Raw genomic sequence first — 230,686 nt, 5'->3', positions numbered from 1 at the left:
GGTCTCCAGGAGCCGCTGTGCCTGCAGCACCCGCTGGGTGATCAGCCACTGCAGCGGCGCGGAGCCGGTCAGCGAGCGGAAGCGGCGGTCGAAGGTCCGCCGTGACATGTATGCGCGGGCAGCCAGGGTCTCCACGTCGAACTGCTCGTGGAGGTGCTCCAGCGCCCAGGCGACGACCTCGGCCAGCGGGTCGGCGCCGATCTCCTCGGGTAAAGACCTGTCGAGGTAGCGCTCCTGACCGCCGCTGCGCCGCGGCGGGACGACCAGCCGGCGCGCCAGGGCGCCCGCGGCCTCCGTGCCGTGGTCCGTCCGCACGATGTGCAGACAGAGGTCGATCCCGGCGGCCGTGCCGGCGGAGGTCAGCACGTCGCCGTCGTCGACGAAGAGCTCCCGCGGGTCCACGTGGACCGACGGGTAGCGCTTGGCGAGCGTCGGCGCGTACATCCAGTGCGTCGTCGCCGGGCGCCCGTCGAGCAGGCCTGCCGCGGCGAGGACGAACGCCCCGGTGCACAGGCCGACGATGCGCGCGCCCTCCTCGTGTGCCCGGCGGAGCGCTTCGAGCGCTTCCGGGGGCGGTGGCGAGGTGATCGAGCGCCAGGCCGGCACGACGACGGTGCCGGCGCGGCTGATCGCTTCCAGGCCGTACGGCGCGGTGAGTTCGAGCCCGCCTGTGGTCCGCAGGGGGCCTTCCTCGCCGGCGCACACCAGCAGCCGGTAGCGCGGCACCCCCGCGTCCTGGCGGTCGATGCCGAAAACGGAGAGCGGGATGGAGCTCTCGAAGATGGGGCCACCGCTGAACAGCAGTACCGCGACGACTTCGCGACGGCGGCGCCCGGACAGCTTCCGTGCCGCCTCCGGTGCGGCGGAGTCCTGGCTCATGACGCTAAGCCCCCCTCGGTGTTGGCGTCTCCCTGGTCGTGTCGCTGTGCCACGTTTCCCCTCGGTTTTGCACGAGACCCCAGTCTTCGGTATCCATGATCGAATCTACTGCGTCCCGTGGCGCCGGCGTGACAAGTTCTCCTTCCGGCACATTGTCGACATGGGCACTTGGCGTGAAGCGTTCGATCGCGAAGCCCGGCCGAGGGCGGCGATGCCTGGACCTACGCGGGTTGCGCGGTGTTCGGCCAGGGACTCGCCGGGGACGGGAACTTGGCCGAAAACATACGGGATCGGCTGTGCGACCCTGTCAACTCCGCGAGTGGTCCCGAGGGGTGCGCGGCCGGTGGCGGCCCTCGCGCGCCTCGGCGAGCCGCCCGCGTTCGGAACGGCGCAGCAGCACCCGGCAGGCGGCCGTCACCGCGACGAGACCCGCCGCCGCACCGGCCGCCCCGCCCACGGAGGTGCCGTAGGCGAGCAGCACGACCGGCACGAGGACGCAGCAGAAGACCGCCCAGCGCACCAGGTCGCTCACCGGGTCCGCGGCCGCGTCGCCCGGCGCGCGGTGCCCGGCCGGCGTGACCGGTCCGGCGGCCGGCTCCGCCGCCCTGCGGCGCCCGCGCCCACCCGGGGGGCGGGCCGCGGGGGCGGCGCCGGGCGGTACGCGGACGGCGGTGACGGTCTCGGCGGAGGCGAGGGCGGCGGCCGAGGGGGAGACGGCGGAAGGGGAGACGGCGGAGGCGGTGCGGCGGGTGGTGTCTGCGGGCGACGGTGCGGGCACGGGCGGACTCCCTGCGACGGTGGCGTGACCTGTGGCAACGAGGAGCGGAACCTTCCGGTCACTGCGCGTGCCGTCCGTTTGGCCCCCGTAAGGACGCCTGTAGGGCACATCCGGCATTGCGCATCGGCGCGGGGCTCGTGCATGCTCCCTGGAACGCCGTACGGCAGGCTCCGACGCCTCTGGGCACGGGAGGAGTGTCGCCGTACCCTTGGGGGTATGGGCTTGGGAAGATGATTCCCGGACACAGCTCCGCCGCCAACCGTTGTTCCGATCCCGTCCTTTCCGTCCCTCCCACGAGGACCCTCTTCGCCGAGACACCGATGGCCGGTCACGAAATCCCCGAACCCGCGGACCGCAAGCGCGTCGCCGACTCCACGGTCGACCCCCTCGCGGTGGAACAGCCACGCCACGCCTGCGACCCGGCCTTCCGGCACGGTGTCGTCGTCGGCTTCGACGGCTCCATGTCCAGTGAGCGCGCCTTGGCCTACGCCATCGGCATGGCCCGTCGCTCCGGCTCCGGCCTGATCATCGTGCACGTCGCCAACCGGCTGCCCACCACCGTGTGGGCCGGCTGCGAGCCGCCGGTCTTCGTCGACGTGCCCGACCACCGCACCGAGGTGCTCGGCCTGGAGCTGGCCTGCGCGGAGCACCTCTCCGAGGTGCCCTGGATCCTCGTCGAGCGCGGCGGCGACATCTGCCACGAGCTGGAGGAGGTCGGCCGGGAGTACTCGGCCGACGCGATCGTGGTCGGTTCGACGCACGGCATCGTGGGCCGGATCTTCGGCTCGGTGGCCGGCCGGCTCGCGAAGCGCGCGCAGCGGCCCGTGGTCGTCATCCCGTAACGGCGGTCTCTGCTCAACTCCCTTGATCAGGCCATAATTTCGGCCTTCCTCAGGTGAATTGTGCGCTTGTGAAGGGTAGATAAAGGCCACCGGAACAAAGTGGCCCAAGCAGCACAACTGCCCACCTGAAGGGAGCCCGCCGTGTCCAACGAAGCCGCCGCGGGAAACACCACCTCCACCCTCGGACACCTCGCCCTCGGACTGACCCTGCTCGCCTTCGGCGTCGGCTCGACAGGCGTGATCGACCACGTCGGCAGCGCCGACGCCGCCGGGCTCGCGACCTGGGTCGGCGGCGTGGCCCTCTTCCTCGTCGGACTGCTCGCGCTGCGCGCCGGCAACCCGGCCGAGGGCACCGCCTATTCGGCGCTCGGCGCCTTCTGGTTCACCTGGGGCACGGGCGTCGGCGACAGCGGCTCGGCCGAGGCCGCGGGGCTGTTCCTGCTGCTGTGGGCGCTGCTGGCGCTCACCCTGACGATGGCCTCGGGCGGCAGCGGCCTCTTCGGCCAGGGCGTGTACGGGCTGCTCTTCGTCGCCCTCCTGCTGATGGGGATCGGGGCCCTGGCGGACAACTCCGGCCTCGGCAAGGCGGGCGGCTGGATCGCCGCGGTCGCCGGTCTCGCGGCCTGGTACGGCGCGACGGCGGCGGTCGCGGGCTGGCCGACCTCCGTGTCCCGCTCGCGCCGCGGCGCGGCCGCCGCGAGCTGAGCCACGGCACGCGGGCCCGGCGGGCCCGCACATGAAGGAGCGGCCCCCGTGCACCTGGGATGCACGGGGGCCGCTCCGGTGTCCGGCCGACCGCCGGGGGACAGGCCCGGCGGGCGGGACCTCGGGGGACAGGCCCGAGGAGCCGCCTATTCGACCGTGACGGACTTGGCCAGGTTGCGCGGCTTGTCGATGTCGCGGCCCATGGCGAGCGCCGTGTGATAGGCGAGGAGCTGGAGCGGGATGCCCATGAGGATCGGGTCCAGCTCGTCCTCGTTCTTCGGCACGACGATGGTGTGGTCGGCCTTCTCCTGCGGCTGGTGCGCGACGGCGAGGATGCGGCCGCTGCGGGCCTTGATCTCCTCCAGGGCGGCGCGGTTCTTCTCCAGCAGGTCGTCGTCGGGGACGATCGCGACCGTCGGCAGGGCCGGCTCGATGAGGGCGAGCGGGCCGTGCTTCAGCTCGGAGGCCGGGTAGGCCTCGGCGTGGATGTAGGAGATCTCCTTCAGCTTGAGGGAGGCCTCCAGGGCGACCGGGTAGCCCCGGACGCGGCCGATGAACATCATCGACTGGGCGCCGGCGTACTCCTTGGCCAGCTTCTTGATCTCGTCCTCGGTCTTGAGGATCTCCTCGATCTGGCCGGGCAGCTTGCGCAGGCCCTCGATGATCCGCTTGCCGTCGGTGACGGACAGGTCGCGGATGCGGCCGAGGTGCAGGGCGAGCAGCGCGAAGGCCACCACCGTGTTGGTGAAGCACTTGGTGGAGACGACGCAGACCTCGGGGCCGGCGTGCACGTAGACGCCGCCGTCGGCCTCGCGGGCGATGGCGGAGCCGACGACGTTGACCACGCCGAGGACGCGGGCGCCCTTGCGCTTCAGCTCCTGGACGGCGGCGAGCACGTCGTAGGTCTCGCCGGACTGGGAGACGGCGATGTAGAGCGTGTCCGGGTCGACGACCGGGTTGCGGTAGCGGAACTCGGAGGCCGGCTCGGCGTCGGCGGGGATGCGGGCCATGGACTCGATCAGCCCGGCGCCGATGAGTCCGGCGTGGTAGGAGGTGCCGCAGCCGAGGATCTTGATCCGGCGGATGCCGCGGGCCTCGCGGGCGTCGAGGTTCAGGCCGCCCAGGTGCACGGTGGAGAAGCGGTCGTCGATCCGGCCGCGCAGCACGCGGTCGACCGCGTCGGGCTGCTCGGAGATCTCCTTGTGCATGTAGGTGTCGTGGCCGCCCATGTCGTAGGAGGCGGCCTCCCACTCCACGGTCTCGGGCGTGGCGGTGGTGGTCGCGCCGGAGGTCGTGTAGGTGCGGAAGTCGTCGGCCTTGAGGGTGGCCATCTCGCCGTCGTCGAGGGTGACGACCTGGCGGGTGTGGGCGATCAGGGCGGCGACGTCGGAGGCGACGAACATCTCCTTCTCGCCGATGCCGAGGACGACCGGGGAGCCGTTGCGGGCCACCACGATGCGGTCGTTGAAGTCGGCGTGCATGACGGCGATGCCGTACGTGCCCTCGATGACCTTGAGCGCCTCGCGGACCTTCTCCTCCAGGGTGGCGGCCTGGGAGCGGGCGATCAGGTGGGTGATGACCTCGGTGTCGGTCTCGGACGCGAAGACGACGCCGTCGGCCTCCAGCTTGGCGCGCAGCTCGGCGGCGTTGTCCACGATGCCGTTGTGGACGACGGCGACCTTGTTCTCGGGGTCGAGGTGCGGGTGCGAGTTCACGTCGCTGGGCGCGCCGTGGGTGGCCCAGCGGGTGTGCGCGATGCCGGTGGTTCCGTTGAAGCGCTTGGGGACGCGGGCCTCCAGGTCGCGGACACGGCCCTTGGCCTTCACCATCTTCAGGCCGGCGGCCTTCGGGCTGGTGATCACGATGCCCGCCGAGTCGTAACCCCGGTACTCCAGGCGCTGCAGCCCTTCGAGCAGCAGGGGAGCGACGTCGCGCTTGCCGATGTAACCGACGATTCCGCACATATAGGTGTCAACCCTCCGAGTCAGTGAGTGTGCTCAGCCGTAGACGATGCGGCGCAGCTGCCGGAGCGAGAGCTCCGGCGGCGCCACGGCGCGGTGCGGCAGTTCGGCCGCGATGCGCTCGAAGATCTCCGTGTTCACCGAGCCGCCGGCCTGCAGTTCGCGGTGACGGCGGCGCACGAAGTCCTCGGTCGACTCGTCGAAGTACGCGAGGACGTCGAGGACCACCCGGGAGGCTTCCCCGCGCTGGAGCGCGGTGCTGCGCACCAGGTGGTCGATGAGGTCGTCGTACGACGGGCGGCGATCGAGCACCCGTGAATACTGAGGGCTGCGCGGGGCTCGATGCAAGAATTCTGCCCGATTTCGGGCAGGGGAGGCCTTGATCACACCCTCGGATGGGCCGATTGGTCTACACCTTGCCCTCCCGGTGAGGTGCGCGGCACGCAGGGTGACCGGACGGTTGCGTAGGGCTCGTCCGAAGGGGGCCCGGGTAGGCCAGGTGGCGCGCTCTGCGTGCACGGTCCGGAGCCGGTGCCGAGACTGGCGGCATGCACGTGCCGCGAGGGGACAGGTCCGCGCCGGACTCCGCGCCCGCACCGGGGTCCACGCCCGCACCGGAGCCCACGCCCGAGCCGGCGACGCGGTCCGCGCCGCCGAAGGCGTCCTTCATCGACAAGGCGGCCTACGTGGTGGCGCCGGGCACCGCCGTCATCGGCCTCCTCTACTACTTCGGCAGCGTCTACACCGACGCCTACTACGCGGCCTTCGGCGTGCCGCCGTCCGACCTCCAGCTCTCCGTCCAGGCCTACCTGGCCAAGAGTCCGAAGGCGGTCTTCGGGCCGGTGTGGTTCCTGCTGGTCTGCGGGCTGGTCGTCCTGCTCGTGCTCGGCCGGGTCGGCCATGTGCTGGCCCGGCCCGGCAACGAGGGCAGGCGTCGCACGGTGTGCTGGTGGTTCCTCGCCGTCGGCCTGCTCATGGCGATGCTGGGGTTTCCGGTCTTCTTTGGGCTGCGGATCCCCGCAGTCCTCCCCACGGGCTGGTGGGGCACCCGCTACGCCCCCATCCTCGTGGTGGCGCTGGGGGCCACCCTGGCGTTCTTCTCCGTGCACCAGCGTCTCCAGTGGAGCGTGGAGCATCCGGGCCGGCGCGAGGAGACCGCCCACCGGATGTGGGCCGCCGGCGGCACCCTGCTGATCGGGCTGCTGGCCATGAGCCTGTTCTTCGGCCTGTCCCGGTACGTCGCCGACGCGGGGAAGTCTGACGCCTGGAGGGCCATCAGGAGCGGCAACCGGACGAGCCTGCCGGTGGTCGTCTATTCGCGCATCCCGATCATGCACGAGGCGAAGGACATCGACTACCGCGACGTGGGGACCGCCAGGGGGCCGTACCGGCACCGGTACACCGGGTTCCTCCTGCTCGCGAAGTCCCCGACCCGCTTCTACCTGGTCTCCTACCACTCGCGGTACGCGGACCACATGACCGTCGTGCTGCCCGACGACGACACGGTGCGCGTGGCGCTCACCTCGGCGGACGCCGAATGAGGCGGGCCGGGTCCTGCGGATCAGGCCGGGGCCCCGGCCCGGCCTGATCCGGACGGCGGGCCCTGGCTAGGTCTCGTACGGGGACGGATCGGCCGGGGTGTCCGTCGGGGTGTCGGTCGGCGTCTCGGGCCCGGTCGGCTCCGTGGTGGGCGTGGGCCCGGACGTCTCGCTCTCCGTGGGCGCGTTGCTCACCGCCTCCCCGGAGAAGGGCACGGTGACCGTCTCGCCCTGCGAGGTCACGAAGCTCATGGTGCCGGAGTAGGTGCCCGCCTGGTACGGCGTGAACTGCAGGTTCATCGCGCACTCCGCGCCGGGGGCCAGGGTGCCGTCGCAGCTGCCGAGGTCCGCCGCCGCGTCCCCCATGTCGGGGTCGTCGGTGTCCGTCTGCGGAGCGTCGAAGTTCATGGGGGCGGGGGAGGCGTTGTGCACCTTCACCTTCCCGCCCGTCGTCTCTCCCACGGGGGCCGTCGGCACGCGGACCGGGGCGGCCTGGCCGCCTCCGCCCTTCCCGGGGAAGGTCTTGCCCAGGGTGTCGCCCTGAGCGGGGTCCGAGGTCGTCGTCGACGCGTCCGGGGTGATCCCTTGCGGGTCGCCCTCTTCGTCGCCGCCTCCGCAGGCGGACGCTGCGGCGAGTGCCATGACCAGGGCCGCTCCGGCGAGGCCGCGGGCGATTCGTGTCGTCACGCGGTCACGCTCCCACAGGCACGGAGAGTATCCGGAGAGATCCGTGCGGTGACACAGGGTGATCGCCTGAACGGCGGGGGGAGGGGCGGGCCCCGGCGGAGGACCGTGTCTCCGCCGGGGCCCGCCCCCGGTCCGTCAGGCGAACCGCGCGATCGGGTTCACCAGGTCGCCGACGAGCTGGAGCGCCGCCGACGGGTCCGCGAGGTCCACCATCTGCTTGTTGTCGCGCAGCTGGAGGCGGTTGAGCGCGGAGAGGGCGAAGGTCTCCGCGAACATGTCGTACTGCGCGAAGCGGTCCGCGAGCTCCGGCACGGATTCCTGGTAGCCCCGCACGCACTCCGCCACCACGCGCCAGAAGTCGTCCTCGTCGATGACGCCCTCGGCCGCCAGCGTGGCGCCCAGAAAGCGCAGGAAGCAGTCGAAGACGTCCGTGAAGACGGACAGCAGCTTCATGTCCTCGGGGACCTCGGCGCGGATCCGCTCCACGGCCGGCGGGAGCACCGCTGCCGGGTCCATGACGCAGATCTCCTCGGCGATGTCCTTGAAGATCGCCCGGGACACCGCGCCGTGCTCGTCGAGGACCAGGATCACGTTCTCGCCGTGCGGCATGAAGACCAGGTCGTACGCGTAGAAGCAGTGCAGCACCGGCAGCAGATAGGCGTCCAGGTAGCGGCGCAGCCACTCCGCCGGCGCGAGCCCCGACTCCTCGACCAGGGCGCCCGCGAAGGAGGCGCCCGCGTGGTCGAGGTGCAGCAGCGAGGCCATCGTCGCGAGCCGCTCGCCCTCGGCGAGGGACGGTACCGGGGACTCGCGCCACAGCGCGGCCAGCATCTTGCGGTAGGGCGAGTAGCGGTCGGTGGCGGCCTCGTACTCCAGGTGCCGGTAGCCGACCGCCGCCCGCTCCCGGATGATCGAGAACCGGGCCGCCTTGAGGACCGGGTCGGCCTCGATGAGACCGGCCAGCCAGTCGTTGATCGCCGGCGTGGCCTCCATGTAGGCGGCCGACAGGCCGCGCATGAAGCCCATGTTGAGGACGGACAGGGCCGTCTTCACGTAGTGCTTGGACGGGTCCGAGGTGTTGAAGAAGGTGCGGATCGACTGCTGCGCCAGGTAGGCGTCGGCGCCCTCGCCCAGGTACACCAGGCGCTGCTGGGCGACCTCGGCGGCGAAGGTGACGGACAGCTTGTTCCACCACTGCCAGGGGTGGACCGGGACGAGCAGGTAGTCGGCGAGGTCCAGGCCGCGGGCGGCGAGGACCGCCGCGAAGCCGTCGACGGCCGCGTCGCCGAGCTCGGCCCGGACGAAGGTCTCGTAGTCGATCCCGGCCCCGGCGGTGAAGGTCGTGCGGTCGCGGTGCGCGGCCAGCCACACCAGGTGCACGGGGGCGGCCGCCTCCGGGGCGTAGGCGCGGAACTCGTCGACGCCGAAGCCCAGCCGCCCGTTGTTGGCGACGAAGCAGGGGTGGCCCTCGGTCATCCCGGTCTCGATCGCCTGGAAGCCGGAGCGGGCCAGCTCCACGGCCGTCACGCGCGGCTTGGTCGCCTTGAAGGCCGTGCCGGACAGGGTGGAGGAGATCTCCTCCAGGTAGACCGGTAGGACCTCGTCGCTCAGGCCCAGCGCGCCGCGCAGCTCGGTGATGAACTGCAGGGCGTCCAGCGGGAGCTGCTCGCTGCCGCGATGCCGGCTGATCGACTCCGGGTAGACCTGCCAGTGGTCGAGGGCGAAGCGGTCCGCGGTGAAGCGGTACTCGGTGCGCCCGTCGTCGCTCAGCACCAGATAGCGGCCCTCGCCCAGTTCCTGCGGGTCGAGCAGCCGCTCGTGGGTGAACTCGGCGAGGCCCTTGCGGATCAGGGCGCGGTTGGCGTCGGCCCAGCGCTCGGGGGTGAGGTGGGCGACGGGGTCGGTGAAGGTGCTCATACGGCGGCTCCCGTGGCGGCCTCGAACTGCGCGCGGGTGCAGAAGCTCAGCAGCGCCTTCTTCTCCGGCTTCCGGATCTGCCGCTCGGGCACGAAGCCGACGGCCTCGTTGAGCGCGTGGACGGCGGTGTTGCGGACGTCGGGCTCGACGACCACGCGGGCGGTGGCCGGGTCGGCGAACAGCTCGCGCATCACCGCGGTGATCACGGTGCGGGTGAAGCCGTGCACGGGGGTGTCGGTGGGCGCGACGAGGAAGTGCATGCCGACGTCGCCCGGCTGCGCGTCGTACAGCCCGACCAGCTCGGCCCGGGCGGGGTCGTAGCGCTCCATCAGGAAGGCGGGCGTGCCGTCCACGAGGCCGATGAAGGCGTCGTGGTGCGGGTTCGCGGCGATCGCCATGTACTCGCGCTCGACGTCCTGGAGCCGGAAGCCCTGCATCATCCAGTAGGTCGCCTTGGCGTCGGTGACCCAGGGGTGGATCAGCTCGGCGTCCTGGAGCGGGTCGAGCGGACGTATGTGGACGGTGGTCATACGGCGAACTCCTGGAACGCGATGGTCTTCTCGACGGGGTAGTACTCGGAGCCCAGCATCTCGCCGATGATGTAGGCGTTGCGGTACGCCCCCATGCCCAGGTCGGGCGAGGTGATCGAGTGGGTGTGCACACCGGCGTTCTGCAGGAAGACCCCGCGGCCCGTGGTGTCGACGGAGTAGTTGCGGGCCACGTCGAAGCGGCCCCGGGAGTCCCAGCGGAGGCGGTCGCGGACCGGCTCGAGGAAGGCGGGGACGGCGTACCGGTAGCCGGTGGCGAGGATCAGGCCCTCGGTCTCCAGCCGGAAGTCCTTCTCCTGCTCCTCCTGGCGGAAGCCCAGCGTGTAGCTGCGGGTCGTCTCGTCGTACGCGGCCGAGGTCAGCGCCGCGTTGGTGAGCAGCCGGGTGGGGACCGGTCCGGCCAGGTTCTTCTGGTAGAGCAGGTCGAAGATCGCGTCGACGAGCTCGCCGTCGATGCCCTTGAAGAGGCCCTTCTGCTCGGTCTCCAGGCGGTAGCGGGTCCGCTCGGGGAGGGCGTGGAAGTAGTCCACGTACTCCGGCGAGGTCATCTCCAGGGTGAGCTTGGTGTACTCCAGCGGGAAGAAGCGCGGGGAGCGGGTCACCCAGTTGAGCCGGTAGCCGTGGACGTCGATCTCGCTCAGGAGGTCGTAGTAGATCTCGGCGGCGCTCTGGCCGCTGCCGACCAGGGTGATGGACCTCTTCTTCTGGAGCTCCGCCTTGTGCGGGAGGTAGCGCGAGTTGTGGATGAGGTCGCCGCCGAGGCCCTGGCAGGACTCGGGGACGTACGGCGGGGTGCCGGTGCCGAGCACGATCCGGCGGGCCCGGAAGGTCTGGCCGGCGTCGGTGGCCACCGCGTACAGCTCGGACTCCGCGTCGTACGAGACGCCCGTGACGGTCGTGCCGAAGCGGATCGAGGAGAGCTTCCCGGCGGCCCAGCGGCAGTAGTCGTTGTACTCGGTCCGCAGCGGGTAGAAGTTCTCGCGGATGTAGAACGAGTACAGCCGGCCCTTCTCCTTCAGGTAGTTGAGGAAGGAGTACGGCGAGGTCGGGTCCGCGAGGGTGACCAGGTCCGACATGAACGGCGTCTGGAGGTGGGCGCCCTCCAGGAACATGCCGGAGTGCCACTCGAAGTCCGGCTTGGACTCCAGGAACAGGCCGTTCAGCTCGCCGATCGGTTCGGTCAGGCAGGCGAGGCCGAGGTTGAACGGACCGAGCCCGATGCCGATGAAGTCGTGGGGCCCGGTCGTCTCAGGCGTGGACAAGGTTCTCTCCCAGGTACTGCTCGGCGTGGCCGGCGATCAGATCGAGGACGGCGGCGATGTCGGCCACGGTCGTCTCGGGATTGAGCAAGGTGAACTTCAGGTACTGCCTGCCGTCGACCTTCGTTCCGGCGACCGCGGCCTCGCCGGAGGCGAACAGGGCCTTGCGGGCGTAGAGGTTGGCGCGGTCGATCTCGGCGGGCGAGGTCACGGCCTCGGGGATGTAGCGGTAGACGAGGGTGGACAGCTGCGGTGCGACGACCACGTCGTAGCGCGGGTCGGCGGCGAGCAGTTCGAAGCCGGCCCGGGCCAGGTCGCAGACCTCGTCGAAGAGCTCGCCGATGCCGTCGGCGCCCATGACGCGCAGGGTCATCCACAGTTTGAGGGCGTCGAAGCGGCGGGTGGTCTGGAGGGACTTGTCGACCTGGTTGGGGATCTGCTCGGCGACCCTCGTGGGGGTCCCCCCTGTTCGAGCGGAGCCGAGAGCCTGGGGGAGCGGGTTGAGGTAGTCCGCGTGGTAGGTGGCGTGCCGCAGCGTGGACCCGTCGCGGACCAGGACGGCCGAGGAACTCACCGGCTGGAAGAAGGACTTGTGGTAGTCGACGGTGACCGAGTCGGCCTGCTCGATGCCGTCCAGGAGGTGGCGGCGGGTCGGGGAGGCGAGCAGCCCGCAGCCGTAGGCCGCGTCCACGTGCATCCAGGCGCCGTACTCGGCGGCCAGGGCCGCGATCTCGGGCAGCGGGTCGATGGAGCCGAAGTCGGTGGTGCCCGCGGTGGCGACGATCGCCATCGGGATCAGGCCCTCGGCGCGGCAGGTCTCCAGTTCGGCGGCGAGGACCACGGACTGCATCCGGCGGTCGCGGTCGACCGGGATCGAGATGACGGCGTCGCGGCCGAGGCCGAGCAGGGTGGCCGACTTCTGGACGCTGAAGTGACTGCAGTCGGAGGCGAAGATCCGCAGTTTCGTCAGGTCGGTGGTGCCGGTCTCCTCGCGGGCGAGCAGCAGCGCCTGGAGGTTGGACTGGGTGCCGCCGCTGGTGAACACGCCGTCGGCGAGCGGGCCGAGGCCGATCCGGCCGGCGGTCCAGTCGACGAGCCTGCGCTCGATCAGGGTGCCGCCGGCGCTCTGGTCCCAGGTGTCGAGGGAGGAGTTGACCGCGGAGAGCACGGCCTCGCCGAGGACGGCGGGGATGACGACCGGGCAGTTCAGGTGGGCGAGGTAGCGCGGGTGGTGGAAGTAGACCGCGTCGCGGAGGTAGACCTGCTCCAGCTCGTCGAGGGCCGCAGAGGCGTCCCCGAGCGGTCGGTCGAGGTCGACGGCGTCGACGACGGGGGCGAGGCCGGCGGGGGTGACGCCGGTGAACGGGCCGCGTGTCGTGGCGAGTTTCCTCGCGACCCGCTCGACTCCTTCGGTGACGGAGCGTCGATATGACTCCGCCGTCGTGGCGTTGAGCAGGTGGGAGCGCATGTGGGGGCCCTTCCGGGTGGGGTACGCGGTCGGTCGCGGTCGGTCGCAGTCCGTAAAAGTAAGGTTAGCCTAACCTAACTACGCACACAACAACGGCCCCTCAGCCCGGAAGGGTTGAGGGGCCGTCGGCCCTGTGGGGGGGTGGGGAGGCCCCTGGAGGAGCCGAGGGGGTGAGGAGTCGAAGGGCGAGGAGCCGAGGAGCGAGGAGCGAGGAGCCGAGGGGGCGGGAGAGGCCAGGGGGCCCGGGGGCCGGAGGGGGTCCGGTGGGTCCGGTGGGTCCGGTGGGTCCGGATGGTCCGGATGGTCCGAAGGCCTCGGGAGGAGCCGGGGGTCCGGACCCCCGGGGAGGGCTCGGCGGGGCCCCGGGGTGGACTGGGCGGGCCCCGGGGTGGACCGGCGCGCCCGGGGGAGGGGCTCGGTGGGCCTCGGGGCGGCTGCTACGCCTCTTCCTGCGTCTCGTCCGGGACCTCGCGCAGGGCGTCCTCGGACAGGCCCTTGCGCCAGTAGCCCACGAACGTGACCCGCCGCCTGTCGAGCCCGCGCTCGCGCACGAAGTGCCGGCGCAGCGCCTTCACGACTCCGGACTCGCCCGCGATCCAGACGTACGGGTCGGCGCCCGGCAGCTCGGCGGCCGCTATCGCCTCGACGGCGGAGGGCGCGCCCTCCTCGCGGACCAGCCAGGTGACGGTCGCGTCGGCCTCGGTCACCGGCTCCGTGCGGTCGCCGGAGAAGGGGACTTCGAGGTAGACGTGGGCGCGGGTCTCGGCCGGCAGCCACTCCAGGATCGCCGACACGGCCGGCAGGGCCGTCTCGTCGCCCCATATGAGGACCGAGTCGGCGTCCTCCGGGAGCCGGAAGCGCACGCCGGTGTTGTCGGCCACGGCCGGTCCGAGGACGACCACCCGGTCGCCGGGCTTCGCGTGCTGGGCCCAGCGGCAGGCGGGGCCGACGCCCGCCGCGCCGGCGGCCGGGGGCGCCGCGTGGACGGCGAAGTCGATGTCGATCTCGGCCACGGGCTCGGTGCGCTGCGCGCGGACGGTGTACGAGCGCATCACGGCCCGCTCGTCGTGCGGCAGGGCCCGGTAGGCGCCCAGGATCGCGTACATGTCCGGATCGTCCAGCGGTGGCAGCACCGGGGCGTCCTGGCCGGGGTGCGGCAGGAAGAGCGAGAGCGACTGGTCGCGCCCGCCGGAGGCGAAGTCCTTCAGGTCCGCACCGGTGAAGGTGACGCGGACGAGGGACGGGCCGAGCCGCCGCGTCCTGTCGACCTGGAGGGAGAAGAACCGGAAGGGGGCGGTCTCGGCGTTCGTCATGGGTCAGGACACCTTCCTGGCGTTCTCGAGGGCCTTGGCCAGGTCCTCCAGCAGCGGGGCGCACTTGGCGTACGAGTAGATCGGCTCGGTGACGCGCGGGATGACCTGGCCGGCCTTGACGGCGGGCAGCGCGGCCCAGGTGGGCTTGGCCTTCAGGGCCTCGGGCTGCAGGGCCGAGGTGCGGTTGTCCAGCATGATGATGTCGGCCTGGTACTTGTCGACGTTCTCCCAGCTCAGGCCCTCGAACCAGCCGCCCTGGTCGAGCTTGGCCGGCGTGATGACGTTGACGCCCAGCTCCTTGAAGTAGAGCGTGTCGGTCGGGCGGGCCGGGGTGGAGACGTAGAAGAGGTCCGGGGAGCCGGAGCCGATGAGGACCTTGATGTCCTTCTTGCCCTGCGCGGCCTTGCGCACCCGCTCCGCGGCGGCCTCGAAGCGGGCCTTGTCCGCCTTGATCCGGGCGGTCTGCACGTCGGCGCCGAGCGAGGCGGCGAGGTCGGCGTGGCGCTGGAGGACGGCCGGCATGGACTTGTCGGCGGCCCACAGGGCGACGCTCGGCGCGATCTTGAGGATCTTGTCCTTCTGCTCGGCCGGGACGTACCAGAGGTCGTTCTTCTCCCACATGTCGGTGACGAGGAGCTCGGGCCGGAGCTTGAGGTACTCCTCGATCTTGAACTCGCCCCAGACGTTGCCGATGATCTCGACCTTCCTGACGTCGAGGTCACCGGCCTGGACGTCCGGGGTCTCCGCGCCGGTCTTCGGGTCCTTGACCGTGGTCGGGCCGAAGACGCCCTTGACCTCGATGCCGAAGTCCTTCAGGGCGGCGGCGGTTCCGGTGAAGGCGACGATGTTCTTCGGGACGGACTTGGCCTGGACGGCGGTGCCGCGGTCGTCGGTGAACGTCCACGGGCCGCCCTTGTCGCCGGCCTTGGTCGAGTCGCCGCCGCCCTTGGTGCCGCTGCCGCAGGCGGCGAGCGCGGCGCCGAGCCCGAGGGCGCCGCCCGCGGCGAGCAGACCGCGACGGGTGAGGGAGGTGGCTCGGGCGGTGCTGGGCATGGCGAAGTCGCTTTCGGTACGTGCCGGGGTCGGCCTGGGCAAGTCGAAGGTAGGTTAGCCTAACCTCAGTCTGATCAACAGGGGCGGGGCGGTGCGGGAACGCGGGAGCCCGCCACCCCGGTCGGGGTGACGGGCTCCGGAGCCTGTGGCGGGAGGATCAGCCGGACAGGCCCAACTCCCGGGCGATCAGCATCCGCTGGACCTCGCTCGTGCCCTCGCCGATCTCCAGGATCTTGGAGTCGCGCCACATGCGGGCCACCGGATACTCGTTCATGAAGCCGTAGCCGCCGTGGATCTGGGTGGCCTCGCGGGCGTTGTCGACGGCGACCGTGGACGAGTACAGCTTCGCCAGCGCCGCCTCCTTCTTGAACGGCTCGCCGAGCACCAGCCGCGAGGCCGCGTCGCGCCAGCCGACCCGGGCCATGTGGGCGCGCATCTCCATGTCGGCGATCTTGAACTGGATGGCCTGGTTCTCACCGATCGGACGCCCGAAGGCGTGACGTTCCTTCGCGTACTTCACCGACTCGTCCACGCAGCCCTGCGCGAGGCCCGTGGCGAGCGCCGAGATGGCGATCCGGCCCTCGTCCAGGATCCGCAGGAACTGCGCGTAGCCGCGGCCCTCCTCGCCGAGCAGGTTCTCCACCGGGACGCGCACGTCGTCGAAGGAGAGCTCGCGGGTGTCGGAGGCGTTCCAGCCGACCTTCGAGTAGGGCGCGGCGACCGTGAAGCCCGGGGTGCCCGCGGGGACGATGATCGAGGAGATCAGCGGACGTCCGTCCGCCTTGCGGCCGGTGACGGCGGTGACCGTGACCAGGCCGGTGATGTCCGTACCGGAGTTGGTGATGAAGCACTTGGAGCCGTTGATGACCCAGTGGTCGCCGTCGCGGACGGCGGTGGTGCGGGTGCCGCCCGCGTCCGAGCCGGCGCCCGGCTCGGTCAGTCCGAAGGCGCCGAGCAGCTCGCCGGAGCACAGCCTCGGCAGCCACTCCTGCTTCTGCTCCTCGGTGCCGAAGCGGTAGACCGGCATCGCGCCGAGCGAGACGCCCGCCTCCAGGGTGATGGCGACCGAGGAGTCCACCCGGGCCAGCTCCTCCAGCGCGATGCCGAGCGCCAGGTAGTCGCCGCCCATGCCGCCGTACTCCTCGGGGAACGGCAGGCCGAACAGGCCCATGCGGCCCATCTCGCGGACGATCTCGTACGGGAACTCGTGCCGCTCGTAGTAGTCGCCGATCTTGGGCGCCACGACGTCGTGGGCGAACTCCTCCACCGTGCGGCGGAGTTCCTCGTGCTCTTCCGAGAGCCGGTGATCGAGGGACATGACTAGGACTCCTTGTGGGAGAGCGCGCGAACGGTACGGGACGGGCTCGGGCGGCCCAGTTGGTCGGCCATCCAGCCGCTCGTGGCGGTCAGGGCGGTCAGGTCGACCCCGGTTTCGATGCCGAGGCCCTGAAGCATCCACACCAGGTCCTCGGTGGCGAGGTTCCCGGTGGCGGACTTGGCGTACGGGCAGCCGCCGAGGCCGCCCGCGGAGGCGTCGACGGTGGTGACGCCGTGCCGGAGCGCGGCGAGCGTGTTGGACAGCGCCTGCCCGTAGGTGTCGTGGAAGTGCACGGCGAGCCGGGAGGTGGGCACCCCCGCCTCGCCGAGCGCCGTGAGCAGCGCCTGGACGTGCCCCGGGGTGGCGACGCCGATGGTGTCGCCGAGGCTCAGCTCGTCGCAGCCCATGTCGGCGAGCGCCTTCGTGACCCGGACGACCTGCTCGATCGGGACGGCGCCCTCCCAGGGGTCGCCGAAGCACATCGACAGATAGCCGCGGACGGTGAGGCCCGCCTCTATGGCCCGGGTGACGACCGGCCGGAACATCGCGAGCGCCTCGTCGACGGTCCGGTTGAGGTTGGCCCGGGCGAAGGACTCGGTGGCCGAGGCGAAGACGGCGACCTCACGGGCGCCGAGATCGAGCGCACGGTCGAGCCCGCGCTCGTTCGGCACGAGGACCGGAAGCCGCACCGGCAGACCGCTCACCTGGGGGAACAGCTGCTCGGCGTCGGCCAGTTGGGGCACCCACCTGGGGTGCACGAAGCTCGTCGCCTCGACCGTCGACAGGCCGGCGGCGGCGAGCCGCCGGATGAACTCGGCCTTCACGTCGGTCGGGACGGCCGTCTTCTCGTTCTGCAGGCCGTCGCGGGGCCCCACCTCGTGGATCCGGACCCGCGCGGGGAGCGTGGGGTCGGACACGGTCATCGGCAGGCCGTTCATGCCGCCTCCTCGTCGTCGCGCGGGGTCACCACGGCCAGGATCTGGTCCATGGCCACGGTCGTGCCGGGCGTGACGTCCAGCTCGGTGACGGTGCCGGCGTGCGGGGCGGAGATGACGTGCTCCATCTTCATCGCCTCGACGACCAGCAGACTCTGTCCCGCCTCGACCTCGTCCCCGACGGCCACCTTCACGACCGTCACGGTCCCGGGCATGGGCGCGGCCAGCGTGTCCGCCCCGCCGTGCCGGGCGCCGCTGAGGGCGGCGGCCACCGCGTCGTGGTCGAGGACGTGCCAGGAGTCGCCGTCCCGGCCCAGCCACAGCCCCTCCGGAGAGGACGCCACGGCGAAGCGGTGCGTGACGCCGTCGACGGCGACCACCAGCTCGGAGCCGCCGGCCTCGCCGGCCAGCGCCGCCGACACGACGCCGTCCTCGTCGCCCGGCACGGCCTCGCCGAGCAGCAGCTCGGCGGACGCCGCCCCGCCACGGACCCGGACGGTCACCGGCTCGTGTCCGGGCACCCGGAAGTCCAGTGCCGTCCAGGCGGGGGTGCCGCCCAGACGCCAGCCCGTACGGGTGTCGAAGGGGTCCGACCAGGCGCGGCCGGGCGCCGCCGCGGCCGCCGGGAAGTGGCGCAGCAGCGCCGCCGCCGCGTACACCTCCCGCGGGACCGCGCCGTCGACCAGGCTGTCCGCGTCCCGCTCCACCAGACCGGTGTCCAGGTCGCCGCTGACGACGTCCGGGTGGGCCAGCAGACGGCGCAGGAAGCCCGCGTTGGTGGGGACGCCGAGGGTGACCGTGCCGGCCAGGGCGGCGCGGAGCCGGCGCAGGGCCGTCGGGCGGTCCGGCGCGTGGACGATGACCTTCGACAGCATCGGGTCGTAGAGGGACGAGACCTCGGTGCCCCGGGCGAGGCCCGAGTCCGTGCGGACCCCGGCACCCTGCGGCTCGTTCAGCGCGAGGACCGTGCCGCCGGACGGCAGGAAGCCGCGCGCCGGGTCCTCCGCGCAGATCCGCGCCTCGATCGCCCAGCCGTCCAGCCGGACGTCCTCCTGGGCGAACGGCAGCGGCTCGCCCGCGGCGACCCGCAGCTGCCACTCCACCAGGTCGAGGCCGGTGATCAGCTCCGTCACCGGGTGCTCGACCTGGAGGCGGGTGTTCATCTCCATGAAGTAGTACGAGGACGGGTCGCCGCCCGGCACGATGAACTCGACCGTGCCCGCGCCGACATACCCGCAGGAGCGGGCCGCGTCGGCCGCCGCCGCGCCCATCGCCGCCCGGATCTCCGGGGTGAGCAGGACGCTCGGTGCCTCCTCGATGATCTTCTGGTGGCGGCGCTGCAGCGAGCACTCGCGCTCGCCCAGGTGCAGCACGTTGCCGTGCGCGTCCGCCAGGACCTGGATCTCGATGTGCCGCGGCCGGTCGATCCACCGCTCCACGAGCAGCGTGTCGTCGCCGAACGAGGACCGGGCCTCGCGCCGCGCCGCCGCGATCTCGTCCTCCAGGACGGCCAGGTCGCGCACCAGGCGCATGCCCTTGCCGCCGCCGCCCGCGCTCGGCTTGAGCAGCACCGGCGCGCCGAGCTCGCGGGCGGCGTCGACGATGTCGGGGTCGGCCGCGCCGGGGACCACGGGCACGCCCGCCGCCTGCACGGTCTGCTTCGCCCGGATCTTGTCACCCATCAGCGCGATCGCCTCGGGGGACGGCCCGATGAAGACCAGGCCCGCCTCCGCGCAGGCCCGCGCGAAGCCGGCGTTCTCGGCGAGGAAGCCGTAGCCCGGGTGGACGGCCTGCGCGCCGGTGCGCCGCGCGGCGTCGAGCAGGGCGGGGACGGAGAGATACGACTCGGAGGCGGCCGGCGGCCCGATCCGTACCGCCGTGTCCGCCTCGCGCACGTGCCGGGCGTCGGCGTCGGCGTCGCTGTACACGGCCACCGAGCGGACGCCCGCCTCCCGCAGGGTGCGGATGACCCGGACGGCGATCTCGCCCCGGTTGGCCACCAGGACGGTGTCGAACATGTGCTGCATCCTCTGGGTCCTCACATCCGGAAGACGCCGAACTGGGGGTCACCCAGGGGCGCGTTGGCACAGGCGGTCAGGGCGAGACCGAGCACCTGCCGGGTCTCCATCGGGTCGATGACCCCGTCGTCCCACAGCCGGGCCGTCGCGTAGTAGGCGCTGCCCTGCGTCTCGTACTGCGCGCGGATCGGGTCCTTGAAGGCCTCTTCCTCCTCGGTGCTCCACGCGTCGCCCAGCTGGTCGCGCTTGACCGTGGCGAGCACGGACGCGGCCTGCTCGCCGCCCATGACCGAGATCTTGGCGTTGGGCCACATCCACAGGAAGCGGGGGGAGTAGGCCCGGCCGCACATGGAGTAGTTGCCCGCGCCGTACGAGCCGCCGATGACGACCGTCAGCTTCGGCACGCGGGTGGTGGCCACGGCCGTCACCATCTTGGCGCCGTGCTTGGCGATGCCGCCGTGCTCGTACGCCTTGCCGACCATGAAGCCGGTGATGTTCTGCAGGAACAGCAGCGGGATGCCGCGCTGGTCGCACAGCTCGATGAAGTGGGCGCCCTTCTGGGCGGACTCGGCGAACAGGATGCCGTTGTTGGCGACGATGCCGACCGGGTGGCCGTGGATCCGGGCGAAGCCGGTGATCAGGGTCTGCCCGTACTCCGCCTTGAACTCCTGGAAGCGGGAGGCGTCGACGATTCGCGCGATCACCTCGCGCACGTCGTAGGGGGTGCGGGAGTCGACCGGCACCGCGCCGTACAGGCCCGCCGGGTCGACCTTCGGCTCCTCGGCCGGCTCGACCGACCAGGGCAGCGGGCCGCGCTCGGGAAGCGTCGCGACGATGTTCCGGACGATCCGCAGGGCGTGGGCGTCGTCCTCGGCCAGATGGTCGGTGACGCCGGAGATCCGCGAGTGGACCTCGCCGCCGCCGAGCTCCTCGGCCGTCACGACCTCACCGGTCGCGGCCTTCACCAGCGGCGGGCCGCCGAGGAAGATCGTGCCCTGATTGCGCACGATCACGGCCTCGTCGCTCATCGCCGGGACGTACGCGCCGCCCGCCGTGCAGGAGCCGAGGACCGCCGCGATCTGCGGGATGCCGGCGCCCGACATGCGGGCCTGGTTGTAGAAGATCCGGCCGAAGTGCTCCCGGTCCGGGAACACCTCGTCCTGCATCGGCAGGAAGGCGCCGCCGGAGTCGACCAGGTAGAGGCAGGGGAGACGGTTCTCCAGTGCCACCTCCTGGGCGCGGAGGTGCTTCTTCACCGTCATCGGGTAGTACGTGCCGCCCTTGACGGTGGCGTCGTTGGCGACGATCACGCACTCCCGGCCGGAGACCCGGCCGATGCCCGCGATCACGCCGGCCGCCGGGGCCTGGTCGCCGTACATCCCGTTGGCCGCGAGCGGGGCCAGCTCCAGGAAGGGCGAGCCGGGGTCGAGCAGTGTGTCCACACGGTCGCGCGGCAGCAGCTTGCCGCGCGCGGTGTGCCGGGCGCGGGCCCGCTCGCCGCCGCCGAGGGCGGCCGCGGCGAGCTTGGCGCGCAGCGTGGCGGCCAGCTCGTGATGGGCCGCCTCGTTGGCCTGCCAGGCCGCCGAGGCGGGATCCGCCGCGCTCGTCAGCACAGGTGCCTGGTGCATCCGTCGAGCTCCCTTGCTCGGTCGGTCCACTCGGGTTAATGAGCGTTAACGTATGGCCTCAGGTTAACGAGCGCTAACCGCATTGTCTAGAATCGAATCCATGACCACGACGCCGACCCCGACCGGCCGGACCGACGCCCCGACGCGACGCGAGCAGATCCTCAAAGAGGCCGCGCGTCTCTTCGCCGAGCGCGGCTTCCACGGCGTCGGCGTCGACGAGATAGGAGCCGCCGTCGGCATCAGCGGTCCCGGGCTCTACCGGCACTTCCCCGGCAAGGACGCGATGCTCGCCGAACTGCTCGTCGGCATCAGCGAGCGGCTGCTCGACGGCGGCCGGCTCCGGGTCGCCGAATCCGACGGGGACCCGCGCGCCGTGCTCGGCTCCCTCATCGACGGCCACATCGACTTCGCCCTCGACGACCGGCCGCTCATCACGCTCCACGACCGCGAGCTCGACCGCCTCAAGGACGAGGACCGCAAGCGCGTCCGGCAGCTCCAGCGGCAGTACGTCGAGCTGTGGGTCGCCGTCGTCCGCGACCTGTACCCGGCGGCCGGGGAGTACGAGGTGCGCGCCGCCGTCCACGCCGTCTTCGGACTCCTCAACTCCACCCCGCACCTCGGCGCCCCGCTGGGCCGCACCCGGATGGAGGCCCTGCTGCGCGGCCTCGCCCACGGGGCGTTCGGCTCGCTGGGCGACGGTCGGGGCTCCGCCTAGGAACCCGGGCCCGGCGCCCGGCAGAATGGGCGCCATGCCGATACTCAGCCGCGCCGCCCTCGTCGAGCACCTCGTCCGGACCCGTATCGCCGGGGACGTCGCCACACCGCGCGACAACAACCTCAGCCACTACCGGAAGCTCGCCAACGGCGACCGGCACTACTGGCTCGGCCTGGAACTCGGCGACCGGTGGACCGACGAGCAGGACGTGCTCGCCGTCATGGCCGAGCGGTGCGGAGTCGTCGACGACCCGGCGCACCGCACCGGACAGGACACCATCGACCCCGAGCTGACCGTCGACGCCCTCGACCGCATGGCAGCCCGCCTCGCCAAGGCCGCGGCCGCGAAGGAGCGCGTGCTCTTCGCGACCGGCCACCCCGGGGCCCTGATCGACGCGCACTCCCGGGTCGCCGGCGCGCTGCGGGCGCGCGGGTGCGACATCGTCCGCATCCCCGGCGGCCTCACCGCCGACGAGGGGTACGTCGTGCAGTTCGCCGACGTCGCCGTCTTCGAGCGGGGCGCCAGCCTCTGGCACACGCACTCCCCGGAGCCGATGAACGCGGTCCTCGACGGCCTGGAGGCGGTCGGCGAGCCGGCGCCGGACCTCGTGGTCGCCGACCACGGATGGGCGGGGCGCGCGGCGCAGCGGGGCGTGGACTCGGTGGGCTATGCGGACTGCAACGACCCGGCGCTGTTCCTCGCGGAGGCGGAGGGGACGATGCAGGTCACCGTGCCCCTCGACGACCACGTCCTGGACCCGCGCTCCTACGAGCCGCTCACCGCCTATCTCCTGGACACCGCGGGCCTGCTCTCCTGACGGGCCCGGCACCTACCCTCGCCCCTCGCCCCTCGCCCGTCTGCCGCCTGCCCGCCTGCCGCGTGCCGCAGGCGCCGGCCCCCCGCGGTGGATGCTCCGACCGCTCCGTGGGGCGTTCCCGCCCTGTGGGGCGTCGCGTAGAAACCCCTCGTCGAGCGGGGGCCGCCGGCTCCGCGGGGGAGGGGGTGTCCGGACTGCGAGCTCCACTTCGCTTCGCTCGTGGAGGTCGCCGCCACGTCCGGACACCCCCTCCCCCGCGGAGCCACCGGCCCCCTTCCCGCCGTCGTCGGGTGCGGGGCAGGGGCGGACCGGGTGGGGGGTCACGCGCGCCCTGGTGTCGGGTCGAGGTAGACGCGGCGGATCGACGGGAAGCGGGTGCGGAGGCGGGTCTCGGCCGCGTCGCAGGCCCGCTCGATCTCGGCCGCCGTCGACACGTCCCGGAAGTCGACCTTCGCCGCCACCATCACCTCGTCCGGGCCCTGGATCAGCGTCGTCAGGTCCAGGACGCCGACCACGTGGTCCACGGCCAGCAGCTCCGCGCGGACCTGGTCGCGCATCGGGCGGGGGAGCGGGCGGCCGATCAGGAGCTCCGCGTTGGCGCGGCCCAGCACCCAGGCCACGTAGGCGAGCAGCAGGCCGATCAGGACGGAGGCGACGCCGTCCCAGACGCTCGAACCGGTGATCTCGACGCCGAGCAGGCCGCCGGCGGCCAGCATGAGGCCGGCCAGGGCGGCCGAGTCCTCCATCACGACCGCCTTGACGGTGGTGTCGGGCGTGAGGCGCAGATAGCGGCTGAACGGGGTCTTCTTGCGCGCCGCCTCGCTCTTCACCTGTCGGACGGCCGTCCGGAGGCTGAAGCCCTCGAGGACGAACGCGATGCCGAGGACGACGTACGAGACGAGGGGGTCGCCCACCTCCTCGCCCGCGACGAGGGTGTGGACGCCGTCGTAGAGGGAGAAGACCGCGCCGCCCACGAAGGTGGCGACGGCGGCGAGCATCGCCCACACGTACCGCTCGTTCGCGTACCCGAGCGGATGGTCCTCGTCGGCCGGCTTCTCGCTCCGTTTCAGGGCGGTGAGCAGCATGAACTCGGTGACGGTGTCGGCGAGCGAATGGGCCGCCTCCGACAGCATCGCGCTGGAGCCGCTGATCACGCCCGCGACGGCCTTGGCGGCGGCGATGCCCAGGTTGGCCATCGCCGCCACGATCACTGTGAAGGTGCTCTCGCCCTGTTCCGCCATGAAGCGGACGCTATGTCCGGGCGTCAGCGCGGCACGCGAACGACACCCTCCTGGATGACCGAGATGGCCAGCCTGCCGTCCTGCGTGAAGATCCGGGCCTGGCCGAGGCCGCGTCCGCCGGACGCGGTGGGCGACTCCTGGTCGTAGAGGAGCCACTCGTCCGCCCGGAAGGGGCGGTGGAACCACATGGCGTGGTCCAGGGACGCCCCGACGACGTCGCCCACGGCCCAGCCGCCGCGCCCGTGCGCGAGGAGGATCGAGTCGAGCAGCGTCATGTCGGAGACGTACGTCGCCAGGACGACGTGCAGCAGCGGGTCGTCCGCAAGCTTGCCGTTGGTGCGGAACCAGACCTGCGAGCGCGGCTCGCGCGGGGTGCCGACCGTCCCCCACGGGGGCGTCTCGGCGTAGCGCAGGTCGACCGCGGCGCGGGCCTCGATCAGCCGGTCCGCGACCTCGCGGGGGAGGTGGCGCGGCAGCATCTCGGCGGGCGTCGGCAGCGACTCGGGGTCCGGCGCGGGCGGCATGTCCGCCTGGTGGTCGAGCCCCTCCTCGTACGCCTGGAAGGACGCCGAGAGGTGGAAGATCGGCTGGCCGTGCTGGACGGCCACCACCCGGCGGGTGGTGAAGGACCGCCCGTCGCGGATGCGGTCCACGTTGTAGACGATCGGCGCGCCCGGGTCCCCGGCCCGCAGGAAGTACGCGTGCAGGGAGTGGGCGAGCCGGTCCGCGGGCACGGTCCGCCCCGCCGCCACCAGCGCCTGTGCGGCCACCTGGCCGCCGAAGACGCGGGGGACGATCGAGGGGCGGGACTGCCCGCGGAAGATGTCCTGCTCGATCCGCTCGAGGTCGAGCAGATCGAGCAGGTCATCCAGTGCGTTGTGCTCTTCGGGCACTTACAGGCCCATCGACTTGGCGATGATCGACTTCATGATCTCGCTGGTGCCGCCGTAGATGCGGTTGACGCGGTTGTCGGCGTACAGGCGGGCGATCGGGTACTCGTTCATGTAGCCGTAGCCGCCGTGCAGCTGGAGGCAGCGGTCGATGACGCGGTGCGCGACCTCGGTGCAGAAGAGCTTGGCGGAGGCGGCCTCGGCCGGGGTGAGCTCGCCCGCGTCCAGGGCCTCCAGGGCGCGGTCGGCGACCGCCTCGGCGGCGTCCACCTCGGCCTGGCAGGCGGCCAGCTCGAACTTGGTGTTCTGGAAGTGCGCGACCGGCTTGCCGAAGACCGTGCGGTCCGTGACGTACTGCTGGGCGAACCGGACGGCGGCCTTGGCCTGCGCGTACGCGCCGAAGGCGATGCCCCACCGCTCGGAGGCCAGGTTGTGACCGAGGTAGTAGAAGCCCTTGCCCTCCTCGCCGAGCAGGTCCTCGACCGGGACCTTGACGTCGACGAAGGCGAGCTCGGCGGTGTCGGAGGTGCGCAGGCCGAGCTTGTCCAGCTTGCGGCCGATGGAGTAGCCCTCGGACTTGGTGTCGACGGCGAAGAGGGAGATGCCGAAGCGGCGGTCCTCGGCCGAGGGGGCGGAGGTGCGGGCGCAGACGATCACGCGGTCGGCGTGGACGCCGCCGGTGATGAAGGTCTTGGCGCCGTTGAGGACGTAGTGGGTGCCGTCCTCGGAGAGCTTGGCGGTGGTCTTCATGCCCGCGACGTCGGAGCCGGTGCCCGGCTCGGTCATCGCCAGGGCCCACATCTCCTCGCCGGAGACGAACTTCGGGAGGTAGCGCTTCTTCTGCTCGTCGGTGGCGAGCATCTTGATGTACGGCAGGGCGAGCAGGACGTGCACGCCGGAGCCGCCGAACTGCACGCCGGCGCGGGCGGTCTCCTCGTAGAGGACGCCCTCGAACTTGTGGGTGTCCAGGCCGGCGCCGCCGAACTCCTCCGGCACGTTGATGCCGAATATGCCCAGCTCGCCCAGCTTGTTGTAGAACTCGCGCGGCGCCTGACCGGCGGCGAACCACTCGTCGTAGACCGGGACGACCTCGGCCTCGATGAAGGCCCGGATGGTCTCCCGGAACGCCTCGTGGTCCTCGTTGAATACGGTACGGCGCACGAGCCGCCTCCTTCGGTGTCCTGTCCTGCCGGCCGCGCTTTGTCTAAGCGCTTGCTCAGTCTGCTGACAACGAAGTTACCGACCGGTCAAGGGCTCTGTCCAGACTCCTCGCCTGTGATCCAGGCCCGCCCCACGGAGTCGTACCCGTGCACGGGCCGGCCCTTCGCCCCGCTCGTCCGGAAGGGCGCGCCGTCCTCGTCCCCGATCCGGACCGTCCCCCGGCGCCCCTCCGCGCTCCACTCCAGCTCCAGGTACCAGCGGCAGTCGCACCCCGCCGTCGCCGCCGAGACCAGCAGCTCCTCCGGCTCGGCGGCGCTGACCGCGTACGGGAAGGAGACCGCCGGGAGCGTCCGGCCCTCCTGCCCGGAGGCGTCGTACCCGTCCAGCGCCCGCGCCACCGGACGCGGCCGGTCCAGGTCCACCTCGAAGCGGCGCGGCGTCACCGCCCCGCCGCACCCGTCGTCCGTCCGGTACGCCGCCCACGGCAGCGGCGCGGCCCGCTCCACCACCCGCACGTGCAGCGCCTGGAGCACCACCGCCGCCGCGCCCTTCCCCTGCACCGACACCCGCACCAGCGTCTCCCCGCCGTCCACGGCCCCCTGCGCGGCCGCCCAGCTCCGCGCGTCGGCCGGCTCCGGCGGGGGAGGGGGCGTCCGCTGCACGAGGTAGGTGTGTCCGCACCCGTTCTTCCAGAGGTGCGAGGCGACCGTCCACGTCAGCGGCGCCGGTGGTGCGGCGGCCCGCTCCCGGGCCTTCCCGGGCAGGAGTACGGCTCCGAGCGTGACCGTCACCGCCACCGCCAGCGCCCCGCCGACGACGCCCGCCCACCCCCACCGGCGCCTCCGCCCCCCGGACGGGAGGCCCGGCACGCGCGCGTGCACGGGTGCCGGCTCGGGGGCCGCTTCCGCCTCCGGCTCGGGGGTCGGCACGGGCTTCGGGGCCGGTCCGGGCTTCGCGGCCGGCTGCGGGCCGAGGTGGGGGGCGGGGGTGGGTTCGGGGTCGGGCTTCGGCTCCGGGCCGGGGTCGGGCTTCGGCTCGGGGACGGGTTCGGGCCTCGGCTCCGGGCCCGGCTCGGGCGGCGGCTCCGCACCGGGGCCCGGTGCCGGGCGCCGGGCGTCGTCCGCGCGGGCCCAGGCGGTCTCCAGGGCCCGCCGCTCCTCCCCGCCCGCCCCGCACAGCAGGGCGAAGCGGTCGACCACGGAGAACTCCTCCGGGACGGTCGCGCCGGAGCAGTAGCGGTGGAGGGTGGACGCGCTGACGTTCAGACGCCGGCCCAGCGCCTCGTAACTCCTCCCGTCCCGCGCCTTCAGCGCGCGCACGAGCCGCGCGAAGTCCTCGACGGCGGCGTCCTTCGGCATTCCATCCCCCTCGCCCCGGCGTCCCACCCCTCTACGTCCTTGCACGTCAACGGGGGTGGAATGGTTCCGGGACGGCCGGTGGGCGCGTCACCGTTGCGGGCGGCGGACACCGGCCCCGACGCTGGTCGAGCACTGACCGAACGACCCGACGGGGGATCCACCACCATGAACAGGCTCCGTAGCGCACTCGCCACCGCCGCCGCTGCCGCCCTGGGCCTCGCGGCCCTCGCCACGGCCCCGGCGCAGGCCGCCGCCCAGCCCGCCTTCCTCGCCGCCTCCCAGATGCCGCCGTCGTCGACGCCGTGGACCGCCACCCAGGTCTTCGACGGCGTCCCGGAGAACGGCGGCGTCCTCTGCGCCCCGTACAAGATCCCGGCGCAGAACACCCGCTACCGCGAGTTCGGCACCGAGCTCGACACCAACGGCGTCCAGGTCACGACCGTCGCCCGCACCGAGGCCGACGCCGTGAAGCTGGTGGACACCCTCCGCACCTCCCTCGCCGGCTGCGGCCCCCTCCTGGAGCGGCAGAACCCGGGCCTGAAGGCCGTCAGCGCCTTCCACGGCAGGCTCGCCGTCGAGGAGGGCGCCTGGGTCTACAGCCTGGACACCGCCGACCCGCAGATCGGCAGCACCGACATCCACCTCTTCTCGGTGGGCCGCGACGGCCGCACCGTCACCCTCGTCCGCTGGGGGCAGATGGGCGACCTCAAGGACGCCCCGCTGACCGCCTTCCGCACCACGACGAAGACCGCCGTCAACAAGCTCTACTGATCCGAGGGCCCTCCCCAGGGCCCACCACGGCACGACAGCGGCGCGTCCCGCACCCGGGCGCGCCGCTGTCGTGCCCACCCACCTCGCCGAGGGCCACGACGCCGGGCCGGAGGCGCCTGTGGCGGGGCGGCATCGTGCGGCCGCCGATCGTGGAACCGGCTCCGGACTACACCGTGCTGAGCGCGAACCACAGCTCCATCCGTACGTCCGGGTCGTCCAGGTCCCGGTCGAGGAGGGCCGCGCAACGGGTGATCCGCTGACGGACGGTGTTGCGGTGCACGTCCAGGGCCACCGCCGTCCGGTCCCAGCTGCCGTGCAGGGAGAGCCAGGCGCGCAGGGTCTCCCTGAGCGGTTCGCTCAGGGGCGTCAGGAGGGTCCGGGCGTGGGCGGCGGCCTCGTCCGGGTCCACGAGGGACGCGAGGCCGCCCGGGCGGTGGCGCACGAGCGCCGACCGGGTGGCCTCCGCCCGGCGCAGGGCCCGCGCCGCCTGCCCGTCGGCGGCGGCGAGGTCCCCGGCTCCGGCAGGTGCGGAGACGCCGAGGAACCAGCCGGGCCGCGCGGTGACGGTGACGGAGGCGGGCAGCAGGAGACGTACGGAGGCGGGCGCCGCCCCGGAAGCAGCCTCCGAGCCATGGGCCGTCCCGGAGCCACGGGCAGCCTCCGAGCCATGGGCCGTCCCGGAGCCACGGGCCGCTGCCGCCTCCCCCAGGGGCGCTCCCGTACCCGTCGGAGTCCTGCCCGCGGCGCCGGGTGCGTCCGTCCCCGTCGGAGGCGCGTCCGCAGCCTCGGGCGCTCCCGTGTCCACCAGTGCCGTTCCCAGCGACGCGGCCAGGTCCGCCGCCGCGAACGGGGTGCCGTCGCCGCCCAGTGCGTGGACCACCGTCCAGGGCCCGGGATCCAGCGCGGCCGCCGCCTCCGCCGGGGAGGCGCCCAGGAGCAGCCGGACCAGGGCCCCGTCCCGTGCCGCCGCGTCCGCGTTCCGGTGCGGGGCGGTCAGGAGGGACAGCAGGACCACCGCCACGCCCGCGATCGTGTGGTCGCCGGGGTCCCGCCGCTCCGTCGCCACCCCCAGGGCCGGCCCGTCGCCGCCGCCGAGCGCGTACGCCGCGAGGCGCAGACCCCCGCCCTCGCCGCTCGCCGACGCCGGGCCGCCGGGGCGCGCGCCCAGGACCCCCGCCAGTTCCCGCAGGGCCCGGGACGCCTCCGGCGGGACCTCCCGGCCGGCCGCCGCCGACTCCGTGCCGTCCGGGGCGAGGAGCACCGCCCGGCCGCCGAGCCGGGCGGCGAGCGCGCCGAGGACCGCCGGGACCGGGGCCGGGCGGGCCGCAGCCGTCGCCAGGGACTGCTGGGCCTCCGTCACCCGGCGCAGCTCCTGCAGCCGGGCCTCCGCCATCAGCCGCCACACGGCCCGCGCCACCGCGGTGAACGGGGTGCGCGGGGGCACTTCGAGGAGCGGGAGGCCGTGACGTGCGCACGCGTCGACGAGGCCGGCCGGGACCGTGTCGTACACCGGCGTCACCCCGAAGGCGAGCGCCGCCGCTCCCGCCTCCACCACCCGCTCCACGTACCGCGCCGGGTCGGTGAGCTGCACGCCCGCGGTCATCAGCAGTTCGCCGCCGAGCAGGTACGGGTACGGGTCGGCCATCTCCGAGGTGTGCACCCAGTGCAGCGGTACGTCCCCGGGTCCGGCGAGCAGCCGCAGGCCCAGGTCCCGGCGGGCGAGCAGCGCGGCGAGCGGGATCGGCGGGGCCGGCGGGGTGGAGACGGGGTGCGCAGGACTCGTCGTCATGGACCCTTCGTACACCACCGGCTCGTACAGTGGAGGAAACATCCACTTCTGCACGGCTTCACCGGCGCCTACCGTCGTGCCGGAGAAGCATCCCCTCGCCCCCCGGAGGAACCGTCCATGAGCAGCAGCGACCAGAACACCCCGCGCGGCCCGATCGACTCGTCCCGCATCCCGCGGTACGCCGGTCCCGCGACGTTCGCCCGGCTGCCGCGGCTCGACGAGGTCGGCACCGCCGACGTCGCCGTGGTCGGCATCCCCTTCGACAGCGGCGTCTCCTACCGCCCCGGCGCCCGCTTCGGCGGCAACGCCATCCGCGAGGCCTCCCGCCTGCTGCGCCCGTACAACCCGGCGCAGGACGCGTCCCCGTTCGCGCTCGCCCAGGTCGCCGACGCCGGTGACATCGCGGTCAACCCGTTCAACATCAACGAGGCCGTCGACACCATCGAGGCCGCCGCCGACGACATGCTCGCCACCGGCGCCCGCATGATGACCCTCGGCGGCGACCACACCGTCGCGCTGCCGCTGCTGCGCTCCGTCGCCAAGAAGCACGGCCCGGTCGCCCTGCTCCACTTCGACGCCCACCTCGACACCTGGGACACCTACTTCGGCGCCGAGTACACCCACGGCACCCCCTTCCGCCGCGCCGTCGAGGAGGGCATCCTCGACACCTCCGCGCTGTCGCACGTCGGTACCCGTGGCCCGCTGTACGGCAAGCAGGACCTGACGGACGACGAGAAGATGGGCTTCGGCATCGTCACCTCCGCGGACATCTACCGCCGCGGCGCGGACGAGGTCGCCGACCAGCTCCGCCAGCGCATCGGCGACCGTCCGCTGTACATCTCCATCGACATCGACTGCCTCGACCCGGCCCACGCCCCGGGCACCGGCACCCCCGAGGCGGGCGGCATGACCTCCCGCGAGCTCCTGGAGATCCTCCGCGGTCTCGCCTCCTGCAACCTCGTCGGCGCCGACGTCGTCGAGGTCGCGCCCGCCTACGACCACGCGGAGATCACGGCCGTCGCCGCCTCGCACACGGCCTACGAACTGACGACGATCATGTCCCGCCAGATCGCCGCGTCGCGCACGGCCGAGTGACTCGCGTCGCCGTCCCCGCCCGCCCCGTCCGCGCCCCGCGCGGCCGACGGGCGGGCGGGACCGGCGACACCCGCGCGGCCGGGGGGACCCTTCCGCCCGCCGTCCGGCCGGGGTTCCTCTCCGCCCGGCGCGCGCCCGGAGTTCCCCGGCGCGCGCCCGGAGTTCCCCGCCGCGCTGCGTGAGCGGGCCGGCCCGCCATACGGTCCGCCCGACGTGCGGTCGGCCCGCCGTACGGGCCGCCCGCCTTCCGGTCCGCCCGCCGTCCGTGGGCCGGCCCCGGCCCGGGGTGCTCCGGTCGGGGGAGACCCGGGGGAAGAGCGGCCGGGACCGAGGGGCCCCCGCCCGGCGGAACCGGACCTGGGGCAGGCTGGACCCGCCCGCCGTCACCGGGCCGCATCCGTCCGACCACGTCACGCCCCGAGGACCCCATGACCCACGATCACGACCTCGTGCTGCGGCCCACCGCCGCCCAGACGGAGGCGGCGCTCCACCCGCCCGCCGGGCGGACCGGCGGTGACCTCGTCGTCGAGACCCTCTCCGGGCTCGGCGCGACCACCGTCTTCGGCCTCCCCGGCCAGCACGCCCTCGGTCTGTTCGACGCCCTGCGCCGCTCCGACCTGCGTTACGTCGGGCTCCGCGCCGAGAACAACGCCGGATTCGCCGCCGACGCCTACGGCAGGATCACCGGCGAGGCCGCCCCGCTGCTGCTGTCCACCGGCCCCGGGGCGCTCATGTCGCTCGCCGCGCTCCAGGAGGCGGCCGCCGCCTCCGCGCCGGTCCTCGCGATCGCCAGTCAGGTCCCGTCGGCCGGGCTCGGCGGCGGCCGGCACGGCTATCTGCACGAGCTGCGCGACCAGCAGGCCTCCTTCCGCGACGTCGTGAAGTCCGTGCACACGGCCCGCACGCAGTCGCAGATCCCCTCCGCCGTCGCCGCCGCGTGGAAGTCGGCGCTCACGGCCCCGCACGGGCCGGTGTGGGTGGAGATCCCGCAGGACGTGCTGCTCGCCCCGGCGACGCTGCCCGTGGTCACGGCCGTGGACGCGACGCCCGACGAGCTCGCCCCCCGGCCCGAGCTGACGGCGGTGGCCGCGCACCTCCTGGCGAACGCCGAGCGTCCGGCGATCATCGCGGGCGGCGGCGTCGTCCGTTCCGACGGGGCGGGCAAGCTGCTCGCGCTCGCCGAGCGGATCAGCGCCCCCGTCGTCACCACCTTCGGCGGCAAGGGCGCCTTCCCGTGGGAGCACCCGCTGTCGCTGCAGTCCTGGCTGGAGGACCGGCACACCACCGACTTCCTGGAGGACGCGGACGTCCTCCTGGTGGTCGGCTCGGGCCTCGGCGAGCTGTCGTCGAACTACCACACGTTCGCCCCGCGCGGCCGGGTCGTCCAGATCGAGGCCGACGCCGGGAAGCTGGAGTCGAACCATCCGGCGCTCGGCATCCACGCGGACGCCCGCCTCGCGCTGCAGGCGCTGCTGGAGACGGTGGACGTACGCGAGGACGCCCGCGCCCCGGAGCGGGTCCGGGCCGTCCTGGCGAAGGTGCGGGACCGCCTCGCGGCCCAGGACCTGGGCCTGGAGCAGCGGGTCGTCGCCGCCGTGCGCGAGGCCCTGCCGGACCGGGCGCCCAGCTTCTGGGACATGACGATCCTGGCGTACTGGGCCTGGTCCGCCTTCGACGCCCGCCGCCCCAACACCATGCACTCCGCCCAGGGCGCCGGCGGTCTCGGCTACGCCTTCCCCGCCGCCCTCGGCGCGGCCGCGGCCGACCCGACCCGGCCGGTCCTCGCGGTGTCGGGCGACGGCGGGGCCATGTACTCGATCGCCGAGCTGGCGACGGCGAAGCAGTACGGCTCCGACGTCACGTGGCTGATCGTCGACGACGGCGGCTACGGCATCCTGCGCGAGTACATGACGGACGCCTTCGGCGAGGCCACGGCGACCGAGCTGACCCGCCCGGACTTCGTCGCGCTCGCCGGGTCCTTCGGCGTCCCGGCCACCCTCACCACCCCCGAGGCCCTGGCCACGGACCTCGCCGAGGCACTGAAGACCCCGGGCCCGTCGGTGGTCGTCCTCCCCGCCCTCCTCAAGATGTTCGAGCCCACCCACCTCTGACCCGGTCCGCCCGGGCCCGCTTCCGGGCCCGGGCCTCCGGAGCGCCCGGCGGGGCGTGACCCGCCGGTCCCGCCGGCGTGCGGTCCCGGCCTCGGGGCCCGCTCAGACCACCAGCGCGCCGAAGGCCTCCCGGTACACGCCGAGCTGCTGCTCGTACCCCTCGTCGAAGGAAGCGACCTCCCGCGGGCCGAGGTTGCCCCGGGACATCGGCTCGGGGGCTATGAGCAGGCCGATGTCCCCGTAGACCCGCGCGGCGGCCACGGCCCGCTCGCCGCCCCGCTCCCGCGCCCGGAGGATGTGCTCGGCCGCGTGCCGCAGCAGGCGCTCCACGCTGTTGCGCGGCGAACTCGTCGTCGCGCGGCGCGCGCTCTCCCGGTCCAGCGCGCTCGTGCCCGCCGCGAGGCCCTCCAGCACGCGGAAGGCGGCGTGCAGCCGTCCCCATTCGTACGGCCTGCCGTGGACGCCGTCCCCCATGTCCGTCTCCTCAGCTCTCCTCCGCCCCGCCGGCGCGGGCGGACGGTCCGGCCCTACCCGCCGCGGCCGGGCGCAATGCGCGCCACCGGACGTTCCGGGCGGTCCGCGTACACGGCCGGCCGGCGGCGGGGCCCGGCGAGGGCGCCCCCGGTGCGTGCGCGCGTGACCCGTCCGGCGCCCGGCTCCCGCGCGGTCCGGAGGCGTAGGACTCCGGGCCCCGCCGCGTCCGACCTCCGGCCGATCCTCGCCCGCCGATTGTTGCGGCGGGATGAAATCGCACGTCGACCGCGTTGGGCCTTCCGGTAGAGCAGGACGGATGGGAGGCGCCACGTGGCGGCGGTGGGGCAGGAACAGACGGGGGAGCGCGGCCGGGGCTGGGCCCGCAGACTCTGGGGGTACGCCTGGCGGTACAAGGCCAACGTGCTCCTGGCACTCGGGTCCTCGCTCGGCGGCATGGCCGTGCTGGCGCTCGCTCCGCTGATCACCAAGGTGATCATCGACGAGGTCATCGGGGACAGGACCGGCTCCCTCGCGCTGTGGACCGGGCTGCTCGTCGCGTCCGCCGTCGTCGTCTACGCGCTGACGTACGTCCGGCGGTACTACGGCGGCCGGCTCGCCCTCGACGTCCAGCACGACCTGCGGACCGAGATGTTCGGGACGATCACCCGGCTCGACGGGCGCCGCCAGGACGAGCTGTCCACCGGGCAGGTCGTCGGGCGCGCCACCAGCGACCTGCAGCTCATCCAGGGCCTGCTCTTCATGTTGCCGATGACCATCGGCAACTTCCTGTTGTTCTTCATCTCGCTCGGCGTGATGGCCGCCCTGTCCCTGCCGCTCACCCTCGTCGCGCTCGCCGTCGCCCCCGCGGTCTGGTGGATCGCCCGGCGCAGCCGCACCCGGCTGCACCCCGCCACCTGGTACGCCCAGCAGCAGGCCGCGGCCGTCGCCGGGGTCGTCGACGGGGCCGTGACCGGCGTCCGGGTCGTGAAGGGCTTCGGTCAGGAGGAGCAGGAGACCGGCAAGATCCGGGAGGCGGGCCGGAAGCTCTACGCGGGCCGGCTGCGCACCATCCGGCTCAACGCGAGGTACACCCCCGCCCTCCAGGCCGTGCCCGCCCTCGGCCAGGTCGCCGTCCTCGCACTCGGCGGCTGGCTCGCCTACCGGCAGCAGATCACCCTCGGCACCTTCGTCGCCTTCTCCGCCTACCTCGCCTCCCTCGTCGGCCCGGTCCGCATGCTCGCCGTGGTCCTCACCGTCGGCCAGCAGGCCCGCGCCGGCGTCGACCGGGTCCTGGAGCTCATCGACACCGAGCCGACCCTGCGGGACGGCACGAGGGAACTCCCGGCGGACGCGCCCGCGACGGTCGAGTTCGACGACGTCTCCTTCGCGTACGAGGACGGCAGCCCGGTCCTCCGGGGTTTCTCGCTGGAGATCCGGCCCGGAGAGACCGTCGCCGTCGTCGGCGCCTCCGGCTCCGGCAAGTCGACGGTCTCGCTGCTGCTGCCCCGCTTCTACGACGTGACCCACGGCGCCGTCCTCGTCGGCGGCCACGACGTCCGCGAGCTCACGCTGGACTCGCTGCGCGCCGCGATCGGTCTGGTGCCCGAGGACTCCTTCCTCTTCTCCGACACGGTCCGCGCCAACATCGCCTACGGCCTGCCCGACGCCACCCAGGAGCAGATCGAGAGCGCGGCCCGCGCCGCCCAGGCGGACCGTTTCATCGCCGAGCTCCCGGACGGCTACGACACCAAGGTCGGCGAACACGGCCTCACCCTCTCCGGCGGGCAGCGCCAGCGCGTCGCGCTGGCCCGTGCGATCCTCACCGACCCCCGGCTGCTGCTCCTCGACGACGCCACCTCGGCCGTCGACGCCAAGGTCGAGCACGAGATCCACGAGGCCCTGAAGTCCGTGATGGCCGGGCGCACCACGCTGCTCATCGCGCACCGCCGCTCCACCCTCGGCCTCGCCGACCGGATCGCCGTGCTCGACGAGGGCCGGCTCGCCGCCATCGGCACCCACGAGGAGCTGGAGCGCGGCTCCGCGCTCTACCGGCGCCTCCTCACCGACCCCGACGAGCTGGGCGCGGTCTCGCCCGGCCACCTCCCCCCGGCCGACGTGCCCGAGGACCGCACGCTGCGGGCCGAGCTGGACGCCGAGTTCGACGCCGAGCGGGGCATCACCCCGGCCCTGTGGGTGCGCGAGGAGCCCGAGGACGGCGAGTCCGCCGCGCCCGGCACCAGCCCGGAGCTGCTCGCCGCCGTGGAGGCCCTGCCGCCCGCCGCCGACATCCCGGACGTCGACGAGGTCCGGGCCGTGGCGCCCGAGGAGTCGTACGGGCTGCGCCGTCTCGTGCGCGGCTTCGGCCTGCCGCTGCTGATCAGCCTGGGGCTGGTCGCCCTGGACGCGGGCGCGGGCCTGCTGCTGCCGATCCTGATCCGGCACGGCATCGACGAGGGCGTCAACCGGCTCGCCATCGGCGCCGTCTGGGCGGCCTCCGCGCTCGCCCTGGTGACCGTGCTCGTCCAGTGGGTCGCGCAGACCGCCGAGACCCGCATGACCGGCCGCACCGGCGAACGGATCCTCTACGCGCTGCGTCTGAAGATCTTCGCCCAGCTCCAGCGGCTCGGCCTGGACTACTACGAGCGCGAGCTCACCGGCCGGATCATGACCCGGATGACCACGGACGTCGACGCCCTGTCGACCTTCCTTCAGACCGGTCTCGTCACGGCCTTCGTCTCGGTCGTGACCTTCTTCGGCATCATGGGCGCGCTGCTCGTGCTCGACTTCCAGCTCGCCCTGGTCGTCTTCGCGACCCTGCCCGTGCTCGCCGTCGCGACGTACTACTTCCGGCGCTCCAGCGTGAAGGCGTACGAGCTGGCCCGTGAGCGGATCAGCGTGGTCAACGCCGACCTGCAGGAGTCGGTCTCGGGCCTGCGGATCGTGCAGGCCTTCCGGCGCGAGCGGTCGGGCCTGGAACGTTTCACCGCCCGCAGCGTGGAGTACCGCGAGGCCCGCGTCCGCGGCCAGTGGCTGATCTCCGTCTACTTCCCGTTCGTCACGCTGCTGTCCTCGGTGGCCGCCGCGGCCGTCCTGATCGTGGGCGCCCACCGCATCGAGGGCGGCACGCTCACCACCGGCGCCCTGGTCGCCTACCTGCTCTACATCGACCTGTTCTTCGCGCCCGTGCAGCAGCTCTCCCAGGTCTTCGACGGCTACCAGCAGGCCGCGGTCTCGCTGAAGCGGATGCAGGAGCTCCTCCAGGAGCCCACCTCCACCGCCCCGGCGGCGGCCCCGCGCGAGGTCCCCGGACTGCGCGGCGAGATCGCCTTCGAGGACGTGTCCTTCGCCTACGGGGACGACGCCGGAGAGCCGGAGGGCGCCGCGCTGACCGGCATCGACCTGCGCATCCCGGCGGGCCAGACCGTCGCCTTCGTCGGGGAGACCGGCGCGGGCAAGTCGACCCTGGTGAAGCTGGTCGCCCGGTTCTACGACCCCACCGCCGGCCGCGTCACCGCCGACGGCACGGACCTGCGCGAGCTCGACCTCACCGCGTACCGGCACCGGCTCGGTGTCGTGCCGCAGGAGGCGTACCTGTTCGCCGGGACGGTGCGCGACGCCATCGCGTACGGGCGTCCCGGGGCGAGCGACGCCGAGGTGGAGGCCGCGGCCCGCGCGGTCGGCGCCCACGACATGATCGCCACCCTCGACGGCGGCTATCTCCACGAGGTCGCCGAGCGGGGCCGGAACCTCTCGGCGGGCCAACGGCAGCTGATCGCCCTGGCCCGCGCCGAACTGGTCGACCCCGACGTGCTGCTCCTCGACGAGGCCACGGCCGCCCTGGACCTGGCCACCGAGGCCCAGGTCAACGCGGCCACCGACCGCCTCGCCGGCCGCCGTACGACCCTGGTCGTCGCCCACCGCCTCACGACGGCCGCCCGCGCCGACCGGGTGATCGTGATGGACCACGGCCGGGTCGCCGAGGACGGCACCCACGACGAACTCCTCGCCCGCGACGGGCGCTACGCGGCGCTGTGGCGCACCTTCATCGGCGAGGCGGAGCCGGCGAGCGTCGAGGCGGTGTGAGCGGGGGGATCTGAGTACGACCGCCCATGCGGGCGAGGGCCGGCGGCGGGTTGGATCGGTGCCATGAACGACCTCCTGCCGCCCGCCCCGAGCGAGGCCCGCCGGTTCCGCGTCCGCTCCCTGTGGGCCGGCCTGCTGCTGATCCCGGCGACCCTCCTGGTCGTCGTCCTCGCGCTCGCCTCCGAGCGCGGCACGGCCTGCGTCATGCGGGGGACCTGCGCGGACATCCCCGGCGCCTGCTACCTCGGCACCCTGGCGGTGGCGCTCGGGGCGCTCGTCTGGACCCAGACCACCCCGGACGGCGCCCCGCCCACCCCGGCCCGCAAGGCCGGCCTCGCGGTACTGCTCGGCGCCGGCCTCACCTTCCTCACCCTCGTCGCGGCGCACTTCGCCGGCTGACGGTGCCCGGCTCCCCGGTCAGTGCCCCGAGTCGCCGGAGGCGCCGGGGACGCTCGTTCCGCTCGGTCCCTGGTGGTCGATGAGGACCACCGGCGGATCGCCGCTGAGCTGCTGCCAGATCGTCACGAGAGCCACCACCTGGGCGACGAAGAGAGCGATCTGCGCGGAGGCGCTGCGCATCTGGTAGAGCGAGAGGAGCAGGCCCGCACGGGTGGGCCAGTAGCGGCGCTCCTGACGGAAGGTGTCGATGTCGAGGAGCGTTCCGGTCAGGGTCAGGACGAGGGTCATGAGCGCTGCGTCGAGCGCTTCGTTGCCCCCCGACTGTCCGGCGAGCCTGTTCCCGAGCTGGTCGACGAGGAGGGGCAGCCCATAGACCAGTGACACCCCGAAGCCGCGGCCGAAGCCGCGCCGCCCGGGCAGGATCCGCCACAGGGCCCCGAGGGCGAAACCGGCTCCCGCGTAGATCAGCTCCGAACTCACCACCCACATCCCGATTTCGGCGAAGCCGAACCGCTCGCTGAACGTGTCGGTCCACTGGGTGCCGCGGACGTGGTCCATCCAGAACAGCAGGCAGGTGGCGGGCAGCCCGGCCAGCGCGGCGACGGCGGCGGCCCGGCAGGCGTTGTCCCACCAGCCCGCCCGCGGGCCCCAGGCGAGGGCCAGCTCCACGGGACCGACGGAGTGCGGCAAAGGCACGCGCTCGTGCGGGTGCCGCGGGTTCGGCGGTGTCCACCGGTGAAGTCGGTCCAGCTTCCGTTCGATGGCGGAGCGTTCCGCCTCGATCTGCCCTTGCTCCACGCGACGCAACTCGGCGTGCCACTCGCGGTGCTGACGAGCCATGTTCATCATCCTGGCGCGATGGCGCTCGGTGACGACCTGCTGGAGCGGGACGCCGGGGACGAGCTCCCGGGAGAGGACGGCGCCGCGTCGGCCGAGCGCGAGCAGGGCTGTCAGGGTGAGCCACACGACGGCGAGCGACAGGAGGGGCAGCGGGACTCCGCCGTACCAGCCTGCGATGGGAGCCACGGTCACCACGAAGAGCACCTTGAGCAGGGACAGTTCGAGCGGCTGCAGGAGCTCTCCCCGGTGGCCCGGGGCGGTGCGCCGGGCCCGGGCCACCACGACGAGCGCGAAGCCGGTAGTCCACCACCACGTGGAGCCGGGGATCCAGTCCAGGAAGTCGGCGGGGAACCAGCGCTGATCGTTGAAGACGGTGGCCGTGTGGAACGCGGGGTATGCCGTCCCCTCGCTCTGGTCGGCCAGCCAGGACACACGACGCCACCAGGTCTCCGTCGCCGCCATGCTGCTCGCGGGAAGCGCGCAGGAGAGCAGGGCCAGGGCGGCGAGCACGGCGGGGGAGAAGCGGCCGGACGGCCGCGGGCCCCCGGCCGACGGCAGGCCCGAGGCCCGCCACAGCATCAGGCAGGTGCTGACGAGCCCGATCAGCCAGATGAGGACCAAAGCCGCGCAGGCGAGCGCGAACCAGTACGCACCGCCCGCTGCCTCGAAGGTCGCCACCTCGGCTGGATCGACCGCCCAGTGCAGGACCATCGGATGCGGCAGTCCGAAGGAGGTGGGCCACGCCACCACGGCCGCGACGTAGCCCACGGAAAGGGCGACCGCAGCGGCGGCGATCCGGCCCGGCCGACCGACGAGGCACAGCAGCAGGCCCAGAGCGGTCGCCAGCGCCAGCTCCCCCGGTGAGCCGACGAAATGGTCGTCCAGCGACAGGGCCATGGTGATCAGCAGCCATACAGGCACCAGCCGACCCAGGTTCCTTCGGGTGGCCTCCTGCGCGGCGGTGGGCAGCGCCAGCGGCGGATGGTGTGCGAGGCCCTGGACGAGGGTCAGGGACAGCGCGGCCACCACAAGGTCCCAGGTGAGCCAGCTCAAGGCCCCTGCCACGTCCCACGGGAAGCTGGCCCAGAGGGCGGAGTTGGCCTTGGTGGCGGGTGGCTGGAGCAGGAGCCGCACTTCGGGCGGGGGCGCTGCGGTCTTCGATGGTGCGGTCCAGGTCAGCGCCGTGGCGGTGCCGACGGTCGGGGCCGGCTTGACGGACCGCGCGGGTTCGCCGCCGAGATCGACCCGCACCTCGGACCAGTGAGCGCCGGACAAGGCGTCGGGCGGTACGAGTGACAGGGTCCAGTAGCGCTTGCCCACGTCGAGGTGCCAGGGTCCGACGTCACGGTCGCCTTTGACGGACACCCAGGTCGTGGTCCGTTGCCGCACCGAGATCCACTTCTCGTCCGCGGAGACCTGTGGCTTGCGGTACTGCCATTCGGTGTCGCGGTACTGCATCGGCACGTCCGAGGGGCGCATCAGGCACCGCATGGCGGTGCGGTACTCCTCCGTGTCTTCGCTGAGCAGAAGGTACGGGGCCCACATCCAGATTCGGGGCACCCTGATGTCGAGCTCAGAACTGACCTGCGTCGAGTCCTGACCGTGGTGAGCGAAACGCACGGTCGCGCTCACGTGCGCGCCGTCCAGTGTGCGTTTGACACATATGTTGTCCGGCGGCTCGCCCGCGGCCTCCGCAGCGCCGGCGCCCCCCATCAACAGCAGCAGTACCGACATCGTGAAGACCGATAAGAACCCCGCCCGGGAATGCGTCACTCGGAACCCCCGCCCGTCCCCCTGACCAGGCCCGGCAGCGTACCGAAGATCGACCGGTTCCCCCAGGGGTGCGCGGAACGCAACCGACCGGCGCCCCGGCGCGTCGTATGCACATGCGACCGGAAGCGGGGGAGGCGTGCGCGTGTTCGATGTGAGAGTGGCGAGAGCGGGCCGACGGCCCTTCGCGGGTCTGCTCGCGCTGGTCCTCGCCGTCGGGGCGCTCGTCCTGGCCGGGCCCGCCGCCGGGAGCGCGGACGCCGCCTCCGTGTGCACCGGGCGGCCCACCCGCACCATCGGCTTCGCCACCGGGGAGCTGCGGCTCTACCGCACCCGCCACTACGCCTGCGCGGTAGCCGTGGCGAAGGGGCCCGGCGCGCCGCGGCCCATGTCCGTGTCGCTGCAGCCGCGAGGCGGCCGCGCCGCCGTCAGCACGGGGCGGTTCGGGCGGCAGGCCGGACCGGTCACCGTGCACGCCCTCAACCGCTGCGTCCGGGCCTCCGCGACCGTCGCGGGACGCGGCACGGGCACCGGCTGGATCCTCTGCTGATACATAGGTAAGTGCCAACCGGGTCTGGCGGCACGCACGTTCGCCCCGCTAGGTTCACGACACCGTTGTGAACCAAGGGGAGGGTGAATGCGCAAGTCGCTGATATGGGCGCTGTCGCTTTCGGTGCTCATAGGCACCGCCGGCTCGACCGGCGTGGCCACCGCCGCGGACTCGGAGACCGGCAGCACGTCCGTCGCCGACTCGCAGAGCACGGACATCAAGGACCGCATCCTGGCGATCCCCGGGATGAGCCTGATCGAGGAGAAGCCGTACGCCGGCTACCGCTTCTTCGTCCTGAACTACGAACAGCCGATCGACCACCGCCGCCCGTGGGCGGGCACGTTCCAGCAGCGGATCTCGGTCCTCCACAAGGACACGGACCGCCCCACCGTCTTCCGCACCAGCGGCTACGGGCTGAGCACCACGCCGAGCCGCAGCGAGCCGACCCGGATCGTGGACGGCAACCAGATCTCCATGGAGTACCGCTTCTTCACCCCGTCCCGGCCGCAGCCGGCCGACTGGTCGAAGCTGGACATCTGGCAGGCCGCGAGCGACCAGCACCGCATCTTCACGGCGCTCAAGTCGATCTACGGCAAGAAGTGGCTCTCCACCGGCGCCTCCAAGGGCGGCATGACGGCCACCTACTACGAGCGCTTCTACCCGAAGGACATGGACGGCGTCGTCGCCTACGTGGCGCCCAACGACGTGGTCAACAAGGAGGACTCGGCGTACGACCGGTTCTTCGAGACGGTCGGCACCAAGGACTGCCGCGACCGTCTGAACGCCATGCAGCGCGAGGCCCTGGTGCGCCGCGCGCCGCTGGAGAAGAAGTACCAGGCCTGGGCCGCGTCGGAGGGCGCCACCTTCAACACGGTCGGCTCGCTCGACAAGGCCTACGAGGCCGTCGTGCTCGACTTCGTGTGGGGCTTCTGGCAGTACTACGGCCAGGACGTCTGCGACCAGATCCCGGACGCGGCCACCGCGAGCGACGACGCCGTCTACGAGACGATCGACGCCTACTCCGGCTGGTCCGCCTACACCGACCAGGGGCTGGAGGGGTACACGCCGTACTACTACCAGGCGGCGACCGAGCTCGGCTCGCCCACCATCCGGCAGCCGCACCTGAAGGGGCTGAGCCGCTACGGCTACCAGCCGGCCAGCTCCTTCGTCCCGCGTGAGATCCCGATGAAGTTCAAGCCGTGGGTCATGCGGGACGTCGACACGTGGGTCCGGCACAACGCGAACCACATGCTGTTCGTCTACGGCGGCAACGACCCGTGGGGTTCCGAGAAGTTCCGCCTCGGCAAGGGGGCCCGCGACAGCTTCGTCTACGTCGCGCCGGGCGCCAACCACGGTGCCAACGTGGCCGGTCTCGTGGAGGCCGAGAAGGCCAACGCCACCGCCCGCATCCTCGCCTGGGCCGGGGTCGACGCCCCCGCCGTGCAGGCGGCCAAGCCGCTGGCGCGCTTCGACGCCCGCCTCGACAGGACGGTCGACGAGGACGCGACCCGGGAGCACGGCCTGCGCCCGTAGCCCCGTGCCGTACGGCGTGAGCCGGCACCCCGCACGAGGCGGGGTGCCGGCTCACGGCCGTCACGGGGTCCGGCCGGCGTTCAGGCCACCGGCCGCCCGCCGCCGGTCCGGCGGGGGACGGTCAGCGGTACGAGAGCCCGTGGCCGACCGGGTAGAGCACCCGCGTCGGGTCCGTGGCGCTCTGCACCGCGACGGGGAGCCTGCCCCGGGGCCGCGCATGGCCGGTCATCACCCGTACGGCTGCGCGGAGTTCGACGTCGGTCCAGGAGTACGTGGCGAGCGAGGCACGCTGTCCGGTGATCCGGGCGACGTCGTACGGATTGCGCAGGGCGATCGTCACCACGGGCACCCCGGTCGCCGTCAGCCGGGCCAGCAGCGCGAGCTGGCTGGTGGTCGCGGTGAGGTTGTACGTGCCGACGACCACGACGTCCTGCCCGGCCGCGGCCGCCACCGCCTGCTCGATCAGGGCCGGGGTCGGGACGCTGCCGGTGGACAGCGCCTTCGCCGCGAAGCCGAGTTCGGTGAAGGCGGCGGCGAGGACGCCGGTCGGCGGCCCGGTGGTGCCCGAGGGCGAGACCGGGTCGGCGCCGACCACCAGCACCTTGGGGTGGGTGCGGCGGCTCAACGGCAGGAAGCCGTCCTCGTTGACCACCAGGGTCGTGGTGCGCTCGGCGATCCGGTCGGCCTGGGCGAGGTGGGCGGGGGTGCCGACCACCCGGTCCACCCCGGCGCCGGTGACGTAGGGGTCGTCGAACAGTCCCAGCCTCGCCTTCAGCCGCAGGATGCGAAGGATCGATTCGTCGAGCCGCGCCTCGGTCAGCTCGCCGGCCTTGACGGCCTGCAGGACGGCGTTCCAGGCGACGTCCAGGCTCGGAGGGTTGAGCAGCTGGTCGGCGCCCGCCTTGAGGGCCAGGACGGGGACGCGGTCGTCGCCGTACTTGGTCCGCACACCCTCCATGCTGAGCGAGTCGGTGACCACCACCCCGTCGAAGCCGAGGCGTTCGCGCAGGATGCCGGTGAGGATCGGCCGGGACAGGGTCGCCGGGTCCTCGCTCGGATCGAGTGCGGGGACCACGATGTGCGCGGTCATGATCGATTCGATGCCGGCCCGGATCGCGGCCTGGAACGGCGGCGCGTCTATGGCCGCCCACTGCTCCGCGGTGTGCGTGATGACGGGCAGCCCGTTGTGGCTGTCGACGGCGGTGTCGCCGTGCCCGGGGAAGTGCTTGCAGGTCGCCGCGACACCGGCCCGCTGGTAGCCCTTGACCTGGGCCGCGACCATGCCGGCGACCGCCTCGGAGTCGGCGCCGAAGGAGCGGACGCCGATGACCGGGTTGGCCGGGTTCACGTTGACGTCGGCGACCGGCGCGTAGTCCTGCCGGATGCCGAGGGCGGCCAGCTCGGCGCCCGCGATCTGCCCGGCCTTGCGGGCGTCGGCGTGGGAGCCGCCCGCGCCGAGCGCCATCGCGCCCGGCAGCAGGGTGGCGGGCTTGCCGACCCGGGCCACGACGCCGTGCTCCTGGTCGGTCGAGATGAGCAGCGGCACGGGGGTGCCCTGGGCGAGCGCGGCCCGCTGGATGCCGTTGGAGAGGTCGGCGATCTGGTGCGGGTCGCGGGTGTTGTGGGCCCAGGTGAAGTAGATGACGCCGCCGACGTGGTAGCGCTCGACGAGCTCGGCGGCGGTGCGGACGCCGATCTCCTTGAGGTTGGCGTCGATGTCGGCCTGGTCGGGTGCGGTGGCGGAATGGCCGTAGACCCGCATGACGAAGAGCTGGCCGACCTTCTCCTCCAGCGACATGCGGGAGACGAGGTCCTGGAGCCCGCGGTCGGACCGGCGACCCTCCGCGGCGTGGGCGACGGGGACGGTCGCGCCCGTGACGGCGGCTGCTGCCGCCGCCGCGGTCACCGTGAGCAGGGTGCGTCGGGACGGGGTGGGCGAGGGGGCGCGGTGGTGCACTGGTGCTCCTTCCGGCCGTGCGGGGTGGGAGGAAGAGCTGAAGGAAACTTCCAAGGAGTCACGGATAGCCGGAAAGTAACTGCCAGGTCAAGGATCCGCGCAAGAAACGCGGCCCGGCGCCGGGGCGTCACCCGGTCGCCGCGGCCTTTGTCGGCTTTCGGCGTGCCCGGCCGACGCGCACCCCGAGCACCCGCCCGCACGCCCGCTCACACGCCCGCCCCGGCCGCGGGCCGGGCACGGCCGCTGGTGCTGGTGCGCCCGCACCTGTCCCGAGCGCCGTCGCGTCGCCGAGCGCTGTCGCGCCGTCGGCCGCAGGCGTGCCGTCGAGCGCAGGTGCCGCTCATCCGGTCCGGCCGCGGGCGCGCCCCAGCCGCTCGCCTGCCCGCGCCCTCCAGCCGTCATTCCGCCCCGGCCCGCGTCCCGCCCCCGGCCGTCGTCGCCCCCCGGCCGTAGTCCCGTCCGGCCGGGGGCGACCCGTCCCGTCCCGGACCTCCCCGCCCCCGCCACCGGGCCCCCGCGCCCCGCCGCCGTGGTGCCCCGCCCCGGGGCCGGTTCACTCCGTCGACGCGACCTCGGGCCAGAGGTCCTGGAGGGTGCGGACCGTCTCGGTGATCGCCGGCCGGCGGGCCGCCCCGGTCCGCCACAGGGCGCGCAGCCGCCGCGTCGGGATCGGGTCGAGCCGCAGCGGCACCGCCTCCGGCGGCAGCGTCCCGCGCCCGAGCCGCGGTACGAGGGCGATCCCGAGTCCGGCCGCGACCAGCGCCACCTGTGTGTGGTTCTCCTCGGCCTGATGGGCGATCAGCGGCTCGTACCCGGTCTCCCGGAGCGTCCGCATCAGCCAGTCGTGGCACACCGTCCCCGGCGGCTGGGTGATCCACCGCTCCTGGCTGAGGTCCTCGCGCCGCACCGTGTCCCGCGCCGCCAGGGGATGCTCCCGGGGTACGAGGATGTCGCAGCGGTCGTCGCCGATCACCGCCTGCTCCACGCCCGGCGGTACGGGCAGCGGGGCGATGTCCCAGTCGTGCGCCACGGCCAGGTCGAGCACCCCCCGCGCCACCAGGTCCACGGACAGGTGCGGATCCACCTCCGACAGGCGCGCGTCCAGGCCCGGGTGACGGAGCGCCAGGTCGGCGAGCACCCGGGGCATCAGGCCGCGCGCCGCGCTCGCGAAACAGCCGATCCGCAGCCGGCCCGCCGGCAGCCCGCGGCGCTCCTCGAGGCGCACCTCGGCCTCCTCGACCAGGGACAGCAGACGCTCGGCGGTGTCGGCGAGCTGACGGGCCTCGTCGGTGAGGCGCACGCCGCGGCCGCTGCGTTCGAGCAGGGTCGTACGGGTCTCCCGTTCCAGCTTCGCGATCTGCTGGGAGACGGCCGAGGGGGTGTAGCCGAGGGCGGTGGCGGCGGCGCCGACCGTGCCGTGCACGGCGACGGCGTGCAGTGCCCGCAGACGTCCGAGATCCAGCACACGAGCCTCCCTGGCGCGCCATGGATGTAGCGATGCTTCATCCAACCATGAAGGGATCCGTGCTGGTGCTACATGTTCCGGCCGGGTGATCCTCATGCGTATGCGCCCCGCCCACATCGCTCTCGCCGCTCTGGTCGCCGCCCTCTGGGGGGTCAACTTCGTCGTCATCGAGATCGGCCTCGACCACTTCCCCCCGCTGCTCTTCTCCGCGCTCCGCTTCCTCGTCGCCGCCCTGCCGGCCGTCTTCCTCGTCGGCCGCCCCAAGGTCGCCTGGAAGTGGATCGCGGGAGTCGGACTGGCGCTCGGCGTGGCCAAGTTCGGCCTGCTCTTCACCGGCATGAGCCTCGGCGCCCCGGCCGGTCTGTCCTCCCTGGTCCTCCAGGTCCAGGCCGTGTTCACCGCGCTCTTCGCCTTCCTCGCGCTCGGCGAGCGCCCCGACCGGATCAAGCTGCTCGGCATGGGCGTCGCCCTGGCCGGCATCGGCCTGGCCGCCCTCGACGAGGGGGCGTCCGGCTCCCTCACCGGCTTCGCCCTGGTGATCGCCGCCGCGGTCTGCTGGGGCGTCTCCAACGTCCTCACCCGCAAGGCCGCCCCGCCGGACCCGCTCAACTTCATGGTCTGGGTCAGCACCGTGCCCGTCCTGCCGCTGCTCGCCCTCTCCCTGCTGATCGAGGGCCCGCGGCGGGACCTCGACGCGCTGCGCGCGCTCGACTGGACCGGCGTCGGCGTCATCGCCTACGTCGCCTGGGTCACCACCGTCTTCGGCTTCGGCGTCTGGGGCTGGCTGCTGCGCCGCCACCCGGCCTCCTCGGTGGCCCCCTTCTCGCTCCTGGTCCCCGTCTTCGGCATGTCCTCCGCCGCGCTCTTCCTCGGCGAGCCGGTCAGCCCGCTGCGCTGGGGCGCCGCGGCCCTCCTGGTCACGGGAGTGGCCCTGACCTCCCTGCGGCGCGCGGCCGTCGAGAAGCCGGGGGCTAAGGTGCTGGTGCCGACGACCCACGGGGGAGCCACCACATCATGACCGGTCATCAGCCGCCGCCTCATCACCAGCCGTATCCGCCACAGCAGCCCCATCCGTATCCGCAGGCCCACCCCTACGGCGCTCCCGCGCCCCAGGGATGCGAGGTGTGCGGCGCGCAGCCCGCGGCGGCGGCGACCGTGCGTGCCCACCAGGGCATGGTCGTCATCATGCGCACGATCACCCGCCGCGGCGTCCTCTGCCGGACCTGCGGGCTCGCCGTCTACCGGAAGATGACCTCCGAGACCCTGGTGACCGGCTGGTGGGGCCTCCTCTCCTTCTTCGTCACGCCGTTCGTCGTGCTCGGCAACCTCGGGGCACGCTCCGCCTTCCGCCGGCTGCCCGAGCCGTACGGCGCCCGGCGGCCGCCCCTGGACCCGGGGCGGCGGGTGCTGCGGCGCGCGCCCGCGATGCTGGTCCTCACCCCGCTGGCCCTCGCCCTCGCGGCGATCCCGGTGCTCTTCGTGATCGGACTGCTCGCGGACGGCGACGGTGACGGCGAGACGGCCGGGCTCTCCGTCGGCGACTGCGTCCACAACACGGCGGAGTGGCCCGAGCAGACGCTGCTGAAGGTGGACTGCGGCTCGCCGCTCGCCGAGTACCGCGTCGCCGACGAGCCACACTGCGGACCGTCCGACTACCTGCTGCGCGCCGAATATCTGATCGACCCGCCGGGGCGGCCCGGCTACTGTGTCACGGCCCTATGACCGTACGGTGCTGAGAGGCCGCCGCTCATGACCTTCGAGAACGTCACCGTCGACAGCCCCGAACCGGCCCCCGGGACCGTCCTCCTCGTCGGTATCCCCGGCAGCGGCAAGAGCACCGTCGCGGCGGCCCTCGCGGCCCGCTTCGCCCGTTCCGCGCACATCGAGGTCGACAGGCTCCAGGAACTCGTCGTCGAGGGCTGCCGCTGGCCCACCCCCGACGGCGACCCGGAGGCCGACCGGCAGATCCTGCTCCGCGCCCGCAACGCCTGCCTCCTGGCGGACAGCTTCGTCACGGCCGGCTTCGTGCCGGTCGTCGACGACGTCGTGGTGCGCCGCTCCCACCTCGACTTCTACCGCTCCCAGGTGAAGGCGGGACCGCTCCACGTGGTCGTCCTGGCTCCGGGTCCCGAGAAGGCCTGGGAGCGCAACAACGCCCGCCACAAGCGCCTCACGACCAACTGGGCCTTCCTCGACGAGGCCATGCGCGCCGAACTGGCGGGCGAGGGCGTCTGGATCGACAACGCGGAACAGACCGTCGAGGAGACGGTGGCGGCGGTGCTGGCGGCCGTCGGGCTGGACAGCGCCGTACGACCCGCCTGAGCGGGGCCGTACGGATCTTCCGTACAGATCTTCCGTACGAATCGTCTGGGCGGATCGTCCGCACGAATCGTCTGGACGGATCGCTTGGCCGGATCGTCCGTACGGCGTGCGTACGAGCCGCCCGCCCGCCTGCCGCACGGATCCCGCACCTCCACCACCCGCCCCCTTCCACGCGGCATTCCTGCGAAACCCACCCGCGCACCCGCCGTACGAGCCCGCCCCGCCGGCCGCCACGGACGCCCGCCGACCGCTCCAGCCCCCCCGTCGACCCGCCTCAGGAGGAGACCGCCCCATGACCGAGCAGCCCGTGGTCGCCCAGCCCGTCGTCGCCCTGCCGGTCGGCCGGGTCGTCGGTGGTCGCGGCGACGTCCGTGACGACGCGTGGGGCGACGTGACGGCCGTCGTCCGGCTCGACGCCGCCCGGTTCGGCCCGGAGGCGCTGGCCGGCCTCGACGCGTTCTCCCACCTGGAGGTGGTCTACCACTTCGACCGGGTGCCGGAGGAGAGGATCGAGACCGGGGCCCGCCACCCGCGCGGCAACACCGACTGGCCGCTCGTCGGCATCTTCGCCCAGCGTGGCAAGAACCGCCCCAACCGCCTCGGTGTCTCCCGCTGCCGCCTCCTCCGCGTCGACGGCCTCGACGTCCACGTCCAGGGGCTCGACGCGGTCGACGGCACCCCCGTGCTCGACATCAAGCCGTACATGACGGAGTTCGGCCCGCAGGGCCCGGTCGACCAGCCGGAGTGGTCGACGGAGATCATGAGCCGCTACTACTGACCCCTTCGCCGCCCGTCACCCGCGCGGCCGCCCGGTCGATCCCCGGACGACGACCTCCGCCGGGACGGTCGCCAGGCCGCCCGGCGGCGTGTCCTCCGTGCCGAGGGCGAGGCGCCCGGCGCGGGCCCCCGCCTCCTGCAGCGGCAGCCGTACGGTGGTCAGCGCGGGAACGGCGTCGACCGAGAACGGCAGGTCGTCGAAGCCGGCCACGGAGACGTCGCCGGGGATGCTCAGACCCCGGTCGCGCAGGGCCGCGCAGACACCGAGCGCGACCGTGTCGTTCGCGGCGACGACGGCCGTCAGGTCCGGGTCGAGGCGCAGGAGTTCGACCGTGGCGTCGTAGCCGGACGCGCGGTCGTACGAGCCGTGGACCGTGGGCCCCTCGCCGGTCCCGGCCGCGCGCAGCGCCTCGCGGTGGCCCTCCAGGCGGTGCCGGGTCGTGGTGCGGTCGGCCGGCCCCGCCGCGTAACCGATCCGCCGGTGGCCGAGCGTCAGGAGGTGCTCGGTGAGCCGGCGCGCGCCGGCCCGGTTGTCGAAGGCGAGGGTCGAGGCGGCCAGGCCCGGGAGCGGGGGCCGCCCGCACAGCACGACGCGGGTGCCGGCGTCCGTGAGCCTCGTCAGCTTGGCCGTCATCGCCGCGAGGTGCGCGGCGTCCTCCAGCGCGCCGCCGGTGAGGATCACCGCGGCGGCCCGCTGGCGCTGGAGCAGGGTCAGATAGGTCAGCTCGCGTTCGGGGGAGCCTCCGGTGTTGCAGACGACGGCCAGCTTCTCGCCGCCCGCGCGGCCCGCCCCGGCCTCGCCGATGGCGCCCTGCGCGGCCCCGGCCATGATCCCGAAGAAGGGGTCGGCGATGTCGTTGACGAGCACGCCGACCAGGTCGGAGGTGGCGGCGGCGAGGGAGCTCGCGGGGCCGTTGGGGACGTAGTCCAGCTCGTCGACCGCGCGCATGACCCGCTCGCGGGTGGCGGCGGCGACCGGGTAGTTGCCGTTGAGGACGCGGGAGACGGTCGCGGGGGAGACCCGTGCGCGGTCGGCCACGTCCGCCAGGGTGACGGTCATCGCGTGCGTACCTCCAGGGCCTTGTCGGCGGTGATGTCGGCAGGCTAGCGTCCCCCACGGTAGAAAGCGCTTTCTGTCCTGCTGTCCGTCCCGTGGGGACGGCTGGGAACAGCGGCCGCGCACAACGGCCCGCCGGGGAGAGGAACACCTTCGTGACACGCAGAACCGTCCGCATCGCCATGAACGGCGTCACCGGACGCATGGGCTACCGCCAGCACCTCGTCCGCTCGATCCTCGCCCTGCGCGAGCAGGGCGGACTCGACCTCGGCGACGGCGAGATCCTGTGGCCCGAGCCCGTCCTCGTCGGCCGCCGCGAGCCCGCCCTGCGCGCCCTCGCCGAGCGCCACGGGCTGACCGAGTGGTCCACCGACCTCGACGCCGTCCTCGCCGACGGCACCGTCGACGTCTACTTCGACGCCCAGGTCACCTCCGCCCGCGTCGGCGCGATCACCCGGGCGATCGCCGCGGGCAAGCACGTCTACACCGAGAAGCCCACCGCCACCGACCTCGACGGAGCCCTGCAACTCGCCCGGCTCGCCCGTGCCGCGGGCATCCGCCACGGCGTCGTCCAGGACAAGCTCTTCCTGCCCGGCATGCGCAAGCTGAAGCGGCTCGTCGACGGCGGCTTCTTCGGCGAGATCCTGTCCGTGCGCGGCGAGTTCGGCTACTGGGTCTTCGAGGGCGACTGGCAGGCGGCCCAGCGCCCCAGCTGGAACTACCGCGCCGAGGACGGCGGCGGCATCGTCGTCGACATGTTCCCGCACTGGGAGTACGTGCTCCACGAGCTCTTCGGCCGGGTCACCACCGTCACCGCCCACGTCGCCACCCACGTCCCGCGCCGCTGGGACGAGCGGGGCAAGCCCTACGAGGCGACCGCCGACGACGCCGCGTACGGCATCTTCCAGCTGGAGGGCGGCGCCGTCGCCCAGATCAACTCCTCCTGGGCGGTGCGCGTGAACCGCGACGAACTGGTGGAGTTCCAGGTCGACGGCACCCACGGCTCCGCCGTCGCCGGGCTGCGCGACTGCCGCGTACAGCACCGCTCCGCCACCCCCAAGCCGGTCTGGAACCCCGACGTCCCGGCGACCGAGTCCTTCCGCGCACAGTGGCAGGAGGTCCCCGACAACACCGAGTTCGACAACGGCTTCAAAGCCCAGTGGGAGCTCTTCCTGCGCCACGTCGCCCTCGGCGAGCCCTACCGCTGGGACCTGCTCGCGGGCGCGCGCGGCGTCCAGCTCGCCGAACTGGGCCTGCGCTCCGCCGCCGAGGGCCGCCGCCTGGAGGTCCCGGAGGTGACCCTGTGATCCGGCTGCCCGGTCCGGGCGGGGAGCTGCGGGCGTACGCACCGCGTGCCGAACCCCTCGCGATCAAGGCCGGCGGCCCGCCGGCCTCCCGTACGGTCCTCTCCGCCGCGCACGTCGTCGCCGACCCGTACGCCGACACCACCCCCGACGCGCCCGCCGCCGTCGACTGGGACGCCACCCTCGCCTTCCGCCGCCATCTGTGGTCCCACGGACTCGGCGTCGCCGAGGCGATGGACACCGCTCAGCGCGGCATGGGCCTGGACTGGTCCGGCGCGGCCGAGCTGATCCGCCGCAGCGCGGCGGAGGCGCGTGCCGTGGGCGGCCGGATCGCCTGCGGCGTCGGCACCGACCAGCTCTCCGGCCCGGCCGGCCTGCCCGCCGTCCGGGCGGCCTACGAGGAACAGCTCGCGGTCGTCGAGGAGGCGGGCGCCCAGGCGGTCGTCATGGCCTCCCGCGCGCTCGCGGCCGCGGCCCGGGGCCCCGAGGACTACGCGGAGGTCTACGGCCACGTCCTCCGCCAGGCCGCGGAACCGGTCGTCCTGCACTGGCTCGGCCCGGTGTTCGACCCGGCCCTGGAGGGCTACTGGGGCTCGGCCGACCTCGACGCGGCGACCACGATGCTCCTGGAGGTGATCGCGGCCCACCCCGGCAAGGTCGACGGCGTCAAGGTCTCGCTCCTGGACGCCGGGCGCGAGGTCGACCTGCGCCGCCGGCTCCCCGACGGCGTCCGCTGCTACACGGGCGACGACTTCCACTACCCCGAGCTGATCGAGGGCGAGGCCCCGTCGGACGGCGGGCGGTTCAGCCACGCGCTGCTCGGCATCTTCGACCCGCTCGGCCCGCTGGCCGCCGAGGCCGTCCGGGCCCTCGACAGGGGAGACGGGGAGGCCTTCCGCGCGCTCCTCGACCCGACCGTCGAGCTCTCCCGCCACCTCTTCCGGGCCCCGACCCGCTTCTACAAGACCGGTTTGGTGTTCCTCGCCTGGCTGGCCGGCCACCAGGAGCACTTCGTGATGGTCGGCGGCCTCCAGTCCGCCCGCTCGCTCCCGCACCTCGCCCGCGCCTACGAACTCGCCGACGGCCTCGGACTCCTCCCCGACCCGGCGCTGGCCGAGTCCCGGATGCGGTCCCTGCTCGACGTGTACGGGGTGCCCCGGTGAACCGCGACCGCCTCAGCGTCAACCAGATGACCGTCAGGCAGCTCCCGCTCCCGGACCTCGTCGCCCACTGCGTCCGTCTGGGCATCCCCGGGGTCGGCCTGTGGCGCGGACCCGTCCAGGAGTACGGGGTCGACGCCGCGGCCGCGCTCGTGCGCGAGGCCGGACTGGCCGTCACCACCCTGTGCCGCGGCGGCTTCTTCACGACCGACGGGTGGGAGGAGGAGAACCGTGCCGCGATCGACGAGTGCGTGACCCTCGGCACCGACACCCTGGTGCTCGTCTCCGGCGGCCTGCCGCCCGCCGGCCGCGACCTGCCCGCGGCCCGGGCCCGCATCGCCGACGCGATCGGCACGCTCGCGCCGTACGCCGGGGAGCGGGGGGTCCGGCTCGCCATCGAGCCCCTCCACCCCATGTACGCCTCCGACCGCTGCGCGATCTCCACCCTCGACCAGGCCCTGGCCATCGCCGAGCGCTTCCCGGCCGAGCAGGTCGGCGTGGTCGTCGACACCTACCACGTCTGGTGGGACGAGCGCGCCCCGGCCGCCGTCGCCCGCGCGGGCGCGGCCGGCCGAGTCCACTCCTTCCAGCTCGCCGACTGGACCACGCCCCTGCCGGCCGGAGTCCTCGACGGGCGCGGGCAGTTGGGCACCGGGGTGATCGACCTGGCGGCCTGGGCCGCCCTCGTCGAGAAGGCGGGCTACCGCGGCCCGGTGGAGGTGGAGCTGTTCAACGACGCCCTGTGGCGGAGGGACGGGGCGGAGGTCCTGGAGGAGACCCTGGAGGCGTTCCTGGCGGTGTGAGCGTGCGGGGGCGCGGGGCGCGGGGGAGAGGTCCCGAGGCGCGCGGGGCTCGGGGCGGGCAGGAGCGGCACCGAGGCGCGCGAGGCGCGGGGCGTGGGGGAGAGGTCCCGAGGCGTGCCGGGGGCGTGCGGGGCGGGGAGGCGTGCGGGGGCGCAGGTGAGCGCCCGCCGCCCGCCGCCCGGAGCCCCGTGCCGGGCGCCCCGCCTCCGCGCTCCGCCGCCCCAGGACGTTTCCGCCGCCGGGAGCTCTACCGCCGCGCCCCGCTGCCCAGGATGGCCCCCAGGCCGCCGCCCCTCCTCGCCGTCGCGCGCCGGGTCAGCACGGCCAGGACGACCGGGACGAGGAGGTCGACCGCGCGCTGCACGGTCGGGGCCGGGAGCCCGGTCTTCTTCGCGACCGCGTCGGCCGCGGGGCGGGCCAGCTTGCCCAGGACGCCGGCCATCAGACCGCCGCCCACCAGGCCGCCGAGCGCGGCGACGCCCTGGAGCGGCGGCTCGGCCGCGGACACCTCGGCGACGGCGGCCCGGACCTCGTCGGCGCTGACCGGCTCGGCGGCGGCGGAGCGCAGCTCGCCGGAGAGCTCGGCCACCGAACTGCGCACGAGCTGCCGTGCCTCGGGGGCGTCCGTGCCGAACAGCCCGGAGATCTCCCGGAGCCGGTCGTCGCCGAGCTCCTGCAGGACGTCGTCCTCGAACGAGGACTCACGCGCGGTTTCACTCATACCGGGAACGCTAAGGTCCGCCCCTTTCGTCGGCATGCCGGGAGGGCGGAGCGGGGGAACCGCCCCCCTCGGGCCCTCCTTCCTCCCGGGCGGGAGGCCCTCCCGGGCCCCCCGGGCTCCGGCCCGGGAGGGGCCCGCCGCGGCCCTCGTCCCGGCCGGGCTGACCGGGCTGACCGGGCGGACCGGCCTCGGCCTCCGGGGCGTTCCCGATCGATCCGGGCGAGGCCCGCCACGACGTCCCGTGGAGCACCGGTGGCACCCGCCGGCCCGGACGCCGTCGCCGTGGGCGTCCACCGGCGGCCGCCCGGCTGTCCGAGGGGTTCGCTACCGTCTGACCATGTCCAATCCCGCAGTGGTCGAAGGGGTCCTGGAGCGGATCACCTACGCCAACGAGGAGAACGGGTACACCGTCGCCCGGGTCGACACCGGCCGCGGCTCCGGTGACCTGCTGACCGTCGTCGGGTCGCTGCTCGGCGCCCAGCCGGGGGAGTCCCTGCGGATGGAGGGCCGCTGGGGCTCACACCCGCAGTACGGGCGCCAGTTCACGGTGGAGAACTACACGACCGTCCTGCCCGCCACCATCCAGGGCATCCGCCGCTATCTCGGCTCGGGCCTGATCAAGGGCATCGGGCCCGTCTTCGCCGACCGCATCACCACGCACTTCGGCCTGGACACCCTCCAGATCCTGGAGGAGTCGCCCCAGCGCCTCATCGAGGTCCCGGGCCTGGGCCCCAAGCGCACCGGGAAGATCGCGGCGGCCTGGGAGGAACAGAAGGCCATCAAGGAGGTGATGGTCTTCCTGCAGGGCGTCGGCGTCTCCACCTCGATCGCCGTGCGCATCTACAAGAAGTACGGCGACGCCTCGATCTCCGTGGTGAAGAACCAGCCCTACCGGCTCGCCGCCGACGTCTGGGGGATCGGCTTCCTCACGGCCGACCGCCTCGCGCAGGCCGTCGGCATCCCGCACGACAGCCCCGACCGGGTCCGGGCCGGGCTGCAGTACGCGCTGTCGCAGTCCGCCGACCAGGGGCACTGCTTCCTCCCCGAGGAGCGCCTCATCTCCGATGCCGTGAAGCTCCTCCAGGTCGACACCGGGCTGGTCATCGAGTGTCTCGGCGACCTCGCCGAGGACCCCGAGGGGGTCGTACGGGAGAGGGTGCCCGGCCCGGAGGGCCTGCCCGTCACGGCGGTGTACCTGATCCCGTTCCACCGGGCCGAGCTGTCCCTCGCCGGACAGGTGCGGCGGCTGCTGTCCGCCGGGGAGGACCGGCTGCCGGCCTTCCGGGACGTCGCCTGGGACCGCGCCCTGGCCTGGCTCGCCGAGCGTACGGGGGCCTCGCTCGCGCCCGAGCAGGAGGCGGCCGTGCGCCTCGCCCTGACCCGTAAGGTCGCCGTGCTGACCGGCGGCCCGGGCTGCGGCAAGTCGTTCACGGTCCGCTCCATCGTGGAGCTGGCCCGGGCCAAGCGGGCCAAGGTGGTGCTCGCCGCGCCCACCGGGCGGGCCGCCAAGCGGCTGGCCGAGCTGACCGGGGCCGAGGCCTCGACCGTGCACCGGCTCCTGGAGCTCAAGCCCGGCGGCGACGCCGCCTACGACCGGGACCGGCCGCTCGACGCCGACCTCGTGGTCGTCGACGAGGCCTCGATGCTGGACCTGCTGCTCGCGAACAAGCTGGTCAAGGCCGTGGCGCCGGGTGCGCACCTGCTCCTGGTGGGAGACGTCGACCAGCTGCCGTCGGTCGGGGCCGGCGAGGTCCTGGGCGATCTGCTCGCGCCGGGCAGCCCGGTGCCCGCGGTCCGGCTCACCCGGATCTTCCGGCAGGCCCAGCAGTCCGGGGTGGTCACCAACGCGCACCGGATCAACGAGGGCCTTCCGCCCGTGACGGACGGCCTGCCGGACTTCTTCCTCTTCGCCGAGGAGGAGACCGAGGACGCCGCCCGGGTGGCCGTCGAGGTCGCGGCCCGTCGCATTCCCGCCAAGTTCGGCCTCGACCCGCGCCGGGACGTCCAGGTGCTCGCCCCCATGCACCGCGGCCCCGCCGGGGCCGGCTCGCTCAACGGGCTGCTCCAGCAGGCGATCACCCCGGCCCGCCCCGACCTGCCCGAGAAGCGCTTCGGCGGCCGGGTCTTCCGGGTGGGCGACAAGGTCACCCAGATCCGCAACAACTACGAGAAGGGCGCCAACGGCGTCTTCAACGGCACCGTCGGCGTCGTGACCTCCCTCGACCCGGTCGAGCAGCGGCTCGTCGTGCGGACCGACGAGGACGAGGAGGTGCCCTACGGATTCGACGAGCTGGACGAGCTGGCCCATGCCTACGCTGTGACCATCCACCGGTCCCAGGGCAGCGAGTACCCGGCCGTGGTGATCCCGGTCACCACCAGCGCCTGGATGATGCTTCAGCGGAACCTGCTCTACACGGCCGTCACCCGGGCCCGGAAGCTCGTCGTCCTGGTCGGCTCGCGCAGGGCGATAGCCCAGGCGGTGCGTACGGTTTCGGCCGGTCGCCGCTTTACCGCACTGGCCCATCGGCTCACAGAGGGCACTCTCGTGGGAAAGATCACGGAGGACTTCCGGAACCGGGGCGAAGGGGGCAGGATAAGCAGGTTGGCGGCACTGAGTGCCGCCGATTGGCCCAATGGTCGACCCCGAGTGCACTCTCCTGAGCCAAATGGGGGATGGTAGAGACAGTCAGGGCACCTCGAAGAAGAGGCACTACGTCGGTGAGGGATGACGTGAGCGACAACTCTGTAGTACTGCGGTACGCGGACGGTGAATACACCTACCCGGTGGTCGAGAGCACCGTCGGCGACAAGGGCTTCGACATCGGGAAGCTCCGAGCCCAGACCGGTCTGGTCACCCTGGACAGCGGATACGGCAACACCGCCGCCTACAAATCCGCCATCACCTACCTGGACGGCGAGAAGGGCATCCTGCGGTACCGCGGCTACCCGATCGAGCAGCTGGCCGAGCAGTCCACCTTCCTCGAGGTGGCGTACCTGCTGATCAACGGCGAGCTGCCGACGGCGGACGAGCTCACGACGTTCCAGAACGAGATCACCCAGCACACGCTGGTCCACGAGGACGTCAAGAACTTCTTCCGCGGCTTCCCGCGGGACGCCCACCCGATGGCGATGCTGTCCTCCGTGGTCTCCGCGCTGTCCACCTTCTACCAGGACAGCCACAACCCGTTCGACGAGAAGCAGCGCCACCTGTCGACGATCCGGCTGCTGGCCAAGCTGCCGACCATCGCCGCCTACGCGTACAAGAAGTCGGTCGGTCACCCGTTCGTCTACCCGCGTAACGACCTCGGGTACGTCGAGAACTTCCTGCGCATGACCTTCTCGGTCCCGGCCCAGGACTACGACCTCGACCCGGTCGTGGTCTCCGCGCTCGACAAGCTGCTGATCCTGCACGCGGACCACGAGCAGAACTGTTCGACCTCCACCGTCCGCCTGGTCGGCTCCTCGCAGGCGAACATGTTCGCCTCGATCTCCGCCGGCATCTCGGCCCTGTGGGGCCCGCTGCACGGTGGCGCCAACCAGTCCGTCCTGGAGATGCTCGAGGGCATCCAGGCCAACGGCGGCGACGTCGACTCCTTCATCCGCAAGGTGAAGAACAAGGAGGACGGCGTCCGCCTGATGGGCTTCGGCCACCGGGTGTACAAGTCCTTCGACCCGCGCGCCAAGATCATCAAGGCGGCGGCGCACGACGTCCTGTCGGCCCTCGGCAAGTCCGACGAGCTGCTCGACATCGCGCTCAAGCTGGAGGAGCACGCGCTCTCCGACGACTACTTCGTCTCGCGCAACCTCTACCCGAACGTGGACTTCTACACGGGCCTCATCTACCGCGCGATGGGCTTCCCGACCGAGATGTTCACCGTGCTCTTCGCCCTCGGCCGCCTCCCGGGCTGGATCGCCCAGTGGCACGAGATGATCAAGGAGCCGGGTTCCCGCATCGGCCGCCCGCGCCAGATCTACACCGGCGTCGTCGAGCGCGACTTCGTCCCGGTCGAGGCCCGCTGACCGCAGGCCGCCGGCACCGCGCCAGCGAAAGCGCCCCGCCGCCGATCCCCCCACGGGTCGGCGGACGGGGCGCTTCCCATATCCCCGGTGCGGATTCCCCCCACGGGATCCGGGCCGGGCGTCTGTTCGCGCGGTCTGCCGGGGTACGTACGGGAGGGCCGCTCAAAGCTCCCCGGTGCACGTGCCCCGGCCGCGCTTGCCTGGGACGTCCCCCAAGACATCCCATGAACGTCCCCCAAGACGTTCTTGGCATCGCCCACTTAGACTCGCGAACAGCCCAGATGGTTACCCCCAAATATCTGTGATCTAGATCTCTTTGTGAAGGTCCTGTGCGTCACGTGTAGGTGAATTCACATGATCACTCAGTGGAACCGTCGCAGTCGCAGGCTGTTGGTCACCACGAAAACGGACGAAAAGGCCATCGCGAGACCCGCGATCATCGGGTTGAGCAGACCCGCCGCGGCCAGGGGCAATGCGGCCACGTTGTAGCCGAAGGCCCAGCCCAGATTTCCCTTGATCGTGGCCAGGGTGCGCCGGGAGAGCCGGATGGCGTCCGCCGCGACCCGGAGGTCGCCGCGGACCAGGGTCAGGTCGCTCGCCTCGATCGCCGCGTCCGTCCCGGTGCCCATCGCCAGACCCAGATCGGCCGTCGCGAGGGCCGCCGCGTCGTTCACCCCGTCCCCGACCATCGCCACGGTGCGCCCCTCGGCCTGGAGCCGCCGGATCACGGCCACCTTGTCCTGCGGCAGCACCTCGGCGATCACCTCGTCGATGCCGACCTCGGCGGCCACCCGCTCGGCCACGGCCCGGCCGTCCCCGGTGAGCAGGACCGGCCGCAGCCCCAGACCGCGCAGCCGGGCGACCGCCTCGGCACTGGTCTCCTTGACCGCGTCGGCGACCGTGAGGGTGCCGCGGGCCCGCCCGTCCCAGGCGACGTGGACGACCCCGGGGCCCGTCTCGCCGGGCACCTCGATCTCCTCGGACGCCAGCAGGGCGGCGCGCCCGACGAGCACCAGGTGCCCGTCGACCGAGCCGCGCACGCCGAGGCCGGGGACGTTCTCGAAGGACTTCGGCACGGGCAGCTCGCCCACGCGGGCGGCGGCGCCGGCCGCGACCGCCCGGGCGACCGGGTGCTCGGAGGAGTGCTCCAGGGCGCCCGCGAGGCGCAGCAGCTCGGTCTCGTCGGCGCGCCCGGTGCCGTAGGCGCCGCCGTACACGTGCACCCCGGTCAGCTCCATGCGGCCGGTGGTGACGGTGCCGGTCTTGTCGAGGACGACGGTGTCGACGCGGCGCGTGGACTCCAGGACCTCGGGGCCCTTGATGAGGATGCCGAGCTGGGCGCCGCGGCCGGTGCCGACCATGAGGGCGGTCGGGGTGGCCAGGCCGAGGGCGCAGGGGCAGGCGATGATCAGGACGGCCACGGCGGCCGTGAAGGCGGCGGTGGTGTCGCCGGTGACGAGGAGCCAGGCGACCAGCGTGCCGAGGGCGAGGAGGAGCACCACGGGGACGAAGACGGCCGAGATCCGGTCGGCGAGCCGCTGGACCCGGGCCTTGCCGTTCTGGGCGTCCTCGACGAGCTGGGCCATCCGGGCGAGCTGGGTGTCGGCGCCCACCCGGGTGGCCTCGACGACGAGCCGGCCGGAGGTGTTGACGCAGCCTCCGGTGACGGGGTCGCCGGGGGTGGCCTCGACGGGGACGGACTCGCCGGTGAGCAGCGAGGTGTCGACGGCGGAGGCGCCCTCGGTGACGGTGCCGTCGGTGGCGATCTTCTCCCCGGGCCTGACGACGAAGCGGTCGCCGGCCCGGAGCGCGGCGACCGGGATCCGTACCTCGGTGCCGCCGCGCAGCACGGCCACGTCCTTGGCGCCCAGCCGCAGCAGGGCGTGCAGGGCGGCGCCGGCCTTGCGCTTGGCGCGGGCCTCCAGATAGCGGCCGAGGAGGATGAAGGTGACGACGCCGGCGGCGACCTCCAGGTAGATCGTGGAGGAGGCGTGGTCGCGGCTGACGGCGAGGCTGAAGTCGTGCCGCATGCCGGGGGCGCCGGCGTCGCCGAGGAAGAGCGCCCAGAGGGACCAGCCGAAGGCGGCCAGGGTGCCGACGGAGACGAGGGTGTCCATGGTGGCGTTGCCGTGCCGCAGGTTGGTCCAGGTGGCCCGGTGGAAGGGCAGCCCGCCCCAGACGACCACGGGGGCGGCGAGTGTCAGCGACAGCCACTGCCAGTTGTCGAACTGGAGGGACGGGGCCATGGCGAGGACGACGACGGGCAGCGAGAGCACGGCGGAGACGGTGAGCCGCTGCCGGAGCGAGGCGAGCTCGGGGTCCGCGTCGCGCTCCTCGTCCCCGTTGGTCTCCGGCTCGGGCTCGGGCGGCGGGGGCTCCTCGGCGGTGTAGCCGGTCTTGACGACGGTCGCGATCAGCGTGTCGACGGTGATCTCCGCGGGGTGTTCGACGCGCGCCTTCTCCGTGGCGTAGTTGACGGTCGCCGTCACCCCGTCCATGCGGTTGAGCTTCTTCTCGACGCGGGCCGCGCAGGAGGCGCAGGTCATCCCGCCGATCGTCAGCTCGGTGATCGTGGAGGTCATCAGCAGCGGTTTCCCAACGGGAGCAGGGTCGTACGTAGTCACCGTACGACCCTGCGGTGGCGCTGCGGCGGGCGGATTCCCGGGCGGGGGCACCCGGCTTCGGACGCCTCCGCCCGGAACGGTCCGGGCTCCGGCCCGGAAGGCCCCCTCAGGAGGCCGTCAGGCGCGGCCGACCAGCTCGTAACCCGCCTCGTCGACGGCGGCGCGGACGGCCTCCTCGTCGAGCGGGGCGGTCGAGACCACGGTGACCTGGCCGGTGGCGGCGACGGCCTCGACCGAGGAGACGCCGGCGATCTCGGAGATCTCGCTGGAGACCGCGCCCTCGCAGTGGCCGCAGGTCATGCCCTTGACCTGGTAGACGGTGGTGAGTTCGGTCTGCGTCTCGGCGGTCATGACGTGTCTCCTCTTCGCGGGCGTGGTGCGGTGCGGGCCCGTCGGTGCGGGGCCGTACGCCGTAGTAGCACAGATTATACCCCTAGGGGGTATGGATCCTCACACGCGCCGCGCCCGATGGCGCCCGTTCTCCTCGCACGGACGGTCCATGGTGCCGCCGCCGGTCGCCGGTCGCCGTTGGCCTGGGCGCGGGCGCGGGGCGGGGTCGCCGGGCGGGTCAGGGGCTCGGGATCGTGGTGGGTGCCTCGCCGAGGATGGGGTCGAGGTAGCGCTGCAGCACCGTCTTGGTCTCGGCGATCACCGCGTCCCGTTCCGCGCCCTCGGGTGCGGCGAGGATCAGGGCGAGCCCCGCCTTCACGATGGCGAAGACCATGTCGGCGATCCGGGATCGCTGTGCGGCGTCGCTGCCGGGCAGGTAGTGGCCGAGCAGATCGCCGACCCGGGTGAGCAGGGAGGCGTGCAGGGCGTCGTGCTCCTCGGCGATGCGGCCGGGGATCTCGGACCCGTGCATGAGGGCGAGGAAGACCGGGTTCTGGCAGTTGAAGTCGATCAGCGGGTCGAGGACCGCATCGAGCATCTGGGGCAGCGGCAGGGCGAGGTTCGCGGGTGTGAAGGCCTGGCCGTGGTACTCCCGCATCTGGGCGAGCAGCCGGTCGCCGAGTTCGACGGCGATGGCCTCCTTGTTCGGGAAGTACTGGTAGAGCGTGCCGGGGGAGACGCTCGCCTCGCGGGCGATCGCGTTGGTGCTGGTCGCCGTGTAGCCGTTGGCGCAGAAGACGCTCGCGGCGGCCTGGAGCAGCTGCGCGATACGGCGCTCACCGCGTGCCTGGCGGCGGCGCGGCTTCGGTTCCTCGGACATGACTGTCCCCAGCTCTCTGAACGAGATTGACAAACGCGAGAGGTCGCTCGCATTCTTGAGAAACGCGAGTGATCACTCGTGTTTGCCAGTCTATGGGCAATGGACCGACCCGTGCGGCCTGCCGGCAAGCGAGCGCACGGGCCACGGTGAAGGGGACACCGCGTCATGGCCGAAGTCAAGAAAGCGCTGCCCACGGGGGGTGGGCCCGGTGGCTGGACGCGATTCGTGACGGCCAGGCCGCGCGTCTCGCTGCTGGTCGCCCTGGTACTCACCGCGCTCGCGGTCCTCGCCGGCGGCGGCGTCGCCGACCGGATGGGCAGCGGCGGCTGGGAGGACCCGGACGCCGAGTCGACCTATGCGACCGAGGTCCTGGAGCGGGAGTTCCCGGCTTCCCAGCCCAATCTGCTGCTGCTCCTCGACGCGGGCGACGCCGGGGTCGACTCCCCGGCCGTCGCCGCCGAGGCCCGCCGGCTCGCCGAGCGGCTCGACGCCCGGCCGGGCGTCGACGGCGTCGGCTCCTACTGGACGACCGGCTCGCCCGCGCTGCGGTCGAAGAGCGGCCACCAGGCCCTGATCGCGGCCCGGATCGACGGTGAGGAGAAGGCCGCGGGCGAGGTCCTGCAGCGCCTCGCCCCCGAGTTCCGCGGTACCCACGGCCCCGTGGAGGTCTCCGTCGGCGGCCCCCTCGCGGTGCGCCACGAGATGCAGACCACCATCCAGGAGGACCTGCTCAGGGCCGAGCTGATCGCCCTGCCCATCACCCTCGTCCTGCTCGTCATGGTCTTCGGCAGCGCCGTCGCCGCCCTGCTCCCGCTCGGCATCGGCATCGTCGCCATCCTCGGCACCAACGCCGTGCTGCGCGGCATCACCGAGTTCACCGACGTCTCCGTCTTCGCGCAGAACCTCACCACCGCCCTCGGTCTCGGCCTCGCCATCGACTACGCGCTGTTCGTGGTCCGGCGGTTCCGCGAGGAGCTGGCCGGCGGCGCCGATCCGAGGACGGCCGTCGCCACCACCCTGCGCACCGCCGGACGGACCGTGCTCTTCTCCGCCCTCACCGTCGCCGTCTCACTCGCCGCGATGCTCGTCTTCCCGCAGTACTTCCTGCGCTCCTTCGCCTATGCGGGCATCGCCGTCGTCCTGCTCGCCGCCGCCGCGGCCCTGATCCTGCTGCCCGCGGCGCTCATGCTGCTCGGCGACCGGGTCAACGCCCTGGACCTGCGCCGGCTGCTGCGCCGCAGGGGCCGGGCGCGCGGCGAGCAGGCCGGTGCCGGCGCGGCCGACGGGGCCGGCTGGGGGCGGGCCGCCGCTCTGGTGATGCGCCGGGCGCCGCTGTTCGCCGTCGCCACCGCCACCGGGCTCGTCCTGCTCGGACTGCCCTTCCTGGGGGTGAAGTTCGGCACCGCCGACCACCGCCAGCTCCCGGTCACCGCCGAGTCGCGGGTGGTCCAGGACCGGCTGCGCGAGGGCTTCCCCGGCAGCCCCGGCGGGGCGCTCACCGTGCTCGCCGAGGGGCAGGCCACCCCCGCGCAGTACGCGGACTACCGGGACCGGATCGGGAGGCTCGACGGGATCACCCGGGTCGACGGGCCGGTGACCTCCGGCACCGGCGGGCGGACCCACGCCTACTTCACCGTCGTCCCCGAAGGCGAGGGCGTCGGCGCCGGAGCCCAGCGGGTGGTCGGCGAACTGCGCGCAGAGCAGGCGCCGTTCGACACCTCCGTCACCGGAGCCGCCGCCGTCCTGGTCGACTCCAAGGACGCCATCGGCGAGCGGCTGCCCTGGGCGGCCGGCATCATCGCCGTGGTCACCCTGCTCCTGGTCTTCCTGCTCACGGGCAGCGTGCTCATCCCGGTCCAGGCGGTCGTGCTCAACGCGCTCAGTCTCACCGCGATGTTCGGCGCCGTCGTCTGGGTCTTCCAGGAGGGGCACCTCTCCGGCCTCCTCGGCTTCACCCCCACCGGGGACATCGAGACCACCCTGCCCGTCCTGATGTTCTGCGTGGCCTTCGGACTCTCCATGGACTACGGGGTGTTCCTGCTGTCCCGGATCAAGGAGGAGTACGACGCCACCGGCGACCACGAGCACGCGGTCCGCTTCGGACTGCGCCGCACCGGCGGCCTGATCACCGCGGCCGCCGTCATCCTGGCCGTCGTCATGGTGGCCATCGGCACCTCCCGGGTCACCAACACCAAGATGCTGGGCCTCGGGGTCGCCCTCGCCGTCCTCATGGACGCCATGGTGGTCCGCAGCCTGCTCGTGCCGTCCGTGATGAAGCTGACCGGGCGCCTCACCTGGTGGGCCCCCGGGCCGCTGCGCCGCCTCCACGACCGCTTCGGCATCAGTGAGGGCGGCGACACGGACACCGGCCGCATATCCGGGCCGGCGGAGCGGGAACCGGTGCCGGTGCCGGAGAAGGTCGGCTAGCGGCGGGCCGCGCAGAGGGCCCCGTACCGCGGCCGTGCGGTGCGGGGCCCTGTGAGGGCGGCCGAGCGGGAGCCCTGGCGACGGGTGCTCCCGCTCGGTCTCCAGGAGGGGTCAGTCCCGGCGGCTCCGGTTCCCGGGACGGTTCGCGACCCAGGTGTGGATGGTGTCCGGGTACCAGTAGGGCTTGCCCGACTCGACGTGGTCGGGCGCGGGCAGCAGTCCGTGCTTCCGGTAGGAGCGGACCGTGTCCGGCTGCACCTTGATGTGCGCGGCGATGTCCTTGTACGACCAGAGCCTTCTGTCCGTCATGCGTGGCACCTCTCCTGCGTGCCCGGCAGCGGCGGCGGGGGTTGCCGTCGGGGGAGCTGCCGGGCGTCACTGGTGATCACTCGCGATCACTGAGCCTGTGCCCGGTGAACGGCGCCTCCCGACGGAAGGAGAGCGCTTGTCGAACGCCTGTGACGGAAAACCCGCGTAACGGAGATATGCGTGACGAAGGTGCGACGGACGTGACGTAAGTGACGCAATGTCATCAGACGCCACAGGAGCGGAGGAAGCGCCGGGTCCGCACCGCGATCGGGTAGGGCCGGTCCGGCTCGCACGGGTACATGTCCTGCTCGACGATGGCGAAGAGTTCGGCGTCCAGGGCCTGCGCGGCGGCCAGCACCGGTTCGAGGGCCGGCACCCCGGCCGGCGGCTCGCACATCACGCCCTGCGCCACCGCCGGACCGAACGGCACCTCGTCGGCGACCACCCGGGCGAGCACCGCCGGGTCGACCTGCTTCAGGTGGAGATAGCCGATCCGCTCCCCGTAGGTCTCGATCAGCTCGACGCTGTCGCCGCCGCAGTAGGCGTAGTGCCCGGTGTCCAGGCACAGGGCGACCAGGTCCGGATCGGTGGCGTCCAGGAAACGCGTGACGTTCTCCTCACCGTCCACATGGGTGTCGGCGTGCGGATGCACCACGATCCGCAGCCCGTAGCGCTCCCGGACCTCGTGGCCGAGGCGCTCGGTCAGACCGGTCAGCCACCGCCACTGCTCCGCCGTGAGGGTGCGGTCCTCCAGGACCTCGCCCGTCCGGTCGTCCCGCCAGAAGGAGGGGATGACCACCAGGTGCTCCGCGCCCATCGCCTGGGCGAGGGTCGCGTTCTCGGCCACGTGCGCCCAGGTCCGCTCCCACACCCCCGGGCCGCGGTGCAGCCCGGTGAACACGGTCGCGGCGGAGACCCTCAGGCCCCGGCGGGCCGTCTCCTCGGTCAGCACGGCCGGATCGGTCGGCAGATAGCCGTACGGGCCGAGCTCGATCCAGGTGTAACCGGCCCCCGCCACCTCGTCGAGGAACCGCTGCCACGGCACCTGCCGGGGATCGTCGGGAAACCAGACCCCCCAGGAGTCGGGGGCGGAACCGATGCGGATACGGGACGGCTGCGCCCGGTTCGTCGGGTTCGTCATGCCTGCCACCTTGGCGGCGCTCTCGGCGGGGCGTCAAGACGTGCGTCCGGACGCAGGTCCGTATGTCAGGACATGTCGTTGACAGTGCCCGGGGCCGTGGATAGACCTGGGTGGGGTGCGTGGGCCCGCGGGGCCGTGGCGAGAGGTGACGTGACATGACGGCGGAGCCGTACGAGCGGCCGTACGACCTGATCACCATGGGCCGCCTCGGGGTGGACCTCTATCCGCTGCAGAGCGGTGTGGAGCTCGCCCGGGTCGAGAGCTTCGGCAAGTTCCTCGGCGGCTCCCCGGCCAACGTCGCCGTCGCCGCCGCGCGCCTCGGCCGGCGCGTCGCCCTGATCAGCCGGACCGGCGCCGACCCCTTCGGCGCGTACCTCCACCGGGAGCTGCGGGCCTTCGGCGTGGACGACCGCTGGGTCACCGACGTGACGGACTATCCCACTCCCGTGACCTTCTGCGAGATCTTCCCGCCCGACCACTTCCCGATCCACTTCTACCGCCGCCCCAAGGCCCCCGACCTGGAGATCCACCCGCACGAACTCGACCTCCCCGCGCTCCGCGCCGCCCGCGCCCTCTGGGTGACCGGCACCGGCCTGAGCGCCGAGCCCAGCCGCGCCGCGACCCTCGGCGCGCTGCGCGAGCGGGCCGCCGCGGCCGGTCCCGGCGCGCTCACCGTGCTCGACCTCGACTGGCGCCCCGCCCTGTGGGACGTCACCGCCGGCGAGGCCCGCCCGCTCTACCGCGAGGCGCTGCGGTACGCCACGGTCGCCGTCGGCAACGTCGACGAGTGCGAGGTCGCGACCGGCGAGCGCGAGCCGCACGCCGCCGCCCGCGCCCTGCTCGCCGGGGGCGCGCGGCTCGCCGTCGTCAAACAGGGCCCCAAGGGCGTCCTCGCGCTGGCCGCCGACGGCGGCGAGGCCGAGGTGCCGCCGCTGCCGGTGGACGTGGTCAACGGCCTCGGAGCGGGCGACGCCTTCGGCGGCGCGCTCGCCCACGGGCTGCTCGCCGGCTGGGACCTGGAGCGGCTCCTGAGACACGCCAACGCGGCGGGCGCCATCGTCGCCGGCCGGCTCGCCTGCTCGCCCGCGATGCCCTCCCAGGAGGAGATCACCCGCGCGCTCGACACCGGCACGGGGTCGATCCCGGTGAGCCCGCCGGACAACGGGTAGGGACATGCCCATGGACTCCACGCTCGAACTGCACGTTCCCGCCGGCGCGGCCGCCCGCGGCCCGTACGCCGTCGACATCGATCCCGAGCGGGCCGGCTGGACCCACAGCGCGCTGCGCGTGCTCGACCTTCCGCCCGGCGGGACGCACACGTTCGAGACGGGGAACAGCGAATGGGTGGTGCTTCCGCTGTCCGGGGGCGGTACGGTGCGCGTCGACGGGGAAATCCTCGAACTCGTGGGCCGCGCGAGCGTGTTCGACGGGGTATCGGACTTCGTCTATGTGCCCCGGGACGCACACGCCCAGATCGCCTCCGGTGCGGGAGGCCGCTTCGCTTTGGCAGGAGCGAAGTGCGAGCGACGACTCCCCGCCCGCTACGGCCCCGCGCCGGAGGTTCCCGTCGAGACCCGCGGCAGCGGCAACCGCACCCGCGAGGTCCGCAACTTCGCCGCGGCGCCCCCCGCCGGAGCCGAGGACGGACACGGGTTCCCCTGCGACCGGCTGATCGCCGTCGAGGTCGTCACCCCCGGCGGCAACTGGTCCTCCTACCCGCCCCACAAACACGACGAGCACCGTCCCGGCACGGAGTCCGTCCTGGAGGAGATCTACTACTACGAGGTCGCCGGCCCGCACGGCTACGCCTACCAGCGGATCACCCCGTCCCGCCCCGGCGGCGCCGAACTGCTCGCCGAGGTCCGCACCGGCGACGCCGTCCTCGTCCCGGACGGCTGGCACGGCCCGTCCGTCGCCCAGCCCGGGCACCCGCTGTACTACCTGAACGTCATGGCGGGCCCCGGGCCCGAACGGGCCTGGCGGATCAGCTTCCACCCCGACCACACCGAGGGGTACGCGTGAGCCGCGCCACCGTCGCCCAGGCCCTGGTGCGCTTCCTCGCCGCGCAGTACAGCGAACGCGACGGCGTACGGCAGCGCCTGATCACGGCCACCTGGGGCATCTTCGGCCACGGCAACGTCGCCGGGATGGGCCAGGCGCTCGTCGAGCACTCCGCGCTCATGCCGTACCACCAGGGCCGCAACGAACAGGCCATGGTGCACGCGGCCGTCGGCCACGCCCGACAGTCCCGCCGGCTGCAGGCGCACGCCGTCACCACCTCCATCGGCCCCGGCGCCACCAACCTCGTCACCGGAGCCGCCCTCGCCACGATCAACCGGCTGCCGGTCCTGCTGCTGCCCGGCGACACCTTCGCCACCCGCCCCGCCGACCCCGTCCTCCAGCAGCTCCAGGTCCCCCACGCGGGCGACGTCTCCGTCAACGACAGCCTGCGGCCCGTCTCCCGCTACTTCGACCGGATCGTCCGCCCCGAGGCCCTGATCCCGGCCGCCCTCGAAGCGATGCGGGTCCTCGCCGACCCCGCGGAGACCGGCGCCGTCACCCTCGCCCTCCCGCAGGACGTGCAGGCCGAGGCCTTCGACTGGCCCGAGGAGTTCTTCGCCGAGCGGACCTGGCGGGTGCGGCGCCCCTCGCCCGACGAGGACGAGCTGGCCGCGGCCGCCGCCGCCGTGAACCGGGCCGCCCGGCCGCTGATCGTCGCCGGCGGAGGCGTCAAGTACAGCGGGGCCGAGGAGGTGCTCTCCGACTTCGCCGCGCGGACCGGGATCCCGGTCGCCTCCACCCAGGCCGGCAAGGGCGCCCTGCCCCACGACCACCCGCAGGACATGGGCGGCATCGGCCACACCGGCACCGCCGCCGCCGACCACCTGGCCCGCACCGCCGACCTGGTGATCGGGGTCGGCACCCGCTGGAGCGACTTCACCACCGCGTCCTCGACCCTCTTCGGCCACCCCGGCGTGCGGTTCGTCAACCTCAACGTCGCCGCCGTCGACAGCCACCGGATGGCGGCGCTCCCGCTGGTGGCGGACGCCCGCGCGGGCCTGGAGCAGCTCCACACGCTGCTGGACCACCACCACGTCAGCGCGCCCTACGCGCAGGAGTACACCGAGGAGAAGCACCGCTGGGAGGCCCGCGTCGGCGCCGCCTACGCCGCGCCCGCCCCCGGCGCCCGCCCCACTCAGGCCCAGGTGCTCGGCGCACTCGACACCCTGGTCACCGGGGAGGACATCCTGATCAACGCCGCCGGCTCGCTCCCCGGCGACCTCCACAAGCTGTGGCGGACCCGCTCCGCCGACCAGTACCACGTCGAATACGGCTACTCGTGCATGGGCTACGAGATCCCCGCCGCCATCGGCGTCGCGCTCGCCGCGCCCGGACGTCCCGTCTGGGCGCTCGTCGGCGACGGGACGTATCTGATGAATCCCACCGAGATCGTCACCGCCGTACAGGAGCGACTGCCCGTCAAGGTGGTGATCCTGCAGAACCACGGGTACGCGTCGATCGGCGGCCTGTCCGAGGCCGTGGGCGCCGAGCGCTTCGGCACCGCCTACCGCTTCCGGGCCGAGGACGGCAGTTTCACCGGCCCGCCGCTCCCCGTCGACCTGGCGGCCAACGCGGCCTCCCTCGGCATGCGGGTGCTGCGCGCCCACACCGTACGTGACCTGCGGGAAGCCCTCGCGGACGCCCGCGAGGCGACCGTTCCCACATGTGTCTACGTCGAGACCGAAACGGCAGACAGAGTGTCGGGCGCGCCCCCCGCCCAGGCGTGGTGGGATGTGCCCGTGGCCGAGACGTCGACCCGCCCGTCGGCGGTCGAGGCCCGCGAGGAGTACGACCGGCACGTCACCGCCCGACGCCGCCATCTCTGAAGGAGTACGTCATGACGAAGACCGTCAACCACTGGATCGGTGGCAAGACCGTCGAGGGCACGTCGGGCAACTGGGGCCCGGTCACCGACCCGGCCACCGGAGCCGTCACCACGCAGGTGGCGCTCGCCTCCGTCGAGGAGGTCGACGCGGCGGTCGCCTCCGCCAAGGCCGCCTTCGAGACCTGGGGCACCTCTTCGCTCGCCCAGCGCACCACGATCCTGTTCAAGTTCCGCGCGCTGCTCGACGCCAACCGCGACGCCATCGCCGAGCTGATCGTCGCCGAGCACGGCAAGGTGCACTCCGACGCGCTCGGCGAGGTCGCCCGCGGCCTGGAGATCGTCGACCTGGCCTGCGGCATCACCACGCAGCTGAAGGGCGAGCTCTCCACCCAGGTGTCCAACCGGGTGGACGTGGCCGCGATCCGCCAGCCGGTGGGCGTGGTGGCCGGCATCACCCCGTTCAACTTCCCGGCCATGGTCCCGATGTGGATGTTCCCCCTGGCCATCGCCTGCGGCAACACCTTCATCCTCAAGCCGAGCGAGAAGGACCCGTCGCCGTCGCTCAAGATCGCCGAGCTGCTCGCCGAGGCCGGCCTGCCGGACGGCGTCTTCACCGTGCTGCACGGCGACAAGGTGGCCGTGGACCGCCTCCTGGAGCACCCGGACGTCTCCGCGATCTCCTTCGTCGGCTCGACCCCGATCGCGCGTCACATCCACACCACCGCCTCCGCGAACGGCAAGCGCGTCCAGGCCCTCGGCGGCGCCAAGAACCACATGCTGGTGCTGCCCGACGCCGACCTCGACGCGGCTGCCGACGCTGCCGTCTCGGCCGCGTACGGCTCCGCCGGCGAGCGCTGCATGGCGATCTCCGCGGTCGTGGCCGTCGGCGCCATCGGCGACGAGCTGGTCCAGAAGATCCGCGAGCGCGCCGAGAAGATCAAGATCGGCCCCGGCAACGACCCGACCTCCGAGATGGGCCCGCTCATCACGGCCGTCCACCGCGACAAGGTCGCCTCCTACGTGCACGGTGCCGCGGCCGAGGGCTGCGAGGTCGTCCTCGACGGCACCGGCTACACGGTCGACGGCCACGAGAACGGCCACTGGATCGGCCTGTCCCTCCTGGACCACGTCCCCACCACGGCCAAGGCCTACCAGGACGAGATCTTCGGCCCGGTCCTGTGCGTGCTGCGCACCGAGACCTACGAGGAGGGCGTCGCCCTCATCAACGCCTCGCCGTTCGGCAACGGCACCGCGATCTTCACCCGCGACGGCGGCGCGGCCCGCCGCTTCCAGATGGAAATCCAGGCCGGCATGGTCGGCGTGAACGTCCCGATCCCGGTCCCCGTGGGCTACCACTCCTTCGGCGGCTGGAAGGACTCGCTCTTCGGCGACCACCACATCTACGGCAACGACGGCGTCCACTTCTACACCCGCGGCAAGGTCGTCACGACGCGCTGGCCGGACCCGTCCGACGCCCCGGCGGGCGTGGACCTGGGCTTCCCGCGCAACCACTGAGCCCAAAAAACACTGGCCCCCAGGGTGCGTCGCCGCGCACCCTGGGGGCCATGTCCGTCCCCGTTCCACCCCCCAGGCACCAGATCCGTGCCGTCCACACCGACACCACGGTGACCGTCTACCAGGCCTACCGGCCCGCCATCGGCCTCCCGGCGGCCCGCGACGGGCGCTTCCCCGCCCTGTGGAAGCGGGACCGGATGACCTGGATCAAACCCTCGTTCCTGTGGATGGCCTACCGCTGCGGCTGGGGCCTGAAGGAGGGCCAGGAGACCGTCCTCGCCGTCGACATCACCCGCGAGGGCTTCGAGTGGGCGCTGCGCCACGCCTGCCCGTCCCACTACGTCCGCGGCCTCCACCCCGACCGGGCCGCCTGGCAGCGCGAACTGAAGCGCTCCCCGGCGCGGGTCCAGTGGGACCCCGAGCGTGACCTCCACCTCCGCCCCCTGCGACACCGCTCCCTCCAGCTCGGCCTCGCCGGCGAGGCCTCCCGCCGCTACGCCGACGAGTGGACCGTCGGCATCAGGGACGTGACCCCGCTCTTCCACGAGGTCCACGGCCTCGTACGCGAGGGCCGCACCGAGGCGGCGGCGGACCTGCTGCCGAAGGAGCGCCCCTACCCGGTGGACGACGCGCTGCTCGGACGGCTGGTCGCCTAAGCCCTGTCGTCAGACTCCCGCCTGCCCCGCGACGCCATGCGACGACGGGAGCGTGACGACAGGACGCAGGGTGGTCGGTCCGGCCGTCGGGCCGGACCCCCCCCGGCGGCCGGACCCCTCGCGCCGTCCGGCGGTCCGCCGGGGCCCGTCGGCCCGCCACCGTCCGCCGGACCGGGCCCCCGGCGGGGCTACTCCCCGCCGAACGTCCACCCGCGCATCGCGAACACCCCTTCGTCCGCCGCCCCCGCCGCCCCGTACGTCCGCAGCGCGGCCTCGTTGTCCGTGTCCACCGGGACCCACATCCCGTAGCAGCCCCGCCGCCGCGCCTCGGCCGCCAGCGCCTCCGTCAGCGCCCGCCCCACGCCCCGCCGCCGGTGCCCCTCGTCCACCGACAGCTCGTACAGGCACATCTCCACGCCCTTGTCCGGGTGCCGCATCTCGATCCCCGACACGAAGCCGGCCGGGAAGCCGTCCGCCGTGTACGCGATCAGCAGCACGTGCCCCGAGGCCGCGAGGAACCCCGCCGCCCATTCCTCGCGCGGCGGCGCGTCGTAGAGATGGCCCGCCGCCATCAGTTCCGCCACCGTCGTCGCCCGCCGGATCTCCATCCGAACCTCCCCGCTCGCGCATACCGCGCCTGGTGTACGGGACCGTACTGCGTACGACCGGAGGAGGCCGCGGTTCTCCGCCCCTGGCAGCCGAGCCGCGGGCCTCCCGGCGCCTAGGCTCGACCACATGCAGCTGCGACTTCCCCGAAAGGGCCTTCCGCGACCCGGTCTGCCGCGGTGGGCCGCGGTCGTCGCCGTCCTCGCCGTCCTCGCCGGCGGCGGCGTCACCTGGACCGCCGTCGCCTCCGACGCGCCCGCACCCGTGACCCGCGCCGACCGGACGCTCGACCTCGACGGCGTCCGCCTCGACACCTCCTACTTCACCGCCGGCGCCGCCGGCCGGCGCCCCGCCGTCCTGATAGGCCACGGCTTCGGCGGCTCGAAGGACGACGTCCGCGCCCAGGCCGAACAGCTCGCCCGTGACGGCTACGCCGTCCTCACCTGGTCCGCCCGCGGCTTCGGCGCCTCCACCGGACACATCGGCCTCAACGACCCGCAGCGCGAGGTCAAGGACGTCCGCGGGCTCGTCGACTGGCTCGCCGGCCGCCCCGAGGTGCTCCTCGACCGGCCCGGCGACCCGCGCGTCGGCGTCACCGGTGCTTCCTACGGCGGCGCGATCTCCCTGCTCGCCGCCGGCTACGACCCGCGCGTCGACGCCGTCGCGCCGCAGATCACGTACTGGAACCTCGCCGACGCCCTCTTCCCCCACGGCGTCTTCAAGAAGCTCTGGGCCGGCATCTTCTTCTCGACCGGCGCCACCGCAGGCGCCGACGGCTGCGGACGCTTCAGCCCCGAGGTCTGCGCCCTCTACCAGCGGGTCGCCGTCTCCGGGAAGCCCGACGCCGCCGCCCGCGCCCTCCTGGAGGCCCGCAGCCCGTCCGCCGTCGGCGACCGCATCAAGGTGCCCGCGCTGATCGTCCAGGGCCAGGCGGACTCCCTGTTCACGCTCGCCCAGTCCGACGCCATGGCGCGGACCCTCACCGCCAACGGCGCGCCCGTCGCCGTCGACTGGACCGCCGGCGGCCACGACGGCGGCGACCGCGAGACCGCACGCGTCCAGGCCCGGATCACCCGCTGGTTCGACCGCTACCTCAAGCACGACACCTCCGCCGACACCGGGCCCGCCTTCCGCGTCAGCCGTACCGGAGGCGTCGACTCCACCGACGGCCGGGCCATCCTGCGCGGCGCCACCGCCGACCGCTACCCCGGCCTCGCCGCCGGTCCCGTCCGCCTCGCCCTCGCCGGCCCGCCGCGCTCCTTCGCCAACCCGGCGGGCGCCGCACCGCCGGCCCTGTCCGCGGTCCCCGGCCTCGGCGGCGGCCTCTCCCAGCTCTCCACCCTCGGCGTGGGCCTGTCACTCGACTTCCCCGGCCAGTTCGCGGCCTTCGACGCCCGGCCACAGTCGCAGCCGATCCGCGTCACGGGCGCCCCCACCGCCAGGGTCCGGGTGACCTCGACCGCCCCCGACGGCTCGGCGGTCCTCTTCGCCAAGGTGTACGACGTGGGGCCGGACGGACGGCAGCAGGTGCTGCCCGCCCAGCTCGTCACGCCGGTCCGGGTCGACGGCGCCGCCAAGGGCCGCACCGTGGACCTCACCCTCCCCGCCGTCGACCACGAGGTGGCCGCCGGACACCGGCTGCGCCTCGTCCTCGCCGCCACCGACCTCGGCTACGCCTCCCCCGCCGCCCCCGCCACGTACACGGTCGGCGTCCAGGGCCCGCTGACGGTGCCGACGGCCCCCGCGGTCGCGACCCAGGCGGCCCCCCTGCCCTGGTGGGTGTGGGGCCTGCCGGCGCTCGGCGTCCTCGCCGCCGCCGCACTCCTGCTCACGGCCCGGCGCCGGACGGCGGCCCCCGCCCCCGACCCCGCCCTCGCCGATGTCCCGCTCCAGATCACCGGCCTGACCAAGAAGTACGCGGGCGGCGACCGGTACAGCGTCCGCGACCTGTCCTTCCGTGTCGAGCAGGGCCAGGTCCTCGGCCTGCTGGGCCCCAACGGAGCAGGCAAGACCACCACCCTGCGCATGCTCATGGGCCTCATCACCCCCGACCAGGGCGAGATCCGGGTCTTCGGGCACGCGATCCGCCCCGGCGCCCCGGTGCTCTCCCGCGTCGGCGCGTTCGTCGAGGGCGCGGGCTTCCTGCCGCACCTGTCGGGCCGGGAGAACCTGCAGCTGTACTGGCAGGCCACCGGGCGCCCGGCCGAGGACGCCCACGTCGACGAGGCCCTGCGCATCGCGAACCTCGGCGGCGCCCTGGAACGCGCCGTCCGCACCTATTCGCAGGGCATGCGGCAGCGGCTCGCCATCGCCCAGGCCATGCTCGGCCTGCCGGACCTGCTCATCCTGGACGAGCCGACCAACGGCCTCGACCCACCGCAGATCCGCGAGATGCGGGAGGTGATGATCCGCTACGCCGCCGCCGGCCGCACCGTGATCGTCTCCAGCCACCTTCTCGCCGAGGTCGAACAGTCCTGCACCCACCTCGTGGTGATGGACCGCGGCGGCCTGGTCCAGGCCGGCCCGGTCGAGGAGATCACCGGCTCCGGCGACACCCTCCTGGTCACCCTGGACGGCGAGGTGCCGGACGAGGTGGTGGAGAAGCTGGGCGCGGTACGCGTCGACGCGGGCCTGCTGGTCCGCCTGAACGACAGGACCGCGAGCCTTCTCATCGGCGAACTCGTCCGCCTGGACGTACCGGTGACCGGGGTCGGCCCGCACCGACGCCTGGAGGACGCCTTCCTGACCCTGATCGGAGGAGAGACCGCATGACCGCCGCAGTCGCCGCCGGCTACGCCCCCGGCCGCACCCTGCCGCTGCGCGTCGAAGCCGCACGCCAGCTGAAGCGCCGCCGCACCCTGGTCATGGGCCTGATCCTGGCGGCCCTGCCCTTCGTCCTGATCGCCGCCTTCGCCATCGGCGGCGGCCCGGACGGCGCCCGCAACGACCGGATCACCCTGATGGACACGGCCACCGCCTCGGGGGCCAACTTCGCCGCGACCTGCCTCTTCGTCTCCGCGGGCTTCCTGCTGGTGATCCCGGTGGCCCTCTTCTGCGGGGACACCGTCGCCTCGGAGGCCGGCTGGTCCTCCCTGCGCTACCTGCTCGCCGCCCCGGTCCCGCGCGCCCGCCTCCTGTGGTCCAAGCTCGTGGTGGCCCTGGCCTTCAGCGCCGCGGCGATGCTGCTGCTCCCGGCGGTCGCCCTGGCGGCGGGCACGGTGGCGTACGGCTGGGGCCCGTTGAAACTCCCCACGGGCGGCGCGCTGCCCGCCTCCGACGCGCTGCTCCGGCTCGCCGTGGCGGTCGCCTTCGTCTTCGTCTCCCAACTCGTCACGGCGGGCCTCGCCTTCTGGCTCTCCACCCGCACCGACGCCCCCCTGGGCGCCGTCGGCGGCGCGGTCGGCCTCACCATCGTCGGCAACGTCCTCGACGCCGTCACCGCCCTCGGCGACTGGCGCGCCTTCCTGCCGGCCCACTGGCAGTTCGCCTGGGCCGACGCCCTCCAGCCCCAACTGGAGTGGGCGGGCATGCTGAAGGGCGCGTCGATCTCGGTGACCTACGCGGTGGTCCTCTTCGCCCTGGCGTTCCGCGGCTTCGCCCGGAAGGACGTCGTGTCGTAGGACGGAGCTCCCGTACCGTGCCGGGCCCCCGGCACGGCGGGTCGGTCACACCCACCCCCTCCGAGCCGCTTCCGCCCCCGCGCGGAAGCGGCTCGTCGTGCCCAGGGCCGTCAGCAGTTCGCCCACGCGGCGGCTGTAGGTGCGCGGGGACATGCCGAGGCGGGCGGCGGCCGTCTCGTCGGTGAGGCCGGCGAGGAGGGCGTCGAGGACGGGGCGGAGCTGCGGGGGGAGGTCGCGGGCGGCCGGGGGTGTGAGGCCGGCCAGCTCCTGGCTCGTGGTCCAGGCGATGTGGTGGGCGCGGACCAGGGCCTGGACCACGACGGGGTCGCGGATGAGGAGCAGGCCGTTGTAGAGCAGTTCCAGGTCCAGGGGGACGGCCGCGACCGTGCGGTCCACCAGGATCATCTTGAACGGGATCGCGTCCGCGACCCGGGCCCGCCCCGGGATCCACGTCGCGCCCACGACCTGGGGGAGGGCGTGGCGCGGCACGATGCGGCGGACCTCGGTGGCCCGCTCCGCCGCCGCTCGCATGCACGCTCCTGCCAGCTCCAGGAACGGCTCGGGAATCGCACGCGAGGCGGAGGCGGCCGGGTCGTCGAAGGTCAGCAGCTCGTGCCGGGCCGAGGCCGCCAGGCCCGCCAGGGCGGCGCTGACCCGGCGGGTGCCGCGGACCGGGCGCCCCGTGGGGCGGGGGAGTTCCGGGCCGGCCCGGCCCATCGCCGAGCGGGCGAGCATCACGGAGCCCGCAGTCTCTGACACCGCTGACCACCCCCGCCCGATCGGTGTGCCACTCCATGTACGCATGCGACTGCGTACGGTGACAACCCCTGTTGACAAAGCTGGCGAGTCCCAGCCACAGCGGCGTGTCCCCGGCGCCGTTGCCGCATTGAGATCCATCCGCAACACCTTCGTCTGCTCCTTCCGGCCCTCCCGGACGTCACATTCACAAGTGCCCGAGGAATAGGGGGAGATGGTCATGACGCGACGGATCGCACGAGCCGCAGTCGCCGGACTGCTCGGTGGAGCGCTGTTGTTGACCGGCTGCGCGGGCGGCTCCGGCGGGGGCGGGCGGACCGCCGCCGACCACGCGGCGAAGGACCGCGGCGCACCCGCGACCGGTGGCGCTCCTGACGCCGCGCGCCCCTCCGGCGCGCCTGAGGCGCCCGAACGGCTGTCCACGTTCGCCCTCGACGTCGACACCGCCTCCTACGGCTACGCCCGCCGCTCGCTCGCCGAGGGGCGGCTGCCCGACCCGGCGGAGGTGCGGCCCGAGGAGTTCGTCAACAGCTTCAGGCCCGATTACCCCCGCCCGAAGGACAACGGCTTCAGCGTCACCCTCGACGGCGCACGCTCGGACGCCGACGGCTGGTCGCTCGTCCGGGTCGGCCTCGCGACGCGGCCGAGCGACGGGGAACGCCCGCCCGCCCACCTCACGTTCGTCGTCGACGTCTCCGGCTCGATGGGCGAGCCCGGCCGGCTCGACCTCGTCAAGGAGTCGCTCGGGCTGCTCGCGGACCGGCTGCGCGACGACGACTCCCTCGCCCTCGTCAGCTTCAGCGACGAGGCCGAGATCCGCCTGCCGATGACCCGGGTCGGCGGCCACCGCGAGCGGATCCACGACGTCGTCGACGGTCTGGCGGTCAGCTCCTCCACCAATGTCGAGGCGGGCGTCCGCACCGGCTACGACGTCGCCGTCGAGGGCCGGCGCAAGGGCGCCACCAACCGGGTCGTGCTGCTGTCCGACGCGCTCGCCAACACGGGCGACACCGACGCCGCGGGCATCCTGGAGCGGATCGACAGGGAGCGCCGCACGTACGGCATCACGCTGTTCGGCGTGGGCGTCGGCAGCGAGTACGGCGACGCCTTCATGGAGAAGCTCGCCGACAGGGGCGACGGGCACACCACCTACGTCGGCACGCCCGAGCAGGCCCGCAAGGTCTTCGTGGACCAGCTGCCCGGCCACGTCGAGCTGCGCGCCCGCGACGCCAAGGCGCAGGTCGCCTTCGACCCGGCGACCGTGCAGGGCTTCCGGCTCGTCGGCTACGAGAACCGCAAGGTCGCCGACGAGGACTTCCGCGACGACCGGGTCGACGGCGGCGAGGTCGGCGCCGGGCACACGGCGACGGCGCTGTACGCGGTCCGGCTGAAGCCCGGGGCGCGCGGGAAGGTGGCGACCGCCACGGTGCGCTGGCTCGACCCGGCGACCAGGGCTCCGCACGAGCGCTCCGGCACGGTGGACACCGCCGCCCTGACCGCGCCGATCTGGGGCGGTGGCCACGACAGCCTTCAACTGACGGCCATCGCCGCCTACTTCGCCGACCGGCTGCGCGGAGGCACCGTTCCGGGCGCGCCGGCCCTGTCGAGCCTCGCCGCCCGGGCCGGTTCGCTGGCCGAGCGGGCCGGCTCGGCCTCGGTGCGCGAGCTGGCCGAGGCGATCCGGCAGGCCGACGGACTGGGCGGTTCCGGTGACCCGTACGCCGGTTGATCGGTCATGATGACGCCCATGGCCGCCCTGCTGCTCGCCCTCGCCGTCGTGTCCACCGGTCTCTACGCGGGATTCATGCTGATCTTCCGGACGGGGGTGATGCCGGCGCTCGCCCGGCTGACGGACGAGGAGTTCGTCCACGCCATGCGACGGGTCAACGAGTACGTGCCGAGGCCGGTGTTCCTCGTGGTCTTCCTCGGGGTCGTGGTCTTCCCGGCGGCAGCGCTGGCCGTACCGGTGGACGGGCGGACCGGCACGCAGACGTGGCTGGTGGTCGCCGGGCTCGTCTGCGCGGTGGCCAACCACCTGGTCACCGTCGCCGGCAACGTCCCGCTGAACACCGCCCTGGCCGCCTCGGAGCGGACCGGTGAGCCGGCCGCCGCGGTCCGGGCGGCCTTCGAGAGGCGCTGGAACGCCTTCCACGCCGGCCGCACCCTGCTGGTCGTGGCGTCCTTCGGGCTGCTGACCGCCTCCGCCGTGGGCACGGGCTGACTCGACCCAGGGGTCGGTTTTCCCGTCGCCCTGCGTGACCGGCGGCGGGAGCCGGCGGTGCGTCAGGTCGGTGCCGAGGCTCCAACCTGACGTTCTCTTCGCTGGAGCTTTTGGCGAATGTGCAGGTGAGAGGCCTGTCGGCGGGTCTGGCGCAATGTGCTGGTTCACCGCGAACGGGCCGTCGGGTATCTTCCACTCGCCGGAAAATAAGGTACCCCTGGGTTTGTTTTCTCGGGCCACCGGGATGCCGGTTCGGGCAAAGGAGAGGGACGGGACTCCCATGGCGAAGCAGGATCGGGCGATCCGCACCCGTAAGGCGATCCTGGAGGCGGCCGCCGCCGTCTTCGACGAGCGGGGCTACGAGGCCGCCAAGCTCTCCGACATCCTGGCGCTCGCCCAAGTCACCAAGGGCGCCCTCTACTTCCACTTCGACTCCAAGGAAGACCTCGCGCACGCGGTGATCGACGCCCAGGTGTCGGTCGTGCCCACGGCGCCGCCGCAGCTGTCGAAGGTGCAGGAGTTCGTGGACGTCGGCATGGTGTTCGCGCACCGGCTGACCCGGGACCGGGTGCTGAGCGGCAGTGTGCGGCTCACCCTCGACCAGGGCGGGCACGACCTCAACCGCAGCGGTCCGTACCGGGAATGGACCGAGATCCTGCTCGGTCTGCTCGGCGAGGCCAAGGAGCGCGGCGAACTGCTGCCGCACGCCGATCCGGCGGAGGTGGCCCCGCTGGTCGTCGGCGCCTACGCGGGACTGAATCTGATGGCGCACGCCGTGGACGGCGACCGCACCTCGGTGGAGCGCTGGGCCTCCTCGCTCTACCACCACTTACTGCCGAGCATCGTGGTCCCGTCCGTCCTGACCATGCTCGATCTGGAGCCCGGGCGCGGTGCCCGCGCCCTCGGCCTGACCGAAGGCGCCCCCTCCTAGCCGCCGCCGGGGCCGAGTCCCGGCCACGGTTCTTCACCTGAGGCACCCTTATGGCGGGCCGCCCGACGCGGCATCATGGGCCACGTGCGGGGAAGAAAGAAAACCGCCGTGGCGGTTTGTTGAAGTCCCTGGCTGGAAGCGACCCGCGCCGGTGCCTGAAAACGTCCCTCAAAGCATACCCGTGGGTCCAGTTACTGGATTCGTGGGTACGTTTCCCCGGGACTTCACACGTTGTTGATGAGAGCAAACTCGGGCATAGGGGACGAAAATCCAGTCCCTGGGGTCCAATGTTTCCGTACCGCCCGGTTTCTTATTGACATGCACCGCGGTCTCTTTTCTAATCATCGAGGGTCATCCCGTGCGCAGACACTGAGGGGGCAAGGTGGACGTCCGGATCCTGGGGGGACTTTCGGTACGCGAGAACGGGGTGTCGATCACCCCGACCGCTGCCGCGCCGCGACGACTGCTCGCCCTGCTCGCCGCCGGTGCCGACCAGATCGTCCCGGTCTCCGTCCTGATGGAGGAGGTGTGGCCGTCCGGCGCCCCGCGCGGTGCGCGCGCCGAACTCCACTCCCACATCCACGGGCTGAGGTCCCTGATCGCCGCGGCGCTGCCGTGCGGCCGCAAGGAGGCGACCGGCCGCACGGCCGAGACCGTGCTGGCCGCCCAGTCCGGCGGCTACCGGCTCGACACCGGCGGCGGCTCCCACGACGTGTGGCAGTTCGAGCGGGCGGCCGGCGCGGGCTACCGCGCCATGGAGGCGGGAGACCTGTCGCGCGCCGCGCTCCGCCTCGGCGAGGCCCTCGCGCTCTGGCGCGGCGAGCCGTACGCCGGGGTCGACGCGGGGCCCCGGCTGCGCGCCGAGATCGAACGCCTGGAGGCCTCCCGGCTGAGCGTGCTCGACCAGTGGGTGGAAGCCCAGTTGGGCCTCGGCCGGCACGGCGAGATGGTGCCGGAACTCGCCGTGCTCGCCGCCCGGCATCCCGTCAACGAGTCGCTGCACGCCCAGTTCATGGTCGCCCTGCTGCGCTCGGGCCGCACCGACGACGCCCTGGAGGCCTACCGGCGCCTGTGCGCGGGGCTCCAGAAGGACGGCGGCCGGGAGCCCTCGGCGCGCCTGCGCCGACTCCACCGTTCGCTGCTGACGGTCCGGGACGCGACCCGGCCCCGCGTGCCGGCGCAGGCCCCGGCCCCCTGGGTGCGGACCCCGGCGGGCGTCGGCGTGCCGGCCGTGGCCGGTGCGGCGGTCTGAACGGACGGCCGCCCCCGGCGCGCCGCCGGGCGCCAACGGCCCCCGGTGGACCGCCCGTCGGCGGTCCGGCGGTGCGGCCGAGACCCCGTGCGTGACGGCCGCTCAGGTGTCTGCGGCCCCTCCGGGGGCCGCAGATGGGGCAGAAGGGGAGCGAACGGGAAGGAAGTGGTCGATCTCACCGTTGACCGTCGTCCATGCCCGATCTAGGTTCGGCCAGCGGTACGGGTTTCCACTGCGGCGCCCGGTTCTGCTCAGCAGCGGGAGTTGAGTCATGTCCAACCACGGCGCGGACGCGGGCGGGGGCGCCGACGCGCTCGCCGTACTGGAGCTGCTCGCCCAGCAGGCACCGCAGGAGCGGTTCACCGCACTCCTCGACAAGGCCCGGGCGGACGATCTGCCCGAGGCGCGAAGGGCCGAGCTGGAAAGGGCCGTCCACCTCGCGACCGGGGTCGGCCACGCACTCGCCCGCCGCGAGCAGCGCGACGCCGGCCTCGACGCGCTCTCCGACACCGCGCGCGACCTGACCCTCCCGTACGACCTGGACGATCTGCTCCCGGTCGTCGTCCGGCGGGTGAAGCGGCTCCTCGACCTGGACGTCGCCTTCCTGACCCTGCGGGACGCGAACGGGCTGCGCGCGCTGCACGCCTCAGACGGCGACCTGGCCGCGCCCGACCCGGCGGCCGGCTGGCCCGGCGTCCTCGACGAGGACGGGCTCGGCGGCCTCGCCCACACCCTCGGCGCACCCGTCTGGACCGAGGACTACCTCGCGGACGAGCGCTTCACCCGGCTGCCCGCCGTCGACGAGCTCGTCCGGGGCGGGGGCCTGCGGGCGTTCCTCGTCGTGCCGCTGCGCGCGGGCGACACCTGCCTCGGCCTGCTCTACGGGGCCGACCGCGCATCCCGCCGCTTCACGTCCGGCGAGCTCGGCCTGGCCGCCTCGCTCGCCGACCTGGCCGCCGTCGCCACGGAGAAGGCCGGCCTGCTCGACCAGACCCGGGCCGAGGTCACCGAGCTCGAACGCGACAGCTCCCGCGCCCGCACCCGCCTCACCCGCATGCGCTACATCGGGGAGGCGCACAGCCGGATCATGAATCTGATCCTGGCGGGCGGCGACCTGGGGAACGTCGCCAAGGCCGCCGGGGACGCCCTCGACGCCTGCGTGCTGATCCGCGACCCGGGCGGCCGCACGCTCGCCTCCACCGGGGAGATCACGGGACTCGACGACGACGCGGTCGCCAAGGCCTCCCTCGACGCCCACGCCGGCCGCCGTCCCGTCCTCACCGGAGACACCGCCGACCCGGCCGCCCCCGAGGAGGACGCCGAGGCCGACCGGACCTGGGTCGCGCCGGTCATCGCGGGCTCCGAGGACCTGGGCGTCCTCGTCGTGCGCGCCGCCACCCCGCTCACCGGCGAGGACGAGCGACTGCTCGAACTCGCCGCCCAGTCCGTCGCCTTCCTACTCCTCATGCAGCGCTCCACGGCCGTCGCCGAGGGCCCCGTGCGCGACGAGCTCCTCGACGACCTGCTGGCCGAGCCGCAGCACGCCCCGCAGCAGATCGCCCAGCGCGCCCGCCGTCTCGGCATCGACCTGCGCAAGCCGCACGTGCTCGTCGTCGCCCGGCCCGAGGGCGGCGAGCAGGGCCGGGCCGTGGTCTGGGCGTCCTCGTACGCGTACCGGATGGCCGGACTGAAGACCGTCCAGGGCGGCTGCATCGTCCTGCTGCTGCCCGGTCTCGACGCATCGGCGGCCGCGAAGGCGGTCGCGGACGAGCTGGCGCCCCTGCTCGGACACCCGGTGTCGGTCGGCGCGGCCGGTCCCGGCTGGAGCCCGGACGGCGTGGGCCGGCTCTACCAGGAGGCGATGCGCTGCCTGGACGCCATGAGCGCGCTGGGCGGCACGGGCGCGGCGGCCTCCGTGGACGACCTGGGCTTCCTCGGGCTGCTGCTGTCCGACGACCACGACGTCGACGGCTTCATCGAGTCGGCCATCGGGCCCGTACTGGACTACGACGCCGAGCGGTTCACCGACCTCACCCGCACCCTGGAGGCGTACTTCGCGTCCGGCGCCAGCCCGACCAACGCGGCCGAGGCCCTGCACGTGCACCCGAACACGGTCTCGCGGCGGCTGGAGCGGATCGGCGAACTCCTGGGCGCGGAATGGCAGAAGCCCGGCCAGGTCCTGGAGGTGCAGCTGGCGCTCCGGCTCCAGCGCACCCGTGACGTCCTCGCCCGCCGGCGCGCCGACCTCGGCGACGGCCGTCCGTCCGCACCGCTCAAGGACGCCCCCTAGGGTCTGTCTTTCGGATCATGCCGGGCTCGCGGCGTCCGGCACGCGCATCTGCGGCGTTGTCGTCGGTCGCCAGGGCTCCGCCATGGCTCCCTCCTCCGCCTTGCAGCTGCACGCACCGGACGCCGCTCCCTGATCCGGCCTGATCCGAAAGACAGACCCTAGGCCGCCCCGGCAGACGCGTACCTACGGGGCCCGGAAGCCCCAACTTCCGGGCCCCGGCCGGGGATCAGCCCGCCGAGCGGCCGTGGACGGAGCCGTACGAGGTGTCCCGGTCGGTGGCCAGCACGGTCGCCGCGTGGGCGGCGGAGGCCAGCGTGATGTGCCGGTGCCAGCCGCGGAACGAGCGCCCCACGAAGTCCCGCAGCCCCGCGCCCTCGCCGACCTGGCGGAAGTCCCGCTCCACCCGGCGCGCCAGCTTCGTCAGCCGCAGCAGCGGGCCGACCGCGGACCCGGTCAGATCGGTGATCCACAGCCGGGCCGGGGAACGCCGCGGGTCGTCCCACTCGCCGAGCAGGAGCAGCGGCCGCTGCCGCTCGCCCGCCGGCACCGGCAGGGTGACCCGGACCGCGGTGGCGAGCGAGGTGCGCGACGTGCGCATCCCGGCCGCCGAGTCCACCCAGCTCACCGGGCGGCGCAGGCCCTTGAGGGACTCCAGGATCTGCAGGGCCGTGAGCGGTCCGGAGCCGAAGCCCGGCAGCGAGCGGTCCGCGACGGTCAGCCGGCAGGACGCGTCGATCTGGGCGACCACCGGGACACCCGCGAGCGCCAGCCGGTGCAGCGCCGCGCGTCCGGCGCCGCCGCGGATGTCCAGCAGCAGCGGCTTGCGGGCCACGTCCGGCCAGCGGGCGGCGTCGAGGGCCGCGTTGACCGCGCACTCCTCCAGCGTCTCCTCGGCCGCACCCTCGGGCACCTCCGCGCGGTCGCGCCGGGTGCGGTCCTTCACCCACGGGTCCGGCAGGAAGAGACGCCAGTTGACCGGGACGCTGATGTCCTCGGAGGCGAACCAGACGCCGAAGGCCTGCTGGCCGCGGAAGACCTGGCCCCGCTCCGGGTCGAAGCGCCGGTCGACGCCGACCGAGTGCTGGCCGGCCTTCGGTATCGGCATCGGCCGGACCACCCAGGCCTGCGGACCGCAGGTCTGCTGCAGATAGCGGGCCAGCTCGGCCCGCATCGGCCGCCAGTCCCACGTGGAACTGGAGATGAAGTGGTGCAGGCTCTGCTCGGCGGCGGGGCCGCCGATCTGCGCGGCGATGTTGCGGATGGACTTGCGGCCCTGCGCGCTCAGCAGACCGCGCAGATACTGCTCGGCCTTCAGGCGCTGGTCACGGCGCGGGAATCCGGAGAAGAGCGCGGCGCAGAGTTCGCCGTACACGTCCTCGCCGGCCGCGTCACGGGGCGCGGCGACGGTCCTGAACCTGGTTGCGACGGATGTACTCACGACACTCCTGCCCTACGGGTTGCGCAGCTCCCTCCCGCTGCACGCTCCACGTTCCCGGTTCCGCGCCGCGGCGACGAGGTGTACCCGGCACCCGTATCGGCCGCCCGGTGGTGGCCGGACCACAACCCCTCCCGCTCACCCCCGCCTCCCGCGATACCCCTGGGGGGATCTGACAGACTCGCCGGACCGGCTTTGACCCGCTCACGGCCGGGCCCGGAACATCGCTTCGAGGCAGCACGGGCCGGGCCCCGGTTAATGCCCCAGGCCGGGGGCCGTGCCTGTGCGCCTCGCTCACGCGGCCCGTGCCCGTCCGCACGGGCCCGTGCGCCTACCCTGGTGCCATGGGGTTCCGCGCTCAGCTGCCGGTCGTCGGGGTGATCGCCCTCGGGGGCGCGCTCGGCGCGGTCGCGCGCTACGGCGCGACCCTCGCCTGGCCGACTCCGGCCGGCGCCTTCCCGTGGACCGTCCTCACCGTGAACGCGGCGGGCTGCGCCGTCCTCGGGGCGCTCATGGTCCTCGCGACCGAGACCGTCACCCCGCCCCATCCGCTCCTGAGGCCCTTCCTCGGCACCGGCGTCTGCGGCGGGTTCACCACCTTCTCCACCTACGCGCTCGACACCCGGCGGCTGCTCGCCGGCGGCGAGGTCGCGCGCGGCATGCTCTACCTGTCGGCCACCGCGGTCATCGCGCTCGCCGCCGTCTGGGCGGGCGCCGTGGCGGCCCGGGCCGTCGTGCGGACCGTCCCGGAGAGGAGGGCCCGATGAGCCGGCTCCACGGGCGGGCGCTGCGCCTGACGGTGCTCGTCGGCGAGCAGCACACCTGGCACCACCGGCCCGTGTACACGGAGATCGTGCACCGCGCGCACGCCGCCGGTCTCGCGGGGGCCTCCGTCTTCCGCGGCGTCGAGGGCTTCGGCGCGTCCTCCCTCGTCCACACCAGCCGACTGCTCTCGCTCGGCGGGAACCTGCCGGTGGCGGTCGTGATCGTGGACACGGAGGAGCGGGTGCGGGCCTTCCTGCCGGAGCTGGAGGAGGTCACGGCGGACGGCGGTCTGGTGCTCCTCGACGCCTGCGAGGTCGTCCGCTACGGCTCAGGGGAGCCGCGCGGGTGAACTGGCTGCTCGTCGTGGCGGGCGCCGCCGTCGGCGCACCGCTGCGCTACCTCACCGACCGCGCGGTCCAGGCCCGCCACGACTCCGTCTTCCCCTGGGGCACGTTCGTCGTGAACGTCGCCGGTTCGCTGCTCCTGGGCCTGCTCACCGGCGTCGCCTCGGCCCGCGCCGGGCTGCTCCTCGGTACGGGCTTCTGCGGCGCGCTCACCACGTACTCGACCTTCTCCTACGAGACGCTGAAGCTGTACGAGTCGGGCGCGCGCGGCTACGCGGCCGCCAACGTCCTCGGGAGCACCGCCGCCGGACTGGGCGCGGTGTGGCTGGGCGTCACGCTCGCGGCCTGAGGCGCGCCCCGCGGGTCAGGCGGGGCCTGCGGCGTCCTCCGCCGGTGCCGGTCTGCGCCAGCCGCCGTCGACCTCCTTGACCGTCTTGTGCGGGAAGCGGCGTTCCGCGTACTCCTTCGCGGGGGAGCCGGGCAGGACGTACAGGGTCTCGGCCTTGTCCTGGAGGGGCCGCAGGACGGTGTCCATGAAGGTCCGGCGGTCGTCGAGGTACGGCCCCAGGACGTCCTCCCCGGCGGGGCAGACGGCCAGGCAGTAGGCCGCCTTGTAGTTCGGCTTGAAGGCGAGGCTCTGCCACATGGACGCGTTCTCGGCGTCGCTGACGCGCGAGCGGAAGTCGGCGGCGTCCTCGCTGTCGGCCACGGTCTGCACGTAGTCGGTGAACCCGGCCATGAACTCGCGGTAGTTGTGCGTCGCGCAGGCGAGGAAGTCGAAGTCGCCGTCCTTGGAGATCGCGCCGATGGGGCAGGCGGCCACGCAGAGCTTGCACTCCACGCAGGGGTTGTAGTCGAGCGGTTCGCCGTACGCGGAGACCTCGGCGTCCAAGAGGACGGTGGCGAGCAGCACGAAGCTGCCGAACCTCGGGTGGATGACGTTGCGGTGCAGTCCCATCACGCCCAGGCCGGCCGCCACCGCGACCGTCTTGTGGGCGACGACCCAGATCCGGCCGGGGAACCGGTCCATCTCCATGGGGAAGGTCGCGGAGGGGTTCACCGCGCGGTACCCGGCGTCCTGCAGTTCCCGTACGAGCGTGCGGGCCGCGTCGTTGACGAGTTCCCCGGCCCGGTGGAACTCGTGGTTGGCGACGCTGCGGGCCGCCGAGCGCACGTCGTCCCGGTTCATGCGGACGACGAGCGAGACGAGCGTCCGCGCCCCGGGCAGCGCCTCCTCGACGTGGGCGCGTTCCCCGGCCAGGTCGGGGTGGTCCAGGCGGACCGCCGCCGCGTCGTCGGCCCCGGCCCGCAGGCAGAGCTCCCGCAGCCGGTCGGCGTCGAGGACGGCAGGCGGTGCGGCGCGCGGCTCCGTCGCGCGGGCCGCCAGCACGGCCTGTACGGACGGATGGCCGGCCAGCCGGGCCGGAAGTCTGCGGGCTCCCATGGAACGCCACGCCCCCTCTGATGGGTCAGTTTGATTTCTGGACACACTAGAGGGGGAGTCAGTTGGAAAACAAGACTGACAAGGGTGGGTCAGCGGAGGGCCCGCGGACGGCGGGGCAGCGCCAGGGCCGGCAGCAGGGCCAGGGCGATCAGACCCGCCGTCACCGCGTACGCGACGCGGAAGCCCGCCGGGTCGGCGCCCGCCGCGCCGAGGACGACCGAGCCGAGAGCGGTGCCGGCCGACGCCCCCACCTGCGAGTTGATGCTCAGCGCCGTACCGGCCGCCGCCATGCGCTCCCTCGGCAGGTCACGGCTCGCGGTGGTCATCGTCGGCATCAGGACCATGCCCGCGCCGACGCCCATCACCATCGCCGCCCCCGTCACCCGCCACGGGGCCACGTCCGGGATGCCGGTCTGCAGCGCGCTCAGGCCCATCCCGACCGCCGCGAGGGCGACACCCGCGGGGACCAGCCGGCGGGGCGAGGCGGTGTCGATGCGACGGGCTGCCACCTGCATGGTGAGACCGACGGCCAGCCCGACGGGCGTGCCGAGCAGCCCGGCCGCGCTCGCGCTCCATCCCCGCACCGCCTGCCAGTACACCGGGCCCAGCAGCATCGAGCCGAAGTACCCGCAGGTGAACAGCGCCAGGGTGACGACCCCGGCGGTGAACGTGCGGTCGCGCAGCAGCCGCAGGTCCAGCAGCGGCTCACGCGCCGTCAGGGCCCGCCGGACGAAGCCCGCGACGAGCAGGAGGCCCCCGGCCGTGGGAAGCAGCACCCCCGGGCCCGACCAGTCGCCGCCCGCGCCGCCGCGCGCCAACCCGTACAGGAGCAGGGCGAGACCCGGGGAGAGCATCAGCAGGCCGGGGACGTCCAGGCGCGGGGCCGCGGCGTCGGCGCGCGGCGCGTCGGCCGGCAGCAGCCGGCCCGCGAGGGCCAGCGTCAGCGCGCCCAGTGGCAGGTTGACCAGGAAGATCCAGTGCCAGGACGCGGCGTCGACGAGCCATCCGCCGAGCGCCGGCCCGATCACCGGGCCCACCAGTACGGGCAGTCCGCCCACGGACATCGCCCGCCCCATCCGGGCCGGGTCGGCGGCGCGCATCGTCATCGTCATGCCGACCGGCATCAGCAGACCGCCGCCGAGGCCCTGCACCGCGCGGAAGGCGATCAGGCTGGGCGCGTCCCAGGCGAGGGCGGCGAGCAGCGAGCCGAGGGTGAACAGGGCGAGCGCGGTCAGATAGGTGCGCCTGGCGCCGAAACGCCCGATGGCCCAGGCGCTGGTGGGGATGACGGCGGCGAGCGCGAGGGTGTAGGCGGTGGCGGTCCACTGGATGGTCGACAGCGGCGCCTGGAAGGCCTCGGCGAGGCTGCGCAGGGCGACGTTGACGATCGTCATGTCCAGGACCGCCATGACGGTGCCCAGCACGACGACCGTGAGGACCCGGCCGAGGGGCGAGACGGGCGGGCGGCCGGATGCCGCGCGCGGCGTGCGGAGCGGCGTGACGGTCACGGCCGGCACCGCCCTCAGCCCTGGTAGGGGAGGTCGGCCCGGGCGGTGCGCAGCGCCCTTCCCCACCAGGTGAGCTGGCTCAGCATGCCCTTGGCGGCCGACGCGGCGATCGCCGCGTCGCGCGGCGTGCCGTCCTCGCCGAGCCCGGACCAGGGGCCGTGCAGGCTCACCGCGTCGCGCACGGTGGTGGCGTGCAGCTCGGCGAAGACCAGCCGCAGCTGCTCGACGGCGCGCAGGCCGCCGCCGAGGCCGCCGTACGAGACGAAGCCGACCGGCTTCGCCTGCCACTCCGGGCGGTGCCAGTCGATCAGGTTCTTCAGGGCGGCCGGGAAGCTGTGGTTGTACTCCGGTGTGACGACCACGAAGGCCTCGGCGGCGGCCAGTCGCGGTGACACCCCGGCGAGCGCCGCGGCCGCCCGCGGGCTCGGCTTGGCTCCCCAGCCCGGCATGGCGAGCGGCAGGTCGATCTCGGCGAGGTCGACGACGTCGAGCTCCAGGCCGCCGTGCCGCTCGGCGAGGCCCAGGAACCAGTCGGTGACGGGCCGGGCCTGGCGGCCCTCGCGGACGCTGCCGACGAGGACCGCGACGCGCAGCGGGGTGTGTGCGGCGGCCGTCGGCCCGGACGCGGTGGCCTGCTCGGGTGCGGCGGCCGCCTCGGGCGTGGCGGTGGTCTCGGACATGGCGGAATCCCCCTCCGGGAACGGCCGGGACGCCTGGTGCGCCCGGCCTTCGATGAAGGTACAACGCTCGTTGTAAAAAGTGCAACGCTCGTTTTACCCGGCGGTCCGCGCAGCGATAAGGTGCCGTCATGAGCAGCACCAACGACGCCTGGACGGCACGGGCCCGGCGCGAGGTCCCGCCCCGCAAGCTGGAGAAACAGATCGCGGTGGTCCGTGCGGCCTGCGGGACCTTCGGCCGCGAGGGCTACGCGCGCGCCTCCGTCGACGCCCTGGCCGCCGCGGCCGGCGTCTCCACCCGCACGCTCTACAACCACTTCCCGCGCGGCAAGGCCCAGCTCTTCGAGACGGTCGTCACCTGGACCTCCCACGAGGTCAAGGACGCCCAACTGGCCCGGCTGCACGCCCTCGTGGACCCCGCACGGCCGCCCCACCCCGACGCCCTCGAACGCGACCTGGTCGCCCTCGCACGGGCGTTCACCGACCTCGTCGCCGAGTACCCCGACCACTTCGCGCTGGTCCGGCACCTCTCCGCCGAGGCCGACCACGTCCCCGAGGAGGTCCGCACCGCCTGGCAGGAGGCGGGACCGGGACCGGTCGGCGCCGCACTCGCCGCCGCCTTCACCGGGCTCGCCGGCCACGGCCTGCTCGACCTGCACGGCGACCCCGACCTGGCGAGCGGCCACTTCATGGCGCTCACCACCGGTGCCGTCGTCCAGCGCTCCCACTACGGCGTCCTGCCGCTCCCGCAGGCCGAGACCGACCGCATCCTCCGGGGCGGAGTGGCCGCCTTCGTACGCGCCTACCGCGCCGCCGCGTAGCGCCCGTCCGTACGGCGCCCCGTCGTCCGCCGGCCGCGCGGCGGGCCGGCCGGGCCGGGGCCGCACGGAGCGGTCGTCCGGCGCCACGGCCCCCGGGCCGGGGCCGTGCGGAGGCTTCGTCCCCTGCTCCGGCCGGCCGGGCCGCAGCCGTGCGGAGTCGTCGGCCCGCGCTACGCCCCGGCCGGGCCGGTGGCCTGCGGGTAGATCCGGGCGTCCCTCCGGGGCCCCGCCTGCGGGGCGAGGGCGAGGGCGAAGCCGTGGTTCGCGGCGACGGACCGGATGTACGCGGCGGACAGGGAACCCTGCCGCTCCAGGGTCAGCGCGGGCAGCCCCGCCCGGCCGACCCCCGCGGTGCGGTGGAAGGAGAGCACGCTCGTCGACACCGGCGCGTGGTGCGGGTACCGGAGCCGCGCCGCGCCGTCGTCGGCGTGCGCCAGCACCCGTACCCGCGGCTCGTCCCGGAAGTCCGCCACCACCGCCTCGCCGCGCCAATGGGGCAGCTCCCGCGAGCGGTTCGCCGAGGTGACGAACAGGAACGCGTCGCCCGTACGGTCCAGGGCCTCACCGAGGAAGGCGTTCGACGGGCAGTCCCGGCCCGGCGCGATCACCTGCACGGTCCGCACCCCGTCCCGGACGGCCGTCAGATGGCCGGGCAGCCGCTCCGCGGCCGGGCCGCGAAAGCCGAACGGGCCCAGCTCGTACAGCTCGTCGAGCAGCGACCGCACCTGCCGCCGGGGCAGCTCGGGGGGCAGCCGGGTCCAGTCGAAGAGCGCCGGGATGCCGGACGGCACGGTGGTGACGGACCCGACCCGACCCGGCGGACGGCCCTTCATCCGGTTGACCCACGCCACGACCTCCGGATCCGCGCCCGCGGTCAGCGCGTAGAAGTTGGCGAAGCCGTGCACCACCGCGCCGCCCGCTCCCAGCTCGTCCGCCGCTCGCCGTACGCCCTCCGGGTCGCTCAGGACCAGGTCCCTGACCAGTACCGCCCGCTCGTCTCCCACGGTCGCGCCTCCACTGCCCGTTCGCCCACCGACCACACACGTGATCGTTTACGCGTGCAACGAGCCCGGCCCGATCCGGTCACCGTGGCCCGCACCGTCACCGGGCGCCGAACACGGCCTGACGGAAGGCGTCGCGCACCGCGGTCACCGGGCCGGTGTCGCGGGTGAAGTAGAGCTTGTTGGTGAGCAGCACCGCCCAGCGTCCGCGTGACGGGCTGACCCACATGCCGGTGCCGGTGAAGCCGTAGTGCACCCACACGTCGTCCCGGACGGCGGTGCCCGGCGCGAGGTGCCAGAAGAGTCCGCGCACCGGGGCGAGCTCGCCCGTACGGACCCGCAGAGAGTCCGCGACCCACCCGGGGCCGAAGGGCGGCCGGACCGGATCGAGCACCTGGCGCAGGAAGCGCCCCAGGTCCCCGGTGGTGGAGAACGTTCCGGCGATCCCGCAGGCCCCGCCCAGCAGCCGGGTGGAGTAGTCGTGGACGGTGCCCTGGAGATGGGCGCCGGTGTCGGCGTCGTACTCGGTCGGCGCGGTCCGCGCCGCCTGCCGCGGCGGCAGCGGACCGTACCGGGTGTCCGTCATGGCGAGCGGCGCCCAGACCCGCTCGGCGGCGAGCCGCGCCAGGGGCCGGCCGGTGAGGTGTTCGGCCAGGTAGCCGAGGACCAGCGCCGCCCGGTCGGTGTACTCGACGGCCTCCCCGGGCCGCCGCCGCAGCACCTCGCGCAGCACCCCGTCGCGGACGTCCTGCGGATCGGTGCCGTACAGCGCCCGCAGATTGGCCCGCAGGGGCAGACCGGCCGTGTGGGTGAGGAGCTGGAGGACCGTCACGTCCCCCAGCGGGTGGCCGGCGACCTCGGGCCAGAAGGAGCCGAGCCGCACGTCGAGCGCGAGCTTGCCGGACTCGACGAGCGTGCCGACGACCGGCCACACGGCGATCACCTTCGTGAGGCTGGCCAGGTCGAACAGCGTGTCGGCCCGCACCGGTTCGCCGCCCGCCGGTGCCGGCGCGAGCACCCCGGCGGCCCCGCCCGCCACGGGCCCGCGGGCGTCACCGAGGGCCCAGGCGGCCCCGGGGAAGACCCGGCCGCGGACCCCGTCCTGGAGGATCCGTTCGATGCGCGCAGCGCCGAGCGTCGTGTTCACCTCAGATGTCTACCCAGCCGGGGGCGTCTATCCGGCGGGCGGCGTCCGGTCTGCGGGCCGCTCGGGCCCCCGCCGGGGGAGGGGCTGGCTGTAGACGACGCTCGTCGTCGTGCTCCCGAGGCCGGCCAGCTCGTCGACGAGGGACTCCAGGTGCGCCATGGAGGTCGCGGCCACCTTCAGCGTGTAGCAGTCGTCGCCGGTGGTCCGCAGGCACTCCAGGATCTCGCGCCGCTCGTCGAGCAGCCGGTGCAGCGGCTGATGGCGGTTGCCGGGGTACTTCAGGCGGACGACGGCGAGCACCGGATAGCCGACCTTCGTGAGGTCGACCGTCGCCCGGTAGCCGGTGATGACGCCCAGCGCCTCCAGCTGGCGCACCCGTTCCGTGGTGGCCGACGGCCCGAGGCGGACCCGGCGCCCCAGCTCACTGAGGGAGATCCGGGCCTCCTGCTGCAACTGCTCGATGATGGCCCAGTCGACGTCGTCGAGATTCGCGCCCATCCGGCGACCTTACCGGTGAATTCCCGGGAAGCAGCCCGGAAGACCGGGAGAACGCTCTTCATCGGGCCGAGATCACGGGGATAGCCTCGCAGCATGCAACTTGGCGTCAACGTACCGAACTTCGGGCCGGGCACCGATCCCGGCGTCCTGCGCGCGTGGGCCCGGACCGTGGAGGACCTCGGCTACGACCTGCTCATGGTGTCGGACCACGTCGCCGTCACGCCGGACGTGGCCGAGCGGTACCCGGAGCCCTTCTACGAGCCGTTCACCACGCTGTCCTGGCTCGCCGGGCTCACCACCCGGGTGCGTCTCGGCACCACGGTCCTGGTCCTGCCGTACCGGCACCCGCTGCTCGTCGCCCGCATGGTCGCCAACCTCGACCGGCTCAGCGGCGGCCGGCTCGTCCTCGGCGTCGGGGTCGGCTGGGCCCGTGAGGAGTTCGCGGCCCTCGGCGTGCCGTACACGGCCCGGGGCCGGCTCACGGACGAGCACCTGGAAACGCTCCGGGACGCGCTGCGCACGACGGGCGGCGAGCGGGGGAGCGCGGCGGGGGCCGGAGTGGGATCCGGGGAGGGATCCGGAGCTGGGGCGGGAGCGGGGGCCGGAGTGGGGGCCGGAGTGGGCGCCGGAGCCGGGCCGGGAGTGGGGTCCGGGAGCGGTCCCGGCTCCGCCGTGCCGATCTGGGTCGGCGGCAACAGTGAGGCCGGGATTCGGCGCGCGCAGCAGTACGGGGACGCCTGGCATCCGCTGCGCGGCACCGTGTCCTGGATGCGGTCCGTCGTGGAGCGTCACCGACTCCCGGGCCTCGCGCCCCGCATCGCCCTGCGGCTCACCGACGCGCCGGTCGAGGACCCGGAGCGGCCGGCCGGGGTCGGCACCCTCGACCAGGTCCTCGACGACCTCGACCAACTGCGCGCCCTCGGCGCCCACACCGTCGTACTCGACCCCTACCACGGCGACCCCGAGGAGACCCGCCGGCCGCACACGGCCTGGCAGGCACTCGCCGCCGTCGCCGACCACCGGAGGACAGCACCGTGATCACCCCCGCCGACGAGGCACTCCTGCGCCGCGCCGTCGCCCTCGCCGCCCGCGCCGTCGACCTGGGCGACGCCCCGTACGGTTCCCTGCTCGCCGCTCCCGACGGCACCGTGCTCGCCGAGGCCCACAACACGGTCCGCCGCGACGACGACATCACCGCCCACCCGGAGCTGAAGCTCGCCCGCTGGGCGGCCCGCGAACTGGACCCGGAGACGGCCGCCGGCACGACGATGTACACCAGCTGCCAGCCCTGCGGCATGTGCGCCGGCGCCCTGGTGCGCTCTGGCCTCGGCCGGGTCGTCTTCGCCCTGTCCACCGCCCAACTGGTCTCCCTCAACCCGGAGTCGGGCGCCTGGCCGACCGTCGCCGAGGACGGCCCGGCCCTCCTCGCCGAGGCGCGCGTGCCGATCGAGCGGTACTACCGGGGTTAGCGCCCACGCGCCTCGGGCCCCCGCGGGGGTCGGGCCGCGGGGATCGGGTTCTGGCGCGCGCCGCGGGGCGGGGGGCGTGGCGGGGCTCAGGCCTCCACGATGCGGAGCATGCCGCCGATGCCCAGGACGCTGTCGAGGCCGCGGAGTTCCCCGACGGCCTTCCGCATCGCGCCCTCCGCGGTGCGGTGGGTGATGAAGACGACGCGCACCCGTGACGCGCCCTCCTCCTGGGTGATGGAGCGGATCGACACCCCGTGGCGCCCCAGGACGCCGGTCACCTCGGACAGGACGCCCGGCGCGTCGGCGACGTCCAGCCTGAGGTAGTGGGGGTGCGCGAGCAGCTCCGTGGGCCGGAGCGCCGCGGGGCTGCCGAGCGGCACCGCGCGATGGGTGCCGCGGCGCACGTGGTCCGCCGCGGTGACCAGGTCGCCGAGGAGCGCCGACGCGGACGGCAGGCGACCGGCCCCGTGCCCGTAGAACATCTGGTCGCCGGCCGCGCTGCCGTGCAGGAAGACCGCGTTGAAGGTGTTGCGTACGTGGGCGAGCGGGTGGTTCCGGTCCACGAGCGCCGGGAAGACCTGGACGCCGACCTCCCGCTCGCCGGTGCCCGTGGTCCCGAAGACGTCGGCCTTGGCCACGGACTTGATGACGTACCCGAAGCGTTCGGCGATCTCGAAGTCCTCGCGCTGCAGCCGCTCGATCCCCTCGCGCTCGACGTCGTCGGCGGCGATCGCCCGCTTGAAGGCGAGCGAGGCGAGGATGGCCAGCTTCGACGCGGCGTCCGCGCCGCTCACGTCGTTGGCCGGGTCGGGCTCGGCGTAACCCGCCTCCTGCGCCTGGCGCAGAACCTCGTCGTAACCGAGCCCCTCCTCGGACATGCGCGTCAGCATGTAGTTCGAGGTGCCGTTGACGATGCCGAGGACGCTGGTGACGTCCTCGCCTAGGAACGACTCCCGGAGCAGGCGGAGGATCGGCACGGAGGCGACGGCGGCCGTCTCGAAGAACAGGTCGACCCCGGCGGCGTCGGCCGCCGCGTAGAGCTCGGGGCCGTGCTCGGCGATCAGCTCCTTGTTGGCCGTGACGACGGGCTTGCCGGCGCGGAGGGCCGCGAGCACATGGCTGCGGGCGGGCTCGATGCCGCCCATCACCTCGACCACGACGTCGATGTCGTCGGCGTCCGTGACCGCCTGCACCTCCTCGGTGAGGACCGCGTCCGGCAGGCCCGGGCGTTTCCTTCCGGCGTCCCGTACGGCGATGCGCGTCAGGCGGAGATCGAGGCCGTTGATCTCCCGGATCTCCGGAGCCCGGCTCAGAAGAAAATCTGCGAAAGCCGCTCCGATATTACCGGCGCCCAGTATGCCCACGCTTATGCTGCGATACATGGCCGGAGCATACACGTCGGGCGTGTTCCGGTACGGACGATTTTCGCGTTGTCTCGCATGGTGAAACCATCGGCGAATTTCCGCAGTCCCGCGAGGGTGAAGCGGGCGGGCGCAGGGCCTTGGATGCCTTGTGGCGGCAGGCTCCGGCGAGGGTGACCGCAAAGCCGCGCGTACGGATCCGGGCCGCCCGCTCGTCGTGACCCGCTGAGGTGCCGTAGCTGGCCGAGGCTCCGATTCGACGAAAAGAAACCGCCGACGACGCAGCCCCCTTCGGTGAGGAATTAAGGAGGAATTCTGAAGTGGTGACGAGAGAATACATGGCGCCCCCCCCGAGAGGTGTCGGAGGAAAGGGAAAGAGTAATTACTCCCTCTCCCGACGCCCCGGCGGCGCGGAATGCGAACCGGCGGAGGTGCGGGCGCGCGGCGGCCGGTGGACGATCGAAGAGGTGGCGGCCTCGGCGGGAAGGCCGTCCGGCACTGCCCGACAGGTGAAGAGGTCCCGGACATGGAATCGCTCGACGGCATCTTCCGGCCCGACCTGGCGGCGCCGTGACCGCGGGCGCGCCGGGCGGCGGGCGTTACGGCGAGGACGCGTTCCGGCCCGAGGCGGCGGGCGAGGGCGAGCGCATCGACTTCGGGGCGCTCGCGTACGACGACATCACCATGGCGCGGCTGCGGGCCCTCGGTGCGGGGCAGGGCTGGCACTGCCTGGACGTGGGGGCCGGCACGGGCACGGTCTCCCGGCGCCTCCTGGAGGAGGCGGGGGTGGAGAGCGTGCTCGCCGTGGACCGCGACGTGCGCTTCCTCGCCGAGCGGCCGGTGCCGGGCCTGACGCCGCTGGAGGCCGACGTCACGGCCCCCGACTTCGCGCCCGGCCGGTTCCACCTCGTCCACGCGCGCTTCGTCCTGATGCACCTGCCGGAGCGGGAACGCGTCATCAGGGCGCTGGCCGAACTCGTCGAGCCGGGCGGCGTGCTGGTGCTCAGCGACGCCGTCGACCTGACGAGCGACCTGGCGGGCGACGGGACCGGTGACGAGGCGGGTGGCGGGGCAGTCGGCGCCACGCGTGACGGGGCGGGCGCCGGGACGCGCGGCGCCATGCCCGGCACGCCGTACGCCGAGGTGATGCGGGCGATGTGGCGGGGGCTGCGGGACACCATCGGGACCGACGTCTCCTGGGTGCCCTCGTACCCGCACCTGCTGCGCGCGGCGGGGCTGCACCCCGTCGCCGCCGAGATCCATGTGCCGCCGCTGGTGCCGGGCAGCCCCATCAGCCACTTCTGGACGGACACGTGGGAGCGCAGCAGGGCGGCGATGCTCGCCACCGGCCTGGTCGACGACGCGGCCGTCGACGCGGCGATCCTCTACCTGCACTCCGACGAGTGCGCCGCGCTCTCGGCCGGGATGCTCACCGCCTGGGGCCGTAAACCCGAGGAACGAGCCGCCTGAGCCGACCGCCTGGAGCACCCCTGAGCCGGCCGCTTCGGGGTCGCCTGACCGGAATCCACCGGACGTATCCGGTCACCGAGGGCATCGCGCCGCCCGCGACACGCCCGACCGAAAGCCGCCCTCGACCAGCAAAAAGACCCGACGCGCCGGAGAGCCCGGAGGCCCTGCGCATCCCTGACGCGGACGACCCCCACTGCGGCGGCGTCTACGACGCAACCGCCTGGGCCTAGTAGCTCTTCGTCACGTCGGGCGAACTCCGCGGGCGCCGGCCCCGCGGTCCAGGGCCGTCCGGCCTCCAGCCGGCCGATGTTGAGCCGGCGGCGGCATCGCGCACGGTGACGAACCGCACGCCGGTGCCGACCTCGGTGAACACGTCGCCGTCTTCGGCGGTGGGATAGGCGTCGGGGCTGAGATCGGCGCAGTACATGACCGCATCCCACCAGAGGGAGGGTCCGTCGGCTGATCGATTATTCGGGCAGCAGGCGTTCCAGCATGAACTGCGTCTTGGGGTCGGGATCGACGATCAGCGACTGAACGCGATAGCGGCCCGGTGACAGTTCGACGCGGAGCGCCTCCGCCGGCTGCTGTGCATGTCGCAGGGAACCGAGGATCCTGTCGGCCTCGTAGGCGGCGTCGGCCAGGACGTATCGTCCTCCGAGTTCGAGGGTGAGGACGTCCTTCCAGCCGTCGGCGGATCCGGCGGCGTGGACGGCGGACAGCAGTCCCGTGTCGTCATCGGCGTAGCACCAGCGCGCGAACGTGAGGGGCTTGGCGAGCCAGGTGATGGACAGGGGCTCGGCGCCGAGCGTCAGGATGTCGCGGCCGGCCATCCGCAGGGCCGAGACGTACTCCTCCATCACCTCGTCCGCCTCGGTCCCTTCCCATGTCGGGAGGAGTTCCTCCGGGATGAGCGCGTAGCGGGCGAAGTCGGTGCCGTCGAGCCAGGTAGCCATGCGGCGGATCATCACACCCGCGTCTGACAACCGTCGAGTGCGGCCGCGAGAGTGGATCAGAGGGGCTCGGCCGTGGCCGGGCCCTCTGCTGTGCCAGTTCGCCGGAGGCGGAGGGAGGAGAAGCCCAGGGCAGGGTACGGCCTTGCGGCCAGTCAACGTAGACGACTGCCCAGAACCCCGACCTCACGGAGGCGCCCTGCACGGGCAGCGCAACCACGAGCCCTCTCTCTGCACCCGATGCACTGTGGCACCCCCCCGCCCTCTGGCAGGCGACGAGGGTTACTCCACGTCGACGCCGTATCCCCGTACGAGGGTCTCCAGACCATGGTCGTAGCCCTGGCCGACGGCGCGGAAGCGCCACCTCGGGCCCCGGCGGTAGATCTCGGCGAGGAGCAGGGTGCGTTCGCTGGTGGCGGCGTCCAGAGTGGCCTGGGCCGTGGCCGGGGCGTCGATGCCCGGGGCGAGGGTCATCTGGACCGCTCCGATGTCCCCGAAGGTGGCGGCACCGTCGATGGCGGCGGCGATGGCGATCCTGTGGGCGGCGGGGGGCAGTGCCGCGAGGTCGACGGCGATGGTCTGCTCCGTCGGGCCGTCGCAGAGGAGACGGATGGCTCCGTCGGGGCTTTCCGGCGCGCTGTAGAAGACGAAGTCCCCGTCGCAGGAGACCTGCTCGTCCTCGTCGAGGACGAAGGCGACGACGTCGATCTCGCAGTTCGTCTGTTGCGCCCAGGAGGCACTCACGTGCCAGTGGCCGGCGGTGGAGAGTGTGGGGAGGTCGATGACTCCGCCGCGCGGCAGGACGTCGGTCATCGCACCGTCCTGGGCGGGGACGTCGGCAGGCTCGGAGGCGGGGGATCCGAGCCATCCGTGGGCGTGGACCGGAAGCCCCAACGCGGTGATGCGGGTCATGCGGCGGTCGAGTTCGCCCCCGGGGAAGAGGACGACGTCGGTGACGCTCGCCGAGAGGTTGATGGCTGCGGTCCCACCCAGCTCGACGACCCTGGCCCGGGCAGCGGACGCCTCCTCGTGGGTGCCGCCAAGGATCAGTACCCGCCGACGGCCGAACGGCTTGGCGGAATGCTTCGGCTCGGGCCGCCTGGGCGCCGGCACGTCAGCGACAGCTGCGGTCGCAGCGGGGGACGGCGTGGGCGCTGTGGCCGGGGCCGCCGCTTCCGGGGCCTTCTTCGGAGTCTGATTCTCGTGCGGTGTTCCGGAACGCACCTCTCCCAGCAGCTTGAGGAACGTGTGCTCGTCGATGACCGTGACGCCTTCGGCGATCGCGCGCCGCGCCTTCGCCGAGCCCGAGGCCGCGTCGTTGGTGACGAGAGCACTGGTGTGCCGACTGACCGACGACATGATGTTCAGCCCGGCGGCGACAGCCCGGGCCACCAGCTCGGCCCGGGAGGTCGCGGTCTCGCCCGTGATGGCGATCTTCATGCCCTGGACGAGCGGATCGCCGGGTGCCAGACGACCCGGGTTCCGGTAGGTGCACGGGGTCTTCGGCGGATTCGGCGCGAACTGGGGATCCTGCCGGGGAGGGCAGGGCACCAGTGGCAGCGGGACGTCCAGCCGTGCGGCTTCGGAGAGGGAGGAGCGGAAGATTCCCGCGAGGACGCGAGTGTCGTCCAGTGCGTCATGAGCGCTGGTCTGCGGCACGCCGTAGTGGGCGGCCAGGGACGCCAGGCTGAGGTCGGCGGCGGGCGGTTCCACCCGTCGGTTCAGGGCCAGGGTGCACAGGCGCTGGGTGACCGGGAGATAGAGCCGGGCGCGGGCGAACTCATGGGCCAGAAAGTCATAGTCGAACTGTGCGTTGTGGGCCACCATGACGCGGTCCTGCAGGAGCGCTCCGATCCGTCCGGCTACGTGCTCGAAGGTCGGGGCGCCGCTCAGCCGCTCCGCGGTCAGGCCGTGGATGTGCACGGGCCCGGGGTCGCAGCCCGGGTTCAGCAGGGTGGAGTACTCGCCGGTCTGAGTCCCGTCCGGCCCGAAGGTCAGCACCGCGATCGAGAGGATCCGGTCACGCCGGGCGATCAGACCGGATGTCTCGACGTCGACCAGAGCCCAGTCGTACGCGTAGTCGGGCAGCTGTGACACGTCGAGCGCGGCGGCGAGAGACATGCCGGTAAGGATGATCCGGGCATGATCGTGCCTTCAACCCGAATGCCGATTTATCCCTTTGGTGCTGCCGAGAGACGTCCCGAAACTTCGGGCCGATTTCGGGCCGAACGGCCGCCGGAGGCCGTCTCTGGCCGGTTTCAGCCGGACGGATCGAGCCATCGGGGGCTCTCTCGCCGACCGCCCTGTCCACGGCTGAAAACCGCCCCTGACCAGCAAAAAGACCCTCCCGAAGGAGGGTCTTGGCGGAGCGCCCCCGGCAGGACTCGAACCTGCGGCCAAGTGCTTAGAAGGCACCTGCTCTATCCGCTGAGCTACGGGGGCCTGGGATGGTCGGGTCAAGGATAGGGCTCCGATCCCCTTGGCCCGGTTGCTTCACCTGCGTGGCACGATGTGGAGGTTCGGTGAAGCGGTCCGATAATCGCAGGCAGGTGCGATTCGCGCAGCGCTTTTCGCGCCACTCGGGCCGGGTGTTGTGCACTCGTTATGCCTGAGGTCCCCGGCTACATCCGTTCGGTCGGCGCGCGCAGCCCCAATACGCTTCAAAAAGGCTCCAAAATTGGGCATTCTTCGCATGTGGTGACCTTGGACGAACGGCCTCAGCTGATCGACGCACTCTCCGCCCTGCGCGACCGTGTCGCCGCCGTGCGCCTTCCTCTCCCCCTCCCCGGCGCCCCCCGCGCCCGGCAGACCCGGGCCGAGCTGCTCGCGCAGCTCGACGACTACTTGGTGCCCCGACTGAAAGATCCCGACGCCCCGCTGCTCGCGGTCGTCGGCGGGTCCACCGGCGCGGGGAAGTCCACGCTGGTCAACTCGCTCGTCGGGCGGCGGGTCAGCGAGGCCGGAGTGCTCCGCCCCACCACCCGTACACCCGTGCTGGTCTGCCACCCCGAGGACCACCACTGGTTCGCCGGCATGCGGGTCCTGCCCCAACTGACCCGCGTCTGGCTGCCGCAGCAGGACGACGACCACCCGGCCGAGGAGCCGCCCGAGGACAACGCGCTGCGCGTCGAGACGGCCGCCACCCTGCCCCGCGGACTCGCCCTCCTCGACGCGCCCGACATCGACTCGCTCGTCGTCGAGAACCGTCTCCTCGCCGCCGAGCTGATGTGCGCCGCCGACATCTGGGTCATGGTCACCACCGCCTCCCGCTACGCCGACGCCGTCCCCTGGCACCTCCTGCGCACCGCGAAGGAGTACGACGCCACGCTCGTCACCGTCCTCGACCGTGTCCCCCACCAGGTCATCGGCGAGGTCTCCCGGCAGTACGAGGCGCTGCTCGACAAGGCCGGGTTCGGCGACCTGCCCCGGTTCACCATCCCCGAACTCCCCGAGTCCACCGGCGGCGGCAGCGGCCTCCTGCCCGACAACGCCGTCGCCCCGCTGCGCGGCTGGCTCGCCCACTGCGCCCAGGACCCGGCCGCCCGTCAGCAGGCCGTCGGCCGTACCGCCGCCGGCGTGATCAACTCCCTCGACACCCGCATGCCGGAACTCGCCGGGGCCGTCGCCGCCCAGTACGCCGCGGCGGTACGGCTCGGCGCCGCCGTCGAGTCGGCCTACGCCGAGCAGGGGAAGCGGGTCCGCGAACTCGTCCGGCGCGGCGCCGTGCTCGCCGGGGACGCCCGCACCCGCTGGCGCGGCTACCCCCGCGACAGCTCCGCCGACGAACTCCTCGACTCCCTCGCCGAATCCCTCGCGGCGCTCCTGCAGTGCGCCGTCGCCGCGGCCGACGAGCGGGTACGGGACGCCTGGCGCCGCGAACCCGCCGCGGGCGCGCTCGCCCCGGCGGGCGCCCCCGCCTTCCGTGACCCCCGCGGGGACGAGGGCCGGGACGCCGGCGAACGGATCGCCATGACCGTACGGCGCTGGCGCCGCGTCCTGGAGGAGATGGTCGAGGAGGAGGTGGGCGCGATGGACAGCCCGGCCACCCTGCGCGGTACGGGCAGGGGCTCGATGCGCTCCGGGAAGGGCCCGGGACGGGGCTCCGCGCGCGCCGCGGCCGCCGCAGGGCCCGACAACGAGACGCTCACGGCCCTGCTCGCCGCCGTCCTCCTGGGTGGCCGCCGCACCCGCGCCGCCGGCGACCGGCTGGCCGAACTCCTCGGCGCCCAGGGCGCCCTGCTCCTCCGCGACAAGGGCGGCGAGCTGCTGCGGAGCTACCTCGACCGCGCCCTGCACACCGAACGCGACCGGCGTCTCGCGCCCCTCGACGCCCTCGACGTGACCCCCGAGCCGCAGGCCGAGCTGATCGCCGCGCTCTCCGTCCTGCAGAAGGAGAAGTGACGCAGTGGAGGACCGAGTCGACGCAAGGGAGCCGGGGGGCTTCGGGGATGCCGGGGGCTCCAGGGGTTCCGGAGGTGCGGGGGGCATGGCGGCCGTGCGAGGTGTGAGTGGCGCGATGGGCGTGCGAGGCGCCGGGGGCTCGGGGCGCTCAGGTGGTTCGGGGGGTGCGGGGGACGCAGGTGGTGCCGGGGGCTCGGCGGGTTCCGCAGGCGCGATGGACGCCCCGGCGTCCAGGGGCCTCCTGGGGCCCACGAGTGCTGTCGGGTCCACGCGTCCCCCGGGGGCGACGAGTCCCTCGGGGTCCCCGCAGACGAGCTCCGCCGACGGGTCGGCCCAGCGCCCGGTGACCGGCGCCGCGGCCCCCGACCGTAACGGCTCCGAGACCCGCCCCGGCCCCGGCCCGGACCCCCGCCCCGGCCCCGACCCGGGCCCCGGCTCCGCTGACGCCCCCGCCGCCACCCCCGCCCCCACCCGCTGGGACGACGGCCTCATCGCCCGCCGGGCCGCCGATCGTGCCGCCCTGGCCGGCGAGCCGCATGCGGGCGTCCCGCAGCCGGAGGCGGACGACGACGAGGGCGGCCTGCCGCTCCTCGGCGGGGCCTACGGCGGCGCCCTGCGGACCCGCCTCGACGCGCTGCACGAGCTCGTCGGCCTGTCCCGCGCCCGGGTCGAGGCGGAGGCGCTGGCCGAGGCGGGGCGGGTGCTCGACGAGGCGGCCGCCCGGCAGCGGCTGTCGGCGCGGCACACCGTCGTCGCCATCGCCGGGGCCACCGGCAGCGGCAAGTCCACGCTCTTCAACGCCCTCGCCGGCGTGCCCGTGTCCGAGACCGGCCTGCGCCGTCCCACGACCGCCGCGCCGCTGGCGCTGAGCTGGTCGGAGGGCGCCGCGGGGCTGCTCGACCGGCTCGGGATCCCCGGCCGGCTGCGGCGCAGGCCGCTCGCGGGCGGTGCGGCGGATGCCGACCTCCAGGGCCTGGTCCTCATCGACCTGCCCGACCACGACTCGGCCGTCGTCGCCCACCGGGACCAGGTGGACCGGCTGCTCGGCCTCGTCGACGCCGTGATCTGGGTGGTGGACCCCGAGAAGTACGCGGACGCCGCCCTGCACGAGCGCTACCTGCGGCCCCTCGCCGGACACGCCGAGGTCACCTTCGTCGTCCTCAACCAGATCGACCGGCTCGGCAGCGAGGTCGCCGACCTCGTCCTCGACGACCTGCGGCGCCTTCTCGACGAGGACGGGGTGGCGCTCGGCGAGCACGGCGAGCCGGGCGCGACCGTCCTCTCCCTCTCCGCGCTGACGGGGGAGGGCGTGCCGGAACTCCGGGAGATGCTGGGCGGGTTCGTGCAGGAGCGCACCGCGCCCGAGCGGCGGCTCGCCGCCGACGTCGACGCGGCCGCGGCCCGGCTGAAGCCGGTGTACGTGGCGGACGGCCGGCCGGGGCTCGGCGAGCGGGCCAGGGAGGACTTCGCCGACCGTCTGGCGGTCGCGGTCGGCGCCCAGGCGGCGGGGGAGGCCGCCGAGCGGGTCTGGCGACGCGGCGCCATCCGCGCCTGCGGGACGCCGTGGCTGCGGCTCTACCGCTGGTACGAGCGGGTCCGCGCGCACGGCAGCACGGACCCGCGCCTGAACGTCCCGGTCGAGGAGGAGCTGACCGCACGCCAACGGGTCGAGCAGGCGGTACGGATCGTGTCCGACGAGGCCTCGCGCGGGCTGCCGGGGCCGTGGGCCCAGGCGGTGCGGGAGGCCGCCCTGCGCGGGGCGGACGGGCTGCCGGAGGCGCTGGACGAACTGACCGTGACGATGGGCGACCCGGCGGCCCGCCCGCCGCGTCCGGCGTGGTGGCCGGCGGCGGTGCTGGCCCAGATGGTGATGACCTTCCTGCAGATCTTCGGCGCGGTGTGGCTGGTCGGCCAGATCGTGGGCGTGGTGGAGCCGCTGCTGTGGCCACCGGTCCTGATCATGGTGGGTGGGATCGTCGGCGGGCCGCTGGTGGAGTGGGCGTGCGCGGCGGCGGTGCGGGGGCCGGCGAAACGGTACGGGCAGGAGGCCGAGCGGAAGCTCCGCGAGGCGGCGGCGGCCTGCGGCCGGGCGCGGGTGCTCGATCCGATCGCCGCGGAACTCATGCGCTACCGGGAGGTGCGCGAGCAGTACGTGACGGCCTCCGGCGCGACGCGGGTGCCGGGCCGGGGCGGCAACGGCGGCCGCTTCGGCGGGTCCCGGCTCGGACCGACGAGGGCGAGCGTGACGCGGGTCCGCTGAGGCGGGTCCGCTGAGACGGGTCTGTTGACGTGGGTCTCTTGATACGGGTCTGCTGACGCGGTGCTGCCTGCCTGACCGTCACTACCCGTTCGAGTGGCGGAGTTGTCCACAGTCGTCCCCTTGTCCACAGGCTCCAGCGGATTTCTGCGGTTCGGCCCACCATGGGCGGTGAACGCACGATCCGAAGGCCGGACGAGGGGTGGAGACATGAGCGAGACGACGGTGACGCTGGTCGGCAACGTGGCGACGAACGTGGAGTACCGGGAGACGCCGGCCGGAGGGGTGGCACGGTTCCGGTTCGCGGTGCCGGTCCGGCGCTGGGACCGGGAGCGGGCGGCGTGGACGGACGGGCCCACCAGCTTCTACACGGTGTCGGCCTGGCGCTCGCTGGGGGTGAACCTGGCGGCGTCGGTGTCCGTGGGGGAACCGCTGGTGGTGCACGGCAGGTTGAAGGTGCGCGAGGAGGAGCTCGACGGGCGCCGCAAGACCTTCGTCGACGTCGTCGCGACCGCGGCGGGCCACGACCTCACACGGGGCACGGCGGCGTTCCGGAGGGCGGTGCGGCAGAATCCGGAATTGCAACCTCCGGATGTGACCGCATCCGACCCGTGGCAGTCCCCACCACCGGACCCCGACGCCGTCAACAGCACTTTGGTAACCGTCTCCTGACCATGCGTTGCGGGGATTTGTCGACACCGTGACCAGCGGTTTCCCCGTCAACTTCCGCGGCTGATAACGATTTCGAGTCGGTATGGTTATCGGACCGCACTAGCGGACACAGGGGGGTTTCGCGCTCCCTAGGATTCCCTGTACTCATGAGGCGCTTGCTTCCAGTGGGTCAGTGAGTCTGCTGGCAGGTGCTCCCCCCACGCGTATCGATCGATGACCGCGGAGCAGCCTGCCCGGAGGGGAAATCCATGTTTTCTGTACGGAGGCGCGGCGCTGCCCGCCTTGCCGCAGCGGCCGCGATCACGGGTCTGGTCGCCGCCGGTGCGATAGCCGTCGCGGGACCTGCGATGGCCGACGAGGCCGACCAGGGCACGGGTGGCGCGACCGCCACGCTCGGTGACCTGAAGATCTACGCCAAGGTCAAGATCAAGGGCCTCGGCTGGGACGTCAACGCCGGTCTCTTCGAGATGAACGTGAAGTCCGGTGGGTCCATTCAGACCTACTGCATCGACTTCCACACCGACGCCCTCAAGGGCAAGGAGTACGACGAGGTCGGCTGGGACCAGTCGTCGCTCCACAACAACCCGAACGCCGGCAAGATCCGCTGGATCCTGCAGCACTCCTACCCGCAGGTGAACGACCTCGACGACCTGGCCAAGAAGGCCGGCGCCGACAAGCTCACCAAGGAGACCGCCGCCGCCGCCACCCAGGCCGCCATCTGGCACTTCTCGGACAAGATCGAGGGCACCCCCCACGACGCCGACGCGGCCAAGCTGACGAAGTACCTGGAGGAGAAGGCCGAGAACGTGGAGGAGCCCAAGGCTTCTCTCAGCCTCTCCCCGTCCTCCGTGGCGGGCAAGGCCGGCGAGCGTCTCGGTCCGATCACCGTGGACACCAACGCCGAGACGGCCGCGGTCTCTCTCACGCCCGGGGCCCCCGCCGGTGTGAAGATCGTGGACAAGGACGGCAAGGTCGTCAGCTCCGTCTCCAAGGGCGAGAGCAAGATCTACTTCGACGTCCCGGCCGGCACCGCCGACGGCAGCGCCGAGGTGAGCGTCCAGGGCGACACCACGGTTCCGATCGGTCGCGCCTTCGTCAGCAAGAAGGTCAAGAGCCAGACCCTGATCCTGGCCGGCACGAGCACCTCCACGGTGAGCGCCAAGGCCACCGCGAGCTGGGCCAAGCAGGGCGCCGTCCCGGCCGTCTCGGCCGTGAAGAACTGCGCCAAGGGCGGCGTGGACATCACCGCGTCCAACGAGGGTGACGAGGACTGGTCCTTCGAGCTGAAGGGCCAGAAGCACACCATCGCCGCCGGCAAGTCCGAGACCTTCACCGTCCCGGTCGCCGAGGACGAGGCCTACAAGTTCACCATCACCGGCCCGAACCGCTTCGAGAAGGTCGTCGAGGGCGTCCTGGACTGCAAGACGTCCACCCCGGGCCCGAAGCCGTCCGAGACCCCGGCTCCCTCGGAGTCCCCGGCCACGGCCGGCGGCAGCACCTCCGGTACCACCGGTGGTGGCGACCTCGCCGAGACCGGTAGCTCCAACGCCACCCCGATGATCGCCGGCATCGCTGCCGCGCTCGTCGTGATCGGCGGCGGCGCGGTCTTCTTCCTCCGTCGGAAGAAGCCGGCCGGCCAGTGAGCCGACTGCGCAGGCAGTAAGCGGTAAGGCATGACGAGAACGGCCCCGTCGCGCAGCGCGCGACGGGGCCGTTCTCGTCACGTCCGCGAGCCACCGACGGTGACCGGGCGGTCACCAGCGCTCCTGAGAAGCCCCAGATCAGGCGGCCGACGCGGTACTGGTTTCCGCCGACGGGGCTCGGTCAGGCAAGATGGGGTGTATCTGCCCACTCACTCTTTGCCGGACGGTTTCTCTTGGCTGAGTACATCTACACGATGCGCAAGACGCGCAAGGCGCACGGCGACAAGGTCATCCTCGATGACGTGACGCTGAGCTTCCTGCCCGGTGCGAAGATCGGTGTGGTCGGCCCGAACGGTGCCGGTAAGTCCACCGTCCTCAAGATCATGGCCGGCCTGGAGCAGCCCTCCAACGGTGACGCGTTCCTCTCGCCCGGCTACTCCGTCGGCATCCTCATGCAGGAGCCGAAGCTCGACGAGTCCAAGACGGTCCTGGAGAACGTCGAGGACGGCGTCGCCGTGATCAAGGGCAAGCTCGACCGGTTCAACGCGATCGCCGAGGAAATGGCGACGAACTACACCGACGAGCTCATGGAGGAGATGGGCAAGCTCCAGGACGACCTGGACCACGCCAACGCGTGGGACCTCGACGCCCAGCTGGAGCAGGCCATGGACGCCCTGGGCTGCCCGCCCGGCGACTGGCCGGTCAACAACCTCTCCGGTGGCGAGAAGCGCCGCGTCGCGCTCTGCAAGCTGCTGCTGGAGGCCCCCGACCTGCTGCTGCTCGACGAGCCCACCAACCACCTCGACGCCGAGTCGGTGAACTGGCTGGAGCAGCACCTGGCCCAGTACAAGGGCACCGTCGTGGCCATCACCCACGACCGGTACTTCCTCGACAACGTGGCCGAGTGGATCCTCGAGCTCGACCGCGGCCGCGCCCACCCGTACGAGGGCAACTACTCGACCTACCTCCAGAAGAAGGCCGAGCGCCTCAAGGTCGAGGGCAAGAAGGACGAGAAGCGCGCCAAGCGCCTCAAGGAAGAGCTCGAGTGGGTGCGGTCCAACGCCAAGGGGCGTCAGGCCAAGTCCAAGGCGCGTCTGGCGCGCTACGAGGAGATGGCCGCCGAGGCCGACAAGATGCGGAAGCTGGACTTCGAGGAGATCCAGATCCCGCCGGGCCCGCGTCTGGGCTCCGTCGTGGTCGAGGTCAACAACCTCTCCAAGGCCTTCGGCGACAAGGTCCTCATCGACGACCTGTCCTTCACGCTGCCGCGTAACGGCATCGTCGGCGTCATCGGCCCGAACGGCGCCGGCAAGACCACGCTCTTCAAGATGATCCAGGGCCTGGAGACGCCGGACTCCGGCGAGATCAAGGTCGGCGAGACCGTCAAGATCTCGTACGTGGACCAGTCCCGCGCCAACATCGACCCGAAGAAGACTCTCTGGGCGGTCGTCTCGGACGAGCTGGACTACATCAACGTCGGCCAGGTCGAGATGCCGTCCCGCGCCTACGTGTCCGCGTTCGGCTTCAAGGGCCCGGACCAGCAGAAGCCGGCCGGCGTGCTCTCCGGCGGTGAGCGCAACCGCCTGAACCTCGCGCTCACCCTCAAGCAGGGCGGCAACCTGCTGCTCCTCGACGAGCCGACCAACGACCTCGACGTCGAGACCCTGTCCTCGCTCGAGAACGCGCTCCTCGACTTCCCCGGCGCGGCGGTGGTCGTCTCCCACGACCGCTGGTTCCTCGACCGGGTCGCCACGCACATCCTGGCGTACGAGGGCGACTCCAAGTGGTTCTGGTTCGAGGGCAACTTCGAGTCGTACGAGAAGAACAAGGTCGAGCGGCTCGGCCCGGACGCCACCCGTCCGCACCGCGCCACCTACAAGAAGCTCACCCGAGGCTGATCGTTCTCATGGCACGACACATCTACGCCTGCCCCCTGCGCTGGTCGGACATGGATGCCTTCGGGCACGTCAACAACGTCGTCTTCCTCCGCTATCTGGAGGAGGCACGGATCGACTTCATGTTCCGGCTCGCGCCGGGGAACGGGAGCCCGTCGTTCTCCGGAGGGTCCGTCGTGGCCCGCCACGAGATCGACTACGTACGGCCGCTGGTCCACCGGCACGAGCCGGTGACCATCGAGTCCTGGGTCACGAAGATGGGCGCGGCGTCGCTGACGATCGCGTACGAGATCAAGGACCCGGACGTGACGTACGTGCGCGCCCGGACGGTGGTCGTGCCGTTCGACCTCGCAGAGCAGCGCCCGCGCCGGATCTCCGACGAGGAGCGGGCGTTCCTCAAGGAGTACATGGACGACGGGATGACGTCCGCCGCATGACCGCCATCGCGCCGCTGCACTTCGCCGACCCCAGGGAGGCGGCGGGACTCGCCGCCTTCCTGCGCCGGCTGCTGCACTACGACCGTGCCGCCGCCGTCCGCCTCCAGGCCGGCGGCGGCGCGCTCGCCGTGTTCGGGCGCCCGTCGTCCTTCGAGGTGCTCGCGATCCGCACCGCGCGGCTCGTGGACGCGGTGGACCTGGACGTGACCGTCTCCGCCGGTGAACTCCTCGAAGGCATCGAGGAGTCGGCGGGCAAGGCGGTCGTCCCCGACTCCGTCACCGGCCCGCCGTGGGCCGGGGTACTGCCGCCCCGCGGCGGCTGGGAGCCCGTCGCCGGGCTGCCGTCCGCCGACGGCATACGGGGCGCGGTCGCCGCGGCGGTCACCGAGTTCCGCTCCCGCGACGAGGCCCTGCCCGAGGAGCGGCGCACCCGGGCCGAGCGCGACCGCATGGGCCGCGAGATCTGGTCCCGCACCCTCGCCGGCACGGGCCTGCCGCTGCGCGCCGCGCACGCGGCCCAGTCCCTCGGATTCCTGCCGCGGCTCCCCGACGAGGAGCTGCCGGTGGTCCTCTTCGCCTCCGGCCCGTGGCTCCGGCTCCGCACCCCGTACGGCTCGGTCGCCCTGCGGACCGCCCCGATGGCCCTGAGCGTGACGCCGGGCGCCCCCCGGTGATCACCCCCGTGGTCGAGGGGCCGCTCACCGGCCCCGAGGTCGACGAGCTCTTCCACGCCTCCTGGCCCGGCCACCGGGGCACCGACTTCGCCCCGGTCCTCGCCCGGCGCCTGCTGCACGTCACCGCGCGCCGCGACGGGCGGCTCGTCGGCTATGTGAACGTGGTCGGCGACGGGGGCGTGCACGCCTTCCTGCTCGACACCACCGTCCATCCGGACGAGCGCCGGGCGGGCCTGGGCGTCGCTCTCGTCCGGGCCGCCGCCGAGGCCGCGCGGGAGCGCGGGGCGCACTGGCTGCACGTGGACTGCGAGCCCCACCTCACCCGCTTCCACGAGAGGTGCGGCTTCCGCCCCACCGCCGCCGGCCTGATGGACCTGCGGGCCTGAGCCCCCGGGCCCGCCCGCGGGCCCGAGCCCCTGTGCCCGCCCGCCGGCCCGAGGCCCAGCGCGCCCGCCGGTCCGAGGCCTGGCGCCCGCTTCGGCCATGAGGTCCGGCCCCCGCCGTCGGGCGAGGTCCCGACGTCCCCGGGGACGGACGGCCGGACCCGCCTCACCACGTCGGCCCCCGCCTCACCACATAGGCCCGTCCCGCCGCCCCTCCCCGGCGAGTGCCAGTCCCGACAGCGCCGCGCACAGGGTGAGCAGGACCGCCGGGACGACCAGGGAGCCGTGGGCCACGTTGTCCTCGGCCAGGATCGGGTCCATGCGGTGCGCGGGGTCGTAGGCGATGTCGACCTTCGTGCCCGCCGCGCCGATACGCTTCTCCGCGGTGAAGTCCGACGGATAGCCGCCGTCGCAGACCAGCGGATGGTGGTAGAGCCGCTTCTCGCCCGGTGCGCCCTCGCCGAAGGTCGGGTGGTACGTCATCCTGGCCTCGCCGGTGATCTCGCAGGCGGCGACCTCGGCGCGGATGCGGGAGTCCCGGGCCTCCACCCACACGGCGCCCAGGCCCGCCACGAGCAGGACCGCGGCGACGATGCTGCCGCCCTCGCGGAACAGCGCGTCGTGCGCGAAGAGGGCGAGGCCGGCGAGGGCGAGGCCCGCCAGGAGCGCGAGCACGGCCGGGACGCGGACGGGGCTGTGCATGCTCCAGCCCGCCCACAGGTGCAGCAGGACACCGGCGCCGGCGGGTACGAGCACGGCGCCTGCGTACGACACGGTCTTCGTCACGGGTCACCCCCCGGCCAGGGAGACGCCCCTGCCCGGAGGCCGGTTCCGCCGACCGGCCCGTTCCGTCCGCGGCCCCGCGCAGCCGGCAGACCGACCGGTCCCGTCAGCGGACGGGCGTCAGCCGTGACGTCAGTGCCCGCCGTCCGGCTCCGCGTCGTCCGGCCACACCCCGATGTGGTCCTGCTCCAGCTCCAGCGCCACCCGGTGCCGCATGCCCAGCGTCTCCGTGTACTCGGCGGGCAGCTGGAGCCGGCCCGCCCGGTCGAGCATCGCGTACTCCCGGGCCACCAGCGACTCCTGGCCCTCCGCGTCGATCTCGGTGCGGCGCAGTACCTCGGAGGAGGTGCGCCCGTCGCGGATCGCGACCGTACGGCGTACCTCCGAGGCCACGGCCTGGTCGTGGGTGACGATCACGATCGTCGTGCCCAGTTCCTCGTTGGCCCGGCGGAAGGCGGCGAAGACCTGCTCGCCGGTGGCGGAGTCCAGTTCGCCGGTGGGCTCGTCGGCGAGCAGCACCGACGGGTTGTTGGCGAGCGCGACGGCGATCGCCACCCGCTGCTGCTGGCCGCCGGAGAGCTGGTGAGGCCGCCGGTCGGCCATCTCGGCCATGCCGAGCATGGCCAGGAGTTCCTCCGCGCGCCGCGCCTTGTGCGGGGAGCGGCCCTTCAACTGCATGGGCAGGGCGACGTTCTGCGCGGCCGTCAGATAGGGCAGGAGATTGCGGGCGGTCTGCTGCCAGACGAAACCGACGACCTCGCGGCGATAGCGCAGCCGTGCCTTGCCGTCCATGGAGAGCAGGTCGCAGCCCGCGACCTTGGCGGCGCCGGCGGTCGGCACGTCGAGCCCGGCGAGGATGTTCATGAGCGTCGACTTACCCGACCCGGAGGCGCCGACCAGGGCCATCAGCTCGCCCTCCTTCACCAGGAGGTCGAGGCCCTGGAGGGCCTGCACCTCGATCCCGTCGGTCGTGAAGATCCGGACGAGCCGGTCGCAGGCGATCAGGGCGTCGTGCCCGTACGAGGGCCGGTCGCGCCGGGCCGTCGCCCGCCGCTCCAGCTCCTCCAGGGTCGTCGGGCCGGAGTTGCCCGGGCCCACCGAAGTCGTCGTCATCGTGCGTCTCCTGCCCTGAGTTCCTTGATCGAGCCCCTGCGGGATGCCCACCACGCCTGCGCCACGGCCGCCGCCCCCGCGAGCAGGACCACCCCGGCCGCCGGAAGCCCCAGCGACCAGCGGTCGGCCCGGAGCGCGGCCCCCAGCGCCACCGCCTCGTCCGGCGCGGCGCCCAGCGCGAGCCGCGCCAGGTCCACCCCGGGCGACAGGAGCAGGATCGTCGCCCAGCCCACCAGCGCGCCGCCGAGCGCCGCGAGCACCGCCTGCGGGAGTGCCTCCCACACGAGCAGCCGGCGTGCCTGCCCGCGGGTCAGGCCCATCGTGCGCAGCCGGGCGAGCAGCGTGGTGCGCTCGGGCGCGACCTGGAGCAGCGAGATCAGCACGGCGAGCACGGCGTAGCCGGCGCCCGCGGCGATGGCGGCGAGATAGAGCCGTTCGGCGCCGTCCTGCATCGGCGAGTCGACGAACCGGGCGCGCTTCTCGGCGATCAGCTCGACCTGGCCCTTCCTGTCCTGCGCGCGGACCGCGGCACGCAGCGCCCTGCCGTCGAGCGTCCCGTCACCCTTGCCGGTGACCAGCAGCGTGGTGGGCGCCCGGTTGGTGAGGTCGGCGCCGTTGACGAGGAGGAAGTCCTTGTCGGGCAAGGCGGGCGTGACGTCGCGGACGGCGACCACCTTCACGTGGAACCGGCCGGCGGCCGCCGTGATCTCGATGGGCCGGGTGCCGAGGCGCTCGGCGACGCGGGGCGAGGCGATCGCAGGGACGATCCGGGAGGTGTCGCCGACATGCGCGGGCCCTCCCGTGCCGGTGGACCTCAGCAGGCCGGCGGGGAACGGGCCGAAGCCGGTCCGTTCCGCGAGCCGGGCGTAGCTCGCGGGCTCGACGCCGATCAGCGGGGCGCCCATGCCGTTGTCGGTGACGCCCGTGTGCGAGGGCAGCTCCAGGCCGTACTCGATCTGCACGGGAGACACCTCCCGCACGCCCGGGAACCCGGCCACCGTGTCGGCGACGCCGGCGGGCAGCGGTGTCCATCCCACGTCGTCGGTCACCCGGGCGTCGGCGCCGGTCGCCAGGAAGGCGGCCCGGTCGCGCGCGTCGGCGACCCCGGCCAGCACCGAGCCGCCGAAGGCGGCCGTGGTCAGTGCGAGGAGCAGGGCGAGCAGGGGCAGTGCGCCGGCCGACGAGGAGCGTCCGGCGCGGGCGAGTGACAGGAAGCCGACCGCGCCCCGCAGCCGGCGTGCGGGCCGGGCCGCCCAGCGCAGCGGCAGCGGGTAGAGCCGTACGAGGACGAGAGCGGCGATCAGGCCGACGAGCACCGGCGCCGCGCTGACCAGGTGGTCGCCGGGGTCGCCGGTGCCGCGGCGGCGCAGTGCGACGACCGCGCCCACCGCGAGGACCAGGAAGGTGAGTTCGACGACCGTGCGGCGGCGGGAGGGCCGGGCCGAGACGAGGTCGTCGCGGCCGCCGTGCAGCTGTGGGCGGCGGTGCAGGAACACCGCGCGCAGCGGCAGCACGAGGGTGGCGAGCAGGGCGACGCCCACGGCCGCCGCACAGGCGGGGGCGAGGCGGGCGCCGGCGGAGTCGGTGACGGCGAGGGCGAGCAGCAGGCCGAGCGCGGCGGCGGGGACGGCGACGGCGGCGGTCTCGCCGAGCAGCCGCCCGCCGATGCCGGTCAGGGAGGCGCCGCGGGAGCGCAGGAGGGCGAGCTCGGCGTGCCGGCGGGCGGTGAACAGGCCTCCGGTCATGGCGAGCACGACGGCCGCGACCGCGCCGACGCCGAAGGCGGCGACGGCGACGACCGCGGCGATCGCGCCGCGCATGCCGAGGTGTTCGGTGACGACCTCGTCGAGCTGGGTGGCGACGTTGCCGTTGGTGCCGAGGACTCCGCGCAGCGCCACCAGGCCGGGCCCGCCGGACGCCGAGTCGAGGGCGGCGGTGAGCCGGTCGGTGTCCTGGGCGGTGAGGTGGCCGACGGTCGGCGCGTACCGCCAGTACTGTTCGGGCTCGCCGAGGGTGTCGACGAGTCCGGGCGCGCTCTCGGGGGCCACGATCAGGGTGGCGACCCAGTACCACTTGATGTCGACGGAGCCCCGGGCCGTGAACAGGGGGGTGTGCAGGAGCGGGTCGACCGCCCAGTATCCGCTGCCGCTGTCACGCGGCTCGACGATGCCGGTGATGGTGACGGGCTGGGGCTCGGCGTTGCTGCCCGGGAGGTGGACGACGGAACCGACCTTCAGACGGAGGGCCTTGGCGGTCTTCGCCGTGACGACCGCCTCCATGGCGCCGTCCTTGCCGGCCCGGGCGGCCCGGCCGGCCGTCAGGGTGGAGTGCGCGGCGAGGTCGGAGGGCGTGTCGAGGACGAACTCGGCCGGCTCGCCGTCGGGCGCCGGCAGCCACGGGTCGAGGCCGGGGGTCCGCTTCGTCGTGTGCACCCCGTAGACCGAGTTCGCCGGGTCGACCTGCAACGGGGCGGGCAGCAGCGGCGTCAGCCGGTCGCGGACGGCGCGCATCCTTCCCGGGGCGTACTGCCGCCCCTGCTGCTCGGGGGAGAGGTTGCTCTTCAGGGAGGAGGTCAGCGTCAGCGCGGTGCGGCGCGGCTCGGCCGAGTCGACGGCGTGCCACAGGCCCTCCGTCTCGTACGTGTCGACCGAGCGCGGGAGCGCGGCCGCGAGGAAGGCCGTGACCAGCACGAGCAGGCCGTAGGCGAGGGCCGTGCCGGGCGCGGTCCGCAGCCGGGTGCGGACCCAGGGGGCCACGGCGCGGGCGGGCTTGCGGGGCATGGCGTTCGCCTTTCCGCGGACGGGGCTGGACGGCTGCTGCGGTGCGCGGGCGGCCGGCGGCATCAGTTCTCCCCCTGGGTGCGCAGGGTGACGGCCGGGTCGGTGCGGCGCAGCGCGATGGCGCCGACGACGGCCAGGGGCAGTGCGGCCACCGCGACGAGCAGCAGGGCGACGTGCCCGACGGGGAGTTCGACGAGGACGGCCGGTACGGGCCGCTCCGCCTGCCCGGTGAGCACGATCAGCGGGACGACCGCCCGGGTGAGGACGGTGCCGAGCGCGACTCCGACGGCCAGGCCGATGCCGATGAGCAGGCCCTGCTCGGCGGCGACCAGCCGGGCCAGCTGTCGGCGCGGTGCGCCGAGCGCCCGTAGCACCCCGAACTCCCGCGACCTTTCGCGCAGGGAGCCGGCCGAGCCGACCGCGAAGCCGACCGCGGCGAGCGCCGCGGCGGCCGCCGCCACGGCCATGAGGGCGGAGTTGGGGCCCGCGCCGAGCGGGTCCCCGAGCAGTTCGGCGGCGGCCTCGTCGCGGACGAGGACCAGGGCGGGGTCGGCGTCGGGGCGGGCCCGCAGAGTCGCGGCGACCTCGGCCGCCCTGCCGGGCGCGGTGGTCAGCCACCACTCGGTGGGGGCCAGGGTGGCGGTGGGGGTGGTGGACAGGGCCCGGTTGGCCGTGGAGAGGTCGACGAGCACGGCGCCGCCGGTGTCCGGGGTGGCGGCGGGGGCGGTCGCGGAGACGGGGCGGGCGCCGGGCCCGGTGGTGGGCAGCTCGCGCACGACACCGGCGACCGTGACGTTCAGCGTGGAGCCGCTGAAGGTGATGTCGACCCGGTCGCCCTGCCGGGCCCTGGTGGCGGTGAGGAACGCGTCCGTGACGAGCGCCGGGACCGACTTCGGCGGCGCGGGCCGCGGCGCCGACAGCGTCAGGGTGTAGCCGTCGGTGCCCGGTCCGGCCTCGTCCGCGGCGACGAAGAAGCTGACGGCGAGCGGACCGGTGGCGGTGGGCGTGCCGCGCAGCGGGGCGCCGGTGATCTCGCCGTCGCTCTTCTCGGCCGTGTACGCGCCGGCCCAGGCGGGCAGGGCGGCGCGGGCGTCGAGCGGCCGCTCCGCACCGCGGGCCGGCACCGCGACGATCCGCTCGGCGGTGAGCAGGTGCTGTCCGGCCCGCTCGGCGTCGTTCTGCCCGCGGACTTCGAGGCCGGTCAGCCCCAAGCCGCCGGCGTCGCCGAGTTCGGGCAGGTGCACGGTGAGCGGGTGGAGGCGGCCGTCGGCCGGGAGGCTGCCGAGGAGCCGGCGGTACGGGACGCCGTAGGCGTCCTCCAGGACGGCGGTGACCCGGGCGGCGGGGGTGCCGGCCGGTGCGCTGTCGCGCAGCTGGACCCGCAGGGCGCGGGTGCCGGCGGGCAGGGCGATCCCGGGGCGCGGCCCCGCTTTCGGCAGGACGGCGCCGAGCCGTGCGGCGGGGGAGCCGTCGGCGAGGTCGGAGCGGAGGCGCAGGCCCTCGGCGGCGTGCCGGGTGTCGACGGCCAGGACGGTCGCGTTCTTTCCGTCGAGGTCGGTGGTGGCGCGGTGTACGGGCGCCGTCGCGCGGACCCCGGGCACGGCCGCGAGGCGTTCGGTCTGTGCCGCCTCGCCGGTGCCCGCGCCGAGCACCCGGACGGCGGTGCCGGTGCGGAAGTCGGCCTGGTCGCGCTGCGAGCGGTTCCAGGAGTCGCTCTGGCCGATCGCGAGCATGCCGAGGGCGACGGCGAGGACCAGCAGCAGGACGGGGCCCGCGCCGCGGAGCGGGCGGCGGCTGAACTGCCAGCCGGCGAGCGCCGCGGGGAGGCCCCGGCCGCCGGCCGCGCGCCGCTCGGCCAGCTTGGCGGCGGGCGGCAGCAGACGCAGGGTCAGGACGGTGCCGGCGAGCAGGGCGAGGGCGGGCGCGGCCACCAGGAGCGGGTCGATGCCGAGGTCACCGGCGCGGTCGCCGGCCAGCGCGCCGCCGCCTTCGCCGGTCTGCCGGTCGAGCTGCCAGTAGGCGACGCCGGCGATGAGCAGGAGTCCGATGTCGGCCCCGGCCCGTACGGGCGCGGGCAGTGCGGCGGCGCGGCCCCTGCGCAGCGGGACGGTGGTTCCGTCCCCGGCTGTGAGCGCGGGGGCGACGACCGCGGCGGCGCAGCACAGGGCGACCGCGGCGGCGACCAGCCACACCGGCGCCGGGGGAGTGGCGTCGAGCGAGCCGAGCGCGTCGAGCGCGGAACGGTCGGCGAAGAGCCGGGTCAGCGGGCCCGCGAGCAGCGGGGCGGCGACGGCGGCGGGCAGCGCGAGGAGCAGGGCCTCGATGGTGGCGAGCCCGGCGATGCGGCGGCGCGAGGCGCCGCGGGCACGCAGGAGTTCGGTCTCGCCGGAGCGTTCGGTGCTGAGCAGGCGGGCGACGAGCAGCAGGGCGTAGGCGGCGAGCAGGACGAGCTGCACGGCCACGATGGACAGGGTGGAGCGGGAGACGAGCAGGGCCCGGCCGGTCTGCTCCAGCACGGTCGGCAGCGAGGTGGTGGCGGTGACGGTGGTGCCGAACCGGGCGGTGTCCGTGACGAGCGCCTTCGGGCCCTGGGTGGCGGCGGCACGCAGGGCGTCCATCCGGTCCGTGGTGACGCGGGTGTAGTCGGCGCCGGCCAGCCAGGCGGTCTCGCCGGTGGTGACCCGGCCGCCGGTGAGGACGCCGGGGTCGGCGAGCAGCGGGCCGTACGTGGTGAAGACGACGGTCTTCACGCCGCGGCCGCCGGCCTTGTCGAGCTGCCAGTAGAGGTCGGAGGTGTCGGTGGGCCGGTAGAGACCGGTGATCCTCGTCCTGAGGTGCTTGCCGCCGAGCCGGTCGGTGAGGTCGAGGACGGTGCCGGGGGTCACCTTGAGCCGCTTCGCGGCCTCTTCGGGCAGGGCGGTCTCGATGGTGTCGCGCGGCCCGGCGGCCTTCGGCCAGGAGCCGCTGACCAGGGTGAGCCGCGAGCGGTCGAGCGCGGCGAAGTGGGTGAGGTCGGGGTCGCCGGCCCGGGCGGCGGGCGGCTGGAGGGCGCGGGGCAGCGCGTAGGGCCCGGAGCTCTCCAGCCTGTGCAGGCGGATGGGCAGTCCGTCGAAGGTGGCGGCGGCGCCCTCGCGGACGGCGGCGTCGGCGCTCGCCCGCTTGTCGGGCGGGATCTGTCCGGTCACGACGAGGGCGGCGGCGGGCGCCGACCGGCCGCGCAGGGTGCTCTGCAGGGCGGCGTCGCCGATGGAGCCGGAGAAGGCGGCGAGCGTGGCGAGGACGGAGGTCGTCAGGAGGACGGCGAGCAGGGCGGCCGTGAGGAGCAGGCGATGTGCCCTGACCCGGAGCAGTACGAAGCCCGTCACCCGTTTTCCCCCTGAAAACACCGTGATCGCTCACTGTCGAACGTTCAACGGATGCTTTCAGAGGGCATCGGTTCTGGAAACCGCTTTCACGGGCACCTTGACGTGATCGTGACCGTTATCCGGGGCCCTGTCACCGGAATGTGTTCGTCCGGGAGCGGGCGGTCAGTCCGCGGTGTTGATCATCGATGCGGCGGCGTAGGTCAGGTAGTCCCACAGCTGCCGCTCCAGCTCCGGCGCGAGCCCCAGCTCGTCCACCGCGTCCCGCATGTGCCGCAGCCAGGCGTCGTGCGCCGCCCGGTCCACCGTGAACGGGGCGTGCCGCATCCGCAGCCGGGGGTGGCCGCGGTGGTCGCTGTAGGTGCGAGGGCCGCCCCAGTACTGCATGAGGAAGAGCACGAGGCGCTCCTCGGCCGGGCCCAGGTCCTCCTCCGGGTACATCGGCCGCAGCAGCGGGTCCTGCGCGACTCCCGCGTAGAAGCGGCGGACCAGGCGCCGGAAGGTCTCCTCGCCACCCACCTGCTCGTAGAAGGTCTGCTCCTGAAGCGTGCCGCGCGAAATCTCGTTCACCGTTCCATCGTCTCAGATGCCCCGGCGGAGGACCGGAGGTCTAGGTCCTGTCGTCGAACTCCCGCCGCTGCCCGGAGGGCGGCCCCGCGGCACCCCTGGCCGGAAGACACCGCGCGGAGCGCCCCGGCCACCGCCGCCCCACGGCAGCGGTGGCCGGATGGGGGCCGGGCGCAGCACCCTGGATCCATGCGCGACATGTTCGCCGAGGAGGGCGCCCGGGCCCGGCGGGCGCTGGTGCGCGAGATCGAGGAGTACGGCGCCCTGCGCGACCCCGCCTGGCGTGCCGCCTTCGCCGAGGTCCCGCGGCACCTCTTCGTGCCCTACTACTACGTCCCCGGAGCCGGCGGCTACGAACGCCTCTGGTCCGGGGACCCCGACCCCGGGCGCCGCACCCGCTGGCTGCGCGGCGCCTACCGGGACGGCGCCCTGGCCACCCGGGTCAGGGACGGCGAGCTGGTGTCCTCCGCCAGCCAGCCCTCGCTCATGGCCCGCATGCTGGAGGCCCTCGACCCCCGTGCGGGGCATGACGTCCTGGAGATCGGCGCGGGCACCGGCTACCACGCGGCCCTGCTGTGCCACCGGCTCGGCGACGCGCACGTCACCACCCTCGACCTCGACGAGGAGATCACCGAGGCCGCCCGCGCCCATCTCGCCGCCGCCGGGTACCGGCCCGCCGTGCTCACCGGCGACGGCGCCCGCGGCTGCCCCGAGCGCGCCCCCTACGACCGGATCGTCGCGACCTGCGCGGTGCCCTCGATCCCGTACGCCTGGCTCGACCAGTGCCGGCCGGACGCCCGGATCCTCGCCCCGCTCTCCACCGGACTGATCCTGCTCGCCGTCCGCGGCCCGGGCCACGCCGAGGGACGCTTCCTCGCCACCTCCGCGTACTTCGTCGCCCTTCGCGGCGGCAGCGCGCGCATGCCGCGGACCTGGACGGCCGGGGTGCCGCGGCGGGTGTACGAGGACGACCGCTTCTCGTTCCTGGCCGGGCTGGCCGGCGAGGCCCTGGACACGCGCGAAGCGCTCTCGCTCTGGCAGCGCGAACGGCGGCCGGAGCGGGAGCGCTTCGGGGTGACGGTGAGCGGCGGCCGGCAGTGGGCCTGGCTGGACGACCCCGAGGGGCCGTACGCCTGGCCGCTGCCGGACCCGTAGGCCCGCCCGCCGGATCGTGCGGACGGGCCGTGACCCGGGGCTGTCAGCCCCGGCGGACGGTGATCGTCGTCCAGGCGCCCACGTGCACCCGGTCGCCGTCCTGGAGCTGCACCGGGACATAGGGCTGGATCGGGTCGGCGGAGCCGTTGATCGTGGTGCCGTTGGTGGAGTTCTGGTCCACCACCGCCCACGAGCCGTCCGGCTGCTGCACGAGCACCGCGTGCTGGTGCGAGACGCCGGGGTCCTCCGGCGGCACCGACAGGTCGATGTCGGGCGACTCGCCGGTGGAGTGCCGGCGCCGGCCGATGCTGATCTGGTTGCCCTGGAGCGGGATGTGCTGCTCGGGCGAGTACGCGGGCAGATTGAGCCCGGAGGCCTCGGGGCCGCTGCGCTGCATCATCGCCATGAAGTACTCGCGGTCCGGGCCGACCAGCGCGGTCCAGCCGCGCTGCGGCTGCGGGGGCTGCGGGGCCTGCGGCTGCTGGAACTGCGGCGGGGGGCCCTGCGGGGCGTGGCTCTGCGGGGCGTGACCCTGCGGACCCGGCCCCTGCGGTCCGGGGTGCCCGCCGGGGCCGTGCTGCGGCGGGGCCTGCGGACCCGGACCCTGCGGACCCGGACCGGCCTGGCCCGGGAACGGGCCGCCCTGCCCGGGCGGCGGCGGTGCCGCGGGGTGCGGGGCGGGGGCGTGCGGGGCCGAGGGGGGCGGCAGCATCCAGTCGTCGTCGGCGCGCGGCTGCGGCGGCGCGGGCGGCGGCGGAGCCTGCGGGAACGCCTGCGGAGCCTGGGACTGCGGAGCCTGGGCATGGGGGGCCTGCGGCGGCGCCTGGTGGTGCGTCGGTTCGGCGCCCAGCGGCTCGGCCGGCCGGTTCACCTGCGAGGGCCGCGAACCCTGGTACTCGTACGGGTCCGGGTGCTGCGGCTGCTGCGGCGGCGACTGGAAGCCGGGCGGCAGGTTGAGCCCCGGCGGCGGGCCCTGCGGAGCGGCCGGCGGCGGGCCGGGCTGCGGGTGCTGAGGGGCGATCGGGGTGTACGAGGTGGCCGTGTTCGTGAGGAAGTTCCAGCGGCACTCCTCGCAGAACGGCGCCATGTGCTCACGCGGGGTGCGGCACTGCGGGCACAGCTCGGCCTGGGCGGTCGCGTTCGGGTCGTAGCCCCCGGGGGCGGACGGCGGCGGCACGGGGGCGCCGGGACCACCGGGCCCGGCCGGGCCGGGGTAGCCGTACGCGGGCGGCGGCGGCGGGGGAGGCGGCGGTACGGCACCCGCCGGCGCACCCGCCCCGGCCGCCATGCGGTGGCCGCAGACCTCGCACCAGTCGTCGGAGACCGACTGGTGTCCGTTCGGGCAGGTCGGCATGTCGGTGCTTCCCCCCTCTCCTCGTCCGTCACGGACCTGGGTGTCCGTTACTTCTTGACGCGTACGGTCTTGGTGGAACGGGTCTCGAGAGTCATCTCGTCCGCTTCCGCGACCTTCGCCTTCAACCGCACAGTACCCGTCGCGGCGTCGACCACGTCCACCACCTTCGAAAGGAGTTTCGCGGTATCGGCGTTGCCGGAGACCGCCGCCAGTTGCACCGCGCGCCCCAGCTTGGCGGTCGCTCCGTCGTTATCACCCGATTTGCGGGCATCGAGGCCCTCCTGGATGACGTCGGCGAGCTCGGCCTGGCCCGTGTAGTGGGCGACCTGCGGATTGATGGACGTGGACATCACCATGTCGTCCGTCCACACCGCCCGTACCAGTCCTTGGGACAGCGTCGTCGGCGTGCCGCCGGCGGGGTCCGGCACGATCAGCGAGACCCGGGCCGCGAGCATCTCCTGTCCGATCGCCGCCTCCGGCACCCGGACCGACAGGTGGTAGTCGCGGGACTCGTCGCCCCAGGAGCCCGTCGGGTAGTCCCCGGCGCGTGGGCCCGCCTCGGTCCGCCGCCCGGTCAGGTCCTCGACGCTCGGGGCCACCTGCTTGAGGAAGCCGATCTCCACGCCGACCGGGGTCCACAGGCGCAGCGAGACGTCCGCGACCTCCTTGCCCATGGCGTGTTCCATCATCGTCGTGAAGTCGGCGGCGAGACCGGCCGGGTCGGCGACGATGTCGGCCGTGCCGAGGAGCGCCCGGGCGATGCCCCGGACCTCCTCCACCTCCCAGTCGGTGCCCACCCCGCGGGCGTCGCAGGTGAACCGGCCGGCGCAGGCGTCCAGGGCGGCCTGCAGCTCCTCCGGCTTCTCGTGCTCGTTGCGGCCGTCGGTCAGCAGGATGCCGTGCCGGATCGCCGCGTCGGTGGAGGACAGCAGCCGGTCGGCGAGCCGCAGCCAGGTGCCGATGGCGGTGCCGCCGCCCGCGCTGAGGGAGCGCAGGGCGTCCTTGGCCTCGGCACGGGTACGCCCGCCGGCGACGGCGAGCCGCCCGTCGCCCGGGTAGACCTCCTTCGCCACGTGCGTGCCGGCGACGACGGCGAAGGAGGTGCCGTCGCGCAGGGTGTCGATCGCGGCGGCGGTCGCCTCGCGGGCGCCGCGCATCTTGGTCGGCGGGTAGTCCATCGAGCCGGAGCAGTCGAGCATCAGGACGACCGCGGCGGAGCCGCCGGCGGCCGGCAGCGGGGTGGCGCGGGCGCCGCCGGTCCCGCCTCCGGTGGAGGTGACGGTCACGATCGCGTTGACGTCGCGACCGCCCTCCGGCAGGTACTCGTTCTGGTACACGTCCACCGAGAACTGCGGCCCGGTCGGCTTGGAGAAGTTGGCCATGGTGATTCGGCTCCTCGGCTCACGAGGGAAAGGGAAGATCGGGTCTCGGGGGGGGCTCGGGGGGTCTGGGGCCCGGTCCCGGCGGCCCGGGGCTCAGGGGATCGGGATCCCGGGGGCTCAAGGGCCCGGGATCCCGGGGGCCCAGAGGCCTTGGGGGCGCGGGGCCCTGGATCCCGGGGCCCCGGGCGGGGCGGGCGGGCGCGGGCTAGGCGGATCCTGCCCCGGGGGACGGGAGGGCGAACGGCAGCAGCGCGACCGTGATGTTGTCGTGCCCGCCGCCGTCCAGGGCGTGGCCCACCAGCACCTGCGCGGCGTGCAGCGGACGCTCGCCCGCGTCCGGCGGCAGGACCCGGGCCATGTCCGCGGCGCCCTCCGCGTAGTTCCACAGACCGTCGGTGCAGACCACGACCACCCCCGGCCGGTCCGGTTTGAACGCGGCGGTGTGCGGCTCCAGTTCGTACGAGTCGGCACCGAGCCAGCCGGTGATCGCGTGCGCCCGCTCGTCCGCGTACGCCTGTGCCTCGTTCATCAGGCCCGCCGCGACCATCTGCGCGGCCCACGAGTCGTCCTCGGTGAGCCGGGCCGGCGGCGCACTGCGGTCGTCCGGCACCCAGTAGGCCCGGCTGTCGCCGACCCAGCCGACGATCAGCAGCCCGCCGGCGACGATCGAGCCGACGATGGTGCAGGCCGGGGCGTTCTGGTGCTCCCGGTCCGCCGAGCTCGGCTCCGCCAGGGCGTCGACCGCCTCGGCGGCGGCCACGATGGCCTCGTGCATGCCCTGCTGCGGGTGCGTGCCGCGCGGCAGCGCCGCGACGAGCACGTCGCGGGCCGCGGCCGCCGCGGCGCTGGACGCCTCGTCGGGGCGGGTCGCCGAGGAGACGCCGTCGCAGACGACGGCGAGCGCGGCGGGGGACCCGTCCGGCAGGACGGCCTGCGCGACGGCGAAGGAGTCCTCGTTGCGGTGGTGCCGCAGACCCCGGTCGCTGACCGCGGCGACCGCGGGCAGTTCCTGCTCCATGTGGTCCCGCTCGCGCGGCTGCGCGTGACCGCAGTGCTCGCAGTACCCGTCCCCGTCCACCCGCCCGGCCCGGCAGGCCACGCAGACCTTCCCCCCGTCGCCCGCGGCCCCGGTCCCGGCCGCCGGCTCGGTCGCGGTCGGGGGTGCGGTCCCGGCCGGGGCTGCGGGCCCGGTCGGGGGTGCCGGCTCGGCCGGGGGTGCCGGCTCGGCCTGCAGGGCGGCGCGCGGGTCGGGTGCGGCGAGCGTGAAGTCGTCGTCGGTGGAGGCGGATCCGCTACCCGGTCCCACCCCGGCTCCGGCTCCGGCCCCTGCACCGGATCCGCTCGGTGCGGGTGCGGGTGCGGGTGCGGGTGCCGGCGCCTGGGGCGGTGCCGCAGGTGCCTCGGCTGCTCCGGGCGTGGTCGGGGCGGCGGGCGCGGCCGGGCCGGCCGGGCCGGCCGGGCCGCCCGGTGCCGGTGCCGGGGGGACCTCGTCCGTGCGGACCGGGATCGTCGGGAGGTCGCGGCCGCCCGAGTCGGTGCCCGGCAGGTCGCCCGGATGCTGGGTCGCCGTGGTGAGCGACTGGGGGTCGCGGGGCGGCGGCTCCGGCCAGTCCACGGGCAGGGCGATCGGGACCGTCGGCCGGTCCGGCTGGGGGCTCACGGCCGACAGGTCGTAGCCGCACGCCCCGCAGAAGCGGTCGCCGGACTCGAGCGGCTCCGAGCAGCCGGGGCAGGTCCCCAAGGGATGCGGGGGCTTGGGCTTCAGGGACATACTCACACCCACGTCCTGGGGCGGAAGCGGTTGGCCCGCTCCACCAGTTCGATCCTCTCATCGCCCTGCTGGGCGAGCCGGGCGAGCACCCGGTACGAGCGTTCGAGGCCGAAGCGCAGTCCGCGCTCGTCCAGTTCGCTGCCGAGCAGCACGGTGCCGGCCGGGCCCGCGCCGGGGCTGCCGGACAGCACCCAGTCGAGGGCCGTGCCGAGCACTTCGGTCGCCAGCCGCTCGCGGCGCACCGCGTCCAGGCCGAAGCCCTGCAGCGCCGAGACCTGCGCCGCGGCGGCGGTCAGATCGGCGCCCAGCGGCTCGTTCGTCGGCCGGCGGCGCAGCCGGGCCCGAACGGCGGCGACCCGGGCGGCCGTGTAGTGGATCGACGACTCCGGCACGGACTCCAGGGTGCGCACCGCGCCCGCCCGGTCACCGGCCGCGAGCTGGACCCGGGCCAGCCCGAAGGCGGCGCTCACGTAGCTGGGGTCGGTCGCCCACACCAGGCGGTAGTACTCCGCCGCGTTGTCCAGCTGGCCGAGCACCTCGGCACAGACGCCGAGCGCCAGCTTGGGCGCGGGCTCGCCGGGAAAGGCGTCGTAGATCGCGTCGAAGGAGAGCGCGGCGTTCTCCCGGTCGTCGCCGGCCAGCGAGGTCACGCCCCGGTACCAGACCACCCGCCAGTCGTCGCCGTGGCCCTGCTCCAGGGCGGCGAGCGCCTGCCCGGCTGCCGCGAGGTCGCCCATCTCCAGGCGCGCCCGCAGCTCGCGGAGCCGCAGTTCGAGCGAGGGGACCGGTGCCGCGTGCAGGGCGGTGAGCAGTTCGCCGGGGGCGGCGGCGAGCAGACCGGCGAGGAAACCGGCGTTGGGGTCGCCCGGGTCGACCCGGGGCACCGGCAGGGCCAGCGCGGTCGCCGCCACGTCGAGCGGGCGCAGGAAGCTGCCGCCGCGCCCGACGACGGCGGTCGGCAGGGTCTTCCGGCGGCCGCGCCGGGTTTCGCGCGCGCCGAGGACCGACACGTCCTCGGTGAGCTCGGCGAACAGCTCGGTGTCGGTCACCCGTGTCTCCGCGCCGAACAGGGTCGACAGGGCAGGCCTCGGCCGGCCCGACTGCAGGGCGACGACCTCGCGCAGTACGCCCGTCAGCTGTTCGGCCATCTCCTGGGCGGAGCCGAAGCGACGGGCCGGGTCGGGGTCCGTGGCCCGCACCAGGAAGCGGTAGAACGACTCGTAGGTCCGCAGGACGTCGATGCCGTCCGGCTCGGGCAGCGAGTCCACGAAGACGTTCGTGTAGCCGTGGAAGTCGAAGGTGAGGACGGCCAGCGTGCGCGCCACCGTGTAGAGGTCGCTGGCCACGGACGGGCCGACCTCGGCGACCTCGGGGGCCTGGTAGCCGACCGTGCCGTAGATCGCCGACTCCTCGTCGTCCATCCGCCGGACCGCGCCCATGTCGATGAGCTTCAGCTGGTCCTCGGTCTGGATCGCGTTGTCGACCTTGAAGTCGCAGTACAGCAGGTTGCGGCTGTGCAGATGCCCGAGCGCCTCCAGGGCCTCGATGCCGTACGCGCAGGCCTGCTCGACGGGCAGCGGGTCGCGCCGCCCGTCCGGGGTGCGCCGGTCGTTGGCGATCTCCTTGAGGGACTTGCCGCCCACGTATTCCATGACGATGTAGCCGTCCATGGAGCCGGTGCGCTGGTCCAGGTGCTCGACGAAGTTGTAGATGCGGACGATGTTGGAGTGCTCGATCTCCGCGAGGAAGCGGCGCTCGGAGATCGCCGCGGCCATGGCGTCCTGGTCTCCGGTGTCGAGCAGGCCCTTGAGGACGACCCAGCGGTCCGAGACCGCCTTGTCGACGGCCAGGTAGACCCAGCCGAGGCCGCCGTGGGCGAGGCAGCCCGCCACCTCGTACTGCCCGTGCACCACGTCACCGGCGCGCAGCTTCGGCACGAAGGAGTACGGGTGGCCGCACTTGGTGCAGAAGCCCTCGGTGCGGCCCGGCCGCTCGCCGCGCGAACGGCCCACCGGGGCACCGCAGTCGGAACGCGAGCAGAATCGCTTCCTCTCCGGTACCTCCGGGTTCTCCATCACCGCCGCGCGCGGGTCGGGGCGCGGCACCTCCGGCACCGTCACCAGCCCCGCGCCCAGCCGGCCCCGCCCCGACTGGCCGCCCGTCGAACCCGAGCTGCGCACCGACACCGAACGGGCGGTGCTCCGCCCCGACAGCGAGCGCGAGAGCCGCCCGGACACCGAACGCCGGGAGGCCGAGGACCGCGACGAGCGGGTCGAGCGCGCCGAACCGCGCGACGAGGCCGCCGAGCCCGAACGGGCCGAATCGGGGCCCGCCGTCAGCCCGGTCGGCGTCGACCGCAGCATGCCCCCGGGCGCGACGACCGGGGCGAGGCCGCAGGTGTCGCAGTACAGCTCGCCGCCCCCCATGTCCTCGTACGAGCCCTCGCAGGCCGGTCGCTGACAGCTGCTCACTCCGGTCTCCCCGCTCACCACTGGTTCCCCCCGCCGTCCCTCGGCCCCGACAGCACCTCGGCCGCCGCGTGCTGGTAGCGCAGCACCGCCTGCTCGGCGGCCCGCAGGTCACAGGGGGCGCTCCACAGCATCCGGCGGGCGGTGTCGTACCGCTCGATCAGCAGCGGATCCTCCGCCGCGCCGAGCCGGGCCACCTTGGCCTTGTACGCGTCGAGCCTGCCGCGCAGCTCGGCGCGGACCGCCAGCGGCGCGGTCACCGCCGTCAGCGACTCGCGGGCCCGCAGCAGTTCGTCCTCCGCCTCCCGCTCCAGGGAGTCCAGGAGCGGCGAGAGGCGGTGCCACCGGGCGTGCCTGCGGTGCTCGGCGGCCATGGCGAGCCGCTCCTGGAGCGCCGTCGGCGGTCCGCTGACGGCGGGCACCTCCGAGGCGGCGATCTTCGCGAGCACCTCGCCGCGGGCCGCCCTGGCCTCCGCGAGCGTACGGTCCGCCCGGGACAGCACGTCCCGCAGCCGCAGCAGCCGGTCCTCCGAGTCCTGCCGGACCTGGAGCACCGCCTCGATCTCCCGCCGGATGTCCTCCAGGGCGCGGGCCGCCGTGTCGTACCGCCCGGTGTCGGGGCGGCCGCCGCCGGGCGCCGAACTGCCCGGCGCGGGCACCCAGAAGGCCAGCGGGTCGGACACGACCTGCGCACGCAGCGCCGACAGCTCCGCCGTGATCTCCGCCAGTTCGTCGCCGGCCGGGTGCTCGCCCGGCCGCACGCCGACCGAGTGCGCCAGGGACCGGGTGCGGCCGAGCTCGGCGGCCAGCAGGTCTATCCGGGCGGGCAGCGCCGACCAGACGGCGTCGGCCGTCACCACCACGTCGAGGGAGGACGCGTACAGCTCGTTCATCCGCCGGACGAGTCCGTCCAGGGTGAAACGCTCGGACAGCCCCTCCTGCTCCCGGGCCGCGCCCGCGACGTGCACGCTCTCCCCGCGCAGCCGGTCGGTGAGCTCGGTCAGCTCCTCCCGCCCGGGCCAGCGGCGCCGGGACCGCAGCTCACGGGCGTCGTGCAGGGCGGCCGTGTAGGCGTCGAAGCAGGCCCACAGCAGGGTGATCGTCCGCTCGGTGGTCTGCCAGCGGTCCCGGGTCGTGCCGGTCAGCTCGGCGCCCTCGAGCAGCCTGCGGCCGGCGTGGTCCTGGAGCGCGAGCAGCGAGTCCTCGACCGCCTTGTGCTCCGCGCCGAGGCGCGCCAGCGCACGGTCCACCTCGTCCCGGTCCATCACCGGCCCGGGGGGTCCCGCGACGCCCATCGATCACCTCTCGCTTCTACTTGTACTTGGGTGCGGGCGGCCCGGATATGCCGGGCAGGTCCGCCTTCAGCCACTTCGCGTACGCAGCCTGCCAGGGGCCCTGCCGGTACTGCACGAGCACCTGGTTGACCCGACGGACCAGGTCGTCGTTGCCCAGCTTGGCGGCCACCCCGTAGTACTCGGTGGTGAAGGGCCTTCCCTTCAGCTCGACCGCCGGGTCCTGGGCCGCCTGGCCGGCGGCCAGCGCGTTGTCCGTGAGCACCGCGTCGACCTCGCCCATCTGGAGGCGGGCCAGGCAGTCCAGCTGGTTCGGCACGGTCAGCAGGTCGGGGTCGTCCTTGGTGCCGTCGCCCACGTCCTTGTAGACCGCGCCGAACGACTTCTCCTCCAGGGCCTCGTGGGCCGTGGATCCCTCGGCGGTGCAGATCCGCTTGCCGCTCAGGGAGTTGTCGTATCCGGTGATGGGGGAGGACTTGGGGGCGAGGATCTGCTGGCCGGCCTGGAAGTAGGCGGTGGAGAAGGCGACCTGCTGGATCCGCTTGCAGTTGATGGTCATCGTGCGCACCACGAGGTCGACCTTGTCGCTCTCCAGGGCGGCGATGCGCTGGTTGGTCGGGATGGTGCGGAAGATGATCGCGTTCTCGTCGCCGAGTATCCCCTTGGCGATGGCCTTGGCCAGGTCGATGTCGAAGCCCTGCAGTTCGCCGGGGGTCTCCCGGGCCGAGCCGTCGGCGAGCCGGGTGACCGTGGGCGGCGTCCTGAAGCCCCACTTGTAGCTGGACTGGTCGACGCCCACGACGAGCTTGCCGCGCTCCTTGATCCGGGCGACCGCGGGGCCGTCGGCGGCCGAGGGGGTGAGCGAGGCCTCGGGGTCGCGGCAGGTCTCCGCCTGCTCCGCGCTGACCTGGATCCCGCGGCCCACGCCCGGCCCCGGGCCGGCCGGGCCGGCCGGCGCGTCGGCACCGGCCCGCGGCAGCGCGAACAGGGCCAGCGAGGCGGTCAGTCCGCAGGCCACGGCCATGGCCCCGACCCCGCCCCAGCCCCGCAGCCGCGCGAGGCCGCGGGGGGCCGGCCGGGACGCGTACCCGGAGCGGCCGGGCAGGGCGCCCCGCCGGCCCGTGTGTCCGGCGCCGTCCGGTACCGCGCCCGTTCCGCTCGTCTGCTCGACGCCGTCCGGCATCCCGCCCCCTCTCACCGGTACTCCGACAGTCTGCGGTTGACGCCCGCCACGGCGCACACCGCGGCGAGCACGCCGAGCGCGGCCGCGCCGAACGGCAGGCCCGTCAGCGCGTCCCGGCCGCCCTCGGCGGCGCGGGTGAACTCGTCCTGCTCGTGCGCGAGAGCGCGGCCGAGGGCCGCGTCGACCTGGTCGAAGGACTGGCCGGTCGAGTCCGTGGTGCCGATGATGCGGTTCATCGCGCCGGTGAAGTCGCCGGCGTCGTCGAGGACCCGGGCCTGCTCGTGGCGCTTGCGCCACTCGCCGGTGCGGGCGGCGGCCTCGGTGAGCGGGCCGCTCCCGGCCTCGTCGTCGGCGAGCCGCCGCGCCGCGTCCAGCGCGGAGCCCAGCGCGGCGACGCTGCTCGTGTAGTCGGCCTCGTACTTGTCGCGCTTGCCGTCCTCGGTGAGCACCGCGCCGCGCGCGACCACGGCCAGGTTCTCGTTGGCCCGGGCCTTCAGGGAGTTGATCCGGGCCTCGTTGAGCACCTGGAGGGACTCCTGGCCGTGCGCCCGGGCGTCGTCGAGACCGGCCCGGGCCAGGGCGTGCCCGGCGAGCAGCCACAGCGCGACGGCCACGCAGGCGGCGCTCGCGGCGAGCAGGCCGCGGTTGAACACCCGGTTGGTCATCGCGTAGTTGCGGCGCTGGGCCCAGGCCAGGAAGGCCAGGGCGAGCGCCCCGAGGGACAGCGACAGGAACGGCCAGGCACGGGCTTCGTCGTCGTCCCGCCCGAGCCGCCCGGTCTCCAGCGCGTAGAGGCGCTCGGCGGCGGGCAGCAGCTCGCGGCTCATCGTCTGGTTCGCGTACCGCAGATAGGCGCCGCCGAGCGGCAGGCCCTGCCGGTTGGCGGCGCGGGCGCGCTCGACCAGGCCCGTGTAGCGCGGCAGGTGTTCGTTGAGCGTGGCGATCTCGCGGGCCGCGTCGCCGTCGGCGTCCGTGCTGGCGGCGGCCCTGACGAGCAGCCGGGAGGCGGTCGTGACGTCGTCCGTGTACCGCTCGCGGATCTGGGCGGACTCCTGCGGGCCGGCCAGGAATCCGCTGGCCGCGGTGGCGTCCGCGTCCGCGAGCGAGCGGTAGATGTCGGCGGCGTCGGCGCTCAGCGGCTGGCTGCGGCCCACCACGTCGTCCGCGTACGAGGCGCGGTCGGCCACCTCGAAGGACGTCACCGCCCCGAAGGCGAGGACCAGGAGGGCCAGGAGGGCGCCGAGGATGCGCAGCCGGCCCGGCTCGGTCGTGGCGGCCCGGCGCAGGATCTCGCGTCCCTGCGCCCAGGCACCGGGCGCGGCGGGCGGCGGCACGGCTCCGGCGCCGGCTCCGGACGGCAGGGGCCGGCCCGGCGGTCCCGGCTGTGCGGGCACACCGGGGCCCGGCCGCGCGGCCGCGGCGGTGGCGCCGGGCGCCGCCGGGGCGGCGGCCGCGTTCGGCGGGTATGTCACGTGACCTCCCCCTCGGTCTGAGACGTCGACCCGTCCTGCCGGTGGAGCGGTGGACGACTACCCGGCCAGCAGTATGGCCGCAGCGTCCGTCCCGCACACCGGGAATGACCTGATCTTGTTCCTATCGTGCCCCATGCGTCCGCTGCTTCCGCAGGCGAACCCCCCTTCGCATCCCTGTCACCTTGAATACGTCGGGCGGCCGGAATCGGTTCCACCCCGAACGTCCTCGAACGAGTGAACATGCGTGCGGGGCGCCCCCGGAGGGACGCCCCGCCACACCCGGCACGGCTCAGGACGCGTAGTGCTCCCGCAGCCGTGCCGCGGCCGCCCCGGACGCCCCCACGGCGTCCAGGGCGAGCAGGCCCGCGCCGAGCACCGGCGGGGCGGTCACCACACCGACCACCGCCTTCGGCGCCTTCACGGCGAGCAGTTCGGCGATCCGCCCGTCGAGCCGCGGATGCCGGGCGGCCAGCACGCTGCCGCCCAGCACCACCGGCGCCGCGTCGTCGAGCAGCCCGAGCCGCCCGAGGGCCACCGAGGCCAGCGCCACGACCTCGTCGGCCAGCCGGTCCTCCAGCGCCTGGGCCACGGCGTCGCCCTCCGCGCTCGTCCGGAAGAGCACCGGCGTCAGTTCGTGCTTGCGCTCCATCGGGATGCGCCCCAGGTGCAGCGCCTCGATCAGCGCGTACATCGTGGGCAGGCCGAAGTGCCCCGGCAGGCTGCGGGCCAGTTCCGTGGGTTCGCCCCGCCCGTCCTCGGCGCGCGCGGCGAACCACAGCGCCTCGTCGGCGAGACCTCCGCCGCCGCCCCAGTCGCCGGAGATCTTCCCGATCGCGGGGAAGCGGGCGGTGCGCCCGTCCGGCAGCATGCCGACGCAGTTGATGCCCGCCCCGCACACCACGGCCACACCCCGCGGCTGGTCGATCCCGGCGCGCAGGATGGCGAAGGTGTCGTTGTGCACCTGGATGGAGCGGCTCCAGCCGCGCGCCTCCAGGGCCGCGGTCAACGCGGCCTCCTCCACCGGCAGATCGGCGTTGGCGAGGCAGGCCGCGACATGCGCGAACACCGGCTCGGCCCCCGCGGCCAGGCACGCCCGCCCGACGATCTCCGCGATCGTGTCGAGGGCCGTCCCGACCCCCACCACCGGCGGCTGGAACCCGCCGCCGCGCGCCGCGCCGAGGACGCTGCCGTCCGGCGCCAGGACCGCGACGTCGGTCTTGCTGTTGCCGGCGTCTATCGCCAGCAGCGTTCCGTTCAGGCCCACGCCAGGTGCTCCCGGTTGTGCGCGATCAGCCGGTCGGTCAGCCCGTCGGCACGGTCGAACTGCCCCACCAGCGGGTGCGCCAGCAGGGCCTTGAACACCCGGTCGCGGCCGCCGCGCAGGGCGGCCTCCAGGGCCAGGTCCTCGTAGCCCGTGACGTGCGCGATCAGCCCCGCGTACAGCGGGTCGACCGGCGCCACCGGCAGCGGCGCGGTGCCGTGCGGCCCCACCGCCGCCTGCACCTCGATGACGGCGTCGTCCGGCAGGAAGGGCAGCGTTCCGTTGTTGTACGTGTTCACCACCTGGTGGGGCGAGCCGCCGCCGCCCAGCAGGGCGGCGGCCAGGTCCACGGCCGCCTCCGAGTAGTAGGCGCCGCCGCGCTTGGCGAGCAGTCCGGGCTTCTCGTCGAGCGCCGGGTCCCCGTACATCTCCAGGAGCTGCTTCTCCATCGCCGCGACCTCGGCCGCCCGGGAGGGCTTTGTGCGCAGCTCCTCCACGACGGCGTCGTGCGCGTAGAAGTAGCGCAGGTAGTACGAGGGGACGACGCCGAGCCGGTCCACCACGGAGCGCGGCAGGCGCAGGTCGCCGGCGACGGCGTCGCCGTGCTCGGCGAGCAGCCGGGGCAGCAGGTTCTCGCCGTCCGGGCCACCGAGCCTCACGCCGGTCTCCCAGGTGAGGTGGTTGAGCCCCACGTGGTCGAGGTGCACCTCGGCCGGGGAGACGCCGAGCAGCGCGGCGAACCTGCGCTGGAAGCCGATCGCCACGTTGCACAGGCCGACCGCCTTGTGCCCGGCCTGGAGCAGCGCCCGGGTCACGATGCCCACGGGGTTGGTGAAGTCGATGATCCAGGCGTCCGGGTTGGTGCGGCGGACCCGCTCGGCGATGTCCAGGACCACCGGGACCGTGCGCAGCGCCTTGGCGAGGCCGCCGGCGCCGGTGGTCTCCTGGCCGACGCAGCCGCACTCCAGCGGCCAGGTCTCGTCCCGCTCCCGGGCGGCCTGTCCGCCGACCCGCAGCTGGAGCAGGACCGCGTCGGCGCCCTCGACGCCGGCGTCGAGGTCCGAGGTGGTGACGATCGTCCCGTCGTGGCCCTGCTTGGCGAAGATCCGCCGGGCGAGGCCGCCGACGAGGTCGAGCCGGTCGGCGGCCGGGTCGACGAGGACGAGTTCGGTGATGGGCAGGGTCTCGCGCAGGCGCGCGAATCCGTCGATCAGTTCGGGGGTGTAGGTGGAGCCGCCCCCCACGACAGCGAGTTTCATAACGTCGGCTAGCCCTTCACTCCGGTCAGTGTGACGCCCTCGACGAATGCCTTCTGAGCGAAGAAGAAGACGAGGATCACGGGGGCCATGACCAGCACGGTCGCGGCCATGGTCAGATTCCAGTCGGTGTGGTGCGCGCCCTTGAAGGACTCCAGGCCGTAGCTCAGGGTCCACGCGCCGGGGTTCTCGGAGGCGTAGATCTGTGGCCCGAAGTAGTCGTTCCAGGCGGCGAAGAACTGGAAGAGCGCGATCGCCGCGATGCCCGGTCTGGCCATCGGCAGGACGACCCTCAGGAGGGTGCGCAGTTCGCCGCAGCCGTCGACCCTGGCCGCGTCGAGGTACTCGTTGGGGATGGTCAGCAGGAACTGGCGCAGCAGGAAGATGGAGAACGCGTCGCCGAAGGCCATCGGGATGATGAGCGGCCACAGCGTGCCGGACAGGTCCAGCTGCTTGGCCCAGAACAGGTACATCGGGATGACCACGACCTGCGGCGGCAGCATCATCATCGAGATGACCAGCATCAGCGCCAGCCGGCTGCCGCGGAAGCGGAACTTGGCGAGCGCGTACGCCACCGGGACCGAGGACACCACGGTGAGGACGGTGCCGAGGCCCGCGTACACCAGGGTGTTGCGCCACCAGGTGAGGAAGCCGGGAGTTTCGAGGACGCGGGTGTAGTTGTCCCACTCCCAGGTGTCGGGGGTGAGGTCGCGGGTGAGTGCCTGCTGGTCGCTCATCAGCGAGGTGAGCAGGACGAAGACGAAGGGCAGCACGAAGAACAGCGCGGCGGCGACGCCGAGCGAGTGCACCGCGATCCAGTGCAGGACCGTCTTCCGGCGGGCGGTGCGGGCGGCCGGGGTGGCGCCGGTCTTCCGTGTCCCGGGGGCCGCTTCGGGCGCGGTGGGCATGTCGAGGAGTCGGCTCATGGATTCAGTCACCTGCCTGGACGAGGCCGCCGCGGCGGCGCATCAGCAGCGCCGTGAAGGCCATGGCCAGGGCGAAGAGGACGAGGGCGGTGGCGCAGGCCGCTCCGTAGTCGAAGCGCTGGAAGCCGAGGTTGTAGACGAGCTGCGGCAGGGTCAGCGTGGACTTGTCCGGGTAGCCGGGCTCGAACTGCTGGCCGGAGCCGCCGATGACGCCGGAGGCGACCTTTCCGGCGACGAGCGGCTGGGTGTAGTACTGCATGGCCTGGATGACCCCGGTGACCACGGCGAACATCACGATCGGCGAGATGTTCGGCAGCGTGACGTAGCGGAACCGCTGGAAGGCGGACGCCCCGTCGAGCTCGGCGGCCTCGTACTGCTCCTTCGGCACGTCGAGCAGCGCGGCCATGAAGATGACCATGAGGTCGCCGACGCCCCACACCGCGAGCATGGTGAGCGCGGGCTTGGACCAGGCGGGGTCGTTGAACCAGGCGGGGGCCGGGATGCCCAGCCCTTCGAGGACCGAGTTCAGCGGCCCGGTGCCGGGGTTGAGCAGGAAGACGAAGGCGAGGGTCGCCGCGACCGGTGGTGCCAGGTAGGGCAGGTAGAACAGGGTGCGGAAGACCCCGGCCCCGGTCCTGATCCGTGTGATGAGCATGCCGACGCCGAGCCCGAAGACGACCCGGCAGGCCGTCATCACGACCACCAGCCAGAGGGTGTTGCGCAGGGCCGGCCAGAACAGCGGGTAGTCCCGGAAGACGTACGTCCAGTTGTCCAGGCCGTTGAAGGACGGCGCGGCGAAGCCGTCGTAGTCCATGAAGGAGAAGTAGACGGTCGAGATCAGCGGGTACGCGAAGAAGACGCCGAAGCCGATCAGCCAGGGCGACAGGAACGCCGCCGTGCGAAGCGCCGAGCGACGGCGCTTCGAGCGCAGGGTGTGCGTGCTCATCGGGCTACTTCGCCTTGGCGATGTCGGTGTCGATCTGCTGTGCGGTCTTCTCCAGGCCGCCCCGCAGGTCGGTCACCGAGCCCTTCTCGTACTGGAGGGCGAAGTCCTGGAGGGTGTTGAGGTAGGTCGCGCCGTTGACCGCGCCCGCCGGGGTGTTGGACCTGGGGTGCCGGGCGATGTCGAGGAAGGTGGTGAAGCGCGGGTCGAACTTCAGGTTCGGGGACTTCAGGGCCTCGAAGGTGGAGGGCACGTTGCGGATGCCGTTGGCGAAGGCGACGACGGCCTCGGTGTCCGTGGTCATGAACCTGACCAGCTCCCAGGCGGCGTTCTGCTTCCTGCTCTGCGGGGCGATGCCCATGATCGTGCCGGACAGGAAGCCCTTGCCGTACTCGCCGGCCCGGCTGTCCGGGACGGGCATCGGGGCGACGCCGATCTCGAACGGCACCTTGGCGTCGGTGGCCATGCCGAGCCGCCACTCGCCGTCGAGCTGCATGGCGACCTGGCCGGTGTGGAAGGGGTGCTTGGCGCCCCACTCGTCGCCGAAGGTGGTGCGGTACCGCTCCAGCCTGGCGTAGCCGCCGAGCTCGTCGACCAGCTTCTTCTGCGTGGTCATCATCTCGGCGACACCCGGGTCGCTCGCGACGGTCGACTTCCCGCTCGCGTCGAAGTAGGCCGGCCCCCAACCACCCAGGTAGTGCTCGGTGGTGGTCTCGTAGCCGTGGTAGTTCGGCATGAAGCCGAGCTGCTCGTAGCCGTCGCCCTTCGGCTTGGTGAGGCGCTTCGCGTAGGCGAGCAGCTCGGAGTACGTCCGCGGCGGCTTCGCCGGGTCGAGCCCGGCCTCCTTGAAGGCGGTCTTGTTGTAGTAGAGGCCGTAGGCGTCGGTGAGCAGCGGCATGGCGCACCGCTTGCCCTCGAACTGGGTGTAGTCGAGCAGCGTCTTCGGGATGGTCTTCTCGAGGTCGAGCTTCGACTTCTCGATGAAGGGCTTCAGGTCGGCGAAGGCGCCCGAGGAGCAGAACTTGCCGACGTTGGACGTGGTGAAGGACGAGACGACGTCGGGCCCCTTGGAACCACCGGTGCGCAGCGCCTGGTTGAGCTTGTCGTCGTTGATGTTGCCGACGACCTCCACCTTGATGTTGGGGTGCGCCTTCTCGAAGCGCTTGATGTTGTCGTTGATGGCCTGCACCTCGGAGGGGGCGGACCAGCCGTGCCAGAAGGTGATCGTGGTCTTCGCGGCGGGGTCGTCGGTCGCGCCGTTGTTCGCGGAGCCGGTACAGGCGGAGGCGAAGAGGACTGTCGAGGCGGTGGCGGCGAGGGCGGCGACGCGCCTGCGGGGGCGTGCGGGCATGACGAGTACTCCCTGGGACGGGTGGCGGCGGAGAGGGGTCGGGACGGTCTATCGGGAGGTGTCGAAGACCTCGTCGCGGGTGGCGGCGAGGGCGGATTCGAGCGCGCCGCGCAGGACGGGGTGCCGGTCGACGGCGGCGAGGACGAGCCGCGGCCGGGACGCGGCGAGGTCGGCGAGCTGGGCCTGGACCCGGGTGCGCAGCGGTTCGCCGCCGGGGGCGACGGCGGCGCCCGACAGGACGATCAGCTCGGGGTCGAGCACGGCGACGAGGGCGGCGAGGCCGGTGGCGAGGCGCTCGGCGTAGGCGTCGAGGAGCCCGGCGTAGCGCTCGTCGTCGGTGTGGCGCTCCACGGCTTCGCGGAGGAGCCGGGCCGCGACCTCGACGTAGGGCTGCTCGGGCGTGCGGATCCCGAGGGACTTGGCGATGCGGGGGACGGACTGCACCCCGGCGAGCTCCTGGAAGCCGCCGGAGTTGGCCTTGGCGACCTGCCGGACCAGCGGGGTGCCGGGCACGGGCAGGAAGCCGACCTCGCCGGCGCCGCCGGTGAAGCCGCGGTGCAGGCGTCCGCCGAGGACGAGCGCTGCGCCGAGTCCGGTCTCGTTCCACAGCAGCACGAAGTTCTCGTGACCGTGCGCGGCGCCGAGGCGCTGTTCGGCGATGGCGACGAGATTGACGTCGTTCTCGTACTCGAAGGGCATGGGGAGGGCGACGGCCAGCTCCGCGAGCAGGGTGGGCGAGTGCCAGCCGGGCAGGTGGGAGGCGTACCGCAGCCGGCCGGTGGCCGGGTCGAAGGCGCCGGGGGTGCCGATGACGAGACGGTGGACGTCCCCGAGGGTGATCCCGGCGTCCTTGGCGGCCCCGTCGAGGGCGTCGACGACCTGCCGGACCACGTCCTCGGCCCCGCGCCCGGGGGTGGGGACCTGGAACTCCCCGACGACCTCGCCGGTGACGTCGGCGACGGCGGCGTGGATGCGCTCGGGGCTGACGTCGAGTCCGGCGGCGTACGCGGCGCGCGGGTTGACCGCGTACAACTGTGCGTTCGGTCCCGGCCGCCCCTCGGTGGTGCCGGTGGCGACGACGAGGCCGGCGGACTCCAGGCGCGCGAGCAGCTGCGAGGCGGTCGGCTTGGAGAGGCCGGTCAGCTTGCCGATCCGGGTCCGCGACAGCGGCCCGTGCGCGAGCAGCAGGTCGAGCGCGGCCCGGTCGTTCATGGCGCGCAGCACGCGCGGGGTGCCGGGTGTTCCCGGAGTCGTACCGGCCATGGGGCTCACTCCACCTTGCGGGTGCACTGTTAGGAAAGTTTCCTATTGGGTTGGGAGGACCGTAAGGCCGCCGTCGACGGGGCGTCAATACCCCGGGTACGGCGCTCCCGCCGACGGCGGTCCCGGCACGGCCCCCAGGTCCCGGCACGGCCCCCAGGCCCCGGCGGCGGCGGTCCATGCCCTCTCGTGCGTACGCCCCGTCGGTCGGCAGAGACCTCGACGCACCGCGACGCGCTCCCCGACACCCTCCTCGCGACATTGTGGCCGACGCGCCGGCGCACGACGAAGGGGCGCCCCGCCGTCCCGGCGGAGCGCCCATTCGTCCGGCCCGTCCCCCGCAGGGGGCGGGCGGTGCTACTTCGTGATGTCCGGCTTCGGGAGCGGGGTCGCCGCCGCCGACTGCGGGGAGGAGGGGGAGGAGAAGGCGGACGGGGCCGACATGCCGGCCGTCGGGTCGGCGCCCGCGGCCTCCTCCGCCTGCAGCGGGATGCCGCCCACGATGCGGATGCCGGCGTGGTCCAGGGCGCGCTTGATGCGCCAGCGCAGTTCGCGCTCCACGCCCAGCCGCTTGCCGGGCATGGTCTTCGCCGACACGCGGACGGTCATCGAGTCGAGGAGCACCTCGGTCAGGCCCAGGACCTCCACCGGGCCCCACAGGCGCTCGTTCCAGGGCTCTTCCTTGGACATCGCCTCGGCGGCCTCGGTGATCACCTCGCGCACCCGGTCCAGGTCCTCCGTCGGGCGGACCGTCACGTCCACGGCGGCCGTCGCCCAGCCCTGGCTGAGGTTGCCGATGCGCTTGATCTCGCCGTTGCGGACGTACCAGATCTCGCCGTCGACACCGCGCAGCTTCGTCACCCGCAGGCCCACCTCGACGACCTCGCCCGAGGCGACGCCCGCGTCCACCGAGTCGCCCACGCCGTACTGGTCCTCCAGGATCATGAAGACACCGGAGAGGAAGTCCGTCACCAGGTTCCGCGCGCCGAAGCCGATCGCCACACCGGCGACACCGGCCGAGGCCAGCAGCGGCGCCAGGTCGATCTTGAAGGCGCCCAGGACCATCAGGCCGGCCGTGCCGAGGATCAGGAACGAGGCCACCGAGCGCAGCACCGAGCCGATCGCCTCCGAGCGCTGCCGGCGCCGCTCGGCGTTGACCAGGAGGCCGCCCAGGGCCGTGCCCTCCACCGCCTGTGCCGAGCGGTTCATGCGGTCGATGAGCTTGGTGAGCGCCTTGCGGACGAGCATCCGCATGGTGAAGGCCACGACGAGGATCAGCACGATCTTCAGGCCCGTGTTCAGCCAGGTGGACCAGTTCTGCTCCACCCAGCCCGCGGCGTTCGTCGCCTTCTCGGCCGCCTCGTCCAGCGTCACCGGAACTTGCGTCGGGTCGTCGGCGGCGCGCAGGGCGGCGGACCAGGACTCGGGCGGCACGGGGGGACCTCCAGGCAGGCGTTCGCAATCCATCCACACTAACGGGGGACCGTGGGTCCACCCGCCGTCATGGGCACACGTGTGCAGAGGGGAAGACGGCTCGCGGCCGGGGAAGACTCCCGTACGCGTCCCGATGTGGTCGAGAACACCCCAGGGCCGTTACCCGCACGTGGTGGCGCACGGGCCTGGCATGAGGAGAGACTGAGAGCAGTTCGTCCCGGCGCGAGCCACGCGCCGCCGGCGTCTTAGGAGGCATCCGTGCCGCATGTCCTGGTCCTCAACGCGTCGTACGAGCCGCTCGGCGTCGTACCGCTCCGCCGCGCGCTCGTCCTCGTACTGGAGAACAAGGCCCTCTGCCTCGAGGAGTCCGGCGCCTTCCTGCACAGCGAGAGCCGTGTCATCGCCGCGCCCAGTGTGGTGCGCCTGAAGCGGTTCGTGCGGGTCCCCTACCGGGGGCCCGTTCCCTTGACCCGCAGAGCGCTGTTCGCCCGCGACGGCGGACGCTGCATGTACTGCGGTGGCGTCGCAACCAGCGTCGACCACGTCATTCCGCGCAGCCGCGGGGGGACGCACGCCTGGGAGAACGTCGTGGCGGCCTGCCGCCGCTGCAACCACGTCAAGGCCGACCGGCACCTGCGCGAGCTGGGCTGGCGGCTGCGGCACCAACCGGCCCCGCCGACCGGACTGGCCTGGCGGATCATCGGAACCGGCCACCGCGACCCGCGGTGGCTGCCCTACCTCCAGCCGTACGGCGCGGACGACGCCCTGGCCCGGATCGAGTCCGTCGGCACCGCCCCCCAGCCTCAGGGGGCCGTGACGACGGGTTGAGCCGGGCCTTTCGCGTATCCGCCCGGTCGCGCGCCCGGGTCCTCCGGAGAGTCGGGTGCGGGAACGGGCGCCCGGGTCCTACGGGGAGTCGGGCGCCGGAGTCGTGCCCGGCTCCTGCTCCGTCGCGTCCCCCGGCTGCTCCGGCGCGGCCGGCCGCTCCTCCACCGCGTACGTCTCCACCGTCCACAGGGAGTAGCCGTACTCCGTGGCCCGTCCGTCCCCCTGCACCCGCAGGAAGCGGGTGCCGGCGGCGTCCATCCGGACCGACTCCACCCCGCCCCGGCCGTCGCGGACCGTCGCCGCCGTGCGCCAGGTGCGCCCGTCGGCGGAGACCTGGACGCGGTAGCGGGAGGCGTGGGCGTCCTGCCAGTGCAGCACCACCCGCCCTATCCGGGCGGACTCGGCCAGCTCCATCTGCCACCAGGCGCCGTCCTCCGGGGGCGAGGACCAGCGGGTCGCCGGGTCGCCGTCCAGGGCGTGCGCGGCCGGGAAGTCCGGCGTCTCGTCGCCCGAGGACGAGGCCGTCGCCGTACGGGCCAGGTCCGGCCCGCCGGTACGGGGGAACGCCCGCACCGTCAGGACCCGCTCCTCGCCCGCGAACGCCACCGGGACGGTGTACGAGCCGGCCGGCACGTCCGCCGCCACCGACACCTCCAGGGGGACCGTCGCCCGGGCGCCGCGCGGCACCACGGCCTCCTTCGGCAGCCGGACCGTGATCCCCTTCGGCGCGCGGGCGGTCAGCGCCCCGCGCACCTCCGAGGCCCGCCGCCCCTCCAGGACCACGTCCACCCGCTGTGCCGGGCCGCCGATCTCGGCGTCCGTCTCCGCGCGGGCCAGTTCGAGCCCTGCCCGCGGCTCGTCGGCGAACCACGGCACCAGGGACCGCACCCGGCCGGGCCCGCCGCTCCACACGATCCGCAGCGCGTCGGCCCGCAGCCCCCTCAGGTCCGCCTGGGTCCAGCCGGACGCGGCCAGCGGTCCGAGCCGGCGCCAGCCCTCGCCGGGCACGTACGCCTCCAGGACGCCGCCGGCGCTCCCCGGCTCGGTCATCACGGTGAGCGTCTCCACCGGCCGCGAGCGGTCCAGGCGGACCGTGTACGCGTCCGGCGCGGCGTCCTCCCGCACCCCGGCGGCGCGGTCCCGGCCGGCGCCCGTCCAGGCCGCCGACTCCTCGGCCGCCCGGGTCAGGAAGGCGTCGAGGACACCCTTGCCGACGGTCACCCCGCCCGGCTTCAGCCCGGCGCGCCGCCGTTCCAGGTCCAGCTGGGCCCGCCAGGCGCCGGCGCCGTCGCCGCGGCCCTGGGCGAGCAGCATGTCGACGGCCGTCTCGCCCGCCGCGCCGTAGCGCGCGAGCCGGTCGAGCCAGGGGCCGGTCTCGGTGCCGAGCGCCCCGCCCGCCGTGTCCCGCAGGCGCGCGGGCGCCTCGCGCATGACCGTGAACGCGGCCCGCAGCTCCCGCGCGGCCCTGTCCCGGGCCGCCGGGTCGCGCCCGGCCCGGCTCGCCCAGAAGGCGGCCGTGAGCGGTTTCAGGTAGGCCGACTCGCCGTCCGGGTCGAGGATCGAGGAGGCCCCGTTCCCGGCGAGCGCCCGCAGCGCCTCGCGGGCCCTCGGTTCCGGTCCGGCGAGCTCGTCGACGGCGGCCCGCCAGGACTCGTCGGGGCGGTAGCCCTTGGGGTTCCAGGCGTAGTCGGCGGTGGTGAACAGGGCCACCCGGGAGGCCGCGGCCTGTTCCATGCCGGTGGCGAGGAAGCCGGCCGAACCGGCGGCCACGGCCGGCGCGCGGCCGGTCGCCGGGCCGAGGAAGAGCCGGTCCTGGGCGTAGTCGTTGACCGGGTAGTTGTCCATGGTGACCAGCGGGTGGCGCAGCGCCGCGCGGGCTCCGGCCAGCTCGCCGCCGGTGATGGTGCGGGGCACCGCGCCGACGCCCGTCCAGGCCACCTCCACGCGCGCGTCGAGGGCGTCGGCGAGCGCGGTGCGGTAGTCGGTGACGCCGTCCTGGTAGTACTCCGTCGGCACCACCGAGAGCGCCGCCGCCCCCGGGTGCCGCTCGACGAGGTGCCGGGACAGGGCGTTCGCCACGCGCGCGTGGGCCCGCGCCGCGGCCTCGGGGCCGCGACCGAAGGTGTCGGCGTCGTCGGAGCAGGACCACTCGCTGTAGCTGACGTCCTGGAACTGCACCTGGAAGGCGCGCACCCCGAGCGCCCACATGGCGTCGGTCTTCCTCATGAGCGCCTTCAGGTCGGCGTCGGAGGAGAGGCACATGGCCTGGGCGGGGGCCACGGCCCAGGCGAGCGTCACGTGGTTGGCGGCGGCCCGGGCGGCGAGCTCGCGGAACGCGGCCCGCTCGGCGGCCGGGTAGGGCTCTCGCCACAGCGCGCGGCGGTACGGGTCGTCCCCGGGGGCGTACAGGTAGCGGTTCTGCTTGGTGCGGCCCATGAAGTCGAGCTGGGCGAGCCGGTCCGCCTGCGACCAGGGACGGCCGTAGAAGCCCTCGGTCAGTCCGCGTACGGCGGTGGCCGGCCAGTCGCGGACCACCACGCCCGGAAGCGATCCGTCCGGCCCGACGAGTTGACGGAGTGTCTGGACGGCGTGGAAGAGCCCGTCCGGGCCGGCTCCGTCGAGCACGACGGTGTCCCGGCCCTGGACCCGGCCGGTCGCGAGCCGGTAGCCGCCGTCCGGCAGGTCGCCCCGGGCGGGCACCCGCAGGGCGCGCAGCGCGGCCTCCGTTTCGAGGGTGTCGCCGACCCGGATCAGCGGGCCGCGCCCGGGCGCCGTCGTGTGCACGGTCCGCACCCCGGCCGCCCGGAGCAGTTCGCGCAGCGCCGTCACGGCGTACGGGTCGGCGTCGGAAGCGGTGAGCAGCGTCACCTCGGAGCCGAGGGGGACGGCCGGTCCCGCGCTGGTCAGGGACTGCGGCCGGGGCCACACGCCGGACGTCGTGCCCACCGAGGGGGCCGCCGGCTTCGCCGCCGCGTCGGGGGCGGTCACGGGGGAGGGGGCGCCGGGCGACGCGTAGGCGCCGCCGGGGGCTGCCGTGCCGAGGAGGCCGCCGATGACCGCGACCGCCACGGCCGTCGCCGTCCGCTTCCTGTGTCCGGGCTGCACAGGCGCTCCCTTCGGTCCCGTGGGTCACAAGTGGGTTACGACCCCACCACCCGGGCCGACGGAGTGTCAATGCGGCTGGTCGAACTGTCTGCTTTGCCCGGCGACCTTTCGGCGAGGTGGCACCGTTTCGCCAAATTCGGCCGGTAAAACGGGGAACGATGGGTAGGGCTCCACCAACTGTCCTGATGTCTTACCTGTCGAGACGAACCCGGAGATCCCGTGAACGCCACCGACCACGCCTGCAAACGGATACGCATTCCGAGGCAGGGCGTGCCGCTCACCAGTGAACCGCCCCTGGCCGATGCCACGCCCCTCATCAGCGAGCCGCCCCTCACCGAGGCGGTCCCCTTGACCAGCGAACCCACCGCCCGCACCACCGCGGGCGGTTCGGAGTCCCCAGGAGTGTGACGTGACCCTGGCCCGTCTCGCCGCCCTGCACGGCGTCGCCACCGAATACGCCCCCTCCGAGGGCGTCACGGTCACCGTGCCCGACGCCACCGTGGTGGCCGTCCTGCGCGCCCTGGACGTCGACGCGTCCACGCCGGAGGCCGTCGCCGCGGCGCTCGACGCGGCGGAGCGGACCGGCCGCGAGCGGCTGCTGCCGCCCACCGTCGTGCTGTGGCGAGAGGAGCCGGGGGAGCGGGAGGAGGCCGCCCGCGCCCCGGGACTCCGGCCGCCCCGCGGCCTGCCGCCGGGCACCCGGCTCACGGTCGGCACCGAGGACGGGCGGACCGTCACGGGCACCGACTGGAGCGGTCTGCCGCTCGGCGTGCACCGGCTCACCGCCCACGCCCCCGACGGGCGCCACGGCACCAGCACCCTGATCGTGGCGCCCGCGCGCGTGCCGGTCCCCGAGGGGCGCGCCTTCGGCCTGCTCGTCCAGCTCTACTCGCTGCTGTCCGCCCGCTCCTGGGGCATGGGCGACCTCGGCGACCTCCGGGAGCTGGCCGACTGGGCGGGCCGCACCCACGGCGTCGGCTTCGTGCAGGTCAACCCGCTGCACGCGGCCGTGCCCGCGGCGCCCGCCGACCCCTCCCCGTACCGCCCCTCCTCGCGCCGCTTCCCCGACCCCGTGCACCTGCGAATCGAGGACGTCCCCGAGTACGCGTACGTCGACCCGGCCCGGCGCGAGGACCTCGACCGGATCCTCGCCGAGGCGGCCGAACTGCGCGAACGGGTCCTCGGCAAGGGCGCCCTGATCGACCGGGACGCGGTGTGGGACGCCAAGCGGCGCGCCCTGGAACTCGTGCACACCGTGGAGCTCGGCCCCGGCCGCCGGGCCGCGTACCGGGACTTCCTGGCCGGACGCGGCCGGGCCCTGGAGGACCACGCCACCTACCAGGCCCTCGCGGAGCGCCACGGCCACCGGTGGCGCGAGTGGCCCGACGGCCTGCGCGACCCCGCCGGCGCCGAGGCGGCCGTGCGGGCGGACGCCGAACTCGCCGGCCGGGTGGACTTCCACTGCCGGCTCGCCTGGCTGACGGACCAGCAGCTCGCCGCCGCCGCGCACACCGCACGCGAGGCCGGGATGGCGGTCGGGATCGTCCACGACCTGGCCGTCGGGGTGCACCCGGACGGCTCCGACGCCTGGGCGCAGCAGCACGTGTTCGCCTCCGGCATGTCGGTGGGCGCCCCGCCGGACGCCTTCAACGCGCGGGGCCAGGACTGGGGCCTTCCGCCCTGGCGCCCCGACGCGCTCGCCGCCGAGGGCTACGCCCCGTACCGCGGTCTGCTGCGCGAACTCCTGCGGCACGCGGGCGCGCTGCGCATCGACCATGTGATGGGCCTGTTCCGGCTCTGGTGGGTGCCCGAGGGCGGCGAACCCACCCAGGGCACGTACGTCCGCTACGACTCCGAGGCGATGCTCGCCGTTCTCGTCCTGGAGGCCCACCGGGCCGGGGCGGCGGTCGTCGGCGAGGACCTGGGGACGGTCGAGCCGGGCGTCCGCGAGGCGCTCGCCCGGCGCGGGGTGCTCGGCACCTCGGTGCTCTGGTTCGAGCGGGACTGGGCCGGCACGGGCCGCCCCCTGAGCCCGGAGGACTGGCGGGCGGACTGCGTGGCCACCGCCACCACCCACGACCTGCCGTCCACGGCGGCCCGGCTCTCCGGCGCCCATGTGACGCTCCGCCACCGGCTCGGGCTGCTCTCCGGCGACCTGGAGCGGGAGCGCGTCCGGGACGGCGCCGAGACCGCCGAGTGGCTGGGCACGCTCCAGCGGCTCGGTCTGCTGCCGGAGGGGCCGGGCGACGAGGCCGCCGAGATCCGCGCGGTCCACCGCTTCCTGGCGGCCACCCCGGCGCGTCTGGTCGGGGTGTGGCTCCCGGACGCGGTGGGGGACCGCCGCCCGCAGAACCTGCCGGGGACCTGGGACGAGTACCCCAACTGGCGGCTGCCGGTGGCCGGCCCGGACGGCCAGCCGCTCTCCCTGGAGGAACTGGCCGCCGCGCCCCGTGCGCACGACCTGCTCCGGACCCTCGCGGAGCGGGTCGGAGCCCGTACGGCACCCCCGGGCGCGCGGTCCGTTTAGGGGTTCGCTACTTTTGCACCGTGGACAAGAAGAACGCCCTGCGCGCCGGCGCCGTCGCGGCCGGTACGACGCTGATGATGCTGCTCATGTCGTCCCCCGCGCTCGCGCTGACCCGCGACGACGGTGACGACCCGGCCCCCAAGCTGTCGGTCGTCGAGACCCTCGGTCTGTTCGTGGCCCTCCCGCTGGCTCTGTTCCTGGTGATCTGCGGCCTGGTCATGGTGCTCGACCGGTCCAAGGTTCGCGTCAAGAAGGGCTAGTCCCCCCTCTGCCGACGAGGGCGCCGCACGGTGATCGACCACCGTGCGGCGCCCTCGCGTGTCTCCGGCCGCCCCGCCCCCGGCGGGCCCGGGGCGCGCCGGGGGCCGCGCGGGCGGTTGTCACACCGAGGCGGTGTCACGCCCAGGCGGTGTCACACCGACGTGGCGAGCAGCCTGCGCAGCAGATCCGCCAGCTGCTCCGCCTCCTCCTGCGTGAGCGCGGCCTCCAGCGCCGCGCGCTGCTGCCCGAGCCCGGCGCCGACGGCCTGGTCCACGAGCTCCCGGCCCTCCTCGCTGAGGGTGACCCGCAGGCCGCGGCGGTCGTGGGGGTCGGGGCTGCGGGTGAGGAGTCCGGCCCGCTCCAGCTTGTCGAGCCGGCCCGTCATCCCGCCGGTCGTGATCATCAGCGTGGCGGTCAGCTCGCGCGGTGAGAGCGTGTACGGCTCACCCGAACGCCGCAGCGTGGCGAGCACGTCGAACTCGCCCAGTGACATCCCCCCGTACGGTGCGTACGCCTTGTCCACCTTGCTGCGCATGGCGTTGGCCAGCCGGTAGATGCGGCCGAACACGGCCATCGGCAGGGTGTCCAGGTCGGGGCGGACCCGGGCCCACTGGTCGGTGATGGCGTCGACCGCGTCGCGATTCTCCATGCCCCCAGTTTCCCTCTTCACTGACTCGGTTGCAAGAAAGCCACTTGCAAGTGAGTAGCTTAGTGCTAAGTTAATTACCGCCAAGCCAGTCCGGGTCCCACCCGGTCCGTCCAGTGCAGGGGGAACCGTCATGTCCCGTAAGGCCGCCACCGTCGCCCTCACCGCCCTCGCCCCGGTCTCCTGGGGCTCGACCTACTTCGTCACCACCGAGTTCCTGCCGCCCGACCGCCCGCTCTTCACCGGCCTGATGCGGGCCCTGCCGGCCGGCCTCCTGCTCCTCGCCATCACCCGCAAGCTGCCGCAGGGCGCCTGGTGGGGGAAGTCCGCGGTCCTCGGCGCCCTCAACATCGGGGCCTTCTTCCCGCTCCTCTTCCTCGCCGCCTACCGCCTTCCCGGCGGTGTCGCCGCGGTCGTCGGCTCGGTCGGCCCGCTCTTCGTCGTCGGTCTCGCCGCGCTGCTGCTGGGGGACAGGCCGACCCTGCGGAGCATGCTCACCGCCGTCGCCGCCGCCTTCGGCGTCAGCCTGGTCGTCCTCAAGGCGGGTGCCGGCTTCGACACCGTCGGCGTGGTCGCCGGACTGCTCTCCTCGCTGTCGATGTCCGCGGGCACCGTCCTCACCAAGCGCTGGGGCCGCCCCGAGGGTGTCGGGGCCCTCGCCCTCACCGGGTGGCAGCTCACCGCGGGCGGAGTGGTCCTGCTCCCCGTCGCCCTGCTGATCGAGGGCGCCCCGCCGGTGCTCACCGGCACCCACCTGGCCGGCTACGCCTACCTCGCCTTCGGCAACACCGCGATCTCCTACTTCCTCTGGTTCCGCGGCATCGAGCGCCTGAGCGCCTCCTCCGTCACCCTTCTCGGCCCGCTCTCGCCGATCACGGCCGCCGTCATCGGCTGGGCGGCGCTCGGTCAGGCCCTCGGCCCGGTCCAGCTGGCGGGCATGGTGATCGCCTTCGGTGCGACGCTCGTGGGTCAGCTGAACACGACGCCGAAGCCGGCGATGCGAGCCGAGGTCGAATCGTTCAGCCCTACTGAAAAGAACGGTCAGGAAGTTTCGATGGACCTGGAGAGTTCGACGGTGCGACGGTAGGCGGCATGACGCTGATCACCGCCCGCCACCCGACCGCCCCCGACGACGACGGCACCACCCCCGGACCGGACGGCGCCACCGTCCCCCACGACGGCACCACCGCCACCGAGAGGCCGGCGCCCGCGAGGAAGACCCGCGGCGCCGGCCTCGGCGTGCTCCTCGCCCTGCTCGCCACCCTCGTCTGGTCCGGCAGCTTCGTCGCCACCCGCGGCATGGCCGACTCCGTCCCGCCCGTGCAGGCCGTCTTCTGGCGCTGGGTCGTCGCCCTCGCCGCCGTCGCCCCGTTCGCCGCCCGTCCGTTCTGGCGGCAGCGGAGGATCATCCGCCGTCACCTCGGATTCGTCGCCCTCGCCTCGCTCTTCGGCGTCGCCCTCTACAACACGCTGGTCCACCAGGCCGGACTGACCACCTCCGCCTCCCACATGGGCATGATCATGGCCGCGTCCCCGGTGCTCATGGCGGTCTACGCCCGGCTGGGCGGCGAACGGCTCGGCGCCCGCCGCCTCCTGGGCATGCTGACCGCCGTCCTCGGCGTCCTGCTGCTCGTCGGGAAGGGCTCCCCGACCGTCGACCCCGCCGCCGGCGACCTGTGGATGTGCGCCGCGGCCCTGTCCTTCGCCACCTACAGCGCGATGCTCAGGCGCAAGCCCACCGGGATCGGCGGACTCGCCTTCCTCTTCGCCACGTTCGCGCTCGGCGCGCTGATGCTGGCCCCCGCCTACGCCGTCTCCCTCACCGTCCAGGGCGGCTTCCCGGTCACCTCCGGCACGGTGGGCCCGCTGCTCTACGTCGGCGTCATGTCGTCCGCCGTCGCCTTCTTCGCCTGGAACAGGGCCGTCAGCCTCATCGGCGCCGCCCGCGCCGGCGTCGTCTACCACCTCCAGCCGGTCTGCGTCGCCCTGCTCTCGTACGCGCTGCTCGGGGAGGAACTGGGGCTGCTGGGCGTGGCGTGCATGACGCTCATCCTGGGCGGGGTGGCGCTGTCATCGGCCGCCGGCGCCTCCGGCGCCAGGAGGTGACGCAGGCCGAGAGCTGCAGGAGGCAGCCGAGGATCAGAAGGACGGTGCCGGCCGACAGCTCGAGGTAGTCGTAGTTGAAGAGCACGTCGAGGACGGACCCCAGGGTGGCCAGCGTCGTGGCGGTCGTGCAGGCGAGCCACGCAAAGGCTGTCCGCCCGAGCGGAAACGCCGGCCTTGCCATCGCCACGACGGCGAAGGTCCCTGTGGAGATCAGACCCAGCACGATCAGGTTCGACGCCCATGAGACGGGCCACTCGTCCCCCCAGTACGAGGTCTTGCCGTTGTGTAGGAGCGGTGCACCGAGTGCGAAGAACAGGAGGATGACGGCCGCGGAGAGAATGCCCGCCTCCGGCCGTTGGGCCAGCCACAACCTCAGTTTCGCAACGCGGGTCGGTGCCTCTCGACGCTGCTCCGCCGCGGGGGGCTCTTCCCGAACCCGGGGTACGGGCCGCCGCACGGTTTCGCGTGGTGGCTCCTCGCGTACGGGTTCCGGCCCGGGGGGCGACGCCTGCCGGGCCGTCGGCTCCCACACCGGCCACTCCTGCTTCCGGCGGCGCACCGGAAGCGCCTCCAGGCCGACGTGCACCGGCACCTCGCCGGTCGCGGCCTTCACCAACACGTCGCCCTCGTAATGCCCCGGCGTCGACACCACGGCACTCAGTTGCACCCCGTCCGGCGCGGCCGTCGCGGTGAGCCAGGGTTCCACCGGTGTGGCCTCGATCGTCGCGTGGACGATCGGTGGGCCCTCGACGACGAGCAGTGTCCGGAGGCCGGGCGCCCCGGCGGTCACCGTGCCCAGGTCGAGGGACTCGCACGCCACGCGGGGGCGAGCCGCGGCCAGCGCCTGTTCGGCGCTCACCGAGACGCGGCGGCTGTCGTCACCGGCCAGCGTCAGCAAGGCCTCACGGGCCGACAGGGCAAGCCCCACGTCCTCCCCGCACAGCAGGTGCCCCAGGTCCTCCACCGCCCACAGGCGGTCCCCGCGGCGTCCCTCGTGCACGGCTTCGTCCAGCTCGGTGGGCAACGCGGCGGCGGTGGGGGCCCGTGGCCGGGTCCGGGCTATGGGCACGTCTCCGCCGTGGGCGCCGAACAGCCACAGCTGCGGGGTCTGGTGGGGGGTCAGCTCCGAGAGCCGGTCATGGACGTAGTCGGCGAGCTCGGCCATGCCGACCTCGCCGTCGCCGTCCCGGTCGGCGTCGCCCGAGCGCAGACCTTCCACGAGCGACCCGGTGAACAGCGACGGGCGGCGGCCGCTCGCCGGGCCCGCTTCCGTCACCGGGTGGCCTTCCTCGAAGGCGTACTCGACGGCGCTCGACGCCGTGAACACGGCGCGGCCCCGGCGACCGCCGGTCCGCTCCAGCTCCTGGAAGCTCGCCTGCACATGGGCGTCCGTGCCGGCTCGGGCGAACATCCCGCGTTCGAAGGCACCGGCGTAGCAGCAGTCGAGCAGGACGACCACCCGTTGGGCGCGGCTCTCCAGCATCAGGCTGCTCACGTACTCGGCCGGCACCGACGTCGAAGCGAGGCGACTGCGCCGGGTGTCGGTGGTCGCGAGGAACAGCTTGCCCGCCGAGTTCTTCACGCCGTGGCACGAAAAGTGAAGGAGCAGGGTGTGGCGGGGCGAGCGGTCCGCGAAGAAGTCCTCGACCTTCACGCGCAACTTCTGGGAGCTGGGGTCCGTGACCACCTCCACCTCGAATCCCCCGACGTCCGGGTCGCGGAGTACCTCGGCGAGCGCCTCGGCGTCGTCGCTCGGCGCTCTCAGCGCGCCGAGCCCGGGGTCGTCGTACGCACTAGTCACCACGATGAGTGCCTGCCGCTCCCGGTCAGCCATCGTCCTGCCGCCTCCGTTCGGCGGTCGTACAGGCGCCGAGCCACAGGGCAGCCATGCGGCGCTGCTCCTCGGGATCGCCGCCGCTGAGTTCGAGCCGCCGGTCACCGAATGTCAGCGACACGGTGGGCGGCGCGCCGGAATCGGCGGTGTGCCCGCGCCATTTGTCGACGACGGTCACGACCTGGTGCAGGAGGGCGGGCACGGCCGTGAGCGTCACGAGCAGAGCGTTCACCTGCTCCAGGGCGCCCGACCGGCTGCCCGGGGGCGCGGGACCGGCGGCGGACCGTGCGACGTCTTCCACGTCCAGTTGGAGGAGGTCTGCCCTCAGACTGTCCATATTCCGGAGCAGTGACTCGATGTCCCCGTCGGTCCGCTCCCCGTCCCGGACTTCGATGCGCAGCTGTTCGATCACGGCCACTCACCTCACCTCTCAGTCTGGCACCGCCCGGTAGGTTGCGCCCCATGACCGAGTGGGACATCAAGAAGCTCCAGATCCTCCGCACCCTGCGGGACCGCGGCACCGTCACCGCGACCGCGGAGGCGCTGCTCATGACCCCCTCGGCCGTCTCCCAGCAGCTCAGCAACCTGGCCAGGCAGCTCGGCGTGCAGCTCCTGGAAGCGCACGGGCGGCGGGTTCGGCTCACGGACGCCGCGCATCTCGTACTGCGGCACGCCGAGGGCGTGTTCGCCCAGCTGGAGCGCGCCGAGGCAGAACTCGACGCCCATCTGCGGGGCGAGGTTGGGCGGGTGCGGGTCGCCGCGTTCTCCACCGCCGTGCCCTCGCTCGTCGTCCCCGCCGTCCAGGCGCTGCGCCCCGCCCACCCCGGGCTCGACGTCCGGGTCCGGGAGGCCGAGGCCGCGGAGGCGTACGAGCTGCTCAGCGCCAGCGAGGTCGAGCTGGCGCTCTCGCTCGCCGCCCACGCGCCGACCGCGCGCGACCCCAGGTTCAGCCGGGTGCCACTGCTGGCCGACCCGCTCGACGTCGCGCTGCCCGCCGGGCATCCGCTCGCCGACGCCCCCGGTCTGCGGCTCGCCGACCTCTCCGCGGAACCGTGGATCTTCGGCGGCTCCGGGCCCTGGTCGGAGATCACCACCGCCGCCTGCGAGGCCGCCGGGTTCGTGCCCGAGCAGGCCCACAGCGCGGCCGGCTGGACCGCCATCCTTGCCATGGTCGAGGCCGGGATGGGGGTGGCCCTGATCCCCCGGATGGCGGCTGCGGAGCGCCGTGCGGGCACCGGCCCGGGGGTCGTCATGCGGGTGCTCTCGGCCGACCAGCCGCGCCGTCACGTCGTCGCCGCGGTCCGCCGCGGGGCGGAGGAGGGCCCTGCCGTGGCACGGGTCCTCGTGGCCCTCCGCCAGGCCGCCGCCCGACGGGGAAACCTTCAGTAGGTCTGAAAAGACCTGTCGAAAACATTCGATGGACCTGTGCGGTCGTGGAGCGGCACAGTCGGTCCATGAGCTTCTACGACGACGACAGCGACCCGCACGCCAACGACGCCGCCCCCTATGCCGGAGGCGACTCGTACGCCGACTACCGCGCCGGGGACTTCCCGTTCACCGAGCTCGTCGACCTCGCCGACCGGCGTCTCGGCGGCGGAGTCGTCGCCGCCGCCGACGAGTTCTTCGCCGAGCGCGAGAACCTCCTCGTCCGCGAGCGGGCCGTCTTCGACCCCGACCACTTCGGGCACAAGGGCAAGATCATGGACGGCTGGGAGACCCGTCGCAGGCGCGGCGCCGACGCCGCGCACCCCTTCCCCGCCCCCGAGGACCACGACTGGGCGATCGTCCGCCTCGGTGCCCCCGGCGTCATCCGCGGAATCGTCGTCGACACCGCCCACTTCCGCGGCAACTACCCGCAACGAGTGAGCGTCCAGGCCGCCGCCGTCGAGGGCACGCCCAGCCCCGAGGAGCTGCTGGACGCGAAGTGGGAGGAGCTCCTCCCGCCCACCCCCGTCCGGGGCCACGCCGCCAACGGCTTCACCGTCGACGCCGAGCGCCGCTACTCCCATGTCCGGCTCCGCCAGCACCCTGACGGCGGCGTGGCCCGGCTCCGCGTGCACGGCGAGGTCGTTCCCGACCCCGAGTGGCTCGACGTCCTCGGCACCGTCGACCTGATCGCCGTCGTCAACGGCGGTGCGTACGAGGACGCTTCCGACCGCTTCTACTCCTCGCCGACGCAGATCATCCTGCCCGGCACCTCGCGCAAGATGGACGACGGCTGGGAGAACCGCCGCCGCCGGGTGCGCGGCACCAACGACTGGGTCCGCTTCCGGCTCGCCGCCCAGGGCGCCGTCCGCGCGGTCGAGATCGACACCGCCTACCTCAAGGGCAACTCGGCCGGCTGGATCGCCCTGCAGGGCCGCAACGGCGAGTCGGGCGAATGGTTCGAGATCGTCCCACGGACCCGGCTCCAGCCCGACACCCTGCACCGCTTCCGCCTCCCGGCGCAGGCTGTCGTCACCCACGTCCGCCTCGACGCCTTCCCCGACGGCGGGATCGCCCGGATGCGCCTCCACGGCAGCCTGACCGACCAGGGGGCGTCCGAACTGCGCGCCCGGTACGCGCGGTTGACCGTCTGACGTTCCGCCTGCCGGGCGTTGTGACAGGTGCACGGAAAAGATCATTACGCTTCCGGCATGAGACTTCTCCAGAGAGCGATGGTCGCGTTCGCGCTGCTGGCCACCGCGGTCCTCACGACCGCGGGGCCGGCCGCCGCCGACACCGTCGACCCCGCCACGGCACCGCCGGTGCGCGTCATCTCGTACAACGTCTGCGGGGCCTCCGACACCTGCCGGAGCGGGCTGGACCTTCCCACCTGGACGACCAAGGTCAAGGAGCAGACCCTCGCCTGGGACGCCGACGCCCTGATGCTCCAGGAGCTGTGCTTCGGCCAGTGGACGTCACTGCGCACCGCCCTGGCCGACGCGGGCTACACCGCCGTCTGGGGCTTCAACACGAAGGCCCGCGGCTGCGGGAACTGGTCCACCGACACGGGCTTCGGCCTCGGCATCTTCGTCAAGGCCTCCGCGGTCGACCGCTACACGGCCGGTCTGACCACCGCCTACGAGCCCCGCTCGGTGCTGTGCGCCCGGGGACCGATCGACGGGCGGACCACGCTCGTCTGCAACACCCACCTCGACCAGAAGATCACCCCCGACAACGGCTCGGCCGAGGCCCTCGCCCACGTCGACACCTGGGCCGCCGGACTCCCCGTCATCCTCGGCGGCGACTTCAACGCCGCGCCCACGTACGCCGCGCTCGACCCGATCCGGGCCGGCCTGCCCGGTACCGGCCCCTTCGCCGAGGCGGACGAGAACGATGCCGACTTCTTCACCCAGGCCTGCAAGGACGCCGGTGCCACCGAGTGCCGTACGGGCGAGCCGACGACCTACGACGGCAAGAAGTTCGACCACGTCTTCCTGAGCGCCCGCGACTTCCACACCGTTCGCGCCTCCGTCCTCGAACCGGAGGACGACCCCGCCCCCCGGCTGTCCGACCACAAGCTGCTGCGCGCCGCCGCCCACCCCGAGCCGCGGCCCGGCACCACCGTCGGCGGCGACCTCACCGGTGACGGCCGGCCCGACCTCCTCGCCGTCAAGGACGACGGCAGCCTGCGCCTCTACTCCGGCACCGGCGCCGGGGCCCTCGCCGGCCCGCGCCAGACCGGCACCGGCGGCTGGACCGGCGCCGCCGTCAGCCACCGCGGTGACTGGACCGGCGACGGCCGCGAGGACGTCCTCGCCCGCATCGGCGACGAGCTGTGGGTCTACCCGAACAAGGGCAGCGGCGAACTCGGCACCCGGCTCGCCATGGGCGGCCGCCCCACCGGCTGGTCGAACGCCTCCGCCACCCCGCTGGCCGCCGGCGACGTGGACGGAGACGGCCTGCCCGACGTCCTGGCCCGCAGCACCACCGGTCTCTGGCTGCACCGCGGCGGCCCGGCCGTCGACGGCAGGCCGGCCTTCGCCGCCAGGGCCGCCCTGCAGATCGGCGACGCCGAGTGGGCCGGCTACGACGTGATCCTGCCAGGCGACGTGACCGGCGACGGCAAGGCCGACGTGTGGGGCCGTGATCGCGCCACCGGGCAGATCCGGCAGTACGCGAGCCAGGGCGCCCAGCACCTGGCGGCACCCCGCGACCTCACCGGCGGCCCCTGGACCGCCGCCGACCGCCGCCTCGCCTTCTCGGCCGGCGACGTGACCGGCGACGGCCACCCGGACCTGTGGACCACGCGCACCGCGGGCACCGCCGAGAACCTGGAGTTCCTCCCGGGCACGGCCAGTGGCATCGCCGGCGGCCTCGGCACGCCGGTCACGATCGGCACCGGCGGCTGGCAGTGGCTCACGGACCTCGGCTGACCCACGGTCCCGCATGACGAGGGCCCCGGACGGTGTGCACCGTCCGGGGCCCCTTCACTGCCGGAATCAGGCGGCCGCGGCGTCCGCCGCCCGCGCCCTGAGGGCGCGCTCGACGCCCGCGCGGCACTCCGTCACCAGACGGCGCAGCGCCGGAACGGGGTCGTGCTCCGCGATCCAGGCGTCCGTGGCGTCCAGCGTCTCCTGCGAGACCTGGAGCGTCGGGTAGAGACCGACCACGATCTGCTGGACCATCTCGTGGCTGCGGGTCTCCGAGACACCCTTGACGGCGGCGAAGTACTTCGCCGTGTACGGGGCGAGCAGCTCGCGCTGGTCGGTCTGCACGAAGCCGCCGATCACCGCCTCCTGCACCGCGTTCGCCAGCTTGTCGGACTCGACGACCGAGGCCCACGCCTCGGCCTTGGCGGCCTCGGTCGGCCGGGCCGCGCGGGCCGTGGCGGCGTGCCGCTCGCCCGCCGCCGTACGGTCGCGCTCCAGCTCCGCCGCGATCTCCGGCTCGTCGAAACGGCCGGTCGCCGCGAGCCGCTGCACGAACGCCCAGCGCAGCTCGGTGTCCACGGCCAGACCGTCGACGACCTCGCTGCCGTCGAGCAGCCCGGCCAGCAGGTCGAGCTCGGCCTCCTCACGGGCCGTCGCCGCGAAGGCCCGCGCCCACGCCAGCTGGTGGTCGCTGCCCGGGGCCGCGGCCCGCAGCTGCTCCTGCGCCGCGGCGCCCCAGCGGGCCAGGCCCTCGGCGCGCCACTCCGGCGCCGCGTACAGGTCCAGGGCGGCCTTGACCTGGCCCTGGAGCGACTGGACCACGCCGATGTCGGTCTCCTTGACGATGCCGGAGAGCACCAGGTCCAGGTAGGCGCGGGTGGGCATCTCGCCGTCCCGCGTCATGTCCCAGGCGGAGGCCCAGCACAGCGCCCGCGGCAGCGACTCGGCGAAGTCGCCCAGGTGCGCGGTGACGTTCTTCAGGGACACCTCGTCGAGACGGACCTTGGCGTACGACAGGTCGTCGTCGTTGAGCAGGACGACCGCCGGGCGCTGCTTGCCCGTCAGCTGCGGGACCGGCGTCAGCCCGGCCGCGTCGATGTCGAGCTCGACCCGCTCGGTGCGGACCAGCTTGCCGGCCGCGTCCAGGTCGTAGAAGCCGATCGCGATCCGGTGCGGGCGGAGCACGGCCTCGCCCTTGGCGCCGGCCGGCAGCGCCGGGGCCTCCTGGCGGACGCCGAAGGAGGTGATGACGCCGTTGCCGTCGGTCTCGATCGCCGGGCGCAGGATGTTGATGCCCGCGGTCTCCAGCCACGCCGTCGACCAGGCCTTGAGGTCGCGGCCGGAGGTCTCCTCCAGGGCGCCGAGCAGGTCGCTGAGGCGGGTGTTGCCGAACGCGTGGCGCTTGAAGTACGCCTGGACGCCCTTGAAGAACTCGTCCTGGCCGACGTACGCCACCAGCTGCTTGAGGACGGAGGCGCCCTTGGCGTAGGTGATGCCGTCGAAGTTGACGAGCACGTCCTCCAGGTCGTTGATCTCCGCCATGATCGGGTGCGTCGACGGCAGCTGGTCCTGGCGGTAGGCCCAGGTCTTCTCCGCGTTGGCGAAGGTGGTCCAGGCGTGCGGCCAGCGGGTGCCCTCGACGGAGGCCTGGCAGGCGACCGAGGTGAAGGTGGCGAACGACTCGTTCAGCCACAGGTCGTTCCACCACTCCATGGTGACGAGGTCGCCGAACCACATGTGGGCGAGCTCGTGCAGGATGGTCTCGGCCCGGCGCTCGTACGCCGCGTCCGTCACCTTCGACCGGAACACGTACTGGTCGCGGATGGTGACCGCGCCCGCGTTCTCCATCGCGCCCGCGTTGAACTCCGGCACGAAGAGCTGGTCGTACTTCGCGAACGGGTAGTCGTACGCGAACTTCTCCTGGAACCAGTCGAAGCCCTGACGCGTGACGTCGAAGATGTGGTCGGCGTCCAGGAACTCGGCCAGCGAGGGACGGCAGTAGATGCCGAGCGGGACGACCTGGCCGTCCTTCTCGTACGTCGAGTGCACCGAGTGGTACGGGCCGACGATCAGCGCGGTGATGTAGGTGGAGATCCGCGGGGTCGGCTCGAAGACCCACACGTCGTCCTTGGGCTCCGGCGTGGGGGAGTTGGAGATGACCGACCAGCCGCTCGGGGCCTTCACGGTGAACTGGAAGGTCGCCTTGAGGTCCGGCTGCTCGAAGGACGCGAAGACGCGGCGGGCGTCCGGCACCTCGAACTGGGTGTACAGGTAGGCCTGGCCGTCGACCGGGTCGACGAAGCGGTGCAGGCCCTCACCGGTGTTGGTGTACGCGCAGTCCGCGACCACCTTCAGTTCGTTGCGCCCCTCCTTGAGGTGCGCCAGCGCGATCCGGGAGTCCCGGAAGACGGCGGCCACGTCGAGGGCGTGCCCGTTGAGCACCACCTCGTGCACGGCGGGGGCGACGAGATCGATGAAGGTCTCGGCACCGGCCTCGGCGGAATCGAAGCGGACGGTGGTGACGGACCGGTAGGTGCCGCCCTCCTGCGCACCGGTGAGGTCGAGGTCGACCTCGTACGTGTCCACGGACAGCAGCTTCGCCCGCTGCTGCGCCTCTTCGCGGGTCAGGTTTGTGCCAGGCACCCGGTCAACTCCTCGGTTTCGTGACGTTTGGGCCATCCTTCCACGGGGTGTGCGGGCGGCGCACGGTTCATTTCCCAGGGCGAACACGGAAGGGGCGGCCACCCTCGCGGGTGGCCGCCCCTCGTACCTCCGAACGGGTGTCAGCCCCGCAGCTCCGCGGCGACGAGCTCCGCGATCTGCACGGCGTTCAGCGCCGCGCCCTTGCGCAGGTTGTCGTTGGAGAGGAACAGCGCCAGGCCGTGCTCGACGGTCTCGTCGACGCGGATGCGGCCCACGTAGGAGGCGTCCTTGCCGGCCGCCTGGAGCGGGGTGGGGATCTCGGAGAGCTCGACGCCCTCGGCGTCCTTGAGCAGCTCGTAGGCGCGCTCGACGCTGATCGGACGCTCGAAGCGGGCGTTGACCTGGAGCGAGTGGCCGGAGAAGACCGGGACGCGCACGCAGGTGCCGGAGACCTTGAGCTCCGGGATCTCCAGGATCTTGCGGGACTCGTTGCGGAGCTTCTGCTCCTCGTCGGTCTCGAAGGTGCCGTCGTCGACGATCGAGCCGGCCAGCGGCAGCACGTTGAAGGCGATCGGACGCTTGTAGACGCCGGGCTCCGGGTACGCGACGGCCTCGCCGTCGTGGGTGAGCTCGGTGGCGCGCTCGGCGACCGCCTTGACCTGGCCGTCCAGCTCGGCGACGCCGGCCAGGCCCGAGCCGGAGACGGCCTGGTAGGTGGTGGCGACCAGCGCGGTCAGGCCGGCCTCCTGGTGGAGCGGCTTGAGGACCGGCATGGCGGCCATCGTGGTGCAGTTCGGGTTGGCGATGATGCCCTTCGGGCGGTCCTTGATCGCGTGCGGGTTGACCTCGGACACCACCAGCGGGACCTCGGGGTCGCGGCGCCAGGCGGAGGAGTTGTCGATGACGACGGCGCCCTGGGAGGCGACCTTCTCGGCGAGCGCCTTGGAGGTCGTGCCGCCGGCCGAGAAGAGGACGATGTCGAGGCCCGTGTAGTCGGCGGTCGAGGCGTCCTCGACGGTGACGCCGTCCAGGACGGTGCCGGCGGACCGGGCGGAGGCGAAGAGGCGCAGCTCGTCCACCGGGAAGTTCCGCTCGGCCAGAATCCTGCGCATGACTGTGCCGACCTGACCGGTGGCTCCGACGATTCCGACCTTCACGGGATTCCTCCGAATATGTGTGCAGGGTGGTGCCGCGACCATCATGCGTGCGGTCCGGGGCGCCTTGTCCAATTCATTGTCCAAAGGACGGGACGGCCCCGGCAGGCGCTAAGACGCCAAAGGGGGCGGACACCGTTCCGGTGCCCGCCCCCACTACTCCGCATGTCGGAGTGTGACCCTCGTCATGGTCCGCGTTACGGCGTGACCTTCTCGATCACGACGCTGCCGGTGCCCGCGGCGGTGCCGCGCGCGTTCAGCAGCTGGACCTCGCCGAAGAAGCTCCGGCCCTCGGGCGCGGCGGCGTTCACCACGACCTCGGCGGCGACCTGCGCGGACGCGCCGTTCGCCAGCTGGACCTGCTTCGACTCGTCGACCTTCACCGAGCCCAGCGCGGACGAGTAGTACACGTCCTTGTAGTCGTAGCTGGTGCCGCCGGCCGCCTGCACCGAGTAGCCGTCGATCACGACGGTGTAGGTGCCCGCGGCGGGCTTGAGCAGGGTGACGGACTCCTCGGAGTCGCCGTCGGCCGACTGGCCGACCTGCGTGTCGCCGAGCAGGACCGTGAGGTCGAGGTCGGCGGCCAGGTCGGAGGTGTTGCCGATGGCGATGTCGAGGCGCTCCACGCCCTCACCGATGGTGACGGTCTTGATCTGCTGCTCGTGGTGCTGGATGGTCGACTTCTCGGTCTTCTGCGAGCCGAGCGAGCCGCCCTTCAGGTGCCCGTCGAGCGCGGCGAAGCCGTTGGTGACCTTCCACTGCACGGCGGCCGGGGTGCCGATCCGCGCCTCGGGGACCGTCTGGACGGCCGGGTCGAAGTCGGCGCCGAGCACGGACACGTTCAGCTTGAACGGGTTGTCCAGGTCCGGCGAGGTACGCCGGGACTCGACGATGATCTCCCAGACGCCCGGGATCGGGTTCGCGTAGGAGCGCAGGTCGGGACGGCAGGTGTTGGCCGGGTTGTAGTGCGGGTAGCACTGGTTGGTCGCGGTGTCCTCGAGGGCCACGCCGTACGGGTGCTGGGTGATGAACCGGGTCTGGCTCTTCTCCTTCAGCCCGCCGAGCGAGACCTCCAGGGTCTTGGCGCCCTTCGGCACGGTCACGAAGTACGATTTCGCGCTGTTGCGCTGCGTCGAACCGGTGGCCGAGAAGCCGTAGCCCGGAGCGGCCAGGGCGTTCGAGACGACCGAGGTGGCGAGGATCTGCTTGTCGACGCCCTCGGTGCGCTCGTCGTCGGCCTCCAGGATGACGCTGTGCACGCCCGCGGTGGCCGGACGGGCCTGGAGCCTGACGGTGACCGGCTTGTTCAGCGGCAGGTCGATCTCGTCGTCGCCGAGGATGCGGAAGGTGCCGTCGTTGTACTTCAGGTCCAGCTCGTGCTCGATCGGCCGGTTCGGGCCGCTCGTGCGCGTGATGGTGACGTCGTAGACCTTCTTCTGGCCGACCTTGAGGCCGCCCTCGCGGTCGTACACACCGGTGCCGGTGTGCGGGGCCGGGAAGATCACGGTGTCGACCGGCGCCTCGACCTTGTAGTCGTGGGCGGTGGCACCGTCCTTGATGGACTCCCAGGCCTCGACGATGTCCATGAGGCCGGCGCCCTGCTCGTGGGCCGCGACGCCCGGGATCCGCTGCGCGGTCGAGACGAGCGCGGTGCGCAGGGTGAGCGGGGAGAGCTTGAAGCCCTTCTGCTTCGCGGCCGAGATCAGCAGCGCGCTCGCGCCCGCCGCCTGCGGCGAGGACATCGAGGTGCCGTTGAGCATGCCGTAGCCGGCGGGCAGCGTGTAGCCGGCCTCGGGCACGCCCGCGCCGGGCTGCCAGGTCGGGATGGTGTTCACGGCGGAGCCGGGGGCCGTGATGGTCGGCGTGAAGCCGCCGTCCTCACGCGGGCCGCGCGAGGAGAAGGGGAACATGTTGTACGGCTTGGTGACGGCCGAGCCGTAGTTGGCGGCCCAGGTCTCGCGGGAGACGCCCGCGCCGACCGACAGGACCTTGTCGGCCAGGCCGGGGTCGCCGATCGTGTTGATGCCGGGGCCCTCGTTGCCGGCCGAGATGACCAGCTGCACGCCGTACTCGTCGATGAGGCGGGTGTAGAGGCGGGCGCGCACGTTGTCGCCGTCGTTCTGCAGCGGGAGGCCGCCGATCGACATGTTGACGATGTCGACGCCGCGGTGGGCGACGAGGTCGATCATGCCCTCGGTGAGGGCGGTGTTGGTGCAGCCGCCGGTCCACGTGCAGGCACGGGCGGAGACGATCTTCGCGCCGGGGGCGGCGCCGCTCATCCGGCCGCCGAAGAGGCCGTTGGCGGCGGTGATGCCGGCGACGTGGGTGCCGTGCGAGGACTCCACGAGACCGACGTTGACGAAGTCGGCCTTCTTGCCGACCCAGGTGCCGCCGAGCGGGTCCATCGGCACGTCCTTGCGGATCTGCACGACGAACGGGGTGCGCTCGACGACCTCGGTGGCCGGGTTGTCGGTGCCGAAGTAGCCGACCTGGTAGCCGTCCTTGTACGGCTTCATCGGCTCGTTGTCCGTGAAGTCGCCGTTCTGGTCGGAGTCCACGCGGACGGTGCCGGCGGCGGCGTCGTACAGCAGGCCGAAGACGTCGGTGGTGTCGCCGTCCCGGTTGATGTCGCCCTTCGGGTCGCCGCCCGCGGTGACGGACTCGCGGAAGACGTTGAACTTGAAGGAGCCCGCGGGGGACTTCCAGCTCTGCGCGTTGGCCGTGAAGACGGGGCCGGTGACGTCGGTGATCTGGGCGCGCCAGGTGCCGTCGCTCTCGGTGAGCGGGTCGGTGGCGGTGACCCAGTCGACGATCTTGCGCTCGCCGGTGGTGGTCTTCTGCAGGGCCGGGTGGCCGAGGTCGACACCGGAGTCGAGGATGCCGATGGTCACGCCGCGGCCGTCGGCCCTGGGGTGCTCCTTGACGAAGTCCACCGCACCGGTCTCGAAGGACGGGTTGTAGGGGTTCTTCGCCGGGGTGGCCTTGCCGGGCGCCGGGTAGGTGCGCGTGACGGTGGTGCCGTCGACGGCGCCGGTGGTGCCCGCGTCCGGGGTCGGGTCGTCGAGCTCGATCTCCGCCTGGAGGTCGATCGACTGGACCGAGGAGAGTTTGCCGGCCGCCTTGAGGGCGGCGTCGGCCTTGGCGGTCGGCAGGGTGGCGCGGACGTAGCCGAGCTTGTCGTCCCGCTTGCCGACGGAGGCGCCCGGAACGGCGTCGAGCTGGCCCGCGACCTGCTCGGTGGCGCCGGGCGCGGTGGCGACGAGGACGGTGACGTTCGGTGCGCCGGTCGCCTCGGCCTCGGACAGGCGCTGGGCGTCGGTGGCGCCGAGCTTGTCGGCGGCGTCGGCGGTCTTCACCGGGGAGGTGGCGGCCGGGTCGTCGGCCGCCAGAACCGGGGCGGCGCCGGCCGCGACGAGCGCGGTCACGAGTCCGGCGGCGGCGGCGATGCGGGCCGCGCGTCTGGTCCCGGTCGTCGAGCGCCCGGGTATGGAGCTCTGCTTTTCGGGGGTGGTCATCTACATCCCTGTTTGTGAAAGACGAGGGTCCGGATACCGGCACCGGATGACCGCTCAGCCTTTCGCACGGGGCAGGGGTTTGGGGAGAGTTCCCGGGTCGCGGAATGCGCGGGTGGCGCACATCCGCCACTGCGGGACATGCGCCACGGGGGACGAACCGCCCTCGAAGGGGGTGAAGCGACGGGGGACTAGTGGTCCTTTGTACGGGCATAGTGGCGTGAGGCCTTGGCCCGGTTGCCGCACGCCGCCATGGAGCACCAGCGGCGGGTGCCGTTCCGCGAGGTGTCGAAGAAGTGCAGGATGCACGCGTCGTGGGCGCACTTGCGGATGCGTTCCGGATGGGTGCGCAGCAGTTCGAGGTAGTCGCGCGCCGCGGTCCAGCCCGGACCCCAGGCCGGATCGCCGAACTCCGCCTCCTCGCCGGGTCCTTCGGGGGTGAGGGTGGCGCGGATCCGCCCGTGCCCGAGCACCGCGTCGACCTCGGCGGTGGCCGCGGGGTCGCCGGGCCGGTCGACGAGCGAGGCGAGGGCGTCCCGGGCGGCGAGGGTGTGCCGGAGGGTGGCCGCGTCGGCGCCGAACCGCCCGTCGAGCCGGTTGGCCGCGAGCCATACGGCCAGTCCCCCGGTGTCGGCGAGCAGGTCCTGCCGCACCCCGTCGGCCATCCACCGGGTGTTGAGCAGGTCCAGGGAGACGGGCTCGCCGGTGAGCGGCCGGGGGTCGGTGACGGTCATGGCGGGCGCCCTCCTCGGCGGCTGGACCTGGACTAACCCCTCAAGGGTACGTGACCGGTTGCGCCGAGGTAGTCTAACCCTTAAAGTGACATTGAAAGGTTAGCACCTGATGTCCGGGGGGACCGTCACCGAGAGGGGAACCACCATGTCGTTCACCGGAACGCTCGCCTTCGGCCACGTCGGCCTGAACGTCACCGACCTGGAGCGCTCGCTCGGCTTCTACGGGGACGTGCTCGGCTTCGAGGTCCTCGGCGAGGGCAAGGAGGAGGGCCGGCGCTACGCCTTCCTGGGGCAGGGCGGCACGCTCGTCCTCACCCTCTGGCAGCAGGCCGACGGCGGCTACGACGCCGGCCGCGCGGGCCTGCACCACCTCGCCTTCCAGACCGAATCCGTCGCCCACGTGCGCGCCGCGGAGACCGCGCTCAAGGAGCGCGGCGCCACCTTCGCGTACGAGGGCGTCGTCGCCCACGCCGAGGGGGCGGCCTCCGGCGGCATCTTCTTCCACGACCCCGACGGCACCCGCCTGGAGATCTCGGTCCCGAAGGGCGCGGAGGAGGCGGCAGCCCCCTCCGGCCAGGCCCCGACCTGCGGCTTCTTCTAGTCGCCCCCGTCGTGGGCCGTCGTTCCCGCCCCGGCCCCGGCCGGGCCCCAGGGCGGAACGGGGGCCCGCCGGCCCCCAGGTCTGAACGGGCAGCTTCCCGGACCCCGTTGGGGGCGCAAGGGCCGACCGGGCGGGCGCCGCCGCGCCCCGCCGGAACGGCGGCGCACCCGCACCCGGCCCCGGCGACCAGCCCCCCGCGCCGTGACCCGCAGCCGCGCGAATCCGCACCCTCCCACCCGCAATCACCCCCGGAGGCCCTCATGCGCGCCTACCACTCCGGCTCCCTCGCCGTCCAGGAAAGAGTCGGCGTCCGGCAGCTCGCCGAGCACGTGGGCCGGTCCATCGGCGACGGCATCCGCCCCGTCGCCGCCGCCTTCCTGGAGGCGCAGCCCATGCTGGTCCTCGGCGCGGCCGACCCGGCCGGCCGGGTGTGGGCGAGCCTGCTGACCGGGACGCCCGGGTTCGCCCGGGCCACCGGACCGCACGGCATCTCGGTCGAGGGCGGCGTCCCGGCCCGCGACCCCCTGTCCGCGGCCGTCACCGCCGCCGGGACCCCCGTCGGCACCATCGCCCTCGACCCCCGTACCCGCCGCCGCATGCGGCTCAACGGCATCGCACGCCCCAGCGCGCGCGGCCTGACCGTGGACGCCGAGCAGGTGTTCTCCAACTGCCCCAAGTACCTGCAGAAACGGGAGCTGTACGGCTTCGCCGACCCGGCCCCCGGATCCCCGGACGGGGCCGTGCGGCACGGCACCGCGCTCACCCCCGGCCAGGAGCGCTTCGTCCGTGCCGCCGACACCTTCTTCGTCGCCAGCGCCGCCGCCGACGGGGTGGACGCCAGCCATCGCGGAGGCAACCCCGGCTTCGTCACCCCGGTCTCGCCGACGGAGCTGAGCTGGCCCGACTACGCCGGCAACGCCATGTTCCTCACCCTCGGCAACCTGGCGACCGACGGCCGCGCGGGACTGCTCTTCCTCGACTGGCACACCGGCACCACCCTCCAGCTCTCCGGCACCGCCCGCACGGTCTACGACGCCGAGGGCGCCCGCACCGTCCGCTTCCGCGTCACCCACGTCGCCGAGACGCCCGGGGCGAGCCCCCTGCGCTGGTCGGAACCGGAGTACTCGCCGGCCAATCCCCCCGTAACGGAGCCCCGCCCATGACCACGGCCGCACCGGCGACCGCCACCGCCTCGACGCCCGCACCCCCGCCCCGTCCCACCGCGCCCGCCCGCCCCGGCCCCCGGGTACTGCTCACCTCCACCGCGGTCGGCGTCACGGCCCTCCTGCTCCTGGTCGCGGTCGGCGCGGCCCTCCACCAGCCGCTGCTCATCCCGCCCCTCGCCGCGAGCATGGCGCTGGTGGCGGGGGCCCCCGAGCTGCCGCTGGCCCAGCCCCGCTCGGTCGTCGGCGGCCAACTCCTGTCAGCCCTCACCGGCTTCGCCGTCCTGGCGCTCACGGGCCCCCACCTCTGGGCCGCGGCCCTGGCCGGCGGCCTGGCCCTCGGGGTGATGAGCGCCGCCCGCACCCCGCACTCCCCGGCCGCGGCCACCGCGGTGATCGTCACCCTCCAGAACCCGCCGTTCTGGACCTTCCTGGCCCTCCTCACGCTCGCCACCCTGCTCCTGGTGGCCACCGGCCCGGCCGGCGCCCGTCTCGCGGGGCGGCGATACCCCGCGTACTGGATCTGACGCGAGCTCCTTTACGAGGTGGGGCCTGCGGGTCTGTCACCGACTGTGCGCTTTCTCACCCGTGTGTGAGGGCAACTGTCCGATTCACGCCGGGCGGAGGGGTGTTCATGTCCGCGTATACCGGAAAACCGGCGGGGCGATCAGGCCCGTTAACCCCTTTGACAGCGAGATGTCTGGACCATTTCATTCCCTCTGAAGTATCGAGACAGTGGGGGAATGGGGGGCTTATGCGCTCAAGACGGCTATTGCGGACTGCTGTTCGCGCCGCAGCGTGTACGGCAGTCACCGGCCTTTTCGCGACAGGGGGCTTTGTGTCCGGCGTATCGCCGGCCGAGGCGGCCACACCTGACGCGGGCCGTGCGGACGCTCTGCGCACGGGAGCGGACGGACAGGCGGACACTCCGGAGAGCCTGGCCATCGAAGCGGCGAAGAAGGGTGGCAAGCCGGTCGACGTACCCTCGATGCGCAGCGAGTTCGGCGAGGTGACGGCGCGTCCGGACGGGACGCTGGAGTCGGTGACGCACACACGGCCCGTGCGCACCCGCAAGGACGGCAGGTGGGTCGACATCGACCCCACCCTGCGCATTACCGAGGGAGGGATGGTCGAACCGAAGGCCGTCCTGTCCGGTCTGGCCTTCTCGGGCGGCGGTGACCAGCCCCTGGTACGGATGGAGCAGGCGGGCAAGAACCTGGAGTTGAGCTGGCCGAAACCGCTCCCGGAGCCCCGGCTGAACGGCCCGACCGCGCTCTACCGGTCGGTACTGCCGGGCGTCGACCTCCAGCTGACCGCCACGCGCACGGGCTTCAACCAGCTGCTCGTCGTCAAGACGAAGGAAGCGGCACAGAACCCGGAGCTCGCCGAGCTCCGCCTCGGCCTCGACGCCAAGGGGCTGGCCATCCGGGAGGCCGCAGACGGCTCCCTCCGGGCCGTGGACGAGGCCGCCGGGGGAACGGTCTTCACCGCGCCCCGGCCCATGATGTACGACTCGTCCGCCGTGGCGAAGGAAGGCCCGGGCATCACCGCCGCGCCGATGGCGAAGAGCGCCCCCGGCTCGCCGACGATGTTCCTGGCGGCCGGCGCGGCGCACGCGGCCCCGGTCGGCATCGAGGTCACTCCCGACGGGGCGGGCACCAAGGCGGAGAACACGCTCGTTCTGACCCCGGCGCAGTCGCTCCTGGACGACCCCCGCACGGTCTATCCGGTGGTCATCGACCCCGCCTGGGACACGCCGCATGCCTCCGCGTGGGCCGGAATCTCCCGGTCCTACAGCGACCAGCCTTACTACAAGTTCACATACAACAGCACCTACGTCTCCGACTTCGGCACGGGCTACTGCGCGTCCCCGGGCTGCTCGACGGCCGATGTGAAGCGGGTCTTCTACCGCGTCCCGGTGACCAGCAAGTTCTCCGGCAAGCACATCCTGTCGGCGGAGTTCAACGTCTGGGAGTCCCACTCGTACAACTGCACCGCCAAGCCGGTCCAGCTCTACCTGACCAAGGGCATCGGGACGGGCACGACCTGGAGCAACTCCACGACCAGCGGCTTCTGGGCACAGTGGCTCCAGACCATGAACGCCGCGAAGGGCTGGGGTTCTGGCTGCGCGGCCGGCTATCTGGAGTTCGGCGGCACGTCCGGCCCGGTCAAGGACCTGGTCCAGCGCGCGGCCAGCGGTGCCTGGCCCAACATCACCTTCGGTCTCAAGGCGGAGAACGAGTCCGACCCGGGCGCCTGGAAGCGCTTCAGCGACGACGCGAGCCTGAGGGTCAGATACAACCTCCCGCCCAAGCAGCCGGTGATGTCGGACCTGACCATGTCCCCGGGATCCTCGTGCTCCTCGTCGACGGTGCGCATCAACAGGCTGCCCCAGGTCACCGCGAAGGTGTACGACCCGGACGGCGAGCAGGTGGGTGCACAGATCGCGGCCGCCTGGGACGCCGGGGACGGCCAGGGCTTCCGGCGCCGCTGGTGGTCGACCGGCACGGAGGGAACGGCTCCGACGACCCTCAAGAGCTCCGGCTCTCCGTTCTCGGTGACGCTTCCGGCAGCCGTCCCCAAGAACAAGACCGTCGGCTGGGAGGCGCGCGGCTGGGACGGTGCCGAGTGGGGTCTCTGGAGCTCGGCGGGGGACAAGCAGACCGACTGCTACTTCCACGTCGACACGACCGCCCCGGACGGCCCGGTGATCTCCTCGGTCGAGTTCCCGGGTGACAAGCTGCTGGTGAACCCGGGTGACGTGGACAACATCCCGCCGACCAACGGCGTCGGCAAGTACGGCACGTTCACCTTCGACAGCGTCCAGACCGATGTCGTGAAGTACGAGTACGGGATCGACACCGATCCGTCCGCGGCCTTCACCAAGGCGACGACGGCCGGAGCCCCGCAGTCCATGTCGACACTTGTGAACACTCCCGGCCCCCACCGGGTCACGGCCCGGGCGATCGACGGCTCCGGCAACGCGTCCCAGGTCGAGGTCTACTACTTCAACGCCCTGGGAGGCGACCCCCAGCGAGCGGGATGGGCCATGGACGAGCCTCCGGGTGCCGGCAGTGTTGCCGGCAGTGCCGACGGCGTCGAGGGGACCCTCGGACCGGAGGCCACCTCCATCACGGACGGCCACAGTGGTCGTGCCGTGTCGATGGAAGGCACCGACAAGGGGTACGTGAGTACGGGTCGCGCCGTACTGGACACCAACCGCAGCTTCTCTATGTCCGTCTGGGCGAAGCCGACGGCCGTTACGGCGGGGATGAACCGCGCGGCCATCGCGCAGCTGGGCCAGCACCAGTCGATCACTCTGGGGCTCCTGGGTGACAAGTGGGTGGTCAAGACTCCGACCGCCGACGGTATGGCGGGCTACAGCTGGTACACCGCGGCGTCCACCACATCCGCGGTCGCGGGCGAGTGGACCCATCTCGCCGCCGTGTATGACGCCACGGCGAAGACGCTGACCCTCTACGTCGACGGCAAGTCCGCAGCGACGGTCACGGGCGTGAGCATGTGGCAGGCGCGCGGCGAGCTGACTTTCGGGCGCATGAAGTGGCTGGACACCTCCACCGACGCGTGGATCGGCGCGCTGGACGACGGCGCGGTGTGGAGCCGGGCCCTTAACGCCGCGGAGGTGTCCGAAGTGGCGAACGGGCGTCCCCTGACCGCCGGCCTTCCGGCGAAGGCGGCCTGGACCTTCGACGAGGAGGGCAACAAGGTGTCCGGGCGCCCCGAGCTCTCGGACCTGAACCTGTACGGCGCGCAGTCGGGAGTACCGGGTATCTCCGGCAACGTCCTCAAGTTCGACGGCTCCACCTCCTACGCTCGTACGTCCCGGCCTCAGGTCGACGGAACGCGCAGCTTCTCGGTTTCCACCTGGGTACGCATGCCCACGCCCGCGGTCACGGACAAGGCCGCGAAGATGATCGTCACCCAGAACGGCGTCCAGCAGAACGAGTTCTCCCTCTACTATTCGGCCGCCGACAAGAAGTGGAAGTTCGGCCGCTACACGGAGGACGCCGCCACTGCCAACCTGGTAGTTGCGGTTCAGCCCGCCTGCACCGCGCCGCTGGGAACGACCCCCTGCTTCGGTGATCCCGCCGACAGGTGGACGCATCTGATCGGCGTATGGGACGCGAACGTCGGTAGGCTGCGCCTCTTCGTCAACGGCTACCAGGTGGCCGAAGCCCCGTACACCCAGGCCAAGCCCTGGGCGACGCCGGGCCCCCTCCAGATCGGTGCGGTGAACCGGGCCGGCGCCAACGGGGAGTTCCTCAAGGGCGAGGTCGACGACGTGCGGGTGTTCGACCGCGTCGTGACGGCGGCCGAGGCACGCGAGCTCGTGCAGCAGCAACCGCAGATCGGCTCCCGCTGGAGGTTCGACAGCGCCACCGGGACCCCGCTCACCTCGCCCGACGAAGCCGGTAAGAGCGCTGAGAACGCCGTGCTGACCGGAGCGACGATCAACCCTGGTGGCGGCTACCTCGGCGGTGCGGGCAAGGGCAGCCTGATGCTCGACGGCGTCGACGACTACGCGGCCACCGCCCAGGTGCCGGTTCACACGGGTCAGAGCTTCACCGTCGCCGGGTGGGCGCAGACCGCCGCGGACCCGACCCGGGACATGACCCTGCTCTCCATCGCCGGAAGCGCCCAGAGCGCCGTCGAGGTCGGCTGGGACGACACGACGCTCAACCCCGGGACCGCCCAGGAACAGCACGTCGGCCAGTGGCGCGTCAGCGTCACCGACAAGGACGGGACGGCGGCCACGCGCACCAGCGTGCTGCACACCTTCGACCCGGGCCTGCGGATCGGGGGGTGGAACCACATCGCCGTCGTGTACGACGGGTTCGCCGACCGGGTGTCCCTGTACGTGAACGGCGTCCTGGAGGACCAGACCTGCTCGGACGAGGAGGCCGGCACCACGTGCACCGAGCACGTCTCGTGGGCGACGGTCGCACAGCCCTTCGACGCCACCGGCCAGGTCCAGTTCGGCCGACTGCGTGCCAACAGCGCCTGGGGTTCGTACTTCTCCGGTGAGATCGACGACGTCTGGATGTACCAGGGCGCACTCAGCCCCGCCGCCGTGATCTCGCTCGCCGACCCGAACGTCGACCAGACGACGCCCTCCGGGGCCTGACCTGACGGAGCGCCGGAGGGCGGGCGCTGCCTGACGCCCGTTCCCCGGCGCTTTCTCCTGCCCCGGCAGGCGACCGACGCCCGCCGCGGCCCGGTGCCCGGCAAGCGCACCGGCACCACGTAACACATCACGATCCATGGGGGGTCATCTTGTTGATCAGAAGGACAGGACGGAGACGCGGCACCGCCCGCGTCTCCGTCGTGATGAGCGGGGTCCTGTTGGGGACCCTCCTCCAGGGTCTGCCCCTGGCGGTGTCACCGGCGAGCGCCGAAGACAACCGCCCCGCGGCGCCCTCGGCCGAACGTCCTGTGAAGGGCTCGTTCGACAAGGCCAAGCCGCGCAGGGTCCAGAAGGAGACGCCCGCCGCCAGGTCCACCGTGGTCTGGCCCGAGGCGAAGACCGTACGCGTCGCACTGCCCGCCGAGGGAACGGCGGCCAGGTCGTTCAGGGCGCTCGGATCCCCGGTGACACTCGCCGCGCCCACGGCGCGGGATGCCGCCAAGGCACTCGCCCAGCGCACCGGCGCCCAGGCCGACCTGCGCTTCCTCGACCGGTCCGCCGCCCGGCGCGCCGGCGTCGACGGCGTCCTGCTCACCCTCGGCAACGCCACCGCGGGTACCGCGGCGGCACCGTTGAAGAGCAAGGTCACGATCGACTACAGCGGCTTCGCCAAGGCCGCCGGCGGCTCCTACGGCTCCCGGCTGCGTCTGACCCGCATGCCCGCCTGCGTTCTGGTCACTCCGGAGAAGAAGGAGTGCCGCACCCAGACGCCTCTGACGGGTGTCAACGACACCGAGGCCCTCACGGTCACCGCGGACGCCGTACCGGTCCCGCCGGCGACGCCAACGCCGGGCGGCAGCCGCGCAAGCCGTGTCGGCGCCGGCGACGGCGCGACGGTCATGGCCCTGAGCTCGGGCTCGTCCAGCCTCGCGGGCGACTTCACCGCCAGCCCCCTGGCGTCGTCGTCGACCTGGAGCACGGCACTCAACTCGGGCTCGTTCGCCTGGTCGTACGGCATGGAGGTGCCGGCCGTGCCCGGCTCCCTGGAGCCGAACCTCTCCATGACGTACTCCTCGGGCGCTCTGGACGGCCGCACGGCCAACAGCAACAACCAGGCCTCCTGGATCGGCGACGGCTTCGACATCTCGCCGGGCTTCGTCGAGCGCTCCTACAAGCCCTGCGCCGACGAAGGCGTCAAGAAGGACACGTCCGACGTCGGGGACCTCTGCTGGGCCTACGACAACGCCACCATCAGCTTCGACGGGCACGCGGGAGAACTGATCCCCGTGGGCGCCGACGAATGGCGCATCAAGGGCGACGACGGCACCAAGGTCACAAGGGTCAAGGACGCCGCCCGCGGCAACGGCGACAACGACGGCGAGTACTTCAAGGCCGTCACCCCCGCCGGCACCACCTACTGGTTCGGCTACAACCGCCTCGACAACTGGGTCACCGGCAAGCCCGAGACGAAGTCGGTGTTCACCGTGCCCGTCTACGGCAACAACTCCGGTGAGCCCTGCTACAACGCCGACATCAAGAGCGCCTGGTGCCAGCAGGGATGGCGCTGGAACCTCGACATGGTGGTCGACGCCAAGGGCAACGACATCACCTACTGGTACAAGCAGGAGGCCAACTCCTACGGCCGGTTCCTGACCGCCACCGACGACACCCCGTACGTCCGGGGCGGCGTCCTGGAACGGATCGACTACGGGCAGCGGACGAGCGACATCTACTCGGCCACGGTGAAGCCGATGGCCCAGGTCTCGTTCACCACGGGTGAGCGCTGCCTGGAGGCCACCACAGCGCTGTGCGATCCCGCCACGATCGACACCAACCGGCAGTACTGGTACGACACGCCCTGGGACATGAACTGCAAGGCGGGGACCGACTGCAACGCGGGACGGTACTCCCCGACGTTCTTCACCCGCACGCGCCTCACCCAGATCACCACGCAGACGCTGCAGACCGACGGCACGTACAAGAACATCGACTCGTGGTCGTTCGGGCACAAGTGGGGCACGGCCGACATCGACTACCAGATGCTCCTGTCGTCGATCCAGCGGACGGGCCTCGCGGGCACCACGCCGGTTCCCCTGCCGAAGACGACTCTCACGTACACCCAGCTGACGAACCGCCTCGACCGGACCGGTGACGGACGCGCCCCGTTCATCAAGGAGCGCCTCGGCACGGTCGACGACGAGGGCGGCGGCCAGCTGGACGTCAACTACAGTGCGGCGGCGTGCTCCTGGAGCTCCCTCCCCACCCCCGAGACCAACACGACCCGCTGTTTCCCGCAGAAGTACCAGCCGGGCAACAAGGCGCCGGTCACCACGGAGTGGTTCAACAAGTACGTGGTCGACGCCGTCATCGCCACGGACCGGACGGGCAAGTCCCCCGACATGGTCACGCGCTACACGTATCTCGGCGATCCCGCCTGGCACTTCGACGACGACGACGGCCTCACGAAGGAGAAGCTGAAGACCTGGTCACAGTGGCGGGGATACGGTCACACGCGCGTCCAGACGGGTTCCGTCCTGGAGATGTCCACCCAGCGCGAGCACTGGTTCCTGCGCGGCATGGACGGTGACCGCAGCAGCCCGACCGACAAGACCAAGACCCGCTCGGTCTCGGTGTCCGACGGCTCCGGCGGGACGCTGACCGACGACCAGGCGTGGACGGGCTTCGAGTACCGCGTCGACACCTTCGACGCCCCCGGCGGCAAGGTCGTCAGCAGGACGGCGAACACCCCGTGGAAGAAGGAGACCGCCAAGCGGATCCGTGACTGGGGAACGGCCACGGCCAACCTGACGGGCATCGAGACGGCGCGCTCCTTCGCCTCCCTGGACGACGGCGCCGGTGACAAGTGGCGTGAAGTCAGGTCGAACACCTTCTTCGACACCTACGGCCGGGCCGAGCGGGTGGAGGCGCTGGGTGACGTCGCGGACCCGAAGGACGACCAGTGCACCCGCACGACGTACCCGCCGGTGACGTCGGCCCGGATCCTGAACGCCCCGATCCGCACCGAGACGGTCGCCGCCACCTGCCAGGCCACGATCAACCTGGACACGCGGGCGGACGGCACCTCGCCGGTCGTCTCCGACGTGCGCACGCGATACGACGGCCAGGCCTACGGCGCGGCGCCGACCAAGGGGCTCCCGACCATGGTCGAGACCCTCAAGGAGCGGACCGGGAACAAGGCGACCTACCTGGACAACACGGCCACGTTCGACGCCTACGGGCGTTCACTGAGCACGACCGCTCTGGCGTCGGTGAGCCTCTTCGACCCCAACGTCCCCACGTCGGTCCCGGTGACCACGGCACAGACCAACCCGCGTACGACCACCACGGCGTACACGCCTGCGACCGGCCGGGTCACGAAGACCGTGACGACGATGCCGCCGGCAACGGTGGGAGTCGCGTCGTCGGCGCAGGTGACGACGACGAACTTCGACTCGCTGCGCGGTCTCCCGGTCTCCGAGGTGGACGCCAACGGGCTGCGCAGCGACGTGCTGTACGACGCCCTCGGCCGCAAGCTCAAGCTGTGGAAGCCGAACCGCTCCAAGGCGAGCGGCCAGAGCCCCAACCTCGAGTTCCGCTACCGCAACCCCGAGAACGACATCTACTCGGTCGAGAGCCTCACGCTCAACGCGGACGGCTCCCAGTCGTCGGGCTTCGTGCTCTACGACGGCTTCGGGCGTGAGCGGCAGACGCAGAGCCCGGGTGACAACGGCGGCAAGGTACTGACCGACACGTTCTACGACGCGCGCGGTCTCGTCGAGCGCAAGCACGCGCCGTACTACGCGACGGGCCTGCCGTCCGCATCGCTGTTCAAGCTTGAGGACACCACCGGGGTCGAGACCCAGACCACGTACGAGTACGACGGGCTGGGCCGCGAGACGAAGTCGGTGCAACTCGCGGGCAACGGCGTCGGGCACACGGTGCTCGGCACCACGCGCCGGGTCTACGGCGGCGACCGCGTCACCGTGATCCCGCCGAAGGGCGGCACGACGACGACGTCGGTCGCCGACGCCGCCGGGCACGTCGTCGAAATGCTCCAGTACCAGGGCGCCGAAGCCACGGGGCCCGCCGACCGCACCACGTACGCGTACGACGCGGCCGGCAACATGGCGAAGCTGACGGACCCGTCCGGCAACTCCTGGACCTGGACGTACGACCAGCTCGGCCGGATCAAGAAGACGACGGACCCCGACGCCGGCGAGATCACCCGGTACTACAACGACAGGGGTGAGCTGACCAGCACGCTGGACGGCAACAAGAAGACGACCGCGTTCGTCTACGACAACCTGTCGCGCCCGATCGAGTCCAGGGACGGTGGCCCGGCCGGCCCGCTGCTCACCTCCCAGACCTGGGACCCGACCGGCAACAAGGGCATGCAGGGCAGCTCGACCCGGTACGCGAAGATCGGCGACGTCACCTACCAGTACAAGTCGACGGTCAACGTCTACGACGCCCTGTACCGGCCGACCCGGTCCACCCTGACCGTGCCGTCCGTGCCGGGGCAGGAGGCCCTGGCCGGCTCCTACGTCACCGGTGTCGCGTACAACCTCGACGACACCGTGAAGTCCGTGGCATACCCCGCCGCGGGCAACCTGGCGGCGGAATCCCTCGCCTTCACCTACGACGACCTGCACCGCACCGTCTCGGCGAGCAGCCTCCTGTCGGGCTATCTGGCGAAGCAGACGTACAGCCTCACGGGCAAGCCGCTGCAGTCCACGCTCAACGCCGGCGGCAAGAACCTGTGGATCACGAACGCCTGGGAGTTCGGCACGCAGCGGCTGGCCGGCACCCGGACCGACCTGGAAGGAGGCAACGGAGCGGAGCGGGGCGCCGCCTACACGTACGACGAGATCGGCAACGTCACCTCGCTCACCGACGTGTCCCGGTACGGCCTGGACACCCAGTGCTTCGCCTACGACCACCTGTCCCGGCTGACCGAGGCGTACACCCCGGCGGCCACGTCCTGCCCGGCGGGCCCCACGGGCTCCGCGCTCGGCGGTCCTGCCCCGTACTGGACGAGCTGGACCTACAACACCGACGGCACCCGCAAGACCGAGACCGAGCACGACCCGTCCGGCAACACGGAGGCCGACAAGGTCCGTAGCTACGCCTACCCGGCGAAGGGCGCGGCGCGTCCGCACTCCCTGCTGGGCACCAGCACCGTCACGGGCGGCACCGGCGACCCGGTCACCGAGTCGTACGCGTACGACGGCGCCGGCAACACGACCGAACGCCACCTGAAGAACGAGGCGGGCGGCGGCAACGACCAGGTCCTCGACTGGGACACCGGAGGAAAACTGGCCAAGGTCACGGACTCGGTCAAGACGCTCAACGGCAGCACGACCGTCACGACCACCAAGACCACCGACTACGTGTACGCCGCCGACGGCGGCCGGCTGCTGACCCACACCGTGGACACCGCCGACCCCGGCGCCGAGAGCACGACCCTCCACCTGGGGCCGACCGAGATCAAGCTGGTCAAGGGCGCCGCGAAGCCGACCGCGACCCGCTACTACGACCTGGGCGCCGCCACGGCCGTCCGCACGGACGACAACAAGGTGTCCTTCCAGGTCACCGACCACCACAACACCGGCACCCTCGACATCGACGCCGACGGCGCCGTCGTCGACCAGCGCCGCATGACGCCGTTCGGCGAGCAGCGGGGCAACGCGCCGGGCGACTGGGCCGGCACCCGCGGCTTCATCGGCGGCACGATGGATCCGACGGGCCTGACCCACCTGGGTGCCCGCGAGTACGACCCGGCCACCGGCCGCTTCATCAGCGTCGACCCGGTCCTCGTACCGGAGGACGTGCAGTCCCTCAACGGCTACGCGTACTCCAACAACAACCCGATGACCCTCAGCGACCCCAGCGGCATGCGCCCGGACGGGGCGTGCAGCGGCCGGTGCACCGACGGGTCGAGGGAATCCTGGAGCGGCGGCCCGGGCAACTGGGAATACACGATCATCTCGCCGCCCAACAAGAACGGCGTCGTCAAGGTCCAGCACGTCGACTTCCGCGACAACCACGACGACTCGTTCTCGTTCTACGCGAAGGTCATCAAGCCCAAGCCGCAGCCCAAGCCGAAGCCGAAGGAAGAGGTCGACTGGAGCAAGGGCGCGCCCTACGTGAACGGCGTGTGCGTCTACGCCGCCGGAATGGGCTGCGGCGGCGACGCCAAGCCGATCTCCGAGGAGTCCATCCCGGACCTGCCGTGCCCCGACGGGGAATCCCCGAAGCTCTGCAGCATCCGCAACACCCTCTACAAGACCGGCATCATGACCGGCATGACCGGAGGCTCGCTCGGCGTCTTCGGCCTGGTCGGCCCCGGCGCCAGGGGCATGGGCGGCAAGGGCGGCCCGGGCAAGGGCGAACGCCCCGGCTCCGCCTCCGGCACGGGCGGCATGCGGGGCTTCTGCCCCAACTCCTTCCCGCTGGGCACTCTGGTCCTGCTGGCGGACGGCACGGTCAAGCCGATCGAGAAGGTCGGCGTCGGAGACGAGGTCCTGGCCACCGACCCGGACGGCGAGGTGACGGCGGCCAAGCAGGTCGACGCCACCCTGGTCACTCCTGACGACCGCGACTTCACCACGATCACGGTCGCGGGGAAGAACGGCCCGGAAGAGCTGACCGCCACGGACCATCACCGGATCTGGTCGCCCAGCGAGGCCTCGTGGGTGAACGCGGGAGCGGTGAAGGTCGGCATGGCCCTCCTGTCTGCGGACGGGGAAGCTCTCAAGACGGTCGACGTACGCCACTTCACCAAGGAGCAGGCGGCATACAACCTCACGGTTCGTGGGCTGCACACGTACTATGTGCTCGCCGGCGCAACGCCGGTGCTGGTGCACAACGACAACACTGTTCCCGGGTGGGCTGCGGACGAGCTTGCCAGGATTCAGGCCGGGCAGGGCACCCCACGTACGGTAAGCCCCACGGATCCCACTCAAAAGCTTTATCAAGGGCGAGAATCGGCGAGGCACGCGGCCAAGTGGGGTCCTCACGCGCAGTCGGGTTTCCAGGGCTCGCCCGAATGGGAGGTTCCCGGCAAGGGCAATACGTATAGGATCGTCGGCCCGAACCGCTTCGGGGAGTACGGCTATACGGACCCGAAAGTCAAGTACGCGAAGATCACCGTCATTCCTACCTGTTGATTCGACGTGTTCTCGGTGGAAGGTGAGCGACGTTGTTGCTGAAGTATTCTGTCCGGTTCGAGGAAAGTGGCGCATCCGTACTCGCCTGCGATCTGGAAGGGTTTTTTGTCGGACGCTACAGCTACGACGACTTCGGCGCGTTCCTCGAAGCCGAGAACTCCCGAGTCGTCTTCAGACTTGTGCGGCCGACCCTGGACGCGCCGATCGACACGCTCAGGGGTGACATCGAGGTCCTTGTCCTCGACGCTGAAGGTCGGCCCATGGGGCGCTACCCGCTGTGGGGTGCGAAGCTGCTAGTCGGAGATACGTCGGAAAATCTGGTCGTCACAGCACAAACAGGGTTGCCTCCGCATGCCGAGGCTCGCAGGTTGTGGGACAGGTTCCGTGTTTCCCAACCGCGTCGTGGTGAATGGTGCAATCTTCAGGCTGGATCCCGTGAAGCGTGGCTAGAAGTGGCTGGGCTCAGGTATGCCGAATCTGCTTCTAGGGAGGAGCATTCGGTTCACCCTCGAGAGATCGTTATGGGAGGTGATGAAATCAAGGATGTCGCGAGCTTTTTCTGTGCGATAGGGGAAGCTTTCCGCGGCCCTGGAGGGTACATCGGGCAGAGTTTCACCGAATTGGAAGAGTCCCTGGAGGATCATCTCCAAGGCGCCCCGGTTCGGCTGATTTGGCGGAACATTTCCGTCGCGCGTTCTTCCTTGTCTGCGGTGATGGATATCGCTGACGGGACGACTTCCAAATTCGATTTGCTTCTCGAGATTCTTACCAGGAACAACGTTGACGTCGTTCCTGGATAGTGCACGTGCCTCCTGGGGGCATTCGCCGGACTTTGTCCGGCGCGTTGCCGTAGAAACTCACGTCAAGATCGGAACGGGTCGACGGGCGAGCGGACGAAGTCCCAGCTCACCAGTCTGATGGCCACGAAGGAGCCCCACCGAATTTCCTCTCGGTGGGGCTCCTTGCGTACTTTGACGGCAGTGGTTGACGGCAACGTCAGGGGACGGGCGCTGCACGAAGCGGTGACTCGTCGCCCTCGTCGGGGCCGGTCGTGGCCTCGGAGGGCTTGCCGAGGTGGAGGCGGACAGACCCTGCTGCCCGGGGCGTGAAGCCTGCCGTCGTCCGACGGACGAAGAGCCGGGTCCTGCTCTCATGTCCGACCCCATGACCCCTGGCGACCTCTAACCTCTCCCCATGCAGACCGAGTTGCGAGTGGCGGCCTACGCCGTGTGTGTGCGGGACGGGGGGATACTCCTGGCCCGCTGGGTGGACCGGGACGGGGTGAAGCGGTGGACGCTGCCCGGCGGCGGGATGGATCACGGGGAGCTGCCCGTGGAGGCCGTCGTGCGGGAGGTCGAGGAGGAGGCCGGGTACGTCGCCGAGGCGACCGTGCTGCTCGGGATCGACTCCATCCGGCGGGAGCGGCGGGGCAGGCTCGGCGGGGCGCTCGACTGGCAGGGGCTGCGGATCGTCTACGAGGCGCGGGTCACCGGGGGCGAGCTGCGCAACGAGGAGGGCGGGTCCACCGACCTCGCCGCCTGGCATCCGCTGGAGTCCGTGCCCTCGCTCACCCGGGTCGAACTCGTCGACATCGGGCTCCAGTTGTGGCGCGACCGGCCGCCCCTGGGGCACTCGCCGCTGCACGATCCCGCGAACGGCTGAAAACGGCTCAACCGTCCCGGACCGCTCAACCCAGTGCCCGTGCCCCACGGTCCCCTCCCGTGACCGCAGTTCACGAACAGGGGAGCCCGCATGTCAGCCGCACGTTCCGTCCGTACCCTCGTCGCCGCCGGACTCGTCGCCGGGATCACCGCCACCGCGCTCGTCGCGCCCGCCGTCGCCGCCGCGCCGCCGAAGCCCTCCCACGCCGCCACCCAGCAGGCCCTGGACGCGGCCGTCGCCGAGGGCGTGCCCGGGGCCGTCGCGCAGGCGCGTGACGGCAGGGCGCGCTGGACCGGTACGGCAGGGGAGCGCAAGGGCGGCGACCGCTTCCGGGTCGGGTCCATCACCAAGACCTTCACCGCCACCGTCCTGCTCCAGCTCCAGGCCGAGGGCCGCATCGACCTCGACGACCCCGTCGACAGGTGGCTGCCGGGTGTCGTCCGCGGCCACGGGCACGACGGACGCAAGGTCACCGTCCGACAGCTGCTCAACCACACCAGCGGCATCTACAGCTACACCGAGGACCCCGCCTTCCAGGAGAAGGTCTTCGGTCCCGGCTTCCTGCAGCACCGCTACGACACCTGGACCCCGGAGCAGCTCGTGTCCGTCGCGATGGCGCACGAGCCCGACTTCGCCCCCGGCACCGCGTGGAACTACTCCAACACCAACTTCGTCCTGGCCGGGATGGTCATCGAGAGGGTCACCGGACGTCCCTACGGGAAGGCGATCGAGAACCGGATCGTCAAGCCGCTGAAGCTGCGGGCCACCTCCGTGCCCGGCACGGACTCGCGGATGCCGAAGCCGAACTCCCGCGCCTACTCCAAGCTCTCCCGCGAGACCGGCGGGCCCACGTACGACGTCACCGCGCTCAATCCGAGCATCGCCGGCGCCGCCGGCGAGATGGTCTCCGACGCGAACGACCTGCAGACCTTCTACCGGGCGCTGCTCAAGGGCCGGCTGCTTGCGCCGGCCGCGATGAAGGAGATGACCGACACCGTCCCGATCTCCCCCGAGCTGCCCGGCGTCGGCTACGGGCTCGGACTCATGCGGCAGAAGCTGAGCTGCGGCAAGGAGGTCTGGGGGCACGGCGGCGGCATCCACGGTTCGCATTCCGAGGCCCAGGCCACCCGGGACGGCGAGCACTCCCTCGCCGCGAACTTCAACGCCGACTGGACCGGTGACACCCAGAAGGTGATCGAGGCGGAGTTCTGCGGCACGACCCCGGCCGAGCGCTAGCCGTCACCGGGGCAGGACGACCACGTAGGCGGCCGGCTGCCGGTCCGACGCGGCCATCAGCGCCGTACGGACCACGGTCGCCTGCTGGTCCATCGCCTCGCGCAGCTTGCGCGGGGTGATGTGGACGACGGTGATCCCCAGCCGCTCCAGGTGCTCGCGCTTGCGCGTGTACTCCGACCACAGCGCGTCGTCGTCCTGCCGCGGAGCCCGGGTGTCCAGCTCCACGGCCACCGCCTGGTCCGGCCAGTAGGCGTCGAGACCGCCCAGGTGCGGGCCGCCCGGCAGCCGCAGGTCCACGTTCCACAGGGGGTCCGGCAGCCCGAACGCGCGCACCATCTCGTACAGCCGCTCCTCGGCGACGGCGCGGCCTTCGGCGAGCAGCGCGTCCACCGCGTCCACGACGTGCGGTCGGTTCAGCAGCCTCGCCCGGTTCAACTCCCGCACCACGAGGCCGGGTTCGCAGTGGCCCCCGCTCACGGCCTCGGTGAGCAGCCGGCGCACCACGCTCGGGTCGGAGAGTGCCGAGACCGCGTCGGCGAGCGCCCGGGGCACCGGCGCGACGGGCAGTCCGCCGATCTCCGCCGGCTCGGGCCACTCGGTGGCGCGCACCACCCGGACCCGGGCCGTCGAGCGCAGACGTCGCGTACGCGGCACCAGGACGTCGACCCGGTCGATCATGCCGGGCGAGGGGGCGGAGGCGAAGCCGTGCAGGGAGAGCGCGGCGAGCCCGGTCAGCATCGACTCGGAGCGGGCGTACCGGACGGCCTCCCTGAGCCGGTCCACGCCGGTGTGGGGGAGGGGGGAGAGGGGGGCGTCGGGGGTGTTGTGGTTCATGCCGACGGTCTTCCGTCGTCCGGGCCCCGCTTAACCGCTGTTACGAAGTGGTCGCCGAATCAGGACAACTCCGCACTAAAGTACGCGCGTTCGAGTGCCGAGGTACGACGGCCCCCGGCGGTGCGCGCACCGCCGGGGGCCCGTCCCACTGTCCGATCGTGCGACCGGTGTGCCTACTTCGCGCGCCCGTCGCACTCCTGTGCCCGCAGCGCGCGCGCCAGGTCGTCGCGCGCCTCCAGGACGAGCCGGCGCAGCGCCGGGGCGGCGGAGGCGTGCTCGGCGAGCCACGCGTCGGTCGCCGCCAGGGTCTCGGGGCGGTCCTGCAGCCCCGGGAACAGGCCGCGCACCACGTCCATGCCGATCTGGATGGAGCGGTCCGCCCAGATCCGCTCGATCGCCGCGAAGTACTTCTCCGCGTACGGCGCGACCAGCTCGCGCTGCGAGGGCCGCACGAAGCCCGCGATGGTCGCCTCCACCAGCGCGTTGGACAGCGCGTCCGACTCGACGACCTGCGCCCAGGCCTGCGCCTTGACCGCCGCCGAGGGCCGTGCGGCCAGGCAGCGCACCTGGTGCCGCTTGCCCGTCGCCGTGTCGTCGCGGGCCAGCTCCTCGCCGATCCGGGTCTCGTCGGCCCGCCCGTGCGTGGCCAGCGGCTCCAGGAACGCCCAGCGCAGCTCCTGGTCGACCTCCAGCCCGTCGATCGCGGCCGAGCCGTCGAGCAGACCCTCCAGAAGCCGGAGGTCGGCGTCCGAGGAGGCCACGGCGGCGAAGAAGCGCGCCCAGGTCAGCTGGTGCTCGCTGCCCGGCGCGGCGAGGCGCAGTTCGCGCAGCCCGCCCTCGGCGAGCAGCCGGCCGCGCTCGGACCGCCCTTCCGGCGCCGCGTAGTGGGTGACGGCCGACTGCGCCCAGGCGTGCACCATCTGCAGGACGCCGATGTCGGTCTCGCGGCCCGCGAAGTCGAGGACCACCCGCACGAAGTCACGGGCCGGCATGAGGCCGTCGCGGGTCAGGTTCCACAGCGACGACCAGCACAGCGCGCGGGCCAGCGGGTCGGAGATGTCGCCGAGGTGGGCGCGCAGGGTCGCCAGCGAGGCCTCGTCGAAGCGGACCTTGCAATAGGTGAGGTCGTCGTCGTTGACGAGCACCAGGTCGGGCTTCTCCGCGCCCGCGAGCCCGGCCACCACCGTACGCGCGCCGGTGATGTCGGCCTCCACGCGCGCGTAGCGCACGAGATCGCCGCCGGAGAGCCGGTAGAGGCCCACGGCCGCGCGGTGCGGGCGCAGTTCGTCGCCCTCCTGCAGGACGGCGAGCTCGGTGACGCGGCCCTCGGCGTCGTACGTGACGACCGGGGTGAGGGTGTTGACGCCGGAGGTCTGCAGCCAGGACTTCGCCCAGGCCTTCATGTCCCGGCCAGAGGTCTCCTCCAGGACGGTCAGCAGGTCCGCGAGGCGCGTGTTGCCGTAGGCATGGCGCTTGAAGTAGCGGCGCGCGCCCTCCAGGAACGCGTCCCGGCCCGCGTAGGCCACCAGCTGCTTCAGGACGGAGGCGCCCTTGGCGTAGGTGATGCCGTCGAAGTTCAGCTTGGCGTCCTCCAGGTCACGGATGTCGGCCGTGATCGGGTGGGTGGACGGCAGCTGGTCGGCGCGGTAGGCCCAGGCCTTGCGGTTGTTGGCGAAGGTCACCCAGCTGTTGGTGAAGCGGGTCGCCTCGGCGAGGGAGAACGAACCCATGAAGTCGGCGAAGGACTCCTTCAGCCACAGGTCGTCCCACCACACCATGGTGACCAGGTCGCCGAACCACATGTGGGCCATCTCGTGCAGGATGACGTTGGCCCGGCGCTCGTACGCCGCCTGCGTCACCTTGCCGCGGTAGATGTACTCCTCGCGGAAGGTGACCATGCCCGGGTTCTCCATCGCACCGAGGTTGTACTCGGGGACGAAGGCCTGGTCGTACTTCCCGAAGGGGTAGGGGTAGTCGAAGTTGTCGTGGAAGAAGTCCAGGCCCTGCTTGGTGACCAGGAAGACGTCGTCCGCGTCGAAGTGCTTCGCGAGCCCCTTGCGGCACATCGCGCCCAGCGGGATCTCCAGCTCGCCGCGCCGGTAGGTGTCCGTGACGTAGTGGTACGGCCCCGCGACCACGCAGGTGATGTACGTGGAGATCGGCTCGGTGCCGGCGAACCGCCAGCGCCCCTCGGCGTCCTGCTCGCCCACGCCGTTCGACCAGACCGTCCAGCCCTCGGGCGCGTCCACCTCGAAGCGGTACGGGGCCTTGAGGTCGGGCTGTTCGAAATTGGCGAAGACCCGGCGGGCGTCGGCGGGCTCGTACTGGGTGTAGAGGTAGACCTCGCCGTCCTCCGGGTCGACGAAGCGGTGCATGCCCTCGCCGGTGCGGCTGTAGGCGCACTGGGCGTCGACGACCAGCTCGTTCTCGTCCGCGAGGCCGTCGAGGGCGATCCGCGCGCCGTCGAAGACGACCGCCGGGTCGAGCGCACGCCCGTTGAGGGTGATCGCGTTCACCGACGGGGCGATCAGGTCGGCGAACGTGCTGTCGCCCGCGCCCGTGCGGCGGAAGCGGAGGGTGGTCACGGAGCGGAAGGTGCGCACGCCCTCCCCGGACTCGCCGACGGCCGAGCGCAGGTCGAGGTACACCTCGTACCCGTCGACGGACAACAGCTCCGCCCGCTCGTGGGCCTCGTCACGGGACAGGTTCTCACCGGGCACGGTCACTCCTTCGTGGCTCGTTCGAAACAGCACCGATCCTCCCATGTGCCACTGTCGCCGGGCACCACGGGAATGCGGGAGCGGACCGGCCGTGTTGCCCGGTTGGCGCATTCAGAGCACTCCTGAGGAGAGACATGTCCGAGACCAGGACCACCGCCGACTTCTACTTCGACCCGCTGTGCCCGTGGGCCTGGATGACCTCCCGCTGGATGCTGGAGGTGGAGAAGGTGCGCCCGGTCGACGTCCGCTGGAAGGTGATGAGCCTCGCCGTCCTCAACGAGGACCGCCTCGCCGACCTGCCGGCCGAGTACCGCGAGATGATGGAGACCCAGGCCTGGGGTCCGGTCCGCGTCGTGATCGCCGCCCAGCAGCTGCACGGCGACGAGGTCGTCGGCAGGCTCTACACGGCGCTCGGCACCCGCTTCCACAACCAGGGCGAGGGCCCGACCCGCGAGGCCATCGAGGCCGCCCTCTCCGACGTCGGCCTGCCGGCCGGGCTCGCCGACTACGCGGACAAGGACACCTACGACGCCGAGCTGCGCGCCTCCCACAAGGAGGGCATCGAGAAGGTGGGCCAGGACGTCGGCACCCCGGTGATCGCCGTCCCCGGCGCGGACGGCGCGGAGGTCGCCTTCTTCGGTCCGGTCGTCACCCCGACCCCGCGCGGCGAGGCGGCGGCGCGGCTGTGGGACGGCACGCTGCTCGTGGCGTCGACGCCGGGCTTCTTCGAGATCAAGCGCACGCGCACGGCGTCGCCGAGCTTCGAGTAGGACGCGTTCCCCGCACGGGGGAGCCCCCGGTACGGAAGAACCCCCGCGATTCCTGTCATCGCGGGGGTTCTTCTTTCATCCGCCTGCCCGGTGAAGGTGGAGAAGACGATCACGAGCAGGGCGTTTCCGGGGTGCGGCCGTCAGAAGGAGATCAGCGGGACGCTGGCCTTCGCGGCCGTGTAGCGCCTCTGCACGTCCTGCCAGTTGACGACCTGCCACATGGCCTCGATGAAGTCGACCTTCTGGTTCTTGTACTGCAGGTAGAAGGCGTGCTCCCAGGCGTCGAAGACGAGGACCGGGACGGAGCCCTGGCCGACGTTGCCCTGGTGGTCGTAGACCTGCTCGACGATCAGCCGGCCGCTGATCGGCTCGTACGCGAGGACGCCCCAGCCGGAGCCCTGGGTGGTGGCCGCGGCCTTGGTCAGCTGGGCCTTGAACCTGGCGAAGGAGCCGAAGGACTCGGTGATCGCGTCGGCCAGCTCGCCGACCCCGTCGGCGGCCAGCGGCTCGCCGCCGCCTCCGTCCTTCGGGCTGTTCATGTTGTTCCAGTAGATGGAGTGCAGGATGTGGCCGGAGAGGTGGAAGGCCAGGTTCTTCTCCAGGCCGTTGATCGCGCCCCACTGGTCCTTGTCGCGGGCCTCCTCCAGCTGCTCCAGCGTGTCGTTCGCGCCCTTGACGTAGGCGGCGTGGTGCTTGTCGTGGTGCAGCTCGATGATCTGCGGATTGATCACCGGCTCCAGCGCCGCGTAGTCGTACGGCAGCTCCGGAAGTGTGTAGATCGCCATGCGCCGAACCCCTAGCCCTTCGACCGACTGCTTATTGCAACCTCTATGCAAGTGCAGGCTAGCAGCAGGTGAGGGTGAAGTTGATCAGTCCTTGGGCCTAGGACCCCGGCGGAACGCCGCCGCGCCCCGCCCGAACGCCGACGCGCCCCGCCGGAAGGCCCGGCGGGGCGCGGATGTCTCTCGGGAGGGGGCGGGATCAGGTCCTGTCGGCCACGGTCCCGGCCGCCGGGTCCGTACCGGCTGCCTGCTTCCGCGCCTTCTCCCGCGACTTCTGGAGCACGAGGCCGACCACCGCGAGCGCCACGGTCAGGGCGCCGGTCGAGTACAGCTGGACGCGGGTGCCCTCCTCGCGCGCCATCAGGACGAAGACCGCCGCCATGCCGAGCAGCGCCACCCAGGTCAGCACGGGGAAGCCCCACATCTTCACGACCAGCTTCTCCGGCGCCTCGCGCTCGGTGCGGCGCCGCAGCACCAGCTGGGAGGCCGCGATGAAGAACCAGACGACCAGGATGATCGCGCCGATGGTGTTGAGCAGCCAGATGAAGGCCTTGTCCGGGGACCAGTAACTCAGCAGCACGCAGCCGAAGCCGACGACGCAGGAGACCAGGACGGCCGGGCGGGGCACTCCGCCCGAGGTGCGGCCGAGCGCCTTCGGGCCCTGGTCGCGGGCGACCAGCGAGCACGCCATCCGGGAGGCGCCGTAGATGTTGGCGTTCATGGCCGAGAGCAGGGCGACCAGGACGACCACGTTCATGATCTGGCCGGCGGCCGGGATGCCCAGGTGGTCGAGGGTGGCGACGTACGGGCCCTTCTCGACGACCGCCTTGTCGCCCCACGGGACGAGCGTGACGATGACCGCCATGGAGCCGATGTAGAAGAGCGCGATGCGCCACATGGCCGTGCGGACGGCCTTGGCGACGCCCTGCACGGGGTGCTCGGACTCGGCCGCGGCGATGGTGACGGTCTCCAGACCGCCGTACGCGAAGACGGAGGCCAGCAGGCCCACGATCAGGCCCTCGGAACCGTGCGGGAAGAAGCCGCCGGCACCGGTGAGGTTGGCGGCGCCCGGGGCGTCGGTGCCCGGCAGCACGCCGGCGATGGCGAGCACGCCGATGCCGAGGAAGAGGACGATCGCGCCGACCTTGAGCGTCGCGAACCAGAACTCGAACTCGCCGAAGTTCTTCACCGCCGCCAGGTTGGTGCCGCAGAACACCAGCATGAAGAGGGCCACCCAGGCCCACGCCGGGGTGCCGGGGAACCAGCCGGTCATGATGTTCGCGGCGCCGATGCCCTCGAGGCCGACGGCCACGCAGAGCAGGAACCAGAAGGCCCAGCCGGCGGTGAATCCGGCCCACGGGCCGAAGGCGCGCTCGGCGTGGACGGAGAAGGAGCCGGAGGCCGGGTTCGCCGCCGACATCTCGCCCAGCATCCGCATGACCAGCATGACGAGCACACCGGAGATCGCGTACGCGAGGACGATCGACGGGCCGGCCGCCGCGATGCCGGCGCCGGAGCCGACGAAGAGGCCGGCGCCGATCACACCGCCGAGGGCGATCATCGACAGGTGCCGCTGCTTGAGGCCGTGGGTCAGGCCGGTGGGGGCGGTCGCGCCGTCCTTGCGGTCGGCCGGCGCGGGCGCGGTGGTCCGAGACATGGGCGAACCCTGTTCACTAGCTGAGACGGGGAGGGTGGCCCACAGTCTGTGGGGCCGCACCGCTCACAGGGAACGGATGTCCGCTATACGGTCACGACCTTCACACAAGGTGAAGGTTCAGTCTCGCTTCGTGGAGGGGGCTGCGGGAGCGGGGCCGCCGGTCGGACCGGAGGGGCCGGGCGAGGCGGCGGACGCGGCCGACGCCGGACCCCGATCCGGACCCGGGGCGCGCCTCGCGCGCAGCTCGCGCCCGCCCGCCACGGCAAGCACCGCCGCCGTCGCCCCGGCCGACCACAGCACCTGCGGCCGGGCCCCGTCGTCGAGCAGCATCAGCACGAGCACCGCGGCCATCCCCGCCAGCGCCGCCCAGGTCAGCCACGGGAAGCCCCACATGCGCAGGGTCAGCGTCTGTGGTGCCTCGCGCTCGATCCGGCGCCGCAGCCGCAGCTGGGAGACCGCGATCAGCGCCCACACGAACAGCAGCACCGCGCCGACCGCGTTGAGCATGTAGAGGAAGACGGAATCCGGCCACTTCAGATTGAGCAGGACGGAGACGAAGCCGAACGCCACGGACGCGAGCACGGCCCGTCGCGGCACCCCTCCGCCGGAGATCCTGAGCAGCTCCCTCGGCGCCTCGCCGCGCTCGGCGAGCGAGAACACCATCCGCGAGGAGCCGTACAGATTCGCGTTGAGCGCGGACAGCAGCGCCACGAACACCACCACGTTCATGATCTGCCCCGCCGCCGGCACCCCGAGGGCGTCCAGGACCGCCACGTACGGGGACTCGCCCGGCTTCATGGCGGTCCACGGCAGCAGGGTCACGATCACCAGCATCGAGCCCACGTAGAAGAGGAGGATGCGCCACACGGCGCTGCGCACCGCCCGGGCCACGTTGCGGGCCGGGTCGTCCGACTCCGCCGCCGCGATCGTCACGACCTCCAGGCCGCCGAAGGCGAACACGACGGCCAGCACCCCGGACACCACGCCGGACCAGCCGTGCGGCAGGAAACCGCCCTGCCCGGTCAGGTTCGCCAGGCCCACCGGGTCCGTGTCGGGCAGCACGCCCACGATCGCCAGCACGCCGAGCACCAGGAACAGCCCGATCGCGCCGACCTTGAGCGCCGCGAACCAGAACTCGAACTCGCCGAAGTTCTTCACCGCCGCGAGGTTCGCGGCCGTGAACACCACCATGAAGAGCAGCACCCAGCCCCACTGCGGGAGCCCCGGCACCCAGCCGTGCGCGATCCGGGCCGCGCCGGTCGCCTCCACGGCGAGCACGACCACCAGCAGGAACCAGTACAGCCAGCCCACCGAGAAACCCGCCCAGCGCCCGAGCGCCCGCTCCGCGTGCACCGAGAAGGCGCCCGAGGCCGGCATCGCCGCCGACATCTCGCCCAGCATGCGCATGATCAGCATCGCGAGCGCGCCCGCGATCAGATACGAGACGACGATGCCGGGGCCGGCGACCGCGATGCCCGCGCCCGAGCCCACGAAGAGCCCCGCGCCGATCACCCCGCCGAGGCCCAGCATCGTCAGGTGACGCTGCTTCAGTCCAGGGGAGAGGGGCTCCGGTTCGGAGGCCAGGGGGTCGTGCATGAGGGATCCGCGCTCTCGGACGGTTTATGGAGACCCCACAGTCTCTCCGGTGACGGGCCCGTGGCGCAAAAGGGACCACCCCGCAGGACTTCCCAGTGACAAGGGTCACTCTGCATTCGGTGGGGAAACCCGGGCTTTGTCTGATCTCCACGAAGGGCTCAACCCCTGCTTTGTGGGCGGCTGACGGTGATCGGCCGGTCACCGCTGGCATACGGTCGAGCCTGTTCCGCCCCGTCCGCCGTCCCCGTCACCCCACGGAGTACCGATGAGCACCGCCGCCGCCCCCGTCTCCTCCCTCCGTTCCGGCACGGTCCTGGCCGACCTGATCCCGGCGAGCCGGGTCCGCGACCTCGCACTCGTCGTCGGCGGTGCCGCGCTCACGGGCCTCGCCGCGCAGATCTCCGTCCCGGTCCCGGGCTCCCCGGTCCCGGTCTCCGGCCAGACCTTCGCCGCCCTCCTCGTCGGCACCGCGCTCGGCGCCCGCCGCGGCTTCCTCTCCCTGGGCCTGTACGCCGTCGCCGGCATGGCGGGCGTGCCGTGGTTCGCCCAGGGCTCCTCCGGCTGGGCCATGCCCTCCTTCGGCTACATCCTCGGCATGCTGCTCGCCGCCACCGTCGTCGGCGGCCTCGCCCGCCGCGGCGCCGACCGCTCGGTCCTGCGCACCGCCGGCACGATGGTGCTCGGCTCCGCGGTCATCTACGCGGTCGGCGTGCCGTACCTGGCGCTGGCCACCGGCATGAGCCTCGGCCAGGCGGTCGCCGCGGGCCTCACCCCGTTCCTGATCGGCGACGCGCTCAAGGCCGCTCTCGCCATGGGCGCCCTGCCGGCCGCCTGGAAGCTCGTCGGCCGCAAGGGCTGATCTCCCCCGCCTTCCCGAAGGGGGCGGCCGTGTCGGGTTCCGGCCCGACCCGGCCGCCCCCTTCGGCGGTTCCGGCCCCCGGTGGCCGGCCGGCCGGCCCGCGAGGGCGCCGGGGACGGCGAAAGGCTCTCCGTTCCCGAGGTGGCCGGGGTACGGAGAGCCTTCCGCGTCTGCCCGGCGGGGTGACGCCAGGCGGTGGGGTCAGACCTTGTCGGCGAGCTCCGGCGTGCCCTTGGCCTTCGCGAGCCGGTCCTTGACAAGACCGATCGCGAGCACGAGCGCCGCGACGAGCAGCGAGAGCACGACCTGCTCACGGTTGCTGCCGCCGTCGTAGACCATGTAGCCGAGGACAAAGGTGATCATCGCGGCGGTGGCCCAGGTCAGGTACGGGAAGAGCCACATCCGCACGACAAGCTTCTCGGGCGACTCGCGCTGGATGATCCCGCGCATCTTCAGCTGGGTGAGGCAGATGACCAGCCACACGAAGAGGGCGACGGCGCCGGAGGAGTTCAGCAGGAAGGCGAAGACGGTGTCGGGCCACTTGTAGTTGAAGAACACCGCGACGAAGCCGAAGGCCACCGAGGCGAGGATCGCCGCCGTCGGCACACCGCGCTTGTTGGTGCGGGCGAAGGCCTTCGGGGCGTCACCGCGCCGGCCGAGCGAGAAGGCCATGCGGGAGGCGGTGTAGAGGCCCGAGTTCAGGCAGGACAGGACGGCGGTCAGGACGATCACGTTCATGACCTGGCCGGCGTGCGCGATGCCGATGGAGTCGAGGGCGGCGACGTACGAGCCCTTGTCGACGATCGACTTGTCGTTCCACGGCAGCAGGGTGAGGACGACGAAGATCGAGCCCAGGTAGAAGACGCCGATGCGCCAGATCACGCTGTTGGTGGCCTTGGTGACGGCGCGCTGCGGGTCCTCGGACTCGCCGGCGGCCAGGGTGACGATCTCGCTGCCCATGAAGGAGAAGACGACCATCAGGACACCGGTGAGGATCGCGCCGGCGCCCATCGGGAAGAAGCCCCCGGCGTCGGTGAGGTGCGCGAAGCCCGCGCCCGGGTTGTCCGATCCGGGCAGCACGCCGAAGACGGCCAGCAGGCCGACGACCACGAAGGCGGCGATGGCGACGACCTTGATGCCGGCGAACCAGAACTCGAACTCGCCGTAGGAGGACACCGAGGCCAGGTTGGTGGCGGTGAGCACCACCATCACGATGAGCGCCCAGCCCCACTGCGGGACGGCCGGGATCCAGCTCTCCAGGATCTTGGCGCCGGCGGTCGCCTCGACGGCGAGCACGACGACCCAGAAGAACCAGTACAGCCAGCCGATGGTGAAGCCGGCCCAGCGGCCGAAGGCCTGGTCGGCGTAGGCCGAGAAGGAGCCGGAGGACGGACGGGCCGCGGCCATCTCGCCGAGCATCCGCATCACGAAGACGACCATGGCGCCGACGAGTGCGTAGGAGAGCAGGATGGCGGGGCCGGCCGCGGCGATGCCGGAGCCGGAGCCGACGAACAGGCCGGCGCCGATGACGCCGCCGATGGCGATCATCGACAGGTGGCGGTTCTTGAGTCCGGCCTTGAGGCCGTCGGAGCCGTTGGTGTCGGGGGAGAGCTGGGAATCACCGGTGTTTCCGGTGGTACCGCCTTCCTTCGCCAGGGTCGGCTGCGTGTTCATGAACGCTTCCTTCGTGTGGGGGCTGACTCGGGTCGCGAGCCGGAGACATGTAACCCGGAGACCCGCGAGTACGGAAGAGCTGATTCCGGATCGTGATTCAGGACATAAGGTCCGGACCAAGGGGACGGAAGTCCCGGACCAAGGTCCCGACCCCGCTGACCGGTACCCCGCCCCTGGCGTGCCACACTCGTGACCATGCGCGTCTACCTCGGCTCCGACCACGCCGGATACGAACTCAAGAACCACCTCGTCGAGTGGCTGAAGGCCCATGGCCACGAGCCCGTCGACTGCGGCCCCCACATCTACGACGCCCAGGACGACTACCCGCCGTTCTGCCTGCGCGCCGCGGAGAAGACGGCCGCCGACCCGGACAGCCTCGGCATCGTGATCGGCGGCTCCGGCAACGGCGAGCAGATCGCCGCCAACAAGGTCGAGGGGGTGCGCGCCGCCCTCGCCTGGAGCGTGCAGACCGCCGCCCTCGGCCGGGAGCACAACAACGCCAACGTCGTCGCCGTGGGCGCCCGCATGCACTCCCAGGACGAGGCCACCACCTTCGTCGAGGTCTTCCTCAAGACCCCCTACTCGGGTGACGAGCGTCACACGCGCCGCATCGACATGCTCGCGGCCTACGAGACCACCGGCGAGCTGCCGCCCATCCCGGCGCACCACCCGCAGGAGCCCACCGCCTGATGCCCGAAGGGCACACCATCCACCGGCTGGCCGCCGACTACCGGGAACGGTTCGGCGGCCGGCCGGTGCGTGTCTCCAGCCCCCAGGGGAAGTTCGCCGACTCCGCCGCCCTCCTCGACGGCACCGTGCTCACGGTCACCGAGGCCCACGGCAAGCACCTCTTCCTCGGCTTCCCCGGAGACGAGTGGGTCCACATCCACCTGGGCCTCTTCGGCAAGGTCGGCTTCGGAGACGCCCCCGCGCCGCCGCCCGCCGCCACCGTCCGGCTGCGCCTCGCCAACCCCGACGCCTACGTGGACCTGCGCGGCCCGACCACCTGCGCGCTGATCACCGACGCCGAGAAGCAGGCGATACACGACCGGCTCGGCCCCGACCCGCTGCGCGCCGGCGACGGCCCCGAGAAGGCCTGGCGCCGCGTCTCGACGTCCCGGACGACCGTCGCCGCCCTGCTCATGGACCAGAAGGTCATCGCCGGCGTCGGCAACGTCTACCGCGCCGAGGTCCTCTTCCGTCACGGCATCGACCCGTACCGCGCGGGCCGGGACCTGACCCGGCGGGAGTGGCAGGCGATCTGGGACGACCTGGTCGAGCTGATGCGGGAGGGCGTCCGCCTGAACCGCATCGACACGGTCCGCCCCGAGCACACCCCCGAGGCGATGGGCCGCCCGCCCCGGGTCGACGACCACGGCGGCGAGGTCTACGTCTACCGCCGCGCGCACCTGCCCTGCCACGTCTGCCACACGGAGATCCGCACCGCCGACCTGGCGGCCCGCAACCTGTTCTGGTGCCCCGGCTGCCAGTCCTCCCGGGCCCTGTCCGGCACGTAGCGCCGTCCGCCCGCAGCGCCGGGCGGTACCTCCGGCCACCGCCCGCGACCGGACGAGGACGCTCGCCCCGGACCCGTGCCCAGGCCTTCCGGCCTGCCCCGGGACCGGGACGGGGCGGCCGCCCTCAGAACCCGTGCGGCAGCCACGGCGCGACGGGCGACCCGAAGGCCACCGAGGCCTCCCGCAGCGCCCCGGGCCGCACCTCCCGCACCCGCCCCGCCGCCGCGAGCGACAGCAGCGACACGCCGCCCAGATAGGCCGAGCCCAGCTCCCGCACGGACAGCGAGAGATCCGCGGCGTCCTCCGTCCGTCGGCACACCGCGCCCGCCGCGTCCCCGCTCAACCGCCACCGCCCCTCGTTCCAGGGGCAGAACGCGTCCGCGACCTCGAACACCACGTTCACCGGGGCCTGGTAGGTCCGCGCCGCGAGCGCCGCGCCCACGTCCACCAGCCGCACGTGCAGCGCGTCCCGCAGGGTCGGCTCGCAGCGCCGGACGTCCGTGACCAGGTGCTGCCAGGCGTCGTCCACCGGCCGGCTGTGGACCTGTACGCGGGTGGTGAGGTCCACCGAGCACACGAAGCGCCACAGCGCCGCCTCCGCCACCGGGTCGAGCGCCGCCAACTGATGCACCGAGACGGAACCGTTGGCACCCGCGAACGACCACTCCGGCTTGACGGCGTAGTGCGCGTACCCCACCACCTCGCCGTCCCGCTCCGCGAGGACACACCACCGCGGCGACGCCCCCTCGCGCTCGCCGGGCGGGTCGATCAGCGCCAGCCGCTCCCAGCCGGGCCGCCGTTCCAGCATCCCGGGCCGGGCGGGGACCAGCCGCGCGTACACCGCCTCGGTCGCCTCCAGCGCCTCGGTGGGCGACGTCACCCGCAGGGACACCTCGTCCGTGCCCTCCGGCACGACGAGCCGCACCCGGGTCGTGTCGATCGTCGCCCGCGCCGCGAACGTGCCCACGCCGTAGCCGAAGCGTCCGTAGATCTCCGGCTCCGAGGCCGTGAGCACCGCCACCGGCTCGCCCCAGGACCGCACGTCCTCCAGCTGCCGCCGCATCATCGAGGTGAGGATGCCGCGCCGCCGGTGGGTGCCCGCCACGCTGACCATCGTCACCCCGGCCGCCGGGACCACCGCGCCGCCCGGGACGGACAGGCCGAACGTGAACGCCCCCGCCGTCCCGACGCAGCGGTCCCCGTCCCACGCCCCGACGAAGCGCCCGGGCTCGGCCAGCTCCTGCCAGAGCTTGCGCTCCTCGTCGGCCTCGGGGACCCCTCCGAACGCGAGTTCCAGGACCGCGTACCACTTGTCCCATTCGGCAGGATCGAGAACCCGCAGCTCAGTCGTCATATGCCATCGATATCAGCGCCTTCCCGACCGACGCGACCCGATATCGAAGGCAATGTCACCTGGGTCCCCCTGCACGAGCTCCGATCGGGTGGATAGGGTCCAGGCCAATGGGACGTCGCGGCGGAGTGGACTCGTACGCGGCCCGGATGCGCAAGAGCGCCCACCGGGCCCGCGTCGCGCTGCGCCGGTCCGGGGTCGACTACTTCCGCGGCGACGGCTCCGACTGGGTCGCCCTCGTGGCACTCCTCCTCACCGTCCCGGCCATCGCCGCCGGCACCCTCGTGGACCCCGTGTGGTGCTCTCCCGTGGCGCTCGTGCTGCCGATCGTCGCCGGCGGGCTGATCCTGCGCCCGGCCAGCCTCCTCGGCCTGTACGCGGCGGCCGCGGGCGCGCTCATCGTCGAGTCCGTCGTGCTCGGCCCGTACACCCAGGGCCCGGCCCGGGTCACCCCCGGCACCGTCCTGGTCGTCGCGGCCTGCGGACTCTTCGGGCTGCTCATCGCCCAGTTCCGGGCCCGCGTCGGCGTGCCCTGGCGCCGCGGCGGCACCATGCTCTTCGACCTGCGCGAACGCATCCGCGTGCAGAGCGCCCTGCCCCGGCTCCCCGACGGCTGGCACCGCGAGATGGCGCTGCGCCCGGCCGGCGGCCAGTCCTTCTCCGGCGACTTCGTCGTCGCGGCCCGCACCCACGGCGGCCGCACCCTGGAGGTCCTGCTCACCGACGTCTCCGGCAAGGGCATGGACGCGGGCTCCCGGGCCCTGCTCCTCTCCGGCGCCTTCGGCGGACTGCTGGGCTCGCTGCCGCCGCACGGCTTCCTGCCCGCCGCCAACGGCTACCTGCTGCGCCAGGACTGGGACGAGGGTTTCGCCACCTCCATCCACCTCGTCCTCGACCTGGAGTCCGGCGACTACGAACTCCTCTCCGCCGGCCACCTGCCCGCCCTCCAGCTGCACGCGGGCAGCGGGCGCTGGGAGGAGAAGGCCGCCGACGGCCCGCTCCTCGGCGTCTACGACGGCGCCGAGTTCCACCCCGTCAAGGGCTCCCTGCGCCCCGGCGACGTCCTGATGCTCTTCACCGACGGCCTCGTCGAGAGTGCCGACCGAGACATCGCCGAGGGCATCGACCGCCTCACCGGCGAGGCCGACCGCTACGTCGCCTCCGGCTTCGAGGGCGCCGCCTGGCACCTCATCGAGGCCTGCGCGAAGGACGTCAACGACGACCGCGCCCTGCTGCTGATCAGCCGCAAGGCATAGCGCACCGCCCGCCGGACCCCGCCCGCCCGCGCCGCCCGCCTCGCGGCCCCCGCGGGAGCGCCCGGCCCCGGTTCGGCTCGGGCCGCCGTAGTACTCGTCGCACGGCGGCCGCGCCGCACTACGCTGACCGCCATGACCGGCACCCCGTACCTCAGCCTCGCCGAGATCGAGGCCCTCGCCGTCGCCGCCCACGCGGGGCAGACCGACAAGGCGGGCCGCCCCTACGCCGAGCACCTGCGGGCCGTCGCCGAGGGCGTACGGGTGCGGGGCGGCAGCGACGCGCAGATCGCGGCGGCCTGGCTGCACGACTCCGTCGAGGACGACGCCCTGTCCGAGACCTGGCTGGCGGGGGCCGCCCTGCCGGCGGAGACCAAAGCGATGGTCCTGGCGCTCACGAAGAGCCCGGGGGAGGGGATCGAGGGTTACACCCGTCGCATTCTGGCCACCCCGGGAGCGCTCCTGGTCAAGGAGGCCGACCTCGCCCACAACGCCGACCCGGTGCGGCTCGCCGTCCTGGACGCACCGACCCGGGAGCGGCTCACCGCCAAGTACGCGCGGGTACGGGCCCTGTTGGGGCTCACGGAACCGGGCGCCCCGACGTGCTGATCAAGACGTAATTCGTCACCTTGGCCTGATTCCTACGTCGACGATTCGTCACCCACCCGCAGTGGGCAAGAAGTTGGTGGCACGATAGATGCGGCGGGGGTGTTCTGTGACGTGCGCTCCCGGGCGGCAAGCATTGACCGACCGAGGGTGTGATCAGTTGTGGCCATTTCACTGTCCGTGGTGCTGCTGTTGGCGATCATCATGGTGGTGCTGATCCGTGGCGGGAACCTGAAGGCCGGACCGGCCGTCGTCGCGGTGCTGTTCGGCTTCTTCCTCGCCTCCACGGGCATGGCCGACGACATCCAGCGCTTCCTCGACTCGATAACCCAGACCGTCAGCTCCATCAGGTTCTGAGCGCGGACGACGAAGGCCCGCCGGAGTGTCTCCGGCGGGCCTTCGTCATGTGGAGCGGGCGACGGGAATCGAACCCGCGTAGCTAGTTTGGAAGACTAGGGCTCTACCATTGAGCTACGCCCGCGAGCGGCGCGCCGGGAGTGATCTCCGCGACGGCACGCACGCCATCGTAGCGGGTCCGGGGAGGTCCCCGCACGTCCCTCGGAAAGTGGGGGCGTCGCACCGTCCCCGTCCATGTACCCTACGTGTCGCACCGACGGGGTGTGGCGCAGCTTGGTAGCGCGTCCGCTTTGGGAGCGGAAGGCCGTGGGTTCAAATCCCGCCACCCCGACCAGCAAAGATCACGTTGTGGGGCGCGCCGCGCTTGCGGTTACTATGCAAGCTGCGTGCCCGTGTGTCTCTCTGACCGGGCCGATCGGCCGGAACCGCCAGTGGCGGCGAGGCCGGAAACCAGGAATCAGCCATCAAGGAGACCTAACCGTGAAGAGCGCCGTGGAGACCCTGAACCCGACCCGGGTTCGGCTCACTGTCGAGGTGCCCTTCGAGGAGCTCAAGGACAGCCTCGACGCGGCGTACAAGAAGATCAACCAGCAGGTCACGGTCAAGGGCTTCCGTAAGGGCAAGATCCCGGCGCGTGTCATCGACCAGCGCTTCGGCCGCGGTGCCGTGCTCGAGGAGGCCGTGAACGACGCCCTCCCCAAGCTCTACACCGAGGCGGTCAACGAGGCCGAGGTCAACCCGCTGGGTCAGCCCGAGGTCGACATCACGGAGCTGAAGGACGGCGAGAAGCTGGCCTTCACCGCCGAGGTCGACATCCGCCCGGCCATCGAGATCCCGGACTACTCCGGCATCGAGGTCGAGGTCGACGCCGTCGAGGTCACCGACGAGGACGTCGAGAAGTCGGTGGAGCAGCTGCGCGAGCGCTTCGCCTCCACCAACCCGGTCGAGCGCGCCGCCGCCGAGGGTGACGTCGTCACCATCGACCTCGAGGCCAAGGTCGACGGCGAGGTCCTCCCCGACGGCGTCGCCTCCGACGTCTCGTACACCATCGGTTCCGGCGAGCTGCTCGACGGCATCGACGCGGCCGTCACCGGCCTGGAGGCCGGCGGCGAGGCCACCTTCACCTCGCAGCTGAAGGGCGGCTCCGCCGAGGGCAAGGACGCCGAGGTCACCGTCAAGGTCACCGCCGTCGCCGCCCGCGAGCTCCCCGAGCTGGACGACGAGTTCGCCCAGATGGCGTCGGAGTTCGACACCCTCGACGAGCTCAAGGCCGACAGCCGCAAGCGCCTCGAGAACATGAAGCAGTTCGACCAGGCCACCCAGGCCCAGGAGCGCGTCCTGGAGAAGTTCCTGGAGCTCGCGGAGATCCCCGTTCCCGAGAAGCTGCTCGAGGACGAGATCAACACCCGCAAGCACAACCTGCAGCACCACCAGCTCGGTCAGATGGGCCTGACCCTCGAGAAGTACCTGGAGTTCCAGGGCAAGACGGTCGAGGAGTTCGACGCCGAGACCAAGGAGCAGGCGGTCAAGGGCATCAAGACCCAGTTCCTGCTCGACGAGCTGGTCTCCAAGGAGGAGCTGAACGTGGACCAGGAGGAGCTCACCGAGCACCTCATGCGCCGCGCCGCCTCCTCCGGCATGTCCCCCGACCAGTTCGCCCAGGCCGTCGTCCAGGGCGGCCAGGTGCCGATGCTGGTCGGCGAGGTCGCCCGCGGCAAGGCCCTCGCGGTCGTCGTCGAGGCCGCCAAGGTCGTCGACACCAACGGCCAGGTCGTCGACCTGTCCGACGAGGACGACGAGCAGGCCGCCGAGACGGTCGAGGCCGTCACCGGTGACGCCGAGGTCGCCGAGGAGAAGTAAGGCTCACCGGGAGGCCCGCGCCTCGCGCTGAACCCCGCGCCACGGGCCCGGACGCACTGCTGTGCGCCGGGCCCGTGGGCGTACCGGGAACCCCTCGGGAATCCCCTCGTGACCCGTTTATGCGCGCCCAACTACCTTGCGCTCCCAGCGAACAGTTCAGGAACCGGGATGGCGTTGTCCTACCTGCGCGTTAGGGTCCATGAATACGAGGGCACTGCCCTCAGAACGAGACGCTGAGACGGCCCGGTGCCGTCGGAGACGAGCAGGTGGATACGTGACGAATCTGAAGCCTTACGCCGCGGGTGAGCCGTCCATCGGTGGCGGCCTCGGCGACCATGTCTACAACCGGCTGCTCGGTGAGCGCATCATCTTCCTCGGCCAGCAGGTCGACGACGAGATCGCCAACAAGATCACCGCCCAGATGCTCCTCCTGGCCGCCGACCCGGAGAAGGACATCTACCTGTACATCAACAGCCCCGGTGGCTCCGTGACGGCCGGCATGGCCGTCTACGACACCATGCAGTACATCCCCAACGACGTCGTGACCATCGGTATGGGCATGGCGGCCTCGATGGGACAGTTCCTGCTCACCGGCGGCACCCCCGGCAAGCGCTTCGCGCTGCCGAACACCGACATCCTGATGCACCAGGGCTCCGCCGGCATCGGTGGCACCGCCTCCGACATCAAGATCCAGGCCGAGTACCTCCTGCGCACGAAGAAGCGCATGGCCGAGATCACCGCGCACCACTCCGGCCAGACCGTCGAGGCGATCATCCGTGACGGTGACCGTGACCGCTGGTTCACCGCGGAGGAGGCCAAGGACTACGGCCTCATCGACGACATCATCACGCACGCCGCGGGCGTTCCGGGCGGCGGCGGCACGGGCGCCTGAGCGCCGGCCACCCGCTCCGACAGCCCCAGCCCACCGATCGCCCTCAGGATGGTGAACAGCCCCATGACCCCGAACTTCTCCGCGAGCGGCCTCTACAGCGGCCCGCAGGTGGACAATCGCTACGTCGTTCCGCGCTTCGTCGAGCGCACCTCGCAGGGTGTGCGCGAGTACGACCCGTACGCGAAGCTCTTCGAGGAGCGCGTGATCTTCCTCGGCGTGCAGATCGACGACGCCTCCGCCAACGACGTCATGGCGCAGCTGCTGTGCCTGGAGTCGATGGACCCGGACCGCGACATCTCGATCTACATCAACAGCCCGGGCGGCTCCTTCACCGCCCTCACGGCCATCTACGACACGATGCAGTTCGTGAAGCCGGACATCCAGACGGTCTGCATGGGCCAGGCGGCCTCCGCCGCGGCCGTGCTGCTCGCCGCCGGCACCCCGGGCAAGCGGATGGCCCTGCCGAACGCCCGCGTGCTGATCCACCAGCCGTCCGGCGGCACCGGCCGTGAGCAGCTCTCCGACCTGGAGATCGCGGCCAACGAGATCCTGCGCATGCGCAGCCAGCTGGAGGAGATGCTGGCCAAGCACTCCTCGACGCCGATCGAGAAGATCCGCGACGACATCGAGCGTGACAAGATCCTCACGGCCGAGGACGCCCTGGCGTACGGCCTGGTGGACCAGATCGTCTCGACCCGCAAGAGCACGGCCGCCGCGGCAGCCTGACGCTCGACCTTCCCTCGCCGCGGTTGGTGTGGCCGAATTCCGTCCATGCCAACCGCGCCAAGGGGGGCCCGAACGGGGGGCCCGGCAAGGTACCGTCGAATATGAGGCACCAGGAGTCGCTGAACCAAGCGCTCCCAGGCGAAGGGGAAGCACCTCGTGGCACGCATCGGTGATGGCGGCGACCTGCTCAAGTGCTCGTTCTGCGGAAAGAGCCAGAAGCAGGTGAAGAAGCTCATCGCAGGCCCCGGTGTGTACATCTGCGACGAGTGCATCGACCTCTGTAACGAGATCATCGAGGAAGAACTCGCCGAGACGAGCGAGGTGCGGTGGGAGGAACTCCCCAAGCCGCGCGAGATCTACGAGTTCCTCGAGGGCTACGTCGTCGGGCAGGAGCCCGCGAAGAAGGCCCTCTCGGTCGCGGTGTACAACCACTACAAGCGCGTCCAGGCCGGCGAGAACGGCGGCGCGCAGGGCCGGGACGACGCCATCGAACTGGCGAAGTCCAACATCCTGCTGCTGGGCCCCACGGGCTCCGGCAAGACGCTGCTGGCCCAGACGCTGGCCCGCATGCTCAACGTGCCGTTCGCCATCGCCGACGCGACGGCGCTGACGGAGGCGGGCTATGTCGGCGAGGACGTCGAGAACATCCTGCTCAAGCTGATCCAGGCGGCCGACTACGACGTCAAGAAGGCCGAGACCGGGATCATCTACATCGACGAGATCGACAAGGTCGCCCGTAAGAGCGAAAACCCGTCGATCACGCGCGACGTCTCCGGCGAGGGCGTGCAGCAGGCCCTGCTGAAGATCCTGGAGGGCACCACGGCCTCCGTCCCGCCGCAGGGCGGCCGGAAGCACCCGCACCAGGAGTTCATTCAGATCGACACGACGAACGTGCTCTTCATCGTGGGCGGCGCCTTCGCCGGCCTGGAGAAGCTCATCGAGTCGCGGGCGGGCGCCAAGGGCATCGGCTTCGGGGCGACCATCCGCTCCAAGCGCGAGATCGAGGCCAGCGACCAGTTCCAGGAGGTCATGCCGGAGGACCTGGTGAAGTTCGGGATGATCCCCGAGTTCATCGGCCGTCTCCCCGTCATCACCTCCGTCCACAACCTGGACCGCGAAGCCCTCCTGAAGATCCTCGTCGAGCCGCGCAACGCGCTGGTGAAGCAGTACCAGCGCCTCTTCGAACTCGACGGCGTGGAGCTGGACTTCGACCGCCCGGCCCTGGAGGCCATCGCCGACCAGGCCATCCTCCGCGGCACCGGCGCCCGTGGACTGCGCGCCATCATGGAGGAGGTCCTCCAGTCGGTGATGTACGAGGTCCCGTCCCGCAAGGACGTGGCCCGCGTGGTCATCACGGCCGACGTCGTCCGCAACAACGTCAACCCGACGCTGGTCCCGCGGATCGTGAAGAACGACGGCAGACACGAGAAGAGCGCGTAGCCGCACACCACACACCGAAAAGGGCGCCCCGCCGGCGAGAACCGGCGGGGCGCCCTTTCTGTGCCGGGGACGTCGGGCTGCGGGAAGCGGATCAAGCCATTCCGAGCGAAGGCGCTCGGCGGAAGAACGTGATCACGCCTGCCGGGTTCACCACGGGCACGACGCTCGCGCCAGAGGCCGCACACGGGGGATCCGTCACGCACACGGGCCTCTGCCGCCCGACGCCTCTGTCCACCGGGGTGAAGCCCTGTCACGCGCACCAGGCGGTCCGTCTCGCCTGGTGGACGACCTCGCGCCGCCCGGACAGCGGGCGCGCTGCCGAGGGGGCCCGTCCGATCCGGTCGCGGGCCCCTCGGCCTGAGGGCCGGTCAGGCCTTGACGCGGACTTCCTTGCGGAGCTTGGCCGTCGTGGCGGCGGCGTCAGCCGGATCGGTGCCCTTGCCCGAGAGCATCGAGGCCATGTCCATCGGGATCGCGAAGCCCAGGGTGCTGTGGTCGCCCCACACGCACACCGACATGGTGAACTCCTTCGGACCGGCGCTGGTGTCACCCGTGTCCGGCTTGCTCTTCATCTGCTGGCACTTGAGGATCGCGCCGTCGAGCCCGGCCGGCGAGTACGACTGGGCCTCACCGACGAGTTCCGTCTCACCGCCCTTGTCCTTCGAGGCCTCCGCCTTCATGCTCGCGAAGACGCTGTCGACGACCTTCTCGGGGTCGTCGATCTGGCCGTAGACGCCACCGAAGGTGAGCAGCTTGCCGGCCAGCGGGTTCGCCGGGTCCTTCACCTGGTAAGAGGCCTTGACCTGCTTGGCGTTCTTGACGCCGTTCTTCTCGGCGTCCTTGAGGAAGTCGTCGTCGTCGCTCGACTGACCCTCGTCAGGGGACTTCTTGTACTCGCCGAGCACCGTCTCCGGAGTGATCAGCTTGTGCGGGCCGTCGTCCGCGACGCTGGCGCCGCCACCACCGCCGAGCACGAAGTACGCGCCCACGCCGATCGCCGCCACCACGGCGATGCCGCCGATGATCCAGCCGGCCGGGCTCTTCTTGGCGGCCGGCGGCGGGGGCACGTAGCCGCCCGGGCCCTGCGGGGCGCCGTACGGAGGCTGCTGGGGCGGCTGGCCGTAGGGGCCGGGCTGCTGGGGCTGCTGCTGCGGGTAGCCGTACGGCTGCTGCGGCGGGACGCCCTGCGGGGCCTGCTGCGGGTAGCCGTAACCGGGCTGCGGGGCCTGCGGCTGGCCGTACGGCCCGGGCTGGGGCTGCTGGCCGTAGGGGCCCGGCTGGCCGTACGGCCCGGGCTGCTGCGGCTGGCCGCCGTACGGGCCCGGCTGGTTGTAGCTCATGTACAGGTTCCCCTCACAGGATGTTTATGCCTGGCGAACATCCTCTCGGAAGCCGGGCCCCGCCGGGACGCTGGGGGTCACACCGTTACGGAACAATCGAGTTTCTGTGGCGGCCCGGGACACCCCTAAACTGGCCCCGTGACCGAGAACACTCAGCAGCAGACAGCAGCCACCACCGAATTGCCGACCCAGTACACGCCGGCCGAGGTAGAGGGGCCGCTGTACGAGCGCTGGGTGGAGCGCGGGTACTTCGAGGCGGACGAGAAGAGCGACAAGCCGCCGTACACCATCGTCATCCCGCCGCCGAACGTCACCGGCTCGCTCCACCTGGGCCACGCCTTCGAGCACACGCTGATCGACGCCCTCACCCGCCGCAAGCGCATGCAGGGCTACGAGACGCTGTGGCAGCCCGGCATGGACCACGCCGGCATCGCCACCCAGAACGTCGTCGAGCGGGAGCTCGCCAAGGAGGGCAAGTCCCGCCACGACCTGGGCCGCGAGGCGTTCGTCGAGCGCGTCTGGCAGTGGAAGGCCGAGTCCGGTGGCCAGATCTCCGGCCAGATGCGCCGCCTCGGCGACGGCGTCGCCTGGTCCCGTGAGCGCTTCACCATGGACGAGGGCCTCTCGCAGGCCGTCCAGACCATCTTCAAGAAGCTCTACGACGACGAGCTGATCTACCGCGCCGAGCGCATCATCAACTGGTGCCCGCGCTGCCTCACCGCGATCTCCGACATCGAGGTCGAGTACCAGGACGACGACGGCGAGCTCGTCTCCATCCGGTACGGCGAGGGCGACACGGAGATCGTCGTCGCCACCACCCGCGCCGAGACGATGCTCGGTGACACGGCCGTCGCCGTCCACCCGGACGACGAGCGCTACCGGCACCTGGTCGGCACCGAGATCGAGCTGCCGCTGACCGGCCGCCGCATCCCGGTCGTCGCCGACGAGCACGTCGACCCCGCGTTCGGCACGGGCGCCGTCAAGGTGACGCCGGCTCACGACCCGAACGACTTCGAGATCGGCCAGCGGCACGACCTGCCGTCCATCGCCGTCATGGACGAGCACGCGGTCATCACCGTCCACGGCCCCTTCCTGGGCCTGGACCGCCTGGAGGCCCGTTCCGCCATCGTCGCCGCGCTGCGCGCCGAGGGCCGGATCGTCGCCGAGAAGCGTCCGTACACCCACTCCGTCGGCCACTGCTCGCGCTGCAAGACCACCATCGAGCCGCGCCTGTCCATGCAGTGGTGGGTCAAGGTCGGCCCGCTCGCCAAGGCCGCCGGTGACGCGGTCCGCGACGGCAAGGTCAAGATCCATCCGCAGGAGATGGAGAAGCGGTACTTCGACTGGGTCGACAACCTGCACGACTGGTGCATCTCGCGCCAGCTGTGGTGGGGTCACCGCATCCCGGTCTGGTACGGCCCGAACGGCGAGGTCGTCTGCGTCGGCCCCGACGAGGAGCCGCCGGCGGGCGAGGGCTGGCACCAGGACACCGACGTCCTCGACACCTGGTTCTCCTCCGGCCTGTGGCCGTTCTCCACCCTCGGCTGGCCCGAGCAGACCGAGAGCCTCGCGAAGTTCTACCCGAACTCCGTCCTGGTCACCGGCTACGACATCCTCTTCTTCTGGGTCGCCCGGATGATGATGTTCGGCCTCTACGCGATGGACGGCACCCCGCCGTTCCACACCATCGCCCTGCACGGCATGGTCCGTGACCAGAACGGCAAGAAGATGTCGAAGTCCTTCGGCAACGTGGTCAACCCGCTGGACTGGATGGACCAGTACGGCTCCGACGCCGTCCGCTTCACCCTGGCCAACGGCGCCAACCCCGGTGTCGACGTGCCGATCGGCGAGGACTGGGTCAAGGCCTCCCGGAACTTCGCCAACAAGATCTGGAACGCCACCCGCTTCGCGCTCATGAACGGCGCGACGATCGAGGGCGAACTGCCCCCGGCCGAGCAGCTGTCCGCGACCGACCGCTGGATCCTGTCCCGTCTCAACAAGACGGTCGCCCAGGTCGACGCGTACTACGAGGACTACCAGTTCGCGAAGCTCAGCGACGCGCTCTACCACTTCGCGTGGGACGAGGTCTTCGACTGGTACGTCGAGCTGTCGAAGACGACGTTCTTCGCCGGCGGCGAGCAGGCCAAGGTCTCCGGCCGGGTCCTCGGCGAGGTCCTGGACGTCATGCTGCGCCTGCTGCACCCGATCGTCCCGTTCGTCACCGACGCCCTGTGGACCACGCTCACCGGGCGCGAGTCCCTGGTCATCGCCGAGTGGCCGGCCGACAGCGGCTTCCGCGACGAGGCCGCCGAGGCCGAGATCGAGAACCTGCAGCAGGTCGTCACCGAGGTGCGCCGCTTCCGGGCCGACCAGGGCCTCCAGCCCGGCCAGAAGGTCCCGGCCCGTCTGGAGCTCGACGGCACGCCGCTCGCCGCGCACGAGGCCGCCATCCGCCAGCTGCTGCGACTCCAGCCGGAGGGCGAGGGCTTCGCCGCCACCGCCTCCCTGCCGGTCGCCGGCGCGACGGTCTCGCTCGACCTGTCGGGCACGATCGACGTCGCCGCCGAGCGCAAGCGCCTCGCCAAGGACCTGGCCGCGGCCGAGAAGGAGAAGGCGCAGGCCGAGGGCAAGCTCGGCAACGAGGCCTTCCTGGCCAAGGCACCGGACAACGTGGTCGACAAGATCCGTACCCGGCTCGCCAAGGCGGACGAGGACATCGCCCGCATCCAGTCCCAGCTGGACCGCCTGCCGTCGGCCTGACGACCGGTGTGCACGGCCTGACGCGCCGAGCCTGACGCGCCGAGCCTGACGAAGGGGCCCGGAACCACCACGGTTCCGGGCCCCTTCGTGTCTGCGTGCGCCCGCTGCCGTCCCCCGCGGCCCGGGTGCCGCGCGGGTGGAGCCGCGCGACGTGACATTGTGGGCAAAGTGCCTGATCTCACACCAGACGGGACTTCAGGTCCTCCATGACGGGACCAAGGACCCGGGATGATGGAAGGCATGCTTCCCCTTCCCGCCCCGTCCGCGCTGCGCCGCTGCGTGGACCGGTGGGCGGGGGCGCCCCGCGCCCTGGACGTCGTCGCCGCGCTCAGCGCCTTCGGCCTCATGGTCCTGGACGTGCCCGGGCTCGCCCGCGAGGACAACTCGCTCACCGGGCTCACCGCCACCCTGGTCCTCGCGGCCGGCGCGGCCACCCTGGTGCTGCGGCGGCGGGCGCCGTGGGTGCCGTTCGTGGTGGCGATCGTCCTGATGGGCTGGCTGCACGAGCTGACGATGATCCAGTTCGCCCTGTACTCGCTGGGCCGCCTCCGGGGCCGGCGGACCGCGGTCCTGGCCACCCTGCTGTACGTCGGCGCCGCCTACGCGTACTTCAGCACCCCCGGCTGGCCGGCCCGGCACGGCGAGACCCTCAGCGACTTCCTGAGCCTCGTCGTCCCCATCGGCGTCCTCGCCGCCGGCGTCGGCATCGCCGCCTACCGCCACGACCTCGTGCGCGCCCTGGAGGTCCAGCGTCGCGAGGCCGCCGCCCGGCAGGCCGTCCAGGAGGAGCGGATCTCGGTCGGACGGGACGTCCACGACCTGGTGGGGCGTGAGCTGACCGTGCTCGCCGTGCGGGCCGAGGTGCTCGCCGTACGAGCCGGGGGAGAGGCGTACGGGAAGGACTTCGAGGAGCTCGCGGACACCGCGCGGCGCGCCCACCACATGCTCAACGAGACCCTCGTGCGGCGCGCCGACGGCGGTGCCACGCCGGGCCTCGACGGACTCGCCGCGCTGGCGGAGGAGAGCGAGCGGATGGGCAGTCCCGTGGACGTCCGCGTGGCCGGGGAGGCGAAGGCGCTGTCCCCGCTGCGGCAGGCGGCGGTCCACCGGGTCGTGCAGGAGTGCCTGACCAACGCGGCCAAGCACGCCCCCGGGCTGCCGGTGAGCGTGGCGATCACGCTCCAGGGCCCCGCGCTGCGCATCGAGGTGCGCAACCCGCTCCCGCCGACCCCGCCGGACCCGGCGCCGGTGTCGACCGGCACCGGCCTGTTCTCCATGGAGGAGCGGGTCACCAGCATGGGCGGCACGCTCGACGCCCGCCGCGAGCGCGGCGCGTACGTGGTGACCGCGACCCTCCCGGCGGGTCTGGCGGACCGTTCCTGACGGCCTGTCAGGTCATCCTGTCGTCCGCGGTCCCGCCCGGCCGCCCGGGCCCCGCTCCCCGCCCGGCCGCCCCGGGCCCCGCTCCCCGACCGGCCCGCGCCGGAGGACGACCCTCCCGCGCCCCCGGCCGGAGCGCCCCCTCCCTCACACCCCGCCCCCCGGACGGCCGCTCTCCCGCCCCGTCCTCGTCCGCCCCAGCACCCGCTCCAGGCCGTCGAGGTCCTCCACGCACCGCCCCGCGCCCAGTGCCACGCAGTCCAGCGGGTCGTCGGCCACGAAGACCGGGATGCCCGTCGCCGAGGCCATCCGCAGGTCGAGGCCGGGCAGCAGCGCGCCGCCGCCGGTCAGCACGATGCCGTGCTCCATGACGTCGCCGGACAGCTCCGGCGGGCACTCCTCCAGGGTCGCCCGCACCGCCGAGATGATCGCCTCGACCGGCTCGTCGAGCGCGGCGCGCACCTCGGGGACCGTCAGCGGCACCGTCCGCGGCAGACCGCTGATCCTCTCCCGGCCCCGTACGGTGAAGGTGCGCTCCTCGAAGTCCTCCGCGCCCGGCACCGGCCAGGCCGAGCCGATCGCGACCTTCACGTCCTCCGAGGTGCGCTCGCCGATCAGCAGGGAGTGCTCCCTGCGCACGTGGTCGCAGACGGCCGCGTCCAGCCGGTCGCCGCCGACCCGCAGCGACTGCGAGGTGACGATCCCGCCGAGCGAGACGACCGCCACCTCCGTCGTCCCGCCGCCGATGTCGACGACCATCGAGCCGCGCGGGTCACCGACCGGCAGGCCGGCCCCGATCGCCGCGGCCATCGGCTCCTCGACGAGGTGCACGGTCCGGGCTCCCGCCGAGCGCGAGGCGTGCACGATGGCCCGCCGCTCGACCGGGGTCACCCCGCTGGGGACGCAGACGACCATCCGGGTGCGCGGCAGCCGGCGGCCCGGCACCGCCTTGCGCACGAAGTGGCGGATCATCTCCTCGGCGGCCTCGTAGTCGCTGATCACCCCGTCCCGCAGGGGGCGGATCGCGGTGATCGAGCCGGGCGTGCGGCCGATGGTCTCCTTGGCCTCCGCACCGACCGCGAGCGCGGCCCGCGAGCCCTCCTGGACGGCCACCACGGAGGGTTCGTTGAGGACGATGCCCTGCCCGCGGGCGTAGAGGAGGGTGTTCGCGGTGCCGAGATCGATGCCTATGTCCATGATCGCCAAGTTTGCCGGGCGGCTCGCGCGGACGGGGGACCGAAGGTCCCGAAAGGGGTGGGTCCATGGTCCTGTCGGTGCCGCTCCGTAGACTGGACGCGTGAGTGAGCCGAGCGACCCGCGCGACCAGTTCGACGACAGCGACCAGGACGACCTGTTCGACGACATCGCCGACACCGAGACCGACCTCCCCCCATCTCTCGACTCCGCTCGAGAAGGGGGCACCCCCACCCCGGACCTGGCGGTGATCGAGGCCGGCAGCCGCACCCTGCGCGCGATGGCCGGTCCGCCGCAGGGCGACCCGGTGCCCTCGCGTCCCGCCGACCCCGAGGTCGACAAGGCGCTGCGCGAGGTGGAGACCGAGCTGTCCACCCGCTGGGGCGAGACCAAGCTGGAGCCGTCGGTCACCCGGATCGCGGCCCTGATGGACGTCCTCGGCGAGCCGCAGCGCGCGTATCCGTCGATCCACATCACGGGCACGAACGGCAAGACCTCCACGGCCCGCATGATCGAGGTCCTGCTGGGCGCCTTCGACCTGCGCACCGGGCGCTACACCTCGCCGCACGTGCAGACCATCACCGAGCGGATCAGCCTGGACGGCGCCCCGATCGACCCCGAGCGCTTCATCGAGACCTACCGGGACATCAAGCCGTACGTGGAGCTGGTCGACGCGCGCGAGGAGTTCCGGCTCTCGTTCTTCGAGGTCCTCACCGGAATGGCGTACGCGGCCTTCGCCGACGCCCCGGTCGACGCGGCCGTGGTCGAGGTCGGCATGGGCGGCACGTGGGACGCCACGAACGTCATCGACGCCGCCGTCGCCGTCGTCACCCCCATCGACCTCGACCACACCGACCGGCTCGGCGACACGCCCGCCGCGATCGCCGGCGAGAAGTCCGGGATCATCAAGCAGGGTGCGACGGTGATCCTCGCCCAGCAGCCCGTGGACGCGGCCCAGGTGCTCCTGAAGAAGGCCGTCGACGTCGACGCGACGGTGGCCCGGGAGGGCATGGAGTTCGGCGTCGTCGCCCGCGAGGTCGCCGTCGGCGGGCAGCTCCTCACCCTGCGCGGCCTCGGCGGCGAGTACGACAACGTGTTCCTGCCGCTGTACGGCGCGCACCAGGCGCACAACGCGGCCGTGGCGCTCGCCGCCGTCGAGGCCTTCTTCGGCATCGGTTCGGAGCACGCGCGCACCCTGGACGTCGAGACGATCCGCCGGGCCTTCGCCCAGGTGGCCTCGCCGGGCCGCCTGGAGGTCGTGCGCTCCTCACCCACGGTGATCCTGGACGCCGCGCACAATCCGCACGGCGCCCGCGCGACGGCCGACGGCATCACCGAGTCCTTCGGCTTCTCCCGGCTCGTCGGCGTGGTGTCCACGAGCGCGGACAAGGACGCCCGAGGCTTCCTGGAGGCCTTCGAGCCGATCTTCGCGGAGGTCGTCATCACGGCCAACTCCAGCCCGCGGGCCACCGACGTCGACGCGCTCGCCGCGATCGCGGTCGAGGTCTTCGGCGAGGACCGGGTGGTCGTCGAGCCGCGGCTCGACGACGCCATCGAGGCGGCGATCACGCTGGCCGAGGAGGAGGACGAGTACGCCGGCGCGGGCGTCCTCGTGACCGGTTCGATCTTCACGGTCGGCGACGCCCGACTGCTCCTGAAGCGAGGCTGAGCCGATGCGGGTGCTGTGTTCCTCGACGCTGATCGGCGAGTTCTTCGTGATCGGCTTCGCCGGCCTGGTCGCCATGAAGGACGACACGCTGGCGATGTCGACGGTGTGGTGGGTCTGCGGGATCGCCATGGTCCTGTCGGTGCTGCTGTGCGGGATGATCACCCGTCCGGGCGGCGTCCAGCTGGGCTGGGCGCTGCAGGCCGCGCTGATCGCCAGCGGCTTCGTCGTGCCGATCATGTTCTTCCTCGGGGCGGTCTTCGCCGTCCTGTGGTGGGCCTCCGTGCACTACGGGCGCCGGATCGACACCGTCAAGGCCGAGTGGGCGGCGCGCCAGGAATCCGCAGGGCCTGACGCTGCGTGACCGGGCCCGGTGCGGGCCCTGTATGTTCGGAGGCCCGCACACCGTTGTCTGAAGGAGTTCCCACCGTGAGCCAGCGCACGCTCGTCCTGCTCAAGCCCGACGCCGTCCGCCGTGGCCTGATCGGCGAGATCATCGGCCGTATCGAGCGCAAGGCGGGCTGGAGCATCGCGGCCCTGGAGATGCGCGAGCTGGACCAGGAGACGCTGGAGCAGCACTACGGCGAGCACAAGGGCAAGCCCTTCTACGAGCCGCTGATGGGCTTCATGGCCTCCGGCCCGGTCGTCGCGCTCGTCGTCGAGGGCGAGCGGGTCATCGAGGGCCTGCGCACGCTCGCCGGTCCGACCGACCCGATCGCCGCGGCCCCGGGCTCCATCCGCGGCGACTTCGGCACCATCGTCCGCGAGAACCTGATCCACGCCTCGGACTCCGAGGAGTCCGCCACCCGTGAGCTGAAGATCTTCTTCCCGGGTCTCTCCTGACGCCTGCGCTGACCGGGCGTCAGCCGATCAGCGCCATGACCGGGGGCGACCGAAGGAATTCGGCCGCCCCCAGGCATATGAACGTCGATGCCGGGAACGGATGGCCGCGTCATTCCGTCACCTATACAGAGGTGGCCTGGGGTGGCCGCCGCGCGGTATCCGGGCGGGCGGCACTACGATGGAAAACTCCACGCCGTACCACCTTCAGCCACCACCTCGCCGACCTGAGAAGCCGTCAACGCTCCGATAGGGAAGGCCCGACGCATCCTCATGGGAAACAAGGGGAACTCAATGTCGTTCATCGGCCGTGACATGGCTGTCGACCTCGGGACCGCCAACACGCTGGTGTACGTCAGGGGTCGAGGCATCGTTCTGAACGAGCCGTCCGTCGTCGCCATCAACACCAACACCGGAGGCATTCTCGCGGTCGGTGCCGAGGCGAAGAAGATGATCGGCCGGACGCCCGGCAACATCGTGGCCGTCCGCCCGCTCAAGGACGGCGTGATCGCCGACTTCGAGATCACGGAGCGGATGCTCCGCTACTTCATCCTCAAGATCCACAAGCGCCGCTACCTGGCCCGCCCGCGCGTCGTGGTCTGCGTGCCCTCCGGCATCACCGGAGTGGAGCGCCGCGCCGTCATCGAGGCCTCCACCCAGGCCGGCGCCCGTCAGGTGCACATCATCGAGGAGCCCATGGCCGCGGCCATCGGCTCGGGCCTCCCGGTCCACGAGGCCACCGGCAACATGGTCGTCGACATCGGCGGCGGCACCACCGAGGTGGCCGTCATCAGCCTCGGCGGAATCGTCACGGCACAGTCCATCCGGGTGGCCGGCGACGAGCTCGACAACGCGATCATCCAGCACATCAAGAAGGAGTACTCGCTCCTCCTCGGTGAGCGCACCGCCGAGCAGATCAAGATCACCATCGGGTCCGCCTACGACCTCGACCAGGACGAGCACACCGAGATCCGCGGCCGCGACCTGGTCTCCGGCCTGCCCAAGACCGTCGTCATCTCCGCCGCCGAGGTCCGCAAGGCCATCGAGGAGCCGGTCAACGCCATCGTCGACGCGGTCAAGACCACGCTCGACAAGTGCCCGCCCGAGCTCTCCGGTGACGTCATGGACCGCGGCATCGTTCTCACGGGTGGCGGCGCACTGCTCCGCGGCCTCGACGAGCGCCTCCGGCGCGAGACCGGCATGCCGATCCACATCGCCGAGGACCCGCTGGACTCGGTGGCCCTCGGTTCCGGCAAGTGCGTCGAGGAGTTCGAGGCGCTGCAGCAGGTGCTCGACGCCCAGCCGCGCCGCTGACCCGCACCACCCGTACGGACAACTCCATCCAACCCCCCGGGCCGAGGCCCGGGGGCCTGTCACCATCCTGTCGACTCGAGGAAGGGCACGGCCGCCGCACGTGAGGGACACACGAGAGAGCCGGCTGCTCCTGGTGCTGCTGATCGCCATCGCGTTCGCACTGATCACGGTGGACATCCGAGGAGGCCAGGAGTCGCCGGTCGACGGTGCCCGGCAGGCCGCCGCCGCGGCCTTCGGTCCCGTCGAGAACGGAGTCGCCTCGGCGGTCGATCCGATCGGCAACGCCATAGGAGCGGTCCGCGACTCAGGGGAACGGCACAACCGCATCGCGGCCCTGGAGCAGGAGAACGCCGCCCTCAAGGCCAGACTCGGCAGCGACGACCGCAACCGCAACCGGCTGCGCGAGCTCGACGCCATGCTGAAGACCGCCGGCGCCGGACAGTACGGCATCAAGGGCGCCGAGGTCATCGCCATAGGAGCCGCCCAGGGCTTCTCCTGGACCGTCACCATCGACGTCGGTGCCCGCGACGGCATCCGCCGAGACATGACCGTGCTCAACGGCTCCGGGCTCGTCGGCCGCGTCACCACCGTCGGCCCCTCGACCTCCACGGTGCTGCTCGCCAACGACCCCGACTTCACCGTCGGCACCCGCATGGAGAAGTCCGACGAACTCGGCTTCGCCACCGGGCAGGGCGACAGCCCGCTGCTGGTCCAGCTCCTCAACGGCAAGGCCAAGGTCAAGCCAGGCGACCGGCTCGTCACCTTCGGCTCGCAGGCCGACAAGCCCTTCGTGCCCGGCGTGCCCGTCGGCGAGGTCGTCCGCGTCGACCCCTCGGGCGGCGGCCTGACCCGCAACATCTACGTCCGCCCGTACGTCGGCTTCACCAAGCTCGACATCGTCGGCGTCGTCGTCCAGGCCCCGCGCACCGACCCGCGCGACATGGTCCTGCCGCAGAAGCCCAAGCCGGCCCCGACCGTCACCGTCACGGTCACCCCGACCCCCACGGGCGCAGCGCAGGACAACGACGGACAGAAGCCGAACCAGGCCCTGCCGCAGGGCGACCAGCCCGCGCAGAAGCCCCAGGAGACCCAGCAGCCGCAGGACCAGGGGGAGACACCGTGAAGTTCAACCGCATCCTCCTCTCGGCCGTCCTGGTCGTCGTCGCCCTCGTCGTCCAGGTCTCCGTCCTCGCCCGCCTCCAGCTCCCCGGCGCCGTCCCCGACCTCGTCCTGCTCACCGTCGTCGCCCTCGCGCTCGCCTACGGACACGTCACCGGCGCCCTCGTCGGCTTCACCGCCGGCCTCCTCGCCGACCTGGCCCCGCCCGCCGACCACGCCGCCGGGCGCTACGCCCTCGTGCTCTGCGTCGTCGGCTACCTCTGCGGCCTGGCCCGCCCCGAGAACGGCCGCCTGAAGTCCGCCAGCGGGCCCATGGCCGTGGTCGTCGCCGCCGCCCTCGGCTCCACCCTGCTCTACGCGGGCGTCGGCGCCCTCGTCGGCGACACCGCCGCCCGCCATGTCGGCCTCGGCTTCCTGCTGTTCACCGCGGCCCTCTACGACCTGCTCCTCGCGCCGTTCACCGTGCCGCTGATCATGGCGCTCGCCCGGCGCGTCGACAACGACCCGCTCGCCGACTCCGGTGGGGCCAACGGGGCCGACGTCGCCTCCGGCTGGCTCTCCTCCGGGACCGGCCTGAGAATCGGCAACCAGCGCGGCGGCCTGCGCGTCAAGGCCGCCCGGACCCGCGCCTCACGCGCCGGACGCATCAAGGGAGTCAAGCGACTGTGACCGAGGGGGCAACGGCAGTATGAGCAACATCCCCGAGACCGGGCGGACCCCCCGGGTCCAGATCCGGCTCGTCGTCATCCAGGTCCTCGTCTTCTCCCTGCTCTTCACCCTCGGCGGACGCCTCTGGTACCTCCAGATCCGCAACGGCAAGGAGTACACCGACGAGGCGAAGAGCAACCACGTCCAGCAGGTCGTCCAGCCCGCCGTACGCGGCTCCATCCTCGACGCCCGCGGCGTCCCGCTCGCCGACAACGAGACCCGCCTCGTGGTCTCCGCCTCCCGCACCGAGCTGATGAAGATGAAGGACGACGGCAAGGCCGTCCTCACCCGGCTCGCCACCGTCCTCGGCATGAAGCCGCTCGACGTCATCAACAAGATCCGGCTCTGCGACTCCAAGACCCCCAAGCCCTGCTGGAACGGCTCGCCCTACCAGCCGATCCCCGTCACCGACGAGGCCACCACCCAGCAGGCCCTGCAGATCCGCGAGCGCGCCGAGGACTTCCCCGGCATCACCGCCGAGCCCGCCGCCGTGCGCCGCTACCCGGCCCCCGGCAAGTCCCGTACGTCCCAGGTCCTCGGCTACCTCTCGCCCGTCACCGACGGCGAGATCGAGAAGGCCAAGGACAGCGACTCGCCGTACCTGCGTTCCGACCAGGTCGGGCGCTCCGGCCTGGAGCGCACCTACGACAAGCAGCTGCGCGGCAAGGCCGGCGTCACCCGCTACGAGGTCGACAACCTCGGCCGGGTCATCGGCCAGGCCAAGAGCGACGCCGCCGAGCCCGGCGCCAACGTCGTCACCTCCATCGACGCCCGCGTCCAGGCGGTCGCCGAATGGGAGCTGCACAACGCGATGGTCGAGGCCCGCAAGACCTTCGACAAGAACACCAACGAGAACTACAAGGCCGACGCCGGCGCCGTCGTGGTCATGGAGGCCAAGACCGGCCGGATCGTCGCCATGGCCTCGCAGCCCGACTACGACCCCAACGCCTGGGTCGGCGGCATCTCCGCCAAGGACTACGCGGCCCTCACCGGCAAGGACTCCAACTTCCCGCTGCTGAACCGGGCCATCCAGGGCCAGGCCGCACCCGGCTCCATCTTCAAGGTCATCTCGACCACCGCCGCCGTCAACGCGGGCTACGACTTCGACGGGCGCTACCCGTGCACCAGCTCGTACTCCATCGGCAGCCAGGTCTTCAAGAACTTCGAGTCGCAGAACCACGGCCCCATCAGCCTCGGCCGCGCCCTCGAGGTCTCCTGCGACACCGTCTTCTACGCCCTCGCCCACCAGCAGTGGATCAAGGACGGCGGGATGAAGCCGAAGAAGAACCCGGGCGACTGGTTCTACAAGACGGCCCATCAGTTCGGCCTCGGCGCCGAGACCGGCATCGACCTCCCCAACGAGGTCACCGGCCGCGTCCCCGACCGCCAGTGGAAGCAGAGCTTCTGGGAGGCCAACAAGGACTGGTGGTGCAAGTACGGCAAGAAGGGCGGCACCTACGTCCAGCAGCTGTCGTACGAGAACTGCCTCGAAGGCAACCTGATGCGCGCCGGCGACTCGGTCAACTACTCCATCGGACAGGGCGACACCCTCGTCACCCCCATCCAGATGGCCACCATCTACGCCGCCATCTCCAACGGCGGCACCCTGTGGAACCCGTCCGTCGGCAAGGCCGTCATCAGCGCCGACGGCAAGAACGTCAAGGAGATCGCGCCCAAGTCGCACGGCCGGCTGCCGTTCAACGCGCAGACCCGCGACTTGATAGACGAAGCCCTCGCAGGAGTCGCCACCCGCGGAACGGCCGCCTGGCGCTTCGGCGGCTGGCCGCAGGACAAGATCCCGATGCACGCCAAGACGGGCACCGCGGAGGTCTACGGCAAGCAGACGACCTCCTGGTTCGCCACGTACACCAAGGACTACGCGATCGTCATGACGATCGCCCAGGGTGGTACCGGCTCCGGCGCCTCCGGCCCCGCCGTGCGCAACATCTACGACGCGCTCTACGGACTCGACGACGCGGGCAACCAGGACCTGAAGCGGGCCCTGCTGCCGCAGCCGCAGAAGACCCTGCCGAAGATCCAGCCCGACGGCTCCATCGACGCGCCCCGGATCGCGCCCTACGACCCCGAGGCCCAGAAGGTCGACCCCGACGCCCCGGTGAAGCTCGCCGCCGACCAGCCGGGCGGCACCCAGCCGCCCGACCCCGACAAGCCCGCGAAACCTGACGACGACCCCCAGCCCCTCACGGGCCCGCCCGCCACCCGAGGGAGGCTCTGAAGCGATGACCGCTCCGCACGGCTTCTCCGTCTCCCGCTACGCGCCCGAGCGCGGCACCCTCGCCAAGCTCACCGCCCGCGACTCGGTGCTGCGCCGGCTCGACTGGCCGATCCTGCTGTCCGCGCTCGCCCTGTCGTTCCTCGGCTCGCTGCTCGTGTGGTCCGCCACCCGCGGCCGCACCGAGCTCAACCAGGGCGACCCGTACTACTTCCTGTTCCGGCACGTCCTCAACACCGGCATCGGGCTCGCCCTGATGATCGGCACGGTCTGGCTCGGCCACCGCACCCTGCGCGGGGCCGTGCCCTTCCTCTACGGCCTGTCGGTCCTGCTGATCCTCGCCGTGCTCACCCCGCTCGGCGCGACCATCAACGGCGCGCACGCGTGGATCGTGATCGGCGGCGGCTTCTCGCTCCAGCCCAGCGAGTTCGTGAAGATCACGATCATCCTGATCATGGCGATGCTGCTGGCCGCGAAGGTCGACGCGGGCGACCAGCTCCACCCCGACCACCGCACCGTCGCCAAGGCACTCGGGCTGGCCGCCCTCCCCATGGGCATCGTCATGCTGATGCCCGACCTCGGCTCGGTCATGGTCATGGCCGTCATCGTGCTCGGCGTGCTGCTGGCCTCCGGCGCCTCCAACCGCTGGGTCCTCGGACTCATCGGCGCGGGCGTCCTCGGCGCCGTCCTCGTCACCACGCTCGGCATGCTCGACGAGTACCAGATCAACCGCTTCGCCGCCTTCGCCAACCCCGACCTCGACCCCGCCGGCGTCGGCTACAACACCAACCAGGCCCGCATCGCCATCGGCTCCGGCGGACTCCTCGGCTCGGGACTCTTCAAGGGCTCCCAGACCACCGGCCAGTTCGTGCCCGAGCAGCAGACCGACTTCGTCTTCACGGTGGCGGGGGAGGAGCTCGGCTTCGTCGGCGCGGGCCTCATCCTGCTCCTGCTCGGCATCATCCTGTGGCGCGCCTGCCGCATCGCCCGCGAGACCACCGAGCTCTACGGCACGGTCGTCGCGGCCGGCATCATCGCCTGGTTCGCCTTCCAGGCCTTCGAGAACATCGGCATGACGCTCGGCATCATGCCGGTCGCCGGCCTGCCGCTCCCGTTCGTCTCGTACGGCGGCTCGTCGATGTTCGCCGTGTGGGTCGCGATCGGCCTGCTCCAGTCGATCAGGGTGCAGCGACCGATGACGGCTTAGGCCCCGTCCCCGGGCCGGGCGCCGCGAGACCCGCCCGGCCCGAAGGCCACGGCCGAGTTCCCCCTGCCACTCGCCCCCGTTCGCGTCTAGATTCGTTCCATGGCGGAGACGAAGCGCGAGATCGAGCGTAAGTACGAGGCCACGGCCACGACGGAGCTCCCGGACCTCGTCGGGACCGCGGGCGTGGCCGCCGTCCGGGACGAGGGCGTCACCGAACTGGACGCCGTCTACTACGACACACCGGACCTGCGGCTCGCCGCGGACGGCCTCACCCTGCGCCGCCGCACCGGCGGCGCGGACGCCGGCTGGCACCTCAAGTTCCCCGTCGCCTCCGGCATCCGCGACGAGATCAGAGCCCCGCTCTCGGAGACCCTCCCGGCCTTCCTGACGGGGCTCCTGCGTTCCCGCGTCCGGCACGCCGCCGTCGCCCCCGTCGTCCGTCTCCGCTCCTCCCGCTCCGTCCGCCGGCTGCTCGACGACGACGGCCGCCCGCTCGCCGAACTGTCCGTCGACACCGTCCACGCCGACCGCCTCACCGGAACGGGCGAAGCCGCCTGGACCGAGATCGAGGTCGAACTCGCCGACGACGGCGACGAGGCACTCCTGGACGCCGTCGGGAAACGCCTCAGGAAGGCGGGCATCCGCCCGTCGGAGGCGCCGTCGAAACTCGCCAGGGCACTGGCGGAGACGGGCACGGCCCCGCCCGCGCGCGACAACGGCCCGGGAACCCCCGGCACCGCCGGGCACGCCGTCCTCGCCTACGTACGGGAGCAGGCCGAGGCGATCGTCGCCCTCGACCCCGCCGTCCGGCGCGACCTGCCCGACGCCCTCCACCAGATGCGGGTCGCCTGCCGCAGGCTGCGCAGCGCCTTCAAGACCTACCGCCGGGTCCTCGACCGCGGCGTCACCGACCCCGTCGGCGAGGAGCTGAAGTGGCTCGCCGGCGAACTCGGCGCCGCCCGCGACGAGGAGGTGCTCACCGCCCGCCTGGACGCCCGCCTCGACGCACTGCCGAACACCCTGCTCCTCGGCCCCGTCCGGGCCCGGCTGCGCGCCCGCGGCGTCCGGCGCGCCGAGGACGCCCGGCACACGGCCCTCGCCGCACTCGACTCCGCGCGCCACCTCGCGCTCCTCGACACCCTCGACGCGCTCCTCACCGACCCGCCGCTGCGCCCAGCGGCCGCCCAGGACGCCTCCGAGGTCCTCGCGCGCGCCGTCCGCAAGGACTTCGACCGGCTCGCCCGCCGGGTCGAGCACGCCCTCGCGCTCGAACCCGGGCGGGAACGCGACCTCGCCCTGCACGCCGCCCGCAAGGCCGCCAAACGCACCCGCTACGCCGCCGACGCCGCCCGCCCCACCCTCGGCAAGCCCGCCAAACGGTTCGCCAAGCGCGTGAAGGCCGTCCAGTCGCTCCTGGGCGAGCACCAGGACAGCGTCGTCGCCCGCACCGCGCTGCGCGAGATCGCCGTCCAGGCCCACGCGGCCGGCGAGACCGCCTTCACCTGGGGACTTCTGTACGGACGCGAGGAAGCCGCCGCCCTGGCCGGCGAACGCGAGCTCCCCGCCGTCTGGAAGCGGGCCGCGGCCCCGGGAATCCGGGCGGCACTGAGCCGCTGAGCACCGGGGTACGCTTGAGAGTCGCCCCCCTGCCAGCTCACGAAGGTTCGAGATGTCTGCTGCCGAGTCTGTCTTCCCGCAGCTCGAAGCTCTGCTCCCGCACGTGCAGAAGCCGATTCAGTACGTCGGTGGAGAGCTGAACTCCACGGTCAAGCCGTGGGAGTCCGCCGACGTCCGCTGGGCTCTGATGTACCCGGACGCGTACGAGGTCGGCCTGCCCAACCAGGGCGTCATGATCCTCTACGAGGTACTGAACGAGCGCGAGGGCGTCCTCGCCGAGCGCACGTACAGCGTGTGGCCGGACCTCGAGGAGCTGATGCGCGAGCACAAGGTGCCGCAGTTCACCGTGGACAGCCACCGCCCCGTGGGCGCGTTCGACGTCTTCGGACTGAGCTTCTCCACCGAGCTCGGCTACACCAACATGCTCACGGCCCTCGACCTCGCCGGCATCCCGCTGGAGTCGAAGGACCGGACCGTCGACCACCCGATCGTGCTCGCCGGCGGCCACGCCGCCTTCAACCCCGAGCCGATCGCGGACTTCATCGACGCGGCGATCATCGGCGACGGCGAGCAGGCCGTGCTCGACATGACCGAGATCATCCGGCAGTGGAAGGCCGAGGGCAGGCCGGGCGGCCGCGAGGAGGTCCTCTTCCGTCTCGCCAGGACCGGCTCGGTCTACATCCCGGCGTTCTACGACGTCGAGTACCTGCCGGACGGGCGCATCGGCCGGGTCGTCCCCAACAGGTCCGGTGTGCCGTGGCGCGTCTCCAAGCACACCGTCATGGACCTCGACGAGTGGCCCTACCCCAAGCAGCCGCTCGTCCCGCTCGCGGAGACCGTCCACGAGCGCATGTCCGTCGAGATCTTCCGCGGCTGCACCCGCGGCTGCCGCTTCTGCCAGGCCGGCATGATCACGCGCCCCGTGCGGGAGCGAAGCATCACCGGCATCGGCGAGATGGTGGACCGCGGCCTGAAGGCGACCGGCTTCGAGGAGGTCGGCCTCCTCTCGCTGTCCTCCGCGGACCACTCCGAGATCGGCGACATCGCCAAGGGCCTGGCCGACCGGTACACCGAGGACAAGATCGGCCTGTCCCTCCCCTCGACCCGCGTGGACGCGTTCAACGTCGACCTGGCCAACGAGCTGACCCGCAACGGGCGCCGGTCCGGTCTCACCTTCGCCCCCGAGGGCGGCTCCGAGCGCATGCGCAAGGTCATCAACAAGATGGTCTCGGAGGAGGACCTGATCCGGACCGTCTCCACGGCGTACGGCAACGGCTGGCGTCAGGTGAAGCTGTACTTCATGTGCGGCCTGCCGACCGAGACGGACGAGGACGTCCTGCAGATCGCCGACATGGCGATGAACGTGATCGCCGAGGGCCGCAAGGTCTCCGGCCAGAACGACATCCGCTGCACCGTCTCCATCGGCGGCTTCGTCCCGAAGCCCCACACCCCCTTCCAGTGGGCCCCGCAGCTCTCCGCGGAGGAGACCGACGAGCGCCTGGCCAAGCTCCGGGACAAGATCCGCGGCGACAAGAAGTACGGCCGCTCGATCGGCTTCCGCTACCACGACGGCAAGCCCGGCATCGTCGAGGGCCTCCTCTCCCGCGGTGACCGCCGCGTCGGCGCGGTCATCCGCGCCGTGTACGAGGACGGCGGCCGCTTCGACGGCTGGCGCGAGCACTTCTCGTACGACCGCTGGATGGCGTGCGCGGAGAAGACGCTCCCCGCCTTCGGCGTGGACGTGGCCTGGTACACGACCCGCGAGCGCACCTACGAGGAGGTCCTGCCCTGGGACCACCTGGACTCCGGTCTCGACAAGGACTGGCTCTGGGAGGACTGGCAGGACGCGCTCGACGAGACCGAGGTCGAGGACTGCCGCTGGACGCCGTGCTTCGACTGCGGCGTGTGCCCCCAGATGGACACGAGCATCCAGATCGGCCCGACGGGCAAGAAGCTGCTGCCGCTCACGGTCGTGAAGTAGCCGCGTAACGCTCTGGCGACGGCCCGGCGGAGGGTGAACCCTCCGCCGGGCCGTCCGCGTCCCTGGGGTCATGAGCACGCAAACCCCGGTCCCCGCCCCGCCGGCCCCGCACGCGCTGATCCGCATTCCCGTGCGCATCGTCGTGCTCGTCCTGATCCTCCCGGTCCGCATGACCTGGGACGCCCTCAAGGCCACCGGCCGGCTCCTCGACCGCGCCCTGCTCCGCCCGGCGGGCCGCGCCCTCACCTGGCTCGTCGACCGGACGGTACGCCGCCCCGCCCGCTGGCTCCGGCACCGCGTCCTGGCCCCGGCGGGCCGCGGCGTCGCCTGGCTGGCGAGGGGTGTGGGGCGGGGCGTCGCCTGGCTGGCAAGGGGTGCGGGGCGGGGCGTCGCATGGGTCTTCGGCGGGCTGCGGCGGGGGCTCGCCTGGGTGTTCGGCGGATTGTGGCGGGGGTTCGCGTGGGCCTTTGGCGGGGCCTGGCGGGGGCTTGCGTGGGTGCTCGGCCGGCTGTGGCGGGGGCTGGCCCTGGTGTTCGACGGGCTGTGGCGGGGGCTCGGGTGGGGCTTCGGGCGGGTGGCGGCGGGGGCCGCCCGGCTCGGGCGGGGGCTCGCATGGGCCGCCGGGCGGGTCGGCCGGGGAGTGACCCGGCCCTTCGTCGCCTTGTGGCGCCATGGGGTCGTGCCCGTCGTCCGGCACGGGATCGCCGCCCCGGCCCGCGTCCTCTGGCGGCGGGTGCTCGTGCCGCTCGGCGCCGGGCTGTGGCGCTACGCCGTGGTCGCGCCCGCCCGGTGGCTGTACGGCCGGGTGCTCGCGCCGGCGGGCCGGGGCGCCGTGTGGTTGCTCACCCGTTCCGGGCGGGCCCTGGCCCGGGTGCTCACCGGACTCGGGCGGGCGATCGCGGCCGGCGTGAGAGCCCTCGGCACGGTGCTCCTCGTATGGCCCTGGCGGTACGCGCTCGTGCCGCTCGTCACGTACGGGATCGTCCGCCCCGCGGTCTGGCTGTGGCAGCGGATCCTCGTCCCTCTCGGACGTGAGCTGCGCGACGCCCTCGCGATGTGCTGGCGGGTCGCAGGCTTCGTCTCCGTGGCCGTCGGGCGCGGCATCGCCCGGCTCGCGCGCAACCTGGTCGCCCGCCCCCTGGTCTGGGCGGCGCGCCATCTCGTCGCCCGCCCCGTCGGCTGGCTGGCGCGCCACGTGATCGGGCGTCCCGCCGTCCGGCTCTACCGCGGGGTCTGCGTCCCGGCCGGGCACTGGGTGCGCGACGCGGTGTGGAGGCCCGCCCGCAGGGCCGCCGCCGAGGCCCGCAGGACGGCGCGGGCGGTGCTCGCCTCCGCCCGCGACACCGTCACCCAGACCCGCCGGGACGCGTGGCGGGCCCTGCTCGGCGGACGGCCCGGGGAACCACATGTGGCCCAGGCGCGTACTCTGGGTAGTACAACGAACGTCCCCGGCGCGGCGCCCGCACCCGAGATCTCCCCGCAGCAGCGGGGGTGAGCCGGGCGGGACCCCCGGGACACCACCGCATTTCGAGGGCGGTGCGCCTCCCGCGCCCGCTCCGCACCGAGGAGAAGAACCACTGGGCAAGCGACAGCCCGAAGGCCCGCCGCCCGCACCGGCGGTGCAGCGCATCCGACTGCGCTACACCAAGCGCGGCCGCCTCCGGTTCACCAGCCATCGTGACTTCCAGCGCGCTTTCGAGCGTGCGCTGCGCCGTGCCGAGGTGCCCATGGCGTACTCCGCCGGGTTCACCCCGCACCCGAAGGTGTCGTACGCCAACGCCGCCCCGACGGGTACGGGCTCCGAGGCCGAATACCTGGAGATCGCCCTCACCGCGACGCGCGATCCCGAGACCCTGCGGGGTCTGCTCGACGAGTCCATGCCGAGCGGCCTCGACATCGTCGACGCCGTCGAGGCCCGCACCTCGGGCCTCGCCGACCGGCTCACCGCCTCCGTGTGGGAGCTGCGACTCGACGGTGTGGACGTCGAGGAGGTGCAGAAGGCCGTCGAGGCGTTTCTCGCGGCCGAGACCGTGGAAGTACAGCGCAAGACCAAGAACGGTCTGCGCACCTTCGACACCCGCGGTGCCGTCGTGGAGCTGACCGCGGCCTCCGCCCAGGGCGATCCCCAGGGTGATAGGCCGCTCGACAGCGCCTGTGCGATACTGCGGCTGGTTGTTCGGCACGTAACGCCTGCCGTGCGACCCGACGACGTCCTGTCCGGTCTCCGAGCTGTGGCCGACCTGGCGCCGCCGGTCCCCGCAGCGGTGACCAGGCTGGCGCAGGGGCTCTTCGACGAGGAGTCCGGCACGGTGACCGACCCGCTCGCGCCCGACCGCGAGGCAGTCAAGGCCGCTCCAACCACGGCCGCCGAGACCGCCTCAGCGACGGCGCCGGGTGCGGGTACCGCGTAGGGAGCGGTCGTTGTAGCGCCGCCCTGGTACTCGGGAGCCACCTGGGTCGGGCAGCGCACCCACCAGGAGACTTTCGCCAGGCCGTCCGCACAGGGCGTACGGAACCGGCGAGCCAGACATACAGCTCCCGTGTGGCGCCCGCGCCCCGGACGGCGGCACCGCGCTTCCCGCGTGGTCGTGCCGCCGTACCGGAACCGGACGCGGCGCCCGGGAGCGTGACGGGAGAACCGCCCGCATGCTCGAACAGAACGAAGAGAACGAGAACACCGCACCCGGTGACAAGCTGCCGCCGCGCCGTCGTCGCCGCGCCGCTTCCCGGCCCGCCGGTCCGCCGGTGACCGCCGGGGCCGCCGCCGACACCGCGGAGGTCGTGGAGACCACCCCGGCCCCGGCCGCCGAGGTCGCGCCCGCCGAGCCCGCTCCCGCCGAGGAGCCGGCGCCCGCGCGTCCGCGCCGCCGTGCCACCCGCAAGGCCACCGCGCCCGCCGCCGAGGCCGTGGAGACCCCGGAGGCCGCTCCGGCCGCCGAGGCCGCCCCCGCCGCCGAGGAGGCCGCCCCGGCCCGCCGTACCCGCCGCCGCGCGACCCGCGTCGCCGCCGCGCCCGAGGCCGAGACCCCGGCAGCCGCCGAGCCCGCCCCGGCCGCCGAGGCCGCCCCGGTGGCCGAGCCCGCCGAGGAGCCGGCGCCGACCCCCCGCACGCGTCGCCGCGCCACCCGCGCCGTGGCCACCCCGGAGCCCGTCGAGGCCTCCGCCGAGGCCCCCGAGGCCGCCCCGGCCGCCGAGGAGGCCGTCCCGGCCCCGCGGACCCGCCGCCGTGCCACCCGCAAGAGCAGCGCGCCCGAGGTGACCGCCGACGCCGCCGCCGAGATCGCGGCCGAGACGTCCGGCGAGTCGCTGCCCGCGGACACCGTCGAGGAGATCGCCTCGCACGCCGCCGACGTCGCCGCCGCCGAGCAGGCCGCCACCCGCGGCCGTACCCGCCGCCGCGCCGCGTCGCCGCAGTTCACCGCCGAGCCGGCCGCCGCCGAGGAGGCCCCGCGGACCCGCCGTGCGGCGCGCCCGGCCGTCGCCGTCTTCCAGGCCCCGGTCTTCACCGAGCCCATGTTCCAGACCCCGGAGACCGCCGCGGCCATCGCCGCCGCCGAGGTCGTCGAGGAGGAGCCGGAGGAGGAGACCACCGAGACCGTCCAGGCCGCCGAGGCGACCGAGGCCGCCGAGCGGCCGGAGACGGGTGCCCGCCGTCGCCGTCGCCGCCGTGGCGAGCCCGTCGCCGTCGAGCCCGTCCCGGCCACCGTCGCCGACGAGCCCGAGGTCGAGTCCACCCCCGAGGCCGAGGCCGAGGGCGAGGCGGACGACACCGAGGACTTCGAGGAGCGTCCGTCCCGGCGTCGCCGCCGTGGCGGCCGTCGCCGTCGCCGCGGGGAGCTCGCCGAGTCCGAGGGCGAGGAGGCCGACGAGGCCGAGGAGCACCACGCCGGGGACGAGGACGCCGAGGAGGGCGAGGAGTCGGAGGAATCCGAGGAGTCCGAGGGCTTCGGCGGCTCCAGCAGCTCCCGCCGCCGTCGCCGCCGGCGTCGCCGCAGCGGTGACTCGGCCGAGACCGAGGGGGCCGACGAGGACGGCGTCCGTACGGTCGTCAAGGTCCGCGAGCCCCGGCCCGCGCGCGAGAAGAGCACCGAGCCGTCCGACGAGGTCCAGTCCATCAAGGGCTCGACCCGCCTGGAGGCCAAGAAGCAGCGCCGCCGCGAGGGCCGCGAGCAGGGTCGCCGCCGCGTCCCGATCATCACCGAGGCCGAGTTCCTGGCCCGCCGCGAGGCCGTCGAGCGGGTCATGGTCGTCCGCCAGAACGGCGAGCGCACCCAGATCGGCGTGCTGGAAGACAACGTGCTCGTCGAGCACTACGTCAACAAGGAGCAGGCCACCTCCTACGTCGGCAACGTCTACCTGGGCAAGGTCCAGAACGTGCTGCCGTCCATGGAGGCCGCGTTCGTCGACATCGGCAAGGGCCGCAACGCCGTCCTGTACGCCGGCGAGGTCAACTTCGAGGCGCTCGGCATGGGCCACGGCCCGCGCCGCATCGAGGCCGCCCTCAAGTCCGGCCAGTCGGTCCTGGTCCAGGTCACGAAGGACCCGATCGGCCACAAGGGCGCCCGGCTCACCAGCCAGGTCTCCCTGCCGGGCCGCTACCTCGTGTACGTGCCCGAGGGCTCCATGACCGGCATCAGCCGCAAGCTGCCGGACACCGAGCGCGCGCGTCTGAAGACCATCCTCAAGAAGATCGTCCCCGAGGACGCGGGCGTCATCGTGCGCACCGCCGCCGAGGGCGCGAGCGAGGACGAGCTGCGCCGTGACGTCGAGCGACTGCAGGCGCAGTGGGAGGAGATCCAGAAGAAGGCGAAGAGCGGCAACGCGCCGACCCTTCTCTACGGCGAGCCGGACATGACCGTCCGCGTCGTCCGCGACATCTTCAACGAGGACTTCTCCAAGGTCATCGTCAGCGGCGACGACGCGTGGGAGACCATCCACGGCTACGTCTCGCACGTCGCGCCCGACCTGGCCGACCGTCTGACGCGCTGGACCAGCGAGGTCGACGTCTTCGCGACGTACCGGATCGACGAGCAGCTGATGAAGGCGCTGGACCGCAAGGTCTGGCTGCCGTCCGGCGGTTCGCTGGTGATCGACAAGACCGAGGCGATGATCGTCGTCGACGTCAACACCGGCAAGTTCACCGGCCAGGGCGGCAACCTCGAGGAGACCGTCACCAGGAACAACCTGGAGGCGGCCGAGGAGATCGTCCGCCAGCTGCGCCTGCGCGACCTCGGCGGCATCGTCGTCATCGACTTCATCGACATGGTCCTGGAGTCCAACCGCGACCTGGTGCTGCGCCGTCTCCTGGAGTGCCTGGGCCGTGACCGGACCAAGCACCAGGTGGCCGAGGTCACCTCGCTCGGCCTGGTGCAGATGACCCGCAAGCGGGTCGGACAGGGCCTCCTGGAGTCCTTCTCGGAGACCTGCGTCCACTGCAACGGCCGCGGTGTCATCGTCCACATGGAGCAGCCCGCCACCCACGGTGGCGGTGGCGGCGGCAAGCGCTCGAAGAAGCGCGGCCGCGGCGGCGCCGAGCACGTCCACGAGCACGACCACGAGGCCGTCGAGACCGGCATCGAGGCGGAGGGCCCGGACGAGGCCGAGACCGCTGCCGAGGTCGCCGCGGAGCTCGCGGCCCCGGTGGCCCTGCCCGAGCCGATCGGCGCCGACGAGGAGCTGTACGGCAGCGTCGCCGAGGCCGAGGCGGCCGCCACGCGCGGTGGCCGAGGCCGCCGCCGGGCGACCCGCCGGGTGTCGGCGCCCGCCGCCTCGACGGCCGTCACCGAGACGGAGACCTTCGAGGTCGTCGTCCCCGAGCCGCAGCCGAAGGCCGAGCCGGCCCCGGTCGCCGAGCCCGTGGCCGAGCCGGCCGCGGAGGCTGCCCCGGCGCCGGTGGCCGAGGAGGCCGCCCCCGCGCCGCGTACCCGCCGCCGCGCCACCCGCAAGGCCACCGCCCCGGTGACCGCCACCGCGGAGCCCGCCGACGCGGTCGCCGAGACGGTGGTCGAGCCGGCCGCCGCCGTGGAGGCCCCGGCCGCCGAGCCGGTCGCCGAGCCCGTCGCCGAGGAGGCCCCCGTGGCCGCCCCGCCGAAGGCGCGCCGCCGGGTGGTCCGCAAGGCCACCGCCCCGGCCGGTTCGCCGACGGGCGCGGAGGAGGCCGCCGTGGTCGTGGTGGCGACCGCCGCCCAGGCCGAGCCGGCCGGGTCCGCCGCGCCGGCGGAGCCCGCCGAGGAGGCCGCCGAGGCCTCCGCCCCGGCCAAGAAGACGGCCCGCAAGACCGCCAAGAAGGCCACGGCGAAGAAGGCCGTCGCCAAGAAGACGGTGGCCGCCAAGAAGACCGCGGCGAAGAAGGCAACGACGGCGAAGAAGGCCGTCAAGAAGACCGCCGCTCCCGCGCAGGACTGACCTAGTCCCCTGACGCGACCGTGTGGACCGTCCTCCCGCCGAGGACGGTCCACACGGCATTCACCCCGGATCGGAACCAGGAACCAGCCCGATGAACAACACCCCCGCTCCCCGCGTACGCAAGGCCGTCATCCCCGCCGCCGGTCTCGGCACGCGCTTCCTGCCCGCCACCAAGGCGACGCCGAAGGAGATGCTGCCGGTCGTCGACAAGCCGGCCATCCAGTACGTCGTGGAGGAGGCGGTCTCGGCAGGGCTCGAGGACGTCCTGATGATCACGGGCCGCAACAAGCGTCCGCTCGAGGACCACTTCGACCGGAACTACGAGCTGGAGGAGGCGCTCACCCGCAAGGGCGACGACGAGCGCCTCGCCAAGGTCCAGGAGTCCAACGAGCTGGCCACCATGCACTACGTCCGCCAGGGCGACCCGCGCGGCCTCGGCCACGCGGTGCTGTGCGCGCAGCCGCACGTCGGTGACGAGCCCTTCGCGGTGCTCCTCGGCGACGACCTGATCGACCCGCGCGACCCGCTGCTCGCCCGCATGCTGGAGGTCCTCGGCGAGCACGGCGGCAGCGTCGTCGCGCTGATGGAGGTCGACCCCGCGCAGATCCACCTGTACGGCTGCGCGGCCGTCGAGCTGGCCGACGACGCGGACGTCGTGCGGATCACCGGTCTGGTCGAGAAGCCGGAGCCGGCCGAGGCGCCCAGCAACTACGCGATCATCGGCCGTTACGTTTTGGACCCGGCGGTCTTCGGCGTCCTGAGCGGGACCGAGCCGGGCCGCGGCGGCGAGATCCAGCTCACCGACGCCCTCCAGAAGATGGCGGCGGACGAGCAGCTGGGCGGCCCCGTGCACGGCGTCGTCTTCAAGGGGCGCCGTTACGACACCGGTGACCGCGGCGACTACCTGCGGGCCATCGTGCGCCTCGCCTGCGAGCGCGAGGACCTCGGGCCGGACTTCCGCGCCTGGCTCAAGGGCTTCGTCGCCGAGACGTCCGAGATTTGACCCCCTACGGGCGCCGCCCGTAACCTAGACCGTCGGCGTGTCGACTGACATGCCGCACCTCTGAGCACCTCCCTCCCGGCCCGCCGGGAGAGGCCGCTCGTCCGATCCGGATCGCCGCAGGCCCCCGGGCCCGCGCGTGTGCGGCTGGCGTCAGAGGTCCCCATTACCGAGTGAGAGAGAGATCCGCGTGTACGCCATCGTGCGCAGCGGTGGTCGCCAGCACAAGGTTGCTGTCGGCGACATCGTTGAGGTTGACAAGATTTCCACCGCCAAGGCTGGCGACACGGTCGAGCTCTCGACCCTGCTCGTCGTCGACGGCGACGCCGTGACCAGCGACCCCTGGGTTCTGGCGGGCATCAAGGTCCTGGCCGAGGTCGTGGACCACACCAAGGGCGCCAAGATCGACATCCTGCGCTACAAGAACAAGACCGGCTACCGCCGTCGCCAGGGTCACCGTCAGCAGTACACGGCGATCAAGGTCACGTCCATCCCGACGGCCGCGAAGTAAAGAGGGACTGAGCAATGGCACACAAGAAGGGCGCATCGTCCACCCGGAACGGTCGCGACTCCAACGCCCAGCGGCTCGGCGTGAAGCGCTTCGGCGGTCAGGTCGTCAACGCCGGTGAGATCCTGGTCCGCCAGCGCGGCACCCACTTCCACCCGGGCTCGGGTGTCGGTCGCGGTGGCGACGACACGCTGTTCGCCCTGCAGGCCGGTTCGGTGCAGTTCGGCACCTTCCGTGGCCGCAAGGTCGTGAACATCGTTCCGGTCGCCTGATCGGAACAGTCAGCGGAGGCGGACCTCACTTCCCGACCGGGGAAGAGGGTCCGCCTTTCGCGTGTTACCAGATAGACATTCCGTACGAAGCTCACTTGCTGGAGGCACAGAACCATGACCACCTTCGTGGACCGCGTCGAGCTGCACGTCGCCGCGGGTAACGGAGGCCACGGCTGCGCCTCCGTTCACCGGGAGAAGTTCAAGCCGCTGGGCGGCCCCGACGGCGGTAACGGCGGCCGGGGCGGTGACGTCATTCTGGTCGTCGACCAGTCCGTCACCACACTCCTCGAATACCACCACTCGCCGCACCGCAAGGCCACCAACGGCAAGCCCGGTGAGGGCGGCAACCGCGCGGGCAAGGACGGTCAGGACCTGGTCCTGACCGTGCCCGACGGCACCGTCATCCTCGACAAGCAGGGCAACGTCCTCGCGGACCTCGTCGGCCAGGGCACGACGTACGTCGCCGCCCAGGGCGGCCGCGGCGGCCTCGGCAACGCGGCGCTGTCCTCCGCCCGGCGCAAGGCGCCCGGCTTCGCACTGCTCGGCGAGCCCGGCGACCTCCAGGACATCGTCCTGGAGCTCAAGACCGTCGCGGACGTCGCGCTCGTCGGCTACCCGAGCGCCGGCAAGTCCTCGCTGATCTCCGTCCTCTCGGCGGCCAAGCCGAAGATCGCGGACTACCCCTTCACGACGCTCGTCCCGAACCTGGGCGTCGTCACGGCCGGCTCGACCGTCTACACCATCGCCGACGTCCCCGGCCTCATCCCCGGCGCCAGCCAGGGCCGCGGCCTGGGCCTGGAGTTCCTGCGGCACGTCGAGCGCTGCTCGGTCCTGGTCCACGTGCTCGACACGGCGACCCTGGAGTCCGACCGCGACCCGATCACCGACCTGGACGTCATCGAGGAGGAGCTGAAGCAGTACGGCGGTCTCGAGGACCGTCCGCGCATCGTCGTCCTCAACAAGATCGACATCCCGGACGGCCAGGACCTCGCGGACATGATCCGCCCGGACCTGGAGGAGCGCGGCTACCGCGTCTTCGAGGTCTCCGCGGTCGCCCGCACGGGCCTCAAGGAGCTGTCCTTCGCCCTCGCCGAGATCATCGCGGCGGCGCGCGCCGCGAAGCCCAAGGAGGAGGCGACCCGCATCGTCATCCGCCCGAAGGCCGTCGACGACGCCGGCTTCACCGTCACCTACGACGAGAACGAGGACGTCTACCGCGTGCGCGGCGAGAAGCCGGAGCGCTGGGTCCGCCAGACCGACTTCAACAACGACGAGGCCGTGGGCTACCTGGCCGACCGCCTCAACCGCCTCGGCGTCGAGGACGCGCTGATGAAGGCCGGCGCCCGCGCCGGCGACGGCGTGGCCATCGGCTCGGACGAGAACTCCGTCGTCTTCGACTGGGAGCCCTCGATGGTGGCCGGCGCCGAGATGCTCGGCCGCCGAGGCGAGGACCACCGCCTGGAGGCTCCCCGTCCGGCGACGCAGCGTCGTCGGGACCGTCAGGCGGAGCGTGACGACGCGCAGCGGGAGTTCGACGAGTTCGAGGCGTTCTAGCGTCTGGGTCGGTGTGTGGGCCCCTGCCGGGTGTGTCCGGTGGGGGCCCGCGTGTGTCGGCGGACGGAGTCCGGCGTGGCGGTCCGATGCCTGGGAGGCCCCTTGGGGCCGAGCGGTGCGAGGGCTGCGGTGAGCGATCCTGCCCACCGCCTGGAGGCCCCCCGTCCGGCGAC

Annotated in this window: 176 protein-coding genes, 3 tRNA genes and 1 pseudogene (1 of these 180 only partly in view); 98 read left to right on the top strand and 82 right to left on the bottom strand. The window is 72.8% G+C overall.

Annotated elements, in window-relative coordinates; all coding sequences use genetic code 11:
* Nucleotides 1-879, bottom strand: partial view of a helix-turn-helix domain-containing protein gene (locus ACGF1Z_RS10765; protein WP_393002162.1) — the 5' portion only. Its footprint begins 291 nt before the window's first position; the window shows 879 of its 1,170 coding nt (coding positions 1-879); the start codon lies at nucleotides 877-879; the stop codon falls past the left edge of the window.
* A 307-nt stretch (nucleotides 880-1,186) separates the two neighbouring features.
* Complete coding sequence (locus ACGF1Z_RS10760; RefSeq protein ID WP_393002160.1) at nucleotides 1,187-1,657, bottom strand: hypothetical protein; 471 nt, start codon at nucleotides 1,655-1,657, stop codon at nucleotides 1,187-1,189.
* A 320-nt stretch (nucleotides 1,658-1,977) separates the two neighbouring features.
* On the opposite strand from ACGF1Z_RS10760, the gene ACGF1Z_RS10755 reads away from it, so the two are divergent.
* Complete coding sequence (locus ACGF1Z_RS10755) at nucleotides 1,978-2,499, top strand: universal stress protein (protein ID WP_393002158.1); 522 nt, start codon at nucleotides 1,978-1,980, stop codon at nucleotides 2,497-2,499.
* Between the two features lie 141 nt (nucleotides 2,500-2,640).
* Nucleotides 2,641-3,204 (top strand): GPR1/FUN34/YaaH family transporter, encoded by a 564-nt coding sequence (locus ACGF1Z_RS10750; protein ID WP_393002156.1) that lies wholly within the window; start codon nucleotides 2,641-2,643, stop codon nucleotides 3,202-3,204.
* Nucleotides 3,205-3,350: 146 nt separating this feature from the next.
* Here the strand turns inward: ACGF1Z_RS10750 and glmS are convergent, their stop codons facing one another.
* Together glmS and ACGF1Z_RS10740 are read right to left on the bottom strand one after the other, a co-directional pair.
* Nucleotides 3,351-5,168 carry a glutamine--fructose-6-phosphate transaminase (isomerizing) gene (gene glmS / locus ACGF1Z_RS10745; protein ID WP_393002154.1) on the bottom strand — a complete coding sequence of 606 codons (1,818 nt, stop codon included), beginning with the start codon at nucleotides 5,166-5,168 and terminating at the stop codon, nucleotides 3,351-3,353.
* 33 nt (nucleotides 5,169-5,201) lie between these two features.
* Nucleotides 5,202-5,477 (bottom strand): hypothetical protein, encoded by a 276-nt coding sequence (locus ACGF1Z_RS10740; RefSeq protein ID WP_393002152.1) that lies wholly within the window; start codon nucleotides 5,475-5,477, stop codon nucleotides 5,202-5,204.
* 236 nt (nucleotides 5,478-5,713) lie between these two features.
* On the opposite strand from ACGF1Z_RS10740, the gene ACGF1Z_RS10735 reads away from it, so the two are divergent.
* A complete protein-coding gene (locus tag ACGF1Z_RS10735; RefSeq protein ID WP_393002150.1) occupies nucleotides 5,714-6,706 on the top strand; it encodes a hypothetical protein in 993 nt (330 codons plus the stop codon).
* A 66-nt stretch (nucleotides 6,707-6,772) separates the two neighbouring features.
* On the opposite strand, the gene ACGF1Z_RS10730 is transcribed toward ACGF1Z_RS10735, so the two are convergent.
* From ACGF1Z_RS10730 to ACGF1Z_RS10680, 11 genes are all read right to left on the bottom strand, one after another.
* The gene (locus ACGF1Z_RS10730; RefSeq protein WP_393002148.1) at nucleotides 6,773-7,390 is read right to left on the bottom strand and encodes a hypothetical protein; all 618 of its coding nucleotides are present in this window, start codon (nucleotides 7,388-7,390) and stop codon (nucleotides 6,773-6,775) included.
* A gap of 135 nt (nucleotides 7,391-7,525) precedes the next feature.
* Nucleotides 7,526-9,307 carry an IucA/IucC family protein gene (locus ACGF1Z_RS10725; protein WP_393002146.1) on the bottom strand — a complete coding sequence of 594 codons (1,782 nt, stop codon included), beginning with the start codon at nucleotides 9,305-9,307 and terminating at the stop codon, nucleotides 7,526-7,528.
* Nucleotides 9,304-9,837: a GNAT family N-acetyltransferase gene (locus tag ACGF1Z_RS10720; protein WP_393002144.1), complete on the bottom strand. Its 534-nt coding sequence runs from the start codon at nucleotides 9,835-9,837 to the stop codon at nucleotides 9,304-9,306. Before ACGF1Z_RS10720 ends, ACGF1Z_RS10725 begins: the two co-directional genes overlap by 4 nt.
* Nucleotides 9,834-11,117 carry a lysine N(6)-hydroxylase/L-ornithine N(5)-oxygenase family protein gene (locus tag ACGF1Z_RS10715; RefSeq protein ID WP_393002142.1) on the bottom strand — a complete coding sequence of 428 codons (1,284 nt, stop codon included), beginning with the start codon at nucleotides 11,115-11,117 and terminating at the stop codon, nucleotides 9,834-9,836. The genes ACGF1Z_RS10720 and ACGF1Z_RS10715 overlap by 4 nt, the downstream gene beginning before the upstream one ends.
* Complete coding sequence (locus tag ACGF1Z_RS10710; RefSeq protein WP_393002140.1) at nucleotides 11,104-12,582, bottom strand: pyridoxal phosphate-dependent decarboxylase family protein; 1,479 nt, start codon at nucleotides 12,580-12,582, stop codon at nucleotides 11,104-11,106. Before ACGF1Z_RS10710 ends, ACGF1Z_RS10715 begins: the two co-directional genes overlap by 14 nt.
* Nucleotides 12,583-13,019: 437 nt before the next feature.
* Nucleotides 13,020-13,895 carry a siderophore-interacting protein gene (locus tag ACGF1Z_RS10705; protein WP_393002138.1) on the bottom strand — a complete coding sequence of 292 codons (876 nt, stop codon included), beginning with the start codon at nucleotides 13,893-13,895 and terminating at the stop codon, nucleotides 13,020-13,022.
* A 3-nt stretch (nucleotides 13,896-13,898) separates the two neighbouring features.
* Nucleotides 13,899-14,948 carry an ABC transporter substrate-binding protein gene (locus tag ACGF1Z_RS10700; RefSeq protein WP_393002136.1) on the bottom strand — a complete coding sequence of 350 codons (1,050 nt, stop codon included), beginning with the start codon at nucleotides 14,946-14,948 and terminating at the stop codon, nucleotides 13,899-13,901.
* A 157-nt stretch (nucleotides 14,949-15,105) separates the two neighbouring features.
* On the bottom strand, nucleotides 15,106-16,266 hold the full coding sequence (locus ACGF1Z_RS10695) for an acyl-CoA dehydrogenase family protein (protein ID WP_393002134.1): 1,161 nt from the start codon (nucleotides 16,264-16,266) through the stop codon (nucleotides 15,106-15,108).
* A 2-nt stretch (nucleotides 16,267-16,268) separates the two neighbouring features.
* Nucleotides 16,269-17,204, bottom strand: a complete 936-nt coding sequence (locus tag ACGF1Z_RS10690; RefSeq protein WP_393002132.1) for a hydroxymethylglutaryl-CoA lyase — start codon at nucleotides 17,202-17,204, stop codon at nucleotides 16,269-16,271.
* Nucleotides 17,201-19,219 (bottom strand): biotin carboxylase N-terminal domain-containing protein, encoded by a 2,019-nt coding sequence (locus ACGF1Z_RS10685; RefSeq protein ID WP_393002130.1) that lies wholly within the window; start codon nucleotides 19,217-19,219, stop codon nucleotides 17,201-17,203. The genes ACGF1Z_RS10690 and ACGF1Z_RS10685 overlap by 4 nt, the downstream gene beginning before the upstream one ends.
* Nucleotides 19,220-19,239: 20 nt before the next feature.
* Nucleotides 19,240-20,847, bottom strand: coding sequence for a carboxyl transferase domain-containing protein (locus tag ACGF1Z_RS10680; protein ID WP_393002128.1), 1,608 nt, complete (start codon nucleotides 20,845-20,847; stop codon nucleotides 19,240-19,242).
* Nucleotides 20,848-20,947: 100 nt separating this feature from the next.
* On the opposite strand from ACGF1Z_RS10680, the gene ACGF1Z_RS10675 reads away from it, so the two are divergent.
* Nucleotides 20,948-21,562 (top strand): TetR/AcrR family transcriptional regulator, encoded by a 615-nt coding sequence (locus ACGF1Z_RS10675; protein ID WP_393002126.1) that lies wholly within the window; start codon nucleotides 20,948-20,950, stop codon nucleotides 21,560-21,562.
* Between the two features lie 34 nt (nucleotides 21,563-21,596).
* On the top strand, nucleotides 21,597-22,379 hold the full coding sequence (locus ACGF1Z_RS10670; protein ID WP_393002124.1) for a phosphatase: 783 nt from the start codon (nucleotides 21,597-21,599) through the stop codon (nucleotides 22,377-22,379).
* 320 nt (nucleotides 22,380-22,699) lie between these two features.
* Here ACGF1Z_RS10670 and ACGF1Z_RS10665 read toward each other — a convergent pair whose 3' ends face one another.
* The 4 genes from ACGF1Z_RS10665 to ACGF1Z_RS10650 all read right to left on the bottom strand — a co-directional run bounded on the left by ACGF1Z_RS10665 (nucleotide 22,700) and on the right by ACGF1Z_RS10650 (nucleotide 27,029).
* Nucleotides 22,700-23,620 carry a cation diffusion facilitator family transporter gene (locus tag ACGF1Z_RS10665; protein ID WP_393002122.1) on the bottom strand — a complete coding sequence of 307 codons (921 nt, stop codon included), beginning with the start codon at nucleotides 23,618-23,620 and terminating at the stop codon, nucleotides 22,700-22,702.
* 23 nt (nucleotides 23,621-23,643) lie between these two features.
* Nucleotides 23,644-24,513, bottom strand: a complete 870-nt coding sequence (locus tag ACGF1Z_RS10660; RefSeq protein WP_393002120.1) for an acyl-CoA thioesterase — start codon at nucleotides 24,511-24,513, stop codon at nucleotides 23,644-23,646.
* Entirely contained in the window at nucleotides 24,514-25,671 is a 1,158-nt protein-coding gene (locus ACGF1Z_RS10655; protein ID WP_393002118.1) for an acyl-CoA dehydrogenase family protein, read from the bottom strand.
* An 86-nt stretch (nucleotides 25,672-25,757) separates the two neighbouring features.
* Nucleotides 25,758-27,029 carry a helix-turn-helix domain-containing protein gene (locus ACGF1Z_RS10650; protein WP_393002116.1) on the bottom strand — a complete coding sequence of 424 codons (1,272 nt, stop codon included), beginning with the start codon at nucleotides 27,027-27,029 and terminating at the stop codon, nucleotides 25,758-25,760.
* Nucleotides 27,030-27,194: 165 nt separating this feature from the next.
* Here ACGF1Z_RS10650 and ACGF1Z_RS10645 point away from each other — a divergent pair, with 165 nt between their 5' ends.
* The gene (locus tag ACGF1Z_RS10645; protein ID WP_393002114.1) at nucleotides 27,195-27,800 is read left to right on the top strand and encodes a hypothetical protein; all 606 of its coding nucleotides are present in this window, start codon (nucleotides 27,195-27,197) and stop codon (nucleotides 27,798-27,800) included.
* 166 nt (nucleotides 27,801-27,966) lie between these two features.
* Here the strand turns inward: ACGF1Z_RS10645 and ACGF1Z_RS10640 are convergent, their stop codons facing one another.
* Entirely contained in the window at nucleotides 27,967-29,589 is a 1,623-nt protein-coding gene (locus tag ACGF1Z_RS10640) for a PucR family transcriptional regulator ligand-binding domain-containing protein (RefSeq protein ID WP_393002112.1), read from the bottom strand.
* Nucleotides 29,590-29,706: 117 nt separating this feature from the next.
* Between ACGF1Z_RS10640 and speB the strand changes: the two genes are divergently transcribed.
* Nucleotides 29,707-30,684 (top strand): agmatinase, encoded by a 978-nt coding sequence (gene speB / locus ACGF1Z_RS10635; protein WP_393002110.1) that lies wholly within the window; start codon nucleotides 29,707-29,709, stop codon nucleotides 30,682-30,684.
* Nucleotides 30,685-31,112: 428 nt separating this feature from the next.
* Nucleotides 31,113-32,795, top strand: coding sequence for a thiamine pyrophosphate-binding protein (locus tag ACGF1Z_RS10630; protein ID WP_393002108.1), 1,683 nt, complete (start codon nucleotides 31,113-31,115; stop codon nucleotides 32,793-32,795).
* Between the two features lie 102 nt (nucleotides 32,796-32,897).
* On the opposite strand, the gene ACGF1Z_RS10625 is transcribed toward ACGF1Z_RS10630, so the two are convergent.
* Nucleotides 32,898-33,269 carry a hypothetical protein gene (locus ACGF1Z_RS10625; protein ID WP_393002107.1) on the bottom strand — a complete coding sequence of 124 codons (372 nt, stop codon included), beginning with the start codon at nucleotides 33,267-33,269 and terminating at the stop codon, nucleotides 32,898-32,900.
* A gap of 339 nt (nucleotides 33,270-33,608) precedes the next feature.
* On the opposite strand from ACGF1Z_RS10625, the gene ACGF1Z_RS10620 reads away from it, so the two are divergent.
* Nucleotides 33,609-37,352 carry an ABC transporter ATP-binding protein gene (locus ACGF1Z_RS10620; protein WP_393002105.1) on the top strand — a complete coding sequence of 1,248 codons (3,744 nt, stop codon included), beginning with the start codon at nucleotides 33,609-33,611 and terminating at the stop codon, nucleotides 37,350-37,352.
* 63 nt (nucleotides 37,353-37,415) lie between these two features.
* Nucleotides 37,416-37,751: a hypothetical protein gene (locus ACGF1Z_RS10615; RefSeq protein WP_393002103.1), complete on the top strand. Its 336-nt coding sequence runs from the start codon at nucleotides 37,416-37,418 to the stop codon at nucleotides 37,749-37,751.
* An 18-nt stretch (nucleotides 37,752-37,769) separates the two neighbouring features.
* Here the strand turns inward: ACGF1Z_RS10615 and ACGF1Z_RS10610 are convergent, their stop codons facing one another.
* Complete coding sequence (locus tag ACGF1Z_RS10610) at nucleotides 37,770-40,304, bottom strand: DUF6185 family protein (RefSeq protein ID WP_393002467.1); 2,535 nt, start codon at nucleotides 40,302-40,304, stop codon at nucleotides 37,770-37,772.
* A 202-nt stretch (nucleotides 40,305-40,506) separates the two neighbouring features.
* On the opposite strand from ACGF1Z_RS10610, the gene ACGF1Z_RS10605 reads away from it, so the two are divergent.
* Together ACGF1Z_RS10605 and ACGF1Z_RS10600 are read left to right on the top strand one after the other, a co-directional pair.
* Nucleotides 40,507-40,911 carry a hypothetical protein gene (locus tag ACGF1Z_RS10605; protein WP_393002101.1) on the top strand — a complete coding sequence of 135 codons (405 nt, stop codon included), beginning with the start codon at nucleotides 40,507-40,509 and terminating at the stop codon, nucleotides 40,909-40,911.
* An 87-nt stretch (nucleotides 40,912-40,998) separates the two neighbouring features.
* The gene (locus ACGF1Z_RS10600) at nucleotides 40,999-42,444 is read left to right on the top strand and encodes an aminopeptidase (RefSeq protein ID WP_393002099.1); all 1,446 of its coding nucleotides are present in this window, start codon (nucleotides 40,999-41,001) and stop codon (nucleotides 42,442-42,444) included.
* Nucleotides 42,445-42,565: 121 nt separating this feature from the next.
* Here ACGF1Z_RS10600 and ACGF1Z_RS10595 read toward each other — a convergent pair whose 3' ends face one another.
* Both ACGF1Z_RS10595 and ACGF1Z_RS10590 read right to left on the bottom strand, forming a co-directional pair.
* Nucleotides 42,566-44,401, bottom strand: a complete 1,836-nt coding sequence (locus ACGF1Z_RS10595; protein WP_393002097.1) for a glycoside hydrolase family 3 protein — start codon at nucleotides 44,399-44,401, stop codon at nucleotides 42,566-42,568.
* 553 nt (nucleotides 44,402-44,954) lie between these two features.
* The gene (locus ACGF1Z_RS10590; RefSeq protein ID WP_393002095.1) at nucleotides 44,955-45,866 is read right to left on the bottom strand and encodes a LysR family transcriptional regulator; all 912 of its coding nucleotides are present in this window, start codon (nucleotides 45,864-45,866) and stop codon (nucleotides 44,955-44,957) included.
* A 100-nt stretch (nucleotides 45,867-45,966) separates the two neighbouring features.
* Between ACGF1Z_RS10590 and ACGF1Z_RS10585 the strand changes: the two genes are divergently transcribed.
* From ACGF1Z_RS10585 to ACGF1Z_RS10570, 4 genes are all read left to right on the top strand, one after another.
* Nucleotides 45,967-46,884 (top strand): EamA family transporter, encoded by a 918-nt coding sequence (locus ACGF1Z_RS10585; protein ID WP_393002093.1) that lies wholly within the window; start codon nucleotides 45,967-45,969, stop codon nucleotides 46,882-46,884.
* The gene (locus tag ACGF1Z_RS10580) at nucleotides 46,881-47,588 is read left to right on the top strand and encodes a hypothetical protein (RefSeq protein WP_393002091.1); all 708 of its coding nucleotides are present in this window, start codon (nucleotides 46,881-46,883) and stop codon (nucleotides 47,586-47,588) included. Before ACGF1Z_RS10585 ends, ACGF1Z_RS10580 begins: the two co-directional genes overlap by 4 nt.
* A 27-nt stretch (nucleotides 47,589-47,615) precedes the next feature.
* Complete coding sequence (locus ACGF1Z_RS10575; RefSeq protein ID WP_393002089.1) at nucleotides 47,616-48,188, top strand: AAA family ATPase; 573 nt, start codon at nucleotides 47,616-47,618, stop codon at nucleotides 48,186-48,188.
* 292 nt (nucleotides 48,189-48,480) lie between these two features.
* Nucleotides 48,481-48,966 carry an SAM-dependent methyltransferase gene (locus tag ACGF1Z_RS10570; RefSeq protein ID WP_393002087.1) on the top strand — a complete coding sequence of 162 codons (486 nt, stop codon included), beginning with the start codon at nucleotides 48,481-48,483 and terminating at the stop codon, nucleotides 48,964-48,966.
* Between the two features lie 15 nt (nucleotides 48,967-48,981).
* Here the strand turns inward: ACGF1Z_RS10570 and ACGF1Z_RS10565 are convergent, their stop codons facing one another.
* Nucleotides 48,982-50,025 carry a LacI family DNA-binding transcriptional regulator gene (locus ACGF1Z_RS10565; RefSeq protein ID WP_393002085.1) on the bottom strand — a complete coding sequence of 348 codons (1,044 nt, stop codon included), beginning with the start codon at nucleotides 50,023-50,025 and terminating at the stop codon, nucleotides 48,982-48,984.
* A 152-nt stretch (nucleotides 50,026-50,177) separates the two neighbouring features.
* Here ACGF1Z_RS10565 and ACGF1Z_RS10560 point away from each other — a divergent pair, with 152 nt between their 5' ends.
* From ACGF1Z_RS10560 to ACGF1Z_RS10550, 3 genes are read left to right on the top strand one after another with little or no spacing between them, the layout of a single operon-like run.
* Nucleotides 50,178-51,329: a Gfo/Idh/MocA family protein gene (locus tag ACGF1Z_RS10560; RefSeq protein WP_393002083.1), complete on the top strand. Its 1,152-nt coding sequence runs from the start codon at nucleotides 50,178-50,180 to the stop codon at nucleotides 51,327-51,329.
* Nucleotides 51,326-52,489: a dihydrodipicolinate synthase family protein gene (locus ACGF1Z_RS10555; RefSeq protein WP_393002081.1), complete on the top strand. Its 1,164-nt coding sequence runs from the start codon at nucleotides 51,326-51,328 to the stop codon at nucleotides 52,487-52,489. The genes ACGF1Z_RS10560 and ACGF1Z_RS10555 overlap by 4 nt, the downstream gene beginning before the upstream one ends.
* A gap of 26 nt (nucleotides 52,490-52,515) precedes the next feature.
* A complete protein-coding gene (locus ACGF1Z_RS10550; RefSeq protein WP_393002465.1) occupies nucleotides 52,516-53,289 on the top strand; it encodes a sugar phosphate isomerase/epimerase family protein in 774 nt (257 codons plus the stop codon).
* Between the two features lie 247 nt (nucleotides 53,290-53,536).
* On the opposite strand, the gene ACGF1Z_RS10545 is transcribed toward ACGF1Z_RS10550, so the two are convergent.
* A complete protein-coding gene (locus tag ACGF1Z_RS10545) occupies nucleotides 53,537-54,010 on the bottom strand; it encodes a DUF937 domain-containing protein (protein WP_393002079.1) in 474 nt (157 codons plus the stop codon).
* Nucleotides 54,011-54,347: 337 nt separating this feature from the next.
* On the opposite strand from ACGF1Z_RS10545, the pseudogene ACGF1Z_RS10540 reads away from it, so the two are divergent.
* Nucleotides 54,348-56,552 (top strand): annotated as a pseudogene (locus ACGF1Z_RS10540) (ATP-dependent RecD-like DNA helicase); the annotation flags it as partial.
* Between the two features lie 188 nt (nucleotides 56,553-56,740).
* Nucleotides 56,741-58,030: a citrate synthase gene (locus ACGF1Z_RS10535; RefSeq protein WP_376630622.1), complete on the top strand. Its 1,290-nt coding sequence runs from the start codon at nucleotides 56,741-56,743 to the stop codon at nucleotides 58,028-58,030.
* 362 nt (nucleotides 58,031-58,392) lie between these two features.
* On the opposite strand, the gene ACGF1Z_RS10530 is transcribed toward ACGF1Z_RS10535, so the two are convergent.
* From ACGF1Z_RS10530 to ACGF1Z_RS10520, 3 genes are all read right to left on the bottom strand, one after another.
* Nucleotides 58,393-60,612, bottom strand: coding sequence for a heavy metal translocating P-type ATPase (locus tag ACGF1Z_RS10530; RefSeq protein ID WP_393002076.1), 2,220 nt, complete (start codon nucleotides 60,610-60,612; stop codon nucleotides 58,393-58,395).
* A 159-nt stretch (nucleotides 60,613-60,771) separates the two neighbouring features.
* Entirely contained in the window at nucleotides 60,772-61,005 is a 234-nt protein-coding gene (locus ACGF1Z_RS10525) for a heavy-metal-associated domain-containing protein (RefSeq protein ID WP_393002074.1), read from the bottom strand.
* Nucleotides 61,006-61,222: 217 nt separating this feature from the next.
* Nucleotides 61,223-61,864, bottom strand: coding sequence for a TetR/AcrR family transcriptional regulator (locus ACGF1Z_RS10520; RefSeq protein WP_393002072.1), 642 nt, complete (start codon nucleotides 61,862-61,864; stop codon nucleotides 61,223-61,225).
* 165 nt (nucleotides 61,865-62,029) lie between these two features.
* On the opposite strand from ACGF1Z_RS10520, the gene ACGF1Z_RS10515 reads away from it, so the two are divergent.
* A complete protein-coding gene (locus ACGF1Z_RS10515) occupies nucleotides 62,030-64,291 on the top strand; it encodes an MMPL family transporter (protein WP_393002070.1) in 2,262 nt (753 codons plus the stop codon).
* A gap of 111 nt (nucleotides 64,292-64,402) precedes the next feature.
* Here the strand turns inward: ACGF1Z_RS10515 and ACGF1Z_RS10510 are convergent, their stop codons facing one another.
* A complete protein-coding gene (locus tag ACGF1Z_RS10510) occupies nucleotides 64,403-64,600 on the bottom strand; it encodes a helix-turn-helix transcriptional regulator (RefSeq protein ID WP_393002068.1) in 198 nt (65 codons plus the stop codon).
* Between the two features lie 223 nt (nucleotides 64,601-64,823).
* The gene (locus ACGF1Z_RS10505; protein ID WP_393002066.1) at nucleotides 64,824-65,741 is read right to left on the bottom strand and encodes a sugar phosphate isomerase/epimerase family protein; all 918 of its coding nucleotides are present in this window, start codon (nucleotides 65,739-65,741) and stop codon (nucleotides 64,824-64,826) included.
* Between the two features lie 155 nt (nucleotides 65,742-65,896).
* Between ACGF1Z_RS10505 and iolC the strand changes: the two genes are divergently transcribed.
* The 5 genes from iolC to ACGF1Z_RS10480 are packed head-to-tail and all read left to right on the top strand — an operon-like array spanning nucleotide 65,897 to nucleotide 71,798.
* The gene (gene iolC / locus ACGF1Z_RS10500; RefSeq protein ID WP_393002064.1) at nucleotides 65,897-66,910 is read left to right on the top strand and encodes a 5-dehydro-2-deoxygluconokinase; all 1,014 of its coding nucleotides are present in this window, start codon (nucleotides 65,897-65,899) and stop codon (nucleotides 66,908-66,910) included.
* Nucleotides 66,911-66,920: 10 nt separating this feature from the next.
* Complete coding sequence (gene iolB / locus ACGF1Z_RS10495; protein ID WP_393002062.1) at nucleotides 66,921-67,763, top strand: 5-deoxy-glucuronate isomerase; 843 nt, start codon at nucleotides 66,921-66,923, stop codon at nucleotides 67,761-67,763.
* Nucleotides 67,760-69,628 (top strand): 3D-(3,5/4)-trihydroxycyclohexane-1,2-dione acylhydrolase (decyclizing), encoded by a 1,869-nt coding sequence (gene iolD, locus ACGF1Z_RS10490; RefSeq protein WP_393002060.1) that lies wholly within the window; start codon nucleotides 67,760-67,762, stop codon nucleotides 69,626-69,628. Before iolB ends, iolD begins: the two co-directional genes overlap by 4 nt.
* 11 nt (nucleotides 69,629-69,639) lie before the next feature.
* Nucleotides 69,640-71,142: a CoA-acylating methylmalonate-semialdehyde dehydrogenase gene (gene mmsA / locus ACGF1Z_RS10485; RefSeq protein ID WP_393002058.1), complete on the top strand. Its 1,503-nt coding sequence runs from the start codon at nucleotides 69,640-69,642 to the stop codon at nucleotides 71,140-71,142.
* A gap of 50 nt (nucleotides 71,143-71,192) precedes the next feature.
* Nucleotides 71,193-71,798: a DUF4291 domain-containing protein gene (locus tag ACGF1Z_RS10480; RefSeq protein ID WP_393002056.1), complete on the top strand. Its 606-nt coding sequence runs from the start codon at nucleotides 71,193-71,195 to the stop codon at nucleotides 71,796-71,798.
* Between the two features lie 188 nt (nucleotides 71,799-71,986).
* Here ACGF1Z_RS10480 and ACGF1Z_RS10475 read toward each other — a convergent pair whose 3' ends face one another.
* Nucleotides 71,987-72,406: a GNAT family N-acetyltransferase gene (locus ACGF1Z_RS10475; RefSeq protein WP_393002054.1), complete on the bottom strand. Its 420-nt coding sequence runs from the start codon at nucleotides 72,404-72,406 to the stop codon at nucleotides 71,987-71,989.
* Nucleotides 72,407-72,533: 127 nt separating this feature from the next.
* Here ACGF1Z_RS10475 and ACGF1Z_RS10470 point away from each other — a divergent pair, with 127 nt between their 5' ends.
* The gene (locus ACGF1Z_RS10470; RefSeq protein ID WP_393002052.1) at nucleotides 72,534-75,176 is read left to right on the top strand and encodes an alpha/beta fold hydrolase; all 2,643 of its coding nucleotides are present in this window, start codon (nucleotides 72,534-72,536) and stop codon (nucleotides 75,174-75,176) included.
* A complete protein-coding gene (locus tag ACGF1Z_RS10465) occupies nucleotides 75,173-76,024 on the top strand; it encodes an ABC transporter permease (protein WP_393002050.1) in 852 nt (283 codons plus the stop codon). The genes ACGF1Z_RS10470 and ACGF1Z_RS10465 overlap by 4 nt, the downstream gene beginning before the upstream one ends.
* Before the next feature lie 45 nt (nucleotides 76,025-76,069).
* On the opposite strand, the gene ACGF1Z_RS10460 is transcribed toward ACGF1Z_RS10465, so the two are convergent.
* Nucleotides 76,070-76,783: a DNA-binding response regulator gene (locus ACGF1Z_RS10460; protein WP_393002048.1), complete on the bottom strand. Its 714-nt coding sequence runs from the start codon at nucleotides 76,781-76,783 to the stop codon at nucleotides 76,070-76,072.
* Between the two features lie 217 nt (nucleotides 76,784-77,000).
* Between ACGF1Z_RS10460 and ACGF1Z_RS10455 the strand changes: the two genes are divergently transcribed.
* From ACGF1Z_RS10455 to ACGF1Z_RS10435, 5 genes are all read left to right on the top strand, one after another.
* Complete coding sequence (locus ACGF1Z_RS10455; protein ID WP_393002046.1) at nucleotides 77,001-78,509, top strand: von Willebrand factor type A domain-containing protein; 1,509 nt, start codon at nucleotides 77,001-77,003, stop codon at nucleotides 78,507-78,509.
* An 18-nt stretch (nucleotides 78,510-78,527) separates the two neighbouring features.
* Nucleotides 78,528-79,001, top strand: coding sequence for a DUF1772 domain-containing protein (locus ACGF1Z_RS10450; protein ID WP_393002044.1), 474 nt, complete (start codon nucleotides 78,528-78,530; stop codon nucleotides 78,999-79,001).
* 280 nt (nucleotides 79,002-79,281) lie between these two features.
* Nucleotides 79,282-79,932, top strand: coding sequence for a ScbR family autoregulator-binding transcription factor (locus ACGF1Z_RS10445; RefSeq protein WP_393002042.1), 651 nt, complete (start codon nucleotides 79,282-79,284; stop codon nucleotides 79,930-79,932).
* A 382-nt stretch (nucleotides 79,933-80,314) separates the two neighbouring features.
* On the top strand, nucleotides 80,315-81,184 hold the full coding sequence (locus tag ACGF1Z_RS10440; RefSeq protein ID WP_393002040.1) for a BTAD domain-containing putative transcriptional regulator: 870 nt from the start codon (nucleotides 80,315-80,317) through the stop codon (nucleotides 81,182-81,184).
* A gap of 271 nt (nucleotides 81,185-81,455) precedes the next feature.
* Nucleotides 81,456-83,474: a GAF domain-containing protein gene (locus ACGF1Z_RS10435; protein ID WP_393002038.1), complete on the top strand. Its 2,019-nt coding sequence runs from the start codon at nucleotides 81,456-81,458 to the stop codon at nucleotides 83,472-83,474.
* A gap of 226 nt (nucleotides 83,475-83,700) precedes the next feature.
* Here the strand turns inward: ACGF1Z_RS10435 and ACGF1Z_RS10430 are convergent, their stop codons facing one another.
* Nucleotides 83,701-84,912 (bottom strand): IS701 family transposase, encoded by a 1,212-nt coding sequence (locus ACGF1Z_RS10430; protein WP_393002036.1) that lies wholly within the window; start codon nucleotides 84,910-84,912, stop codon nucleotides 83,701-83,703.
* 341 nt (nucleotides 84,913-85,253) lie between these two features.
* Between ACGF1Z_RS10430 and crcB (ACGF1Z_RS10425) the strand changes: the two genes are divergently transcribed.
* The 3 genes from crcB (ACGF1Z_RS10425) to crcB (ACGF1Z_RS10415) are packed head-to-tail and all read left to right on the top strand — an operon-like array spanning nucleotide 85,254 to nucleotide 86,367.
* Nucleotides 85,254-85,676 (top strand): fluoride efflux transporter CrcB, encoded by a 423-nt coding sequence (crcB, locus tag ACGF1Z_RS10425; RefSeq protein ID WP_393002034.1) that lies wholly within the window; start codon nucleotides 85,254-85,256, stop codon nucleotides 85,674-85,676.
* Nucleotides 85,673-86,023, top strand: a complete 351-nt coding sequence (locus ACGF1Z_RS10420; protein ID WP_393002032.1) for a DUF190 domain-containing protein — start codon at nucleotides 85,673-85,675, stop codon at nucleotides 86,021-86,023. Before crcB (ACGF1Z_RS10425) ends, ACGF1Z_RS10420 begins: the two co-directional genes overlap by 4 nt.
* Nucleotides 86,020-86,367 (top strand): fluoride efflux transporter CrcB, encoded by a 348-nt coding sequence (gene crcB, locus ACGF1Z_RS10415; protein WP_393002030.1) that lies wholly within the window; start codon nucleotides 86,020-86,022, stop codon nucleotides 86,365-86,367. The genes ACGF1Z_RS10420 and crcB (ACGF1Z_RS10415) overlap by 4 nt, the downstream gene beginning before the upstream one ends.
* Before the next feature lie 15 nt (nucleotides 86,368-86,382).
* Here the strand turns inward: crcB (ACGF1Z_RS10415) and ACGF1Z_RS10410 are convergent, their stop codons facing one another.
* From ACGF1Z_RS10410 to ACGF1Z_RS10400, 3 genes are all read right to left on the bottom strand, one after another.
* Nucleotides 86,383-87,462: a 4Fe-4S binding protein gene (locus tag ACGF1Z_RS10410; RefSeq protein ID WP_393002028.1), complete on the bottom strand. Its 1,080-nt coding sequence runs from the start codon at nucleotides 87,460-87,462 to the stop codon at nucleotides 86,383-86,385.
* A gap of 89 nt (nucleotides 87,463-87,551) precedes the next feature.
* Complete coding sequence (locus ACGF1Z_RS10405) at nucleotides 87,552-88,970, bottom strand: DHA2 family efflux MFS transporter permease subunit (RefSeq protein WP_393002026.1); 1,419 nt, start codon at nucleotides 88,968-88,970, stop codon at nucleotides 87,552-87,554.
* Between the two features lie 14 nt (nucleotides 88,971-88,984).
* Nucleotides 88,985-89,650, bottom strand: a complete 666-nt coding sequence (locus ACGF1Z_RS10400) for an NADPH-dependent FMN reductase (RefSeq protein ID WP_393002024.1) — start codon at nucleotides 89,648-89,650, stop codon at nucleotides 88,985-88,987.
* Between the two features lie 128 nt (nucleotides 89,651-89,778).
* Here ACGF1Z_RS10400 and ACGF1Z_RS10395 point away from each other — a divergent pair, with 128 nt between their 5' ends.
* The gene (locus ACGF1Z_RS10395; protein WP_393002022.1) at nucleotides 89,779-90,468 is read left to right on the top strand and encodes a TetR/AcrR family transcriptional regulator; all 690 of its coding nucleotides are present in this window, start codon (nucleotides 89,779-89,781) and stop codon (nucleotides 90,466-90,468) included.
* 170 nt (nucleotides 90,469-90,638) lie between these two features.
* On the opposite strand, the gene ACGF1Z_RS10390 is transcribed toward ACGF1Z_RS10395, so the two are convergent.
* From ACGF1Z_RS10390 to ACGF1Z_RS10380, 3 genes are all read right to left on the bottom strand, one after another.
* Entirely contained in the window at nucleotides 90,639-91,472 is an 834-nt protein-coding gene (locus tag ACGF1Z_RS10390; protein ID WP_393002020.1) for a hypothetical protein, read from the bottom strand.
* A 97-nt stretch (nucleotides 91,473-91,569) separates the two neighbouring features.
* Complete coding sequence (locus ACGF1Z_RS10385; RefSeq protein ID WP_393002018.1) at nucleotides 91,570-92,616, bottom strand: serine hydrolase domain-containing protein; 1,047 nt, start codon at nucleotides 92,614-92,616, stop codon at nucleotides 91,570-91,572.
* A 27-nt stretch (nucleotides 92,617-92,643) separates the two neighbouring features.
* Complete coding sequence (locus ACGF1Z_RS10380; protein WP_393002016.1) at nucleotides 92,644-93,114, bottom strand: Lrp/AsnC family transcriptional regulator; 471 nt, start codon at nucleotides 93,112-93,114, stop codon at nucleotides 92,644-92,646.
* Nucleotides 93,115-93,207: 93 nt separating this feature from the next.
* On the opposite strand from ACGF1Z_RS10380, the gene ACGF1Z_RS10375 reads away from it, so the two are divergent.
* Nucleotides 93,208-94,152, top strand: coding sequence for an LLM class flavin-dependent oxidoreductase (locus tag ACGF1Z_RS10375; protein WP_393002014.1), 945 nt, complete (start codon nucleotides 93,208-93,210; stop codon nucleotides 94,150-94,152).
* A complete protein-coding gene (locus ACGF1Z_RS10370; protein ID WP_393002012.1) occupies nucleotides 94,149-94,583 on the top strand; it encodes a nucleoside deaminase in 435 nt (144 codons plus the stop codon). The genes ACGF1Z_RS10375 and ACGF1Z_RS10370 overlap by 4 nt, the downstream gene beginning before the upstream one ends.
* Nucleotides 94,584-94,669: 86 nt before the next feature.
* On the opposite strand, the gene ACGF1Z_RS10365 is transcribed toward ACGF1Z_RS10370, so the two are convergent.
* Nucleotides 94,670-95,965: a homoserine dehydrogenase gene (locus ACGF1Z_RS10365; RefSeq protein WP_393002010.1), complete on the bottom strand. Its 1,296-nt coding sequence runs from the start codon at nucleotides 95,963-95,965 to the stop codon at nucleotides 94,670-94,672.
* Nucleotides 95,966-96,514: 549 nt separating this feature from the next.
* Between ACGF1Z_RS10365 and ACGF1Z_RS10360 the strand changes: the two genes are divergently transcribed.
* The gene (locus ACGF1Z_RS10360) at nucleotides 96,515-97,414 is read left to right on the top strand and encodes a class I SAM-dependent methyltransferase (protein ID WP_393002008.1); all 900 of its coding nucleotides are present in this window, start codon (nucleotides 96,515-96,517) and stop codon (nucleotides 97,412-97,414) included.
* A 226-nt stretch (nucleotides 97,415-97,640) separates the two neighbouring features.
* On the opposite strand, the gene ACGF1Z_RS10355 is transcribed toward ACGF1Z_RS10360, so the two are convergent.
* The 4 genes from ACGF1Z_RS10355 to ACGF1Z_RS10340 form a co-directional block, all read right to left on the bottom strand.
* Nucleotides 97,641-97,841: a hypothetical protein gene (locus ACGF1Z_RS10355; RefSeq protein ID WP_393002006.1), complete on the bottom strand. Its 201-nt coding sequence runs from the start codon at nucleotides 97,839-97,841 to the stop codon at nucleotides 97,641-97,643.
* 40 nt (nucleotides 97,842-97,881) lie between these two features.
* Nucleotides 97,882-98,367, bottom strand: coding sequence for an Imm21 family immunity protein (locus ACGF1Z_RS10350; protein ID WP_393002004.1), 486 nt, complete (start codon nucleotides 98,365-98,367; stop codon nucleotides 97,882-97,884).
* A gap of 279 nt (nucleotides 98,368-98,646) precedes the next feature.
* The gene (locus ACGF1Z_RS10345; protein ID WP_393002002.1) at nucleotides 98,647-100,485 is read right to left on the bottom strand and encodes a TerD family protein; all 1,839 of its coding nucleotides are present in this window, start codon (nucleotides 100,483-100,485) and stop codon (nucleotides 98,647-98,649) included.
* 248 nt (nucleotides 100,486-100,733) lie between these two features.
* Nucleotides 100,734-100,806: transfer RNA gene (locus ACGF1Z_RS10340), tRNA-Arg, on the bottom strand.
* A gap of 261 nt (nucleotides 100,807-101,067) precedes the next feature.
* Between ACGF1Z_RS10340 and ACGF1Z_RS10335 the strand changes: the two genes are divergently transcribed.
* The 8 genes from ACGF1Z_RS10335 (at nucleotide 101,068) to ACGF1Z_RS10300 (ending at nucleotide 110,729) form a co-directional block, all read left to right on the top strand.
* Nucleotides 101,068-102,765: a dynamin family protein gene (locus tag ACGF1Z_RS10335; RefSeq protein WP_393002000.1), complete on the top strand. Its 1,698-nt coding sequence runs from the start codon at nucleotides 101,068-101,070 to the stop codon at nucleotides 102,763-102,765.
* 343 nt (nucleotides 102,766-103,108) lie between these two features.
* Entirely contained in the window at nucleotides 103,109-105,025 is a 1,917-nt protein-coding gene (locus ACGF1Z_RS10330) for a GTPase (protein ID WP_393001998.1), read from the top strand.
* 207 nt (nucleotides 105,026-105,232) lie between these two features.
* On the top strand, nucleotides 105,233-105,694 hold the full coding sequence (locus ACGF1Z_RS10325) for a single-stranded DNA-binding protein (protein WP_393001996.1): 462 nt from the start codon (nucleotides 105,233-105,235) through the stop codon (nucleotides 105,692-105,694).
* A 248-nt stretch (nucleotides 105,695-105,942) separates the two neighbouring features.
* Complete coding sequence (locus ACGF1Z_RS10320) at nucleotides 105,943-107,337, top strand: Cys-Gln thioester bond-forming surface protein (RefSeq protein WP_393001994.1); 1,395 nt, start codon at nucleotides 105,943-105,945, stop codon at nucleotides 107,335-107,337.
* A 233-nt stretch (nucleotides 107,338-107,570) separates the two neighbouring features.
* Entirely contained in the window at nucleotides 107,571-109,235 is a 1,665-nt protein-coding gene (gene ettA / locus ACGF1Z_RS10315) for an energy-dependent translational throttle protein EttA (RefSeq protein ID WP_393001992.1), read from the top strand.
* Between the two features lie 8 nt (nucleotides 109,236-109,243).
* Nucleotides 109,244-109,669: an acyl-CoA thioesterase gene (locus ACGF1Z_RS10310; protein ID WP_393001990.1), complete on the top strand. Its 426-nt coding sequence runs from the start codon at nucleotides 109,244-109,246 to the stop codon at nucleotides 109,667-109,669.
* Entirely contained in the window at nucleotides 109,666-110,343 is a 678-nt protein-coding gene (locus ACGF1Z_RS10305) for a hypothetical protein (protein WP_393001988.1), read from the top strand. The genes ACGF1Z_RS10310 and ACGF1Z_RS10305 overlap by 4 nt, the downstream gene beginning before the upstream one ends.
* Nucleotides 110,340-110,729, top strand: a complete 390-nt coding sequence (locus ACGF1Z_RS10300) for a GNAT family N-acetyltransferase (RefSeq protein WP_393001986.1) — start codon at nucleotides 110,340-110,342, stop codon at nucleotides 110,727-110,729. Before ACGF1Z_RS10305 ends, ACGF1Z_RS10300 begins: the two co-directional genes overlap by 4 nt.
* Nucleotides 110,730-110,912: 183 nt before the next feature.
* On the opposite strand, the gene ACGF1Z_RS10295 is transcribed toward ACGF1Z_RS10300, so the two are convergent.
* The 5 genes from ACGF1Z_RS10295 to ACGF1Z_RS10275 all read right to left on the bottom strand — a co-directional run bounded on the left by ACGF1Z_RS10295 (nucleotide 110,913) and on the right by ACGF1Z_RS10275 (nucleotide 119,334).
* On the bottom strand, nucleotides 110,913-111,512 hold the full coding sequence (locus tag ACGF1Z_RS10295) for a hypothetical protein (protein ID WP_393001984.1): 600 nt from the start codon (nucleotides 111,510-111,512) through the stop codon (nucleotides 110,913-110,915).
* A 129-nt stretch (nucleotides 111,513-111,641) separates the two neighbouring features.
* The gene (locus ACGF1Z_RS10290; protein ID WP_393001982.1) at nucleotides 111,642-112,622 is read right to left on the bottom strand and encodes an ABC transporter ATP-binding protein; all 981 of its coding nucleotides are present in this window, start codon (nucleotides 112,620-112,622) and stop codon (nucleotides 111,642-111,644) included.
* The gene (locus tag ACGF1Z_RS10285) at nucleotides 112,619-115,402 is read right to left on the bottom strand and encodes an FtsX-like permease family protein (protein ID WP_393001980.1); all 2,784 of its coding nucleotides are present in this window, start codon (nucleotides 115,400-115,402) and stop codon (nucleotides 112,619-112,621) included. The genes ACGF1Z_RS10290 and ACGF1Z_RS10285 overlap by 4 nt, the downstream gene beginning before the upstream one ends.
* A gap of 62 nt (nucleotides 115,403-115,464) precedes the next feature.
* A complete protein-coding gene (locus ACGF1Z_RS10280; RefSeq protein WP_393001978.1) occupies nucleotides 115,465-118,767 on the bottom strand; it encodes an FtsX-like permease family protein in 3,303 nt (1,100 codons plus the stop codon).
* 162 nt (nucleotides 118,768-118,929) lie between these two features.
* Complete coding sequence (locus tag ACGF1Z_RS10275; protein WP_393001976.1) at nucleotides 118,930-119,334, bottom strand: globin; 405 nt, start codon at nucleotides 119,332-119,334, stop codon at nucleotides 118,930-118,932.
* A 186-nt stretch (nucleotides 119,335-119,520) separates the two neighbouring features.
* Between ACGF1Z_RS10275 and ACGF1Z_RS10270 the strand changes: the two genes are divergently transcribed.
* The gene (locus tag ACGF1Z_RS10270; RefSeq protein ID WP_393001974.1) at nucleotides 119,521-120,486 is read left to right on the top strand and encodes a methyltransferase domain-containing protein; all 966 of its coding nucleotides are present in this window, start codon (nucleotides 119,521-119,523) and stop codon (nucleotides 120,484-120,486) included.
* Nucleotides 120,487-120,529: 43 nt separating this feature from the next.
* Here the strand turns inward: ACGF1Z_RS10270 and ACGF1Z_RS10265 are convergent, their stop codons facing one another.
* The 14 genes from ACGF1Z_RS10265 to ACGF1Z_RS10200 all read right to left on the bottom strand — a co-directional run bounded on the left by ACGF1Z_RS10265 (nucleotide 120,530) and on the right by ACGF1Z_RS10200 (nucleotide 139,872).
* Nucleotides 120,530-121,840 (bottom strand): FHA domain-containing protein, encoded by a 1,311-nt coding sequence (locus tag ACGF1Z_RS10265; RefSeq protein ID WP_393001972.1) that lies wholly within the window; start codon nucleotides 121,838-121,840, stop codon nucleotides 120,530-120,532.
* Nucleotides 121,841-121,887: 47 nt separating this feature from the next.
* The gene (locus ACGF1Z_RS10260) at nucleotides 121,888-123,222 is read right to left on the bottom strand and encodes a VWA domain-containing protein (protein ID WP_393001970.1); all 1,335 of its coding nucleotides are present in this window, start codon (nucleotides 123,220-123,222) and stop codon (nucleotides 121,888-121,890) included.
* Nucleotides 123,223-123,427: 205 nt separating this feature from the next.
* Nucleotides 123,428-124,993: a PP2C family serine/threonine-protein phosphatase gene (locus tag ACGF1Z_RS10255; protein ID WP_393002463.1), complete on the bottom strand. Its 1,566-nt coding sequence runs from the start codon at nucleotides 124,991-124,993 to the stop codon at nucleotides 123,428-123,430.
* A 2-nt stretch (nucleotides 124,994-124,995) separates the two neighbouring features.
* Nucleotides 124,996-127,419 carry a tetratricopeptide repeat protein gene (locus ACGF1Z_RS10250; RefSeq protein WP_393002461.1) on the bottom strand — a complete coding sequence of 808 codons (2,424 nt, stop codon included), beginning with the start codon at nucleotides 127,417-127,419 and terminating at the stop codon, nucleotides 124,996-124,998.
* Nucleotides 127,420-127,478: 59 nt separating this feature from the next.
* Nucleotides 127,479-128,756 (bottom strand): hypothetical protein, encoded by a 1,278-nt coding sequence (locus ACGF1Z_RS10245; protein ID WP_393001968.1) that lies wholly within the window; start codon nucleotides 128,754-128,756, stop codon nucleotides 127,479-127,481.
* Nucleotides 128,757-128,772: 16 nt separating this feature from the next.
* Nucleotides 128,773-129,936, bottom strand: a complete 1,164-nt coding sequence (locus tag ACGF1Z_RS10240) for a glutamate ABC transporter substrate-binding protein (protein WP_393001966.1) — start codon at nucleotides 129,934-129,936, stop codon at nucleotides 128,773-128,775.
* Between the two features lie 11 nt (nucleotides 129,937-129,947).
* Nucleotides 129,948-131,408, bottom strand: coding sequence for a hypothetical protein (locus tag ACGF1Z_RS10235; RefSeq protein WP_393001964.1), 1,461 nt, complete (start codon nucleotides 131,406-131,408; stop codon nucleotides 129,948-129,950).
* 289 nt (nucleotides 131,409-131,697) lie between these two features.
* Complete coding sequence (locus tag ACGF1Z_RS10230) at nucleotides 131,698-132,672, bottom strand: N-acetylglucosamine kinase (RefSeq protein WP_393001962.1); 975 nt, start codon at nucleotides 132,670-132,672, stop codon at nucleotides 131,698-131,700.
* On the bottom strand, nucleotides 132,663-133,928 hold the full coding sequence (locus ACGF1Z_RS10225) for a 6-phospho-beta-glucosidase (RefSeq protein WP_393001960.1): 1,266 nt from the start codon (nucleotides 133,926-133,928) through the stop codon (nucleotides 132,663-132,665). Before ACGF1Z_RS10225 ends, ACGF1Z_RS10230 begins: the two co-directional genes overlap by 10 nt.
* A gap of 8 nt (nucleotides 133,929-133,936) precedes the next feature.
* Nucleotides 133,937-134,851, bottom strand: coding sequence for a carbohydrate ABC transporter permease (locus ACGF1Z_RS10220; RefSeq protein WP_393001958.1), 915 nt, complete (start codon nucleotides 134,849-134,851; stop codon nucleotides 133,937-133,939).
* 4 nt (nucleotides 134,852-134,855) lie between these two features.
* A complete protein-coding gene (locus tag ACGF1Z_RS10215; protein WP_393001956.1) occupies nucleotides 134,856-135,797 on the bottom strand; it encodes a carbohydrate ABC transporter permease in 942 nt (313 codons plus the stop codon).
* Nucleotides 135,798-135,801: 4 nt separating this feature from the next.
* The gene (locus ACGF1Z_RS10210; protein WP_393001954.1) at nucleotides 135,802-137,145 is read right to left on the bottom strand and encodes an ABC transporter substrate-binding protein; all 1,344 of its coding nucleotides are present in this window, start codon (nucleotides 137,143-137,145) and stop codon (nucleotides 135,802-135,804) included.
* A gap of 48 nt (nucleotides 137,146-137,193) precedes the next feature.
* Entirely contained in the window at nucleotides 137,194-138,408 is a 1,215-nt protein-coding gene (locus tag ACGF1Z_RS10205) for an ROK family transcriptional regulator (RefSeq protein WP_393001952.1), read from the bottom strand.
* A 354-nt stretch (nucleotides 138,409-138,762) separates the two neighbouring features.
* On the bottom strand, nucleotides 138,763-139,872 hold the full coding sequence (locus ACGF1Z_RS10200; protein ID WP_393001950.1) for a mechanosensitive ion channel family protein: 1,110 nt from the start codon (nucleotides 139,870-139,872) through the stop codon (nucleotides 138,763-138,765).
* Between the two features lie 225 nt (nucleotides 139,873-140,097).
* Between ACGF1Z_RS10200 and ACGF1Z_RS10195 the strand changes: the two genes are divergently transcribed.
* Nucleotides 140,098-140,667, top strand: coding sequence for an HNH endonuclease (locus ACGF1Z_RS10195; protein WP_393001948.1), 570 nt, complete (start codon nucleotides 140,098-140,100; stop codon nucleotides 140,665-140,667).
* Between the two features lie 78 nt (nucleotides 140,668-140,745).
* On the opposite strand, the gene ACGF1Z_RS10190 is transcribed toward ACGF1Z_RS10195, so the two are convergent.
* Nucleotides 140,746-143,772 carry a beta-N-acetylglucosaminidase domain-containing protein gene (locus ACGF1Z_RS10190; RefSeq protein ID WP_393001946.1) on the bottom strand — a complete coding sequence of 1,009 codons (3,027 nt, stop codon included), beginning with the start codon at nucleotides 143,770-143,772 and terminating at the stop codon, nucleotides 140,746-140,748.
* Between the two features lie 219 nt (nucleotides 143,773-143,991).
* On the opposite strand from ACGF1Z_RS10190, the gene ACGF1Z_RS10185 reads away from it, so the two are divergent.
* From ACGF1Z_RS10185 to ACGF1Z_RS10175, 3 genes are read left to right on the top strand one after another with little or no spacing between them, the layout of a single operon-like run.
* Nucleotides 143,992-144,180 carry a hypothetical protein gene (locus ACGF1Z_RS10185; protein ID WP_393002485.1) on the top strand — a complete coding sequence of 63 codons (189 nt, stop codon included), beginning with the start codon at nucleotides 143,992-143,994 and terminating at the stop codon, nucleotides 144,178-144,180.
* 1 nt (nucleotide 144,181) lies between these two features.
* Nucleotides 144,182-146,299 carry a 4-alpha-glucanotransferase gene (malQ, locus tag ACGF1Z_RS10180; RefSeq protein WP_393001944.1) on the top strand — a complete coding sequence of 706 codons (2,118 nt, stop codon included), beginning with the start codon at nucleotides 144,182-144,184 and terminating at the stop codon, nucleotides 146,297-146,299.
* Nucleotides 146,300-146,319: 20 nt separating this feature from the next.
* Nucleotides 146,320-146,559, top strand: a complete 240-nt coding sequence (locus ACGF1Z_RS10175) for a hypothetical protein (protein WP_393001942.1) — start codon at nucleotides 146,320-146,322, stop codon at nucleotides 146,557-146,559.
* 152 nt (nucleotides 146,560-146,711) lie between these two features.
* Here ACGF1Z_RS10175 and ACGF1Z_RS10170 read toward each other — a convergent pair whose 3' ends face one another.
* Nucleotides 146,712-147,209 carry a MarR family winged helix-turn-helix transcriptional regulator gene (locus ACGF1Z_RS10170; protein WP_393001940.1) on the bottom strand — a complete coding sequence of 166 codons (498 nt, stop codon included), beginning with the start codon at nucleotides 147,207-147,209 and terminating at the stop codon, nucleotides 146,712-146,714.
* 130 nt (nucleotides 147,210-147,339) lie between these two features.
* On the opposite strand from ACGF1Z_RS10170, the gene ACGF1Z_RS10165 reads away from it, so the two are divergent.
* A complete protein-coding gene (locus ACGF1Z_RS10165; protein WP_393001938.1) occupies nucleotides 147,340-148,293 on the top strand; it encodes an EamA family transporter in 954 nt (317 codons plus the stop codon).
* A gap of 5 nt (nucleotides 148,294-148,298) precedes the next feature.
* Nucleotides 148,299-149,312, top strand: a complete 1,014-nt coding sequence (locus tag ACGF1Z_RS10160) for a DMT family transporter (protein WP_393001936.1) — start codon at nucleotides 148,299-148,301, stop codon at nucleotides 149,310-149,312.
* Here ACGF1Z_RS10160 and ACGF1Z_RS10155 read toward each other — a convergent pair.
* Both ACGF1Z_RS10155 and ACGF1Z_RS10150 read right to left on the bottom strand, forming a co-directional pair.
* Nucleotides 149,254-151,146, bottom strand: coding sequence for a caspase domain-containing protein (locus ACGF1Z_RS10155; protein ID WP_393001934.1), 1,893 nt, complete (start codon nucleotides 151,144-151,146; stop codon nucleotides 149,254-149,256). The two genes, ACGF1Z_RS10160 and ACGF1Z_RS10155, sit on opposite strands and share 59 nt — an antisense overlap.
* On the bottom strand, nucleotides 151,139-151,564 hold the full coding sequence (locus ACGF1Z_RS10150) for a hypothetical protein (protein ID WP_393001932.1): 426 nt from the start codon (nucleotides 151,562-151,564) through the stop codon (nucleotides 151,139-151,141). The genes ACGF1Z_RS10155 and ACGF1Z_RS10150 overlap by 8 nt, the downstream gene beginning before the upstream one ends.
* A gap of 44 nt (nucleotides 151,565-151,608) precedes the next feature.
* Between ACGF1Z_RS10150 and ACGF1Z_RS10145 the strand changes: the two genes are divergently transcribed.
* The 3 genes from ACGF1Z_RS10145 to ACGF1Z_RS10135 all read left to right on the top strand — a co-directional run bounded on the left by ACGF1Z_RS10145 (nucleotide 151,609) and on the right by ACGF1Z_RS10135 (nucleotide 155,504).
* Nucleotides 151,609-152,535, top strand: a complete 927-nt coding sequence (locus ACGF1Z_RS10145) for a LysR family transcriptional regulator (protein ID WP_393001930.1) — start codon at nucleotides 151,609-151,611, stop codon at nucleotides 152,533-152,535.
* Nucleotides 152,536-152,600: 65 nt separating this feature from the next.
* The gene (gene alc / locus ACGF1Z_RS10140; protein ID WP_393001928.1) at nucleotides 152,601-153,725 is read left to right on the top strand and encodes an allantoicase; all 1,125 of its coding nucleotides are present in this window, start codon (nucleotides 152,601-152,603) and stop codon (nucleotides 153,723-153,725) included.
* Nucleotides 153,726-153,782: 57 nt separating this feature from the next.
* Nucleotides 153,783-155,504, top strand: a complete 1,722-nt coding sequence (locus ACGF1Z_RS10135) for an FG-GAP-like repeat-containing protein (protein ID WP_393001926.1) — start codon at nucleotides 153,783-153,785, stop codon at nucleotides 155,502-155,504.
* A gap of 66 nt (nucleotides 155,505-155,570) precedes the next feature.
* Here ACGF1Z_RS10135 and pepN (ACGF1Z_RS10130) read toward each other — a convergent pair whose 3' ends face one another.
* The 4 genes from pepN (ACGF1Z_RS10130) to ACGF1Z_RS10115 all read right to left on the bottom strand — a co-directional run bounded on the left by pepN (ACGF1Z_RS10130) (nucleotide 155,571) and on the right by ACGF1Z_RS10115 (nucleotide 163,544).
* Entirely contained in the window at nucleotides 155,571-158,144 is a 2,574-nt protein-coding gene (gene pepN, locus ACGF1Z_RS10130) for an aminopeptidase N (RefSeq protein ID WP_393001924.1), read from the bottom strand.
* Between the two features lie 140 nt (nucleotides 158,145-158,284).
* Nucleotides 158,285-159,301, bottom strand: coding sequence for an aspartate-semialdehyde dehydrogenase (locus ACGF1Z_RS10125; protein ID WP_393001921.1), 1,017 nt, complete (start codon nucleotides 159,299-159,301; stop codon nucleotides 158,285-158,287).
* A gap of 194 nt (nucleotides 159,302-159,495) precedes the next feature.
* Nucleotides 159,496-162,813, bottom strand: a complete 3,318-nt coding sequence (locus tag ACGF1Z_RS10120) for a S8 family serine peptidase (RefSeq protein ID WP_393001919.1) — start codon at nucleotides 162,811-162,813, stop codon at nucleotides 159,496-159,498.
* A gap of 188 nt (nucleotides 162,814-163,001) precedes the next feature.
* Nucleotides 163,002-163,544 (bottom strand): CGNR zinc finger domain-containing protein, encoded by a 543-nt coding sequence (locus tag ACGF1Z_RS10115; RefSeq protein ID WP_393001917.1) that lies wholly within the window; start codon nucleotides 163,542-163,544, stop codon nucleotides 163,002-163,004.
* A 145-nt stretch (nucleotides 163,545-163,689) separates the two neighbouring features.
* Between ACGF1Z_RS10115 and ACGF1Z_RS10110 the strand changes: the two genes are divergently transcribed.
* From ACGF1Z_RS10110 to ACGF1Z_RS10075, 8 genes are all read left to right on the top strand, one after another.
* Nucleotides 163,690-164,145, top strand: coding sequence for a VOC family protein (locus ACGF1Z_RS10110; protein WP_393001915.1), 456 nt, complete (start codon nucleotides 163,690-163,692; stop codon nucleotides 164,143-164,145).
* Nucleotides 164,146-164,405: 260 nt separating this feature from the next.
* Nucleotides 164,406-165,308 carry a pyridoxamine 5'-phosphate oxidase family protein gene (locus ACGF1Z_RS10105; protein ID WP_393001913.1) on the top strand — a complete coding sequence of 301 codons (903 nt, stop codon included), beginning with the start codon at nucleotides 164,406-164,408 and terminating at the stop codon, nucleotides 165,306-165,308.
* Nucleotides 165,305-165,835, top strand: a complete 531-nt coding sequence (locus ACGF1Z_RS10100; protein WP_393001911.1) for an HPP family protein — start codon at nucleotides 165,305-165,307, stop codon at nucleotides 165,833-165,835. The genes ACGF1Z_RS10105 and ACGF1Z_RS10100 overlap by 4 nt, the downstream gene beginning before the upstream one ends.
* Nucleotides 165,836-166,146: 311 nt before the next feature.
* Entirely contained in the window at nucleotides 166,147-170,454 is a 4,308-nt protein-coding gene (locus ACGF1Z_RS10095) for a LamG-like jellyroll fold domain-containing protein (protein ID WP_393001909.1), read from the top strand.
* A 218-nt stretch (nucleotides 170,455-170,672) separates the two neighbouring features.
* The gene (locus tag ACGF1Z_RS10090) at nucleotides 170,673-177,623 is read left to right on the top strand and encodes an RHS repeat-associated core domain-containing protein (protein ID WP_393001907.1); all 6,951 of its coding nucleotides are present in this window, start codon (nucleotides 170,673-170,675) and stop codon (nucleotides 177,621-177,623) included.
* A gap of 32 nt (nucleotides 177,624-177,655) precedes the next feature.
* On the top strand, nucleotides 177,656-178,423 hold the full coding sequence (locus tag ACGF1Z_RS10085; protein WP_393001905.1) for a hypothetical protein: 768 nt from the start codon (nucleotides 177,656-177,658) through the stop codon (nucleotides 178,421-178,423).
* 394 nt (nucleotides 178,424-178,817) lie between these two features.
* On the top strand, nucleotides 178,818-179,285 hold the full coding sequence (locus ACGF1Z_RS10080; RefSeq protein WP_393001903.1) for an NUDIX hydrolase: 468 nt from the start codon (nucleotides 178,818-178,820) through the stop codon (nucleotides 179,283-179,285).
* A 90-nt stretch (nucleotides 179,286-179,375) separates the two neighbouring features.
* The gene (locus ACGF1Z_RS10075; RefSeq protein ID WP_393001901.1) at nucleotides 179,376-180,521 is read left to right on the top strand and encodes a serine hydrolase domain-containing protein; all 1,146 of its coding nucleotides are present in this window, start codon (nucleotides 179,376-179,378) and stop codon (nucleotides 180,519-180,521) included.
* 3 nt (nucleotides 180,522-180,524) lie between these two features.
* On the opposite strand, the gene ACGF1Z_RS10070 is transcribed toward ACGF1Z_RS10075, so the two are convergent.
* Together ACGF1Z_RS10070 and pepN (ACGF1Z_RS10065) are read right to left on the bottom strand one after the other, a co-directional pair.
* The gene (locus ACGF1Z_RS10070; RefSeq protein ID WP_393001899.1) at nucleotides 180,525-181,355 is read right to left on the bottom strand and encodes a hypothetical protein; all 831 of its coding nucleotides are present in this window, start codon (nucleotides 181,353-181,355) and stop codon (nucleotides 180,525-180,527) included.
* Nucleotides 181,356-181,528: 173 nt separating this feature from the next.
* On the bottom strand, nucleotides 181,529-184,075 hold the full coding sequence (gene pepN / locus ACGF1Z_RS10065; protein WP_393001897.1) for an aminopeptidase N: 2,547 nt from the start codon (nucleotides 184,073-184,075) through the stop codon (nucleotides 181,529-181,531).
* Between the two features lie 134 nt (nucleotides 184,076-184,209).
* Here pepN (ACGF1Z_RS10065) and ACGF1Z_RS10060 point away from each other — a divergent pair, with 134 nt between their 5' ends.
* On the top strand, nucleotides 184,210-184,845 hold the full coding sequence (locus tag ACGF1Z_RS10060) for a DsbA family protein (RefSeq protein WP_393001895.1): 636 nt from the start codon (nucleotides 184,210-184,212) through the stop codon (nucleotides 184,843-184,845).
* Between the two features lie 140 nt (nucleotides 184,846-184,985).
* On the opposite strand, the gene ACGF1Z_RS10055 is transcribed toward ACGF1Z_RS10060, so the two are convergent.
* The 3 genes from ACGF1Z_RS10055 to ACGF1Z_RS10045 all read right to left on the bottom strand — a co-directional run bounded on the left by ACGF1Z_RS10055 (nucleotide 184,986) and on the right by ACGF1Z_RS10045 (nucleotide 188,880).
* A complete protein-coding gene (locus tag ACGF1Z_RS10055) occupies nucleotides 184,986-185,630 on the bottom strand; it encodes a superoxide dismutase (RefSeq protein WP_393001893.1) in 645 nt (214 codons plus the stop codon).
* A gap of 196 nt (nucleotides 185,631-185,826) precedes the next feature.
* On the bottom strand, nucleotides 185,827-187,284 hold the full coding sequence (locus ACGF1Z_RS10050; RefSeq protein ID WP_393001891.1) for an amino acid permease: 1,458 nt from the start codon (nucleotides 187,282-187,284) through the stop codon (nucleotides 185,827-185,829).
* 117 nt (nucleotides 187,285-187,401) lie between these two features.
* Nucleotides 187,402-188,880 (bottom strand): amino acid permease, encoded by a 1,479-nt coding sequence (locus ACGF1Z_RS10045; protein WP_393001889.1) that lies wholly within the window; start codon nucleotides 188,878-188,880, stop codon nucleotides 187,402-187,404.
* Between the two features lie 265 nt (nucleotides 188,881-189,145).
* On the opposite strand from ACGF1Z_RS10045, the gene ACGF1Z_RS10040 reads away from it, so the two are divergent.
* On the top strand, nucleotides 189,146-189,739 hold the full coding sequence (locus ACGF1Z_RS10040) for a biotin transporter BioY (RefSeq protein WP_393001887.1): 594 nt from the start codon (nucleotides 189,146-189,148) through the stop codon (nucleotides 189,737-189,739).
* 201 nt (nucleotides 189,740-189,940) lie between these two features.
* Here ACGF1Z_RS10040 and ACGF1Z_RS10035 read toward each other — a convergent pair whose 3' ends face one another.
* Nucleotides 189,941-191,413: an amino acid permease gene (locus ACGF1Z_RS10035; RefSeq protein ID WP_393001885.1), complete on the bottom strand. Its 1,473-nt coding sequence runs from the start codon at nucleotides 191,411-191,413 to the stop codon at nucleotides 189,941-189,943.
* Nucleotides 191,414-191,608: 195 nt separating this feature from the next.
* Between ACGF1Z_RS10035 and ACGF1Z_RS10030 the strand changes: the two genes are divergently transcribed.
* Nucleotides 191,609-192,103, top strand: a complete 495-nt coding sequence (locus ACGF1Z_RS10030; RefSeq protein WP_393001883.1) for a ribose-5-phosphate isomerase — start codon at nucleotides 191,609-191,611, stop codon at nucleotides 192,101-192,103.
* Nucleotides 192,103-192,930 (top strand): Fpg/Nei family DNA glycosylase, encoded by an 828-nt coding sequence (locus ACGF1Z_RS10025; protein WP_393001881.1) that lies wholly within the window; start codon nucleotides 192,103-192,105, stop codon nucleotides 192,928-192,930. Before ACGF1Z_RS10030 ends, ACGF1Z_RS10025 begins: the two co-directional genes overlap by 1 nt.
* A gap of 124 nt (nucleotides 192,931-193,054) precedes the next feature.
* On the opposite strand, the gene ACGF1Z_RS10020 is transcribed toward ACGF1Z_RS10025, so the two are convergent.
* Complete coding sequence (locus tag ACGF1Z_RS10020) at nucleotides 193,055-194,284, bottom strand: GNAT family N-acetyltransferase (protein ID WP_393001879.1); 1,230 nt, start codon at nucleotides 194,282-194,284, stop codon at nucleotides 193,055-193,057.
* 107 nt (nucleotides 194,285-194,391) lie between these two features.
* On the opposite strand from ACGF1Z_RS10020, the gene ACGF1Z_RS10015 reads away from it, so the two are divergent.
* From ACGF1Z_RS10015 to ACGF1Z_RS10005, 3 genes are all read left to right on the top strand, one after another.
* Nucleotides 194,392-195,537 (top strand): PP2C family protein-serine/threonine phosphatase, encoded by a 1,146-nt coding sequence (locus ACGF1Z_RS10015; protein WP_393001877.1) that lies wholly within the window; start codon nucleotides 194,392-194,394, stop codon nucleotides 195,535-195,537.
* A gap of 132 nt (nucleotides 195,538-195,669) precedes the next feature.
* Nucleotides 195,670-196,143: a phosphohydrolase gene (locus ACGF1Z_RS10010; protein WP_393001875.1), complete on the top strand. Its 474-nt coding sequence runs from the start codon at nucleotides 195,670-195,672 to the stop codon at nucleotides 196,141-196,143.
* A gap of 159 nt (nucleotides 196,144-196,302) precedes the next feature.
* Nucleotides 196,303-196,497: a hypothetical protein gene (locus ACGF1Z_RS10005; RefSeq protein WP_393001873.1), complete on the top strand. Its 195-nt coding sequence runs from the start codon at nucleotides 196,303-196,305 to the stop codon at nucleotides 196,495-196,497.
* A 50-nt stretch (nucleotides 196,498-196,547) separates the two neighbouring features.
* On the opposite strand, the gene ACGF1Z_RS10000 is transcribed toward ACGF1Z_RS10005, so the two are convergent.
* Nucleotides 196,548-196,621, bottom strand: a tRNA-Gly gene (locus tag ACGF1Z_RS10000).
* A gap of 133 nt (nucleotides 196,622-196,754) precedes the next feature.
* Between ACGF1Z_RS10000 and ACGF1Z_RS09995 the strand changes: the two genes are divergently transcribed.
* The 5 genes from ACGF1Z_RS09995 to clpX all read left to right on the top strand — a co-directional run bounded on the left by ACGF1Z_RS09995 (nucleotide 196,755) and on the right by clpX (nucleotide 201,415).
* A tRNA-Pro gene (locus ACGF1Z_RS09995) sits at nucleotides 196,755-196,831 on the top strand.
* Between the two features lie 146 nt (nucleotides 196,832-196,977).
* Nucleotides 196,978-198,357 carry a trigger factor gene (gene tig / locus ACGF1Z_RS09990; RefSeq protein WP_393001871.1) on the top strand — a complete coding sequence of 460 codons (1,380 nt, stop codon included), beginning with the start codon at nucleotides 196,978-196,980 and terminating at the stop codon, nucleotides 198,355-198,357.
* A gap of 274 nt (nucleotides 198,358-198,631) precedes the next feature.
* Nucleotides 198,632-199,249 carry an ATP-dependent Clp protease proteolytic subunit gene (locus ACGF1Z_RS09985; protein WP_132914109.1) on the top strand — a complete coding sequence of 206 codons (618 nt, stop codon included), beginning with the start codon at nucleotides 198,632-198,634 and terminating at the stop codon, nucleotides 199,247-199,249.
* Nucleotides 199,250-199,312: 63 nt separating this feature from the next.
* Nucleotides 199,313-199,975 (top strand): ATP-dependent Clp protease proteolytic subunit, encoded by a 663-nt coding sequence (locus ACGF1Z_RS09980; RefSeq protein WP_393001869.1) that lies wholly within the window; start codon nucleotides 199,313-199,315, stop codon nucleotides 199,973-199,975.
* 156 nt (nucleotides 199,976-200,131) lie between these two features.
* Entirely contained in the window at nucleotides 200,132-201,415 is a 1,284-nt protein-coding gene (gene clpX, locus ACGF1Z_RS09975; protein WP_150228190.1) for an ATP-dependent Clp protease ATP-binding subunit ClpX, read from the top strand.
* Between the two features lie 368 nt (nucleotides 201,416-201,783).
* Here the strand turns inward: clpX and ACGF1Z_RS09970 are convergent, their stop codons facing one another.
* The gene (locus ACGF1Z_RS09970) at nucleotides 201,784-202,755 is read right to left on the bottom strand and encodes a hypothetical protein (protein WP_393001867.1); all 972 of its coding nucleotides are present in this window, start codon (nucleotides 202,753-202,755) and stop codon (nucleotides 201,784-201,786) included.
* A 138-nt stretch (nucleotides 202,756-202,893) separates the two neighbouring features.
* Here ACGF1Z_RS09970 and ACGF1Z_RS09965 point away from each other — a divergent pair, with 138 nt between their 5' ends.
* Together ACGF1Z_RS09965 and ACGF1Z_RS09960 are read left to right on the top strand one after the other, a co-directional pair.
* On the top strand, nucleotides 202,894-205,515 hold the full coding sequence (locus ACGF1Z_RS09965) for a valine--tRNA ligase (RefSeq protein ID WP_393001865.1): 2,622 nt from the start codon (nucleotides 202,894-202,896) through the stop codon (nucleotides 205,513-205,515).
* Nucleotides 205,516-205,755: 240 nt separating this feature from the next.
* On the top strand, nucleotides 205,756-206,898 hold the full coding sequence (locus tag ACGF1Z_RS09960) for a sensor histidine kinase (protein ID WP_393001863.1): 1,143 nt from the start codon (nucleotides 205,756-205,758) through the stop codon (nucleotides 206,896-206,898).
* Between the two features lie 144 nt (nucleotides 206,899-207,042).
* Here the strand turns inward: ACGF1Z_RS09960 and ACGF1Z_RS09955 are convergent, their stop codons facing one another.
* On the bottom strand, nucleotides 207,043-208,092 hold the full coding sequence (locus ACGF1Z_RS09955; protein WP_393001861.1) for a rod shape-determining protein: 1,050 nt from the start codon (nucleotides 208,090-208,092) through the stop codon (nucleotides 207,043-207,045).
* Between the two features lie 100 nt (nucleotides 208,093-208,192).
* Here ACGF1Z_RS09955 and ACGF1Z_RS09950 point away from each other — a divergent pair, with 100 nt between their 5' ends.
* From ACGF1Z_RS09950 to obgE, 17 genes are all read left to right on the top strand, one after another.
* Nucleotides 208,193-209,758, top strand: a complete 1,566-nt coding sequence (locus tag ACGF1Z_RS09950) for a bifunctional folylpolyglutamate synthase/dihydrofolate synthase (RefSeq protein WP_393001859.1) — start codon at nucleotides 208,193-208,195, stop codon at nucleotides 209,756-209,758.
* Between the two features lie 4 nt (nucleotides 209,759-209,762).
* Entirely contained in the window at nucleotides 209,763-210,119 is a 357-nt protein-coding gene (locus ACGF1Z_RS09945) for a DUF4233 domain-containing protein (RefSeq protein WP_393001857.1), read from the top strand.
* Between the two features lie 65 nt (nucleotides 210,120-210,184).
* On the top strand, nucleotides 210,185-210,598 hold the full coding sequence (gene ndk / locus ACGF1Z_RS09940; protein WP_393001855.1) for a nucleoside-diphosphate kinase: 414 nt from the start codon (nucleotides 210,185-210,187) through the stop codon (nucleotides 210,596-210,598).
* A gap of 291 nt (nucleotides 210,599-210,889) precedes the next feature.
* The gene (locus tag ACGF1Z_RS09935) at nucleotides 210,890-211,909 is read left to right on the top strand and encodes a rod shape-determining protein (protein ID WP_046905593.1); all 1,020 of its coding nucleotides are present in this window, start codon (nucleotides 210,890-210,892) and stop codon (nucleotides 211,907-211,909) included.
* A gap of 100 nt (nucleotides 211,910-212,009) precedes the next feature.
* Complete coding sequence (gene mreC / locus ACGF1Z_RS09930; protein ID WP_393001852.1) at nucleotides 212,010-213,032, top strand: rod shape-determining protein MreC; 1,023 nt, start codon at nucleotides 212,010-212,012, stop codon at nucleotides 213,030-213,032.
* Nucleotides 213,029-213,697, top strand: a complete 669-nt coding sequence (gene mreD, locus ACGF1Z_RS09925; protein WP_393001850.1) for a rod shape-determining protein MreD — start codon at nucleotides 213,029-213,031, stop codon at nucleotides 213,695-213,697. Before mreC ends, mreD begins: the two co-directional genes overlap by 4 nt.
* Nucleotides 213,698-213,716: 19 nt before the next feature.
* The gene (gene mrdA / locus ACGF1Z_RS09920; RefSeq protein ID WP_393001848.1) at nucleotides 213,717-215,972 is read left to right on the top strand and encodes a penicillin-binding protein 2; all 2,256 of its coding nucleotides are present in this window, start codon (nucleotides 213,717-213,719) and stop codon (nucleotides 215,970-215,972) included.
* Between the two features lie 4 nt (nucleotides 215,973-215,976).
* Complete coding sequence (gene rodA, locus ACGF1Z_RS09915) at nucleotides 215,977-217,176, top strand: rod shape-determining protein RodA (protein WP_393001846.1); 1,200 nt, start codon at nucleotides 215,977-215,979, stop codon at nucleotides 217,174-217,176.
* A 99-nt stretch (nucleotides 217,177-217,275) separates the two neighbouring features.
* Nucleotides 217,276-218,793: a CHAD domain-containing protein gene (locus ACGF1Z_RS09910; protein WP_393001844.1), complete on the top strand. Its 1,518-nt coding sequence runs from the start codon at nucleotides 217,276-217,278 to the stop codon at nucleotides 218,791-218,793.
* Between the two features lie 52 nt (nucleotides 218,794-218,845).
* Nucleotides 218,846-220,774 (top strand): TIGR03960 family B12-binding radical SAM protein, encoded by a 1,929-nt coding sequence (locus ACGF1Z_RS09905; RefSeq protein ID WP_393001842.1) that lies wholly within the window; start codon nucleotides 218,846-218,848, stop codon nucleotides 220,772-220,774.
* Between the two features lie 70 nt (nucleotides 220,775-220,844).
* Nucleotides 220,845-222,269, top strand: a complete 1,425-nt coding sequence (locus ACGF1Z_RS09900) for a hypothetical protein (protein ID WP_393001840.1) — start codon at nucleotides 220,845-220,847, stop codon at nucleotides 222,267-222,269.
* A 124-nt stretch (nucleotides 222,270-222,393) separates the two neighbouring features.
* Nucleotides 222,394-223,185: a TIGR03936 family radical SAM-associated protein gene (locus tag ACGF1Z_RS09895; RefSeq protein WP_393001838.1), complete on the top strand. Its 792-nt coding sequence runs from the start codon at nucleotides 222,394-222,396 to the stop codon at nucleotides 223,183-223,185.
* Between the two features lie 235 nt (nucleotides 223,186-223,420).
* Nucleotides 223,421-227,179, top strand: coding sequence for a ribonuclease E/G (locus ACGF1Z_RS09890; RefSeq protein ID WP_393001836.1), 3,759 nt, complete (start codon nucleotides 223,421-223,423; stop codon nucleotides 227,177-227,179).
* A 91-nt stretch (nucleotides 227,180-227,270) separates the two neighbouring features.
* Complete coding sequence (galU, locus tag ACGF1Z_RS09885; protein WP_393001834.1) at nucleotides 227,271-228,182, top strand: UTP--glucose-1-phosphate uridylyltransferase GalU; 912 nt, start codon at nucleotides 227,271-227,273, stop codon at nucleotides 228,180-228,182.
* A gap of 187 nt (nucleotides 228,183-228,369) precedes the next feature.
* The gene (gene rplU, locus ACGF1Z_RS09880) at nucleotides 228,370-228,690 is read left to right on the top strand and encodes a 50S ribosomal protein L21 (protein WP_365340082.1); all 321 of its coding nucleotides are present in this window, start codon (nucleotides 228,370-228,372) and stop codon (nucleotides 228,688-228,690) included.
* Nucleotides 228,691-228,704: 14 nt separating this feature from the next.
* Nucleotides 228,705-228,959, top strand: coding sequence for a 50S ribosomal protein L27 (gene rpmA, locus ACGF1Z_RS09875; RefSeq protein WP_030494090.1), 255 nt, complete (start codon nucleotides 228,705-228,707; stop codon nucleotides 228,957-228,959).
* 114 nt (nucleotides 228,960-229,073) lie between these two features.
* Nucleotides 229,074-230,513, top strand: coding sequence for a GTPase ObgE (obgE, locus tag ACGF1Z_RS09870; RefSeq protein ID WP_393001832.1), 1,440 nt, complete (start codon nucleotides 229,074-229,076; stop codon nucleotides 230,511-230,513).
* Nucleotides 230,514-230,686: the final 173 nt, after the last annotated feature.

It is taken from the genome of Streptomyces sp. NPDC048018 (genome assembly GCF_043202995.1).
In the GTDB taxonomy this organism is placed as follows: Bacteria; Actinomycetota; Actinomycetes; order Streptomycetales; family Streptomycetaceae; genus Streptomyces.
Note: the sequence above shows the minus strand (reverse complement) of the source record. Positions and strands in the feature narration are given on the sequence as shown.

Excerpts from the sequence above, each read along its gene's own strand:
- ACGF1Z_RS10755 (WP_393002158.1), top strand. The coding sequence starts at position 1,978 with ATGGCCGGTCACGAAATCCCCGAACCCGCGGACCGCAAGCGCGTCGCC.
- glmS (WP_393002154.1), bottom strand. The coding sequence starts at position 5,168 with ATGTGCGGAATCGTCGGTTACATCGGCAAGCGCGACGTCGCTCCCCTG.
- ACGF1Z_RS10735 (WP_393002150.1), top strand. The coding sequence starts at position 5,714 with ATGCACGTGCCGCGAGGGGACAGGTCCGCGCCGGACTCCGCGCCCGCA.
- ACGF1Z_RS10725 (WP_393002146.1), bottom strand. The coding sequence starts at position 9,307 with ATGAGCACCTTCACCGACCCCGTCGCCCACCTCACCCCCGAGCGCTGG.
- ACGF1Z_RS10720 (WP_393002144.1), bottom strand. The coding sequence starts at position 9,837 with ATGACCACCGTCCACATACGTCCGCTCGACCCGCTCCAGGACGCCGAG.
- ACGF1Z_RS10710 (WP_393002140.1), bottom strand. The coding sequence starts at position 12,582 with ATGCGCTCCCACCTGCTCAACGCCACGACGGCGGAGTCATATCGACGC.
- ACGF1Z_RS10705 (WP_393002138.1), bottom strand. The coding sequence starts at position 13,895 with ATGACGAACGCCGAGACCGCCCCCTTCCGGTTCTTCTCCCTCCAGGTC.
- ACGF1Z_RS10700 (WP_393002136.1), bottom strand. The coding sequence starts at position 14,948 with ATGCCCAGCACCGCCCGAGCCACCTCCCTCACCCGTCGCGGTCTGCTC.
- ACGF1Z_RS10695 (WP_393002134.1), bottom strand. The coding sequence starts at position 16,266 with ATGTCCCTCGATCACCGGCTCTCGGAAGAGCACGAGGAACTCCGCCGC.
- ACGF1Z_RS10690 (WP_393002132.1), bottom strand. The coding sequence starts at position 17,204 with ATGAACGGCCTGCCGATGACCGTGTCCGACCCCACGCTCCCCGCGCGG.
- ACGF1Z_RS10685 (WP_393002130.1), bottom strand. The coding sequence starts at position 19,219 with ATGTTCGACACCGTCCTGGTGGCCAACCGGGGCGAGATCGCCGTCCGG.
- ACGF1Z_RS10680 (WP_393002128.1), bottom strand. The coding sequence starts at position 20,847 with ATGCACCAGGCACCTGTGCTGACGAGCGCGGCGGATCCCGCCTCGGCG.
- ACGF1Z_RS10675 (WP_393002126.1), top strand. The coding sequence starts at position 20,948 with ATGACCACGACGCCGACCCCGACCGGCCGGACCGACGCCCCGACGCGA.
- ACGF1Z_RS10670 (WP_393002124.1), top strand. The coding sequence starts at position 21,597 with ATGCCGATACTCAGCCGCGCCGCCCTCGTCGAGCACCTCGTCCGGACC.
- ACGF1Z_RS10665 (WP_393002122.1), bottom strand. The coding sequence starts at position 23,620 with ATGGCGGAACAGGGCGAGAGCACCTTCACAGTGATCGTGGCGGCGATG.
- ACGF1Z_RS10650 (WP_393002116.1), bottom strand. The coding sequence starts at position 27,029 with ATGCCGAAGGACGCCGCCGTCGAGGACTTCGCGCGGCTCGTGCGCGCG.
- ACGF1Z_RS10645 (WP_393002114.1), top strand. The coding sequence starts at position 27,195 with ATGAACAGGCTCCGTAGCGCACTCGCCACCGCCGCCGCTGCCGCCCTG.
- ACGF1Z_RS10640 (WP_393002112.1), bottom strand. The coding sequence starts at position 29,589 with ATGACGACGAGTCCTGCGCACCCCGTCTCCACCCCGCCGGCCCCGCCG.
- speB (WP_393002110.1), top strand. The coding sequence starts at position 29,707 with ATGAGCAGCAGCGACCAGAACACCCCGCGCGGCCCGATCGACTCGTCC.
- ACGF1Z_RS10630 (WP_393002108.1), top strand. The coding sequence starts at position 31,113 with ATGACCCACGATCACGACCTCGTGCTGCGGCCCACCGCCGCCCAGACG.
- ACGF1Z_RS10625 (WP_393002107.1), bottom strand. The coding sequence starts at position 33,269 with ATGGGGGACGGCGTCCACGGCAGGCCGTACGAATGGGGACGGCTGCAC.
- ACGF1Z_RS10615 (WP_393002103.1), top strand. The coding sequence starts at position 37,416 with ATGAACGACCTCCTGCCGCCCGCCCCGAGCGAGGCCCGCCGGTTCCGC.
- ACGF1Z_RS10610 (WP_393002467.1), bottom strand. The coding sequence starts at position 40,304 with ATGGGGGGCGCCGGCGCTGCGGAGGCCGCGGGCGAGCCGCCGGACAAC.
- ACGF1Z_RS10600 (WP_393002099.1), top strand. The coding sequence starts at position 40,999 with ATGCGCAAGTCGCTGATATGGGCGCTGTCGCTTTCGGTGCTCATAGGC.
- ACGF1Z_RS10585 (WP_393002093.1), top strand. The coding sequence starts at position 45,967 with ATGCGCCCCGCCCACATCGCTCTCGCCGCTCTGGTCGCCGCCCTCTGG.
- ACGF1Z_RS10580 (WP_393002091.1), top strand. The coding sequence starts at position 46,881 with ATGACCGGTCATCAGCCGCCGCCTCATCACCAGCCGTATCCGCCACAG.
- ACGF1Z_RS10575 (WP_393002089.1), top strand. The coding sequence starts at position 47,616 with ATGACCTTCGAGAACGTCACCGTCGACAGCCCCGAACCGGCCCCCGGG.
- ACGF1Z_RS10570 (WP_393002087.1), top strand. The coding sequence starts at position 48,481 with ATGACCGAGCAGCCCGTGGTCGCCCAGCCCGTCGTCGCCCTGCCGGTC.
- ACGF1Z_RS10565 (WP_393002085.1), bottom strand. The coding sequence starts at position 50,025 with ATGACCGTCACCCTGGCGGACGTGGCCGACCGCGCACGGGTCTCCCCC.
- ACGF1Z_RS10550 (WP_393002465.1), top strand. The coding sequence starts at position 52,516 with ATGACCGTCAGGCAGCTCCCGCTCCCGGACCTCGTCGCCCACTGCGTC.
- ACGF1Z_RS10545 (WP_393002079.1), bottom strand. The coding sequence starts at position 54,010 with ATGAGTGAAACCGCGCGTGAGTCCTCGTTCGAGGACGACGTCCTGCAG.
- ACGF1Z_RS10530 (WP_393002076.1), bottom strand. The coding sequence starts at position 60,612 with ATGACCTCCACGATCACCGAGCTGACGATCGGCGGGATGACCTGCGCC.
- ACGF1Z_RS10525 (WP_393002074.1), bottom strand. The coding sequence starts at position 61,005 with ATGACCGCCGAGACGCAGACCGAACTCACCACCGTCTACCAGGTCAAG.
- ACGF1Z_RS10520 (WP_393002072.1), bottom strand. The coding sequence starts at position 61,864 with ATGTCCGAGGAACCGAAGCCGCGCCGCCGCCAGGCACGCGGTGAGCGC.
- ACGF1Z_RS10515 (WP_393002070.1), top strand. The coding sequence starts at position 62,030 with ATGGCCGAAGTCAAGAAAGCGCTGCCCACGGGGGGTGGGCCCGGTGGC.
- ACGF1Z_RS10510 (WP_393002068.1), bottom strand. The coding sequence starts at position 64,600 with ATGACGGACAGAAGGCTCTGGTCGTACAAGGACATCGCCGCGCACATC.
- ACGF1Z_RS10505 (WP_393002066.1), bottom strand. The coding sequence starts at position 65,741 with ATGACGAACCCGACGAACCGGGCGCAGCCGTCCCGTATCCGCATCGGT.
- iolC (WP_393002064.1), top strand. The coding sequence starts at position 65,897 with ATGACGGCGGAGCCGTACGAGCGGCCGTACGACCTGATCACCATGGGC.
- iolB (WP_393002062.1), top strand. The coding sequence starts at position 66,921 with ATGGACTCCACGCTCGAACTGCACGTTCCCGCCGGCGCGGCCGCCCGC.
- mmsA (WP_393002058.1), top strand. The coding sequence starts at position 69,640 with ATGACGAAGACCGTCAACCACTGGATCGGTGGCAAGACCGTCGAGGGC.
- ACGF1Z_RS10480 (WP_393002056.1), top strand. The coding sequence starts at position 71,193 with ATGTCCGTCCCCGTTCCACCCCCCAGGCACCAGATCCGTGCCGTCCAC.
- ACGF1Z_RS10475 (WP_393002054.1), bottom strand. The coding sequence starts at position 72,406 with ATGGAGATCCGGCGGGCGACGACGGTGGCGGAACTGATGGCGGCGGGC.
- ACGF1Z_RS10470 (WP_393002052.1), top strand. The coding sequence starts at position 72,534 with ATGCAGCTGCGACTTCCCCGAAAGGGCCTTCCGCGACCCGGTCTGCCG.
- ACGF1Z_RS10465 (WP_393002050.1), top strand. The coding sequence starts at position 75,173 with ATGACCGCCGCAGTCGCCGCCGGCTACGCCCCCGGCCGCACCCTGCCG.
- ACGF1Z_RS10455 (WP_393002046.1), top strand. The coding sequence starts at position 77,001 with ATGACGCGACGGATCGCACGAGCCGCAGTCGCCGGACTGCTCGGTGGA.
- ACGF1Z_RS10450 (WP_393002044.1), top strand. The coding sequence starts at position 78,528 with ATGGCCGCCCTGCTGCTCGCCCTCGCCGTCGTGTCCACCGGTCTCTAC.
- ACGF1Z_RS10445 (WP_393002042.1), top strand. The coding sequence starts at position 79,282 with ATGGCGAAGCAGGATCGGGCGATCCGCACCCGTAAGGCGATCCTGGAG.
- ACGF1Z_RS10435 (WP_393002038.1), top strand. The coding sequence starts at position 81,456 with ATGTCCAACCACGGCGCGGACGCGGGCGGGGGCGCCGACGCGCTCGCC.
- crcB (WP_393002034.1), top strand. The coding sequence starts at position 85,254 with ATGGGGTTCCGCGCTCAGCTGCCGGTCGTCGGGGTGATCGCCCTCGGG.
- ACGF1Z_RS10420 (WP_393002032.1), top strand. The coding sequence starts at position 85,673 with ATGAGCCGGCTCCACGGGCGGGCGCTGCGCCTGACGGTGCTCGTCGGC.
- ACGF1Z_RS10410 (WP_393002028.1), bottom strand. The coding sequence starts at position 87,462 with ATGGGAGCCCGCAGACTTCCGGCCCGGCTGGCCGGCCATCCGTCCGTA.
- ACGF1Z_RS10400 (WP_393002024.1), bottom strand. The coding sequence starts at position 89,650 with ATGTCCGAGACCACCGCCACGCCCGAGGCGGCCGCCGCACCCGAGCAG.
- ACGF1Z_RS10395 (WP_393002022.1), top strand. The coding sequence starts at position 89,779 with ATGAGCAGCACCAACGACGCCTGGACGGCACGGGCCCGGCGCGAGGTC.
- ACGF1Z_RS10380 (WP_393002016.1), bottom strand. The coding sequence starts at position 93,114 with ATGGGCGCGAATCTCGACGACGTCGACTGGGCCATCATCGAGCAGTTG.
- ACGF1Z_RS10375 (WP_393002014.1), top strand. The coding sequence starts at position 93,208 with ATGCAACTTGGCGTCAACGTACCGAACTTCGGGCCGGGCACCGATCCC.
- ACGF1Z_RS10365 (WP_393002010.1), bottom strand. The coding sequence starts at position 95,965 with ATGTATCGCAGCATAAGCGTGGGCATACTGGGCGCCGGTAATATCGGA.
- ACGF1Z_RS10355 (WP_393002006.1), bottom strand. The coding sequence starts at position 97,841 with ATGTACTGCGCCGATCTCAGCCCCGACGCCTATCCCACCGCCGAAGAC.
- ACGF1Z_RS10350 (WP_393002004.1), bottom strand. The coding sequence starts at position 98,367 with ATGGCTACCTGGCTCGACGGCACCGACTTCGCCCGCTACGCGCTCATC.
- ACGF1Z_RS10345 (WP_393002002.1), bottom strand. The coding sequence starts at position 100,485 with ATGTCTCTCGCCGCCGCGCTCGACGTGTCACAGCTGCCCGACTACGCG.
- ACGF1Z_RS10325 (WP_393001996.1), top strand. The coding sequence starts at position 105,233 with ATGAGCGAGACGACGGTGACGCTGGTCGGCAACGTGGCGACGAACGTG.
- ACGF1Z_RS10320 (WP_393001994.1), top strand. The coding sequence starts at position 105,943 with ATGTTTTCTGTACGGAGGCGCGGCGCTGCCCGCCTTGCCGCAGCGGCC.
- ACGF1Z_RS10310 (WP_393001990.1), top strand. The coding sequence starts at position 109,244 with ATGGCACGACACATCTACGCCTGCCCCCTGCGCTGGTCGGACATGGAT.
- ACGF1Z_RS10305 (WP_393001988.1), top strand. The coding sequence starts at position 109,666 with ATGACCGCCATCGCGCCGCTGCACTTCGCCGACCCCAGGGAGGCGGCG.
- ACGF1Z_RS10290 (WP_393001982.1), bottom strand. The coding sequence starts at position 112,622 with ATGACGACGACTTCGGTGGGCCCGGGCAACTCCGGCCCGACGACCCTG.
- ACGF1Z_RS10285 (WP_393001980.1), bottom strand. The coding sequence starts at position 115,402 with ATGCCCCGCAAGCCCGCCCGCGCCGTGGCCCCCTGGGTCCGCACCCGG.
- ACGF1Z_RS10270 (WP_393001974.1), top strand. The coding sequence starts at position 119,521 with ATGCGCGACATGTTCGCCGAGGAGGGCGCCCGGGCCCGGCGGGCGCTG.
- ACGF1Z_RS10265 (WP_393001972.1), bottom strand. The coding sequence starts at position 121,840 with ATGCCGACCTGCCCGAACGGACACCAGTCGGTCTCCGACGACTGGTGC.
- ACGF1Z_RS10260 (WP_393001970.1), bottom strand. The coding sequence starts at position 123,222 with ATGGCCAACTTCTCCAAGCCGACCGGGCCGCAGTTCTCGGTGGACGTG.
- ACGF1Z_RS10255 (WP_393002463.1), bottom strand. The coding sequence starts at position 124,993 with ATGTCCCTGAAGCCCAAGCCCCCGCATCCCTTGGGGACCTGCCCCGGC.
- ACGF1Z_RS10250 (WP_393002461.1), bottom strand. The coding sequence starts at position 127,419 with ATGGGGGGCGGCGAGCTGTACTGCGACACCTGCGGCCTCGCCCCGGTC.
- ACGF1Z_RS10245 (WP_393001968.1), bottom strand. The coding sequence starts at position 128,756 with ATGGGCGTCGCGGGACCCCCCGGGCCGGTGATGGACCGGGACGAGGTG.
- ACGF1Z_RS10240 (WP_393001966.1), bottom strand. The coding sequence starts at position 129,936 with ATGCCGGACGGCGTCGAGCAGACGAGCGGAACGGGCGCGGTACCGGAC.
- ACGF1Z_RS10225 (WP_393001960.1), bottom strand. The coding sequence starts at position 133,928 with ATGAAACTCGCTGTCGTGGGGGGCGGCTCCACCTACACCCCCGAACTG.
- ACGF1Z_RS10220 (WP_393001958.1), bottom strand. The coding sequence starts at position 134,851 with ATGAGCCGACTCCTCGACATGCCCACCGCGCCCGAAGCGGCCCCCGGG.
- ACGF1Z_RS10215 (WP_393001956.1), bottom strand. The coding sequence starts at position 135,797 with ATGAGCACGCACACCCTGCGCTCGAAGCGCCGTCGCTCGGCGCTTCGC.
- ACGF1Z_RS10210 (WP_393001954.1), bottom strand. The coding sequence starts at position 137,145 with ATGCCCGCACGCCCCCGCAGGCGCGTCGCCGCCCTCGCCGCCACCGCC.
- ACGF1Z_RS10205 (WP_393001952.1), bottom strand. The coding sequence starts at position 138,408 with ATGGCCGGTACGACTCCGGGAACACCCGGCACCCCGCGCGTGCTGCGC.
- ACGF1Z_RS10200 (WP_393001950.1), bottom strand. The coding sequence starts at position 139,872 with ATGGATTGCGAACGCCTGCCTGGAGGTCCCCCCGTGCCGCCCGAGTCC.
- ACGF1Z_RS10170 (WP_393001940.1), bottom strand. The coding sequence starts at position 147,209 with ATGGAGAATCGCGACGCGGTCGACGCCATCACCGACCAGTGGGCCCGG.
- ACGF1Z_RS10165 (WP_393001938.1), top strand. The coding sequence starts at position 147,340 with ATGTCCCGTAAGGCCGCCACCGTCGCCCTCACCGCCCTCGCCCCGGTC.
- ACGF1Z_RS10160 (WP_393001936.1), top strand. The coding sequence starts at position 148,299 with ATGACGCTGATCACCGCCCGCCACCCGACCGCCCCCGACGACGACGGC.
- ACGF1Z_RS10155 (WP_393001934.1), bottom strand. The coding sequence starts at position 151,146 with ATGGCTGACCGGGAGCGGCAGGCACTCATCGTGGTGACTAGTGCGTAC.
- ACGF1Z_RS10145 (WP_393001930.1), top strand. The coding sequence starts at position 151,609 with ATGACCGAGTGGGACATCAAGAAGCTCCAGATCCTCCGCACCCTGCGG.
- alc (WP_393001928.1), top strand. The coding sequence starts at position 152,601 with ATGAGCTTCTACGACGACGACAGCGACCCGCACGCCAACGACGCCGCC.
- ACGF1Z_RS10135 (WP_393001926.1), top strand. The coding sequence starts at position 153,783 with ATGAGACTTCTCCAGAGAGCGATGGTCGCGTTCGCGCTGCTGGCCACC.
- ACGF1Z_RS10120 (WP_393001919.1), bottom strand. The coding sequence starts at position 162,813 with ATGACCACCCCCGAAAAGCAGAGCTCCATACCCGGGCGCTCGACGACC.
- ACGF1Z_RS10115 (WP_393001917.1), bottom strand. The coding sequence starts at position 163,544 with ATGACCGTCACCGACCCCCGGCCGCTCACCGGCGAGCCCGTCTCCCTG.
- ACGF1Z_RS10110 (WP_393001915.1), top strand. The coding sequence starts at position 163,690 with ATGTCGTTCACCGGAACGCTCGCCTTCGGCCACGTCGGCCTGAACGTC.
- ACGF1Z_RS10105 (WP_393001913.1), top strand. The coding sequence starts at position 164,406 with ATGCGCGCCTACCACTCCGGCTCCCTCGCCGTCCAGGAAAGAGTCGGC.
- ACGF1Z_RS10100 (WP_393001911.1), top strand. The coding sequence starts at position 165,305 with ATGACCACGGCCGCACCGGCGACCGCCACCGCCTCGACGCCCGCACCC.
- ACGF1Z_RS10080 (WP_393001903.1), top strand. The coding sequence starts at position 178,818 with ATGCAGACCGAGTTGCGAGTGGCGGCCTACGCCGTGTGTGTGCGGGAC.
- ACGF1Z_RS10075 (WP_393001901.1), top strand. The coding sequence starts at position 179,376 with ATGTCAGCCGCACGTTCCGTCCGTACCCTCGTCGCCGCCGGACTCGTC.
- ACGF1Z_RS10070 (WP_393001899.1), bottom strand. The coding sequence starts at position 181,355 with ATGAACCACAACACCCCCGACGCCCCCCTCTCCCCCCTCCCCCACACC.
- ACGF1Z_RS10060 (WP_393001895.1), top strand. The coding sequence starts at position 184,210 with ATGTCCGAGACCAGGACCACCGCCGACTTCTACTTCGACCCGCTGTGC.
- ACGF1Z_RS10055 (WP_393001893.1), bottom strand. The coding sequence starts at position 185,630 with ATGGCGATCTACACACTTCCGGAGCTGCCGTACGACTACGCGGCGCTG.
- ACGF1Z_RS10050 (WP_393001891.1), bottom strand. The coding sequence starts at position 187,284 with ATGTCTCGGACCACCGCGCCCGCGCCGGCCGACCGCAAGGACGGCGCG.
- ACGF1Z_RS10045 (WP_393001889.1), bottom strand. The coding sequence starts at position 188,880 with ATGCACGACCCCCTGGCCTCCGAACCGGAGCCCCTCTCCCCTGGACTG.
- ACGF1Z_RS10040 (WP_393001887.1), top strand. The coding sequence starts at position 189,146 with ATGAGCACCGCCGCCGCCCCCGTCTCCTCCCTCCGTTCCGGCACGGTC.
- ACGF1Z_RS10035 (WP_393001885.1), bottom strand. The coding sequence starts at position 191,413 with ATGAACACGCAGCCGACCCTGGCGAAGGAAGGCGGTACCACCGGAAAC.
- ACGF1Z_RS10030 (WP_393001883.1), top strand. The coding sequence starts at position 191,609 with ATGCGCGTCTACCTCGGCTCCGACCACGCCGGATACGAACTCAAGAAC.
- ACGF1Z_RS10025 (WP_393001881.1), top strand. The coding sequence starts at position 192,103 with ATGCCCGAAGGGCACACCATCCACCGGCTGGCCGCCGACTACCGGGAA.
- ACGF1Z_RS10020 (WP_393001879.1), bottom strand. The coding sequence starts at position 194,284 with ATGACGACTGAGCTGCGGGTTCTCGATCCTGCCGAATGGGACAAGTGG.
- ACGF1Z_RS10015 (WP_393001877.1), top strand. The coding sequence starts at position 194,392 with ATGGGACGTCGCGGCGGAGTGGACTCGTACGCGGCCCGGATGCGCAAG.
- ACGF1Z_RS10010 (WP_393001875.1), top strand. The coding sequence starts at position 195,670 with ATGACCGGCACCCCGTACCTCAGCCTCGCCGAGATCGAGGCCCTCGCC.
- ACGF1Z_RS09980 (WP_393001869.1), top strand. The coding sequence starts at position 199,313 with ATGACCCCGAACTTCTCCGCGAGCGGCCTCTACAGCGGCCCGCAGGTG.
- ACGF1Z_RS09970 (WP_393001867.1), bottom strand. The coding sequence starts at position 202,755 with ATGAGCTACAACCAGCCGGGCCCGTACGGCGGCCAGCCGCAGCAGCCC.
- ACGF1Z_RS09960 (WP_393001863.1), top strand. The coding sequence starts at position 205,756 with ATGCTTCCCCTTCCCGCCCCGTCCGCGCTGCGCCGCTGCGTGGACCGG.
- ACGF1Z_RS09955 (WP_393001861.1), bottom strand. The coding sequence starts at position 208,092 with ATGGACATAGGCATCGATCTCGGCACCGCGAACACCCTCCTCTACGCC.
- ACGF1Z_RS09945 (WP_393001857.1), top strand. The coding sequence starts at position 209,763 with ATGCGGGTGCTGTGTTCCTCGACGCTGATCGGCGAGTTCTTCGTGATC.
- ACGF1Z_RS09935 (WP_046905593.1), top strand. The coding sequence starts at position 210,890 with ATGTCGTTCATCGGCCGTGACATGGCTGTCGACCTCGGGACCGCCAAC.
- mrdA (WP_393001848.1), top strand. The coding sequence starts at position 213,717 with ATGAGCAACATCCCCGAGACCGGGCGGACCCCCCGGGTCCAGATCCGG.
- rodA (WP_393001846.1), top strand. The coding sequence starts at position 215,977 with ATGACCGCTCCGCACGGCTTCTCCGTCTCCCGCTACGCGCCCGAGCGC.
- ACGF1Z_RS09910 (WP_393001844.1), top strand. The coding sequence starts at position 217,276 with ATGGCGGAGACGAAGCGCGAGATCGAGCGTAAGTACGAGGCCACGGCC.
- ACGF1Z_RS09905 (WP_393001842.1), top strand. The coding sequence starts at position 218,846 with ATGTCTGCTGCCGAGTCTGTCTTCCCGCAGCTCGAAGCTCTGCTCCCG.
- ACGF1Z_RS09900 (WP_393001840.1), top strand. The coding sequence starts at position 220,845 with ATGAGCACGCAAACCCCGGTCCCCGCCCCGCCGGCCCCGCACGCGCTG.
- ACGF1Z_RS09890 (WP_393001836.1), top strand. The coding sequence starts at position 223,421 with ATGCTCGAACAGAACGAAGAGAACGAGAACACCGCACCCGGTGACAAG.
- galU (WP_393001834.1), top strand. The coding sequence starts at position 227,271 with ATGAACAACACCCCCGCTCCCCGCGTACGCAAGGCCGTCATCCCCGCC.
- rpmA (WP_030494090.1), top strand. The coding sequence starts at position 228,705 with ATGGCACACAAGAAGGGCGCATCGTCCACCCGGAACGGTCGCGACTCC.
- obgE (WP_393001832.1), top strand. The coding sequence starts at position 229,074 with ATGACCACCTTCGTGGACCGCGTCGAGCTGCACGTCGCCGCGGGTAAC.